Origin of the sequence: Brucella rhizosphaerae (assembly GCF_002252475.1) — a bacterium.
In the GTDB taxonomy this organism is placed as follows: Bacteria; Pseudomonadota; Alphaproteobacteria; order Rhizobiales; family Rhizobiaceae; genus Brucella; species Brucella rhizosphaerae.
On sequence record NZ_NNRK01000034.1, the window covers coordinates 230,686 to 461,371 of the forward strand.

Here is a 230,686-nt window from a genome sequence, read left to right on the forward strand (position 1 = left end):
CGCTGGCGCCATCTGGCGCATCGGCGCTGATTGAAGCCGATGAAGAGCCACCGCTTGATACGCTTTCACCTGTACTGGGTCTGAGTGGTGAAGCAGCGGCTTTCGCAATGCGGCGCGGTACGGCAATCCACATGCTTCTGCAATATCTGCCGGAAGTGCCAGAGATGGAGCGGGAGAAGCGTGCACAAGATTATCTGATGCGCATCGCCGCCGACTGGCCGGAGAACGAACGTCAAAAGGCATGGGCGAGCGTGGCGACCATTCTCGCCGATCAGACATTCGCGCCGGTCTTTGCCGAAGGTTCGCGTGGCGAAGTTGCCATTATGGGTACGATCAATCTCGGCGGAAAAGATCATGCCGTATCGGGCCAGATCGATCGCATCAGTGTTGACGAAAGCCGCGTGCTGATTGTGGATTACAAGACCAATCGTCCACCGCCAAAGACGGTCGAGGCCGTGCCTTTAGCCTATCGCGCGCAGCTTGCACTCTATAGGGAACTGCTTACGCCGCTCTATCCGGGCCGTATTGTTGAGGCAGCTTTGCTTTTCACAGAAGGGCCTTATCTTCTGTCTTTGCCGGAAAGCGTACTCAACGAAGCATTGCAGGCTCTGAGTGACTCTCAAGGAAAGGTGAGCAAGCAGAACTTGACGAATGATGGCGGACACGCCACATGATATGGTCAAAAGAGCAGTTTCTCGATGAGTCTTGTGCTCTCAAACAGATATGAGGATAGCCCTATGGCAACCGTAAAGGTCGATAACAGCAATTTTCAGACGGACGTTCTTCAGTCGAGCCAGCCTGTGGTCGTGGATTTTTGGGCTGAATGGTGCGGTCCTTGCAAGATGATCGCTCCTGCCCTTGACGAAATCGCCGCTGAAATGGCTGGTCAGGTCAAGATCGCTAAGGTCAATATTGACGAGAATCCAGAACTCGCAGCCCAGTTCGGCGTGCGTTCGATCCCAACGCTGTTGATGTTCAAGGACGGCGAACTTGCTGCCAACATGGTTGGCGCTGCTCCAAAGAGCCGCCTTGCCGACTGGATCAAGGCTTCTGCTGCTTAATCAATAAGCCTCTGACTTATGAAAAACCCGGCCTTTGTGCCGGGTTTTTTGTTGCAATAAGTTTTGATGAAACAGTGAGCATTCAAGAAAGCTTCAATGAACTGAGAAAATACTGTTACAAATGAGGCCTATTCCCCCTGCAGTCTCAAAGTTGGCCGTCATTCATCCGGCGGTCGCCATTGTTCGGGGTAAAGCATGCTTATTAATCGTCGTCACGCATTGGGTTTGATGGGAGCTGCTGCAGGCACTTTCGTCCTGCCGGGTATTGTTCGCGCCAATGAGCGCCGCTCGATCACGATTGCAGTGCAGAAGATCACCAACAACAACACGCTCGACATCTGGAACGAGCAGTCGAATGTTGGCGAACGCGTGTTCTTTCCCAATCTGTGGGAAGGCTTGATCCTGCGTGACTGGATGGGCAATCAGGGACCTGTTCCCGGCCTTGCTACCGAATGGAAGCGTCTTGATGACAAGACCATCGAGCTTAAGCTTCGCCAGGGTGTGAAGTTCCACAATGGCGATGAACTAACCGCAGAAGATGTGGTTTTCTCGTTCTCCGACGAGCGTCTTTTTGCAGGCACCGAGCCGTCGGGCGGCAAGACGCTTTACGAAGCAAACTTCAAGCCGCAGACTGCAAAAGAACTGCCTGCTGCAATTCCAGGGATTTCGCGCCGTTTGTGGCCAGCCCTTCGTGGTGTAGAAGCCGTCGACAAATATACCGTGCGCTTTCACAATGCGACGCCAGATGTCACACTCGAAGGCCGCCTTTATGCCTTCGGTTCACAGATCGCAAACAAGCGCGCGTGGGACGAAGCAAACTCCTATACTGACTGGGCACGCAAGCCTGTCACAACGGGTCCTTACAAAGTTACCGATTACAAGCCGGACGTCGAACTGGTTCTTGAAGCGCATGACGAATATTGGGGTGGACGTCCTCCATTGCAGCGTATCCGCTTTGTTGAAGTCCCGGAAGTTGCAAGCCGCGTAAACGGCCTGATTTCCGGTCAGTACGATTTCGCTTGCGATCTTCCGCCAGATCAGATCGGCAATGTTGCGAACAATCCGGGTCTTGAAGTTCAGAGCTCGACCATCTGGAACCACCGCACGACGATTTTCAACACGCAGAATGAAGTTCTGCGCGATCCGCTTGTTCGTCGCGCGATGACCCATTCGATTGATCGTCAGGCAATCGTGGATTCGCTTTGGGCCGGTCAGACTGTGGTGCCTGCAGGCCTGCAGTTTGAAAGCTTCCGCACTTCCGACATGTTTGTCGAAGGTTGGGCACCACCGCAGTTCGACCCGGAACTCGCCCGCGATCTGCTCAAGCAGTCCAATTATAAGGGCGATGCGATCCCTTACCGCCTGCTCAATAACTACTACACCAACCAGACCCCGACCGCTCAGGTTCTTGTTGAAATGTGGAAGCAGGTTGGCCTGAATGTTGAGATCGAGATGAAGGAAAACTGGGCGCAGATTCACGATCCGGCAGGCACCAAGGGTGTTCGCGACTGGTCGGCATCCAACAACATCAATGATCCGATCACGCCGATGGTGGTGCAGTTTGGCCCCAATGGCGAAGTCCAGCAGAAGAAAGACTGGTCGAACGACGAGATCAACAAGCTGTCGGTCATCATGGAAACATCGACGGATCGCGAAGAGCGCAAGAAGGCAATCAAGCGCATGCTTGAAATCTGCGAGCGCGAAGATCCGGTTTACAATGTCCTGCATCAGAATGCCGTGTTCACCGGCATGAAGAAGGAACTGAAGTGGAAAGCCGCTCCGGCCTTCGCCATGGATTTCCGTTCAAACAACTGGAACGTCTGATCCTGATGAATGGCTGGCGCGATTATGCGTCAGCCATTTTTTAAAGCGCTTCCCGAAAAATATGAAACGGTTTTCGGACAAGATGCGCGGAAAAAGCAAATGTTGAGACGCGCCGATCTGATTCAATCAGATCGAACCGCGCTCTACTGCATGATTTAAACTGTTAGAGCGACCTTTGTGCGGCCAATAGGGCGCAGGGCGCTCTAATGAAGTGCATCTGAAAATCGCCAGTAACCGCGATTGACCGAGCGAAAGGAGAAGACGGTGGCATTCGTCTCCATTCGGGATTTAAAGGTTTCTTTCAGCGGTGTGCAGGTTCTGCACGGCATCAATCTCGACATAGACCGGGGTGAAACTCTGGGTCTGGTCGGGGAATCTGGCTGCGGAAAATCTGTGACTTGGCTTGCAGCTCTTGGGCTTTTGCCGGGCAAAACATCGGTCTCCGGTTCGGTGGTTGTTGACGGTCAGGAGCTTATGGGTGCTCCGCGTTATGTCCAGGAGGGCGTTCGCGGTGGTCGCGTTGCGATGATTTTTCAGGACCCGAGTTCGTCGCTCAATCCGGTGAAGAAAGTCGGGCCGCAGATCGTGGAATCCTTGTCTCTCCATCGTGGATTGAAAGGCAATGCCGCACGCCTTGAAGCGATAAAGCTTATGGAACGTGTTGGTATTCCCGATGCGGCACACCGCTTTGATCTCTTTCCGCATGAATTTTCCGGCGGTCAGTGCCAGCGCATCATGATCGCAATTGCTCTGGCCGGAGAGCCGGATGTGCTGATCGCGGATGAGCCGACCACAGCACTCGATGTCACTATTCAGGCGCAGATTCTCGATCTCCTGAACCAGATCAGGCAGGAAACCGGTATGGCTATCGTGTTCATCAGCCATGATCTGGGCGCAGTCAGCCAGATATGTGAGCGGGTGTGCGTTATGTATGCCGGACGTATCGTTGAAAGCGCACGAACGCCTGAATTGTTTGAGATGCCTAAACATCCTTATACGCTCGGCTTGTTTGACGCTATTCCAAGGCTCGATGGCGGGCGCGAAAGATTGCGTGCCATTCCGGGCACTGTTCCCGACCCCAGACATTTGCCGCAAGGCTGCGCGTTTGCCCCCCGCTGTTCGCAAGCAACAGAGCAATGCGAAACCCATATTCCGGAACTTCAGCAGTTTACTGCGCAAAAGGTCGCCTGCTTCAACGCGGTTGATGTGACGAAGACCATATTCGTCGATGCTGTGCCTTCCCATCACGCTGTTGGCGCGCAAGGAGCGGCGGCATGAGTTTTCTTCTTGAAGCGCGCAATCTCGTTCGCACGTATCAGGGCGGCGGCATCTTCAGAAAGAGCGATCCGGTCAAGGCTGTTGATGGGGTAAGCTTGAGTATTCAGCCGGGCGAGACCGTTGGTATTGTGGGCGAATCCGGTTGCGGCAAGTCTACGCTCGGTCGCATGTTGCTGGGCATTGATGATGCCACCGAAGGCGAAGTGCTTTTCGACGGCAAGCCGTTGCCACCGCGCAATACGCTCGAATGGCGCAAACTTCGCGCTCAGATGCAGCTGGTTTTTCAGGACCCACTCGCAGCCCTCGACCGTCGGCTGACTATTGCGGTGCAGATCGGTGAGCCATTGCAGATACATGGTATCGCAAAAGGAGCGGAGCTTAAGGACCGTGTTGATGAGCTGATGATATCGGTGGGGCTCAGACGCGATCAGGGCGACCGTTATCCGCATGAATTGTCGGGCGGCCAGCGCCAGCGGGTCATCATAGCGCGCGCGCTTGCAACAAGTCCGCGATTGCTGGTTTGCGATGAGCCGGTTTCGGCACTCGATGTTTCCATTCAGGCACAGGTCGTCAATCTGCTGCGCGATCTGCAGGAACGGCATGGTGTTGCCATGGTTTTCATCAGTCATGATCTCAAGGTCGTGCGCAATATCTGCGACCGCGTGGCGGTCATGTATCTCGGCAAGATTGTCGAGGAGGCCAGTTCCGGTGTGATCTTCGATACACCGCAACACCCTTATACCAAGGCACTGGTTTCCTCGGTTCCGGTTCCGGGGAAGCTGCTTGAGCACCGCATGATTCTTAAGGGTGAGCCGCCAAATCCTGCCAATCGACCGGAAGGATGCGTTTTCCATCCGCGTTGTCCGATGGCAGGCTTCCAGTGTCAAACCACAATGCCAGAACTTGAAATTACCGGTTACGACCGGCGGACCGCTTGTCATTTTGTCGAGCAGGTCAAAGCTGCGGCGTGAGGTTTGAATGTTTTCTTATATAGCGTCCCGTTTTTTCCGCGCGCTGGTCACCGTGTTTCTGGTCATGACTTTCGCTTTCGTTGTTTTGCGCATGTCGGGCGATCCTGCACAGATTATGCTTGGTCCTGATGCGCCGCAGGAATCCATTGACGCGTTTCGCAAGGCCTGGGGGCTGGATGACCCGCTATGGCTTCAATATCTCTCTTATCTCAAGGGCATATTGAGCTTCGACTTCGGTGTCTCCATGCGAGACAAGGCACCGGCCATCGATCTGGTGTTGCAGCGTATTCCTGCAACGCTTCAAATCACTATACCGGCTCTGATTATCAAGCTGTGCCTTGGCATTCCGGCAGGCGTCTATGCGGCCCTGCATCGTCAGGGTTTTGCAGATCGTGGCGTTATCACGCTGTCCATTCTTGGCTTTACGGTGCCGTCTTTCGTGCTTGGTCTGGTGCTGGTTCTGATCTTTTCTATCCAGCTCGGCGTCCTGCCGTCCGGTGGCAGCGACACGTGGATACATGGCATTCTGCCAACACTGACGATTGCCATCGGCGGCACGGCAATTCTGGCGCGCTTTTCCCGCTCTGCAATGATCGAAGTTCTTGGCCGTCCCTATATCCGCACGGCTTCCGCCAAGGGTGTGAGCTGGCATGACGTTGTATGGAAACACGCGCTGCCCAACGCTTCTGTGCCGATTGTAACCATCGTCGGCTTCATGGTCGGATCGCTGATTGCGGGTGCGGTTGTGGTCGAGACGATCTTTTCCTGGCCCGGCGTTGGACGCCTGCTTGTCGTTTCGGTTGCCAATCGCGATCTTGCCGTTGTGCAGTGCCTTCTTCTGATGATTGCAAGCTGCATGGTCGTCTCCAACCTCATTGTCGATGTTCTCTACGGCGTTCTTGATCCACGCCTGAGATCAAAGGCTGCGCATTAGAGCATGTCGCGAAAAAGTGGATACCGGTGTTCCGATAACGACATGCGTGAATACATAAACTTAAAGCGCGTCGCATGGATGCGATCCGCTCCAAAGGGCAGATGATGGCCGATACAACTCTTCACAGCACCACAGCAATCCGTGCGCCCGGGCTTATAACCCGCCTGCGCAAGTCGGTGCCTGCAAGCGTCGCATTCGCGATTTTCTGGCTTGGTTTGATGCTTTTCGTGGTGTTCTTCGCCGATCTGTTGCGGCCATACCCAATCACCAAAATGGACCTGATGGCACGTCTGGTTCCTTTTGGCACGCCCGGACATTGGCTGGGTACGGATGAACTTGGACGCGATGTTTATTCGCGTCTTATCCAGTCGATCCGCGTTTCACTCATCATTGCTTTTGGCGCGACGATCCTCTCGGCGTTCTTCGGAACGCTGCTCGGCTTTCTCGCTGCCCGGTTTCGTGGCTGGGTGGAGCAGGTGGTGCTGATGCTGGCGGATTTTCAGGCCGCACTTCCGTTCATGGTGCTGGCTCTCGCTGTGCTGGCCTTCTTTGGCAACTCGCTGACGCTGCTGATCTGTCTCATGGGGTTCTATGGCTGGGAACGTTATGCACGTATCGCACGCGGGCTTGCCATTTCTGCCGGTGCGCAGGGCTATGCCAGTGCAGTCGTACAGCTGGGCGCTACGCCGTTCCGGGTCTATTTTCATCACATTCTGCCGAATGTTGCATCGACCTTGATCGTGTCGATGACGCTGACTTTCCCGGAAATTATCCTGATGGAATCCGGGCTTTCGTTTCTTGGCCTTGGCGTACAGCCCCCGGCCACTTCTCTGGGCAACATGGTTGGCTTCGCGCGTGAATATCTGACGCAGGCGCCGTGGATCATGCTGGCACCGGCTGTGGTGATCGTACTGACAACCCTTTCAATTTCACTTCTCGGGGACTGGTTGCGCGACAAGCTGGACCCAACCGTTCAATAGGAATATCGCAATGATAAAGATCATGGCGCATCGTGGTGCGCGCAATCTGTGGGCTGAAAACTCGCTGACCGGTTTCAGAAACGTGCTGAAGCTGGATGTGGATAGCGTCGAGTTCGACCTTCACTTGACAAATGCCGGGCAGATTTTGGTTATCCATGACAGCACGCTGGAGCGTACGACAGACGCTCAGGGCTATGTCCGGGATCTGGATGACGATGCACGTCGTTCCATTCGTCTCAAAGACGAGCCGGGCAATGTGACCGAGGATAGTATTCCGACTTTCGAGGAAGTGCTGGATGTCTTTTCCACGAGACCCGAACTCAAGCTTTATGTCGAACTGAAGTCGGGCCCCGACGGCAAGCCTTATGAGGGACTGGTCGAAAAGGCCGTCGAAATCCTCAAGGCACGCGGCATTGAAGAACGCATCGTCTTGCATTCCTTCGACCGCAGTGTCGTTGAGCATTGCGCCGAAGTTGCCCCGGAAATCGAGCGACTGATGTCACTCAATGCCGAATGGGTTGAGCGCAATGGCGGGCTTGAGCATTTCTTCGCAAGCGTCGAACCGCTGGTTCAGTATGTCGGCGTTCATCATGCGCTGTTTGAGGCTGAGTTCGAGCGCATTACGTCGCTGTTTCCTAATGAACGTCTCGGCGTATGGACGCTCAACGAGCGCGACCTGATCGATCGCTGGATGCAACGCGATGTTGCTTACATCACGTCGGATAGTCCTGATCTGGTGATCGCGTCGCGCCTTGCTCTCGCTAAACAGCCGGCCTGAAAACTTCAATTCTCGAAACTCTATCTGGTCAACTTCAGGAAAACATCATGTCTGATCTGCCGCTGCTCGGTGCCGCCGTGCCCTTGTCGTATCTCGAAAACCATCTCGACTTCATCCTGTCGGAACATCGCGATCTGGAAATTCAGGATTTCTTTGATGTCAGCCTGCTGAAGGGCGACTGGAAAACGCCGGCAAACCGTATAAGGACGTTGCTGGATGGCTATCAGGGGCGTCTCGGCATTCATGGCCCTTTCTGGGGGCTCAATATGTCGAACCCGGATGAAGATATTCGCAACATCGTGCGTGAGCGTTATCTCAAGGGCCTGGAAGTCTGCGAATATATCGGTGCAACGCAGATGGTCGTTCACAGCCCGTATAATTTCTGGTTCAACAACAATCGCGACAATGCGCTGGAAAGTGCACAGAACATGGTCGATTACGCCCATGACACGCTTGCGCTGGTCGTCAAACGTGCAGAAGAAATCGGCTGTACGCTGGTGATCGAAAACATTGAAGATATCGATCCGGATGCACGTCGCATTCTGGCCGATAGCTTCCAGTCAGGCTCTGTTGCGGTATCGGTCGACACTGGCCACGCCCAATTTGCCTATGGCTCCATGGGCGCGCATCCGGTGGATTATTTCATCAGCCGTGCGGGCAATCGTCTTGAGCATGTGCATCTTCAGGACGCAGATGGCCATGCCGACCGGCATTGGGCAATCGGCGAAGGCACGATCCGCTGGCATGCGGTCTTTGCCGCTTTGTCGAAGCTTGAAAGCAACCCGCGCCTGTTGCTCGAACTGCGCGACAAGAATAAAATCCAGCAGTCAGTGCAGTATCTGATGGCGGCGGGATTGGCTCGCTAATTGCGAAGATTCTGTCTTCTCTGGCTGTCACGATTGGCAATAGTTTGCCGTTCATGGCAGCCAATTTTTTATGATTGTTCTATCTGGCCCGGTATTCGGATTGAGCGCTGATCGTTCTGAAATGAACAAAGCATAGCAAATTCAATTCATTATCGCTTTCCGGTTTTATCACAGAAGCACAGAAAGCAATATCTGATGCCTGATACATCAGATGTTGACATATCAGTCTGGGTGCTCCAAGATTGTCTGGTAGTTTCGGATGACAGTCAGGTGCGCCCTTGCGTGATAGCGTTTCCACATTTTCACCGATCAAGGTGAAGAGCCTCAGAGATCATGTTCATGACGATCTTCGGGAGGCGATCATTTCGGGGCGTCTGAAATCCGGCGACAGATTAAACGAGCGCCAATTGGCGGCTGATCTGGGCATCAGCACCAGCCCTCTGAAAGAGGCACTGCGCCAGCTGGAAGGCGAGGGGCTGGTCCGCACGGAAGCGCGGCGCGGGACATTCGTTTCGTTCAATGCACGGCAGGCGGAAGAAATGACGCTGGCGCGTGCAGCACTTGAAAGCATTATTGCACGTCAGGCCGCCAAGCATGGCGGTGAGGAAGCTTTTGTTTTTCTCCGTGCAGTCATTGAGGAAATGCGGGCCGCAGTCGAATCTGGCGATGTGGATGCGCTGATTGAACTCAATGAGAAGTTTCATGATGCCATTCATGAAGCGTCGGGATGCGAATATCTACGGCGGCTGCAAAACGCACAGCGCATGTATGACCATGCTGCACGGGTGACGGTGTTGTCGCGTGAAGATGTGCGCAGACAATCGTTTGGCGAACATGAGGCAATCATGCAGGCGATTACTGCAAGAAACGGCGATTTGGCCGAGCGATTGATGCGGGAGCACATCGTGAAGGCGGGGGATACACATATCGAACTGGTCTTCTGACCAGTACCTGGGAGGGTATTATGAATTTAGCGGAATACCGCCGGGTGCTGCGAGGCATCTCGGGCGTGCATGCGACTGCCTATAATACAGATGGTGAAATCAATGCCGCGCTGACAGCGAAAATCGTCGAGCGGATCGCCAGGGCGGGCGTGCATAACATTGTCACCGGCGGCAATACGGGCGAGTTCTACAGCATGACTGTAGACGAGGTGATCCGCTTGCAGGCTATCGCTGTGAAGGCGGCGAATGGCAAGGCTGCAGTCACTGCTGCTGCCGGTCGTTCCGTGCGCGATGCAATCAGGGTTTCAAAAGCAGCACAGGCCGAAGGTGCCGATGGCGTGATGATCCATCATCCGCTTGATCCATTTGCAGCACCTCATGCCCAGGTTGATTACTTCATCGAAATTGCCGAAGCGATTGATCTGCCGATCGTGGCTTATATCCGCTCTGACCTGATCCCGCTTGACGAAATGGTACGTCTGGCAACGCATCCGAAGGTCGCAGGCGTCAAGTTTGCCTCTCAAAACACCATGCTGTTCTTTGAATGCTGCCGTGCAACCAAGGGGACGGACGCGACCTGGATTTGTGGTTTGGCTGAAAGCTGGGCGCTGCCTTTCTATGCACTTGGTGGCCGTGGCTTCACGTCCGGTCTTGTCAATGTCGCTCCAGAGCGCTCGCTGGCGGTCTGGAACGCGCTTGAAGCTGGCGATTATGCCCGCGCCCGCGCCGTTGTTGAAAGCATCGCCGATTTTGAAACCATGCGAACCAAATATCGCAATGGTGCAAATGTGACGGTGGTCAAGGAAGCACTGCAAATTCAGGGCCTTGCTGTCGGCGATGTCCGGCTTCCGGGCTTGCCGAAACTTGAACCGGCTGACCGTAAGGCACTCGAAAAGGTCGTTGCGGGTTGGGAGACTGAAGCGATTGTCTAAAAACTAGAAAACCGGCGCGTATCGACAGGAGGAAGCGGTGCGTGCCGGATAAGCAAAAAAGTGGAGGAGAGCATGACCAAAGGAATTTCACGTCGTACATTCATGGCGGGCGCAGGGATTGCGACCGGTGCAGGGCTTTTATTGCCCAAGGGTGCCGCATGGGCGCAATCGGCAAAGCTGCCATCGTCGCCTGTTGCTTTGAACGTCATCGATGCCGCAGGCAATCTTGCTCTGACGCAGCCGATTTTCGATAATTTTGCGTCGCAGCAGAAGGCGCTTGTTTCGCGTTTCACGTTCAACAAGGCACCGGCACCCGAACTGCCCGGCAAGATCAAGGCGCAGCAGCGTGCCAACCGGATCGATATCGATCTTGTAATCATTGGCCCGGATGCCCTTTCGGCAGGACTTGCCGACGATATCTGGACCGATATCATTGCGCTTCCGGATAACGGCCTGCCAAAGTTGCAGGACATCTATCTTGAACCAGCGTGGCGCATGCAGGAAATGTCGAAGGGAAAGGGCGTCGTTGTTTCTTATTACCCATCAGGCCCGTTGCTCGAATATCATCCTGACAAGGTGAAGACGCCGCCAAAAACTGCGGAAGAACTTCTCGCCTGGACCAAGGAAAACCCGAACAAGTTCATCTATGCCCGTCCGGCAAATTCCGGCCCTGGACGCACGTTCCTGATGGGGCTGCCTTATCTGCTCGGTGACAGCGATCCGAAAGATCCGGTCAAGGGTTGGGATAAGACCTGGGCCTATCTCAAGGAATTGCACAAGAATATCGAATATTACCCGGCTGGAACCGGCGCCTTGATGAAAGAGCTCGGCGAAGGCACACGCTATATGACTGCGACGACAACGGGCTGGGATATCAATCCGCGTGCGCTCGGTGTGGTGCCAAAGGAGATGGCGGTCAGCAAGCTTGAAGGCTTCCATTGGGTTTGCGACGCGCATTATTTCGCCATTCCGAAGGGCGTGTCCGAAGAAAAGATCGCCGTTCTGATGGAATTCATCAAATTCGCGCTCCAACCGGACCAGCAGGCCTACTCCTATGATGCGGGCTACTTCTATCCGGGACCAGCGGTGAAGGACGTCACCATTGAGATGGCGCCGAAGGAAAGTCAGGATGTGATTGCCGAATTCGGTCGTCCTGAATATGCCGACTGGATTGCGAATAATCCGATTGAGTTGCCACTTGAGCCTGAAGCTCTCGTTGCCGCCTTCCGCCGCTGGGACGAGGACGTCGCAGCCAGCTGAGGCTTCTCAAAAGCGTCAATGGCGGATTTTATCGGTTCGCCATTAGCCGCCTAAGATCACCACTCAATTTACGGTGCTTGCGTCCATGTCCTTTCAAGAACTTCGGCTCGACCGAATGAGCCGCTCATTTGGAACTTTTAACGCGCTGAGGGAGATTAACCTCACGATCGGGAAAGGCGAGTTTATTGCCCTTCTCGGTCCGTCAGGCTGCGGAAAGTCCACGGCTCTCAACTGTATCGCAGGTCTTCTGGGCACGACCGGCGGCGGCATCTATATAGATGACAAACGCGTGGATCAGCTGAAGCCCGAGGATCGCGGCTTTGGCATGGTGTTCCAGAACTACGCCCTCTTCCCCCATATGAATGTCCTGCAAAATGTTGGCTTTGGCCTGAAAATGCGCGGGCTTGCCAAAAGCGAGATCGAGAAACGGTCACGTGCAGCACTTGCACTGGTGCGTTTGCAGGGACAGGAAGAAAAGCTTCCCGGCCAATTGTCAGGCGGGCAGCAACAGCGTGTAGCCATTGCGCGCGCTATCGTCATCGAGCCGCCACTGGTGCTGATGGATGAACCGCTATCCAATCTGGACGCCAAGTTGCGACTGGAAATGCGCGCTGAAATCCGGCGCATTCATAACCAGTTGGGTTCAACCACTATCTATGTCACGCATGATCAGGACGAGGCTTTGTCGCTGGCAGACCGCATCGTGGTGCTGCGCGATGGTGAAATCCGACAGGTTGGCACGCCGCACGAGCTTTACGAGCAGCCGCGTTATCTCGATGTTGCGGCTTTCATGGGCTTCCGCAATGCGCTGCATGGCAAGGTGCTGCGCGTTGAAGACGGACGGGCCACAATCGCCGTTGCGGGCACTGAATTGACTGGCCGTGCGATGGATCAGCTTACACCCGGCGCGAATGCTGTTCTGATGGCACGCGGCGACGATGTGGTTTCAGGTGAAAAAGGCCGCAATACTATTGAGGCGACCGTCGAGACGATTGAATATCGCGGTCGCGAATATGTCGGGATTGCCCGCACTGAAACCGGCATGGAAATGGTCTTTCACGGCCCGCAGGAGGTTGTACCCGGGGCAAAAATCACGCTTGGCATCGATGCAAGCCACGCGCTGGTCTTTGCGGGCGGAGCTTAAACCATGGCCGAAGATCGCTTTTCCGATGCAACGCTCAAACCCGGTTTGCGTCAGCGGCTTGCCAATCGTGGTTTCGACGGTGTCACGCTGCTGATCCTGCCCGCACTGCTCTTTGTGATCGGTGTCTTCATCTATCCGTTTCTCTACGGTCTCGTGCTGTCGTTTAATCCGCTGGATGGCGATGGAGCGCTGGCCAATTACCGCAAGTTCTTCTCCGATCCATACCTTTACAAGACCATTGGTGCGACGCTGTGGCTGGCAATTCCGGTCACGCTGATCAGCATATTGCTTGCCGTGCCAATCGCCATGCGTGTGCGACTGATGCGCAAGCAGCGCCTTCTGACGACAATCCTCGTGCTGCCCGTGACATTGGGTACAGTGCTGATTGCAGAAGGACTTCTGAATTATCTCGGACCACAGGGCTGGTTCAGCCGCAGCCTGATCGCTATCGGTTTTATCGAAAATCCGCTCAAGCTGACCAACAATTACTGGGGCGTATTTGCTTCGCTGGTTATCACGGTTTTCCCGTTCACGTTTCTGCTGACACTGTCCTACATAACGGGCATTGATCCCGCACTTGAGCGGGCCGCCGCAACGCATGGTGCAAGTAGTTGGCAGCGCTTCCGCCACGTCATGCTGCCGCTGTTGGTGCCGGGCCTTGTGGTGGCGTCGTGTCTCACCTTTGTGCAGGCCTTCGCGGTGTTTCCATCCGCTGTGCTGTTGGGAGCGCCATCGGGACCGACGCGCGTGATTTCCATTGCCGCAGCGCAGGCCGCCTTTGAGCAATATGACGACTCCATGGCCTCCTCCATCGCCATGATCATGGCGGCGGTGCAACTGCTTGTTGTTGGTGCGCTGCTCGGGGTGCGTTCACTCTTTTATCGCGGTTCGACCGCTGGCGGGAAAGGATAGACCATGATCCGCGATACATCTGTCCTTTCAAAGCTCTGGATCACCGTCGTCTGGCTTGTGACGGGATTCTTCGTCCTCAATGTGCTGGCCGTCATCACTGCCGTCGTCGTTTCAAGCTTCGGTACGCGCTGGCTCGGCACCTGGTTTCCTGATGGTTTCACAACGCGATGGTATGCCGCCGCCTGGGCTGAATTTCAGCTCGATCAGGTGCTGCTTGTGACATTTCAGGTGGTCTTTGCGGTTGTTATTCTGTCAGGCTTTCTAGGTGTGACAGCAGCTTATGCGATGGCACGGCGTGATTTTCCCGGCAAGAAGCTTGTGCTGCTGATCTTTCTGCTACCACTGCTGGTGCCGCCGATCACCTTTGGTATCCCATTGGCAACCGTCCTCTACAAATTTGGCGTGGGTGGTAGTTTCTGGGGTGTGGTTCTTGCCAATCTGGTGCCGACAGTCCCGTTCGTCATTCTGGTGATGGTTCCGTTTATCGAGCAGATTGACCCCAAGGTGGAAGCCGCGGCGCGGGTCTTTGGGGCAGGCACGTTCAAACTGTTCCTGCATGTGCTTTTGCCGATGCTGACGCCGGGGATTCTGGCTGCAATGCTGCTTGTGCTGGTGCGCACGGTTGCCATGTTCGAGCTGACCTTCCTGACGGCAGGACCAACATCTCAGACACTGGTTGTGGCGCTTTACTATTCGGTCTTTGCCGCTGGTGTGCGTTCGGTTCAATCCATCGATGCAATGGCAGTGATCTACATGGTTACATCACTGGTCTGGCTGTTGCTGGCACTGCGCTTCGTCAATCCAACGCAGATCGTAGCACGCAACCGTCAACCTTCTGCCCATTGATGTGGCCAACATTTCTCGGAGTGCATGATGAAAATTACGGCCATCGAAACGGTGCAGCTTCCGCACCTCAACAACATCCTGTGGGTGCGCGTCCACACAGATGAAGGGATTGTTGGGCTGGGCGAGACTTTCCGTGGAGCCAATGCGGTCGCAGCCTATATTCATAGCGATATCGCACCACAGCTTGTGGGCCAGAACCCGCTGGAGATTGATCGTATCTCCAAGCTTTTGCTCGAACCCTATGTGGGTTTCCGTTCATCGGGCGTGGAAATTCGTGCAGCCTCCGCAATTGATATCGCGCTGTGGGATATTTTCGGAAAACTGACCAATCAGCCGATCCATCAGTTGCTGGGCGGCCTCTCGCGTCCGTCGATCCGCACCTATAATACCTGTGCGGGCTACACCTATAACAAGAGCGGTGCGCGTCGCTATATTGGCGATCAGGATGATGCGAAGGAGGGTCCATATGAGGACCAGCTGGCATTCCATCGTGATGCCGGGGCGCTGGCTGAAAGCCTTTTGTCGGAAGGCATCACGGCGATGAAAATCTGGCCCTTCGATCCTTACGCTGTGGCCAATGGCGGTAACTTCATTCACGCCACCGATCTCGACAAGGCGCTGGTTCCGTTCCGCCAAATCCGCGACGCGGTTGGCGATAAGATGGAAATCATGGTCGAATTTCATTCCATGTGGGATTTGACATCGGCGCTCGCTATTGCCCGCGAACTCAAGGCATTCAGGCCTTTCTGGTCGGAAGACCCGATCAAGATGATGAACCCGCAATCGCTTGCCGTCTATGCGCAGCAGTCTGGCATTCCAGTCTGTACGAGTGAAACCATGGCAACGCGCGCGCAGTTTCTCGAGGTGTTACGCACCGACGCTACTGATTATGTGATGCTCGATATTTCATGGTGTGGCGGGCTTTCGGAGGCGAAGAAAATTGCCACCATGGCGGAAGCCTTCCAGCGGCCTATCGCGCCGCATGACTGCACAGGACCTGTGGTTTTTGCGGCTTCCATTCATCTGTCGCTGAATGCGCCCAACGCGATTTTTCAGGAATCTGTGCGGGCCTATTATACCTCTTGGTATCGCGATCTGGTGACAGTGATGCCGCGGATTGAAAAGGGCGTAATCTATCCATTTGAAGGTGCGGGGCTGGGGCTTGAACTGTCGGATTTCGTTCTCGATCATCCCGATGTCATCCGCCGCAGCACGAAAGCCGCATGATGGGACCGTTTCGCTGTATAGCTGATTTACGCGGGCAACTGATGGAAAGTCCGGTCTGGGATGATCGTCGCGGGACGCTTTTTGCCTGCGATATCAACGGACGCAAGGTCCACGAGATTGATCTGGATAAGGGACCATTGCGCGAATGGGCTTTTGAAGCTGAGGTTCCGTGCTTAGGGCTTGGGGAAAGCGGAAAGCTGGTCATTTCGCTTGCGCGTCAGATCATTTTGTTTGACCCGGAAACAGAAGAGCGTCAGACGATCTGGGACGGGTATGATGAGCCTGAAACATCGCGTCTGAATGACGGGAAAATTGGGCCGGATGGCGCGTTCTGGGTAGGCAGCATGGATGCACGTCCGCAACGCGAACGCATTTCAAAACTCTATCGCGTGACAGCTGACGGCAAAGCCGAAATCAAGGCAGAAGGCTTCGAGATTTCCAACGGTCTGGCCTGGACAGCGGACGGTTCGACCATGTTTCACACCGATTCTCGCGGGCCCTGGATCGACCGGTATGATTTTGATGTCGCAACCGGACTGATGAGCAATCGAAAGCGCATTTGCGATCTTGATGAGGAAACAGGTCGGCCTGATGGCGGGGCCTGTGATGCAGAAGGGGCCTATTGGAGCGCGGGAGTCTCGGCGGGTGTATTGAACCGCTTTGATCGTGACGGCACATTGCTTGATCGTATTTCCGTTCCTGTTCCTGCACCGACAATGCCGTGTTTCTGCGGCCCTGACCTCACGCTGATTGCAATTACCTCACATCGTTTAGGAGCTTTGGATGCACCGCAATCTGGTGGAGTACATCTGGCAGAAGCGCCGGTCGATGGTGCGAAGGTCGCAAGAATGAAGGGAGTTTGATCCGATGAAGAAACTTCTCCTGACCGGTGCTTCCGGCAATCTGGGCCGTATGCTGGCACCAAGGCTGACCCAAGCAGGTTATCGTCTGCGGCTTTCAGACATCGCGCCGTTTTCAGATGAATTGCCTGAAGGAGCAGAGTTCATTCAGGCCGATCTTACTGACGCGACGGCGATCGCTGAGCTGGTGCGTGGAACGGACGCAATTCTGCACTTTGGCGGTATCAGCGTGGAGCAACCTTATGATCTGGTTGCAAAAGCCAATCTGATTGGTGTGACGCATATTTTCGAGGCGGCAAGGGCGGAAAAACAGCGGGTCATTTTTGCAAGTTCCAATCATACGATTGGTTTCTACACTCGTGACGAGATGCTGAGCACCGATGAACCGTTTCGTCCTGACGGCTATTACGGGCTTTCCAAAGCCTATGGCGAGTTGCTTGGGCGCATGATGTTCGACAAGCACGGTATTGAAAGTGTGCATCTGCGTATCGGCTCGTGTTTGCCAGAGCCAACCGAAGCCAGACATCTGGCAACGTGGTTGTCACATGATGATCTGGTACGGCTTTTGATTGCAGCGGTTGAAGCACCAAAAACCGATGTTTCGGTCGTCTGGGGTATTTCGGCCAATGCGTCGCGCTGGTGGGAAAAAGACGATGCAGCATTGATTGGATATGTGCCGCAGGACGATGCTGCCCGCTTTGGCGATCTGGCGGAAACCGGCGATCCAGTATCCCGGCGTTTTCAGGGTGGCACGTTCACGGCCCATGATTACTCGCGTGAGGATTGAGCCCGTGGTGCTTGAACTTGACGCCCATGATTATCGCTTACGGATCGACCCACACCATGGCGCGACGGTGTTGTCTGCGCAGTGGCGTCATCCTGACGGCGAATGGGTCGCCCTGCTTGAGCCGCTGACCACACCGGAAGTAGGTTTGAAGGCAGGGTGCTTTGTGATGGCGCCCTTTGCCAACCGCATTGATGGCGGGCGTTACACCTTTGACGGTGCGATTGTCCAACTGCCCATCAATGCGCCGGATGAAGGAATGGCCATTCACGGCTTTTCGCGGATGCACCGTGCAAAGGTCGTATCATCAAGTGAAAGCCGTGCGGTTCTGGTGGATGAAGTTGAAGGTGAGGATCACCCCTACACTTATCGGCTGGAACAGGAACTGAGCATTTTGCCCGACGGCTTTCGCATATCGCTAAGCATCCGCAACAATGGTCCGACACGATTACCATTCGGTATCGGCCTGCATCCCTGGTTTGCCAAAACGGCGCAAACCACGCTTGAGTTTTCCTCAAACGGTGCGCCGAGACTTGATGCGCGTGGCTTGCCGGACGGTATTGCTGTGCCCATGGAAGGTTTCACGCCGGGCAAGGCGACGCCTTTGTCTCAATTGCCTTTGGTGAATTGCTGTTTCACCGGCTGGGAAAGCCGGAACGCATTCATTCGGTGGCCTGAGACAAGCACGGGTCTGAAGCTCAAAGGTGAGGGTGCGTTGCGCCATCTTCATGTGTTCAATCCGCAAGACCGCGCCGTCTTTTGTGCGGAGCCGGTCAGCCACCTGCCGGATGCCGTCAACCGGCCAGCGCTTGGTGCGGATGCAGCGATGACAATTTTAAGCCCCGGAGAAACGCTCTCTGGCGGCGCATTTTTCTCAGCATGCGCTCTTGCACAAAGTGGTGCGGGGCAGTTTTCGGGAAGGCATTGAAATGACCAGGAAAGCATATGAAGATCTGCGTTCGGCACGCTGGATGCTGCCAGATGACCAGCGCTCATCGGGGCACCGCTCCAGAACCATGCAGATGGGCTACGACCCTGTAGACTGGGAAGGCAAGCCGATCATTGCAATTATCAATACATGGTCCGATGCCCAGCCCTGTCATGCGCATTTCAAGGATCGTGTCGAATGGGTGAAACGCGGCATCCTGCAAGCGGGTGGCTTTCCGCTTGAACTCCCCGCGCTCTCGCTGTCGGAAAGCTATGTCAAACCCACGACCATGCTTTACCGCAACATGCTCGCCATGGAGACGGAAGAGCTTTTGCGCTCCCATCCTGTGGATGGTGCTGTGCTGATGGGCGGTTGCGACAAGACAACGCCTGCACTCATCATGGGTGCCACAAGCGCGGGCTATCCGTTTATCTTTCTGCCAGCCGGTCCGATGCTGCGTGGCAATTACGCTGGCAAGACGCTTGGATCAGGCACAGACATGTTCAAGTTCTGGGACGAGCGTCGTGCGGGCACTATAGGTAAGGAAGAATGGCAAGGGATAGAGGGCGGCATTGCGCGCAGCTATGGCCATTGCATGACCATGGGCACGGCCTCCACCATGACGGTGATTGCTGAAGCAATGGGGCTGACATTGCCCGGGGCATCCTCAATTCCTGCTCCTGATGCCAATCATCAACGCATGTCGACCCAATGTGGCCGACGTATCGTTGAAATGGTCTGGGAAGACCTTACGCCCGATCAGATTATCACACCCGCAGCGGTGAAGAATTCCGTTGTTGTGGCGATGGCGACCGGCTGTTCGACCAATGCGATCATTCACCTGATAGCCATGGCGCGTCGCGCTGGTGTACCGCTCGAGCTTGATGATCTGGATCGGATTGGGCGTACAACGCCGGTTATTGCCAATATCCGGCCATCGGGATCAACCTATCTGATGGAGGATTTCTACTATGCGGGCGGTATCCTTGCACTCATGAAGCAGCTCGGTGACAAGCTTGATCCGTCAGCAATTACCATCACCGGAAAGCCGCTCACAGAAGGGCTGGAAAAGGCGCAGGTCTTCAACGAAGACGTTATCAGGCCTCTGTCCAATCCCGTTTATCACGAAGGCTCGCTTGCCGTTCTGAAAGGTAATCTCTGCCCGGATGGTGCTGTCATCAAACCCGCAGCCTGCGATCCGAAATTTCATCGCCATACAGGTCCGGCGCTGGTGGCGGACAGCTATCCAGAACTGAAAAAGATCATTGACGATCCCGATTATCCGTTAACGCCCGAAACCGTGCTTGTGTTGCGCAATGCAGGCCCGCAGGGTGGCCCCGGTATGCCTGAATGGGGCATGATCCCAATGCCGAAGGCACTGCTGAAACTCGGCCTGCGCGATATGGTGCGGATTTCAGATGCGCGTATGTCAGGCACGAGCTTCGGGGCCTGCGTTCTCCATGTGGCACCGGAATCCTTCGTGGGCGGGCCACTGGCTTTGCTCAAGACCGGCGACATGGTCGAACTCGATATTCCGGCGCGCAGCCTCAACATGCTCGTCGCCGAAGATGAATTGGCAGCTCGTCGCGCTGCATGGCAGACGCCTGAGCCAAAATATGAGCGCGGCTACGGCTTCGTCTTTTCCAAACATGTCGAGCAAGCCGACAAAGGCTGCGATTTCGATTTCCTGAAAACTGATTTTGGTCGTCCGGTTGACGAGCCGGTCATTTATTAAGAGGCGCTGAGATGTCAGACTATATTCTCCCCGAAGAAACGCGCGCGAAACTGAAAAAGGTTTCAACGGCGTCGGTGGCCACGGCACTTTATAAGCGCGGCTTGCGCAATCAGTTCATTCAGGGCTCGTTTCAGGTGGCGCGCAAGCCCGAAAACATGGTGGGTCAGGCTTTTACGCTGCGCTACATCCCGGCGCGCGAAGACCGCAATCCGATCACAGTGTTTCGCAATCCTGATCACAAACAGCGCGTCGCCATTGAAACCTGTCCGCCCGGCTGGGTGCTGGTTATGGATGCGCGCAAGGATGCGCGCGCTGCGACGGCCGGTTCGATACTGGTGACACGGCTTGCTTTGCGCGGCGCAGCAGGCATTGTTTCTGACGGCGGTTTCCGCGATGTCACGGGTATCGGTGAACTCGACATGCCCGCTTATTGTGCCAAAGCGTCAGCACCGACAAACCTCACTCTGCATGAGGCGATTGACATTAATGTGCCAATCTCCTGCGGTGATGCAGCCGTGTTTCCCGGCGATGTGCTTGTGGGTGATCCTGATGGCGTTATGGTGATCCCGGCTCATCTTTGCGAAGAAATTGCCGATGAATGCGTTGGAATGGAAGTCTTCGAGGATTTTGTCCTCGAAGAAGTCAAAGGCGGCGCGGCAATTATCGGGCTCTATCCCTGCACCAGGGATGAATGGGCAAAGAAGTTTGAGGGCTGGAAAAGCGAGAATAATCGCTAATTCTGGAGCGCATAAAAAACACCGCCTTATAGAGGCGGTGTTCCGTTGTCGCGCAAGACTTCACCCGCCAGATACAGCGAGCCACCAATAAGAATACGCGGCGGCGCTTCATCGTGCGGCCAGCTATCGCGCAGGATTTTCAGCGCATTGGCAACCGAATGAACGGGTTCTGCCGAAAGCCCTGCCTTCTGTGCGCTGATCGCCAGTTCATTATTGGGGATACCGGCATCGCTTGAAGGGATTGGCACCGTGAAAACATGGCGCGCCATGCCTGCAAAGGCCTCAAAATAGCCGACAGGGTCCTTGGTGTTGATCATGCCGGTAATCAGAAACAAAGGCCGCGTGGAGCGTTCCTCGAGATCGCCAAGGGCTTCCGCGATCACCGCGCCTGCACCCGGATTATGGCCACCGTCGAGCCAGATTTCCGATGCAGCCGGTGCGAGATCAGTCAATTCGCCGTGGGTGAGGCGTTGCATGCGTGCAGGCCAATCCACCACCATCAGCGCCTTTTCGGCGGCTTTGTCGGTAATGGTGAAACCGGCCATCTGCACAGCTTCAATTGCTGCGGCAGCATTCGCGATCTGGTGACGGCCCGGCAGGCGCGGCAATGGCAGATCGATCAATCCATCTTCATTCTGGAAGACCATGCGGCCATGTTCCTCGAATGCGAGGAAATCCTGCCCGTAGATCGATAAAGGGCAATCCAGCCGGTCTGCGGTGGAAATCAAAACTTCGCGTGCTGCATCAAAGAGCTGGAACCCGATAACAACGGGGCAGTCTTTCTTGATGATACCAGCTTTCTCGGCAGCAATCAGTTCAACCCGATCGCCGAGAAAAGCCTGATGGTCAATGGAAATCGGCATGATCAGTGATACGGCTGGCTCAGGTATGACATTGGTCGCATCAAAACGACCGCCAAGGCCTACTTCCATGATCACAACATCCGCCGGGTGCTCTGAAAACAGAACAAATGCAACGGCGGTCAGTATCTCGAATACCGTGATGTATTGACCACCGTTCACGGCTTCTACACGCTCGATGGCTTCAGCCAGAACATCATCAGAAACGAACTTGCCGCCAGTCTTGGAGGCCAGACGATAGCGCTCGTGCCAGTTGACCAGATGCGGCGAGGTATGGACGTGCACGCCAAAGCCGCTCGCTTCCAGAAGCGCACGGCAGAAAGCTGTTGCTGATCCCTTACCGTTGGTGCCGGCAATATGGATCACCGGCGGCAGGTTCAGATGCGGATTGCCGAGCTTTTCCAGAAGACCGCGAATGCGGTCCAGTGAAAGATCGAAGCCTTTGGGATGCAATTGCATCAGCCGTTCAATGACGGCATCCGCTTTTCCTGTCACGATTATGCCGCCTTGCTGTCAGCTTCTGGCTTCTTTGGTGCCGGGGCTAACACAGGTGCATCGGTTGCGGGCTGGCCAGTCATCATTTTCAGCAGGCGCGCAATGGTAGACTTGAGCTCAAGGCGCGAGCAAACCATGTCGACCATACCATGTTCCATCAGATATTCAGCGCTCTGGAAGCCTTCTGGAAGCTTTTCGCGAATGGTCTGTTCAATCACGCGTGGACCGGCAAAGCCGATCAATGCGCCCGGTTCTGCAATGTGGATATCGCCGAGCATTGCGTATGACGCGGTAACGCCACCCGTGGTTGGGTTGGTGAGAACAACGATATAAGGCAGGCCTGCTTCTTTGAGCATTTCCACGGCAACGGTCGTGCGTGGAAGCTGCATGAGCGAAAGAATACCTTCCTGCATGCGCGCGCCACCCGATGCTGCAAACAGAACCAGTGGACGCTTCAGCTCTATGGCTTTCTGGAAGCCCTGAATGATGGCTTCGCCAGCGCCCATGCCGAGCGAGCCGCCCATGAAGCCGAAATCCTGAACGGTGGCGACAATCGGCAAGCCTTCAATCGAGCCAAGGCCATTGATGACCGCGTCTTCCATGCCTGTGCGCGAACGATAGTCCTTGAGACGGTCGATATACTTCTTCTCATCGCGAAATTTCAGCGGGTCGACTGGAACTTTTGGGCTTTCCAGCGTCGTGTATTCGCCATTGTCGAAGAAGAAACGCAGACGGTCCTTGCCCTTGATGCGCATGTGATGGCCTGAGCCGGGGATCACAAACTGATTGCTCTCAAGGTCCTTGTGAAACACCATTTCGCCGGTCGATGGATCCTTGATCCAAAGATTTTCCGGCATCTCGCGACGTCCGAGCATCGAATTGATCTTCGGGCGAACGTAATTGGTGATCCAGTTCATGACGTTTGGTTCCGTTTCTTGTTCTTCAACATAGTCAACAGTGCCAGAGCGTGTCGCATTTAATCGTACCGACTGCGCTCGCTCCATCTCTCTATTTTAACGCATGTCTTTATCCCAAAACCGGTTCCCACTTTTGGCAGACATGCTCTGGCTGCTTAAATGGACGATTTATTGGGCAGCTTCAAGGCGTGTTGCACGAACACTTGCTGCCAATGCACTGACAAGTTTGGAAACAGCAGCTACCGGATCGCCATTGACCTTGCCATTTTCGTCCAGTTCGCCAGCCACGGCATTGACGATTGCAGTGCCGACAACAACGCCGTCAGCAGCTTCAGCAATGGCTGCAGCCTGTTCAGGCGTCTTCACGCCAAAGCCGACGCAGATCGGCAGATCGGTGCTCTTCTTGATGTGACGCACGGCATCCGCAACGCGGGTCGTGTCGGCAATCGCCGAGCCGGTAATGCCATTCATCGAGACGTAATAGACGAAGCCCGACGAATTATGCAGCACTTTTGGCAGACGCTTGTCGTCAGTGGTTGGAGTCGTCAGACGGATGAAGTTGAGGCCCGCTTCGGTAGCTGGAATGCAGAGTTCCTTGTCCATTTCAGACGGCAGGTCCACAATGATGAAGCCATCAATGCCGGATGTTTTTGCATCAGCAAGGAAGCGTTCAACCCCATAGATATAGATCGGATTGTAATAGCCCATCAGTACGATTGGCGTCGTGTTGTCTTCCTTGCGGAAGTCGGCAGCCAGTTGCAGCGTCTTCTTCAATGTCTGCCCGGCGTGGAGCGACCGCAGGCCAGCCGCCTGAATGGCCGGGCCATCGGCCATCGGATCAGAGAAGGGCATACCAAGCTCGATCACATCGGAGCCAGCCTTTGGCAGCGCCTTCATCACATTGAGCGATGTTGCGTAATCCGGATCGCCGCCCATGAAATAGGTAACCAGCGCCGGGCGTCCTTCGGACTTGAGCGATGCAAATTTGGTGTCGATGCGTGTGGTCATACCGTGCCCCGTGGCAAAATGCGCGTAAGATAATCGGCGGTGGATTGGCCGGACATAACCGTTTCCATCCATGCACGCCGTTCAAAGTCGATGATTCCCAATTCCCAGACACAGGCCATAAGCAGAGGCTGTGCCGGCTCGAACTCAACTTCTTCATTGAGTTCGGATTGCCAGAGAATCTGGGTTGCGATGCCGCCTTCCAGCCACCAGTGCAGGAGCAGCCACAGGCTCTCCTCGCCCTGATGCAGAATGGCAAAGCCCGCGCCAAGATGTGGCGTGTGCTCAAGCTTGTCTGCAACGGCTGCAATCTGCCTGCGTGCGATGCCAGCAGCGGCTTCTGCAAGTGGATTGGAAGGATCGGCTTCAATGATGTTGAGCTTGATCGTCGCTGTACCACACTCCGTCAGCCCGTCGAACCATGCGGCACGCGGTCTGTAAGAGGAGATGTCGGCGACGCTGTTGCTCATCCGGCCCTCACATGTCCATGCCGAGCAACTGCCCGACCGTGTGGACGTCCTTGTCACCGCGACCCGACAGGTTGACGATCATTACCTGATCCTTGCCCATGGTCGGTGCCATTTTCACAGCCTGTGCGATGGCGTGTGCGGATTCAAGCGCTGGAATAATGCCTTCAACGCGGGTGCAGAGCTGGAAAGCATCCAACGCTTCATCGTCGAGGATCGGCACATATTCAACTCGGCCTGTATCGCGAAGCCATGAATGTTCAGGGCCAACACCGGGATAGTCGAGACCGGCTGAAACGGAATGGCCTTCAAGAATCTGACCATCTTCGTTCTGAAGCAGATAGGTGCGGTTGCCATGCAGAACGCCGGGGCTGCCAGCGCTCATTGATGCGCAATGCTCAACGCCGTCGAGACCACGACCACCCGCTTCAACGCCGACGATCTTTACCGACGCATCGTCAAGGAATGGATGGAACAGGCCGATTGCGTTCGAGCCGCCGCCAACAGCTGCCAGGATCACATCCGGCAGGCGGCCTTCCTGTTCGAGAATCTGCTTGCGTGCTTCGATACCGATCACCGACTGGAAATCGCGTACCAGTTCAGGATAAGGCGCAGGACCAGCGGCAGTGCCGATCAGGTAATAGGTGTCGTCAACATTGGTGACCCAATCACGAAGTGCCTCATTCATGGCGTCTTTCAGCGTGCCATTGCCAGCCGTTACCGGCTTCACTTCAGCACCCAAAAGCTTCATGCGGAAAACATTTGGCTTCTGACGTTCGACGTCGGTCGCGCCCATATAGACGACGCAAGGCAGGCCGAAGCGCGCAGCAACGGTTGCGGATGCAACGCCATGCTGGCCAGCGCCGGTTTCAGCAATGATGCGGGTCTTGCCCATGCGCTTGGCAAGCAGAATCTGGCCGAGGCAATTGTTGATCTTGTGGCTGCCGGTATGGTTCAGGTCTTCGCGCTTGAAGTAAATTTTTGCGCCACCCCCGAGGCCCTTGGCCGAGGAAATGTCACGAATGTGCTTTGTGAGACCTTCGGCATAATAAAGCTTGGAAGGGCGACCGGCATAATAGGTCGACAGATTGGAAAGCTCGGCCTGAAACTCAGGATCGGTCTTTGCCGTTTCATAGGCTTCCTGCAATTCGAGGATCAGCGGCATTAGCGTTTCGGCGACGAAGCGTCCGCCAAAAATGCCGAACATGCCTTCTTCATCCGGGCCTGTCTTATAGGAATTGGGTTCAACCGGCTTATTCAACGCTTGCCACTCCGTCATGTTCAGGCGCGCTTTGCAGATGGTCTTTCATCCGCAGTCGCAACAGCCTGGAAAAATTCCTCGATGAGACGCACATCCTTTTCGCCGGGTGCGCGCTCTACTCCGGACGATACATCGATACCCGGCGCGCGTGTCTTTTGCAGCGCCTCGGCAATGTTGCCCGCGTTCAACCCACCGGAAAGCATGTAATCGACATCGGCGTCAAGCGCGTCGAGCAATGTCCAGTCAAAGGATACGCCATTGCCGCCCGGAAGGTCCGCACCTTTTGGCGGCTTGGCATCAAAAAGAAAGCGATCGGCAATGCCCTTGTAAGGTGTAATCGCATCAAGATCGGAGGCTTCCCGCACCGCAAATGCTTTGATAACCGGCAGACCGTAACGCTTTTTCACGTCGGCAACGCGTTGCGGCGTTTCATGACCGTGCAGCTGCAGCATGTCAGGCTTAAGCTCAAGCACGATTTCATCAAGCGTGGCATCGTCAGCATCGACCGTAACCGCAACCACTTTGGCGCGATTTTGGGCAGCTTCGCGCAGTCGGCCAGCATCGGCGGGTGTCAGATGGCGTGGGCTTTTCGGAAAGAAGATAAAGCCAATATGGGTCGCCCCGCCGTTGAGAGCAGCCTCGACTGCTTCAGGCGTTTTAAGACCGCATATTTTTATATCAAAAACCATAGCGTTTCCGTCGCACATATTGCGGCACGACTCAAGTTGTTCCGGGCAGTTACGGGTTTAATCGCCCTCATAACCTTGCGCGATCAGGTAATCATACGCTTCCATGACCTCAAGGGGAACTGCCTGCGCGATCTGAAAACCCAACGCTGGATATTCGAGGATACGCCGGATATCGCCAGCCATTTCACGCATGAGCATCTTTAAATCATGGCGCGGTGTCGGCTGATCTGCAAAGGCTGTCGGCGGTGCTGTAACGAATGCTTTGGCTTCCGGCCATTGCCTGTCAACCGTTGCGCGGACCCGACGCTGGGTTTGCGGCTTGGTCACGAAAATCGGGCTTATAACACCAGGCACCATTTTCTCACGCGAGAACAGGATATTTTCACCAATATTGGTGGCCTTTGGTTCAATGATGATAGCGCTTTCCGGCACGCCCGCAGCAATAGCGATTTCAGCAAAGGCTTCCGCTTCGGAGCTCTTGTAAAGACCTTTGGTCCAGTTGCCGCTGTGGCCCGTAAACATGAGCCAGGTGGCAAGGCCTTGCATATAAAGCTCGGCGGCATGTTCTGCGACGCGCGTATCGTAACTGCCCAGCCCGATGATGACATCGGCGGTCTGAAGTTCGTCATAGACGCAATGGTAATCCCATAGCATCCGTGCTGCGGCCAGTACTTCGACCGAGACTTCGGCCGGTACTGCAATTTGAATGTCTGATGTCATGTAAAGTCGATAGCCTGTAATGCGCTGCCATTGCGCTTTAGCCATGCTTTGCAGCGCTCGGTATCGGGGCAAAGATCGTGGCAGAGTTTCCAGAATTTCGGCCCATGGTTCATCTCAATCAGATGCGCCACTTCATGAGCGACGAGATAGTTGATGACGGGCGGCGGGGCCATGCCGATGCGCCATGAAAATGAAAGTACACCGTCGGAGGTACACGACCCCCAGCGGCTTTTGGTATCTTTGAACCGGACGGTCCTGGCCTTGCGGCCAACAGTTGCCGTATGGCGAGCGACCAGTTGTTCGATGTCGCGCTTAACTTCGCGCTTGAGGTAATCGGCGACGCGCCGCGCAAGATGCGTGGGGTCGCCATGAACGAGCAGAATATTGCCTTCCAGCAAATCCACCGTGCCACGTCCGGGCTGATGGGTGATGAGATGCGGAACGCCACGGATGGGGATTTTTACGCCTGCACGGATGCCTGCCTGATCGGGCAGCTTCGCAATGCGACTTTCAATCCAGCCCTCATGGCGGATCAGAAAGCTCTGAACTTCACGGTCCGGCAGACCGGGTGGAACAGTCACACGCAGACCTTTGCCACCAGTCTCAATGCGCAGGGTCAGACGTTTGGCACGCGGGTTTTCAAGCACACGTAAAGGCAATTCACGTCCCGCGACCGCATGAATGCGTTCGCTTCTGACTGTCGCCGACTTTTTGGCCGGAGAGGAACGAAATAAGGAAAAGCCCATCACTTAAGAATAAGTGATTCGCGAAAAAAGCCAGAAATTTTTCTATTTTCTGGCAAAACGACGCGGACAAAGCCCGCGTCGTTGCCGTGTTTACAGAACGATTTTAGAAAAGCTCAATGCATAGTTTCAACACTTTAGGGTGCCCGTTTTGCGTCCCAGAGGGCGCATAGCGCTCCAAAGGTCAAATGTCCGTGACTTCGTTGCTGTCGTTCTTTTTGCGTGTCGCTGGCGTCCGTTTGCCGGAGGCTTTGCGTTCAGCCATGAAGCGGTCGAACTCTTCCTTGTCGCGAGCACGGCGCAGTTCTGCTGCATAGGCTTCAAAATCGGCGCGTGATTCTTCCAGCCTGCGGCGTTCTTCTGCCAGGCGGTCGAGTTCTTCCCGGCGCCATTCGTCAAAAGCTGCGTTGCCGGTTGTGCCACCAAAGCCGAAGCTTTCGCTCTTGCCACAGTTGCGGAACGAGCCGAACATCGAGTCGGTCTTTTCGTTCACGCTGCGTTTGAAATCACCGAGACGGTCGCCCCAGATGATATAAGCGAGCATGGCGAGACCCAGCGGCCAGAAGAAAATGAAACCCAACACCATCAGCGCGATTGTCGCTGGCGTCCATGCTGGGCGGATCAATGCGGAATTGGTCATGGTATAACTCCGTGAAATCTTGGCCGATTGTTAATCTCCCGGCTTGATTTTGAGGTGGTGAACCAATTGCGGCATTTCAAGAATATGGCTCTCGGATTCCCGCAATGCGGGAGCTAACCAATGTGATTATCTCGCAATTTTTTTACGCAAATGTTCGAGGATGGCCACACCAAGCCCCGCCAGAAGCGCCCAGAAGGCTGAGCCTACGCCGAAAAAGGCGATGCCGGAGGCCGTCACTGCGAAGGTTATCACCGCTGCAAGCCGCTCTTCTTCGTGTTTAAGAGCCAGCGACATTGCATTGATGAACGGACCCGTCAGGGCAAGACCTGCCACCAATGCGATGAGTGTTGTGGGCAGCACTGCGAAGATCGCAACCAGAGATGCGCCGAACAAGGCGAAAATTACATAGATTGCTGCATAGACAGGACCGGTCAGCCAGCGCTTTGCATGATCGGGATGAGCATCCGGGCCAGTGCACAGTGCTGCAGAAATGGCAGCAAGATTGCTGGTTCCGGCACCGAACGGGGCTGAAAGCAGGGAGAAAAGACCTGTGACCTGCAAGGAGGCGCTGGTCGGAGGCTCGTAGCCTGAGGCGCGCAATACGGCAAAGCCCGGCAGGTTCTGTGATGCCATGGTGACGATATAGAGTGGTAGCGCCAAAGCGATGATCGCGCCCATGTGAAATTCAGGCCAGATCAGTGTCAGCGTCGAGATTTCCGGTGCAGGCAATTGTGGCGCGCGACCTGATAAGAGCGCGTAAGTCATGCCGATTACCAGCACCGCAATCACAGCGAGAGACGGGTTAAACAGGCGGATCACGAAAAACAGAGCCACCAGAGGCAGCACGAAAGCCGGGTCGAGCGACACAGTCTTTGCAGCCGCAATGACGAAACTCAGCAACACGCCTGCCAGCATGCCCGATGCGACAGATGTCGGAATGCACGATACCAGTGTCGAGAGCTGCCGGATCAGTCCGGTCAGGATGAGGGCAATGGCTGCCACAATGAAAGCGCCAACGGCTTCCGGCATGGTGAAACCAACGCTTGCACCAATAAGTGCCAGGCCCGGCGTCGACCACGCTCCGATAATCGGCATTTTATATCGAATACTCAGCCATGCGGATGAGGCGGCAATTGCCAGACAAACCGCTGTTACCCAGCTCGCGGTTTGCGCCTGCGTTGCACCAAGTGCATTTGCTGCTGCAATGATGAGAGCCAGCGTCGAGCCAAAACCGACGATTGCTGCGACTGCTGAAGATGCAAAGACCGAAAAGCGCATGGATTATTCCTTGCCAGACACTAGGCCAGCAACACGTTCGGCCAGACTGGAAACAGTTCGGATCAGCAAATCAAGGTCCTGCGGGCGGGACAGTCGATGATCGCCATCACGAACCAGCGTCAGCGTCACATCATCAACCGGCAAATGCTCGACCAGCTTCAACACATGCTGATAGGGTACGGCCTCATCCAGCATACCCTGAAGAATATGAACCGGGCAGCCTGTCTCGATGATTCCCTTCAGAACCAGATTCTGGCGACCATCTTCGATCAGAGTGCGCGTGTAGATATATGGATTGGGCGAATATTCCGAAGGTTCCTCGAAGTAACCCTTTTCGACGAGATCACGCTTTTGTGCTTCCGTCAGCGACGGTTCCACGAGTTCGGCGGTGAAATCAGGTGCTGGTGCGATCAGAACGATTCCTGCTGGTGAGTTACCAGCCTTTTTCAGCTCCTGCGCCATGCGCAGCGCAATCCATCCGCCCATGGATGAACCGACAAGAATTTGCGGGCCTTGCGCATATTTCGCATAGACAGCGAGGCTTTCATCGAGCCAGCGCGAAATCGTTCCCTGATTGAAGTCGCCACCCGACTCACCATGGCCCGAATAATCGAGGCGAAGCGCCGGATGCCCGGTCTTTTGAGCCCATTCGTCGAGAACAACTGCCTTTGTGCCCAGCATGTCGGAGCGATAACCACCAAGCCAGACGACCCCCGGAGCCTTGCGTCCCGGCCTGTGGCGGACAGCAATATTGGCCCCGTTCACGTCGATAAAGTCTGGCTGTGCTTCGCTCATTTTCCGTCTCCCGTTTGCTCGGCCCAATTGCTTAGAGGAGTAGTCACTCTGATTTGCCACTTATGTCACTATGGGAAAAGTCACCTGCCTTCCAGCCCCTTGAATTATTGGGAAATGTGACCGATATGTCGCTGGCCCCCTAAGGAAATGCGAGTTTATTCAGCCGGGGGTGATTTTACTCTTCAAAGATGCTATTGACTTTACCGCTCGCTTGACCACATTTCCGCGTTAAACTGCGGTTTGATGGGGGAAAGCCGTCGCGGGCTACGAAATTAAACCGCTGTTGACGTTAATAATCAGGAGATAACGACCATTCGCCGACCGTTCAGAGCGACGCCGGTCCAGAAAGACGGACCGCGCTCCAACCGTGATATCCGGGTTCCCCGGGTCCAGCTCATCGATGCCGAAGGCCACAACCATGGCAGCATCCCGACGCAGGAAGCAATTGCAATGGCTGAGGAAGCCGGTCTCGATCTCGTTGAGATCGTGCCGAACGCCGAGCCACCTGTCTGCAAGATCGTGGATCTTGGCAAGCTGAAGTATCAGAATCAGAAAAAAGCCTCCGAAGCGCGCAAGAAGCAGAAAACGGTCGAAATCAAGGAAATCAAGATGCGACCGAACATCGACACTCATGACTATGAAGTGAAGATGAAGGCTGCACAGCGTTTCTTCGAAGAAGGCGACAAGGTCAAGGTTACGCTTCGTTTCCGTGGCCGTGAAATGGCCCACCAGGAGCTCGGTATGAAGCTTCTGTTGCGTGTGAAGGAAGACACCGTTGAAATCGCAAAGGTGGAATCCGAGCCAAGGCTCGAAGGCCGCCAGATGATGATGGTGTTGGCTCCGCGCTAACAATAAATTGCTGCCTTTGAAAAGCCGCCTTCGGGCGGTTTTTCTTTTCATAGTGATCTGATTCCGACATTCGCATCACTGAACGACAAGCATCGGACAAATGTCGGAATCGCACGGACCGCTAGCAAGTTTAGGTATCTGGTGGTTGTTTGGAATTTGGCCTTTGAAATAGCATTTCGGGCAGCCGGGTTTCAAACGTTAAAAGCAATCCACTGGATCAACCCTCTTTCAGAGATCAAGATGAAAACACTGGGCGAACTGGGAAAATATCAGCAACGACGTCGTCTTGCGATTGCCATTGTCATCGGGCTTCTTGTGGTTGCGCTGTTGTTTGTGCGTTCACAATCGACAGGTCATATGCATGAATATATCGAGTCCTTCGGCATAAGCCTTATCGTTGCAGCGATTATTGGCCGTATGTGGTGCACGCTCTATATCGGCGGACGTAAGAGCGCGGAAATCGTGCAAAGCGGCCCCTATTCCATCACGCGCAATCCACTTTATGTGTTCAGCGCCATCGGTGCCATCGGCATCGGCGCGCAGACAGGAAGCCTTATCATTGCACTGGGTTTTGGTGCTCTGTGTTATCTGGCTTTTGCCACTGTCATTCGGACCGAAGAGAAATTTCTCAGGGCGAATTTCGGAAAGCCTTATGAGGCCTATTGCGCAAGTGTGCCCCGATTCTTTCCAAAGTTCTCATTGTTCCGTGACGATAAGGAGCTTCTGGTTAAGCCTGATCGCATTTATCGCACCTTTACGGACGGACTTGTGTTTTTCGTGGCCTACCCTTTCTTTGAATTCATAGAATATCTTCAGAACGTCGGCACATTGCCGGTTCTTTTGCGCCTTTATTGATGGTTCGGTTGCAATCCAGCCAGATTCAAGCAGATTCTGGCCAATTCGGGCATTGCGTTTTTCGGGCTTTCAGCCTATAAGGCCGCGTTCGAACCGCCCGGCAGGGCATGCCGTGGCGGTTTCGTATGCTTTTCGGACTTGGTCGGTCCGGAAGTAAAAACAAGGTTCTTTGTCAGTCACAAGCACAGGCGCCTTTCAAATAAGAGGCGTGGAATGCCGAAGGCATGACAGGGATCGTAAAACAGGAGTAGCAAAATGCCCAAGATGAAGACCAAATCGGCTGCTAAGAAGCGGTTCAAAATTACTGGCACTGGCAAAGTTGTAGCTGCGGCTGCCGGCAAGCGCCATGGCATGATCAAGCGCTCGAACAAGTTCATTCGCGATGCACGCGGCACCATGGTGCTCTCGGACGCAGATGCGAAGATCGTAAAACAGTTCCTGCCTAACGGCCTCTAAGCCGTCTATCCTTGTAAGGAGATCATAACATGGCACGTGTAAAACGCGGCGTAACTTCCCACGCCAAGCACAAAAAAGTTCTCGATCAGGCTTCCGGTTTTCGTGGCCGTCGTAAAAATACAATCCGCACCGCTAAGGCTGCTGTAGATCGTTCGAAGCAGTATGCTTACCGCGATCGCAAGAACCGCAAGCGTACGTTCCGCGCTCTCTGGATTCAGCGTATCAATGCTGCTGTTCGTGAGCACGGCCTGACTTACGGCCGCTTCATTGATGGTCTTGGCAAAGCAGGTATCGAGATCGACCGTAAGGTTCTTTCCGACATCGCAATCCATGAACCTGATGCGTTCGGTGTGCTGATTGCTTCTGCTAAGAAGGCACTAGAGTACCTCAAGGGTACAGAGACGCCAAACGCTTTTGAAGGCGCTGTTCGTTAAGCCAGCCCTTCCCGAAGTGACATTTTGATTTTGGGAACCCGCGCTGGCTCGGCTGGCGCGGGTTTTTCTTTCGTATCTGGCGTCCGCTGCAAATATCACGGATCAAGAGGCACGACAGGGAAGCAAAACAAGAGGCCTGAATAAGAGGCATGGAGTGCTGCAAGCACGACAGGGAAGCTAAACAAGAGGCGTGGAGTGCTGCAAGCACGACAGGGACGTAAATAGATGAGCGATCTTGAACAACTCGAACAGACTATTCTTGGCGATATCGCTGCTGCAACTGACGAGCAGGCGATTGAAGCGGTGCGTGTGGCGAGCCTTGGCAAAAAAGGCACCATCTCTGAGAAGCTGAAAACATTGGGCTCCATGTCCCCTGAAGAGCGTCAGGCGCAGGGACCAGCTATCAATGGTTTGAAGAACCGGGTCACAGAAGCCCTGACTGAGCGCAAGACAGAACTGCGCAAGCAAGCTATTGCAGCGCGTCTTGAGCGCGAAAAGGTCGATGTGACGTTGCCGGTACGCGAAAGCGCTGCATCGCGAGGCCGCATTCACCCGATTTCTCAGGTTATCGACGAAATCACCGCAATCTTTGCCGATATGGGTTTTTCGATTGCCGAGGGTCCGGATGTCGAGACCGACTATTATAATTTCACGGCGCTGAACTTCCCCGAAGGCCATCCTGCGCGCGAAATGCACGACACGTTTTTCTTTAATGCAGACGAGAAGGGCGAGCGCAAGCTTCTGCGCACGCATACCTCTCCGGTGCAGGTACACACGATGGAGAAGTTCGCTGCCATCCGTGACAAGGAAGGCCGCGACGAACCGATCCGTATCGTCATTCCGGGCAAGACCTACCGCATGGATTCCGACGCAACTCATTCGCCGATGTTTCATCAGGTCGAGGGTCTGGTCGTCGATAAGTCGGCTAATGTTGCCAATATGAAATGGGTTCTTGAAGAGTTCTGCAGGGCGTTCTTTGAAGTGCCATCGGTGACGATGCGCATGCGTCCAAGCTTCTTCCCCTTCACCGAACCTTCGGTGGAAGTGGACATTCAGTGCGACCGTTCTGGCCCGCATGTGAAATTTGGCGAAGGCAATGACTGGCTCGAAATTCTGGGCTGCGGCATGGTGCATCCAAATGTACTGCGCGCTTCTGGCTACGATCCGGACGTCTATCAGGGCTTCGCATGGGGCATGGGCATCGACCGCATCGCCATGTTGAAATATGGCATGCCCGATCTGCGCGCCTTCTTCGACGCCGATGTGCGCTGGATCAATCATTATGGTTTCCGTCCACTCGACATTCCGACGCTGTTCGGCGGTCTGAGCGCGTAAAGACAGGAAAGGAATAAAGAAATGAAATTCACACTTTCCTGGCTCAAGGATCACCTTGAAACTGACGCGACGCTTGCTGAGATCGTTGAGAAGCTGACCGATATCGGTCTGGAAGTGGACGGGGTTGATGACCGCGCCGCTTTCAAGGCATTCAAGGTTGCCAGGGTTCTGACTGCCGTTCAGCATCCTGATGCGGACAAGCTGCGCGTTCTCTCGGTTGATACGGGCGAAGGCCAGCCGGTTCAGGTCGTTTGCGGTGCACCAAATGCACGCGCCGGTCTTGTCGGCGTTCTGGGCCGTCCTGGCGATTACGTACCGGGCCTTGATGTGACGTTGTCGGTCGGCAAAATCCGTGGTGTTGAAAGCTTTGGCATGATGTGCTCCGAGCGTGAGCTTGAGCTTTCTGAAGAGCATGATGGCATTATCGATCTGCCTGATGATGTTCCGGTCGGAACGAGCTTTGCCGCCTATATGGGCCTCGATGATCCGATCATCGAAATCGGCCTCACACCGAACCGTGCCGACTGCACAGGCATTCGCGGTATCGCGCGCGATCTGGCAGCTGCTGGTCTTGGCACGCTCAAGAACCTTGATGCAGAACCTGTAAAGGGTGAAGGCGAGACACCGGTTAAGGTGGTTCTCGACCAGAATGCGGAAAACCCGTTCTGTACGGGTTTTGCACTGCGTCTGGTCAAGGGTGTCAAGAACGGTCCAAGCCCGAAATGGATGCAGCATCGTCTTAAGGCTATCGGTCTGCGCCCGATCAATGCACTGGTGGACATCACCAATTACGTGACGTTTGATCTCGGCCGTCCGCTGCACGTTTTCGATGCGGCCAAGGTCAAGGGTAATTTGACAGTCCGTGCGGCCAAGGATGGCGAAACCATTCTCGGTCTCGACCAGCGTGAATATAAGTTCAAGCCGGGCATGTATGTGATCGCCGATGAAAACGGTCCCGAATCGATTGCCGGTATTATGGGCGGCGAGCATTCGGGTTGCGATGAAAACACCGTTGATGTGCTGATTGAGTCCGCTCTGTGGGATCCGCGTATGATTGCACGCACGGGCCGCGAACTTGGTATCGTCACCGATGCGCGCTATCGTTTTGAGCGTGGCGTTGATCCGGAAATGATGGTTCCGGGTGCGGAAATTGCGACCAGGCTGGTTCTGGAACTCTGCGGTGGTCAGCCAACAGTTCTCGACGTGGTTGGTTACAAGCCTTATCAGGCCCGTGTCATCGATTTCCCGATTGCGGAAGTCAAACGCCTCACCGGCATCGAAGTGCCTTATGATGCATCGTTCGATATCCTGAAGCGCCTCGGTTTTGGTGTTGAAGGCGATGGAAAAGTCATCAAGGCAAGCGTGCCAAGCTGGCGTGGCGACGTGGAAGGTAAGGCTGACCTCGTTGAAGAAGTCATGCGTATTCACGGCATCAACCAGATCGCGCCACAGCCGCTGCCAAATCATGGTGCGGTCAATGGCCGTATTCTGACGACGCTTCAGATCCGCACGCGTCTTGCCCGTCGCACACTTGCTTCACGTGGCATGATGGAAGCCGTGACCTATTCCTTCATTTCTGACGCGCAAGCCAAAGCCTTTGGCGGTGGCAAGCCAGAACTGAAGCTCGCCAATCCGATCGCAGCCGATATGTCGGATATGCGCCCTTCGCTTCTGCCGGGACTTTTGGCTGCCGCTCAGCGTAATGCAGATCGTGGTTTTGGCGATACGGCTCTGTTCGAGGTTTCGGGCATCTATGAAGGCGACAAGCCTGAACAGCAGCGTCGCGTGGCTGGCGGTATTCGCCGCGGCACCGCTGGTGTTGAAGGTTCGGGTCGTTTCTGGGCTGGCAATGCGACCACGGTTGGCGTCTTTGATGCCAAGGCCGATGCGCTGGCAGCACTTGAAGCTGCCGGTGCACCGGTTGACCGCGTCCAGATCGAAGCCGGGGCGCCTTCATGGTTCCACCCTGGACGTTCGGGCACTTTGAAGCTCGGACCGAAGGTCGTTCTCGGCTATTTCGGCGAGTTCCATCCCGATACGCTTGAAGCACTCGACGTGTCAGGTGCGCTTTGCGGCTTTGAAGTCTATATCGATGCGATCCCTGAGCCGAAGGCCAAGGCAACCCGCACCAAGCCAGCTTTGAGCCTCTCGCAGTTCCAAAGCCTCAAGCGTGACTTTGCGTTTGTGGTGGATGCCAATGTCGAAGCTGGCAGTGTCGTGAAGGCGGTTTCATCTGCTGACAAGAAGCTGATCGCGGGCGTTCAGGTCTTCGATATCTTCACAGGCGCTTCGCTTGGAGAAGGAAAGAAGTCGATCGCGGTTGAAGTGTTGTTGCAACCGCAGGATCGTACGCTGACGGATGAGGATCTTGAAACCTTGTCGAAGCAGGTGATCGCAAGTGTCACCAAGCAAACCGGCGGCGTCCTTCGCGGATAAGTGTCATTGAAAAGCCCGGCTTTGAGCCGGGCTTTTTTTTAACCTCTCAGACCAATGCAGTTGCCCCACGGGTCTTTGATCTGGCACATACGCAAACCATCCTGAATAGTCAGCGGTCCACGATAAAGCTTTCCGCCAATCGCAATGAAATGCGTGACTGATGTGTCGAAATCATCAACATGCCAGTAAACAATACTTCCCGCTGCACCAGATGCTACCTTTTCATCTGCCAGAACAATCTCCAGATCGACATTACCAATCTGCAGATAGCTGAAATCAAACGCCTCAAGATGTTTGAGGACAGCTTGAGGAAAGGCCTTGCTGTACCAGCCGATTGCAGCCTCGACATCGCTTACATGCACTAGAACCGCGGATATGATGCCGGTCATGCAGGAACGGCCTGACGCACAGGCATCGCGAGCATTGCCATATCGATGATCTTTTGAACGGCGCCACGCGAATTTCCGTCGCGGGCTTCAAAAGAAATGCTCTGCTGAATCATGTGATAAAACTCGGTCATCTGCACTATGTCGGTTTCTGCAGGTAGATCGGCTGCAGCGAGCGCACGTGTCAGTCGCTGTGAAAGCCGCTCATGATTGGTGTGGCGGATGGCCTGAAGAAATTCTTTCACCGGCACGTTTTCCGGTTTGCACTGGATGGAGCTCACACTGATCATGCAGCCGCCAGCAGGGCACGCAAAGGCGCTGTCGGCAGACAGTTCCAGCCATTTGCGCATGCCATCCTGAATGGTTTCGGAATTTTCAAGAGCATCAAACGGTGCGGCGCCGATGGTTCGCTGATAATAGTCCACCGCTTCACGAAACGCCTGCTCCTTGTTGCCAAAGGCCGCATAGAAGCTTGGCGGCGTGATGCTGATCGCCGCCGTAAAATCGTTGATCTGAGCGCATTCATAACCCTTCGCCCAGAACACTTTCATGACTTTTTCCAGCGCAACATCGCGATCGAAGCTGCGTGGACGTCCGCGCGGAACCATTTTTCTCCCTTTCTGTAGTTATCCCTATATAATTTTCTTGACGCTCAGGATCAAGACGATATGAATTATGTAGTATCGACTATATAAATAGGATTCGTCCCATGAACGAAGTGTGTGATTCTGCCATTGCGGCGGAAGGGGTTTCTGCGTCGCCAAGCGAGGCGCGTGCGATCCCGTTGGTGGTCTATTGCCTGACGCTGGGCGTCTTTGCACTGACCACTTCGGAGCTGATGATTTCAGGCATGATGCCCGCACTTCAGCTGGCCTTCGGGCGTTCGATATCCGATATCGGCAACCTCATCTCGCTTTACGCGCTGGGGATGACAATCGGTGGACCAGTGGTCACAGTGCTGTTTCTGGCTCTGAAGATTGAGAACAAGCGTGGTCTGCTGTTCCTGTTGATATTCTATGCGCTCGCACAGAGCATCGCTGCTTCGACCAGCAATTTCCAGGTCATGTTGATCGCCCGTGTTCTGACCGGTATGGCGGCTGCGACAAGCTTTGGTCTCATGCTGGCAATTACCGCTCAGCTGGTTGCGCCTGAATTGCGTGGCCGTGCTTCCTCGCTGGTCTTTGCGGGGCTGATGCTTTGCACCGTTCTTGGCGTGCCGCTGGCAACTGCAATGACCAATAGTTTTGGCTGGCGGGCAAGCTTCTGGGCGATTGTCGTACTCATCCTCTTTTGCGCTTTTGTGATCGCACTCAAGATCGAAGCGACGCCGAACAAGGCCGAGGTAAACTTGCGCTCCGAACTTAATGAAATGCGTAAGCCAAGGCTTTGGGCAGCCTATGCGACCAGCGCATTGGTGATCGGCGCTTCTTTCTCTGTCTATAGCTATCTGTCGCCGATAACAGCAAAACTGGCTGGGTTTGAAGAAGCGCAATTGCCGTTCCTGTTGGCCATTTACGGCGCGGCAAATATCATCGGAAACTATATTGTCGGTCGGTTTGCTGACCGGCATACGATTGCGGCCATTTTCATCGGCATTCTTGTCATGCTTGCTGCGATGGTGATCTTTGCCCTGTTTGCGGAATTCAAGTTTGCGACCATTCTTGCAATCGTCATGATTGGTCTGACGGGCATCGCGCTTAACCCGGCCTTCATTGCACGGGTGATGCGGATTGCGCATCCGGGCGCATTGGTCAATGCGATGCATGCATCGGTCATCAATATCGGGCTGGGCCTTGGGCCTTGGGCGGGTGGTCTGGCACTACAGTCCGGCTATAGCCTGCACGCCCCACTTTGGGTGGGTGCAATCATGACGCTTGGTGGTTTGCTTACCCTTGCACCTCGCGCTTTGCGTAGAATGTAATTCATTCAAAGACCAACAAAAAAGCCGGGGCACCAACCCCGGCTTTTTTGATTTCTAGAGGCTCTTAGTCCTTTGAGAACATCGTCGCGCTCTGCGATGTAGAGACCATCGTGTTGTAGTCGCTCACGATCCACTGGAGATCGGAAGCAGCACCGCCCTTGCGTGCATCCCCCTTGGTCTTTTCCAGCTTTTCCTGAAAGTCGCGCAGTTTGCCGAGAAGGCTTGCAGGACGGGATTCAAAGACGTGGAATGAATTCGGATGTTCAGTTGCATAGTCGTCCATTTCACGGACGGCTGCTGCATAAGCATCCATGGCCTTGCCGAAAGCATCCATATCGACAACCGGCTTTTCATTTTCCGGCAGCAGTTCAACAACGACATTGGCACGCATCATGACATTGCGTACGTGCCAGCTGGCTTTCTTGCCTTCAGCCTTTTCTAGCGCTGCAAGTTCAGCCAGGTCGATCTTGCTCTTTTCTTCGCTTAGCAATGCATCGACGCGCTTGCGTTCCCTGGTGAATTCGGGCGCATATTCAGCGATCTGCTTGTGAAACGCCTTGGCATCAGCAAACTTGTCGGACTTGTAGTCTTTGCGATCATAATATTTGCTGGCCTTTTCGACCACTGGAGCCAGCTTCTGATAGATCGCTATGTAGCTGACCATGGCCTCATCAAGAGCAGGCAGCTTGGGTTCTGCTGTGGTGGCGGTCTCAGCCGCTTCGATCTCGCTGCGCACATCATAGAGTGAATAAAGACCGTAGACATTGCGTTCCTTGCCGGTCGGACCTTTTTTCATGTCGACCCAGCTGTCGTATCTGTCGAGAGATTCCGAGGCGCGAATTGTGCGGTTGAGAAGCGAAACATAGGCATTCATCTTCTCGATTGCGGCGTTGGGATCGGCTTCATCAGCAGATTGCGCAAAAGCAGCTATCGGCAAAATGACTGCCATAATCGTGAACAGAATCGCACGCGGCGAGAATCGTTTCATTTGGTTTTCCCTCTTTGAGCACATTCTAAAAGCAAAAACTTACTTCAGCATATTCACTTTAAAAGCCGGAAGTTATGTCCCCCTCCGGCTATTTGCTGGCGTTGTCTGGGAGCCAATCACTCCCGGAACGATTTCTTTGATTTGAAGATGACGCCGTAGATTCCATACATCAGGCCCAATCCCACAAGGGAAAAGCAAGCAATGACAGCGGCGGCGATGGCAAATATGCCAAGCACTTTCGTGATGGTTGTTGTTTGCATGGCGGGCAAAGAGCACGCATACACAAGAAAAACAAGCTTTATTAGAGCTATCTACTTTACGGAAATGTGTGTCTGAATATTCGCGTTATCTGGGGATGCAAGACTAGGCATAAAAGACTGGAGATGTAAGGCATTTCCGTCAGAAGCAGAGAAAAAGCAAAAAGCGGGGACAGCGCCCCCGCTCCTCTTTGGCGATCAGTATTTTGGCTCGTTCTATCAGAGACCGGTCATGGCGAGAGAGGCGTCGGTGTAACGTTTGCCTGCAATTTTCTCAGGATCGAAAAGCGTATTCAGCCGTTCGAGTTCTTCCGAGGTCAATGACACGTCGGCTGCTTTGGCGTTGTCTTCCAGATGGTTAACTTTACGGGCACCAGGAATAGGAACGATGAAATCGCCCTGGTTGAGTACCCAGGCAAGCGCCAGCTGTGCCGGAGTAACCTGTTTTGCATGGGCGATCTCGGCGATCAAATCGACCTGTCTGTTATTCGCTTCAAGATTTCCCGGCTGGAAGCGCGGAAGCGTCTTGCGGAAATCATCTTCTGCCAGATCGGATTGCGAGCGCACCTGTCCTGTCAACATGCCGCGACCGAGCGGGCTATAGGGCACGAAGCCGATACCAAACTCGGCACAAAGTGCCAGAACTTCCTGCTCCGGCTCACGCGTCCAGAGTGAGTATTCATTCTGCAGCGCGGCAATCGGGTGAACGGCATGAGCGCGGCGGATTGTCTTTATGCCGGCTTCAGAAAGTCCAATGGTTCGGATTTTACCCTCGTCGATCAGGTCTTTCATCGTGCCGATCACATCTTCGATCGGAACAGCCGGATCGACGCGATGCTGATAGAAGAGATCGATCGTTTCAATATCGAGACGCTTTAATGAGGCTTCGGCCACCGCGCGGATATTTTCGGGACGACTATCCACACCCACAGGCTTGCCGTCTTCGATTTTGAAGCCGAATTTCGTGGCAATGGTTATTTTATCGCGGAAAGGCTTGAGCGCCTTGCCCAAGAGCTTTTCATTCTCATAAGGGCCATAAACCTCGGCTGTATCGAAGAATGTGATGCCCAGATCAAAAGCACGGTGCAATGTGCGAATGGCATCCTGTTCGTCCTGTCCGCCATAGGCATAGCTCATGCCCATGCAGCCAAGGCCGATTGCGGAGACAGTCAATTCCTGGCCAAGCTTGCGCGTTTTCATAGGTATTCCTTTCGGGACGAGTTCTGAAATCTGAATGTCTGCACATTTATGCAGAACAAAGCGCGGAAGCCCTGAGAGGCAAGGGGACACAAGGAAGGGCGTCCGGCGAGATGGAAGTTACGCCCTGAACTCCTGTTCGATAATACCGATTTATTTTCACGGGTTATTCTATATTTTAGAACAATGAATCGAAATCAGCTTTCCCAACTGGCAGTTCTGGCCGCCGTTGCAGCCCATGGCAGCTTTCGTGGTGCGGCGAGAGAATTGTCGATTGCGCCATCGGCGGTCAGTCATGCCGTTGCAGCTCTTGAAGATAGTCTTGGTATTCGGCTTCTGTCACGCACCACACGCAGCGTGGCACCCACCGATGCCGGACGACAACTGCTGGAAAGGCTCGCGCCTGCGCTTGAAGAAATTCACCAGGCTTTGGGGGCGGCGATTGAAGCCCGCGAGCGCCCTGCAGGAACGCTGAGAATTACGATGCCCCATATCGCCGCACAGTTTGTCATTGCGCCGCGGCTTGGGGCGTTCGCCGAGGCCTATCCGGACATCACGCTTGATCTCACAGTCGAAAGCGCTTTCACAGATATTGTATCGGCCGGATTTGATGCGGGAATGCGGCTCGGTGAGAGCCTTGAGGCCGACATGATCTGCGCGCGTCTTACGAGTGATCTGCGTGCCGCGATTGTGGCATCGCCTTCCTATCTTGCAAAAGCATCAATCCCGAAACATCCCAATGATCTGATGCAGCATCGTTGTGTGCGTCATCGCTTTGCCAGCGGCCGTGTTTATCGCTGGGAGTTTGAAAAAGCAGGCGAAGAGCTGGAAGTTGCGATCAATGGCTCGCTCATTCTCAACGATGACAGACTGATCCTTGATGCCATTCTAAACGGTGCCGGTCTTGCTTATCTGTTTGAAGACCATGTTCGTGAGGCATTGAAAGACGGTCGTCTTGTCAGAGTGCTTGAAGACTGGTGCCAGCCTTTTGCGGGGCTTTATCTCTATTATCCGAGTCGCCGCCAGATGCGGCCTGCCTTGCGCGCATTCATTGATTTCTTTCGCGGATCATATGAGATGCAGCATCGCTTTCTGGGGGCGTGAGCTTGGATCATCTTCGTTATTCCGGCCTTTCTGAACGGGTACAGAAAGAACATTTCAGCAGGATTATAAAAGCCGATCCCGTTCTTTGGGATGCGCTGCATCATGTGCACAGTCTCAACCTCGCCGATTGGTGGCTTGTGTCGGGTGCGCTCTATAATTCTGTTTGGAACGCTTTGACCGGACGCCCATATGGGTATGGCATCAAAGATATCGACGTCGCTTATTTCGATGATCGGGACATTTCATGGGAAGCTGAGGATAAGGTTATTCAGGCGGGTGCATCAGTCTTTGCGGGTTTCCCTTTACCCGTCGAAATACGCAATCAGGCTCGCGTGCACCTATGGTTCGAAAAACGTTTCAATCAGCCCTATATGCCGCTTCGTTGCGCATCCGAATCGATAGAGCGTTATGCAGCTATTGCGCATTGTGTGGGTGTCCGTCTGGAAAGTGACGGTAGGCTGACTATTCACGCTCCTTTTGGGTTTGATGATATTTTTTCGTTTCGTATTCGACCCAATCGTGCCATCGATAACCGCGAAACATATGAGATCAAGGCTCGCCGCGCGTTGGAATACTGGCCTGAACTGATTGCTCAGTGCTGGGCCAAACAAGGCTGAAGCCGATATAGATAAAGGGAATAGCATGTTTCGTTGGGGTATTCTTTCCACGGCCAGGATTGGCGTTACACAGGTCATTCCGGCGCTGTGCGCTTCCGATAATGGCGTGGTCCATGCGATTGCCAGCCGCGATCATGCACGCGCTCGCGCTGTTGCTGACCGTTTTGGCGCGCCGCTTGCCTTCGGTTCCTATGAAGAGCTTCTGGCAAGCGACGAAGTGGATGGTGTTTATATCCCGCTGCCGACCTCGCAGCATATCGAATGGACATTGAAGGCGGCTCAGGCTGGCAAGCATGTGCTTTGTGAAAAGCCGATTGCGTTGAAAGCCGACGATATTGATCAGCTGATTGCGGCGCGCGACAAGCACAAGGTCGTGATTGCTGAAGCTTTCATGGTCTATTACCATCCACAATGGATCAAGCTTCGTCATCTTCTGGCGGAAGGTGCCATTGGAACTTTGCGCCATGTGCAGGGCGCTTTCAGCTATTTCAACGATGATCCGGGCAATATGCGCAACCAGCCCGAACTTGGCGGTGGCGCACTGCCCGATATCGGCGTGTATCCAACGGTTGTCACGCGCATGGTAACGGAAAAAGAGCCTGTGTCGGTTCAGGCGTCGGTTGAGTTTGATCCGAAGTTCGGCACTGATCGTTATGCCAGTGTGTCGGCGCGATTCGATGGTTTTGACCTGAGCTTCTATGTTGCTACCCAGCTTGCCGCGCGCCAAACCATGGTTTTCCACGGCGATAAGGGGTTTATTGAGGTCGAGGCGCCATTCAATACCGGCAAATATGGTCATGGCCGCATTACGCTCTATAATGCCGGACATACAGAGGCGACTGAATGGTCGTTCTCCGATACAAACCATTACCAGCTTCAGGCTGAAAACTTCGTGCGAGCCACAAAAGGCGGCAAAGAGGAAAGCAGCGTGATGCTGTTTTCTCTGGAAAACTCAAAGGCAAATCAGAAATTCATCGATGCGATTTATATGGCGGGTAAGAGCAGCGGTTTCGTAAACGTCTGAGAGAGCCGTAAATTCTGACAGGCAGGAATCTTTCATTGTGATGTGTCTTGTGACTTGCAGTGAAAAAGAGCCTTTCTTATATACGCCACGCATGAGGCTTTGATGTTAGGCCGGTGGATCATGTGATCTTCCGCACCGAAACCCTAAGACAAGCATTGTGAAACCGATAGGAGCCGCCTATGGAACGCTCGGTAGAGGTCCAGGCGGTTTGCTGAATGGAGAGAAATATGGCTAAAGTTATTGGTATCGATCTGGGAACGACCAACTCCTGCGTCGCCGTTATGGACGGAAAAAGCGCGAAGGTCATCGAAAATGCTGAAGGTGCTCGCACGACGCCTTCGATCATCGCTTTCAGCGATAGTGACGAACGTCTCGCTGGTCAGCCTGCGAAACGTCAGGCCGTCACCAATCCTGAAGGCACCCTGTTTGCCGTCAAGCGTCTGATCGGCCGCCGCTTTGATGACCCAATGGTCACCAAGGACAAGGACCTCGTCCCTTACAATATCGTCAAGGGCGACAATGGCGACGCTTGGGTAGAAACCCACGGCAAGAAGTATTCCCCATCGCAGGTTTCCGCGATGATTCTTCAGAAGATGAAGGAAACGGCTGAATCCTATCTCGGTGAAACCGTGACGCAGGCCGTTATCACGGTCCCTGCTTACTTCAACGATGCCCAGCGTCAGGCAACCAAGGATGCCGGCAAGATCGCTGGTCTTGAAGTTCTGCGCATCATCAACGAGCCGACCGCAGCAGCGCTTGCTTATGGTCTCGACAAAAGCGAAGGCAAGACCATCGCTGTATACGATCTTGGCGGCGGCACGTTCGACGTTTCGGTTCTCGAAATCGGCGACGGCGTGTTTGAAGTGAAGTCGACCAACGGTGACACGTTCCTCGGCGGTGAAGACTTCGACATGCGTCTGGTCGAATATCTGGTTGCCGAGTTCAAGAAGGAACAGGGCATCGATCTTAAGAAAGACAAGCTTGCTCTGCAGCGCCTCAAGGAAGCTGCTGAAAAGGCCAAGATCGAGCTTTCGTCCGCGCAGCAGACAGAAATCAACCTGCCATTCATCACGGCTGACCAGTCTGGTCCTAAGCACCTTGCAATCAAGCTTTCGCGTTCGAAGTTCGAAAGCCTCGTGGACGATCTCGTGCAGCGCACGGTTGAGCCATGCAAGGCAGCGCTCAAGGATGCAGGCCTTAAGGCTGGCGACATCGATGAAGTGGTTCTGGTTGGCGGTATGACCCGTATGCCGAAAATCCAGGAAGTCGTTAAGGCTTTCTTCGGCAAGGAACCACACAAGGGCGTGAACCCGGACGAAGTTGTTGCCATGGGCGCAGCAATTCAGGGCGGCGTTTTGCAGGGCGACGTCAAAGACGTTCTGCTGCTCGACGTAACCCCGCTTTCGCTCGGCATTGAAACGCTTGGCGGCGTGTTCACCCGTCTGATCGAACGCAACACGACGATCCCGACCAAGAAGTCGCAGACCTTCTCGACCGCTGAAGACAATCAGTCGGCTGTGACGATCCGCGTTTTCCAGGGCGAGCGTGAAATGGCTGCCGACAACAAGATCCTCGGTCAGTTCGATCTCGTTGGCATTCCGCCAGCACCACGTGGCGTACCGCAGGTTGAAGTGACCTTCGATATCGATGCCAACGGCCTTGTCAATGTGTCTGCGAAAGACAAGGGCACAGGTAAGGAACACCAGATTCGCATTCAGGCATCGGGTGGCCTTTCTGACGCCGACATCGAAAAGATGGTCAAGGACGCTGAAGCAAATGCTGAAGCCGACAAGCAGCGCCGCGATGCGGTTGAAGCCAAGAACCAGGGTGAAAGCCTGCTTCATTCGTCTGAAAAGTCGTTGAAGGAATATGGTGACAAGGTTTCGGCTGAAGACAAGCAGGCAATCGAAAGTGCAATCGCTGCACTGAAGACCTCGCTTGAAGGTGACGATGCCGAAGACATCAAGGCGAAGACGCAGGTTCTTGCCGAAGCTTCCATGAAGCTTGGTCAGGCTATGTATGAAGCAGCGCAGGCTGCCGAAGATGCAGGCGCTGAAGGTGGCGAACAGGCTTCTTCAAACGACGATGTTGTCGATGCCGATTATGAAGAAATCGACGACGACAAGAAAAAGTCGTAAGCCTTGTCCGTAAAGCATGAGCCCGGGTCACTCCCGGGCTTTTGCGGCCTTTCGGGACGGTTGCACCGGACGGACAAAAATAAAAAAAGTCCAGCAGACAGGTCAGACAGAGGCCGCTTTGCGCAAAATGGGACCGTGGAGACGCTATCCGGGAAAAGGATGCGATCCAGCCGTCGGGATAACGAACTATGAAGATCGATTACTACGAAGCTCTGGGTGTGGAGCGAACAGCAGACGATAAGGTGCTTAAAACCGCCTTTCGCAGGCTCGCAATGGAGTTTCATCCGGATCGCAATCCGAATAATCCGGATGCTGAACGCAAGTTCAAAGAAATCGGCGAAGCTTATGAAACGCTGAAAGATCCGCAAAAGCGCGCAGCTTACGACCGTTTCGGTCATGCAGCCTTTGAAAATGGCGGCATGGGTAACGGCTTTGGTGGTGGCGGCGGCGGTTTCGGCGGAGCTGGTGGTTTTGCTGATATTTTCGAAGATATTTTTGGCGAGATGATGGGTGGCGGTCGCCGCCGCTCCAATGGCGGACGCGAACGCGGCGCCGATCTGCGCTACAATATGGAAGTCACCCTTGAGGAAGCTTATTCCGGCAAGGCAGCACAGATCCGTGTTCCGACATCCATGACCTGTGATGAATGCTCGGGTTCGGGCGCAAAGCCCGGTTCGCAGCCGACCACCTGTACCATGTGTGCTGGTTCGGGCCGTGTGCGTGCCGCGCAGGGCTTCTTCTCGGTTGAGCGCACCTGTCCGACCTGTAATGGTCGTGGCCAGATTATCAAGGACCCTTGCGGCAAGTGCCATGGTCAGGGCCGTGTGACGCAGGAGCGTTCGCTTTCGGTCAATATCCCGGCTGGTATCGAAGATGGCACCCGTATTCGTCTTGCAGGCGAGGGTGAAGCTGGAACGCGTGGCGGTCCATCGGGCGATCTCTATATCTTCCTGTCGGTCAAGCCGCATGAGTTCTTCCAGCGCGACGGTGCCGATCTTTATTGCAAAGTGCCGATCTCAATGACGACTGCGGCACTGGGTGGAGATTTTGAAGTCTCCACGCTCGACAGCACTCAGACACGCGTGAAGGTGCCTGAAGGCACGCAGAACGCTAAACAGTTCCGCCTCAAGGGCAAAGGCATGCCGGTTCTGCGCCAGCAGGCAGTGGGCGATCTTTATATCCAGATCGATATCGAGACACCGCAGAACCTGTCCAAACGCCAGCGTGAGCTGCTTGAGGAATTTGAACAACTCTCGTCCAAGGAGAACAGTCCGAAATCGGCAGGTTTCTTCTCCCGGATGAAGGAGTTTTTCGAAGGTATAGGTGAGTGAAGAAAAGGGAGCCGTTTGGCTCCCTTTTTTTACGCTTTCCTTAATGTCGCCTTGCCTAAGTACTCCAATGCGGCATAAACTTGCCTGATAACGACAATGGGAGCAGTGAAGAATGGCAGGGCAGCTCGGCAGGAAACTGGCCGCTAAGTTCGATGAGGAAATTCGTTTTTTCAAAGGTTGGATAGACGGACCGAAAGCGGTCGGCGCAATATTGCCGACAAGTTCCATCACGGCGCGACGTATGGCGAGCGTCATCGATACGAAATCAGGCTTGCCTGTTCTCGAGCTCGGACCGGGCACAGGTGTAATCACCAAAGCCATTCTCGCCCATGGCGTGAAGCCTTCCGATCTCTACTCGGTTGAATATTCGCCGGATTTCGTGGAGCATCTCGACAAGGCTTATCCAGATGTAAATATCATTCAGGGTGACGTGTTCGATCTCGATCAGGCACTTGGTGATATGAAAGATCAGAAATTCGACAGCATCGTTTCCGCTGTCCCCATGCTGAATTTTCCGATGGAAAGCCGCATTCAGCTTATGGAAGACCTGCTGTCGCGCATGCCGCGAGGTCGTCCTCTGATTCAGATCACGTATGGCCCACGTCCGCCGGTTCCGGCAGGCAAAGGCAATTACATTGTGCAGCATTATGATTTTGTGGTGCGCAATGTTCCTCCTGCGCAGCTCTGGGTCTATCGCAGCCCGCTCGTCTGACCTTTTACGGAGTTAAGTCATTTGATGACGGCAAAGATCCTGATTTTTGCGGGCTCTATCCGCAAGGGCGCATTCTCGGGCCATATGGCGGATGCAGCCGCCAGGGAACTGGTAACTCAAGGCGCCAGCGTGACACACATCACGCTGGCCGATTTTCAGCTTCCGATCATGAATGAGGATCTGGAAGCTGAAGAAGGCATTCCTGAAAACGCCATGAAGCTTGGTCGTCTCTTTGCAGAGCATGACGGGCTGATGATCTGTTCGCCGGAATATAACGCATCGATCCCGCCGCTTCTCAAAAACACGGTCGATTGGGTCAGCCGTATTTCCCGGGATGGCGACAAGCCGTTCAGGCCTTATGCGGGTTTGACGGTTGGACTGTGCTCGACATCCAATGGCGTCTTTGCCGGTATGCGTGGGCTTTATCACTTACGCGCAGTTCTGATGAATGTTGGCACCCAGATCGTCAGCGAGCAATGCTCGGTTGGGGGTGCAGCTGATGCTTTCAATGATGATGGCACGCTTAAAAATGAACGTCACACAAAAATGCTGAGCGCTGTCTGTGCCAGTCTCATTCGGCACTCGGTCAATCCGGGGCGCTGATAGTCAGCGTTATCTGCACATTTCAGGGCGCGGTATCTTTCGTACCGCGCCCTGTTGTGCGATTAAAACAAAAATCATCACGGAGAGATTTATGACAACGATAGATTTACGCGATCGGCTGATCGTGGGCCTCGACGTGCCGACCGTTGCTGATGCGGAAAAAGTGGTCGAAGAACTGGGCGATGCAGTCACTTTCTACAAGATCGGCTATCAGCTGGTATTTGCGGGCGGCCTTGATTTCGCGAAGAGCCTGATTGCAGCAAATAAAAAAGTCTTCCTCGATATGAAGCTTCTCGACATCGACAACACCATCGCCAAGGGCGTGGAAAATGTCGCAAAGATGGGCGTTTCCATGCTCACTTTGCATGCCTATCCAAAGGCAATGCGCTCTGCTGTCGAGGCTGCAAAGGGTTCTGATCTCTGCCTGCTCGGCGTGACGGTTCTGACCTCTATGGATGATGCAGATCTGAAGGAAGCGGGCTATTCCGATACGCCGGAAGCGCTGGTTCTCAAGCGTGCACAGCAGGCGCGTGAGGCAGGCATGGGCGGGATTGTAGCATCCGCGGCTGAAGCCTTTGCGATCCGTCAGGCAATCGGTCCCGATATGGCGGTCGTCACCCCCGGCATTCGCCCCGCAGGCAGTGAGAAGGGCGATCAGAAGCGCGTGATGACGCCCGCAGATGCACTCAAAGCAGGTGCAAGCCATCTTGTCGTTGCGCGCCCAATTGTCGGCGCAGCCGATCGCAAGGCCTCGGCCCTTGCCATTCTGGAAGAAATGCGCTCGGTTGGGTAATCAGTTTCTGAGGAGGACAGCATGACCAAAGCCTATTGGATCGCCCGCGTAGATGCCCGTGATACGGAGCGCTACAAGGATTACGTCTCGACTGCTACGCCAGCTTTCGAGCGTTACGGTGCGAAGTTTCTTGCGCGCGGCGGTAAGTCTGAGGCTGTTGAGGGACCGGGCCGCGCCCGTAACGTCATCATCGAATTTGAATCCATGCAGCATGCGCTCGATTGCTACAATTCGCCGGAATATCAGGCTGCGAAAGCCATCCGCCAGACTGTAGCGGACGGCGAAATCGTCATCGTCGAGGGTGCCGCCTGATTATAATCTTACCGGCCGGTCGTGACGTCCGGCGACTGAAAGATCAAGCAATATGACCTTGCCCGCATGCGGATCCGCATCGCGGGCATTTTCATTCATGCCTTCATGTGCGCTGGTGACAATCAGGACCGACGCATCGGCGCCAATGAAAGCCGGGCAGGTTGGCTGGGTAACAGGCAGCTTGATCGAGCGTAAGAGGCGGCCTTGCGGTGAATAGGCGTTGAGCGCGCTTCCGCCCCAGCATGCATTCCATAACGTACCTTCGGCATCAACCACCGAGCCATCAACCCCACCGTCTTCGACGCGATGATGAAAGACGCTTTTCTCCGATGTGGGCAGGCCAGTTTCGGAATCCGTATCGACACGCCAGATGATGTTGCGTGCTGTATCTGCGAAATAGGCGATCTTTCCATCGGGGGAAAAACAGATGGAATTGGTGATGGTGATGCCGGAGAACAGCTTTTTCACATGGCCTTCGCGATACCACCAGATCGAACCGGCATCCGCTTCGGCTTTCTTGCCCATGGTGCCAATCCAGAATGAACCGGACGGGTGCACACGCGCATCGTTGGAGCGGGTGATATCATTATCGGCTTCGAGCGGATGATGCAGCGTCAGGCGTCCATTTGCGCGCTCGCGCACAAAAAGCCCGTGTTCACTGACGACCAATTGCCGCTCACGATCAATGACCGCGAGCGCGCTGGCTTTCATGCCGAGATCATGTGTGCGGACTTCACCGCTATCGTCTTTCTCGATCAACCTTTGGCCGAGAATGTCGAACCACCAGCATTGAGCCGTCAGCGGGTCATATCCCGGACCTTCGCCGAGCTCAGCTATATGGTCGGCAAATATGGTTGTCTTGACTAGTGTCACCTTTTCCTCCCGGCGCTAGTGATCTGATTCCGGCATTTGCATCCTTCGGTTACAGGCCCTGGACAAATGTCTGAATCAAAAGGACCACTGGCAAGTTTGTGAATCGAGTGGATTTTTCGAGTTTTACGTTTGAACCAGAATTTGTGTCGGTCGGAATTCAAACGTCAAATTCAATCCACCAGCTCAGCCATGTTAGAGAGCAGCATAATCAAGCCTGTTCCCGCGATCCAGTTACAATTCCGCGCAATTGCATATCGAGCATCTGCGATCAGAAACAGCCCTGCTTTTTGCTCGTTTTGTTTGGAGCGTCTGGCTATCTGATTAAGCCAGATCGGTGCTCCAAACTTTTATTTGAAGCATAATCTTATCGATCCTCGTTTCACTCCGGTCCGATTATGCTTTAAGTTCCGGCAACTGAGAATCGCGAGGAAATCATGTCGCTAAAAGTTGCGGTCCAGATGGACCATATCAGCACGGTCAATATTACAGGTGACACCACTTTCGCTCTGTCGCTTGAAGCGCAGAAGCGTGGTCATGAGCTGTATCATTATACACCGGACCGGCTTTCCATGCGCGATGGCGTTGTTTCGGCTCGCGTCGAAAAGCTGGAAGTGCGCGACATCAAGGGCGATCACTACACGCTGGGCGAACCTGTGCGTCGCGATCTTTCGGAAATGGATGTGGTTCTGCTGCGCCAGGACCCGCCGTTCGATATGAACTACATCACCACAACGCATCTTCTGGAGCGTATCCATCCAAAGACGCTGGTCGTGAACGACCCGGCATGGGTGCGTAACAGCCCGGAAAAGATTTTCGTTACCGAATTCCCGGACCTGATGCCTGAAACGCTGATCACCAAGGACCCGCAGGAGGTTCTGGAGTTCCGCCGCGAGTTTGGCGACATCATTCTGAAGCCGCTTTACGGCAATGGTGGTGCAGGCGTGTTCCATCTGGCCGATGGTGACCGCAACCTGACCTCGCTTCTGGAAATGTTCGGGCAACTGTTCAGGGAGCCATTCATTGCGCAGCGCTATCTCAAGGATGTGCGCGCAGGCGACAAGCGCATTATTCTGATCGATGGCGAGCCGGTCGGTGCAATCAACCGCGTGCCTTCGGAAACCGATGCACGCTCCAACATGCATGTTGGTGGCCGTGCTGAGCAGAGCAAGCTGACTGCACGTGAGCAGGAAATCTGCGCTCGCATCGGTCCTTCGCTCAAAGAGCGCGGCTTCATTCTGGTCGGCATCGATGTGATTGGTGACTACATGACCGAAATCAACGTGACCTCTCCAACTGGTATCCGCGAAATCGAACGTTTCGACGGAACCAACATTGCTGCCCTGTTCTGGGATGCTGTTGAAGCCAAGCGTTGATAAGTCTCCTTGATTGCCCCCACTGAAAATGCTTAAATCCCAAGGTTGTATATGAGCACAATCTCACGTTAGAGGTGTGTAAAATACCGAGTGGGGGCACATGGTCGCGCGAGTAGGAACGGTTGCGTTTCAAGGCATAGAAGCTGTTCCTGTCGATGTGCAGGTGATGGTTGCGCCGGGCAAGATGGGCATGTCGATTGTCGGCCTGCCAGACAAAGCAGTGGCCGAAAGCCGGGAACGGGTGCAGGCCGCACTCCATGCGTCCGGGCTTTCCATGCCGACCAAGCGGGTCACGGTCAATCTGGCTCCTGCTGATCTGCCGAAAGAAGGCTCGCATTACGATTTGCCGATTGCGGTGGGGCTTATGGCAGCAATCGGCGCAATTCCAATAGACGCCATACAATCCTATCTCGTCCTGGGTGAGCTTTCGCTTGATGGTTCCATAACAGCCGTCGCAGGCGTATTGCCTGCCGCTATTGGAGCCAATCGCGAAGACAAGGGCCTGATTTGTCCTTATGCTTGCGGGCCGGAAGCGGCATGGGCAGGGGCCAATGTCGATATTCTTGCGCCACGCAGCCTGATTGCTCTTGCAAACCACTTCCGCGGAACACAGGTGCTGACACCACCTGACCCCTCTATGCGGGTTTCAAGCGAAGTGCTGCCAGACCTTGTCGATATCAAGGGACAGGAGACAGCGAAGCGCGCACTGGAAATTGCGGCTGCCGGAAATCATAATCTGCTGCTGGTCGGGCCGCCGGGATCGGGCAAATCGATGCTTGCGCAGCGGCTTCCATCCATTCTGCCAAAGCTCAGCCCGCGTGAGCTGCTCGATGTTTCAATGATCACATCCATTGCAGGTGAGCTTTCGGGTGGAAAACTATCTGACCGCAGGCCGTTTCGCGCCCCGCACCATTCGGCGTCTATGGCAGCAATGGTTGGAGGCGGGTTACGGGCAAGGCCGGGCGAAGTTTCGCTCGCGCATAATGGCGTGTTGTTTCTCGATGAGTTTCCCGAGTTTTCGCCACAGGTGCTCGATTCTCTCAGGCAACCGCTGGAAACCGGCGAATGCATGATTGCTCGCGTCAATCATCGCACCAGCTATCCGGCGCGCTTTCAGCTGATTGCAGCAATGAACCCCTGTCGTTGCGGCATGGCAGGGGAGCCGGGCCACACATGCGCTCGCGGCCCGCGTTGCCAGAGCGATTATCAGGCACGCATTTCCGGGCCGTTACTCGACCGTATCGATCTGCGAGTAGATATGCCGGCGGTTTCTGCGCTGGACCTCATTCAGCCGTCACAGTCCGAACGAAGCGAAAGCGTCGCCAAACGTGTGGCCCGGGCGCGGGCAATACAAAGTGCGCGCTATGCGGCTCTCGGGCTGGACGCATCCATGACCAATGCTCACTGCTCGGCAAATCTGATTGAGGACGTCGCCCGGCCCGATGCTGCGGGTGTAAAGCTATTGCGTGATGCAAGCGAACAAATGCGGTTTTCTGCACGCGCCTATCATCGCATCTTGAAAGTAGCCCGCACGCTGGCTGATCTCGATGGTGTGGATCAGATCAGCCGGATACATCTCGCAGGCGCGATTTCCTATCGTATGGGTGCCGAGAGACTGTCCTCTGTGGCGTGAAGACCGCGCCACAGAAGCTCTTTCTTTCTCGTTCAGTGTGTCTGAAGAGCCACGGTGCCATTGTTGAGAAAACAGGCCTTGCTGAACAGTGATAAATCAAGCGGATTGGGGAGGCGCACATCGCTGAGATCAGGGCAGACCTTGCTGTCTGCATCGAAGGCACGATCGATCTGGGAGATGCAAAGAATAGTCATCCCCTTCTCCTCCGCAAAAGCTTTCAGCGCTTTTATCTGAACCATCAGTTCCGGTTTCTCACGCTGCTGATCCAGCAATTGCAGATAATCGACGACGATACACGTGCCGCGCGGCTCATTCTGTGACTGTTCGATGATGTAATCCGCGCTGATTGCATCGGATGTGTCGAACAGGAACTGTCTTTGAAAGTCATGTTCGTTGATGCCAAGCATCTCAAATCGCCTTCCGATGTCTTTCCTTGTGTAATCCAGAGAGAAAAACAGGCCGCGGTTCCCCTTTTTCATGGCCTCAATGAGTATGTCGAGGCTGAGCAGCGTCTTGCCGTGACCGGGGCGTGCGCCCACCAGAACCAGATCACCTGGTTGCAGGCGCGCATAAAGCTCTGCCGCTGAGATGGCTTCGTTATGCTTGCGTGTCAGCATATTCCAGTTCTTGAAGCCTTCGCGCGTGGCGATGCGATCCAATGCTGCATGAAGCGGCACATTCTCATCGCGCGACATAAGTTTTGCGCGGCGTTTCAGATGATAAATGGGAGCCGATAATTTCATCAAAACCTCCTATACGAGCTTTGATTGCAATCCCTCCTCATGCTTTCGCTCGAACAGATGGTTCGATGGTTGAAATTCCCGCATGAAAAATGCTTTCCCGATCGGAGGGGGGAGGCGTGGAAGAAGCCAGAATCAGATCATAGCGCAGAACAGGGGGCGGTATGAATAGGTTTTTGCATAACTGGCTTCGCATCAGTGGATTGAATTCGATGTTTCAATCCCGACCGATATCAATGCGGTTTCCGATCGCAAATCTGGAAAATACCAGAATGAACAACAGGCCGGAAAGCGTCTGTCGCTTCCCTGCCTGTTTTTGAAAACTCTTGAGTAAGGCTGGTGTTTACTTCACTGCACCAACGAGCAGGTTGTCCTGGGATTCGATTGTGACCCAGCGGCCGGTATTGTTGGCAGCCTGACGCTTCAAATATGTGTAGTCGGTTTCGTCCCAGCGCAGAACTTCGTCGGTAAGGTTGTCGAGAACGAAATCGCCGCGATCAGTGCGGACGGTCAGAACGGCATGACCTTCACCGTCTGGCTTGCGAACGACAGTGATCAGCAGGTCTGTCATCGGGATGCCAGCCTTGGCAAGCTCACGCTGCTTGAGAAGAACGTAGTCTTCACAATCGCCAACAGTGGTCGGGTAGGCCCAATATTCCTCAACGCCGTAGATTTCCATGTCGGTCATCGGCTTGATGCGTTCATTGACCGAAAGATTGACGGCCTGAATGTTCTGCCAGTTGCTGTTGTTGAGCAGAAGTGTGCGGGTATCACGGCTGACGATGTTGCATTCAGCGGTTTCGCGCTTGCAGAATTCGTAATGACCGATTGGCTGTGAGGTAAGCTTGCCAGTCTGCATATAGGCACCTGATCCGGCCTGTGCGCCGAAGCTTACCATAAGAGCGGCAATGCCGATGCTTGCAGCAGCTATAATCTTCATGCTCGAGCGAACTACGCAAAACATACTCAAAGCCCTTTTCACAGCCCGCACTGGGCATTTATTAACGAAAAGTTAAAGTATGAAACATGGCCGGAGTCAATTGAGACTGCCGTGTCTTCGCCCAACATCTTAATTAATGGTTAACACGGGTATTGTGTAAAATATACATCTATAAATTGTATTTAACGACGTAAAAAACCGCCGCTTTAAGGGCGACGGTTTATAAATTACATATATAAAATATAGGCTTATGAATATTTCTCTGTCAGAGCAACGGGCCTCTATAGCGATGCCTGAACCACGGAGCTCTGCTCACAGAGCTTTTTAAAGCGGCGTGAAACAGACGTTTGTGTGTCCGGCACTGATAAAACCAAGGCGCTGCGCGGCACCCTTTGAAAGATCAAGTACGCGTCCCTTAATGAACGGCCCACGATCATTGATACGGACGATAAGCGACTTGCCGTTTCTCTGATTGGTGACCTTAACCTTGCTGCCCAGCGGCAAAGTGCGATGGGCGGCGGTCATCCCGGCTGGGTTCATGCGTTCGCCCGATGCGGTGCGTGAGGTGAGTGCATACCAGGAAGCACCGCCACAGCGCGCAGCTTGAGCTTCCATTGCGGTGATCGAGAAAAGACCTGTCGTCGCAACGGCGAGCATAGCCATACGGATTTTGAAGTTCATATTGATTCCAAGAGTCGTTTCAGGAAGTCTGGTCAGAAAGTCTGACCGATCATTTCGAGTTATGATGAGAAAGACCTGCGCCAACTGGAATCTAAATGTGGCGATGGCGTGATATTATTGAGAGTATAATGAGATAAATGATTCAGTGAACTGTGCGGAAAATGATCCTATACTATGCGTTGTTTATTTAATAACTCAAGAAAAGATCAGGAATATTTTGGGATGTTTGTCACTGTTGCTGTAAAACTGTTTACGATTCATTAGGATTCTGCGCTTGTCCCTTGCTGACTCATGTTTTGAGGTGGAAAACTCAAGAAAAGCTGCTTTGCAGTCGGTCGCGACGGTGTCGTTGCAGTGCAATTTTTATTTGTATCCCTAGTTTTCGGCCCTATGGGCCAAGTTGACGGAATCCGGCCTTTTTTGGGCAAAACACAACCTTGGGCTGTTTTATGCGCGGTAACGTTTGTTACGCCCATCGTAATGTTTGTTGAAATGTAGCGTGATGACGCCGTTTTGACCGTGCATCGCATGGGTGCAAAAGCCAAAATCCTGCTATAAGCGCTCATCTTAAGAACGGGAAATCATGCAGGATAAAAAACAAAAGGACGATACCGACACGCCGCTTCCGGCCATTTCGGCTGGCAAGCGTGTTCTTTATCTATGCCTTGGCTTCCTCATGCTGGCGCTTGGTATCATTGGCGCCATTCTGCCGGTTATGCCAACGACGATATTTATCATTCTTGCAGCATGGTTTTTCGCGCGCTCATCGCCGAAGTTTGAGGCGCGGCTGCTTGCCGATCCGCGATTTGGCCCGCTTATTATCAAATGGCGCGAACGGGGCGCTATTCCGCCCAAGGCAAAACTATATGCCTGTCTCGGCATGGCATTTGGCTATGGCATGTTCTGGTGGGGCGCTCGTCCGGGTCCTTTGCTTGCTGTCTCGGTCACGATCTTTATGCTCGGTTCCGCAGCTTACGTGCTGTCGCGCCCCAGTGAATAAGACAACATTGCAAACGGGAGCTTTTAATGCCTTTGCCTTCCATCAACCCGCTTATCGGTAAGCTTTCAGCGCCACCCATTCCGGCGGTACAGGCGTGGGCGCGAAATTATGATGGTGCGCATGGTCCTCTGATTGATCTGTCACAGGCCGTTCCCGGTTATCCGCCACATCCTGATATGCTGCGCTTTCTCGGCGAGGCTGCGGGATCTCTCGCGTCAGCTGGCTATGGTCCAATTGAGGGTGAGACTGTTTTGCGTGAGGCCTATGCGAAGCACGTTGGCAAACTCTATGGCGCTGAGATCAAGGCTGGTAATGTCCATATAACATCCGGCTGCAATCAGGCATTCATTGCCGCGATCATGTGTGTTGCTCAAAGCGGCGATACGGTTCTTGCGACCAATCCGTTTTATTTCAATCACCAGTCATCACTGGAGATGCTGGGTATTCGCTCAGCGACTTTTGATTGTCGGGCGGGAAATGGATTTGTCCCGGATATAGAAGATGTGAAGGCTGCCTTGCATGAAGGCGTCCGTGCACTTGTTCTGGTGTCGCCCAACAATCCAACCGGGGCGATTTATCCGCCACAATTGCTTGGCGAAATCTATGCTGCGTGCCGTGACAATGGAACATGGCTGCTGCTGGATGAAACCTATCGTGATTTTCTGAGTGATGCCAATCAGGCTCCGCATGGATTGTTTGCGGAAGCTGACTGGCCGTCTCATCTGATCCAGCTCTATAGTTTCTCTAAATCCTTCTGCATTCCCGGCCATAGACTAGGGGCAATCGTGGCGGGTTCCGACATGGTGGCCAATGTCGCAAAGGTGATGGATAATCTGCAAATCTGCGCGACACGTGCGCCACAGATTGCGGTCAGTCGGGCAATTGAGCCGCTGCAGGCCTGGCGCGATGATAATCGCCAGGAGATTGCGCGCCGCGCGGAAGCTTTGCGTAGCTCCATGAGTGATCTGGCTGGCTGGCATGTTGAGGCGGTCGGTGCCTATTTCGCATTTGTGCGTCATCCTTATGAAGGCGTGTCGTCAGCCGAGGTTGCGGAGAGGCTCGCCAGGTCCATCGGTGTTGTCACGCTGCCAGGCAGTTTTTTCGGAGACGAGCAGGATGCATTTTTGCGTTTTGCTTTCGCCAATGCGGACGTTGCAGGGATCAGGACCATGGCCGCGCGACTGCCGCTTTTAAAACTTTGATAGATCGTGAGCCCGAAAAACCCAGCAAAATGGCGGGCAAAGTCGATTGATACAAAGCTGTAACACTACTGTCATATGACTGTTATATAGAGCGCGTAGACGGCTTGTGACGCTTTCACGTCATGTGTCTTTTACAATAGGGGCTGGTGCTCATGAACAAGATGATTTCCTCGACCGCAGCGCTCGCAATTGCTGCAGTATTGTCGGTTTCCGCTGCGAATGCGCGCGATCAGATTCAGGTTTCCGGTTCCTCGACCGTTCTGCCTTATGCAAAGATCGTTGCAGAAACCTTTGGCGAAACCTATCCGAACTTCAAGACGCCGGTTATTGAATCGGGCGGTTCTGGCGCAGGCATCAAAGAATTCTGCAAAGGCGTTGGTGAAAACACCATCGATATCGCCAATGCATCGCGCGCCATGAAGGATACCGAACTCAAGTCCTGCATTGAAGCAGGCGTGAAGGAAGTTCAGGAAGTCCGCTTCGGCTATGATGGCATCGTGTTTGCAACTGATGCAAATGGTCCGGATTGGAAGCTGGTTCCAGTTGATGTTTACAAGGCTCTTGCTGCCAAGCTCGTCGTAGACGGCAAGCTGGTCGACAATCCAAACACCAAGTGGAATCAGGTCAATGCAGACCTGCCAGATTGGGACATCACTGCCTATATCCCTGGCGAAAAGCACGGAACCCGTGAAGTTTTTGAAGAAAAGCTTCTTGCTGACGGCTGCAAGGAATCGGGCGCTCTTGATGAAATCAAGAAGACCGGTCTCGATGACAAGGCTTCAGCTGCTGCCTGTATCGCTGTTCGTAAAGACGGCAAGGCTGTCGATATCGATGGTGATTACAGCGAAACGCTGGCTCGCATCGACTCCAACAAGCAGGGCGTTGGCGTTTTCGGTCTCTACTTCTTCGAAAACAATGCTGACAAGCTGAAGGTTGCAAGTGTCAGCGGCATCAAGCCATCGGCTGAAACGGTTGCTTCGGGCGAATATCCGGTTTCGCGCCCACTGTTCTTCTACGTGAAGAAGGCTCACCTTGGCGTCATTCCAGGCCTCAAGGAATATGTTGAGTTCTTCCTGTCTGAACAGATGGTCGGCCCGGAAGGCCCGCTTGCTGAATATGGTCTGGTTCCGGCTCCGGATGCAGAACGTGAAGCACAGCGCACTGCCTTCACCGAAGGCAAGCTGATGGAAGCCAAGTAAGCTTTGATCTGTGGAATGTGGGGAGGACTTCTTCCCACATTCTTTCTCTTTTGCGCTGGTCGGATAAGACAGGCGTATTCGCGTGGGAATGGCTGGCTGCAGATACTGCATGAACAGGCTATTTTCACATTTTTTGGGGCAACCGGGGAAATTGAATGTCCTTCTTTCTGGTTCTCGTCAGTGTCGTCGCAATCGGACTGATCGGATTCTTCATAGGTCGACAGCGCGCCGTTGCGATTGACAAGGCTCAGCCTGCTGTCAGTTCAGGCATAGCCACAGAGAAAATGCATTCCCGCCCACTTTATCATGGTTGGTGGGTTTTCCTCGTTTCCGCATTGCCCGCAATTCTGTTTCTCGCGGTCTGGGCGGTTGGTACATCGGTTTATCTCGATCATACGGCAACTGCTCGTATGCCCGCAGCTGTCGAAGACGGCTCTTTTTCGGAGCGCAGCCTGCAGCTTGGTATGATCCGCAGCCTCGCAGGTGGTCTGGACAAGCTGACGCCTGCTGAAATCGACAGTTTTCCGCAAAACTACAAAGAAGCACGCGATCTGCTTGGGTCGAAGGGCGTAGCGCTCGCGACCGAAGGGCAGGACTATATGGTCCCTGTCGCCCTTTTCCTTGAAAAGGCGAACAAGATTTCTCATACGGTCGGTAGCGCAATCGCAATGATTATCGCGATTGCCGGCCTCCTTTTTGGCCTCTCCGGTATCAAACGCCGCACGCGGGCTCGCAACAATGTTGAACGCATTGTGTTGTGGGGGCTGATTGCCGCTTCCGGTATTGCTATTCTGACGACGATCGGGATCGTGTTCTCTGTTCTGTTCCAGACGGTGAGCTTCTTCCAGTCGATCGCTCCGATGGACTTCTTCTTCGGGACTGTCTGGGACCCACGTTTCGCAGCTGCCGGTTCAGGTGGTGAAGTCGGCCAGTTTGGTCTGATCCCGCTTCTCGCCGGTACGCTCTACATTGCTTTGGTTGCAATGCTCTTCGCGGTTCCGGTTGGTCTGTTCTCAGCAATCTACATGGCCGAATATGCGTCACCGCGCGTGCGCACCGTGGTCAAGCCATTGCTTGAGCTTCTGGCTGGCATTCCAACTATTGTCTACGGCTTCTTCGCACTGATAACGGTTGGCCCGTTCCTGCGTGATCTCTCGGCTGCCATTGCTGGCGGTCAGGGCTTCATCATGGCACAGAGCGTGCTCACCGCAGGCCTCGTTATGGGCGTGATGCTGATCCCGTTCGTGTCGTCCCTGTCTGACGATATTATCACATCGGTGCCGCGCTCGCTGCGTGATGGCTCTCTGGGGCTTGGTGCAACGCGCTCGGAAACGATCAAGCGGGTTGTTCTGCCAGCAGCACTTCCCGGCATTGTCGGTGCGCTTCTGATGACAGCGTCACGTGCGATTGGTGAAACCATGATCGTGGTGCTTGCAGCCGGTGTTGCTGCCCGCCTGACGGTCAATCCGTTTGAGGCCATGACCACCATCACGGTCAAGATCGTCAATCAGCTGACGGGTGACCTTGAATTCGACTCGCCGCAGACGCTCGTTGCCTTTGCGCTGGGCATTACCCTCTTCGTCCTGACGCTGATCATGAACATCTTTGCGCTCTACATCGTTCGCAAGTACCGGGAGCAGTACGAATAATGACCGATTCAACTCTGAATGCTGCTGGAAATGCTGTAGCAACGCCCCAGCGCCGCGATATCGGGATCAAGCGTCGCTATGCCGCCGAACGCCGCTTCCGTATCTATGGCATCGTTGCCATTGCGATTGGTGTGTTCTTCCTCTGCGCATTGCTGTTCTCGGTATTCTCCAAGGGCTATACAGCTTTCGGACAGACAACGATCTATCTGCCGGTCAAGCTTGACGAGCAGGTCATCGATCCGGGCAACAAGCGCGCAACCGATCCGAATGTGCTGATCACGGCCAACTATCCGCTTCTGGTTCGCAATGCACTGGCTGAAAAGCTCGGCGTTTCGACGACAGATCGTGCTGAGTTGCGTGAGATTGGCCGTTTTTTCTCGGATGGCGTTCGCGTTCAGCTTCGCAAGATGGTGATGGACAATCCTTCGCTGATCGGCACCACACAGACGGTTCCGGTTCTTGCCGCAGCCGATATCGACTCAGCCTATAAGGGACAGATCGATCTTTCAGTGGCCGAAGCAAACCGCAAGGTTTCTGATCGTCAGGTTGCCTGGATGAAGACGCTGACCGATGAAGGCATGCTGAGTCAGGCCTTCAACTGGGGTCTGTTCACCAATGGCGCTTCCAGCCGCCCGGAAACTTCCGGTCTTGGAGTGGCGCTGGTTGGTTCCTTCTACATGATGCTGATCGTGCTGGTGCTTGCACTGCCTATCGGTGTGGCTGCTTCGATCTATCTTGAAGAATTTGCCAAGAAAAACCGTCTTACCGATCTGATCGAGGTCAACATCAACAATCTGGCTGCGGTGCCGTCGATTGTGTTCGGTCTTCTCGGGCTTGCCGTCTTCATCAACTTCTTCAATCTTCCGCGGTCTGCATCGATTGTCGGTGGTCTGGTGTTGACCCTGATGACGCTTCCGACAATCATCATCGCGACACGTTCTGCCCTTCGCGCTGTACCGCCATCAATCCGTGCGGCAGCTCTCGGGCTCGGCGCTTCGAAAACTCAGATGGTGTTCCACCATGTGCTGCCTCTCGCGGCTCCCGGCATTCTGACCGGTACGATTATCGGGCTTGCTCAGGCGCTTGGTGAAACTGCACCATTGCTTCTGATCGGTATGGTAGCCTTCGTGGCCAATATGCCTGCAACGCCAATGGATCCGGCCACTGCTCTGCCTGTGCAGATTTTCATGTGGGCGAATGAAGCTGAACGTGCCTTTGTAGAACGGACATCAGGCGCTATTATCGTCCTGCTCCTGTTCCTGGCCGTTATGAATATTGCAGCAATTATTCTGCGCCGCCGCTTTGAGCGCCGCTGGTAAACGGGAGAGAAATGATGAATCTCATGACCGAACGATCTCTCGAAAAAGCCGTAGGAGATAAGATGAACACCAACGCCCCCTCCATAAAGATGCGCGGCGACAAGGTCTGCGTCTTCTATGGTGAGAAGCAGGCTCTGTTTGAAGTCGATCTGGAAGTTCCGGAAAAGATGGTGACAGCGCTTATCGGTCCTTCGGGCTGCGGCAAGTCGACATTCCTGCGTTCGCTTAATCGCATGAACGATACGATCGAAGGCTGCCGTATCGTCGGCAACATCACGCTCGACAATGAAGATATTTACGATCCGAAGATCGACGTTGTTGAATTGCGTGCCCGTGTTGGCATGGTGTTCCAGAAGCCAAATCCGTTTCCGAAGTCGATTTTCGAAAACGTCGCCTATGGCCCGCGTATTCACGGTCTGGCACGCAACAAGACCGATCTGGAAGAAGTCGTCGTGACGAGCCTCAAGAAGGCCAGCCTTTTTGAAGAGGTCAAGGATCGTCTTCATGATGCCGGAACCGGTCTTTCCGGCGGTCAGCAGCAGCGTCTGTGCATTGCACGTGCGATTGCAGTCAGCCCGGAAGTCATCCTGATGGATGAGCCGTGCTCGGCGCTTGATCCGATTGCGACTGCAAAGGTTGAAGAGCTGATCGACGAGTTGCGCCAGAACTACACGATCGTAATTGTCACGCACTCCATGCAGCAGGCAGCTCGCGTTTCGCAGCGCACCGCCATGTTCCACCTGGGTAATCTTGTGGAAGTCGGCGATACGGATGTGATGTTCACGGCACCGACCGAAAAGCGCACACAGGACTATATCACCGGTCGCTTTGGCTAAAATAATTGGAGCAGGAGCGGCGGCTAGTTTGAGAAAACAGCTGTCCGGCTTCCCCGCAATTTAATTTGAGGTCTATTATGGCGTCTCAGCATACCGTTACCGCTTACGACGAAGAACTGCAGTTCCTCACGCATAAGATCGCCGAAATGGGTGGTCATGCGGAACGTATGGTCGAGCAGTCCGTTGCAGCGATTGTCAACGCCGACAACGCGCTTGCTCAGCGCGTTATCTCCGACGATCTCATCCTTGATGCAAGCGAGCGTGAGATTGACGACAAGGCCGTTATGATCATTGCGAAGCGTCAGCCAATGGCTGTCGATCTGCGTGAGATCATCGGCTCGATCCGCATCTCCGCTGATCTGGAACGCGTTGGCGATCTTGGCAAAAACATTGCCAAGCGCGTTGCAGCCGTCTCGGAATCGCGTCAGCCGGTCAAGCTCTATCGTGGGCTTGAAACACTGGCCGAACTCGCGCTGACGCAGCTTAAAGACGTGCTCGATGCCTATGCGACCCGCTCGGTACAGCAGATCAATATCGTTCGTGATCGCGATGATGAAATTGACTCGATGTACACCTCGCTGTTCCGCGAGTTGCTTACCTATATGATGGAAGATCCGCGCAACATTTCGGCCTGCACGCATCTTCTGTTCTGTGCCAAGAACATTGAGCGCATTGGCGATCACGCGACCAACATTGCCGAAACAGTCTATTATATCGTGACCGGTCTGCAAATGCCTGCGGAGCGTCCGAAAGAAGACCTGAGCCACGGCATTGTCGTGGACGAGGCGCGTAAATCCTAAGAACATCCGGTGCCGCTATTTGCGGCCCGGAATGTCTGCTTAGTGAATGTCTGCATGAGTAAGAACAGCGCGGCGGCACGCGGTCGATCGGGGGCTTGTATCTTCCGCTGGCCCAAGCGCATCCCGAAAAATGCGAAGCGATTTTTGGATAAGATGCGCGATGAGGAAAAAAGCGTATCCTGAAAAATGCGAAGCGGCTTTCGGTCAGGATACGCGATAAAACAATGAGTTAGAGCGAAATCTGTTTCAATCAGATCGAAACGCGCTCTAAATTTTGGATAGGAAATACTGGATGTCACAGGCACCCAAGATTGCTGTGGTTGAAGACGAAGAAGCCCTGAGCGTGCTCTTGCGCTACAATCTCGAAGCAGAAGGCTATCAGGTCGATGCGATGCTGCGCGGCGATGAAGCCGAAATCACGCTGCGCGAAAACGTACCAGACCTCCTTATTCTGGACTGGATGCTTCCCGGTGTATCGGGAATCGAGCTTTGTCGTCGTCTGCGCCAATGGCCGGAAACCGAACGTCTGCCGATCATCATGCTGACTGCGCGTGGTGAAGAAAGCGAACGTGTCCGGGGCTTGAGCGTCGGTGCTGATGATTATGTCGTAAAGCCTTTTTCGACGCCGGAACTGCTGGCCCGTGTCAAAGCGATGCTGCGTCGCGCCAACCCAAGTGTTCTCTCCCACGTCCTAAAGGTTGGCGATCTGGTGCTCGATCGTCAGCAGCACCGCGTCTATCGCAAGGAAAAGGAAGTCCGTCTCGGACCGACAGAGTTCCGTCTGCTCGAATATTTCATGATGTCACCAGGCCGGGTTTTCTCACGCAGCCAGTTGCTGGATGGTGTCTGGGGACCAGATATTTACGTCGATGACCGCACGGTCGACGTGCATGTCGGACGTTTGCGAAAGGCGATTAATGTCGGTCGTGCGCTCGATCCTATCCGCACGGTGCGCGGTGCAGGTTACTCGTTCGGATAATTAGATCCAGACCTGCAAAATTTTTACTTAGCGGCCCGTTGCTGAAAATGTGACGGGCCGTTCTGCATGAGACGAGCCTGCAATGCGACTCACTTCGAGGCGGTCTGATTCGGAAGTGTGCTTCCATAATGTGCCAAAATGACCAATATCACGCGATGTTACAATAATCGTGACAAAGTTGAAGGACCCGCAAAATCGGGGTCAAAAACAGCATCTGAAAAGCTTAAAAAGACAGCTGCGTAAAATCTTGAAACATCGGTGAAATAAGGCAGTGATATGGCCTGTATTCTGGTGAATTGAATCGCGTTAAATCAATAACTTATAAGATTTGCTAATTTGCATTAAGGATTTGTTAATAAATTTAAGGGGTTTGTGGGGAAAATTCATCTTTGGATTCGGGTTCGATTGACCACTGTTTTGGTGGCTTCGTCATTTTAGGAATTTGACCGTTTGCCTTTTTTTGGCCTAAAAATTCCAAAACCTTGAATGCAATGAGTGACAGCAGAACGTTTGTTTTTTGATTTTCGTTCTATTTGGCTGGAGCGCCAGGCATCTCGATTGGATGCACAAAGGCTGCTCTGTTAGTTCAAATCTGCTGCATAAGTTTTATGCAGTGGCACCACAGCCAGGTTTCAGACGCCTTTTGCGGGGCGGAGGCCGGGTTGGATCAATTAAGGGTCCTAACGATGAGACTGAGCCATTGACGCGCGCTTCTAAGTGGAAACTGCCCGTTATTATCGGGCTTCTGGTTGCTCCATTCGTGGTGACAGGTTGCACGACGACCGGAGGCACACCCAAGACCAAATCCGAAAAGACGGCGGCGGTTAGCCACGTCAAATCAGTCAATGGCGTCAAGACTTTTACCTATACCGCCAGAGACCGTGAATGCCTTGAACGTGCGATGTTTTTTGAATCGAACCGTTCAAGCCCTGATGGCCTGATGGCCGTTGGCACTGTCGTCATGAACCGTCTCGCTTCGGGCAGCTATCCTGATACGATCTGTGGCGTTGTCGGTCAGAAAAACCAGTTTGCACCGGGTGTTTTGAGCCGCAAGATGAATTCCAGGGCGATGCCTGACGTTCAGTCCGCCGCAGATTCTCTGCTCAAGGGCAAGCGCCATCCATCGCTGAAGAACTCTATGTTCTTCCATACAGCTGGCCTCAAATTCCCTTATCGCAACATGCATTACGTGCTGGTTGCGGGCGGTAATTCTTTCTACGAAAAGCGTGGTCGCGACGGTGAACTGCAAAACCCGGTTCCGCAGACGCCATACAATCTGGCTTATGCTTCGACACCACAGTCACCTTCCATGCCGGATGGTCCGTTCTATAACGTAACCGATCAAAAGGATGTGACGGTTCCGCAGGCTCAGCCGAGTGTGCAGGTTGCATTGGCCGAAGCCTCGAAGACGACTGAAGTCCAGCAGAATGAAGGTGCCGGACCACAGGCACGCGGCGCACGTCTGGTTGCCTTGCCTGTCAAGGCAACAGAAAAGCAGGCCTTGACGCAAGTGGCAGCCTATCAGCCGGCTTTCGATGAAACGGCTCCCGCTGTGCAGAACGTATCTCTGGGATATACCGCCGATAAGAAACATGTGGACGCTATCGGCGCGATGCTTCTTTCACAGGAACGCCCGGAATCGCCACTTTAGTGCTCGACTGAAGCGCCAACCGAATGGCTTAAAAAAAGCGCCCTTAAAGGGCGCTTTTTTATGGCTTGGTTTGCTCGTTACTTGGCTTGTTCGTTATTTGGCTTGAACTGGTACCGGGCGATAGACCGGCTGATAGATTACCATCGGTGTGTCGTAGAAATCGGCGCGGTTCTGCCAGGCGCGGCGATCTGCGCGACGGTCGAGATCGAGCTGCAACAGGCAGTTGGAAAACGCATCGGATTTTTGCTTGAAACCATAGCTGCGGCAGGTCTGTTCATCTGCGGCGCGGCGCTGTTCCGGTGTCATGGTTTGACAACCGGCCAGAAAGCCCGCCAGACCAAGGATAATAAGCACGCTTTTCTTCATAGCTGTTGCTCTCGTTACATAAAAATTTTCAATCGACCGCGTAAACAATATACCGCAGTGGCGTGAAAAAGCGTGGTGAAATTAAGTCATCTGATAAACTGCCGCTGATTCTTTCAAACACGAGGCTTGCAGCCATATGGCACATGACAATAACGCTCCCGTCATCGATCCGGTAAAACTCGAAAGTCTGGCCGAAGTGGCCGTACGCGTCGGGCTGCAATTGCGTGAAGGGCAAGACCTTGTCATCACGGCCCCTGTCGTTGCTCTGCCGCTTGTGCGCCTGATTGCAAAGCATGCCTATAAGGCAGGTGCCGGACTTGTAACGCCGTTCTTCTCCGATGATGCAATTGCGCTGGCGCGTTATGAAAATGCGAGCGACGAAAGCTTTGATCGTGCGGCCAGCTGGCTCTATGAGGGCATGGCAAAGGCTTATGCGAATGGTGCGGCGCGACTGGCGATTGCAGCGGACAATCCGATGTTGTTGTCTTCTCAGGATCCGGCAAAGGTTTCGCGTGCTAATCGCGCCAATTCCAAGGCTTATCAGCCCGCTCTCGAAAAGATTGCGGGTTTCGACATCAACTGGAATATCATTTCCTATCCCAACCCGGAATGGGCCAGGCTGATGTTCCCGAACGATGCGGAAGATACCGCGACCCGCAAGCTTGCCGATGCAATCTTCGCTGCGTCGCGCGTCGATGTGGCCGATCCGGTCGGTGCATGGGCAGCCCATAATGCAGCATTGCGCACCCGCACCCGTTTCCTGAACGGCAAGGCCTATAGCGCCTTGCATTTCAAGGGACCGGGCACTGATCTGACAGTTGGTCTGGCAGACGGTCATGAATGGCATGGTGGTGCCTCAACAGCCAAGAATGGCATTACCTGCAATCCGAATATTCCAACCGAGGAAGTATTCACCACACCGCATGCGCTGCGCGTGGATGGCCATGTGTCGAGCACCAAGCCACTATCGCATCAGGGAACCCTGATCGATGATATCTCAGTCCGGTTTGAAGGCGGACGTATTGTCGAAGCCAAGGCGAGCCGTGGTGAGGAAGTTCTGAACAAAGTGCTGGATACGGACGAAGGCGCACGTCGTCTGGGTGAAGTGGCGCTGGTGCCGCATTCCTCTCCGATCTCACAGAGCGGACTGTTGTTCTATAACACGCTGTTTGATGAAAATGCTGCGAGCCACATCGCGCTCGGACAGTGCTATTCAAAGTGTTTCATCGACGGTGCGAAACTTACGCCTGAACAGATCGCAGCGCAGGGTGGCAATTCAAGCCTCATCCATATCGACTGGATGATCGGCTCTGACAAAATCGATGTTGATGGCATCAATGCCGATGGTAGCCGCGAGCCTGTGATGCGCCGCGGCGAATGGACAAGTTAAGCATCGCAAATAGCAAAAAGGCCGGGAAATTTCCCGGCCTTTTTCATTGATAATTGTTCAGAGCACCAAAGTCAGTTTTTTTCCTGAACATGGGCTTCGAGGAACCACAAAGCCTTGTCGAGACTGCGCGATGCGGCGGTGAAAATATCCGCGGTGGCGTCGTCGCCAGCGTCATCGGCATCCTTGATCGACTTGCGCACAAGATTGGCGACATCGCCGTAGCGTTCGATCAGCGCTGCAAGGTGATCGTGAACGGCATAGATATCCGTTGGATAGGCCTTGAGCTTCGATTCCTTGGCAACAACCTGCGTCGTGCCGTAGGCGGTCCCGCCTAACTGCACTGCACGTTCTGCGATCGTATCGACATGATCGTCGAGGTCGGTACGGAATGTATCCAGCATTTCATGCACGGCGATAAACTGTGGCCCCTTGAGGTTCCAGTGCGCCTGCTTGGTGATGAGGGCAAGGTCGATGGTCGCTGCCAGATTTTCATTCAGCAATGCGATCATCGTGGTCTTGGTATTGGAGGGAAGATCGTTGCGGGTTGCATGCATCGACTTCTTGGACATTTTATCCTCATATCCTTTGCACGATCCGGCTGTGTATCAGCGATTGGGACATCGCTGAGGGAAAACAGATTTGTTTTTCTGAAACCCGCCCCGCCAGATCTCAATAAAAGGCCGGTTTCGGGATACGGTAATTGATAACCGCCCCGCATCCAGCACAGAAACGCTTTGCATGGGTTTTGGTTCCCTGAGCAGCTTGTAAATTTCACTCGTTTTATGTGTTTTGCTTGTCGCGGGACGATTTCTGATTTACCCGATGGCTTATGAAGATACTTGCCCTCGATACCGCCTCTTCCTGGTGTGCTGCCGCAGTTTATGATTCTGGCTGCGATTTGGGCCACGATTCTGGTTGCGACTTGGGCCACGATTCGGGCACAGCTGCCGTTCTTGCTGAAGTCAGCGAGAATATCGGCAAGGGTCATGCTGAAGTCCTGATGGACTATATCGAACGGGTCATGACACAATCCGGAATTGCCATGTCCGATCTGGACCGCGTGGCGGTGAATGTCGGCCCCGGTTCCTTTACCGGCGTGCGGATTGGCGTGTCGGCTGCGCGTGGCTTTGCACTGGCGCTTGACCGGCCGGCGATCGGTATCAGTGCTTTTGATGCGCTTGCATCCGAGGTGGCGATCAGTCATCCGGGGCAGCCTGTGCTGGTTCTTCTTGAAGCGCATCGCGGCGAAATTTATGCGCAAGCCTTTGGCGCTGATGGTATCGCACAGAGCAATCCCATGGTGGTGTCTCGCGATGAAGCGCTGGCACTGGCGCAACAGCAGGCCGATGGCACAGTACTTGCCGGTTCGGCTGCCGCTTCATTGAATGAGATGCTGGCCGGAACATTCAGCGTTGCACGGGTCGAGCCGACAGGGTTCATCAGTACTTATGCAAAGCTCGCATCCATGAGAGAACCGGGTGAAGCGCCGAAGCCGCTTTATATGCGTGGACCGGATGTGAAGCCACAGACCGGCTTTGCACTGCCGCGTAAGGCAAACGGAGAATAGCGTCATGATGAGCTTTGTGCTTGGACGCTTTGGCCGCAGACCTGTTTCGATTGAGCTTCTTGGCGCGCAGGACAGCGGAGAAATTCAGCGCATTCATGCGCATGCCTTCCACCATGGCTGGAGTTCGGATGATTTTCGCTCGCTGATCGCGCAGGATACGGTTTTCGGTTTTGTGGCTCGTCCTGAAGGCAAGCCCGGAACGGCATGCGGTTTCGTGCTGGCACGTCTGGTTGCTGGCGAGGCTGAAATTCTCACTATTGCGGTTTCCAACGAGGTGCGTAAGCAAGGCGTGGGCCGGTCTTTGATGGATGCCGTTTTACGCCATCTCTATCAGGAACGCGCCGAAACGCTGTTCCTGGAGGTCGATGAGGCAAATGTGGCGGCTCTCGCCCTTTATCGTCGCATGGGTTTCAACAAGGTTGGTGACAGACCTGCCTATTATGAAACGGCGAATGGTCGTTCAGCTGCATTCATTCTGCGTCGCGATCTGGTGAGGCCACAATGATTGGTGCGATCCGCATCGTTCTGGTCGTGGCAGCGATGGTGACGCTGAGCCTGTCACTCATTCCGGTGCAATATGTGTTTCTGAAACTGAAAAACACATGGAAGCGGCGGCTGCCCAATTTCTTCCATCGCATCGTCGCGCGACTGTTTGGTTTCCGCATCACAATCGTCGGAGATATGCCAGAAGGCCGACCGCTGTTGTTAGTCTCCAATCACACTTCCTGGAGCGATATTATTGTTTTGTCGGCCACAGGTCAGGTGTCTTTCATTGCAAAGTCGGAAGTCAGAAGCTGGCCGGTCTTTGGCTTCTTTGCCATTTTGCAGCGTACAGTTTTCGTGGAACGTGAAAGACGCGGCAAGACCGGCGAGCAGACCTCCGACATTGCAAAGCGCCTTGCAGATGGCGATGCCATGGTTCTGTTTCCCGAAGGAACGACATCCGATGGCAATCGAGTGCTGCCGTTCAAGACAGCGCTTTTTGGCGCAGCACATGCGGCGATCCGTGAAGCAGGTGTGCCTGAAGTGATCGTGCAGCCGGTGGCGGTTGCCTATACCGGCGTGCACGGAATGGCGATGGGACGCTATCACCGTCCGATTGCCTCATGGCCGGGCGATGTACAATTGATGCCGCATCTCAAAGGCATTTTACGGGAAGGCGCTATCGATGTCGAAGTGCGCTTTGGCGAGCCGATTGTCGTGACTGCTGAAACCGATCGCAAGGCGCTTGCCCGCACCATGGAAAACCGGGTGAGGGCGCTGTTGCAAAGTGCGCTTCTTGGGCGCGAAATCGCGGAAGATTGAGACACGGTAAGTTTGTCGCCTTCCAAAGTGGTGATAAAAACTGTAGATAGCCGCGCATGAGCGAAAATGTGACCGATATTGAGACAGCACCGGAAGGCAGCAACACACGTAAGGTCTTTGTGAAGACTTATGGCTGCCAGATGAACGTCTATGACAGTCAGCGCATGGCGGACAGCCTTGCGCAAGAAGGCTATGTCACGACTGACAGCCCCGATGATGCCGATCTGGTTCTGCTCAACACCTGTCATATTCGCGAAAAGGCATCGGAAAAGCTTTATTCAGCGCTGGGTCGCCTGCGCAAGATGCAGGATAAACGCGGGCCAAACGGCAAGGAATTGACCATTGGTGTCGCCGGTTGTGTGGCACAGGCCGAGGGTCAGGAAATTCTGCGTCGAGCGCCGAATGTCAATCTGGTTATCGGGCCGCAGACCTATCACCGTCTGCCTGACGCACTGGCACGTGTGCGGGGTGGCGAAAAGGTCGTAGAAACCGAATACGCCATTGAAGACAAATTCGCGCATCTGCCTGCACCAAAGCGCGAGGAAACGCGCAAGCGGGGTGTTTCGGCATTCCTCACCGTTCAGGAAGGTTGTGACAAGTTCTGCACTTTCTGTGTGGTGCCTTACACACGTGGCTCTGAAGTCTCGCGCAGCGTTGCGCAGATCGTGGCTGAGGCCGAGCGTCTTGCTGATAGTGGCGTGCGCGAGCTGACCCTTCTGGGCCAGAACGTCAATGCATGGCACGGCGCGGGCGATGACGGTCGCGAATGGGGTCTTGGCGAATTGCTGTTCCGCCTTGCACGCATTCCCGGTGTGGCACGTCTGCGTTACACGACCAGCCATCCGCGCGACATGGATGATACGCTGATTGCTGCGCACCGCGATCTGCGACAGCTGATGCCTTATCTGCATCTGCCTGTTCAGGCTGGGTCGGATCGTATTCTCAAGGCCATGAACCGCCGTCACAAGGCTGATGAATATATCCGTCTGGTCGAGCGTATCCGCGAAGTGCGTCCTGATATGGCGCTTTCAGGCGATTTTATCGTCGGTTTTCCGGGCGAAACCGATCAGGATTTTGAAGATACAATGCGGCTCGTACGCGAGGTGCATTACGCGCAGGCCTATTCGTTCAAATATTCTCCGCGTCCCGGGACACCCGGTGCTGATCTTCCCGATCATGTGGAAGAGTCGGTCAAGGATGAGCGTTTGCAACGCCTTCAGGCGCTGCTTTCCGAGCAGCAATATGCGTTTCAGGATTCGCTCGTCGGTCGTGAAATGGATGTGCTTCTGGAAAAGAAAGGCCGCTTTGATCGTCAGATGGTTGGTCGCTCGCCATGGCTGCTGCCTGCCATTGTCGATGACAATGAGGATGCGGTCGGCGAGATCATTCGTGTGAAAATTACGGGGACTGGCACAAATAGTCTTATTGCGCAAAAGCTTGCGTGAGAGCATGATACAGGCAGGCAGTAGTCGCGGTGAGTGAGTCTTTTACCGAACGTTCTGCCGGAACTGCGATTGCAATGCGTGAACCTTAGGGAGATGCGGTTGAGCGCTACGGAAAAGTTAAAGCCTGCCAAGCCAACCATTCAAACGCAAACAAACACAATTTCAAGTCCGGCTACGAGTTCGGTTACGAAGGCGATGTCCGGGGCTTCCGACATGGCCCATATCGTCCTCACCTTCGACAATAATCGCCTTGCCAGCGCACTTTACGGTCAGTTCGATGAGAATCTGGCGCGTATCGAGCAGAAGCTTGGTGTCGATGTTCGTTCGAAGGGTAACGAGCTTTCCATCCGGGGCGATGCGACGGCTACCGAACAGGCCCGACGTACACTCGATCAGCTTTATGAATATTTGCAGAAAGGCCATGAGCTGACCACGTCGGATGTGGACGGTGCCATGCGCATTGCCATTGCTGCGGATGATCAGCTGACATTGCCGACGCTTGAAAACAAGGGAAAGATGTCGGCTGCGCAAATATCGACGCGCAAGAAGACAATCTTTGCACGCACGCCGACGCAGGACGCTTATATGCGCGCCCTCGACCGGTCGGAGCTGGTTCTGGGTGTTGGGCCAGCGGGTACGGGTAAGACCTATCTGGCCGTTGCCCATGCTGCAATGCTTCTGGAGCGCGGTCTTGTAGAACGCATTATCCTTTCACGCCCGGCGGTTGAAGCCGGCGAGCGTCTGGGCTTTCTGCCCGGCGATATGAAGGAAAAGGTCGACCCTTATCTTCGTCCGCTTTATGATGCGCTTTACGACATGATGCCTGCTGAAAAGGTCGAACGGGCCATTACAGCCGGTGTGATCGAAATTGCACCGCTGGCTTTCATGCGTGGCCGCACACTCGCACATTCTGCGGTCATTCTCGATGAAGCACAGAACACGACGTCGATGCAGATGAAGATGTTCCTGACGCGCCTTGGCGAAGGTTCGCGCATGATGGTCAATGGCGATCCAAGCCAGATCGATCTTCCGCCCGGCCAGAAGTCTGGTCTCGTTGAGGCACTGCGTGTACTGGATGGCGTGGATTCAGTCGTCAAGGTACGCTTTACCGAGAAAGACGTGGTGCGCCATCCGCTGGTCGCGGCAATCGTCAGCGCCTATGATAGCGATGCTAAAAAGAATACGCGATCGGAGTGAATATCACAGCGCATCCCAAAAAGTAGGCATCGCTTTTTGGATAAGATGCGCTGGTGATAAGACGCATCTCAAAAAAGTAGGAACTGCTTTTGGACAAGATGCGCTTGAGATAAAGTGCATTCTCGCATTCCGAAAACGGATCTGAGATAAAATGCGTAAATAATCTTGCATTCATGCCAGGGAATGACGATTTAAAAATATTACGTCCGCTTTCAGGCGGACGTCTCTTTTAACAACTGGAAGGATAGAGCGGTTGCCTCATCGCAAGCCGCGGCAGAAGTGTCAGACAACGCGATTCAAATCGATATTATGATCGAAGCCGGCAACTGGCCGGATGAAACGGCTCTTGAAGGGCTTGTAAAACGTTCCGTTGAGGCGGCCTGGAATAATCTCCGGCTCAAGCCTGCAGAGAGCGAATTGAGTCTGGTTTTTACCGACGATGCCTCCATTCAAGCGATCAATGCTGAGTGGCGAGGCAAGGACAAGCCAACCAATGTTCTGTCTTTTCCTGCTTATCCTGTAGAGGCTGGCATGCAGCCGGGCCCGATGCTTGGTGACATCATCATTGCACGGGAAACGGTCGAGCGTGAAGCTCTCGAAGAAGGCAAACCGTTCGAAAATCATCTCTCCCATCTGGTGGTACATGGCTTTTTGCACCTTTTGGGTTACGATCATGAGACGGAAGATGAGGCCGAGGAGATGGAGCGCCGTGAGCGTGAAATCCTTCATGCTCTTGCCATCCCCGACCCTTATGCTGTATCCGATTTAAACGTTGAAACAGATTGATCATGGCTGACCAAAGCAATTCCTCGTCCGCAGGCGATAGCCGAAGCGACACACAAGACTCCGAAGGGCAAAGTACGCAGCGGTCGCAGGCGACCGAAAAGCGTTCCCTTTTGTCGAACATTTTTCCGTTTATGCGTTCGCGCCAATCATCTTCCTTGCGTGAAGATCTGGCCGATGCAATTTCCAGCACCGCAAGCGAGCAGGATTCAGTTTTTTCGCCCGAAGAAAAGGCGATGCTGCATAATATCCTGCGCTTGCGTGAAATCCGCGTCGAAGATGTGATGATCCCGCGCGCCGATGTGGTGGCGGTCGAAATTTCCACACCGCTCTGGGAAGCGCTCGAGCTGTTTGAAAGTTCTGGCCATTCGCGTATGCCGGTCTATGCCGAAACGCTGGATGATCCGCGTGGCATGATCCATATCCGCGATGTGCTCAATTATATCACCAAGCAGGCACGTCAGAAGACAACCCGTCGTACAACGACGCGCAAGACCGCTGAGGCAAGCGCTGCCAAGTTCGATATGGGCCGCATCGATCTCACCAAGACGATTGGTGAACTTAATCTGATGCGCAAGGTGTTGTTCGTACCACCATCGATGATGGCGAGTGGACTGATGGCACGCATGCAGGCTTCCCATATCCAGATGGCGCTGGTCATTGATGAATATGGCGGCACCGATGGACTGGCTTCGCTTGAAGATATTGTTGAAATGGTCGTTGGTGATATTGAAGACGAACATGACGACGAAGAAATCATGATCGCTGAAGAGGCTGACGGCGTATTCGTCGTTGATGCCCGCGCAGATCTTGATGAATTGACGCAGAAGATCGGTCCTTCATTTGAAGTGGGCGAGCATGGCGAAGACGTCGATACGGTCGGTGGCCTTATCTTCTCCGTTCTGGGGCGGATTCCGTTGCGCGGCGAAGTCGTTCAGGCAGTTCAGGGCTATGAATTCCATGTGCTGGAAGTTGATCCGCGACGCGTAAAACGTGTTCGGATCGTACCTCTTTCGGAAGCCGACCGTCGCAGGCAGCAACGCTCTGTGAGTTCGGTAAAGTCGGATGATGATACATCCGAAGTCCTGACAGAAACGTCCAAAGAGGTTTGATGATCGAGAGGCTTGCGGGGAAGATCTCGTCTTTGAGCGGTTGGCGTCGTGCGCTGACCGCTTTTATCAGTGGCGCTATCGCGACACTGACCCAGCCGCCATTCGATATTTTCATCGCAGGTTTTATCGCGTTTCCATTGTTGGTCTGGCTCATCGACGGAGCTGTTCCAGATAAAGAAAAAGGCCCGATAAAACGGTTTTTCCCGGCTGGTATTATCGGCTGGTGGTTTGGCTTCGGCTATTTTGTGTCTGGCCTCTGGTGGATCGGCACGGCTCTGCTGGTCGATGCGCAGCAGTTTGCATGGGCAATACCTCTGGCCGTTTTGGGCTTGCCAGCGTTTCTTGCGATTTTCTACGGACTGGCTGCGGTGATCGCGCGGCTGCTCTGGTCGGACGGTATCGGGCGTATTTTCGCGATTGCTCTGGGCTTTGGCTTTACCGAATGGTTGCGCACATTCGCCTTTACAGGCTTTCCGTGGAATGCACTCGGCTATGCTGCAATGCCCACGCCCATGATGATGCAGTCGGTGGCAGTCATTGGCCTTGTCGGCATGAGTGCGCTCGCAGCACTGGTTTTTTCAGCACCTGCACTGTTGAGTGGCGGGCGTCTGGCGAAGAGCGGTATTGCGTTGGCCGTTTTCCTCATCACAGCACATATCGGTTTTGGCGCCTGGACCTTGTCGAATGCACCAGCTCTTGATGCTGATCGGACGACCCTTGCGATCCGTATCGTGCAACCGTCCATTTCGCAGAGCCTGAAATGGGACAACAATGAACGACGTGCGATTTTCGACAAGTTCATTGCTATGACGCAGCAGGCGCCGGCGGAGGGCAAGGCAAAGCCTGATGTCGTTATCTGGCCTGAAACAGCTGTTCCTTATATTTTATCATCGACACCTGAGGCACTCGCGCAAATTGGCGAGGTCATTGGCGATGATCAGGTATTGCTCGCAGGGGCGGTGCGTGAAGAACTCGTACCACGGCGCGATCCGCGTTATTATAATTCGATATTGACGATCAACGGTCAGGGCCGGATCACTGATTATACTGACAAGGTGCATCTTGTGCCCTTTGGCGAATACCTGCCCTTTGAAGGTATCTTGCGCAGTCTCGGTCTTCAGGAAGTGGTGGAGATGCCGGGTGGCTTTACGGCTGCAAAGGCGCGCCATGCGATCAATGTGATGGAAGGACAAACCTTCCTGCCGCTGATCTGTTACGAAGCGATTTTCCCGGACGAACTGTCCTATACGGGTCGCAAAGTGACGGCGATTGTCAACGTCACCAATGATGCGTGGTATGGGGATACACCAGGCCCCTATCAGCATTTCCGACAGGCACAGATACGATCCGTCGAACAGGGACTGCCATTGGTGCGTGCAGCTAATAATGGAATTTCTGCCGTCGTTGACGCCTATGGTCGAATCATCGAAGAATTGCCACTCGATGCTGTCAGCGTCATTGACGCGTATTTGCCTGAAGAGCGTGTCCCATTTTGGGGCACTGTACCCGGTGGCAAACAGACTCTTTCGCTCCTATTAACCCTACTCGTCATATGCGTGTGGTTCAGGTTCTCTTTCCGACGGCGTTTTCATTGACACGGCAATTTTGTTAAGTTGTTATACTCGCGCTGTGACGGTTTTTTCGCAAACCAGTCTGACTACCTCCCACAATGTATTTTATCCCTGTTCGGATGAACAGGCTATGAATGAAAGCTCGCGGTTGCGAGGAGTGAAAGCCGTATGATTGAGAATAAAAAGAAGCCCAACCCCATTGATATACATGTGGGCAGCCGCATTCGCCTTCGCCGCAACATGCTGGGTCTCAGTCAGGAAAAATTAGGCGAAAGCCTCGGCATCACATTCCAGCAAATCCAGAAATACGAAAAAGGCACCAATCGCGTTGGTGCCAGCCGTCTTCAGGCGATTTCTTCCATTCTTACGGTTCCTGTATCATTCTTTTTTGAAGATGCGCCCGGTTCAAACCCCACTTCGCAGGCAGGCTTTGCCGAGGATAATGAAGCGACTTATGTTGTCGACTTTCTGAACTCCAATGAAGGTGTGCAGCTTACCCGTGCGTTCACCAAAATTGCGGACCCGAAGGTCCGCCGCAAGATCATCGATCTGGTGAAGTCGCTCGCCGCCGACGGCGAATAAGGTCCAATGCATGTCTCCCAAAAGTGGGGGCAGGTTTGGCGTAAGACACACTTTAAGAAAATAATGAAAAGCGCATCGTTTGAAAGAAATTCAGCCGATGCGCTTTAATTTATTCACAAAAGCGTAAGCCAGAACGATTTTTTCAAGCAACGCCGCGTCGCAACAAGAATATGCATTGACGGTCCAATCCCAACTTCGCTAACACAATGATGTGCCCGGAACCCACTTAAACTGTTCCGGGCGCTACTGTGTTTCCATAACGGACATACGTTCCGTTGGATTTTCAAGAGGGGTTACCCGTGTCGCGCAGTTCTTATCTCTTTACCAGCGAATCGGTGTCCGAAGGTCATCCGGACAAGGTTTGCGACCGCATTTCCGATGAAATCGTTGACATGATCTACAAGGAGGCGCGCCGTTCGGGCGTTGACCCCTGGTCCGTCCGTGTTGCGTGTGAAACGCTCGCCACCACCAATCGTGTCGTTATCGCCGGCGAAGTGCGTGTGCCGGAAACATTCCTGAAGAAGAATAAGGACGGTTCTGTCGCTCACGACAAAGCGGGGCATCCGCTGATCAATCCTTCCCGCTTCCGTTCGGCTGCCCGCAAGGCCATCCGCGAAATCGGTTACGAGCAGGAAGGCTTCAACTGGCGCACGGCCAAAATCGATGTGCTTCTGCACCCACAGTCCGCCGACATCGCGCAGGGCGTGGACAATGCAGCCGACCGTCAGGGTGAAGAGGGTGCTGGCGATCAGGGCATCATGTTTGGCTATGCCTGCCGCGAGACCCCGGACCTCATGCCGGCTCCTATCTATTATTCGCACAAGATTCTCGAAAAGCTCGCAGAAGCCCGTCACAAGGGTGAAGGCGATCCGGGTAAGCTTGGCCCCGATGCCAAGAGCCAGGTTACCGTGCGTTACGAGAACGGCAAGGCCGCAGAAGTAACCCAGATCGTGCTTTCGACGCAGCATCTCGATGCAAGCTGGGATTCCAAGAAGGTTCGTTCTGTTGTTGAGCCTTATATTCGTGAAGCGCTCGGCGACTTGCCAATTGCGGCGAACTGCAACTGGTATATCAATCCGACCGGCAAGTTCGTGATCGGCGGACCCGATGGGGACGCAGGTCTTACCGGCCGCAAGATCATCGTTGACACTTATGGCGGTGCTGCACCGCACGGTGGTGGTGCATTCTCCGGCAAGGACACGACGAAGGTTGACCGCTCTGCCGCTTACGCAGCGCGTTATCTTGCAAAGAATGTCGTTGCTGCCAATCTTGCAGATCGCTGCACGATCCAGCTTGCCTATGCCATCGGCGTCGCACAGCCGCTTTCGGTTTATGTCGACCTGCATGGGACAGGCAAGGTGGATGAATCTGCAGTTGAGGTAGCTTTGCGCAAGGTCATGGACCTTTCGCCGAGCGGCATCCGCAAGCATCTCGATCTTAACAAGCCTATCTATGCCAAGACATCGTCTTACGGTCACTTTGGCCGCAAGCCGGGTCGTGACGGTTCCTTCTCATGGGAGAAGACCGATCTTACTAAGGCATTGAAGGCTGCTCTTTCTGCCTGATTGACTGGAGGAAATCAGTCCTCAGGACTGATTTCTTATCCTGTCTCGATGTGCCGGATCATGCGTCACAACAAAAACGTCAGAGCGGGTTCAAGAACTCCGTTCTCACTGGAACTGCGATAAATGACTGATGAAAACCATCCCGTACGTGCGGCCGGAAACTTTTTCGGCCGCCGTCATGGCAAGCCACTCCGTCCGCATCAGAGCAATCTGTTCGAGGATTTGCTGCCACGTCTGAAGCTCGACATCAACACGACTGCGCCACAGGATTTGCGTTCGCTGTTTGAAGCGCAGATGGAAAATGTGCGCATGGAAATCGGCTTTGGTGGCGGTGAACATCTCCACAATGAGACGGGCCGTTACCCGGAGACTGGCTTCATCGGTGTCGAGCCTTTCGTCAACGGTATGGCAAAAATGCTGGCAGCCCTTGATGAAGCGCCCCGCAGCAATCTTCGTCTTTACGACGAGGATGCCACAGCCGTTCTTGATTGGCTGCCAGATGCCTCGCTTGTCGGTATCGATCTTTTCTATCCTGATCCCTGGCATAAGCGCCGCCACTGGAAGCGCCGCTTTGTAAGCGACGAAAATCTTGACCGTTTTGCCCGCGTGCTGAAGCCCGGCGGACGATTCCGTTTTGCTTCCGATATCGAGCATTACGTCAACTGGACGCTGCAGCATTGCCGCAGACATGATGCGTTTGAGTGGCAGGCAGAGGGGCCATCCGACTGGAACGACGCCTATGAAGGCTGGCCCGGCACCCGCTATGAGGCAAAGGCATTTCGCGAAGGCCGCCGTGCAGCCTATCTGACATTCATCCGGCTTTGAAACGGAAGCAAATTGCGGCCTTGAAAAAAGTCGCGTCCGCTGGTATATAAGTTTCAAATTCTTGGTCGTTTGAACAAGAGTGGGTCCCCCCGGTCCCGCTCTTTTTTGTTACTTACGGCTCTGTAAAAAAGGTTTATCGGGTGACGGAACAGGAACAGGCAGTTGAAACCGTGAACGCAGATGATCGCATCATTCGCGAAACGGGCATCGATGCAAAAGTGGCAAACATCGTGGAACCGGTGATCAATACGCTGGGTTTTCGCCTTGTGCGTGTGCGCCTCTCCGGCCTTAACGGTCAGACATTGCAGATCATGGCCGAGCGCTCTGATGGCACGATGACGGTTGAAGATTGTGAACTGTTGAGCCGTACAGTGGCTCCTGTTCTTGATGTCGAAGACCCGCTGAGCGGCAAATATCATCTGGAAATTTCGTCGCCAGGCATTGATCGGCCGATGGTTCGCAAGTCTGATTTTTCGGATTGGGCCGGACATATAGCCAAGGTCGAAACCTCTATCGTCCATGAAGGACGTAAGAAGTTTCGTGGCCGTATCGTGATCGGCGATGCAGATTCAGTCGTGATTGAAAGCGATCAGATTTCATATGGAAATGAGCCTGTGGTTCGCATTCCGTTTGATCTGATTGTGGATGCCCGTCTGGTTCTGACCGATGATCTGATCCGCGATGCGCTGCGCAAGGACAAAGCTCTGCGCGAAGGTCGTATTCCCGGAGACGATCTGGGAGAGAATCGCGGTTCTGATCTCGATGGCGAAGCTGAAGACGTTGCGCCCACGGAATCCGAAACGGAAAAGAAATAAGTTTCAAAGTGAGTTTCAGGCGTCCGGTTCTCGAAGAAGACCGGATGCGTCACCAAGGAGAGACCTATGGCAGTCAGTGCAAACAGGCTGGAACTTCTGCAAATCGCTGACGCGGTCGCACGCGAGAAGTCTATTGACCGCGAGATCGTTCTTGCGGCCATGGCCGATGCTATCCAGAAGGCGGCGCGTTCGCGCTACGGACAGGAAAGCAACATCCGTGCCGACATCAATGCGAAGTCCGGCGAGATCAAGCTTCAGCGCCTGCTCGAAGTGGTCGAGACCGTCGAAGACTATTCTACGCAGATTTCACTGTTCACTGCGCGCGACCGTAATCCGGATGCGCAGGTTGGTGATTTTATCGCCGATCAGCTGCCACCAATGGATTTCGGACGTATTGCTGCCCAGTCGGCCAAGCAGGTCATCGTGCAGAAAGTGCGCGAAGCCGAGCGTGACCGCCAGTATGACGAATTCAAGGATCGCGTTGGCGAAATTGCTAACGGCACCGTCAAGCGCGTCGAATATGGCAATGTGATCGTCGATCTCGGTCGTGGTGAAGCAATCGTCCGTCGCGACGAACTGATCCCGCGTGAAGCATTCCGCTATGGCGATCGTATCCGCGCTTATGTTTACGACGTTCGTCGCGAACAGCGTGGCCCGCAGATTTTCCTGTCGCGTACCCATCCTTCTTTCATGGCGAAGCTTTTCAACATGGAAGTACCGGAAATCTACGACGGCATCATCGAAATCAAGTCGGTTGCCCGTGATCCGGGTTCGCGCGCCAAGATCGCTGTCGTTTCGCGCGATGCGTCGATCGATCCGGTTGGTGCCTGCGTTGGTATGCGTGGTTCCCGCGTTCAGGCGGTTGTTGCCGAGCTGCAGGGCGAAAAGATTGACATCATTCCGTGGTCGCCAGATGCGGCTTCTTTCATCGTCAACGCGCTTCAGCCTGCTGAAGTTGCCAAGGTTGTTCTCGATGAAGATGCGGAACGTATTGAAGTTGTCGTTCCCAATGACCAACTATCACTAGCAATTGGTCGTCGCGGTCAGAACGTGCGCCTTGCTTCGCAGCTTACCGGCTGGGATATCGATATCCTGACGGAAGACGAAGAATCCGAACGCCGCCAGAAGGAATTCGCTGAGCGTTCGAACCTCTTCATGGAAGCCCTCAACGTTGATGAGATGGTCGGCCAGGTTCTGGCTTCGGAAGGCTTTGCCTCTGTTGAAGAGCTTGCTTATGTCGAGCCCGGCGAAATCGCCTCCATCGATGGTTTCGATGAAGACACCGCTGGTGAAATTCAGGAACGTGCACGTGAATTCCTGGAGCGCATCGAAGGTGAACAGGACGATCGCCGTAAGGCACTTGGCGTTGAAGATGAGCTTCGTGAGCTTCCAAACCTGACCACAGCTATGCTTGTGGCTGTTGGTGAAGACGGCGTGAAGAATATCGAAGACTTTGCTGGTTATGCCGTTGACGATCTCGTTGGCTGGCGTGAACGCAAGGACGGCGAAACCGTTACCCATACCGGTATCCTGACGCCATTTGATGTTTCTCGCGTTGATGCGGAACAGATGATCCTGACTGCGCGTTTGAAGGCAGGTTGGATCACGGAAGACGAGCTGGTTTCGGTTGAAACCGATGAAGGTGCGGAAGCTGGCGAAGAAGAAGTCGCTTCGTAAAGCATCCCGAAATGATGCTTTTGCGCCCGGATCACTCCGGGCGCAAAAGTTGCTGTTTCAGAGTTTCATGTTGAGAAGTGGCGTAAGCTCTGCTAGGCCGCTGCCAGATTTGTAGTTGAGTTGATGGTGATTGATGGCAAAGCCCGACCTGGCTTTGAGTTGCGCCTAGCTTGGAGTTGCGTGTGGAGCAGGATATGAATGACAGAACCTGTATCGTCACGCGCGAAAGCGGTTCTGCCGATGACCTGATCCGTTTTGTAGCCGGGCCCGATGGTTCGGTTGTGCCGGACCTCAAGCGAAACCTGCCGGGCAGGGGGTGCTGGGTCAAGGCGGAGCGGCGTCTGGTCGATGAAGCTGTCAAGCGCAAGCTTTTTGCGCGGGCGTTGAAAGAAGGTGTAACGCCACAGGCGGATCTTGGCGCGCTGGTTGACCAGCTGCTGACGAAATCCGCACTTGGTAGTCTTGCTCTGGCGCGCAAGGCGGGCGCTGTGGTGTCCGGATCGACCAAGGTGGATCAGGCAATCCGTTCGGGCGCTGCGGCACTTGTGCTGCATGCTCAGGAAGCAGCCTCTGATGGGGTTCGCAAGCTTGATCAGGCCCGCCGCGTGGTTGTGCATATGGATGGCCCCGAAATCCCAGCCTTCTCTCTTTTCAAAGGAGAAGAAATGGATTTGGCATTTGGGGGGGGAAATGTGATACATGCAGCCGTGCTCGACGGAAAGGCATCCGTCGGCGTGGTACAACGGCTGCTTTTATTGCATCGCTATCGTGGTGAAAGCCACTAGCGCAGTTTAATGAAAAGTGGGAACCGGTTTCCCGTTTGAAGCTGCGTCAACAAAAATGTCGCGGAAAGGCGGTTGCCAGTTTTCCGATCACGACATGCGAAGAAATAGGGTTTAAAGCGCGTGATCCTCTGGGGTTACATGAGCGCGCTTTATGAAATTGAAACGGCAGTCCGACACTGCTGTGGTATTTAATTAGTAGAGCGGTTCTCTTAATCCCGGGAAGACGGGATCCGCTCTGGAGCATGAACCGGATATTCGGCTTGGTTGTCGAAACGGAACATGCGCTGAAGTGGATGACTGGAGCATTATTCAAAATGATCTGATCTGATTGGATACTGCTCGAGTAAAGCGGCAGAAGCTGCGAAGGAAACGGAAACGTAATGAGCGATAAAACAAACGACGACAAGACGCTGAGCGTCAACTCCAAGAAGACGCTGACCATCAAGCGGCCAGGCGTTGAGCAGAGCACCGTGCGCCAGAATTTCAGCCACGGCCGCACGAAGGCTGTCGTCGTTGAAACTAAGAAGCGCAAGTTCTCACGGCCTGATGAAAAGCCTGAAGTGGAAGCGGCGGCACCAAAGCCTGCCGCTGAGCCCGCTCCGGCAGCTCCTGCAGCCGAAGCTCCACAGGCACCGGCTGCCGTGGCAGCTCCTGCGCCTGTCGCAACGCCTGCGCCAGCAGCTCCCGTAGCTGCAGCGCCACAGGCACCTGCGCCAGCAGCGCCTGCACCTGCACCACAGCAGCCAAAGGCTCCTGCGGCAGCGGCACCGGCAGCTCCTGTAACAACGCCTAAGCCTCATGTTGCACAGCAGCAGCCGCGTAACCAGCAGCGCCCCGGCCAGCAATCCCAGCGTCCACGCCAGTCTGATCGCTCGGGTATGGTGTTGAATACGCTGTCGCGTTCGGAAATGGATGCACGCCGCCGCGCGCTGGAAGGTGCGCTGGTTCGTGATGCGGAAGATCGTGTTCGCGCTGCTGAAGAAGCCAAGCGTCGCGCTGAAGAAGATGCACGCCGTGCCAAGGAACGTGAAGAATCCGCTCGCCGTCAGGCAGAGGAAGAAGCACGTCTGAAGACAGAAGCAGAAGCCAAGGCTCGCGCCGCAGCGGAAGCAAACAAGCGCATGCCGCAGTCGGAAGCCCGTTCGGAACAGCGTGGCGATGCCCGTCCTGCACCGCAGGGTGGACGTCCACAGCATTCGGGTCGTCCTCCACAGGCTGGTGGTCGTCCGGGTCAGGGACCACGTCCGGCAGCGCCAGCAATCGCCGACGTCATTCCAACAGCCAACAAGCCGCTTCCACAGAGCCAGCAACGCAAGCCAGGTGGAGCCGGTGGTGATGATGATGATCGTCGTGGCGGTGGTCTGACTGCTGCTCGTCGCGGTGCACCGGCAAAGCCAGAAGTACGCACACCAAAGGTCACTAAGACCGAGGAAGATCGTCGTCGTGGCAAGCTGACAATCTCCAGCAATCTGGAAGATGAAGGTCGCTCGCGTTCGCTGTCGGCAATGCGTCGCCGTCAGGAAAAGTTCAAGCGTTCGCAGATGCAGGAAACCCGCGAGAAAATTTCCCGCGAAGTGACCGTGCCTGAAACCATCACGCTTCAGGAACTCGCACAGCGTATGGCTGAGCGTTCCGTCGACATCATCAAGTACCTGATGAAGCAGGGCCAGATGATGAAGCCGGGCGATGTGATCGATGCCGATATGGCGCAGCTGATTGCTGAAGAATTTGGCCACACCGTCAAGCGTGTTGCTGAATCCGACGTTGAAGAAGGTATCTTCAACGTAGCTGATGATCAGACAGCACTCGTTTCGCGTCCTCCTGTCGTCACCATCATGGGTCACGTCGACCACGGCAAGACATCGCTTCTCGATGCGATCCGTCAGGCCAATGTGGTATCGGGTGAAGCTGGTGGCATCACACAGCATATCGGTGCGTATCAGGTCGAACAGAACGGCCAGAAGATCACTTTCATCGATACGCCGGGCCACGCTGCCTTTACCGCAATGCGTGCTCGTGGTGCTCAGGCAACTGACATCGCCATTCTGGTGGTTGCAGCTGACGACAGCGTCATGCCGCAGACGATTGAATCGATCAACCATGCCAAGGCGGCGGGTGTTCCGATCATCGTAGCGATCAACAAGATCGACAAGCCGACCGCTGATGCACAGAAGGTTCGTACTTCGCTGCTTCAGCACGATGTGTTTGTCGAATCTCTCGGCGGTGAAGTGCTCGACGTCGAAGTTTCGGCCAAGAACAAGATCAACCTCGACAAGCTGCTTGAAGCAGTTCTGTTGCAGGCTGAAATCCTTGATCTCAAGGCTGATCCGACACGTACGGCTGAAGGTGTGGTTATCGAAGCCCAGCTCGACCGTGGTCGTGGTTCGGTTGCAACCGTTCTGGTTCAGAAGGGTACACTGCGTCCGGGTGACATTATCGCTGCCGGTAATGAATGGGGCCGCGTGCGCGCTCTGGTCAACGATCACGGCGATCATGTGAAGGAAGCAGGGCCTGCAATGCCGGTCGAAGTCCTCGGACTTCAGGGCACGCCGCAGGCTGGCGACCGCTTCGCAGTTGTTGCCAACGAATCCAAGGCACGTGAAATCGCTGAATACCGTCAGCGTCTGGCCCGTGATAAGGCCGTTGCACGTCAGACCGGTCTGCGCGGCTCGCTCGAGCAGATGATGAACCAGCTCCAGGTAACTGGCACGAAGGAATTCCCGCTTGTCATCAAGGGTGACGTGCAGGGTTCGGTCGAAGCGATCATTACGGCTCTCGATAAGCTCGGTACCGACGAAGTGCGTGCGCGCATCGTTCATTCGGGTGCAGGCGGCATCACGGAAAGCGACGTGTCGCTGGCCGAAGCTTCCAATGCTGCGATCATCGGCTTCAACGTCCGCGCCAACAAGCAGGCACGCGACGCGGCTGATCAGCAGGGCACTGAAATTCGCTACTACAACATCATCTACGATTTGATCGAAGATGTTAAGGCAGCGATGTCGGGTCTTCTGTCACCAGAGCGCCGTGAAACATTCATTGGTAATGCGGAGATTCTCGAAGTCTTCAACATCACCAAGGTCGGTAAGGTTGCTGGTTGTCGCGTCGTTGACGGTAAGGTCGAACGTGGTGCAGGCGTACGCCTCATCCGTGACAACGTGGTTATCCACGAAGGCAAGCTCAAGACACTCAAGCGCTTCAAGGATGAAGTATCTGAAGTGCCGATGGGTCAGGAATGCGGTATGGCGTTCGAAAACTACGACGATATGCGTGCAGGCGATACGATCGAAGCGTTCCGCGTCGAGCATATTACGCGTACGCTGTAATAAACGTCAGCCAACCGAAACTTTTACCCGTCCGCAGACAATGCGGGCGGGTATTTCGCACCCGGTTCTGAGGGTCTGACTCCCATCGGAACTGTGGTAGATTGCGCTTTCAATTCATGACCACATTGTCGGGCAGCCTTTGATGGCAGCGTGTCGATATCTGGTCGTCTATCGAGGATAAACTTATGGCACGTTCTCCAGATCCGAAAGGCTCGGGCGGTCTTTCTCAACGACAGCTGCGCGTCGGCGAGCAGGTGCGTCATGCATTGGCTCAGGTGCTTCAACGTGGTGAAATTCGCGATGATCTGATTGCAAAGACTGTCATTTCCGTATCGGAAGTGCGCATGTCTCCTGATCTCAAGATCGCGACCTGTTTCGTTACACCGCTTGGCAGTTCCGACGTTCAGGCTGTGATCAAGGCGCTGGCCGCAAATGCGAAGTTCATTCGCGGTCGCGTCGCTCCAAGCCTTGCCCAGATGAAATATATGCCGGAGTTCCGTTTTCGGCCCGATACAAGCTTTGACAATTTTTCAAAGATCGATGCTCTGCTCCGTTCTCCGGAAGTGGCACGCGATCTTGTTCGTGACGACGACGAAAACGACGAAGCGGATGATGCCTGAAACATTTCCAGCAAAACTGTGAAGCGGTTTTGCACCTGGGAATGCGACAAAACAAATAGAGAGGGCGCTGATCCGATGCAATCAGATCAGGATGCGCTCTATCGCAATGGAGACGAATAAAGCATGGCAAGACGGGGCAAGAAAAAAGGCCGTCCGGTTTCTGGCTGGGTCATTTTTGACAAGCCAAAGGGCATGGGATCGACCGAAGCGGTCTCGAAGATCAAGTGGCTTTTCAATGCTGAAAAGGCCGGTCATGCCGGCACACTCGATCCGCTTGCTTCCGGCATGTTGCCAATTGCGCTTGGTGAAGCCACCAAGACAGTGCCTTATGTCATGGACGGCACCAAGGTTTACCGTTTCACGGTCACCTGGGGCGAAGAACGCTCAACCGATGATCTTGAAGGCGTTGCAACCAGGAATTCCGAAAATCGCCCAACGAGCGACGAAATTCAGGCCTTGCTGCCAAACTATACCGGCGTGATTTCGCAGGTTCCGCCGCAGTTCTCCGCCATCAAAATCGCTGGCGAGCGGGCTTATGATCTGGCGCGCGAAGGCGAGACGGTGGAAATACCGGCCCGCGAAGTCGAGATTGACCGTTTGGAAGTGGTCGGTTCCCCAGATGCCGATCGCACCGAGTTTGAGGTCGAATGCTCCAAGGGCACCTATGTGCGCTCGCTTGCCCGCGATATGGGCCGCGATCTTGGCTGCTTTGGTCATATTTCTGATTTGCGTCGCATCGAAGTGGCTCCCTTCACAGAAGAGGATCTGGTAACGCTGGCAGAGCTTGAAGAAGTCTGGCCACCGCTGCCGCCCAAGAAGGAAGAGAGCGAGGGCGATGCTGAGGCCGAGGTTGTTGAGCAGCCGGCACCACGCCGCGATTTCTCGGCACTCGACGCGCTTGTCATCGATACAGGTGCAGCCCTTGATTGCCTGCCACAGGTTCCGCTGACCGATGATCAGGCGCAACGTGTGCGTCTGGGTAATCCAGTTATTCTGCGCGGACGCGATGCACCATTGGAAGCCGATGAAGCCTGTGTAACCGCGCATGGCAAGTTGCTTGCAATCGGCTATATTGAGCATGGTCAGTTCAAGCCAAAGCGGGTTTTCACAGCAGGTTAAATTAACCGCGAAGATGCCCGGGCATATTTGACGCTGGTATTATTGCCGTTTTTGCACTATATGCCCCTTCAGCGATCGTACGAAATGTACGTCAGATCGTGTAAATGGCCCGCGCTGGACGACATCCCGGCCTGGGCGTCTCTTTTTCCTCTCATCAAGAAAGGGTGTACGATGTCGATTACTGCTGAGCGCAAGCAAGCACTTATCAAGGAATACGCCACCAAGGAAGGCGATACCGGCTCCCCTGAAGTACAGGTTGCCGTTCTTTCCGAGCGTATTTCTAACCTTACAGATCATTTCAAGGGCCACAAGAATGACAATCATTCGCGTCGCGGTCTTTTGAAGCTGGTTTCGCAGCGTCGTCGTCTTCTTGACTATGTCAAGGGCGTCGACCAGGCACGTTACCAGGCGCTGATCGGCCGTCTCGGCCTGCGCCGCTAACGGTAAAATCGGGCGACGTCTTAAAACGTCGCCCGTTTGGTTTACAAGTGCATCCAGAACGATGTGCGCAGATATTACGGTGTTCTAAGGATGAGCGGATAGCCGCTTTCCTGAAAGAGAATGCGTTTATAGGGCAAATGCCCATCTGGCATGAGACGGCGCACTGGGTGCATTCCGTCATGCCAATCAAAGCATTTCCAGCAAAAGTGCGAAGCGGTTTTGCGTAGGATAATGCTTAGAAATAAACAGTGAGACGCGGTTCCAACGCTTCAATCTTAACTGGAACCGCTCTTAAGAGCCATGAGGCTCATGACCTGGACCAGTCATGGGGCAGGATTGCAGGTAGTTCGGCCTTTAAGCGAGCTTCCCGTTGTCTTGCCCGTGGCGTGTCCGCCAACCCGGATGATGTCCCAGCGCTTTTGCGCGGCGTCTCCACATAAGGACTAGATATGTTCAACACACATAAAGTTGAAATCGAATGGGGCGGCCGTCCGCTCATTCTGGAAACCGGCAAGATTGCACGTCAGGCTGACGGTGCAGTTCTCGCAACCTATGGCGAAACCGTCGTTCTGGCGACTGTTGTTTCTGCCAAGGAACCAAAGCCGGGTCAGGATTTCTTCCCACTGACCGTTAACTATCAGGAAAAGACCTACGCAGCTGGCAAGATCCCAGGTGGCTTCTTCAAGCGTGAAGGTCGTCCAAGCGAAAACGAAACTCTGGTTTCGCGCCTGATCGACCGTCCGATCCGCCCACTTTTCGTTGATGGCTACAAGAACGACACACAGGTTGTTCTGACCGTCATTCAGCATGACCTCGAAAACAATCCAGACGTCGTTTCGATGGTTGCAGCTTCTGCTGCACTGACCATTTCCGGCGTTCCTTTCATGGGCCCAATCGGCGGCGCACGCGTTGGTTACATCAACGGCGAATATGTGCTGAACCCGAATATCGACGAAATGCCAGAATCGAAGCTCGATCTGGTTGTTGCCGGTACGACTGATGCAGTTCTGATGGTTGAATCGGAAGCTCAGGAACTTTCCGAAGAAGTCATGCTCGGCGCTGTTGTTTTCGGTCAGAAGGGCTTCCAGCCTGTGATCGACGCGATCATCAAGCTTGCTGAAGTTGCTGCCAAGGAACCACGTGACTTCCAGCCGGAAGATCTGTCGGACCTCGAAGCCAAGATGCTCGCAGTTGTCGAAAACGACCTGCGCGATGCATACAAGATCACTGAAAAGCAGGCTCGCTACGTCGCTGTTGACGCTGCAAAGGCCAAGGCGAAGGCTCACTTCTTCCCAGAAGGCGTTGAAGAGCCAGAATTCTCGGCTGAAAAGTTTGCGACCGTTTTCAAGCACCTGCAGGCTAAGATTGTTCGCTGGAACATTCTCGACACCGGCAACCGTATCGATGGCCGCGATTTGTCGACCGTTCGTGCAATCGTTTCCGAAGTTGGTCTTCTGCCACGCACCCACGGTTCGGCTCTGTTTACCCGCGGTGAAACGCAGGCAATCGTTGTTGCCACGCTCGGCACCGGCGAAGACGAACAGATGATCGATTCTCTGACCGGTACGTACAAAGAATCCTTCATGCTCCATTACAACTTCCCGCCATATTCAGTCGGTGAAACCGGTCGCATGGGTTCGCCAGGTCGTCGCGAAGTTGGTCATGGCAAGCTCGCATGGCGTGCAATCCACCCAATGCTGCCAGCAGCTGAACAGTTCCCTTACACGATCCGTACTGTTTCCGAGATCACCGAATCCAACGGTTCGTCGTCGATGGCAACTGTTTGCGGCACCTCGCTGGCTCTGATGGATGCAGGCGTTCCAATCACCCGTCCGGTGGCCGGTATTGCTATGGGTCTGATCAAGGAAGGCGAGCGTTTCGCAGTTCTGTCTGACATTCTTGGTGATGAAGATCATCTCGGCGACATGGACTTCAAGGTAGCCGGTACTGAAAACGGCATCACCGCACTTCAGATGGACATCAAGATCGACGGTATCACCGAAGAGATCATGAAGGTCGCTCTGGAACAGGCTAAGGGCGGTCGCGTTCACATCCTCGGCGAAATGAGCAAGGCTCTTTCAACGTCGCGTGACGAACTCGGCGAATTTGCTCCACGCATCGAAGTCATGAACATTCCTACCGACAAGATCCGTGATGTTATCGGTTCGGGTGGTAAGGTTATTCGTGAAATCGTCGAAAAGACCGGCGCGAAGATCAACATCGAAGACGATGGTACGGTCAAGATCGCTTCGTCGAACGGCAAGGAAATCGAAGCCGCCAAGAAGTGGATTCACTCGATTGTTGCTGAACCTGAAGTTGGCGAAATCTACGAAGGTACGGTTGTTAAGACCGCTGACTTCGGTGCTTTCGTAAACTTCTTCGGTCCACGTGACGGTCTTGTTCACATCTCGCAGCTCGCTTCCGACCGCGTTGCCAAGACCACCGATGTGGTCAAGGAAGGCCAGAAGGTCTGGGTCAAGCTCATGGGCTTTGACGAGCGTGGCAAGGTTCGCCTGTCGATGAAGGTCGTCGACCAGGAAACCGGCAAGGAAGTTGCCGCAGACAAGAAGGCAGAAGCTGACGCTGAATAACGCTCGGTCCCAAAAAGTTTCAGACTTTTTGGATAAGATCATGCGGTAAGCAAACGCTGTCTCCATCAAACTATAAAAGCGCGCTCAGAAGGCGCGCTTTTTTGTTGCACGTGAATCAATTCAAGACCATGGATGAGCCATGATGACACCGGCACAAAAAACACTCTTCCTTCCCTTCGAACAAGGCATCCTGGATCTTCCAGAGAATGGGCAAACCTACCTTGGCTGCGGGATTTCCGCAGACCGTCAGCTTGAAGATGAATGGAAACGGGCATTGACCTGCCTGCAACCATGGCGTCCTGATTGGCTGGAGTTGAAAAAGGAAGGCTTTCAGGTTGAGCCAAGGCTCTCCACTGACGCGCGTTACTCTGGCGGACTGCTACTGCTCGGAAAACACCGAGGGCGCAACGAGGCGTGGTTCTCGGAGCTTCTGGCGCGTGTTGAGCCGGGTGGGTGGATCGTCATTTCGGGAGACAAGAAGCTCGGCGTGGATAGTTTCCGCAAATGGGTCGGCAATATAGCCGACATCAGCGACAGGCTTTCCAAGAACCACGCGGTTTCGTTCTGGCTGCAGCGCCCTGCTGACCTCAGCGATGATTTCATCAATTCGCTCAAGCCACTGGCGTCAGACATTGACGACGTGTTCCGCACCGAGCCTGGCATGTTCTCACATGGCGCAATCGACAAGGGATCGGCACTGCTGGTCCCGCATATGGAAAAGATCGTGTTTGGCAATGTTGCCGATCTTGGCGCAGGCTGGGGTTATCTCGCAGCACAAAGCCTCAAATATGCTGACCGTATCAAGGCAATCGATCTTTTCGAGGCAGATTACGAGGCGCTGGAGGCTGCGCGCGGTAATCTGGAGCGTCTTGGCGCTTCCGTTCCGATCTCGTTCAACTGGTTCGACGTGACCAGTGAAAAAATGGCCGGTATTTATGATACCGTCATCATGAATCCGCCATTTCATGAAGGACGCGCGGCCGACATGTCGCTCGGACAGACATTTATAGCTGCGGCTGCGTCTCGCCTGAAAATCGGTGGGCGACTGTTGATGGTCGCAAACCGTCAGTTGCCCTATGAAGCCACATTAAAGAGCTTGTTCAAGAACGTGACCGTTCTGGAAGATGCGAAGGGCTTCAAAATATTTGATGCAAAAAAGTGATCAAAATAAAAAAGCCGCCCCAAAGGGCGGCTTTTTTTAACGAGTATCTCAGCTTATTCGCCGCGTTCGACGTCTGAGCTTTTCAACTCTTCCAGTGTCGGCATCGATACGATGTTGTAACCCGAATCCACATAATGGATTTCGCCGGTGACACCGCTCGACAGATCAGACAACAGATAAAGTGCCGACTTGCCGACATCATCGATATCGACGGTGCGACGCAGTGGCGAATTGCGGCGCTGATAGCTGAAAATGGCGCGTGCATCGCCAATACCGGCACCGGCCAGCGTGCGAACCGGACCAGCCGAGATCGCGTTGACGCGGATGCCCTGCGGACCGTAATCGGCAGCCAGATAACGAACCATCGCTTCAAGGGCAGCTTTGGCAACACCCATGACATTGTAGTTCGGAATCGTGCGTGTGGAACCGCCATAGGTCAGCGTCAGGATCGAGCCGCCGTCCTTCATGAGCTTTTCTGCGCGCTGTGCCATTTCCGTGAAGGAGTAGGCGGAAATCACCATTGTGCGGCTGAAATTTTCGCGCGTGGTGACGTCTGCGTAACGACCCTTCAGTTCGGTCTTGTCGGAGAATCCGATGGCGTGAACGATGAAATCGAGCTTTCCCCACTTCTTCTCGATTTCAGCGAAAACGGCATCGACAGATTCGATATTTTCAACATCGCAAGGCAGTACGAAATCCGAACCGACCTGTTCGGCAAGCGGCTTTACCCGTTTGCCGAGTGCATCGCCCTGATAGGTAAATGCCAGCTCAGCGCCCTGTGCTGCGAGTTGCTTTGAAATTCCCCATGCCAGCGAGTGATTATTCGCGACCCCCATAATGAGGCCGCGTTTTCCTTGCATCAGACCTTCCATATTGTCCCTCTCCGTCAGCTCTGATAGCGCTGGAAGACCAGCGTTGCATTGGTGCCGCCAAACCCAAACGAGTTGGAGAGCACGGTATTGAGCTGAGCATTATCGATGCGCTTGCGAACGATAGGCATGTCCGCGAATGCAGGATCCAGTTCTTCGATATGAGCGCTTTCGCAGATGAAATTGTTCTGCATCATCAAAAGCGAGTAGATTGCTTCCTGCACGCCTGTGGCACCCAGCGAGTGACCGGTCAGCGATTTGGTGGCTGCGATTGGCGGACAGGCATCGCCTGATCCGAAAATCTGGCGAATCGCATCGATTTCCGGTGCGTCGCCTGCGGGTGTCGAGGTCGCATGCGGGTTGATGTAGTCGATCTTGCCCTTAACGGTGGAGAGCGCCATCTTCATGCAGCGAACGGCACCTTCGCCCGATGGGGCAACCATGTCGTAGCCGTCAGATGTTGCACCATAGCCAACGATCTCACCGTAAATCTTTGCACCACGCGCAAGCGCAGTTTCGAGATCTTCCAGCACGAGAACGCCAGCGCCACCGGCGATAACAAAGCCATCGCGATTCTTGTCGTAAGCGCGTGAGGCCTTGTCAGGCGTGTCGTTATACTTTGACGACATGGCACCCATGGCGTCGAACAGCACGGAGAGCGTCCAGTCGAGGTCTTCACAGCCGCCCGCAAACATGCGGTCCTGCTTGCCATACTGGATCATCTCGAATGCATTGCCGATACAATGGTTCGACGTCGCACAAGCGGACGAAATCGAATAATTCACGCCCTTGATCTTGAAGAACGTTGCAAGCGTCGCCGATGCTGTCGAGCTCATGGCTTTCGGCACGGCAAACGGTCCAACGCGCTTCGGACCCTTTTCACGAGTGATGTCAGCACTATCGACAATCGTGCGTGTCGAAGGGCCGCCGGAACCCATGATAATACCGGTGCGATCGTTAGAGATCTGTTCTTCCGAAAGACCCGCATCGGCAATTGCCTGATCCATAGCGACGTGATTCCATGCCGTACCACGGCCATGGAAGCGCATTGCGCGACGGTCTACGAGTGCTTCGACGTCGATTTTCGGCGCACCGTGCACCTGGCAACGGAAACCGAGTTCGGCATATTCTTCAGCACGGGAAATGCCGGATTTGGCTTCACGCAAGGAGGTCGTGACCTCTTCGGTGTTGTTTCCTATTGAGGATACAATCCCCATACCCGTTACGACCACACGCCGCATCGCGCTCTCCTTTACACCTGTTCCGTGTGATCAACCCGTGAAGGCTGACCTTGCTCCCGGTTACATAGGTGCGATCTTCGCATGTTTTGAGCGCGGCTGCATGAAAACTCGATTTTTTTTGCAGTCGCGCCCGTGAATGATGATGAATTAGGCTGCGTCGCCGTCTTTCGATAGGCCGACGCGCAGGTCGCTTGCCTTGTAGATTGTTTCGCCATCGGCTTTCAGCCAGCCGTCGGCCGTACCAAGCACAAGACGACCACGCATGACGCGTTTGAAGTCTATACCATATTCCAGAAGCTTGGTGTGCGGACGGATCATGCCTTTGAACTTCACTTCGCCAGTGGAGAGAGCCATGCCGCGTCCCGGCTCACCGAGCCAGCCGAGGAAGAAGCCCGTCAGCTGCCACATGCCGTCGAGGCCAAGGCAGCCGGGCATGATCGGATTGCCCTGAAAATGGCATGGGAAATACCAGTCATCGGGACGTACGTCATATTCGGCACGGATAAAGCCCTTGTCGAACTCTCCGCCGGTTTCGGAAATTTCGGTGATGCGATGCACCATCAGCATTGGTGGCAGGGGGAGCTGTGCATTACCGGGACCGAACAACTCACCGCGTGCGCAGCTGAGGAGCTCTTCATACCCGTAGCTCGATTTCTGTTCTGCCATTACGCCTCCCTTGAGGATCATTCTGATGTGACCATTTCTGTCTCCAGAAGCGGTCGGGTTGTCGTCTTTTCGGGAACACCTCTAACATATAGTGTTTCCGTCAGTAAAATAGTGCAGAGAGTTTTCCCAAAAAAGGCGGGTTTTACCATGCCTATTGATACTTAATTCGCAACGGCATATATCAATGTCAGTAGGCAATGGGCAACAGCCCGTTCAATCTTTGACGAAATTGCTACAAGCTTGTGACGGATCCAAGGGTGAATATGCAGAATTATCATGCCCACCACTCGATGGTTTCAATGGAAGAACGGCTTCGCGGCGCAGGTTTGCGCCCGACACGTCAGCGGGTTTCACTCGCCAACCTGATCTATGCTCAGGGCGATCGCCACCTTTCCGCTGAAGACCTTCATGAAGAAGCGGTGCTTGCAGAAGTGCCGGTTTCGCTTGCGACTGTCTACAACACGCTGCACCAGTTTACCGAAGCTGGCATGCTGCGCATCATCGCGGTTGAGGGGTCGAAAACCTATTTCGACACCAATATTTCCGATCACCAGCATTTCTTCCTCGAAGGGGAAAATGTGGTTTTCGATATTCCGCATGGTGAGCGCGGTCAGCCAACAGTTTCCAATATGCCTGAAGCGCCTGAAGGCATGGAAATTGTCAATGTGGATATTATTGTCCGCCTGCGACGCAAGTCGCGTTAGGTGGGTTTGCGACGCAAGTCGCGTTAGGTGGATTTGCGACGCAAGTCGCGTTAAGCGCTTCAATATAAGTTTTCAGAAAGCGGCTTAGGGCCGCTTTTTTGTTGCGCATCCCCGGTTAAAGTGATTCACCCGATCAATCACACCTAATATAGGCATTCCGTAATCGTCTCCCAACCGATCAGGAATATGCCAAGAACAATCTGACTGGAGATGCCAAGAGATGCCAATGCGCAAGTTGATAATTGCCGCCACCGCATTCACCCTGTTTGCAACCGGAAGTGTTTTTGCTGATAAGATTCGCATTGGCGTGACGCCGGGCCCGCATGCCCAGATCATGGAGAAGGTCAAGGAAGTCGCCGCCGCCAAGGGTATTGAAATCGATATTCAGGAATTTTCTGATTATGTGATTCCCAACATGGCCCTCGCGGATGGTTCGCTGGAGGCAAACTCTTTCCAGCATCAGCCTTATCTCGATAATCAGGTCGCCGATCGCGGCTTTCCGATTGAAACCGTAGCGCCGACTGTCAACTTTCCGATGGGGATGTATTCCAAGAAGCTGAAGAATATTTCCGAGCTTGCTGATGGTTCCACCATCGCTATTCCGAACGATCCAACCAATGGCGGTCGTGCGCTTCTGGTGCTCGCTGACAATGGAATCATCAAGCTTGATGCTGCCAAGGGATTGAAAGTAACGTCTATCGATGTGACGGAAAATCCAAAGAACCTGAAGTTTGTGGAACTGGATGCCGCACAATTGCCTCGTTCGCTCGAAGATGTGGATGCTGCTGTCATCAACACCAACTACGCTTTGGAAGCCGGAATGAACCCCGCTGCCGACGCGCTTATCCGCGAAGGCGAAAAGGCTCCCTATGTCAATGTGCTGGTCGTGCGCACCGCTGACAAGGATGCCGAATGGGTGAAGACGCTGATCAGTACCTACCATAGCCCGGAAGTGAAGCAGTTTATCGCTGAAACCTTCAAAGGCTCGGTCATCCCGGCTTGGTAATAGCCGGGTTAACCTGAAATGCAGGAGCGGGGCGAGCAATCGCCCCGCTTTTTTTCAACCCTTCAACAACATCTCGATATTGGCAAACGGAAGTCCGTTATCGTCTTCCGAGCGACGGCTGACTTCTTGAAAACCAAGTTGCTCGTAGAAGCGACATGCTCTTTCATTATCGGCGTAAACTTCAAGCGAAAGTTCGCCTTTAAGTTCCAGAGCATAGGCAATCAGCATGCGCCCTATGCCATGGCCCTGAGCGGCAGGATCGACGAACAGTCCGCCAATGAAACTGTCCAGAAGGCCGATAAAGCCGACAGGCTCGTTGTCTATGATAGCAACAAAGGTTTCGGCCTTTTCCAGATAGACGTCTTCGATCAGCTTCTGCTGGTCGCAAAGCAGGTCTGTTCCAAGAAAGGCGTGGACTTCAAGTGAAGCGCGATACCAGATGGAAGATAAGGTTTGTTTGTCCGCAGCCTCATAGGCGCGGATCGTGACCGACATGTTTTTCATGATTATTCCGGAGTTTTAATATGCACAAATATCCCACCGCAAGGGGTAGGGTTCAAATCCGTTAAAACGGCAGCGATGAACTTCTGCGCATAAAACTCCTTCGTCGTTTGTTTGAGAGGAGTACCGTCACTGGCACTCGCTCGTCAAGCATCGAAATTTACGTTCAATTTGGGTTCCTGGATCAATCAAAGACTTCGTCGGGATAGACGCCCCAAAGATCTGATTGCTTGATCCAGCCGCGGGTGCCCTGCATGTCCATCCGGCACCACTGGCCATTGCACTGGCGAACGGTGCCGATCACGTTGGGTTCGATTTCTGCCGCAAGTCCCGATGTTTCGGTCGGGTCGCGATGCATGGTGATCATGGACCCTTCGTTGTTCTTGAGCCAAGGTGCGGTAATCGCCGTGCGCTTGCCCGACAGAAGTGACTGATAAACCCAGCCTTCAGTTCCATCGGCATCGCGGATGCGGCGCCAGTTGTCGTATTCCTGAATGATTTCTACAGGCAGGCCCGACTTCATGAACAGCCACGACACCGCATAATCGCGGCCGGGTCCGATACGCAAATTAACGCGTGCTGGCTTGAGACTGACAAAGCGCGGCACGGGCAGGCCGCTTGCCCCCAGCGACGTGCCTGCTGGCGCCTGAGCCATTGCTGCGTGTTGGTGCGATGCGCCAAGTGGCGCAATAACCAGCAGCAATGCGATGCTGCCAAGCGCTGCCATAAAAAAGCGTTGCGAAAGTACTCGGTACAATTCTGACCTCTCGCCGTCCTGTCATGTCGGGCAGTTTCAGGGCAAGGGGGAGGGACCGACTGAAACTGCGAAAACGAATAACTACGCGGTTTTCCCGCTTGTGATCGAAAAACAGTTACAAGAGTTTTGGCTTTTGCAGGCCTGTGAAAACTGCTGAGACTGCTCTGTTACCGTTTTTACGATTCTGTTTTTCTTTGTCTTTGCCGCGCCGCCTTGCTAGAGATGTGCAGCCGAAGCAATATCTCATATTGCACCTTCTTGGTTAAGGAGGTCTCAACAGGGGATATCGGCTACAGCATCGGCTCAAAAAATCGGTATCGATTTTTGGAAAGCACGATGCATGGATTAAATATGGCAGAGCGTCCGTGGGTAGCACCCAAGTGGGCGCGCGGCGCTCTGAAGGATTTTCAGGGATTGTGAACCGTGTTCTGCGCCTGAAAATGCCTGAAAGCGACTTTTAGAGCTTTGCTCAAAAAATGGGGTGGAGATGTCGAACAAGAAGAAACCACTGGTGGTTCTTACCCGAAAACTGCCTGACCCGGTTGAAACCCGAATGCGGGAATTGTTCGACGCACGTTTAAATATAGACGACCATCGCATGTCGCAGCCTGAAATCATCGCTGCGATGAAAGAGGCAGATGTTCTCGTACCCTGCATTACTGACGTGATCGATGCGGCTGCGATTGAACAGGCCGGGCCAAATCTCAAACTCATCGCGAATTTTGGCAATGGCGTCGATAATATCGACGTGGCTGCAGCTGCAAAGCGCGGTATCACCGTCACCAACACACCCAATGTGCTGACCGAAGACACTGCCGACATGACGCTGGCGCTGTTGCTGATGGTGCCTCGCCGGCTGGTTGAGGGCGCGAATGTACTGAACGAGCGCGATGGAGAATGGCCGGGCTGGTCACCGACATGGATGCTCGGACGCCGTATCTGGGGCAAGCGCCTCGGTATCGTCGGCATGGGCCGCATTGGTACTGCCGTTGCACGCCGCGCCAAGGCTTTTGGCCTCTCAATCCATTATCACAATCGCAAGCGTGTCAGCGCGCAGGTCGAGGAAGAGCTGGAAGCAACCTATTGGGACAGTCTTGATCAGATGCTGGCTCGTATGGACATTATTTCGGTTAATTGCCCGTCGACGCCGGCAACATTTCATCTGCTTTCAGCCCGCAGAATAGCGCTCATGCAGCCAACAGCCTATCTGGTCAACACGGCGCGTGGTCAGATTATCGATGAGAATGCGCTGGTTGAGCTGATCGAACAGGGCAAGATTGCGGGCGCGGGTCTCGATGTGTTCGAGCATGAACCGGCGGTCAATCCGCAGCTTCTTTCACTGGCTGAAAAAGGCAAAGTCGTGTTGCTACCGCATATGGGGTCGGCCACGATTGAAGGCCGGGTCGATATGGGCGACAAGGTGATTATCAATATCCGGGCTTTTGTCGACGGCCATCGCCCGCCGGACCGTGTCCTGCCTAATCGCGTTTGAAGCTAAAGCGTGTCGCGTTTATAAAATCCATGCGACAGGCTTTAAATCTTTGTTTTTTGCGCATGTCTTTATCCCAACATCGGTTCTCACTTTTGGGAGAGCTGCGCTATTTGCTGGCCGTAACCGAACCATCGGGACTGTCGCCGGCAATAAATTTCAGCACCGTGTGCGCATATAGGCGAGGATTTTCCGCCGGAACGCCATGACCTGAATCGGGCAGAATAACCAGCCGGGCGCCGGGAATATGATCTGCAATAAACTCGGTATGCTCACGCGTGATTGCAGTATCGCGATCACCGATAACGATAGCAGTTCGCACGGTAATCTTTGACAAGTCCTGCGCCGTATAGTTCGGCTCGTTCGCCCAGAGGGCATGGATTTCCTTGTCGATACTTTCATAGTGGCGCAATTCGGGAAGCGGCTTGCCTTCGGCGCGCGCCAGCACATAGCCTGTCGATCCTTCGGGCGTGACATTGGCGGCTTGCGCAAACAGACTTTTCAGCCTTTCGGGATAGCGCATGGCAATATCGATGCCGATAATGCCGCCATCACTCCAGCCGACCAGATCGACCTTGCCGATATCGAGATAATCCAGCAGTGCTACATAATCATCGGCCATCAACTCATAGGTGAGGGGTTCGGTCGTGCGTGTCGAGCGTCCCTGACCACGACTGTCTGCGACAATCACCGTATGATCGCGAGCGAGAATCGGCAGTTGCGCGTCCCAGACATGCTGATCGGATAAACCGCCATGGATGAGAAGAATTGGCGGCCCTTTGCCCGCGACACGATAATACATCTCAATGCCATTGACGCTGGCAAAGCTGGCTGGCGATGCGGTTATGGTCATGCGGGCAACTCTTTCAAATGAGACAGCGGAAGGGAAAAAGGCTCCGAGGCCGAGAATCAGCCCTGCGATCCATATTGTTCCTTTTCGCTTCATGGTCTCACGCTTAGGGTCTTCTGATCAGGGTTGGCAGATCGTAGAGATAGGCGATACGCTTGATTGCATCGTGAAGCGGCTCCATTGTCACGGTCATGGTATGGCCACTGGCATGGATCAGCATATCGGCAGCCGCGCAGATCGCGACATGGCCTTTCCAGAACACCAGATCACCGCGCTTGAGATTGGAATAGTCAGCGTCCGGCTCGATGATTTCGCCGAGCGTGTTTTGCTGCATGTCCGAATCGCGCAAGACCTTGCGGCCTGAAACCCACATCGAAAGCTGCACGATGCCGGAGCAATCGATACCAAAACCCGACGTTCCGCCCCACAGATAGGGCGTATGCAGTAATGTTTCGGCAACCGCGACATAGTCAGCGGCATGCTGATCAAGGGGCGCGAGATGGGTTGCAATCAGCGCTTCACCATTCTCAAGCAACGCATATTGCGTGCCGCGTGTTTCAGCCGAGCCAGCGATGCGCACGCGTGAGCCAAGCGAAAGTGCTTTGGTGTGCGGGAAGCGAAGATCCGAGCCGGGATAGATGAACGTGCGCGGCACGATAACCATATGTGTTGCATCTGCACCTGGCATTTCCAGCGATGCCGCAGATACGTAGCCGGTATAGCCATCGCGTTCGGCCTGAACCCAGGACCAGCCGTCCTGCTCTTCGAACACGCGTACCATGTCGCCGAAAATGATCTGGGTTTGCGGCCCGCTGTCCGGCCGTGGTTCGGCCCGAAGATCGAGCACAGAAGCCGAAACCTGCATCTGGGTGCCAGCGGTAAAGCGGCTCGCTTCCACCTTGCCGCTCAATCGTTCGTCGGCGAGATCCGGACGATAGGCATTCAAACGACGGTCGAGCATGCTCACAGTGGTAACTCCCTGGCCTTAGCGATCACCAGATCGCCCAATCTTTCGACATATAGTGCGCCAGTAACGGTTCTCTTTACTAGCACATTTCGACGATCTTTTTCATCACGATGCCGGGATACAAGATCGAGCGCTCCCATCGTATCGAGGGCGCGGGTAATCACCGGCTTGGTGACATTCAGCTTGGCTGCAAGCCCCCGAACGGTGTGCGGCGGCGGCTCCAGATAAATGGTGAGAAGAATAGCGACCTGACGCGTTGTCAGGTCGGGCATCTCGTCCCGCACCTGTTCCAGCGACAAGGTTCGCAGCAATGTCAGCGCCTGCAAAGGTTTCAGTTCAACGGGCATATATCACAAGCCGCTTAATGATCGTTTCGGACCCGTATCATTCAACGCCGTTTTCTCTTTGCTGGCAAGCATTTTCAGTTTGCCAATTATTGGGCCGGTCACAGAGCAGGATATTTCTCTTTGAGAAGCTGATAAAGCGCGCGGATTGCCTGTGCTTCACCGCCCACAGGTGAGGCAGGCTTTTCCGCTGGCACCCAGCCGTAAATATCAAAATGCGCCCAGCTTTTTGCCTTCTCGACAAAACGGCTCAAGAACAATGCAGCCGTTACCGAGCCTGCAAAGCCATCGGTGGTGACATTGTTGATGTCTGCCACGCGCGACGATAGTTTTTGCGCATAAGGCTGCCAGAGTGGCATGCGCCAGAGCGGGTCTGCTGTTTGATCAGCCTTCTCTGCGATGGCTGCGGCAAGCGCATCATCATGCGTATAGAAAGGTGGTAGGTCCGGGCCGAGCGCCACGCGCGCGGCACCTGTGAGCGTTGCCATATCGATAACGAGGTCCGGCTCTTCTTCATCGGCAAGGGCCAGTGCGTCAGCCAGAACCAGACGGCCTTCAGCATCGGTGTTGCCGATTTCGACTGTTAGTCCTTTGCGGCTTTGCAGAACATCACTCGGGCGGAAAGCATTGCCGGCGATTGCGTTCTCGACAGCCGGTATCAGGACACGCAGCCGAACAGGGAGCTTCGCGTCCATGATGATGGAGGCAAGGCCCAGAACATTGGCAGCGCCACCCATATCTTTTTTCATGAGCAACATGCCAGAGGCAGGCTTGATGTCGAGGCCGCCCGTATCAAAGCAGACGCCCTTGCCGACGAGCGTGATTTTTGGGTCGCTGTCATTACCCCATGTGAGATCGATCAGCCGTGGTGCGATACTACCCGCGCGGCCAACCGCATGGATAAGGGGCAAGTTCTGTTTCAGGAGGGCATCACCTTCGACCGTGCTGATCTTTGCACCATTCCTGGACGCGAGATCACGTGCCGCCTGCTCCAGTGCGTCTGGTCCCATGTCATTGGTTGGTGTGTTGATGAGATCGCGGGTAAGCGTCACAGCATTGGCGATGCGCTGAGTTTCAGCGGCATCCACGCTTTCAGAGACGGCAAGACGGATAATCTTACTATTGCCCTTGCGATAGCGCGTGAAACTATAGCCGCCCATAAGAAAAGCGAGTGCTGTCAATTCGGCATGTTCAGGCTTGCCTTCAATATGCCAGTCACCCTCGGGCAGACTGCGGGCAAGCTTACCAGCCAAAAGCTGCGATTGGCCGCCTTGTTCATCATCGCCTGTTCCAAACAGAGCGCCAGCGATTGAGCCATCTTTACCAGGAAGCACAAGAACGCGTCCGGCTTCGCCGTTAAAATCGTTCGCTTTGGCCCAGGACTGAGCGTTGGCAATAAAGGCAATCTGGTCGATTTTGTTTTTCCCGATGAACCAGATGGGGCGGCTGTCTGCCGATTTTGCGGTAACGATCTCAACGGTCATGACATTCCTCGGCGGTAAAAAACTGTAGCTGGTGGATTGAATTTGACGTTTGAATCCCGACCGACACAAATGCCTTTTCAAACGTCAAATTCAATCCATCAGATTCATAAACTTGCTGGTGGTCCTTTTGATTCCGACCTTTGTGCGCCCGATTGAGCGCACGCCGTCTGATCAATAAACAAATAGCCACCCGGCGTGAACCGGGTGGCTATTCAATTCTGCATGAAGGCGAACCACTCAGTTTCGTTCGACGAACTGAACCTGCACTGCCTTATAATCGAAAGCGGAAGCGGGCTTTCCGGCGAAAAGCGCCATGCCACTAATGACGGCGATAATGGCAAGCGCACCGATGAGTGTGCATTCGATCATCGCTGCACCCGATCTGTTTTTGAAAAAGCGCGTCATCAAAGCCGGCATGTTACTTACCCTGAGCTGAAGTCTCGTTGGGGTTCCTTGTAGTGCCTGCCAATTGTGATGAGTTTAAGAAACAAGGAAAACAAAACGTTAATATCGCCCGAATGGTGCTTGTGGGTGACTTCGATCCGGTTTGGGTTAACGGATGGCAAATGTGGGTTCTGCGGCTTATATGAAGCTGACTGAACTATTTGCTGGAAAGATGATCAATGCCCGAATTGCCAGAGGTCGAGACGGTTCGCCGTGGATTGCAGCCCTTCATGGAAGGCGCAAATGTGGAGCGGGTTGAGCAGAACAGAGCAGATCTGCGCTTCCCTTTTCCCGACCAGTTCGTGGAGCGTATTTCAGGCCACCGTATTGAGGCATTGGGACGTCGTGCGAAATATCTGACCATGCATCTTGATGATGGATTGTCGATTATCAGCCATCTTGGAATGTCGGGTTCGTTTCGCATCGAAGCAGATGAAGCAGAAGGAATGCCCGGCGGCTTCCATCATGAACGATCCAAAATCGCCAAGCACGATCATGTTGTCTTTCATATGTTACGCACTGACGGCTCGAAGGCGCGCATCATCTATAATGATCCGCGCCGCTTCGGTTTCATGCTCTTTGCCGAGAGTGGTACACTCGATGATCATCCGTTGCTCAAAGGGCTCGGCATTGAGCCAACCGGCAATCGACTTTCCGGTGAATTGCTGGGCACTCTCTTTGAAGGCCGCAAGACACCATTAAAAGCGGCGCTGCTTGATCAGCGACTGATTGCAGGGCTTGGCAATATTTATGTTTGTGAGGCGTTGTGGCGCTCACGGCTCTCGCCCATGCGGGCCGCAGGTTCCATCGTGAAGGATAAGGAGACGCTTGATCGTCTCGCAGGGGATATTCGCACTGTGATTGCGGAAGCCATTGCTGCGGGTGGATCGAGCCTGAAAGACTATATTCAGGCTGACGGCGCGCTTGGCTATTTTCAGCACTCATTCTCAGTCTATGGCCGCGAGGCGCAGCCTTGCCGCTCTCCGGGCTGTACTGGCATGGTCGAGCGCGCTGTGCAGGCTGGTCGGTCGACCTTTTTCTGCGCAACCTGCCAAAGCTGATATTGAATTGATCTTGCGGTGATCTTGCCAAATTAAAACCGGCGGTACACCTTGGCTGCCGAAATGGGCCAGCGAAAACTGGTCTGATGAAGGAGGAGAAATATTCCATGGCCTATGAAACGATCGTTGTGGAGACACGCGCTGGCGTTGGTCTTGTTCGTCTTAATCGGCCGCAGGCGCTCAATGCGCTGAACAGCACCGTGTTGAAAGAGCTGACCGAAGCCCTGGCTGCGTTTGATGCAGATGGCAAAATCGGGGCGATCGTACTCACGGGTTCGGAAAAAGCTTTCGCAGCGGGTGCCGATATCAAGGAAATGCAGCCGATCAACTTCGTTGACGCCTATTTGCAGGACATGTTTGCTGACTGGCGCAAGGTGGATCGCGTTCGCAAGCCGATCATTGCGGCTGTGTCAGGCTATGCGCTGGGTGGTGGTTGCGAACTGGCCATGATGTGCGATTTCATTATCGCGGCCACCAACGCCAAATTCGGTCAGCCGGAAATCACGCTCGGTGTTATGCCGGGAATGGGCGGCTCCCAGCGCCTGACGCGCTATGTCGGTAAATCCAAAGCCATGGATATGTGTCTGACCGGACGCATGATGGATGCGCAAGAAGCTGAGCGTTGCGGCCTTGTCTCGCGTCTTGTTGCTCCGGAAGAGCTTATCGAGGAGGCGTTGAAGGCCGCCGAGCGCATTGCCTCCTTCTCACAGCCTTCAGTGCAGATGGTGAAGGAATCGGTCAATCGTTCCTATGAAATGACATTGGACGAAGGTCTGCGTTTTGAACGCCGTCTGTTTCACTCGCTTTTTGCGACTGAGGATCAGAAAGAAGGCATGTCCGCTTTCATCGACAAGCGCACGCCATCTTTCAAGAATCGCTGATCATCTGATCATAAAGGTCGGGCAGACTGTAGTAGTTTGACCGGATTGGTTTTATTTGTAGCCGTAATTTAAGTCGGAAGGCCGCATATCTGGCCTTTTGACGAAGCTGCCAATCAGAATCCTCGTTGACGCGGGGGCAAAGCTGATCTATAAGCCCGCCACGGATCGGCGGCCCTAGGCATTATGGCTGCCCTAGAGGTTTTGTGCCCGACGGTTATATCCAGTGGGCTGCTGACAGAAAAAGAGAGGCATTTATGGCCAATACTCCTTCGGCCAAGAAGGCAGTGCGCAAGATCGCTGCCCGCACCGAAATCAATAAGTCGCGTCGTTCGCGCGTTCGTACCTTCCTCCGCAAGGTTGAAGATGCGCTCCTGAACGGCGACAAGGAAGCAGCATCGGTTGCTTTCAAGGCTGCTGAGCCTGAACTGATGCGCGCTGCTTCAAAGGGCGTCGTTCACAAGAATACCGCTGCTCGTAAGGTTTCGCGCCTTGCTGCACGCGTTAAGGCTCTGAACGCCTGATATAACCTAAAATTTAAACTAGGTTTTGGAAACCCGGCTCATTGTTAGCCGGGTTTTCTTTTTTTGAGCTTTTTTAAAGAAACTGCCCCCATCAAATTAGGGGCATGTTTTTTAGAGATATTCATATTATATCAATAATTTCAAGGCTCTCAAAAAAATGACTGGCTGTATTTCGCCTTTGTTTTCAAAAGCTTACAAACCTTTATCCACAGTTATCCACAGCCCCTGCAGAGGACTCGGAAGACCATCTGAGTCAAGCCATTTTTTTAAAATTTATTTTGTCGGAGAACATATCGTGGCCACCTAAAAAATCCGTTCGGGAAACGCATTGAATCCAAAGGTGTTATTTGTTTGACGCGCGATTCTCTGGTGCGTTGCATTGACCATGCAAGTCTTAATTGAAGAAAAAACTGCAGATCTTAGGCTTGCTCTTTGCCGCGAGGCTTCGCTAAAGTCAGGACATCAGAGGGGTGGGCCCACGGCCCGGAGTTAGCATCACATTGAGTCTTCAATTGACGTGGGCAGTCTTGTCCGCGGATGCTGAGTTCTGGTCTTAAGGCCCTGTTCCTATTAAGTTTGTCTCTCATGGCCATTGCTTACCATTCATTAACCGGAATGCTGTTTTAGGCGCATCTTCGTTAATTGAATGGTTGTCGCAAGACCCGTTCCGGGCAATCAGCCTTGAGCAAGAATTGTGTGAGTCGTAACGCGTAGCCGGAAAGGAGCATCCGGGCACCGGTCCACGGCAGCTGTTTGAAGCGTGGACTGTTTGAGTTTGTGTTTGGCCCTCCCGATTAGGTGCCAGTGTGAAGTGAGTACCCGCGAGGCGACTGGATCATAAGATTCGGCGGACCTTATGCAGGAAATAACGACAAGCGCCGCAAAAATGGCGCGTAAGAATGTGAAGGCAGGCGAGACGATGGCAATGATGACTGGTAAGTCGACGGCAACGATGGGTGATGATGCGCATGCGAACCGTAACCATGGATCTTCTGCTACTGGAAAAGAAAACAGCCTCATGGTGAGCGCTGGTAATGTCGTCGGCGATGACGTCTTTGAACGTCTGACAGCAAAGCTGAAAGCTCGTGTTGGCAGCGAGATCTATTCAAGCTGGTTTGGCCGTCTGAAGCTCGACGATCTGTCCAAAAGCGTAGTTCGCCTGTCGGTTCCGACAGCGTTCCTGCGCTCATGGATCAACAATCATTATTCTGAACTGCTGACCGAACTCTGGCAGGAAGAAAACGCGCAGATCCTCAAAGTGGAAGTGGTCGTGCGCGGAGTGAGCCGTGTCGTTCGCACCGCAGCACCTGCTGAAACCAACGAGACCATTGACGCCAAGTCATCGTCCGTTATGCGCGAAAAGGTCGTTTTCCCTGTTGGTCAGCCAAGTGCTGAAAGGCGCGGTTCGACAGTTGTGGCAGAATCGGCATCCGGTTCGGTTCTCGGCTCCCCACTTGATCCGCGTTACACGTTTGATTCTTTCATCGATGGTGCATCCAACCGCGTGGCTCTTGCCGCCGCCCGCACTATTGCAGAAGCAGGCTCAAGTGCTGTGCGCTTCAACCCGCTTTTCATCCACGCTTCTGTCGGTCTTGGTAAGACTCACCTTTTGCAGGCGATTGCGGCAGCCGCCTTGCAGCGTCAGGAAAAGGCCCGCGTCGTTTATCTGACTGCTGAATATTTCATGTGGCGTTTTGCGACCGCGATTCGCGACAACAATGCGCTTTCTTTCAAAGAGCAGCTGCGCGACATCGACCTGCTCGTCATCGACGACATGCAGTTCCTGCAGGGCAAGTCGATCCAGCATGAGTTCTGCCATCTTCTCAACACGCTGCTCGATAGCGCCAAGCAGGTTGTTGTTGCTGCTGACCGTCCGCCTTCGGAACTGGAATCACTTGATGTCCGCGTTCGCTCGCGTCTTCAGGGTGGTGTTGCTCTCGAAGTTGCAGCGCCTGATTATGAAATGCGCGTCGAAATGCTGCGCCGTCGTCTCGCGACAGCCCAGGTTGAAGATTCAAGCCTCCACATTGACGATGATATCCTCGCCCATGTTGCCCGCACTGTCACCGGATCGGGTCGCGAGCTGGAAGGCGCTTTCAATCAGCTTCTGTTCCGTCAGTCGTTCGAGCCGAATCTTTCCATCGACCGTGTCGATGAGCTGCTTGGCCATCTGACCCGCGTTGGCGAACCAAAGCGTATTCGTATCGAAGAAATTCAGCGCATCGTTGCCCGTCATTACAACGTGTCGAAGCAGGACCTGCTTTCCAACCGTCGCACGCGCACCATCGTAAAGCCGCGTCAGGTTGCAATGTATCTTGCCAAGATGCTGACCCCGCGTTCGCTTCCTGAAATCGGTCGTCGTTTTGGCGGACGCGATCATACCACGGTGCTTCATGCTGTGCGTAAGATCGAAGATCTGGTCGGCGCTGATGGCAAGCTGGCACAGGAACTCGAGCTGCTGAAGCGCCTCATCAACGATCAAGCTGCCTGATCGGTAGAAATTCGTTAAAAAGCCTGCGCCGTGTCGTTTTGCGATGCGGCGTGGGCTTGCTTTTCAGCTGCAATATCTGCCACTTTAGCAAACCTTCTGGCGCTTGTGCGCCTTATTGATGGGGGCATCTGCCCGTTACGCGGTTGCCCTGTCCTAGAGAGCGAGTGCGTTTCAATATGCGTGTTACCCTAGAGCGATCAAACCTTCTCAAGTCACTCAACCACGTCCACCGTGTCGTGGAGCGTCGCAACACCATTCCGATTCTGTCCAATGTGCTTCTGCAAGCCGAAGGCGCAAGCCTCGCGCTCAAGGCAACCGACCTTGATCTTGAAGTGAACGAAGCAACTGCTGCCAGGGTCGAACAGGCCGGAGCAACCACGGTTCCAGCGCATCTTCTCTACGATATCGTGCGCAAGCTGCCTGATGGCGCAGAAGTCATGCTGTCGACCAACCCTGATGGCGGCTCAATGTCGGTCATCTCTGGCAAGTCGTCGTTCCGCCTGCAATGCCTGCCACAGTCGGATTTTCCCGAACTGACAGCCGGTTCTTTCACACATTCCTTCCGCATTGATGCGCAGGCTTTGAAGCGTCTCATCGATCGCACACAGTTTGCAATCTCGACGGAAGAAACCCGCTATTATCTCAATGGCATCTATTTCCACGCCATTGAAAGCGATGGTGCGCTGAAGCTGCGTGCAGTTGCGACCGATGGCCACCGCCTTGCTCGCGCTGAACTGGAAGCACCATCGGGCACCGAAGGCATGCCGGGCATTATCATTCCGCGCAAGACGGTTGCTGAGCTGCAAAAACTCGTTGATGTGCCTGACACGATGGTGTCGGTTGAGTTGTCGGATGCAAAGATCCGTTTCACGGTTGGTTCGGTCGTTCTCACTTCCAAGCTGATCGATGGCACATTCCCGGATTACCAGCGTGTGATTCCTTCGGGTAATGACAAGAAGCTGACGATCAGCCGTCAGGATTTTGCAGCTTCCGTTGATCGCGTTTCTACAATTTCCAGCGAACGCGGCCGTGCGGTTAAGCTCTCCATTGCTGATGGTCAGCTCACACTGACGGTCAACAATCCCGATTCGGGCAGTGCGACTGACGAACTGGCTGCCGATTACGATGCCGATCCGATCGATATCGGCTTCAATTCGAAATATCTGCTCGATATTACCAGTCAGCTTTCAGGCTCAGAAGCCGTATTCATGCTGGCGGACGCCGGTTCACCGACGCTGGTCCGCGATACGGGCGATGCAGATGTGCTGTATGTTCTGATGCCGATGCGCGTTTAGGGCGTCGATATTCAGGCTCTGGCGGCCTGAAAATGGCGCTTTCCTTCGCTTCCGGTGCTCAATACGTTCAGTACGCTGCGCTCCGGTTCTCGAAAATCACCATTTTCGGCTGGCCATAACCAGAATAGCAACAGCTCCCAAAGAAGCGGATTGTGGAAACAAGAAACAACATAGAGAGCCGTCCGGATCGAGTCTCGGTCCGGCGGCTTAAACTTTCTGATTTTCGCAATTATGCGGAACTCACGCTGCCGCTTGGTCCGGGCCATGTGGTGCTGACCGGCGAAAACGGTTCAGGGAAAACCAATCTCATCGAAGCTTTGTCCTTCCTGTCGCCAGGCAGGGGGCTGCGGCGCGCGTCTTATGACGATGTTGCACGCGTGAATGGTCCTGAAATTCGACATGATGGCTTTGCCATTCACGCGTCGCTCGATTGCATGATCTATGGCGATGCCGAGATCGGAACAGGTACGGCAGGCGGCGGCGAAGGTGGCCGCAAGGTCCGCATCAATGGCGTTGCTGCATCGGGCGATGAACTGCTCGATTATGCACGTGTTCTCTGGGTTGTTCCATCGATGGATGGCTTGTTCACCGGTGGAGCATCGGATCGGCGGCGCTTTCTTGATCGTATGGTGCTTGCCATTGATACCGGGCACGGCAAGCGCGTACTGGATTATGAAAAAGCGATGCGCTCGCGCAATCGGCTGCTGAGTGACGGAAGCAGCGATAATCAGTGGCTTGAGGCTATTGAAAGCCAGATGGCAGAACTCGGCATTGCGATCGCTGCGGCTCGCGCCGAAGCGATGCGCATGATTGCGGCGATGATTGAGCGACTGCCAAATGAGGGGCCATTTCCCAAAGCCGACTGCTTTCTCGAAGGGTCGCTCGAACAGCGGATTGGTGTGGAAGCAGCGCTTGATCTTGAAGAGGATTTTCGGCGCACCTTGCGCGAAGGGCGTGTGCGTGATCGCGCTGCCGGGCGCACTTTGGATGGGCCGCATCGTACTGATCTAATCGTTCAGCATCGGCCCAAATCCATGCCTGCAGCCCTTTGTTCCACCGGCGAGCAAAAGGCATTGCTGATCGGCCTCATTCTGGCTCATGCACGGCTGACCGGCGAGCTATCAGGTATGGCACCGATCCTCTTGCTTGATGAAATTGCGGCTCATCTCGATACCGGGCGCCGTGCGGCACTGTTCGGTATTCTCGATGATCTGGGCGGGCAGGCTTTCATGACCGGAACCGACCGTTCGTTGTTTGAAGCGCTTGAAGGTGATGCCCAGTTTTTCAATGTCGCAACAGGTGAACTCACCAGACTTTGAGACAAAATATCCGCTGACAGACGGCTTTAACGAGCCTATGTTCAAGCATCATGAATGCACGATCAAAGTCTTTTTCATCCGAAGAACTGGAGCGCTATGCGCGCCATATCGTGTTGCCGGAAATCGGCGGCCCGGGCCAGCAGATGCTGAAAGCAGCCCGCGTCCTTGTTGTGGGCGCAGGCGGGCTTGGCGCGCCAGTGCTGCAATATCTGGCTGCGGCGGGTATTGGCACGCTTGGCCTTGTCGATGATGACACGGTTTCGTTGTCAAACCTGCAAAGACAGGTGATCCATGACACAGAAAGCGTTGGTCAGGCGAAGGTCGACAGCGCCAAGGCTTCGATTGCCCGCATCAATCCGCATGTGAAGGTTGAAAGCCATCCGTTGCGGTTAAATGGCGAGAACGCACAAGCTCTCATCGGCGACTATGATGTTGTTGTCGATGGTTCGGACAATTTTGCCACTCGTTACGCGCTGGCGGATGCTGCGGCTGTAGCACAACGTCCACTCGTTACGGGCGCGATGGGCCGCTTTGACGGCACAGTTACAGTGCTTATGCCTTATGCCAATGGTGCCGACGGTAATCCCAATCCTTCCTATCGCGATCTGTTTCCAGACATGCCGCCACCGGGTTCTGTTCCGACTTGCGCGGAAGCAGGTGTTCTGGGTGTCTTACCGGGGGTGATCGGCAGCTTGCAGGCTATGGAAGTGATCAAGCTGGTGACGGGGATCGGCGAGCCTCTTGTTGGTCGGCTTCTGCTCTACAATGCATTGAACGTGCGGTTCGAAATCATCCGCTATAAGGCACGTAAACCCAAATGACGGCTCTCCGCATTTGCCTCATCGGTTCGGATTCTCATCGCTGGGAAGATCTTCTCGGGGTCATTCAGGAGAGTTTTGCCTATATGGATGGTGTTATTGATCCACCCTCTTCCGCGCACAATCTGACGGCAGATAATCTGCGGGAGAAGGCGAAAGACGAAACGGGCTTCGCAGCCTTCATTGGTGAAAAACTGGTAGGTTGTGTGTTCATCAAGGAAAAAGATGATCACTTTTATCTTGGCAAGCTTGCAGTCGCACCCGGCTTTGAAGGTCAGGGCATTGGGCGTAAGCTCATAGAAAAGGCTGAGCAGTACACGGTCGCGCGTGGCAAGCCGGTGATGGAGCTGCAGACGCGCATTGAGCTTACGCGCAATCATGCCGTCTTTGGGAAACTAGGCTATCGTAAAGTAGCGGAAACCGCTCATCCAGGCTTTACGCGCATAACATCGATCACCATGCGCAAGGAGATCACGCGTGGCACTGACATTAACGCATGAAGAGCATTCGATAGCAGCAGGAGAGCAGGGGGAAGGCGCGGCGATGGCGATGCGTATTGTCGCCGATACAGCCCGCCTGATGGGAGCGCCACGCCTTATCCCGATAGCGTCCGCGCATATTGACGGTGCGCTCTATCACGGGGACAGCGGTACGCTGTTTGCCGAACGACTGGTTGATGGTGGTGCAAAAGCGAAAGTGCGCGCAACGCTCAATGTCGGTTCCATCGATCTCACCGGCTGCTCGCACAATTTGCTGCCGCAGCATGAGGCGGAAATGGCCAGGCGCATGATGCGCGCCTATATCAAGCTTGGTTGCGAGCCGACATGGACCTGTGCGCCCTATCAGGCGGGCCATCGCCCGAAAAAGGGAACCGATGTTGCGTGGGGCGAATCGAACGCCGTTGTATTCTGTAATTCCGTGCTCGGCGCTCGGACCAACCGTTACGGCGATTTCCTCGATATAGCCTGCGCCATTGCCGGATGTGCACCGGATTACGGTCTTCATCGCACTGAGAATCGCCGCGCAACAGTTGTTCTCGATATTTCGGCTATTGATCCTGTGTTTCTTGGCTCTGAAGTTGCCTGGCCCATCCTGGGCAATCTGTTCGGACGCAGTGTGGGCACAAATGTTGGCGTGGTGGCGGGAGCCGGGTTGCACCCGGACGAAGATGCGCTGAAAGCCTTTGGCGCTGCCGCTGCATCGGTGGGTTCAGTCGGGCTTTTCCATGTTGCTGGTGTGACGCCGGAAGCCCCTGATCTTGAAACTGCTCTTCAGCATCAAAGCCCTGAAGGCATCATTCATGTAACGCAGGAGATGATTGAGGCCACGCGCAAACGTTTGTCGACAGTTGATCATGTGGATGTGATCGATGCGGTCGCCATCGGCAGTCCGCATCTGTCGATTGCTGAGTTTGACCGTCTTGAACGTGCCATTGCTGGCCGTAAGCTTGCGGTGCCGCTTTATGCATGCACCGGACGTCATGCGCTTGTGGAGCTGGAAAAACATGGACGCAGGCAAGAGCTTGAAAAAGCCGGCGTGGTGATCGTGGCAGATACATGCGTGGTGGTAACACCTATTTTGCCGACTAAGGATGATGCCGTCCTCATGACCAATTCTGGCAAGTTCGCCCATTATGCACCGGGGAATACTGGCTATGGTGTGCTCTATGGGTCGCTTGAAGAATGCGTTGAAAGTGCAGTCGCAGGCCGTCCCATATTTGCGAGGCAGGCAGCATGAATGAAGCCGCTTTCACATCATCCGTTCTCGTTGCTGGAAAGCCTGCACGAGCTGATGCGCTGGTCCTCTCAGCACCAATCAGTTTCTGGGGCGGTGTTGATCCCAAAACCGGTCGTATCGCTGATGTTCGTCATCCGGAACATGGGCAGAGCATTTCGGGCTACATCTTATGTCTGCCCGGCACCATAGGTTCATCTTCTGCCGCAGCCGTGTTGCTCGAACTGGTTCATGCTGGCCTAGCACCAGCAGCAATCGTTCTGCATGAACCAGATGCCATTCTTCTTCTTGGTCTCATCGTAGCACGCGAAATGGGGCATGACGTGCCGATGGCCGTGGAATTTGACCGGGAGGCTCAAAAGAAACTCGCCGGCCATCAAGTGACGGTCGGCGAGGATGGAAAAATTTCTATTGCGACTTAGAGCATAATCAGACCGGAGTGAAACGAGGATCGATAAGATTATGCTTAAAATAAAAGGATTTAGAGCGCCGATCTGATTCAATCAGATCGAAACGCGCTCTAATATTGCGTGGTGCGATCCACCACGTTTTCCAAGGTTCCGTCGCGCTCGAAAGCTTCAATCTGACGGATGATCTGTGGAACGAGTGCCATAGCTGACGAGCTTGCAGCCGAATGCGGGGTGATCGTCACCTTCGGATGTGTCCAAAGCGGGCTGTCTGCTGGCAGCGGTTCCTGATTGAATACATCGAGTGTCACCGCCGAAAGCAGTCCGCGATCAAGGGCCGCCAGAATATCCGCTTCGTTCTGCAATCCACCACGGCCAGCATTGATCAGCACAGGTGCGCCAAGCGGCCCATCGCTTTTCAATTGCGCAAACATGGTCATGGACAGAATGCCTTTGGTGTCAGGGGTCAAAGGCAGAAGACAGACGAAAATATCAGCCGTTTTGAGAAAGCGTGCGAAGCCTTCCTTGCCATCAAAGCTCTGAACGCCCTCAATTTCCTGCGGACGACGGCTCCAGCCCGTGACATTGAAGCCGAGCGTCTTGAGCTTCGCTGCTGCATCGCGACCGAGAACTCCCAGTCCCATGATGCCGACAGTCACTTCATGGGCTGCCGGTTGGCGCGGGTCTTCATGCCAGACACGGTTCTTCTGCTGCTTGCGGTAATTTGGGCCAAGACGATGATGATCGAGTACCTGCCAGACCACATATTCGGTCATTCGCATGGTGAGATCATCGGATATGACACGCACAAGTGGCACATCTGGAACATGCGGGTCATGGAAGACATGGTCCACACCAGCGCCAAGCGAGAAGATCACCTTGAGATTTGGAAGATTGGTCAGCGAGCCGGGCTTTTGCTTCCAAACAAGCGCGTATTCGATGCTCGGATCGGTCTCGCCACGTTCTGTCACCACATTGCGCTCAGGCGAATGTGCTTTGAAACTATCCAGCCAGACCGTGGGGTCCCATTTGGTTATAGCTAGAAGGATGTTTCCCTTATTATTATCTGTCATTGCCGGATTCCTCTTCCCTCAGTGGCCTCCATATGGAAGGCCGCCGCCATCAGCGCTTTGGTATAGTCGGTTTTTGGATTGGCAAAGACTTCCTTTGACGTTCCGTATTCGACTGCCTTGCCATTGCGCATCACCAGCACATCATTGGCCAGCGCTCGCACCACTTTCAAGTCGTGACTTATGAAAAGATAAGCGAGATCGTGCTTTTTCTGCAATGCGCGCAGGAGATCGACGACCTGCGCCTGCACGCTCATGTCGAGCGCTGAGGTGGGTTCATCCAGCATGACGAATTTCGGATTAAGCACCATGGCACGCGCAATCGCGATACGTTGACGCTGACCGCCCGAAAACTCGTGCGGATAGCGGAAGCGGCTTTCCGGATCGAGGTTCACTTCATTCAATGCCGCTACCACGCGCTCATCACGCGCATCCGCAGAAAGCTTTGGCTCATGCACCAGAAGCCCTTCTGCGATGATGTCGGCAATGGTCATGCGTGGGCTCAATGAACCGAACGGATCCTGAAACACGATCTGCATCTCGCGACGCAAGGGGCGCATATCCTTGAAGCTGAATTTCGCAATATCACGCCCATCAAAGCGAATTTCGCCCTGGGATGAGATCATACGCGAAAGCGCCAGACCCAGCGTTGTCTTGCCAGACCCGGATTCTCCCACAACGCCAAGCGTCTGACCGGCACGCAGTTCGACATTGATGCCGTCCACGGCCTTTACATGATCGACCGTCTTGCGCAGGAAACCCTTCTTGATCGGGAACCAGACGCGGACATCTTTGCCTTCCATCACCTTCTTTGCGCTGAGATCGGCCAGCGGTGGCTCGCCCTTTGGCTCTGCGGCAAGAAGATGCTTGGTGTATTCATGTTGCGGATTGTCAAAGATTTCCTTCGTTGGACCGGTTTCGACAATCTTGCCCTTGCTCATCACACAAACCCGATCGGCGATCTTGCGCACAATACCAAGATCATGGGTGATGAAGAGCATCGACATGCCCTGTGCGCTCTTAAGCTCTGCCAGAAGTTGCAATATCTGCGCCTGTACTGTCACGTCGAGCGCAGTTGTCGGCTCGTCTGCGATCAGCAGCTTTGGCTTGTTGGCAAGCGCCATGGCAATCATAACGCGCTGGCGCTGACCACCTGAAAGCTGATGCGGGAAGGCGGCAAGGCGCTTTTCCGGCTCGCGAATACCAACCTCGTGCAACAGTTCGAGCGTGCGGGCACGTGCTGCCTGATCACCCATGCCCTGATGCATTTTCAGGATTTCGCTGATCTGCCGTTCCACTGAGTGCAGCGGATTGAGCGAGGTCATAGGCTCCTGAAAAATCATGGTGACATCATTGCCGCGCACGCGCCGCAATTCCGGCTCTGATGCCGTCATCAGATCCTTGCCGTTGAAAAGAATTTCACCGGATGGATGGCTGGCTGCCGGATAGGGCAGGAGCTTCAGAACAGACAGCGCCGAAACCGACTTTCCTGAACCGGATTCACCGACAAGCGCTACCGTTTCTCCTTCAGCGATATCGAAGGAAACACGGTCGACGGAAATCCGCTCCTCGCCGTTCTGACGGAAGGCGACCGAAAGATCACGGACGGAAAGAAGGGGCTTTTTATTCATTGATCCGCTTGATGGCTCGCTCATTGGAATGCCTTTCGCGGATCGAATGCATCACGTGTTGCTTCACCGATAAAGATCAGCAGCGACAGCATCAACGAGATGACCACGAAGCCGGTAATACCGAGCCACGGCGCCTGAAGGTTGTTCTTGCCCTGCGCGAGCAGTTCTCCAAGTGAGGCGGAACCCGGAGGCAGGCCAAACCCTAGAAAGTCGAGCGAAGTAAGCGTCGTGATGGAGCCATTGAGGATGAATGGCAGAAAGGTCAGCGTTGCAACCATGGCATTGGGCAGAAGATGCCGCCACATGATCGTGCCGTTCTTCACACCAAGCGCACGCGCGGCATTTACGTATTCAAAGTTTCTGGCGCGCAGGAATTCCGCACGGACAACGCCAACAAAAGCCACCCATGAAAACAGCAGCATAATGCCCAGCAAAACCCAGAATCCGGGGGGCAAAATCGCCGCTATAATCAGCAGCAAATAAAGCACAGGGATCGAAGACCAGATTTCAATGACGCGCTGGAAGATGAGATCGACCCACCCACCGAAATAGCCCTGAACGGCACCGGCAGTCACGCCAATAATGGCAGAGAAGAACGTCAGGATCAGGCCGAACATCACCGAGATGCGGAAGCCGTAAAGTGCGCGCGCAAAGACATCGCGAGCCTGATCATCAGTGCCAAGCCAGTTGAAATTGCCGACAATGCAATTGGGGTCATTCACGCCCAGCGGATAACGCTGGCAGCGCTGCTCTTCGGTATAAAGCCAGAATGGCTTTGAGGGAGCTGCTTCCGGAATGTCATTATTGACGGTGTTGTAGGAATAGCGGACCGGCGGCCAGAGTGCCCAGCCATTCTGGTTGATTTCATCCTGAATGACCGGATCGCGATAATCGGTCACGGCATAGAAGCCGCCAAATTTCTCTTCAGGATAATCGACAAAAACCGGTGTCAGCAACTCGCCCTTATAGGAAACGAGAATGGGACGATCATTGGCGATAAACTCGGAACAGAGAGCTGCAACAAGCAGAAACAGGAAAATCCACAGTGACCAGTAACCACGCTTGTTGGCTTTGAAATTCTGCCAGCGGCGACGGTTGAGCGGTGAAAGAAACGGGCGCTTTACGGGTTTTACAGCCGGGGCAACCGGGGTGAGAGTGGTATCTGTCATCACACATCCCTCCGGTCGAAGTCGATGCGCGGATCGATCCACGTATACATGAGATCAGACAGAAGGCCGACTAGCAGGCCGATCAGCGAGAAAATAAACAAAGTGGCGAACACGACCGGATAATCACGGTTGATGATCGATTGATAGCCAAGCAGGCCCAGCCCATCCAGCGAGAAGATGGTTTCGATCAGCAGCGAGCCGGTAAAGAAAGCCGAAATGAATGCGCCCGGAAAACCGGCTATCACGATCAGCATCGCATTGCGGAAAACATGGCCGTAAAGCACCTGATTCTCAGTCAGGCCCTTGGCACGGGCCGTTGTGACATATTGCTTGCGGATTTCTTCCAGAAACGAGTTCTTGGTCAGAAGCGTGGTGGTGGCGAAGGCCGAAAGCACCAAAGCCGTCACAGGCAGCACCATGTGCCAGAGATAATCGCCGATCTTTCCCCAGAACGACATTTGCGCGAAATCAGGTGAGGTCAAGCCGCGTAGCGGGAACCAGTCAAAGAACGACCCGCCCGCAAAAAGCACAATCAGCAGGATCGCAAAAAGGAAGCTCGGAATAGCATAACCAACGATGATGATCGCGCTGGTCCATGTATCGAAACGCGTCCCTTCCCTGATCGCCTTGCGAATGCCAAGTGGGATCGAAATCAGATAAGACAGGAATGTGAGCCATAGACCGAGCGAAATCGATACGGGCATCTTTTCCTTGATAAGGTCGATTACGCTGATGTCGCGGAAATAGCTGTGCCCGAAATCAAAGCGCGCATAGTTCCAAAGCATCAGGCCAAAGCGTTCAAGCGGAGGCTTGTCGAAGCCAAATTGTTTTTCAAGATCAGCGATAAATTGTGGGTCCAGACCCTGTGCACCGCGATATTTGGAATTGACCGAGCCACTATCCATACCGCTTTGGCCGAAATCGCCGCCACCGCCGGAAAGACGATCGAGAGCATCGCCGCCCTGACCTGAAAGCTGTGCAATAACCCGTTCAACAGGCCCGCCCGGCGCAAACTGAACAACGGCAAAAGATATGGCCATAATGCCCAGGATGGTCGGGATCATCAGAAGCAGACGGCGTAAAATATATGCGCCCATCAGTTCTCAATGCTCCGAATATTCAGTTTGCTCTTATGGCCTGCCAACAGCTTTTGCCTTCTTGTTCTTCATGCGCATGATCTTGTCCGAAAACCGGTTCCCACGTCTCGGGATCATGCTTTAATCCACCAAAGCGTCTCAACCGGAAAGCCATAATCGGGCTTTGGCTCCTTGAAACCAAAACGATCCCAATAGGCTATCAGGTGATTCGCTACTGTCCAATTTGGAATCCACTCAAGCCTGATACGCAAGTACCGATCAAGCACTCTGATTGTTGCGACAAGTTCGTCGCGCGTGGAAGCCTTGCCCACATCCTCAATCAATGCGTCGATAATGGGATCCGATGTGCCGGGGAAATTATAGCTTCCAGGCGTTTTGGCCGATTCTGACCCGAACATGCTCGCAAGCGACTCCTTCGTCGGCGTTGCACTGAACTGGATCGCCATTCCGACCATGTCAAAATCGAAATTCTGCAACCTTGACTGATATTGGCTCGCATCGACCAGTCTCTGGCTTGCATCAATGCCGATCGCACGCAATTTCTGAATGAATGGCGTATAAACGCGCGTAAACGTCTCAGAGTTGCTGAGAATTTCCAGCGAAAACTTGGCTCCATTCCTGTCATGGAACTGGCCTTTCCTGCGCTCAAAGCCTGCGGCTTCTATCAGCTCAATGGCACGCGAGAATAGTTTCCTGTCTCTTCCCGTTCCATCGGAAATGGGCATGACGGGCACATCTGCGAACATTTCCGCAGGAAGTTTGTCACGATAGCGCTCAAGAATTTTCAGCTCATCAGCACCTGGTGCTGCTGTTGCCTGAAAGTCCGATCCGTTGAAGCTCGATTGTGAGCGCCGATAGGTGTCATAGAATAGATTCTTGTTCGTCCACTCGAAATCGAAGCACAGATTGATCGCTTCGCGCACGCGCGGATCGCGGAAATGTTCGCGGCGTTGGTTGAGTGCCCAGGCCTGCATGAGCGGCAGTTTTTCGCGTGGGAAGGTGCGCTTGATAACCTTGTTCTGCTGGACGGCAGGAAAATCATAAGCCGTCGCCCAGTTCTTTGCTACGTTTTCAGATCGAAAGTCGATATTGCCCTTCTTGAAGGCTTCGAATTCCGGTTGGCGATCCTGATAGAATTCAATGCGAATGCGGTCGAAATTGTCCGATCCGCGTGTGACCGGCAGATCCTTTGCCCAATAGTTATTCACGCGCTCATACTCGATGAACTGCCCGGCTGAAACCTTTCCCACGCGATAAGCGCCTGATCCCAGAATTGGCTCCATACTTGCAGAATCGAAATTGCGATCCCTGAACCAGTTTGCTGAGAGAACAGGCAAGCCAATGGCATCGAGAACCGCTTGCGGGCCGCGACCTTCGGCAAAGTGCAGTCGTACCTGATGTGTGCCGACTGCTTCTGCCTTTTCCAGCGCTGCAAGTGATTGCCGAAGGTTCGGGTGTCCCTTTTCCTTGATTGTCATATAGCTGAAGACAACGTCTTTCGCTTCAACGGGCGAACCATCGTGAAAGCGCGCTTCTTTGCGAAGACTGAAAAGGTAGGATCGGCGGTCCTCAGACAGCGTCACGCTATCTGCCAGCAGACAATAGACAGAATCAGGCTCGTCCAAAGCGGACGTCATGAGACTGTCAAAAGTCAGCTCCATGCGCGGTGGTGCATCGCCTTTAAACGTGAAGGTATTAAGCGTGTTGAATGTCTGGGTATTCTGATTCCATACCCAGTTCGATGGAGCCAGCGTGAACGTGCCCCCTTTGGGCGCGTCTGGGTTCACATAATCGAAATGGGTGAAATCGGGCGGATACTTCAGTTCGCCGAATGCAGACAGACCATGCAGGGGCTTGCCTGAGGGAAGCGTTGCAAACGCCTTCCCCGGAAGATATGCCGCGAGAGCGGCACTGCCTGTAAGCCCAAGAAAATGGCGCCGATTGAGATGAAAGCCCGACATTGGAAGATGTCCTTAGTTGGAACTATTTTTCAGCCTGGCTTCCTTTGCAGGGTCGACCCACCACGAGAATGGATCAATCCCAAGATAATCGGGCTGCTTTTCCGGCATTCCAAACTTGTTCCAGTAGGCGACATTGATGTGGTCTGAATACCATTGCGGAATGATATAGTAGTTCCACAGCAATGCGCGGTCGAGTGCATGGCTGGCAGCCACCAGTTCATCGCGATCCTTGGCATAGATGATGCGGTCGATCAGTTTGTCGATGGCCGGATTTTTGATGCCGGCATAGTTGCGGCTACCTTTGAAGTCGGCTGCTTTCGAGCCCCACATATCCCGCTGTTCGTTGCCAGGAGAGGCTGTCTGTGCCGTGACCGATGTGATCACGTCGTAGTCGAAATCATTGATGCGGGCTTGATATTGGGCCGTATCGACAATGCGCACAGTTGTATTGATGCCGATTTTGCGAAGGCTCGCCGCAAACGGGTTATAGATGCGCTCATCGGTCGGATCCTTGCCCAGAAATTCGATCGTGAACTGATTGCCATTGGCATCTACCAGCTTGTTGCCTTGAAGTTTCCAGCCTGCTTCGCCAAAAAGCTGCAAAGCCTTACGCAGATTATCGCGCGTTGCTTGCGGTGTGTCATAAACCGGCAGTTTGAATTCTTCCGTCAGCGCTTCTGCTGGCAGTGCATCCTTGACTGTCTCCAGAATTGCTTTTTCTTCAGGCGTCGGTGGGCCGCTCAGTTGAAGCTCATTTCCCGCGAAGTAGCTGTTGATGCGGGAATATTGATTGAAGAACAACAGGCGGTTCATGGATTCAAAGTCGAAAGCATAAGTCAGCGCTTCACGTACTTTGACGTCGTTGAACTTGGCTTTCCGGGTGTTGAGGAAATAGCCCTGCATGCGTCCAATGGCATTGAAGGGAAAGGATTTTTTTACGACATCGCCGCGTTGCACGGCTGGAAAATTATATTGCTCCGCCCAGCGCTGAGCGCGATTTTCATTGCGATAATCATATTGGCCGCCCTTCTTGAAGGCTTCCCAGGTTGCATCTTCATTGAAATAATATTCGTAGCGTACTTCGTCGAAGTTGTTGCGCCCCAAATTGACGCCGAGATCCTTGCCCCAGTAATCAGCCACGCGTTCCCAGATGATGGAGCGGCCGGGCACCATGCTCTTGATCTTGTAGGCAGCTGATCCAAGCGGGATTTCCAGCGTTGGGCGGCTGATGTCCCGCTGTCTGCCCTGTGCGTCCTTGCCCTCCCACCAATGCCGGGGCAATATTGCGAGCTGTCCTACGATCTGCGGAAGCTCGCGATTGCCCTTCTGTGAGAAAGTGAATGTCACTTCATGGTCGCCGGTCTTTTCGGCCTTTTCCACATCGCCATAATATTTGTTGTAGAGCGGCGACTGTTTCTTGAGGATATCAAACGACCAGATCACATCATCGACAGTAATCGGTTCGCCATCATGCCATTTGGCAGTGGGATTGAGCTTGAATTTCACCCAGGAAAAGTCGTCGGGATACTGCAAAGCCTCAGCAATCAGTGGATATTGCGTTGATCCCTGATCGAGCGCATCGGTCATCAGCGTATCGTAGAGCAGTCCGCCACCAAAGTCTGCGAGGCCTGCTGCCGCAACGCCCTGAACCACGAATGGATTAAGGCTGTCGAAGGTGCCGATAGCAACCTGATTGAGTGCGCCGCCTTTGGGCGCATCGGGATTTACATAGTCGTAATGTTTGAAATCAGCCGGATATTTGGGCTCGCCAATAAGGCTGGAAGCATATCTCCATTGTGGCTCGGCATCATTTGCGTAACTAAACGATACCGTGCTCGCCAGCATGGTGACTGCGAACGCGCCCGCCCAAAAAGCTCTCATCCAGCATCTCCGTTTCTGCTTCGGATATTGTGGGTTTGATTTTTATGGGTTTTTGCGGAGGAAGAAAGGCACAAGTTGAAAAAACATGCCGGCAATAAAAAAGCCGGGTCGAAACCCGGCCTTTTCTCGATCGTTTAATCGGCTTAGTTCGCTGGTGCAGGCTGTGCTGGAGCAGGCTGGGCCGGAGCAGGTGCCTGTTCAGCAGGCTTCTGTTCGCCAGCCGGTGCTTGCTCTGCTGGCTTTTCAGCTTCGCCCGCAGGTGCTGCACCTTCCGGCTTGGCTTCTCCGCTTTCAGCGGGTGCCGCGTCAGCCGTTGGAAGTGGCGCAGGATTATCAGACAATGTACGCAGATAAGCGATCAGATCGGCGCGCTCATTGTCTTTTTTGTCGCCAGCAAAGCCCATGGCCGTGCCTTTGATGAAGCCCTTTGGCGAAGTGAGGAACTTGTTGAGATGTTCATAATCCCACTTGTTTCCTCCTGCTCCGAATTCCTTCATCGCAGCTGAATAGCCAAAGCCATCAACAGAAGCGGCCGGGCGGTCAAGCACATCCCAAAGATGCGGTCCAACCTTGTTGGCGCCACCCTTTTCGCCCGTGTGGCATGCTGCGCAACGCTTGAAAACGGTTTCGCCGCGTGCCGGATCAGCGGATTGCATCAATGTAGCAATCGACACTTCTTCCTTGGCCGGTGCAGCTTCCCCACCAGTCGAAGCCTCTGCCGCTTCGATTATGAAACCTGGCTTCTCAGGGGCTGGCGCATGAAACAGCGTATCGGACAGAATGCCCGTCGTCATGACAACAAAAACCGTTGCCAGAAAAGCCATGATAAACTTATTAGTCCGGGTTGAATTCATCGCCGGTCAGCGCTCCCTCTACTCAACGCCCTCCAAAGCCGGCATGCAAAACCTGTGTTAAAAGGCTGGCAAGTCTCTCCCCGGCGTCGGGCGGAAACTAGGTCTTTTACAGGGGTGATGCAACACCTATAAGGGGTCCTGGACCCGTGACTTTTTGACACTTTTGCTGCATTTGCTGTGCAGATAAAGATCGCCAGAAGGCGCCATCAGGCTTTTTATGGCCAAATTAAACACCAAGAGGCGATCATGCTTCAGACTTTGAAAACACTGACACTTATACCGGCGCGAATGGCTTCCACGCGTCTGCCGAACAAGCCTCTGGCCGACATTTGCGGCAAGCCGATGATTGTGCACGTTGCAGACCGGGCGGCAGCGGCTAAGCTTGGACGTACCGTGGTCGCAACCGACAGTGAAGAGATTTTTGCGGCTGTAAAGGCGCATGGCCATGAAGTCATTATGACGCGTGGCGACCATGAATCGGGTTCTGACCGCATTTTTGAAGCGCTTCAGAAAGTCGATCCGCAAGGCGAGGTCGAGGCGATCATCAACGTGCAGGGCGATCTGCCGACCATTGATCCGGAAACCATCCGTCGCGCGCTCCGCCCATTGGAAGATGGACCAGCCGATATTGCGACGCTTGGCGTTGAAATCACACTGGATGAAGAAAAGATCAATCCGAACGTGGTGAAGATCGTCGGTTCTCCGCAGCCGGGTGGCGAACGGCTGCGCGCACTGTATTTTACCCGCGCTACAGCCCCTTATGGCGATGGCCCGCTCTATCATCATATTGGTCTTTATGCTTATCGCCGTGCGGCACTTGAGCGTTTTGTGAAGATCGGACCGTCGCCGCTTGAAAAGCGTGAAAAGCTTGAGCAGCTGCGTGCGCTTGAAGATGGCATGCGCATCGATGCGGAAATCGTCAGGACCGTTCCACTGGGTGTTGATACGCAGGCTGATCTTGACCGGGCACGTGAAATTATCGCAAAGGGTTTATAACCAAAAAAAGGCCCTCAGTTCTTGGAGGGCATTTGAGAAAGTACGGACACGATGAAGACCAACCGGATTTCCTTTCAGGGTGAAGCGGGCGCCAATTCCGATACGGCTTGCCGCAACATGTTTCCCGATATGGAGCCTTTGCCGTGCCCGACTTTTGAAGATGCGTTTAATGCGGTTGAAAGTGGTGCCGCTGATCTAGCGATGATTCCGATTGAGAACACGCTTGCGGGTCGCGTCGCAGATATTCACTATCTGCTGCCACTTGCCGATATGCACATTGTCGGCGAATATTTTCTGCCGATCCATTTCCAGCTTATGGTTCTTCCAGGCGTGAAACGCGAAGAGATTAAGACTGTTCACAGCCATATCCATGCGCTTGGACAGTGTCGCAATATCATTCGCCAGAATGGCTGGAAACCGGTGATTGCAGGCGATACGGCGGGCGCTGCACGTCTTGTGGCCGATTTGCAGGACCGCTCGATGGCAGCACTTGCGCCAAGCCTTGCATCTGAGCTTTATGGCCTGGATATCATTGAAGAAAATGTTGAAGATGCGGAAGACAATGTGACCCGCTTCGTTGTTTTGTCCAAGACGAAACAATGGGCAGCTCGCCCTGAAAAAGACGAGCGTATCATCACCACTTTCGTCTTCCGGGTACGCAACGTGCCAGCCGCGCTTTACAAGGCAATGGGCGGCTTTGCGACCAATGGCGTCAACATGACCAAACTGGAAAGCTATCAGCTGGGCGGACGGTTTATCGCCACCCAGTTCTATGCGGATATCGAAGGTCATCCGGAAGATCGCAATGTGCAGCTCGCTCTGGAGGAGCTTGAATTCTTCTCCAGGGAAGTGCGCGTGCTCGGCGTTTACAAAGGCAGCGACATTCGCGGTACGCAGTTACTGGCAGCGGAGTAATTAATTCTCGGCCCAGGCTCTGATCAAATGGGTTGCGATGGCACCGGTTGCCGGTACACGCAGCCCATTTTCATGTGTACCTGCAAGCATCGCACGCACTTCGGCCTTCTCGAACCAGCGGCCGTCTTCGAGTTCTGAACGATCAATGGTGAAATCATCGGCAAGAACTTCGGCGTGACAACCGATCATCAGCGAGTAGGGAAATGGCCATGGCTGGCTCGCATGATAGCCAACGCGGCCAATGGCCAGGCCCATTTCTTCAAAACTTTCACGGCGCACTGCGGCTTCGATTGTCTCACCGTGCTCGATAAAGCCTGCAAGGCATGAATAGGACCCGGCGGCGAAGTGGGCGCTTCGTGCCAGAATGCATTTTTCGCCACGAATGGGCAGCATGATTGCGACCGGATCGGTGCGCGGAAAATGCTCGGCCCCACAATTCGGGCAGATACGTTTGGCCCCACCGGCACGCATTTCGCTTTTTGTGCCGCAACGTCCACAAAAACGATGATTGCTGTGCCATGCGGTTAAAGCGGCAGCCTGTGCCAAGGCTCCCACGATATCGGCAGGCACAAGGCCTTCCATATAGATGCTACGATAATCCTGAGCCCGGAACGGTTGCTCAAGTGCGTCAGGATCAAGCGGCGCCATAAGGGCCACCATTGGCGCACCGTCCTGTAATCCCAGTAAAACAGGTTCATGCAGATCGGGCGAAAATGCCTGAGCTTCGTCCAGGGTAAACAGCGCACGAGGGGCGCTGTCATTCGTATAATCAAGCAAGATCCTGTTGCCGCCCAGAATCATCACTCGCGTCTCCGGCAGTTCGAGCGCCGTGAATGCCGAATCATCCTGCCGCTTTTCGGAAAGACGGTCGATGCGGTTGCCAGCGAAGCCGACAAGACGGCTCGGTTCTATTTCCGGCAGGTCATAAAGGCGAAAAGCCATGATTTTCTCGGGAATGGTTTTCTTTGGGGATCAAGCTTGAGGGATATCAGAGGGCCGCACGGATCTTTTCGATCAGATCGTGCGCATCTGCGTCGTCATAGGTTTCACGGGTACCATGGCCCCAGACAGGTCCCGGCCATCCGGCATCGCCTTCATTGCGTGCAATGACATGTATGTGGAGCTGGCGGACAATGTTGCCCAAAGCGCCGGTATTGATTTTGAGGCAATTGGTTGCCTTCTTGAGCGCTTGCGAAACAATCGCGGCTTCAAAAGTCAGCATGGTCTGATCGAGCGGTGTCATATCGTGAATTTCGGCCAGTTTCGCACGGCGCGGCACGAGGATCAGCCATGGCCAGCGCTTGTCATTCATCAGCCTCAGTTCGCACAAGCCGAGCTTGGCGACTGAAAAAGTATCGGCATCGAGCCGTTTATCGAGTTCAAACTGTTCCATAATATAATTCTTATCAGTTTTTTCGTCTCTGCGCTTGCTTTTTGCGTGCCAATTGACGATATGCAGCGTGGGAGGTTGGTGGTGGACGAGCCACTCGCCAACCGGGTCAGATCCGGAAGGAAGCAGCCCTAACGAGCCAGGCACGGGTCGCCGTGCCAGCCTCCCACCTTTCTTTCACGACGATGATGGCTGTTGATGGTTGATGAGCCAATGTCGAAGTCACTTTCGTCTCCGGTCCAAACTGTTTAGAGTTTCAGACTGGACAAAAGCGAACAGGGAGCGGAAGGGTCGCAATGGACACAAAATCCGATAGTAGCGCCTATCGCGTTCTCGCCCGCAAGTATCGCCCCCAGAATTTCAATGATCTGATCGGCCAGGAGCCGATGGTTCGCACGCTGAAAAACGCGTTCGAAACCGGCCGTATTGCGCAGGCCTGGATGCTGACCGGTGTGCGCGGCGTGGGTAAGACCACAACAGCGCGTATTCTGGCGCGGGCACTCAATTACAAGACTGATTCCATCGATCAGCCGACGATCGATTTGTCCGTACCGGGCGAACATTGTCAGGCGATCATGGAAGGCCGCCATGTCGATGTGATCGAAATGGATGCGGCTTCCCATACTGGTATTGATGATATTCGCGAGATTATTGAACAGGTGCGCTATCGCCCTGTTTCAGCGCGCTACAAAGTTTATATCATCGACGAAGTGCACATGCTTTCCAATCAGGCATTCAACGGCCTGTTGAAGACGCTTGAAGAGCCGCCGCCGCATGTGAAATTCATCTTTGCGACAACCGAAATCCGTAAAGTTCCGATCACTGTTTTGTCGCGTTGTCAGCGTTTTGATCTGCGTCGCATCGAATCGGGCACCTTGGCTGCGCATCTGCGCCGCATCGCGGAAGCCGAACAGATCGAAGTCGATGACACATCGCTCGCGATGATTGCACGCGCTGGCGAAGGCTCTGCACGCGATTCGCTCTCTATTTTTGATCAGGCCATTGCTCATGGCGCAGGCCACGTATCGGCGGAAGCTGTGCGTTCAATGCTTGGCCTTGCCGATCGCGCCCGCATCATTGATCTGTTCGAGATGCTGATGCGTGGCGATGTGGCCGGTGCTTTGACCGAGTTTCGTGCGCAGTATGATGTCGGTGCTGATCCGTCGGTCGTGCTCACCGATCTTGCAGACTTCAACCATCTGGTGACGCGCCTGCGCTTCACGCCTGATGTCGCGGACGATGTTTCGCTTTCAGAAGATGAGCGCGTGCGTGGCCGCGATTTTTCGCAAAAGCTGTCCATCCGCGTGCTTTCCCGCACATGGCAGATGCTGCTCAAAGGCATTGCGGAAGTTGATACAGCATCGCGGCCTGTTCAGGCGGCTGAAATGCTGTTGATCCGTCTGGCGCATGCTGCCGATTTGCCAACGCTTGATGAAGCGTTGAAAGGGTTGGAAAACGGCTCGGTTTCGGCTCCACGTCCGCAGCCATCGGGTGGTGCTAGGCCAAATGGTGGCTCTCAGCCTGAGGCGCGAGCAAGTGCGGATGCGATTGCATCGTCCATGATGCCTGCATCGGGTGGTGCTGCCACTGCGATGCGCCTGGTGGCCCCCCTGGCGGATCCCCTTGTGGAAACACAGCCGCAGCCAGTACAGCCCCCTGCGCTTCAGCAATTTGTCGATAATACGCCACAGCCTTCGGTTCCGATCAACAGTCTTGCCGACATTGTCGCATTGGCTGATAAATATCGTGATATGCAGTTCAAGATTCTGGTCAAGAACTGCGTACGACTGTCATCTATCGCTCCCGGACGGCTTGAAATCGGCCTGACGGATGATGCACCGAAGTCGCTGCCAAGCGACATTTCACAACGCCTCCTGAACTGGACCAGCATTCGCTGGGTGGTGACAGTAGCGCGTGATGTTTCGGGGCAGACGGTTGCGGAAGCAGAAACAGAGCGTCGCGATAATCTTGTCACAGATGCCCGCGCAGACCCGGATGTTGCCGCTATTCTGGCCGCTTTTCCCGGCGCAAAGATCACTGACGTCCGTATTGCCGTTGCAGAACAGAGTGACGATGACGATATTGATCTGGATACGATTGAAGACGTGCCGGGCGCGCCTTCTGATGACGACTGAATTTTAAAAGACTATGGAGTGAACCCATGCGTGACATGATGGGCATGATGAAGCAGGCGAAGGAATTGCAGGCCAAGATGAAGGCCATGCAGGATGAGATCGCCAATCTTGAAGCGACCGCATCTTCGGGTGGCGGTCTGGTCACGATCACGCTTTCAGGCAAGGGCACATTATCGGCTCTTAAGATCGATCCGTCGCTTGCCAAGGAAGAAGAGGTGGAAATCCTCGAAGATCTGATCATCGCAGCCCACAACGATGCCAAGGCGAAGCTTGAAGCGGAAATGGCTGAAAAGACGCAGTCGCTGACCGCTGGTTTGCCAATCCCTCCGGGCTTCAAGCTGCCATTTTAAGAAAAATGGGGAATAGGCGGCAGAGCGCTGTTTGCTTTTCTGCGGCCTTTCATTCCCCATAACCGTCTGTTCTATATCCCTCCTTTCTTCCCCGAAGCAGCATGTCAAAACGTATAGCCGGTCCTGAAATCGAACGCCTTATCCAGCTTCTGGCCCGTGTGCCGGGGCTTGGGCCGCGTTCGGCGCGCCGTGCGGCGCTGCATCTGATAAAAAAGAAAGAGGCGCTGCTGATCCCGCTTGGCGGCGCGATGCAGGATGCCGCTGATAAGGTGCGTATCTGCTCGTGCTGCGGCAATGTCGATACCTCTGATCCTTGCACGATCTGCACGGATGTCCGTCGTGACCCCTCCATGCTGATCGTCGTGGAAGACGTTTCCGACCTTTGGGCACTGGAACGTGCTGGAACAATGAATGTCCGCTATCATGTGCTTGGCGGGAGATTGTCGCCACTCGACGGCATTGGTCCGGATGACCTCAACATCAAGGGGCTGGTTGAGCGCGTCGCAACAGGCGAAATCAAGGAAGTGATTCTTGCCGTCAACGCGACGGTGGAAGGGCAGACGACTGCCCACTACATCACCGATCAGCTGACCGATTTCGATATACGTGTCACGAGGCTTGCCCACGGGGTGCCGGTGGGCGGTGAGCTTGATTATCTTGACGAAGGGACGCTTGCAGCTGCTTTGCGAGCAAGAACCGCACTATAAGCATCAAAAAAATTGGAGAACAGGCATGATGGCAGGCAAGTGGAAATCAAGCTTGAAACTCGCTCTCGGCTTGTTCGCAGTGCTTACCATTAATCCAGCGATAGCAGCTCCTTCCAAAGCGCAAGTTGAAAGCCAGTATCGCAACTGGATCGAAAAAGACCTCTGGCCGGAAGCCAAAGCTGCAGGCGTTTCCCGTGCTGTTTTCGAGCAGGCTTTTGCGGGTGTTACCATCAACTGGAAACTGCCTGATCTGGTTATTCCTGGCGAAAAGCCGACGACACCCAAAGAACAAAAACAGGCTGAATTCGGTGCTCCAGGCAAATATTTCAATGCCAAAACGCTTGGTTCTGTGACCAGTGGCGGCAAGGCCAGACTTGGCCAGAATGCAAGTCTGCTGAAAAGAATCGAGCAGCAATATGGTGTGCCGGGCCGTATTGTCGTTGCGATTTGGGGCCGCGAATCCGGCTTTGGCACGGTCAAGATTCCTTATAATGCGTTTGAAGTGCTTGGCACCAAAGCTTTTATGGCAACGCGCAAGGACATGTTCCGCAAGGAGCTGATCGCAGCACTTGAGATCACCTCACGCGGTTATATTGCGAATGGTTCCATGAAAAGCTCGTGGGCCGGTGCGCTCGGCCAGCCGCAATTCATGCCGACATCCTATCTCAAACATGCAGTCGATTTCGATGGCGATGGCAAGCGTGATATCTGGAACTCGGTGCCGGATACACTGGCATCTATCGCCAATTATCTCAAAATTCATGGCTGGCAGAGCGGGCGCGACTGGGGTTATGAGGTCAATGTACCTCAGAATATTTCCTGCTCGCTGGAAGGTCCTGATCAGGGCAAGACATTTGCCGACTGGGCAAAACTGGGCATCAGCCGCGCCAACGGCAAGGCATTTCCGGCCAATGAACTTAAGGGTGAGGGCTTTCTGCTCATGCCCGCTGGTCGTTATGGCCCGGCCTTTATCGTGACGCCGAATTTCTACGTCATCAAAGATTATAATATGAGCGATCTCTATGCGCTCTTCATCGGCCATGTCGGCGATCGCATCGCATACGGCGCTGGTGATTTCCAGACCCAATGGGGCAATGTCGGCACCATGTATCGCTCCGACATTCAGGCCATGCAGAAGCGCATGCAGGCACAGGGCTATGATGTTGGCAAGGCCGATGGCCTGCCCGGCTTTAAAACCCGCCGCTCAATCGGTCTGTGGCAATCCAGGAATGGAATGGCCCCGACCTGCTTCACCCAGCCTGAACTGGTAAAATCAATTCGCTAACGTTGATTGCCGGGAGCCAAAACTCCCGGCATCAGTATTTTAAGCGGCCTTTGTCAGCATCCCGTGCGGGTCGAGAACGAATTTCTTCGCCACACCCTGATCAAAGCTTTCATAGCCCTGCGGCGCGTCATCCAGCGAAATCACCTGCGCATTGACGATTTCGGCAATGTTCAGGCGCCCATGCAGAATGGCTTGCATCAGCTGGCGGTTATATTTGACCACCGGCGTCTGGCCCGTATGGAAAGATTGTGCTTTTGCCCAGCCAAGACCAAATCGTAGCGAAAGGTTTCCCTGCTTGGCGGCACTATCAACCGCGCCCGGATCATCTGTCACGTAAAGACCGGGAATACCGATGGAGCCTGCCGGGCGGGTAATCTCCATCATCTGGTTGAGCACGATTGCCGGTTGTTCGCCACCGCTGTGACCACGCGCTTCAAAGCCCACGGCATCAATGGCGCTGTCGACTTCATTGCTGCCAGTTACTTCGGCAATCATATCGCCGAGGCGGTCACTCGCAGAAAGATCAATCGGTTCGAATCCTACTTTGCGTGCGTGCTCCAGCCGCTCCTTGTTGAAGTCGCCGACCATGACGACTGCGGCACCCAAGATGCGAGCGGAAGCAGCCGCAGCCAATCCAACGGGACCGGCGCCAGCGACATAGACAATCGAACCAACCCCAACACCGGCCTTTACGGCCCCATGGAAACCGGTGGGCAGAATGTCGGAAAGCATGGTCAGGTCACGGATTTTTTCGATAGCCTGTTCACGATCCGGGAATTTCAGCAGGTTGAAATCGGCATAAGGCACCATGACATAGCGCGCCTGTCCGCCAATCCAGCCTCCCATATCAACGTAGCCATAAGCGCCGCCAGCGCGCGATGGGTTGACGGTGAGGCAGACGCCGGTGTCCTGCGATTTACAGCAACGGCAGCGTCCGCAAGCAACGTTGAAGGGTACGGAAACGATATCGCCCACTTCGAGCATTTCAACATCGCTGCCTTTTTCGATTACTTCGCCGGTAATCTCATGGCCAAGAACAAGGCCCGGCATGGCAGTTGTACGGCCGCGAACCATGTGCTGGTCGGAACCGCAAATATTGGTTGTGATGACTTTCAGGATGACGGCGTGGTCCAGCTTGCGCCCATCCGGACCGCTCAGCACAGGATCATCAATGTCACGAACTTCGACTTTACCCGGGCGCATATAAACAACGCCTCTGTTCCTGCTCATGTCTACCTCCTCCAGATCGACCGTGCGGATCAGTCCCGATCCGCATAATGGGTCGAGAGATGTGCGGGGACATCCCCGTGCTGGAAGCCTACAGCGCTTATCGGTCGGGGAGTTGTTCTGTGCGCGACATGTCTGGTTCTCTCATCAGCATGTCGGCGAAAGATTTGAGTGCCTTGGTCTGATAGCGATCATTGTGCGAAAGCATGAGAAACTGTCTCTGTGGCAGCACGAAGTTGGCTTTTACCAGTGTGCCCGCGGCAAGATGTGGCGCTGCCACCAGTTCAGAAATTGCGGTGACATAGTTGCCAGACAATACGGCAGAGCAGATAGCCTCGTTGGATGGCAGTTCCAGTGCGATGTTAAGACGTGCAGGATTGTAGCCTGCGACACGCATTGCATCCTCGAATACGCTGCGGGTGCCTGAGCCATGTTCGCGCAATATCCACTTTCCATGAAACAGTGTGTCCCATGTGAGCTTACCGGCATCGCACCAGTCGTGATCCGGTCGTGTAACGACGATCAGCTGATCGGTGGCAACTTTGCGCAGCGAAAGAGCAGGGGCCTGCACTGCGCCTTCTACGAGCCCGATATCAGCAAGCCCCGCCTCAGTCGCCTCGGTCACACTTTCCGTGTTGCCAAGCGTCAGACGCACATCGATCATGGGATATGTGGCATGAAACTGTGCCAGATAGGGTGGCAGCCAGTAGCTGGCGATGGTTTGGCTCGCATGTATGGCAAGAGTGCCGCGTTTGCCGCCACCGAGTTCCGAAAGCATACGCTCCGCCGATTGTGCTCGGGCCAATGTTGCGCGGGCTTCATCCAGAAACATGCGCCCATCGCCCGTCAGCTCAATTCGCCTTCCAATGCGATTGAAAAGCATCGCGCCATAGCGTTCTTCCAGCGTGCGGATCGCTGAACTCACCGCTGATGGCGTGAGATGAAGCGCTTCGGACGCACGCGTGAGGTGTTCACGCTCAGCCACTTCGATGAAAATACGTAATTGTTCCAGTGTCATAGCTTCAATCGTTCGATTTTATCGAATGAATTGTGACATATTATGCGATGGAATGAACAGAAGAAATGCGGCATCTGATTGGAAAATATTTCTCAAGAATTGAATGCTAATCCAGATGACAGCCGTAACCTCGAATAAATTCAAGAACATTCTCCCCGGTCTTGCGCTCAGCCTCGCCGTCTCGGCACTGGCTGTCGGGCTTGAAAAGGTTGAAGAGCACTATACAGGCAAAGCGTGGCTCGAAGCGCTGGTTCTTGCGATCCTGATCGGAACGGCTGTCAGAACGATTTTTCGCCCCGGCAAACAATTTGCCAAAGGCATAAGCTTTTCAGCCAAAATGCTGCTGGAGATTGCTGTTGTGCTTCTGGGGGCTTCCATCAGCGCAAGTGCTGTGATTGATGCCGGACCGGGTTTGATACTTGGTATTGCAAGCGTGGTGGTGATGGCAATTACATTCAGCTATGGCATCGGGCGCTTGCTTAAATTGCCTCATCGCATGGCTGTTCTGGTGGCTTGTGGCAATTCCATCTGCGGTAATTCGGCCATTGCGGCCACAGCACCAGTCATTGGAGCGGACAGTGAAGACGTGGCCGCCTCAATTGCCTTTACGGCTATTCTTGGCGTTGTCGTGGTATTGCTCCTGCCCCTGTTGGTGCCGTTGCTGGGCCTGTCGCATACACAATATGGTATTCTTGCAGGCTTGACGGTTTATGCTGTACCGCAGGTTCTCGCGGCCACCGCCCCGATTGCCAGCATTAGCGTGCAGCTTGGAACATTGGTCAAGCTGGTGCGTGTTCTGATGCTCGGCCCAGTCATTCTGACGCTGTCAGTTCTGGCCGGTAACAAGGATGCAGAAGTGAAGCCCGGCTTCCTGCAACTTGTGCCTTGGTTCATCATCGGCTTTCTCGGCATGATGGCGCTGCGCTCACTGCACCTGATCCCGAACACGATTTTGCCAGGCATTCAATTCACGTCTACGACCCTGACGATCATTTCCATGGCCGCCCTTGGACTGGGTGTCGATGTGCGCTCTGTAGCCTCAGCGGGGGGGCGTGTAACACTTACCGCCATTCTGTCGCTGCTGGTATTGGGCGCAATCAGCCTTGGGCTGATCCATCTGCTTGGTGTGGTGTAAGCGTTACAATCTCCACAACGGTCCCGAAACAGTGCGGAACGCGCTCTGAGATAAGTTCAGGCACCGAAGCTCTTATAGGTTTTCTGTTCTGACCAAAGAAAAAGCCCGCCAGATGGCGGGCTTTCTCATGTTTGGTCGAAGGGACGAAAAACTTAGTTGTTTTCCGACTTCTTCATGGCTGCAGCAAGAATGTCACCGAGCGAAGCGCCTGAGTCGGACGAACCGTACTGAGCAACTGCTTCTTTTTCTTCAGCGATTTCAAGAGCCTTGATCGAGACCTGCAGCTTGCGGGTCTTCTTGTCGAAGGCGATGACGCGAGCGTCAACCTTCTGACCAACCGAGAAGCGTTCTGTACGCTGTTCGTCACGGTCACGGGACAGATCCGAGCGCTTGATGAAGCTGTCGAGGTCGTGATCGACCAGACGAACTTCAAGGCCACCATCGGTAACTGCTGTGACTTCACAGGTTACAACGGCGTTTTTGCGCAGTTCACCCGAAGCTGCTGCTTCGCCGACCTTGTCGCCGGAAAGCTGCTTGATGCCGAGCGAGATGCGTTCCTTTTCGATGTCAACATCGAGAACAACGGCCTTAACAACTTCGCCCTTGTTGTACTCTTCGATGACCTGTTCGCCTGGACGGTTCCAGTCGAGATCGGAAAGGTGAACCATGCCGTCAACGTCGCCGTCGAGACCAATGAACAGGCCGAATTCGGTCTTGTTCTTGACTTCGCCTTCAACGATTGTGCCCTGTGGGTACTTCTGAGCGAACGTGGTCCATGGGTTGTCGAGGGTCTGCTTGAGACCGAGGGAGATGCGGCGCTTGACCGGATCAACTTCGAGCACAACGACTTCGACTTCCTGAGTGGTCGAAAGAATCTTGCCCGGATGGACATTCTTCTTGGTCCACGACATTTCCGAAACGTGGATCAGGCCTTCGATGCCTGGCTCGATTTCGACAAATGCACCGTAGTCGGTGATGTTCGTAACGGTACCGGTGATCTTTTTGCCGATCGGGTACTTCGCGCCGATGCCATCCCAAGGATCGCTCTCGAGCTGCTTCATGCCGAGCGAGATACGATGAGTTTCCTGGTTGATACGGATGATCTGCACCTTAACGGTCTGGCCGATGGTGAGGATTTCCGAAGGATGGTTGACGCGGCGCCATGCCATGTCGGTAACGTGCAGGAGGCCGTCGATGCCGCCGAGATCAACGAACGCACCGTAATCGGTGATGTTCTTGACAACGCCTTCAACAACCTGACCTTCTTCAAGGTTCTGAACGATTTCCGAACGCTGTTCCGCACGGCTTTCTTCAAGAACGGTACGACGCGAGACAACGATGTTGCCGCGACGCTTGTCCATCTTGAGGATTTCGAAAGGCTGTGGGACGTGCATAAGCGGGGTAACGTCGCGGATCGGACGAATGTCGACCTGCGAACGTGGAAGGAATGCAACTGCGCCGTCCAGATCGACGGTGAAACCACCCTTGACCTGATTGAAGATGACGCCGTCGACGCGTTCGCCATTGGCGAACTTCTGCTCGAGCTTGCCCCAGCTTTCTTCACGACGTGCTTTTTCGCGCGACAGAACAGCTTCGCCGAGTGCATTTTCGATGCGCTCAACGTAAACTTCAACTTCGTCGCCCGGCTTCATCGAGCCGTCTTTGCCCTTCGCGCCGAATTCCTTCAGCGGTACGCGACCTTCGACCTTGAGGCCAGCATCAATGATTGCCATGTCTTTTTCGATGGCAACGATGCGACCCTTTACAACATAACCTTCTGCAAGGTCATTGTTCGCAAAGGATTCGGCCAGCAACGACTCGAAGTCTGCGAGAGAGGGATTGAATTCAGACATAAATACTCCTGATGCATCCGGTATGAAACAACATCGGATGCGGCGCCGGGGGTTAGAGTTGCGTTAGGCCTGTCCTTCGGCTCCGTCCCTTTGGGACAACCGGCGCGTGGAACGCGAAGTCAGGTTATAAAGATGGGTGAGACCTATATAGGAACAAACCCCGAATAATCCAGCATTTCTAAGACATAATCATACCAGAAAGTCTCGCGACTATCCCGACATTATGCCTTGTGTTGCGCGAAAGCGTGATCGATCAGCTTTTTTGCCGCCAGAAATGCCGCTTCTATACTCATTTCGCTCGTATCTAGCAAGTGCGCGTCTTCTGCAGGTCGCAGTGGCGAGTCCGTGCGATTCATGTCGCGCTCATCACGTTTCCTGAGATCAGCCAGAATTTCATCGAAATCGGCTGTGCCGCCCTTTGCTACAATCTCGTCAAAGCGGCGTTGCGCACGTACTTCCGGTGAAGCTGTCACAAAGAGCTTGATCTCAGCGTCCGGGCAGACGACCGTCCCGATATCACGCCCGTCGAGCACGCTTGACGGCAATGCGGCTGCGAAATTGCGCTGTGCTTCAACAAGTGCGCGCCGTACAGCAGGCATCACCGCTACTTTTGAGGCTGCCTCGCCGATGTGGTGAGCAGAAAGCACATTTTTGTCCATCCCGTGTAGATCAAGATGAAGCGCTACTTCTGCAGCAACCGCTTCATTATCGAGCGGCAACCCCTGATCCAGCAGCGCTTTCGCAACTGCACGATAGGTCAACCCGGTATCGAGATGAGGAATGCCGTAATGAATGGCAATACGCCGGGCAAGGGTTCCCTTGCCCGAAGCTGCTGGTCCGTCGATGGCTACGACGAAGCTTTTCATTGTGCGTCGCTTACTTCGATCTTCGCACCAAGGCCCGGCATCATGGTCATGAATTCGGGGAACGAGGTTGCAATCATCGCGCTGTCATCGACTGTGACCGGCTTTTCAGAAGCCAGTCCCATGACGAGGAAGCTCATCGCGATGCGGTGATCGAGATGTGTGGCAACGGTGCCGCCGCCTAGGCCCTTGCCGTCTGGACGACCGCGAACTGTCAGGGACATTTCGCCTTCAGTGCAATTGACGCCATTGGCTTCAAGGCCGCGGGCGACTGCTGCAAGACGATCTGATTCTTTCACGCGCAACTCATCGAGACCGTCCATGACGGTTTCGCCTTCAGCAAAAGAAGCGGCAATCGCCAGAACCGGATATTCATCGATCATCGAAGGCGCACGTTCCGGAGGAACGGTGACGCCCTTGAGCTTCGACGATTTCACGCGCAGATCGGCAACATCTTCACCGCCCGCAAGACGCGGATCGATGATTTCAATGTCAGCACCCATTTCCTGCAAGGTGAGAATAAGGCCGGTACGGGTCGGGTTCATCAGCACGTTGCGGATGGTGACATCTGACCCTTCGACAAGCAGAGCCGCAACGAGCGGGAAGGCTGTTGAGGACGGATCGCCCGGCACGTCGATGGTCTGGCCGGTAAGCTTGCCGTGTCCGGTTATGCGGATATGGCGCACGCCGTCCTTGTCGGTTTCAACCGTGAGGTCGGCACCGAAGCCCTGCAACATCTTTTCAGTGTGATCGCGCGTCATCACGGGTTCAATGACGGTTGTAACGCCGGGCGTGTTGAGACCGGCAAGCAGAACAGCCGACTTAACCTGTGCCGAAGCCATAGGAACGCGATAGCTGATCGGATTGGCTGTCTTTGGGCCGGTCAATGTCAGTGGCAGGCGATCGCCTTCCGCTGCCTTCACCTGAACGCCCATTTCACGCAGAGGATTAAGCACACGCCCCATAGGGCGTGAGGTCAGTGAAGCGTCACCGATAAAGGTTGTCGTCATATCATAAGTGCCGACGAGACCCATGGTGAGACGGGCACCGGTTCCGGCATTGCCGAAATCGAGCGGTGCTTCCGGCTGAAGCAGACAGCCATTGCCGACGCCATTGATGATCCAGACATTGCCGTCTTTACGGATATTGGCGCCCATCGCTTGCATGGCACGGCCTGTATTGATGACGTCTTCGCCTTCCAGCAGACCTGTGATGCGGGTTTCGCCAGATGCGAGGCCACCGAACATGAAGGAGCGGTGGGAAATGGATTTGTCACCCGGAATGCGGATTTCGCCCTTGAGTGCCTCTGAATGGCGGGCGATTGCTGGTTTCGGGGATGCAGAATGGGACATAGATTTTTCACTGTCTCATTTGGGCGTTATTCACGCGGGATTGATCAAAGCGGCAGCTTCCTAGCACAGGAACAGGGCGGGGTCATCCGCCAATGCACGATTTGAGGCATTGTAAGGGAGCAGAATGAGTCTTTAGCTTTGACAAAAGCTGTAAATTGAGTTTATGCACCGAACAACACCCGTAAGGCGCGCTTCACGCCTTCTCCTCACCAAGTGATGGTTTGGAGTATGATGGCGAGCTTAAAGCATGTAAGCGTAGCAGACGCGGTTTGAATGAATTTGTGACCCGGATCAACAAGCGGCGTAAAACGTCGCAGGAGCGACGGGGACAACAAGAGGCGTGGAGTGCCACAGGCACGACAGGGATAAAAACTCACGAGGCTAAACGTGGCAAAAGCTGAACTTGGTACCAAGCGCATCGATCCTGAAACGGGCAAGAAGTTTTACGATCTCAATCGTGATCCGATTGTTTCGCCTTATAGCGGCATTTCCTACCCACGGTCGTATTTTGAAGCGACCGTTGCGGAAAGCCGTGCGGCTGAACAGGAAGAAGAAGCTGAAGAGCTGGATACAGCACTCGAAAAGCCGGAATTCGTTTCTCTCGAAGATGCGGATGACGAAGCTAAGGGTGGCGAAGATCTGCCGGAAATCGACGATGACGTCGATCTGGGTGACGACGATGACGACACATTCCTCGAAGAAGAGGAAGATGAAGACGACGACGTTTCCGGTATTCTGGGCGGCGGCGTCGGCGGTGACGAAGAAGAAGTCTGATCAAGGCTCACTAATCGAATTGCACAAGGCGGCTCATTGAGCCGCCTTGTCGCGTTTTCGTGCGGGATACGGGCTTTGCCAGAGCTGGTCGATCGATGCTGACCGATTGAAGCTGACCTATTGAATCCGATTCTTCAATCCGGCTGACATCAATGCTGTTTCAAGCCTGCAAATGTGGGAATGGCAGCACTTGTGTGGATAATCGGCAGATTATTTTTGGCAGATACGAAGAGAGTTACGATTTAGCTCTTGATCTTCTGTAACGAGCCATTTAATAAGCCGCCACACCGGACAGAAATTCCTGTCTGGCCCACCTCGAAAGAGGTCTGATGGGGCCATAGCTCAGCTGGGAGAGCGCTTGCATGGCATGCAAGAGGTCAGCGGTTCGATCCCGCTTGGCTCCACCAAATTTTCCATGATACGCGCTTTATGAAAACATTCAGACAAAACTGATTTAGCTTCACATTGGCTAATATTAAGTTTTGCTCGACTTTTCACTCAATATTGCTACTGAAGTTTTATTGAAACAATTGTCAGTGATACGTTGAATGAAGAGGATTGCTGAATTCGACGGTTTGCGGTTTTTTCTATGTTTAGGAATCGCAATCTTTCATTTTTCCTTCCGGGTTCCGGTGAAGAACGATCACCTGCAAGAGCTTATATTAACATTCTCTTATTTTACCGATGTCTTTTTTATCGTTTCTGGATTGTTTCTTGCGCGCCGGAATAATTATATATGGAGCAGGCGCCATTATATTGGTTTTGTTGGAAAGCGGCTGGCGCGGATTTATCCGCTGCACGCAATAACCTTCACCTGTTTCGCGCTTCTGTCTGTCCTGACGGCCGCCGGTGTTCTCCATCCTACTGCTGAACCCAATATGAGTCTGTCTGACGGGGTCACGCAATTGCTGCTCATTCACGACTGGGGACTTGGCAGAACACTCTCCTATAATTACGTCAGCTGGTCGCTGAGCGCCCTCTTTCTGATGTATCTGTGCTTTCCGCTTTTTGACATTCTCTGTCATCGACTGGGAGGAGCGATCCTCGTTGTCATCATCATTGCAGCGCTGGGTGGAGAATATCTGGCGCAGAAGCTCAATGTATCATCGATAACCCGCATTCAGTTTGCCGATATTGGCATTCTGCGCGCTCTGCCGTCGTTTCTCTTCGGAATGTGGCTTGCACGGCAGACCCATCACAAAGTTCCAGCTATCTTTATCAAGGTCGCACTTGCGGCCTGTCTGGTGATCTTTCTGTTTTATCATCCTGCAACCGGGGCAGGCGAGCCAGCAACGCTGGAAGGGCCATTGCGTTTGGCTTTTCTCTACTTTTGCCTCTACGTGCTTTATCTGGCCGCCATACAAAATATCTATACGCCCCTGCGATTCCGTCCTCTGGTAACGCTGTCTCGTTACAGTTTCGGCATTTTCATACTGCATCCCCTCATCGGGCTGGTGTTTTTTAATGCCCTTCCGCAACATTGGGGCGAGACCACAATGGGAGCGCTATTGGTGATCGGTGGCGGAGTTCTGGTAAGTCTTTTTGCGGCAATCGTCGCTTGGCATTTCTTTGAAAATCCGATCAATCGCTGGCTCGTGACCCGTATTAATGCGTGGGTGAACCGGGAAGATGAAGCGGCGAAGCTGCCCCTTCCAGAGGGTTCAGCCTGAGCGCCCTAAGCGGGCGACGTAGCATCAGGAAAATATGTTTCTCGGTAAAGGCATGGACGAGGCGGCAAGTCTCTTTTAGAAATTCGTGGTGGAGCTAGCCGACAGAAGGATTTCAGCTTCGCATGATTCTGGGAGGAATGATGATTAAAGAGGCCAATTCCATCGATATCCATCCGCTGTGGCAACCCGATGCTAAACGCATCGCGGCAAGCACGCTCGATCAATTTCGAGTGCAGGCAGAGGAGAGGGCAGGGCGGAAATTTGCCGATTACAACAGTTTGCATCGCTGGTCTGTGGAAGACCGCGCCGGCTTCTGGACTCTCATATGGGACTTCTGCGAGGTCGTCGGTGAGCGCGGTGATATCGCCCTCATTGATGAGGGCCATATGCGGGAGGCCCGGTTTTTCCCGCAAGCCAGGCTGAATTTCGCGGAAAACCTTCTGCGCAAGAAGGGCAACAGCGAGGCGATCGTCTTTCGTGGCGAGAACAAGGTCGAGCGCCGTCTGACATGGGATGATCTCCACGCACTTGTCTCCAAACTTCAGCAATTCATGCTGGCAGAAGGGGTGAGAGCCGGCGATCGCATCGCTGGCATGATGCCCAATATGCCGGAAGCCGTGGCCCTTATGCTGGCCGCTTCGTCGATTGGTGCCGTCTGGTCATCCTGTTCGCCGGACTTTGGCGCTCAGGGTGTTCTGGATCGCTTTGGTCAGATAGAGCCGAAGCTGTTCTTCGCCTGTGATGGCTATTGGTACAATGGCAAGCGCATCGAAGTGGCCGACAAGATTGCCGAGGTGACAGCAAAGCTTTCGGGATTAAAACGCTCTGTCATCGTGACCTATCTGGGCGAAGCTGAAGCCGTTGCCAGCCAGGCAGCAAATGGCATTACGCTTGATGCAGCACTTGCGCCCTTCACGGCAAAGGCGGTCGAATTCACCCGACTGCCATTCGATCATCCGCTTTATATCCTGTTTTCCTCTGGTACGACCGGCATTCCAAAATGCATCGTGCACCGCTCAGGCGGTGTGTTGCTACAGCACTTGAAGGAGCTTCGGCTTCATGCCGATATCCGTGATGGCGACCGCTTCTTCTATTTCACCACCTGCGGCTGGATGATGTGGAACTGGCTGGCGTCAGGCATCGCCACCGGTGCAACGCTGCTGCTCTACGACGGCTCGCCCTTCTATCCAGATGGCAATGTATTGTTTGACTATGCTCAGGCTGAGGGCATGACCTATTTCGGTACTTCGGCCAAATTCATCGATGCCGTAGCCAAAGCTGGATTGAAGCCGGGTGAAGCGCATGATCTTTCTGCTCTGCGCACGATCTCGTCGACTGGCTCGCCTTTATCGCCGGAGGGCTTCGCTTTCGTCTATGAAGGAATAAAAAAAGACGTGCATCTGGCGTCCATTTCCGGCGGGACGGATATCGTCTCCTGCTTTGTGTTGGGCGTGCCGACGGAACCTGTCTGGCAAGGCGAAATCCAAGGTGCGGGTCTGGGCATGGCGGTCGATGTCTGGGACGATGACGGCAAGCCGGTGCGTGAACAAAAGGGTGAACTGGTCTGTACCAAGGCTTTCCCCTCCATGCCGCTGCAATTCTGGAATGACCCGGGCGACCAGAAATATCTGGCCGCGTATTTTGAGCGCTTCGACAATATCTGGTGCCATGGCGATTTTGCCGAATGGACCGGGCATGATGGCATCATCATCCATGGTCGTTCGGATGCGACCCTTAATCCGGGCGGCGTGCGCATTGGCACGGCGGAGATTTACAATCAGGTCGAGCAGATGCCGGAAATCACCGAAGCGCTTTGTATCGGGCAGGATTGGGACCATGACGTGCGTGTGGTGCTGTTCGTGCGGCTTGCCGAAGGCATTGCGCTTGATGATGATCTGAAAGCACGCATCAAGACGAAAATCCGCATCGGCGCGACGCCGCGTCACGTTCCGGCAAAGATTGTGGCGGTAACGGATATTCCCCGCACCAAATCCGGCAAGATCACGGAATTAGCGGTTCGTGACCTGGTTCATGGACGCGGGGTGAAAAACCGCGAAGCGCTGGCAAACCCGGAAGCACTGGAGCTTTATCGGGATATTGCCGATCTTCAACAGGATTGACGTTTAAAATCATGCGAAAGATAATTTCGTTATGGGGTAATAAATAGCCACAGAACGCTGCGTAAACCCATTGCCTATTTGATCGTCACGGGACACTCTGGCCATAACATAGCTGTTTTCACAAACAGCAGCCGGGCAGAACTTGTGGAGGACGAGTATGTTTGCATCGGGCATGAACTTCGGTCTTGGCGAGGAGATCGAAGCCCTTCGGGATACGGTTCGCCGTTTTGCGGAAAGCCGCATTGCGCCGCTTGCTGCTGAGACTGACCGCAACAATGCATTTCCCATGCATCTCTGGCGGGAACTGGGCGATCTCGGTGTACTTGGGATTACTGCGCCTGACGATTACGGCGGCGCGGGCATGGGCTATCTTGCGCATTGCATCGCGATGGAAGAAATCAGCCGTGCTTCCGCATCCATCGGCTTGAGTTACGGCGCGCATTCCAATCTCTGTGTCAACCAGATCAATCGCAACGGCTCTCCCGAACAGCGCGCAAAATATCTGCCGAAGCTCATTTCAGGCGAGCATGTGGGTGCGCTTGCGATGTCGGAACCCGGAGCCGGTTCTGATGTGGTCTCCATGAAGCTACGCGCCGAAAAGCAGGGCGAGCATTATATTCTCAACGGCAATAAAATGTGGATCACCAATGGGCCGGATGCCGATGTGCTGGTGGTCTATGCCAAGACCGATCCGGCGGCAGGGTCACGCGGGATCAGTGCTTTTCTCGTCGAAAAAGACTTTACGGGTTTTTCAACCGCACAAAAGCTCGACAAGCTTGGTATGCGCGGCTCCAATACCTGCGAGCTGGTGTTTGAGAATTGCGAAGTGCCAGCCGAAAACCTGCTTGGCTCAGAGGGCAAAGGCGTCAATGTACTGATGTCTGGCCTTGATTATGAGCGCGTGGTGCTGGCGGGTGGGCCGCTTGGCATCATGGCGGCCTGCCTCGATGTTGTCGTGCCTTATGTGCATGAGCGTAAACAGTTCGATCAGCCGATTGGCGAGTTCCAGCTCATGCAGGGAAAGCTCGCCGATATGTATGTGCTGTTCAATGCTTCCCGCGCCTATGTTTATGCGGTGGCTGCAAGCTGTGACCGGGGCGAGACATCGCGCAAGGATGCAGCAGGCTGCATCCTTTATGCGGCGGAAAACGCCACGCAAATGGCATTGCAGGCGATACAGGCCCTGGGCGGCAACGGCTATATCAATGATTATCCAACCGGACGTCTTTTGCGGGATGCCAAGCTCTATGAAATCGGTGCGGGAACATCGGAAATCCGACGCATGCTGATTGGACGGGAACTGTTTCAGGAGACCCGCTGATGCCGGTTCTGAAATCCGAAATCTCAACCCGCAATGCCGTTTTTGACGCCAATCGCAAGGCAATGCTTGCGGCAATTGATGTGGCCGCGAAGGCTTCTCAAACCGCACTTGACGGTGGAGGCGAAAAGGCGCGCGAACGCCATGTCGCGCGTGGAAAGCTTCTGCCGCGAGATCGTGTGGCGCAATTGCTTGATCCCGGATCGCCGTTTCTGGAGGTAGGTCTGACGGCAGGTCATGGCATGTATGACGGTGCAGCGCCTTCAGGCGGGATTATCACCGGCATCGGGCGCGTATCGGGTCGCGAATGCATGATCGTCTGCAATGATGCCACTGTGAAGGGCGGCACCTATTATCCGGTCACGGTGAAGAAGCATCTGCGCGCACAGGAAATTGCAGGCGAAAATCGCCTGCCCTGCATTTACCTGGTTGATTCAGGTGGTGCGAACCTACCCAATCAGGACGAGGTGTTTCCGGATCGCGATCATTTCGGACGCATTTTTTATAATCAGGCGCAAATGTCGGCGGCGGGTATTCCGCAAGTTGCAGTGGTTATGGGATCCTGCACGGCGGGCGGTGCTTATGTGCCGGCCATGAGCGACGAGACCGTGATCGTGCGTAATCAGGGCACTATTTTTCTGGCGGGTCCGCCGCTGGTCAAAGCTGCAACCGGCGAAGTGGTGAGTGCGGAAGACCTTGGCGGCGGTGACGTCCATACAAGGCTTTCTGGCGTTGCTGATCATCTCGCCAATGATGACGCACATGCGCTTTCGATTGCACGTGCCATTGCGGCCAATCTCAACAGCGAAAAATGCGGCTTCATCCCAAGGAGTGACGGGTCTGCCCCTCTCTATGACCCGGAAGAGCTGCTCGGTATCGTGCCAGCCGATACGCGCATTCCTTATGATGTGCGCGAGGTGATTGCGCGGCTGGTCGATGGCTCGGAGTTCGATGAGTTCAAGACGCGTTTTGGCACGACTCTGGTCTGTGGCTTTGCAAGTCTTTACGGCATGCCCGTCGGCATTATCGCCAATAATGGCGTGCTGTTTTCTGAGGCCGCATTGAAGGGCACGCATTTCATCGAGCTTTGCTGTCAGCGCAATATTCCGCTGGTTTTTCTGCAAAATATCACGGGCTTCATGGTCGGGCGCAAATACGAAGCCGAGGGCATCGCCAAGAATGGTGCCAAGCTCGTAACGGCAGTCGCGACCGCTAATGTACCCAAAATCACCATGCTGATCGGCGCGTCCTATGGCGCAGGCAATTACGGCATGGCGGGACGGGCCTATTCGCCACGCTTTTTGTGGACATGGCCAAACAGCCGCATTGCGGTGATGGGCGGCGAGCAGGCGGCCGGCGTGCTGGCAACCGTCAAGCGCGACGGGATCGAGCGCACAGGCGGCACATGGTCGGCAGAAGAGGAAACTGAATTCAAGCGACCGACACTCGAAATGTTCGAGCGTCAGAGCCACCCGCTTTATGCATCTGCAAGGCTCTGGGATGACGGCATTGTCGATCCGCGCAAGAGCCGTGAAGTGCTGGGGCTATCACTCTCTGCAACGCTGAATGCGCCGGTTGAGCCGACGCGTTTCGGCCTGTTCAGAATGTAAGGGCGCGCGGGATGAGGAAAAGTGTGAAGCGGTCTTCCGCCCGACTCTCGCGAGGAAAAAATGATGTTTAAGAAAATACTGATTGCCAATCGCGGAGAAATTGCCTGCCGGGTCATCCGCACGGCACGTAAGCTTGGCATTGCAACGGTTGCAATTTATTCAGACGCGGATAAGGACGCGCTGCATGTCGAAATGGCTGATGAGGCCGTGTATGTGGGCCCGGCACCGTCTGCGCAAAGCTATCTGAATATCGACACCATCATTAAAGCTGCACTGGCTACGGGTGCAGAGGCCATTCATCCTGGCTATGGTTTCCTGTCCGAAAATGCTGGCTTCGTCGATGCTGTTGAGGCAGCAGGCCTCATCTTCATCGGTCCATCAGCTAAAGCCATCCGCGCCATGGGGCTGAAGGATGCCGCCAAGACGCTGATGGAAAAAGCGGGCGTGCCTGTCGTGCCCGGCTATCATGGTGATAATCAGGACAGCGCTTTTCTTAAAAGTCAGGCCGACGCAATCGGCTATCCTGTGCTGATCAAGGCGCGGGCTGGCGGCGGCGGCAAAGGCATGCGCCGTGTCGATGATCCCGGTGATTTTTCTGCAGCTTTGGATAGCGCACGGCGTGAGGCTGCGGCCTCGTTTGGTGATGATGCGGTATTGATCGAAAAATACATGACCAAGCCGCGCCATATCGAAGTGCAGGTTTTCGGCGATAATTTTGGGAGTGCTGTGCATCTGTTTGAGCGTGATTGCTCGCTGCAACGCCGCCATCAGAAGGTAATCGAGGAAGCGCCTGCACCGGGCATGACACCGGAAATGAGGGCTGCCATGGGTGATGCTGCGGTCAAGGCCGCGTTAGCGATTGGCTATTCTGGTGCTGGCACGGTGGAATTCATCGCCGATGTGTCGGAAGGACTTCGCGCCGACCGCTTCTTCTTCATGGAAATGAACACGCGTCTGCAAGTCGAGCATCCGGTGACAGAAGCAATCACCGGGCTTGATCTGGTCGAGTGGCAATTGCGGGTGGCATCGGGTGAAGGCTTACCCAAACGGCAGGAAGAGCTCTCCATAGAAGGCTGGGCCTTCGAGGCCAGGCTTTATGCGGAAGATCCGGCGCGAGATTTCCTGCCAGCAACAGGCAAGCTGGCGCTGTTTGCGCCGCCGGAAGATGCCCGCGTCGATGCTGGTGTGCGTACCGGCGACACCATCACGCCGTTTTACGATCCGATGATTGCAAAAATCATCACCCATGGAAAAACGCGTGACGAAGCGCTGAACCGAATTGACGCGGCGCTGGGCAAGACCCGCATTGCCGGACTTGTCACCAACCGCCAGTTTCTGTCCGATCTTTGCAAACTTGAGGCGTTCCGTAAGGGCGACGTCGATACTGGCTTGATTGCACGTGAGACGGCCGTGCTGTTCACAGATGAGGAGCCCTCGGAGGTTGCTGTCGCGCTTGCTGCCCTTGGCGCGCTTGATTTGCTGGATGTTCCGCAAAAAAGCGATCCCCATTCTGACCCGTGGGCAGGCCTGCGGGGGTTCCGTTTATGGGGTGATGCGTCGCGCTCGGTCTTGCTCGATCATAAGGGCGAGCGTCAGACGGCCCGCTTTACCATCAAAAACAGCAAGCATTTCGGCTTTGCTTTTGGCGATCTTGAAATACGCTCTCACCAAAATGGTCTGGTTCGGTTTGCCATTGATGGCCGCATTGCAGAGGCGTCCGTTCTGCGCATCACTCACGATGTGACCGTGCAGTTTAATGGCCGCGACACCATATTTCATCAGGTGCAGTCGGTCGGTGCAGAGGATGAAGCGCCGGGTGAAAGTCGCATTCTTTCACCGATGCCGGGACTTGTACGGTTGGTTTCCGTTGTGGAAGGCGCAAGCGTCGCCAAAGGCGATCCGCTGGTCACGATGGAAGCAATGAAGATGGAGCTTTCGCTGACTGCGCCGCGTGATGGCAAGGTCGCGTCTGTGAGCGTTGCCGCAGGCGATCAGGTCAATGAAGGTGCGCTACTGGTTGAACTGGAGGATGAACATGGCTGAACACGTGGAAATCGTCGAAATGGCTGCGCGTGACGGCCTGCAAAACGAGAAACGCTTTGTGCCGACGCGTGACAAGATCATGCTGATCGACCAATTGTCCGCTTGCGGCTTTTCCCGCATCGAAGCGACGAGTTTTGTCAGTCCCAAATGGGTACCGCAACTGGCCGATGCTTCAGAAGTGATGGCCGGTATCCGCCGCGCTGACAGCGTTCGTTATTCGGCGCTGGTCCCGAATATGAAGGGTTATGAAGCGGCATTGGCTGCTGGTGTCGATGAAATTGCTGTCTTTGTTTCGGCCTCTGAAGGCTTCTCCAAGGCCAATATCAATTGCACGATTGCGGAAAGCATCGAGCGGCTTGCGCCGGTTATCGGTGCCGCCATTAATGACGGGTTGGCCATTCGCGGCTATGTGAGCTGCGTGGTGGAATGTCCCTATGACGGCCCGACGGCACCGCAGGCAGTGGCCGAAGTCACGGAGCAGCTCTTCTCACTTGGTTGTCATGAAGTGAGCCTTGGCGACACGATCGGACGCGGCACACCGGAAATGGTAGGCCCCATGCTGGACGCGGTTCTGGATGTGGCGCCAGCACATAGTCTTGCCGGTCACTATCATGACACGGGCGGGCGGGCGCTCGACAATATCCGCGTCAGTCTGGAAAAAGGGCTTCGCGTTTTCGATGCATCGGTCGGCGGTCTCGGCGGTTGTCCTTTCGCACCGGGTGCCAAGGGCAATGTCGATACGCTATTGGTCGCTGAAATGCTGCATCATCTTGGTTTTGAAACCGGCCTTGATGTCGACAAGCTACGGTCAGCAGCTTTGTTCGCGCAGGCGCTTCGGCAGGATAGGGCTGCATGATGGACTTTGAGACCATCCAGATTGCTGTCGATGAGCGCGGTGTCGCGACACTCACGCTGAACCGTCCTGAGCAGCACAATGCACTTTCCGGTCTGATGATTGATGAGCTTCTAAGTGCCACGCTTCGACTGGCAAATGATGATGCTGTGCGCATTGTGGTGCTTACTGGTCAGGGTGCGAGTTTTTGCGCAGGTGGTGATCTGAGCTGGATGCAGGCACAGGTGGAGGCGACGCGTGCGGACCGCATAGAGGCGGCGCGCAAACTGGCACTGATGCTGAAAGCTTTGCGCGATTTGCCAAAGCCACTGATCGGGCGTGTTAACGGGCAGGCTTATGGCGGCGGTGTCGGGCTTATCAGCGTCTGCGATGCGGCGATTGGTGTGACCGGTGCACGCTTCGGGCTGACGGAAACCAAGCTTGGGCTTATCCCCGCAACAATCAGCCCCTATGTGGTGGCACGCATCGGACAGGCGCACGCGCTGCGCAACTTTACCTCGGCGCGGCTGTTTGATGCAGAAACAGCAAGGCATATGGGCCTTTTGCATGAAGTGGTTGAACCCGAGCGTCTCGATGCGGCGATTGAGGTCGAGATCAAACCATATTTTTCGACCGCTCCGGCGGCGGTCGCAGCCGCAAAGCGACTGGTCCATGCGCTGGACGCGCCGATTGACGAAGCGGTCATTGAAATGACGCTCACCCGCCTTGCCAATACATGGGAAACGCCAGAGGCCGCAGAGGGGATCGCGGCCTTTTTTGCAAAGCAATCACCATCATGGAAAAGAGGAGGATAAGCATTTATTGGGAGGCCGATTTTCGTTGTAGTTGCGGGCACTTGGCCCCTTGCAATCGGAAGCCGGAAATGCATTCTTATTACATCATGAAAGCTCGCTCCCATTCTGGAGCATGATTCCGAAAGAGCGGACGCAATTTCGGATAATATTATGGCTCTGGCACCTTAAAAGGTGAAGGTGCGGCGTGCTTTTGGATTGACCCTTTGAGATCGTACGATGAAAAAAAGGGAGGGCCCGGCAATTCGGCAGCGCAAGCGCGCTGAGATTTGGCCGGCATGGGTTGTCTGAGGTCATCGGAAAAAAACGAGACCTCACCAAAGGAGAAAAAGAATGAATCTGAAACTGCTTTCCAGCGTGGCTTTCGCCGCTACACTCGGCTTCGCCGGTGCCGCTTATGCAGATATCACGATTGGCGTTGTTGCGCCGCTTACCGGTCCGGTTGCTGCCTATGGCGATCAGGTCAAGAAGGGCGCGGAAACCGCCGTTGAAGTCATCAATGCAAAGGGCGGCATCAAGGGCGAGAAAATCGTTCTGAAGTTTGCTGACGATGCCGGTGAACCAAAGCAGGGCGTTTCGGCTGCCAACCAGATTGTTGGCGATGGCATCAAGTTCGTTGTTGGCCCGGTCACAACCGGCGTTGCAATTCCTGTTTCCGACGTCTTTTCGGAAAATGGCGTTCTGATGGTTACACCAACTGCAACTGGTCCTGATCTGACAGCACGTGGTCTGGAAAATGTGTTCCGCACTTGCGGTCGTGATGACCAGCAGGCTGACGTGATGGCCGAATACTTCCTGAAGAACTTCAAGGACAAGAAAGTCGCAATCGTCCACGATAAGGGCGCTTACGGCAAGGGTCTTGCTGATTCCTTCAAGTCTGCGATCAACAAGGGTGGTATCACCGAAGTCCATTATGACTCGGTCACTCCAGGCGACAAGGACTTCAGCGCACTCGTCACCAAGCTGAAAGCTGCCGGCACAGAAATCGTGTATTTCGGCGGCTATCATGGTGAAGGCGGTCTTCTGTCCCGTCAGCTGCACGATGCGGGCCTGAAGGCGCTCATCCTTGGTGGTGAAGGCTTGTCCAACACTGAATATTGGGCAATCGGCGGCACGAATGCCGAAGGCACACTTTTCACCAATGCTGTTGATGCGACAAAGAACCCGGCTTCCAAGGAAGCTGTTGATGCGCTGACAGCCAAGAACATTCCGGTCGAAGCATTCACTATGAATGCTTATGCTGCGGTTCAGGTTCTTGCGAGCGGTCTCGAACGCGCCGGTACAACGGACGATTCTGCAGCAGTTGCGAAGACCCTTCGTGACGGCCAGCCAATCGAAACCGTTATCGGCAAGCTGACCTACGGTGAAACAGGCGATTTGTCTTCGCCAAGCTTCGATGTTTTCAAGTGGTCGGACGGCAAGATCGTCGGTCTCGACTAGAGCGCCGTGCGCCCTCTTGGGCGCACAAAGGTCGCTCTAACAGATTAAATTTGCTGCATAATTTTACCTTAAACTGATTCAAGTTTAAGGAATTATGCAGTAATCTCTGTTTGAAACAACAGAAAACGCCGGGGTTTATCCCCGGCGTTTTTGTTTATGAATGGACTCCGCGCCAACTACAGGTGCAATTATTCAGGAGCCCGGAAAGCCAAGTTCGGCTTCGATAGCCTCAAAGGTTTGTTCCATTGCAAATGTCGGGCTTAATGGGATGCCGAAATGGCCATAGGCGATCGACATTTGGCCTTCTGCCTTGCGCTCGCTGCCTTTGGCTACGCCAGCAATATAGAGCGCTGCGGCAAGACCCGTTCGGTCCGATCCAGCTTTGCAATGAATAAGGATCGGCTTTTCAGCTTTCTGCATCAACGCGATGAGTTCGCGGGTTCGTTCTGCCGTCAGCTGCCGGCTGGACGACATCGTGTAGTCTGTGTGCTGAATGCCGAGGGTATTGGAGGCTGCGACCTCTTCATCATACCATTTCGATCCGGGTTCGGCGCCACGCAGATTGATGATTGTCTTGATACCATAAAGCTCTTGCAGTTGAGCGATGCGCGAAGGATCGGGCTGGTTTGAACGATAAGCTTGCCCCGCAATGATGGTATGGACGTTACCTTTGTATTGAATGGTAACAAGATATCCGCCCAGAAAGCTCGCGCCGATAATCATCACGAGGCCGGGTATTTGCACCCGGTTCAAAGACCATTTCGCATGTTTTTTAAAGAAGCTCATGATTTAATCTACAAGCAGATGGTTAAATGAACGGTGTAGTTGTTTTTTGCTTGGAATACGTCATTTATATAGTAAGATTGCGGCGTAATATTGATATTCAAAGAATACATTATTTATCCTTGGAATAGGGGATTTTTATATTTGATATCATTAAATCGATGGGGCAATGAACCAGCAGGCCGGGGGGCGGATTTTGTTCAATATGGTCATCAAAGGTAAGCTTCGGTTAACCATACTGGGTTAGTCTGTCCGTATCAAAATGGGGCAGTTAGCGGAGCAGGTTTTATGCAGCGCTATAGATTTGACGACAAAAGAGTTCTGATCGAGGCTATTGTTGAGCTTCTTAACAGAGGCGTGGAGCCAGACGAGCTTGATCTTGTATTGAGCCGGATTGGTCCGGTTGATCTGGATTTGATGCGGCAGTGTCTGATCGAGGTTTGGGAATACAACCAACAGGAACCGACGCACGAGCCAATGGCAGCTTAATCGGAAGCCATTTTATCGAAGTGCATCGAAAAGACTCTGAAGCGCCTGAATGGCGGACTTAGTCGACTGGATTAATTTCTGATCTCGCTGTGATGCGAAATATGCATGTGATGCAGCAATTGAAGTGCTGGTCTCATGCAATCGGATCGAGCGCGCTTTAAGGCTGAACAGCTTGGTGATGGCACACTTTCAACATGTGTGCACTCAGACCGCAACTGCTGTTGGGCAATCGGGCGAATTGTTTGGGAATGTCACAATCTTGAAACGGAGGGGTGCTAAATCTCTTCACGTATCGGGAATTCATTCGGTAATGTGACCACGGATGTACTGGCGCACACCAGAATGGAAGCGGAAGGTCGGGTTAAGCCCGGCCTTTTTCGTTTTTTGGAAGCGGCCAAATCTGCTTTGACAGAATTAGAGCTGCTTCGCGATTTTTTTATGTTTTCCCATACGAAATAACAGAACACAAAGAGTGAGGCGCTATTCCTTCTATTACTTCAGGAGAGAAACCCACCCGCGCGTCTGTCGATTTTGATTTGGTGCATATCTTTCTGAAATCGTTTCACAGTTTCCGCGATGCGTCCTAATGTGGGCGATATTTCATAAGGAAGTAACGAATGATACGCCACATCGTTCTTATTCGGTTCAGGTCCGATATCGAGTCCTCGGAGATTGAGGCTGCGCTCGATCAGGTTGTAGCGCTGCGAGAGAAGATTGAGGGCATTGTTGCAATTACGGTAGGGGGCAATGTCAGTCCTGAAGCCCTGGATAAGGGGTTCCAGCACGGGTTTGTCGTGGATTTTGCCGATAAAGCCGCTCGGGATGCCTATCTTCCTCATCCCGATCACGTGGTTGTCGGTACCAGGCTTGTCGAACTCGCTGACAATGGTATCGAGGGCATTCTGGTATTCGACTATAGCGTTTAGAGCGATCACAGTTAAAACTGGGGCGCTCTAACTCTTTGTTTTTTAAAATTACTCTAAGAAAGCTAGTTCCCGCTTTTTCTGGAAGTACTCTGGGGTCGTTGAGAACCCGTTCAGGCTTTTCGGGAGAGTTTCTAAAGCAGAAGTCCTCCAACGCCAATTCTTCCAAGATCATTTGCAGTGAGGGCGATATCTGCCATCAGACGATCCAGGACCCAGTCAAGGCTGTTCTCACGGGCGCTGCGTGCTGATCCTGGGGCTACTACGATGTATTTATTGTGGCACTTTGCCAGAACAAGGAGGTTGCCGGGATCAACCGGCATGCCGAGGCGTAGAATCTCTCCGCCAGACGCCACGATAGAGCTGGGAACAATATCGGCTTCATCCGCGATTGATGAAGCGCTGAAGATCAGGATCACATCGCAGACTTGCACAAGTTCATGGATTGCCTGCACCAATGCGTCCTGTTCATGAGCAACACGGCGCTCTGCCATAACTGAGCCGTGGTTACGCTCAACGCGCCGGGTAATCAGCTCAGTCGTTTTGTCGAGGACTGTATCACGTATGGTGGGCAGCTGAGATTGAATGATCCCAATCCTGGTGGGCTTGAATGGCTTGATGTCGAGAGCGTTCCGAGCGCCTTGCAAACTGTGCAGGCTCTCAATCAGCATGGCAGGAATGGCAAAAGGAATGATTTTAACCGTAGCCACCATCTGCCCGCCTTTGACACGGCAATCATTACGCAATGTTGCAACCGATATGCGTGAATCGAGCAAATTGATTTTGTCGATGGCTGTGGCATCTGCGTTGAAAAGGCCGTCATGACGGGCGAAGAGGTTGATACGGCCCGTAACAGGTTTGCCTGGCTCTATATTCTCTGAAATCAGCAGCTTTCCGACTGCGAGCGCGGCTTCATCTTCGCCGATGTCATATGTCTCAAGGCGTGCCGCAAAAACGTGTGTGATGCCTTGTTGCCCCAATATCGCAATATGATCGCGCGTGAGCAGGGTGCCTTTCCGAAAGCTGTGAGCGCCTGCCATAATTGCATAAGCAAGCATTGCTCCCTCAGTTTCTTCAATCGGCCAGTTACCAAAAATCATAAGCGTTCCGTTAGATCGTATTCCTGTAAGTCTAACCTATAGCATCAAAACGCGATCTGGAATCGTTCAGAGTCAATTTGAAGCGAAATGCATGGAGTTATTTGTAGTCCTGTGTTATAGGCAATGTTGAAGCTGTTACATGTTGTTCTTATTAATCTTCAAAATTTTGAATAACTTCTATTAGTATTATTTAATCTTTATGAATTCTATAGACGTGATTTTCGAGTAAGTTTTGATCACTTTCAGTTTAACATTGAATATCGTCTTGAAAATCGATGGATGAACTTGTAGGGAGCCGCCGATGGAATTGGTTTTATCCAATTTGATTCCGGGTGAGGCGGTTATGACTCACAATGCTTATGCAGCCGCGACATTTCGATCCAATACATTTTTGGTCTGGTGCGTGACAAACGGGATTATTCGTTATAACGGTACGTTTGAAATTTTCAGAACTTACCGAAATCTAGGAAATGACGAATGCACCAGAGCAAGAGCTCTGCGCGCAGGATGGAAAGACAAATGAAACACGGCACCCCCCGGACGATCGTTTCGTTCGCCGTCTTGGCCCTCACGGCGTTTCTCGCCGGCTGCGAGAACCAGGTCCTGCTCTCTCCGAAGGGAGAGATCGGTATGGCAGAACGCGATCTCATGCTTTTTGCGACTGGATTGATGCTTCTCGTCGTGCTGCCGGTCATCTTTATGACCCTTTACTTCGCCTGGAAGTATCGCGCCACCAACGACAAGGCAGAATACAAGCCAGATTGGCATCACTCGACGAAGATTGAAGCTGCAGTCTGGCTTATTCCATGCGCTATCATTGTGGTTCTTGGTACAGTGACATGGATCGCCACGCACAAGCTTGATCCTTATCGTCCGCTGGAATCCAATGTGAAGCCGATCAATGTCGAAGTTGTTGCGCTCGACTGGAAGTGGCTGTTCATCTACCCGGATCAGGGTGTTGCATCGGTCAATGAAATGGCAATGCCAGTCGGTGTGCCGGTCAATTTCAAGCTGACCTCCAGCAATATCATGAACTCCTTCTTCATTCCGCAGCTCGGTAGTCAGGTCTATTCCATGCCAAGCATGCAGACCAAGCTGCACCTGATTGCCGATCATGAAGGTGTGTTTGACGGCATTTCCGCCAATTATAGCGGTCAGGGCTTTGCTCAGATGCGTTTCAAGGCTCATTCTGTTGATCAGGCAGGCTTTGACAAATGGATCGCCGATGCCAGGGCCTCGGGTCAGGAACTGTCGCGTGAGCGTTATGCTTCGCTGGTTCAGCCGAGCGAGAAGTCTCCGGTTCAGCACTTTGCCTATAATGACAAGGCGCTGTTTCATAACATCGTGAACCGTTGCTGGGACGGCAAGTCTGTCTGCCTCGATGATCAGATGCATCAGGCCCAGATGGCTCAGGCAGCTCGCGCAAATCTGCGCAAGTCATCGCCTGTCGATTTCAGCCTGTGGGCAAATGACATCATTTGCGCCATCCAGCCGCAGCGTCTTTCGCAGCTTGAAAACTGATTTGCCGATGCAGCTTAGCCCCGATGTTTTATCCGGGGCTAAACTGCTGATCGCACTCCAATCGAAGTAAGAATAGAAATGTTCGGAAAACTTACGCTCGAAGCGATCCCCTATCACGAGCCTATCATCATGGTCACGCTGACCGCGATAGCTGGTGGGGCGCTCGCTATTCTCGCAGCCATTACCTACTATAAAAAGTGGGGCGTTCTGTGGAACGACTGGCTGACCTCTGTCGATCATAAGCGCATCGGCATCATGTACATCATTCTGGCCTTCGTGATGCTGTTCCGCGGCTTCTCGGACGCTGTCATGATGCGCGCCCAGCAGGCCATGGCCTCGGGTGCCAATGAAGGCTTCCTTCCGCCGCACCATTATGATCAGATATTCACCGCTCACGGCGTGATCATGATCTTCTTCGTGGCAATGCCTTTCATCGTTGGTCTGATGAACTTTGCCGTACCGCTTCAGATCGGTGCGCGCGACGTGGCATTCCCGTACCTCAACTCGCTGAGCTTCTGGCTTACGGTTGCTGGCGCGATCCTGATCAATCTTTCGCTCGGTATCGGTGAATTCGCCAAAACCGGCTGGCTGGCTTACCCGCCGCTTTCCGGCAAGGAGTTCAGTCCGGATGTCGGGGTGGATTACTATATCTGGGCCTTGCAGATTTCCGGTATGGGTACGTTGCTTTCAGGCGTGAACCTCATCACCACCATCATCAAGATGCGTGCGCCCGGCATGGGCATGATGCAGGTCCCGGTTTTCACCTGGACCGCACTCTGCTCGAACGTTTTGATCGTGGCTGCGTTCCCGATCCTGACTGTGACGCTCGCTCTGCTGTCGCTTGACCGCTATCTGGATTTCCACTTCTTCACCAATGATGGTGGCGGCAATCCGATGATGTACATCAACCTCATCTGGATCTGGGGTCATCCGGAAGTCTATATTCTGGTTCTGCCTTGCTTCGGCGTCTTCTCCGAAATCATTGCAACCTTCTCCGGCAAGCGTCTGTTTGGCTATGCGTCGATGGTTTATGCGACCGTTGCCATTACCATTCTGTCGTTCCTCGTCTGGGTGCACCACTTCTTCACCATGGGTGGCGGTGCGAGCGTAAACGCCTTCTTCGGTGTTGCGACCATGATCATTTCGATCCCCACGGGTGCAAAAGTCTTCAACTGGCTGTTCACCATGTATAAGGGGCGTGTCCGCATGGAAACGCCGGTCATGTGGACCATCGGTTTCATGTGCACCTTCGTTGTTGGTGGTATGACAGGCGTTCTGCTTGCTGTTCCACCTGCAGATTTCGTGCTGCACAACTCCGTGTTCCTGATCGCCCACTTCCATAACGTGATCATCTCGGGCGTGCTGTTCGGCTGCTTTGCCGGTCTCATCTACTGGTGGCCAAAGGCTTTTGGCTTCAAGCTGCATGAAGGTCTCGGCAAGAAGGCGTTCTGGTGCTGGCTCGTTGGTTTCATCATGGCGTTCATGCCGCTCTACGTGCTCGGCCTGATGGGCATGACCCGTCGTCTGAACCACACCGAAAACCCGGCATGGCACATCTACCTTATCATTGCCGCTATCGGCGTTGCGATCATCCTGCTTGGTATCGTCTTCCAGGTTCTCCAGATCATGATCTCTATTCGTGATCGCGAAAAACTGCGCGTCGTCGATGGCGATTCTTGGGGGTCAGGCCGTACGCTGGAATGGTCGATTTCATCGCCTCCGCCATTCTACAACTTCGCTGAAGTTCCGCATGTGCGTGACCACGACAGCTGGTGGGATATGAAGCAGAACGGTTATGTTCGCCGTACCGAAAAGTTCGCTCGCATCCACATGCCAAAGAACACCGGAACGGGCTTCATCATCGGTATCCTGTGCATTCCATTCGGCTTTGCGATGGTGTGGCATATCTGGTGGCTGGCAATTGCAACATTTATTGCGGTCTTCGCAGTTGCTATCGCCCACTCCTTCAACAATGACAGAGACTTCTATGTCTCGGCCGATGAAGTACAGCGCGTCGAAGACGCACATACTCGGCAACTGAATGCTCAGGAGGCCTGATCCATGAGCGCGACTATTACGACGACCGGCCCTTTCAAGGGCGGAAACGAGCATCCCGCTCACGAAGATCATCATGATGCAGGGTCGACCACACTGGTCGGCTTCTGGATCTACCTGATGAGTGACTGCGTTCTCTTCTCGGGATTGTTTGCAACCTATGCCGTTCTGGCACATCAGTTCGCGGGCGGTCCAACCGGCCGTGAACTCTTCGACCTGCAGTTTGTGTTGACCGAAACTATGCTGCTGCTGGCGTCGTCCCTGACCTATGGTCTGGCGACGCTGTCGATGTACAGGAATAACCGTGCAGGCGTTCTGTTCTGGTTGGGCGTTACCTTCCTGCTCGGCGCAGCGTTCCTGATCATGGAAATCTATGAATTCCATCATCTGATCGTTGAAGGTGCAGGTCCGGGCCGTTCAGCATTCCTTTCAGCGTTCTTTGCGCTGGTTGGAACGCATGGTCTCCACATTACTTCGGGTCTGGTATGGATTCTGGTGCTGTCAGCCCAGCTTCTGCGTGATGGCCTGACTGAAAAGAACCGGACGCGCGTGATGTGCTTGAGCCTCTTCTGGCACTTCCTGGACATCATCTGGATTGGCGTCTTTACCCTTGTCTATCTGCTGGGTGTATTGTGATGAGCTCTGGACACGAAACACACGATCAAGCCGCACATGGCAGCCTGAAGTCATACCTGATTGGTCTGGCGCTGGCGATCATTCTCACCATCGTTCCGTTTATGCTGGCGATGAACGGTTACTTTACGCCAGCAACGACTGCCGCAATCGTCATCGGTATGGCTGCTGTTCAGATCGTGGTGCATCTGGTTTACTTTTTGCACCTTGATCCGAAGTCGGAAAATGGCTGGAACATTCTTGCGCTGATCTTCACGGTCATCATTCTGGCCATCGTGCTTGCTGGCTCCATCTGGGTCATGCATCACCTCGATACCAACATGATGCCGATGTATATGACGCCGGAAGATGCACGTAATCTGCCTTAAGTGAATTTCAAAAGGCCGGCTTCTGCTGGCCTTTTGATAGCAAATACCAGGCCTGACGGCCCGGTTCCGCGGCTTTTTTCCTCCCTCTCCCCCTTAAAAGCCGCGTGGCGCCCCGGTTCCCTCCGGGGCGCTTTCATTTTGTGACCTATCGCTCTTCCTGCTTCATCGCTCCAATTGCGCCAGATCCTCCAGCAATCCGGGACCAAGCGGGTTCCAGCCGACCCGCTCGCGCGTCAGTGTGTTTGATGCCGACATATCTTTGCTGACAAATGCTGTAAGCCAGCCAAAGTGTTCTGCCGCTTCCTGTCCATCAAGTGACGCCACCGGTAAGCTGAGCGCTGCGCCGACTGCCTCGGCAATTGCACGGAACGCAATCCCTTGCTCGGCTGTCGCATGATAACGTGCGCCCGGTTCCGCCCGTTCCACCGCCAGCCGGTAAAGGTGCGCAGTGTCATCTATATGGGCCGCCGACCACTGATTAGCGCCATCACCAATATAGGCCGAAACACCGGACTTGACCGCAAGTGGGATGAGTTCGCTCACAAGGCCTTGCTTGCGTGTGTCATGGATTTGCGAAAGCCGCATGACCGAGACATTGATGCCGCGCTGCAACTGCTCATAGCCCGCCAGTTCAGATGCAACACGCGGGTTGGGGTGATCGGGATTGAAGTGATCTTCGACAGCGGGCTCACCGGGAATTGCCGCTCCCATTGCCGTGCCTGAGGTTATGACAAGTGGGCGTTCAGTCCCTTTAAGTGCAGAGCCAAGGGCCTCAATCACGCGGCGATCCTTAGCGCAGTTGGCCTGAAAACCAGCGAAGTTATGGTCGAATGCAGTGTGTATGACAGCATCGCATTGCGCAGCACCGCGACGCAGACTTTCGAGGTCTTCGATATCACCCCGATGTGCTTCTGCTCCAGCCGCAATGAGCTTTTCAGCGCCAGCATCGGAGCGGGTGAGGCCGAGCACTTTGTGGCCCTCCCAGATGAGTTCAGGCACGATATGCGATCCGATGAAGCCAGTCGCGCCGGTCAGAAAAATTCGCATGAAGAGTGTCTCCTTGTTGTTCTGGCGACAATCTGCGATGCTTATTCATCCTATTAAAGTAGTGATATTATCCTATTATAATGACTAACAGGCTAATCATGTCAGTAAAGACGAGTTCCCTGCTTGGCGCATATCTGAAAGACCGCCGCGCACGGCTTGATCCCATCGCTTTGGGTTTTGCCGGTGGTCGCCGCCGCACGCCCGGATTGCGGCGTGAGGAAGTGGCGCAGCGCTCAAACATCAGCCCAACATGGTATACGTGGCTGGAGCAGGGGCGGGGTGGCGCACCCTCGGCGGATGTCCTTAACCGGATAGCAGCCGGGCTGATGATGACTGAACCGGAACGCGAACATTTGTTCATGCTTGCCTTCGGTCATCCTCCCGAAGTGCGTTACAAACGGCCGACAGAAATTACCCCTCGGCTACAACGCCTGATCGATGCAATGGAGACCAGTCCAGCGATCATCAAGACAGCCACATGGGATGTTGTGGCGTGGAACCGAGCCGCCGCAATTGTGCTGACGGATTACAGCATTCTCCCGCCCGAAGATCGTAACATTCTCAAACGGATATTCAGCAATTCGGGCGTCAGGGCGGCGCAGGATGGCTGGGGCGAGATGGCGCGCTTCGTGGTGGGTGCATTTCGTGCCGATGCTACGCGTGCCGGAGCTGCATCGCAGGTTTACGAACTGGTCGAGGAACTGTGCCAGCAAAGTGCGGAATTTGCGGCTCTGTGGCGCGATAATGATATCGGCGTTTACAGCGAAGGAACCAAACGACTTTTGCATCCGAAGCTCGGTCGCATTGAGCTTGAATATTCGGGATTTGCGGTCGACGGGCGACCCGACCTTGGCATGATTGTCTATAATCCTGTGTTGCCTGAGGATGCCGAAAGAATACGGCGAATGGTCTTAGAAAGCACTCAAAGCGCAGTCTCAAAAACCTGAAGCGCCATGCAGTCGATGGTTGGATTTATTAAAGTAAATAAATGTACAATTTTAATCAATTTTCTGTAATTTAGATGTGAACTTTGTAATTACTTAAGTATAGATTATGCTAATATAAGTCATACATTTACCATTATTGAAGTCGTTATTTGAATTGCACCCTATGTTGTTATATCGTGCATTGTGTTTGATAATTGATGCGTCTCTATTTGCTCTGTATTTTGGAGAATTTGTGATGTCTTTATTTAAGAATGTGCTTAATAAAAACCGTATCGCTGGCATGGCAATTGTGGCCGCTGCGCTATTCACTCCGGCAATTGCTTCCGCGGCTACGGCCTATATATCTGCTTCAGTCAATGTACGCTCAGGACCGGGTGCAAATTACGGACGGCTTGCAACACTTCCTGCAGGCGTGGCCGTCAATGCCGGGTCCTGCCGCAGCGGCTGGTGCCAGATCTATAACGGCAACAGCGTTGGTTTCGTCTCGGCACGTTATGTCCGGTTTGGCTCGTATAATGGCGCTTACGCTGCCCCATCCAACACAACCGTTATTGTCAGCAATGATGGTTACGATAATGGTTGGGCACCCGGCTTCGGACTTGGCCTCGGTTTAGGCTGGGCCACAAGTGGCGGCTGGGGACCTGGCTGGGGTGGTCCGGGTTGGCGCGGTGGTCCGAACTACGTCAACGGCTGTATCGGTCGTAACTGCCAGTCCAATCGCGGCGGTGGGCGTAATGGCTGGAACCCGCGTTGGGGTCATGGCCCGCAATGGGGACATGGTCCGCAGTGGGGCGGCAGAGGATGGCCGAACGGGCGCGGTCGTGGAAACTGGGGCCCCGGTCCTGTGATAGGGCCACGCTTTACTTCTGGGCCGGGACACTTCGGCGAAGGTAATCGCCCATTATTCGGCAATCGTGGTTTTGGCGGTGGCTTTGGTGGCGGCGGCTTCGGTGGCGGAGGCATGCATTTTGGAAACATGCGGCCGATGCATGCCGGACGTTAGGAATATTACTTAGATCACTCGATATCAGGTCGTTATCCTCCCCTCCTGATGACCTGATTCGCGGCTCGCTGGACTCCCCTCCCTCCAGCGGGCCGCACTCATTTTGCGATGTTAGCGTTCTCATTATTAAGTCTTCCAATATTAACTCTCCCGATATTAACTCTCCATTGACTCAATCTATTCAGAATAGGGAATAGTTGACCTTTGGGCTTTTGGAAGCGTTCTGAGATTCTAATCTGACCGTCGCGTATGTTCGGTTTTCCTTAGATAAAGTCTCGTCCGGGCCTGAAATGTCATAACGCTTTTGGGTTGAAGCTTGGCCTTCCCACTACTCTATGTTAATCCCTGAATCGTCCTGGGATTGGGGGAGGACGAGGTGCTACCCAAGCGGTCGTGAAATAGAAACCGGACAGTAACGTGTATGACTTGGAGTAACAGGACGATACAGGGAAGAAGCCTCGTTGTGCTCGCGTTGGCGGTGCAATTTGCTTCGATGACGGTGTCGCCTGCATTGGCGTTCGAGATCTTTGGTGTCCGCCTTTGGGGCAAGGACAAGACAGAAGACGCAGATGCGGTCATCTCCGATCCCAAGCACTATTCAGTGGAAGTAGAAGCGACAGGCAGTCGGAAGAACGCCGACGGCAGCGATGCAGATGTGAAATCTGTTATTGAAGGCGCGTCCGGTCTGGTTTCAGACGAGGATAAGCCTGCATCGGGATCTGCTGGACTTCTTGCCAAGGCGCGCGGTGATTACCGCCGTATTCTATCAGCGCTTTATGGTGAAGGCCGCTATGGTGGTACGATTTCCATCAAGGTTGATGGGCGTGAAGCCAATGACATCCCTGTGGACGCAGATATTCCTGACAATGCCAAGATTGATATTTCAGTCGATCCTGGTCCTCAGTTTTTGTTCTCGCGTACAGCAATTTCCAATATCGCACCACCGCCTGTCGACAGGAAAGACAAGGTGCCGTCTCCTGAAGAAGCAGGTTTTGCTCCGGGAAAGGTTGCCCGTTCAGGGACTATCCTGAAAGCCGAGCGTCTTGCCGTTGAAGCATGGCGCCAGCAAGGCTATGCAAAGGCCAGGGTCACCGGCGAAGATGTTGTTGCCGATCATGACGGAAACACGCTTGCAGCCGATGTATCGCTCGATCCGGGCCGCAAGGCGCATTACGGTCCGGTCAGTGTGGTGGGTACCGCACGTATGGACCCGCAATTCATCGCCTGGATGACGGGATTGAACCCCGGGCAAGAATATGACCCGGATGACATCGAGAAGGCGAAAAAGCGTCTCGGACGCATGGAAGTCTTCCGTGCAATGAATTTTGAAGAAGCCGAGCAGATCGAACCAGACGGCAGTCTGCCAATGACGCTCAATGTTCAGGAGCGCAAACCACGCCGTTTCGGCTTCGGTGCTGAATATTCGACGCTCGATGGTTTTGGCGTGACCGGGTACTGGATGCATCGCAACCTGTTCGGCCGGGGCGAGCGTCTGCGCTTTGATGCCAAGATCAGCGGTGTCGGCGGATCGCAGGACAATTCGTTTAACCCTGCTAACTTCACATATATGGTCGGCACAAGCTTCACGAAGCCGGGCGTCTATACGCCGGATACGGATTTTGTTGCAGCGCTCGATGCGAAGCGTGAAGTGCTCGACGCATATACGGAAACATCGATCAACGCGAAGACCGGCTTTACGCAGATTTTCAGCGATGAGCTTTCTGGCGCGCTTTACGCCAAGGCAAGCCATGCCCGCTTTGAAGACGATTTTTTTGGAACACGTGAGTTCACGACGGGTGGGCTCGAAGGCAATCTTCTTTATGATGGCCGCAATAACAAGCCTGATCCAAGCTCAGGCGTTTATCTCGAAGGTAATATTCAGCCTTTCTACGAGTTCCAGCGTGGTAATTTTGCGACCCGGTTCACCGCTGAAGGCCGTGCTTATTACGGCTTCGGCGCGACAAACCGTGTCGTTCTTGCGGGCCGTCTGAAAGTCGGTTCCATTGTCGGTGCCGAGATTGAAGATCTTCCGCCCAACCAGCTTTTCCTTGCTGGTGGCGGTGGTTCCATCCGTGGCTATTCCTATCGTGGCGTCGGAGTGGAAACATCGACAGGCGATATCATCGGTGGCCGCTCACTGGTCGAGGCATCGGGCGAAGTACGCACACGCGTAACTGATTCTATCGGTGTGGTCGGCTTCGTTGATGCGGGCTATGTGGGCGAGCAGTCCTATCCGGATTTTTCGGAAGAAATGCGTATCGGCGCGGGCCTGGGCCTGCGCTATCTGACGGGGCTTGGACCTATCCGTCTTGATGTGGCACTTCCACTTAACCGCCGCTCGGGCGATCCGAGCTATGCATTCTACGTAGGCATAGGACAGGCGTTTTGACCAGATTTCTTGCACTCTTAGCCTTCATTCTCTTTGCCATTCCTGTGGTCGCGCAGGAGCAGGCGGAAGAAGAAAAGTCGTATTTCATTTCTTTTGTGGAGAGCAAACTTTCCGCGCCAAACCGTCGTATCCAGTTTTCGGGCTTAAGCGGTCTTCTGTCGTCTGAAGCAAGTGTCGGCGCGATCACCATTGCCGACCGCGAAGGCGTATGGCTGCGTATCGAGAATGCCAAGCTTAACTGGAGCCGCACGGCGCTGTTCACTGGCCGCCTGAGCATTCAGTCGCTGGTGGCCGAACGCATCGATATCATCCGCAAGCCATTGCCGGACAACAGCCTGCCGTCGCCGGAATCCTCAAGTTTCAGCCTCCCGGAGCTGCCACTATCCGTCAACATCGATAGTCTTGATGTGGCGAGTTTGCATTTTGGCCAGGATATTTTTGGGCTTCAGTCGGAAGTATCGCTCAATGGCAATGTATCACTTGCCGACGGGTCGCTGAATTCGTCGTTTGACATCAAGCGACTTGATGGGCCGGGTGGCAATTTTGCGCTCAGAGCAGCCTATGCAAATGCTGACCAGAAGCTTGATCTTGATCTCAAAGTCGCAGAGCCTGCCAATGGTATCGTCGCCAACCTGCTCAATATTGATGGGCATCCGCCTGTTGATCTCACGCTGACCGGCAAGGGAACGCTTGATGATCTCAAGATTGATTTGGCACTTGATACCAATGGCAACCGCACGCTGACAGGCGGCTTTACACTGGCACGTCAGGCCGATGGTCGCGTCTTTGCAACCCGTGTTGATGGTCCGATTGCCGTTCTGGTACCACCGGCATTTCGCGACTTCTTTGGCGCTGAAACTGCTTTGTCTGCGAATGGTCTACTGAAAGATGGTGGCGGCTTTCGCCTTGATGACCTCGCGCTGACCACCGCTGCATTGAAGGTGAAAGCATCAGCAGAATCGGGCAGTGACGGCTTTTTGAACAAGCTGCGTGTTGACGCAAACATTCAGGATGACAGCAAGGGCCAGGTGCTTTTGCCGGTCAAGGGTGGTGAAACAACCATCAATAATGCGTCTCTCCAGATTTCTTATGGGGATCGCCCAACCAATGACTGGACTGGAAAGCTTGCGATCTCCGGTTTCAAGAACGCGACTGTTTCCGCTTCCAGCATCGCGCTCGACATGGGCGGTGTTGCTGAAAACCTCAACGATGCAGCCAATCGCCGCGTGACTTTTGATGTTAATGGCGGCGTGAGCGGTATCAATGCGACCGACGCGAAAGTAGCCGAGGCACTGGGCGACAAAATCGATCTGGCGATAGCAGGCGGCTGGCGTGCTGGTACCGCTGTCGATCTTGCCAAAGCAAGCATTGAAGGCAACGGGCTGAGCCTGGTGCTTCAGGGCAAGATCAACGATTTCGTTTTCAATGGCGATATTCTCGCCAAGGTCGCAAGCCTTGCGCCTTATGGTGCGCTGGCAGATCGCAATTTGGCGGGTAGCATCGATGTGAAGGCAACTGGTACAGTCAGCCCGGTCAGCGGTGCGTTCCAGCTCGATCTTGATGGAACCGCGCAGAATATGCGCACGGGTACAGAAGCTGTCGATAATATTCTCGATGGCAATGTCGATCTGAGCGGTGCTCTGGGCCGTAGCGCACAAGGTTTCTCTGCGCGCAATTTCCGGATCGGCAATGAGCTGAGCGAAATCACCGCCAACGGCTCTTTCGCATCCGACAAGGCCGATTTCGATTTTGGCGTCATGCTGTCTGACCTCAAGCTTCTGTCTGACAAAGCTTCCGGTCGCATGACGATCAAAGGCAGCGCACGTGGCGAGGACAAACTGATTGCACTGGCACTGCGCGCCGATGCTCCACAGGGTACGCTTGCCGACCGCAAACTCGCCGAAGGCTCTCTTGATTTCAACGCGCTTCTGGATGGTAATGCCACGACTGGCGCTTCTCTTTCCGGCAAGCTCGCAGGCGGTGCATTTCTCAATGGAGAACGCGTCGATCTCGGCACGCTGATCGATATCGTTAATGACGAGAAGCGGCTCACCAACCTTATTTTCAATGCCGGTGGTGCGCATCTGTCGGGCAATATCACCCAGAATGCAAAGGGCCTTCTGGCTGGTCAGCTCAATGTCGATGCGCCGGATATTTCGACGGCGGCAGCCCTTTTCCTTGCAGATGCGACCGGTGCGGCCAATGCCGACATCACGCTTGATGCGAATGGCGAGCGCCAGAATGCGACCGTCAATGCCAAGGCCAGCGGTCTGAAGATCAATGGCAACCATATTGCTTCAGCCGATATCGCGCTGACAGCGCAGGATCTGTTCGGTGTGCCGGTTGTCGATGGTACAGCGGGTGCGCGCGATATTCTTGTTGGCACGTTCGGCATCGACAATTTCGACGCAAAAGCCAATGCAATCGGCACGAAGACTGATTTCACTGCCAGCACCAAACTCAAGATCGGTACAGTTGCAAATGCTGCCGGTTCACTTGAACCCAAGGACGGTGGCTTTGAACTGGGGCTGGTATCCGCCGATGTGAAGCAGGGTACACTTGCAGCGACGCTCGCTGCACCAGCAACCATTGCCATGAAGGGCAGCGACATCTCGTTTGGCGATATCATCGTCAACACGGGTGAGGGACAGGTCAAGGTCAATGGCGCAATCGGAGAGCGTCTTGATCTTTCGGTCGCACTTTCCAATCTGCCGCTCGCGCTCGCCAATACGTTCAAGCCAGAGCTTGGCCTTGGCGGCACGCTCAATGGTACAGCGCGCGTCACAGGCACGCGCGAAAAGCCCGATGCGACTTTTGATATTTCAGCGCGCGGTGTGACGGCGACTGAATTGAAAAGCCAGGGCATTGAGCCACTCAATGCGGATGCAAAGGGCAGCTCTGACAATAATCGCCTTAACGTGGACGCACATGTTACTGGCGGTGGCGGCATTGATGTGACTGCCAAGGGCGGCGTGCCGCTCGGACAGGGTGATATGGCGGTTGATATCAATCTCGCCAATCTGCCACTGACGGCTCTTAATGGAGCGGTGAAGGGACAGGACCTTGCCGGCAATGTGACAGGCACGGCGCGTGTTACAGGTCCGCTCACCAATCCAGCCGCAAGCTTTGATCTGCGTGGCACAGGATTGGCGGCAAAGCCTCTGCGCGACAATGGTCTGGCACCTTTAAGCCTGCAGGCTGCGGGAAATTATGCAGCTAAGGCTGTCGATATTTCCTCACTGACTGTCGACGGCCCGCAGGGCCTCAATGTGACCGCCAATGGCAAGGTGCCATTCTCCGGACAGGGGCTTGGCGTGAATGTCTCCGGCAGTCTGCCTTTGGCGCTTGCCAACCGGTTCCTTGCGGATCGTGGTGCGCAGGCTAGTGGTACGCTGTCGCTTACAGCAAGCGTTTCAGGTGGCTTCGACAAGCCGCAGCTTCGTGGCATGTTCTCAACGTCGGGCGCGCAGTTTATCGATCCTGAAACCAATGTGCGCCTCAACAATATCAATATCATGGGTGCCATGGAGGGGGAAACTATCACCCTGCGTCAGGTCAATGCCGCTTTTGGCAGCGGTGGTGCAATTTCGGCGACCGGTACCATTTCGACCAATGCGGCCGCCAATTTTCCTGCCAATATAGACATCAAGCTTGATCGCGCCCGCTATGCAGATGGCAAACTGGTTGTTGCTACCGTCAATGGCGGTATCTCGATAACTGGTCCGCTGATGCGCGATCCGTTGATTTCGGGCCGTATTGATGTGGATCGCGCTGAGATTACTGTGCCCGAAAATCTTGGCGGTGGCGCAGCTTACGTTCCTGTTCGCCATATCAATACACCAAAGAATGTTCAGGCAACGCTTGATCGTGCCAAAGTTGAAACGCGTCGCAGCAAGGTGCCAACACCCACAGCACGACCAACAATGCCGCGTCTTGATGTTATTGTGAGCGCGCCAAACCAGATTTTTGTGCGCGGTCGTGGCCTCGATACAGAATTGGGTGGACGCGTTCGTCTGACTGGACCTGTGACGGATATCAAGCCAGTGGGTTCGTTCGACCTGATCCGCGGTCGCATCGGCATCCTTGGCCAGCGCATCACCTTCGATGAAGGCCAAGTAACGCTGGTGGGTGATCTTAATCCGCAGATCAACTTCGTTGCGCGCAGTGAAGGTGACGATATCACCGCAATTGTCACCGTTACCGGCACTGTCGATAATCTCAATATCGTCTTCTCATCCTCGCCGGAATTGCCGCAGGATGAAGTCCTCGCACATCTGATCTTCAAGCGCTCGATTGGTGAATTGTCGGCCTTCCAGATCGCGCAGCTCGCGGCCGCCGCAGCCGAACTTGCCGGTGGCTCCAACAATTCGCTGATGGGGAAATTGCGTCAGGGAACGGGCTTGGATGATATCGATGTTGTGACGGACAGTCAGGGTCAGACTGCTGTGCGCGCCGGTCGCTACATTCGTGATAACATTTATCTGGGTGTTGAAGCAGGTTCTGGCGGTTCAACCAAAGGCACCGTCAATCTCGATATTTCCCGCAACCTCAAGGTTAAGGGTGCTCTGGGATCGGAAGGCGATTCCAGTGGCGGTATTTTCTACGAAAAAGACTATTGATCGATCAGCAGAGCTTGATCAGAAGGCCGGGCATATGTCCGGCCTTTCTTTATGGATTTAGCGGTAACCATTTTTCTTAACGTTTACGCGAAGTGTTTAACGCTTCCTCAACCATAAGGACGCAAATTGTCGGAACGATAAGAAGGCACTTTGCCAATTGTTTCGAGTTGGGCGATTTGTATGTCTAAATTGAATGAGAAATTAAGCCGCCGTCATTTTCTGCTCGGCACAGGTGCTGCCTTGCTGGGTGGTGTTGCGGGCTGCTCGCAAACGATGGACATGTCTGCATTCCAGATGAACATCGATCCGATGTCTACTGGCGGTATTACGCCCATGCGCCCGCAAATCAGCGTGGACAAGGCGATCACTACACCTGACGTGATGTATGCGGCGGTGCAGGAAGGCCAATATGCGCTTCCAGCGATCCCTTACAGCAAAGTGCCGAAAGAGTTCCGACGCCAGATCGTGCCGGATCCGACAGGCGAAGCGCCGGGAACAATTGTGGTCAGCACCAAGGATCATTTCCTTTACTATGTGCTGCCGGGTGGCGAGGCGCTGCGCTATGGCGTGGGCATCGGCAAGGCCGGTTTCGAATGGCAGGGCCGTGCCAATGTGCAATACAAGAAGCAGTGGCCGCGCTGGACACCACCGCCGGAAATGATCCAGCGCAGACCAGATCTTGAAAAATACCGCAATGGTCAGGAGCCGGGTCCGCAAAATCCCCTCGGCGCGCGCGCACTTTATATCTTCCAGAATGGTAGTGACACTGGCTACCGTATCCATGGATCGCCTGAATGGTGGTCGATTGGTCAGTCGATGTCGTCGGGCTGTATTCGCCTTATGAATCAGGACATCATCGATCTCTATAATCGCGTTCAGGGAAAGGCACCTATCATCGTTGGATGATCGGTGTTTCATCACGCTAAAGAATTAGAGCGCGTGCATTCGGGAAATGCACGCGCTCCAAAGTTTTCCGGGCTGACTGGAGGTCATTTCTCCGGCTATCAGATCGATGTCCGACTATTCAAAGTGAACAGGTTTGGCCGCAGTGTCGGCAAAAGCGACGAGGCGTGAAAGCTCAGACTTCATGCTGTCGACCGATGCATGAAGCGTCTGTGGTTTCGATGCAGTCATATCCTGCGCCATCTGGGTGGATATTGCCGGCATGGCAAAGGCTGCTGTCGTCAGAGCAATGGCAGCAACAAAGCCGAGGCGTCGTTCGGTTCTGGCTTGCATTTTCGTTCTCCTCGCGCCGCAATGAGCGGCTTAAATCAAAGTGGTTTCCTACGCAGCGTTCCTGAAATCAGTGAAAGGTCGCGCGATGGGTTATGTTCAGAGCAATGTCGATGGCATGGATCGGTATTGGCAACAAAGTCTGTCCGAAATCGGCCAATGTGTCGGCAAAATTGCGGGCTGCATCTGCCACATCGTCGCAACGCCGTTTGCAGGCGATAGCCTCGAGGCAGGTTTCGAGCAGCAAACCATCCTGATTCTGGAGGCCTGAGATCAGGCCCAGCGTGAGGCATTCCTCACGACACACATGGTGCGAATCGAATGGAAACGCCCTCAACTGACAGCTTGCACAATGGCGCAATACGCGAATGAACTGAGAAAGCTCGGCGATTGCACGCTTTGCTTCAGAGGGTCCAAGCACTTCCGAATAGAGGCCCCAGGTCATTTCCCAGGGAATGATCGACCCGGTTTCAAAACCGGCGGTCCAGCGGCGATAGCCTTCCAGCACCAGCTTTTCCGGCAGGCGATCATAATAGCCCACGCTGTTGGTGCCATTCAGCTCCGAGATGCGCATATTCATGTTCGCCTCCATTCAGAGGTGCGAACAAATGCGCAGCCTTGCTGCTTATGTTTCGCGAGGCGTTCTGTTTCCCCTCGCGCATTGCAGTATCCGGTCGGCAAAAGATGAAGTTGCCATGGCAATCCATCCACATTTGCGGACCGGCATTCACTGAGACCGATCATCGGGTCCTCCAATCGAAAGGGTTCAAGGCCCAGACATCAAAGGTTGCACAAAATAACTCGCATGCATAAAAGCGGTAATTTGATCTGGAGTCAATTACTCAGCTTTTAAAAAGATGAATTATTTCAATAGTGTAGAATTATTCTAGACTATTACATTCATGTTTATAGCAATAAACGAAGAACGCAACCGCTACAACGGGGCAGCGGTTGCGGCAAACGGGCGCATAAAGCACGGAGAGAAGCGCGTTACCGCCCTTTGCGCCTGCGACGGAGTGCATCCCAAAAAATCTGAAACGAATTTCGGGATGCATATCGATCAAAATGTCAGATCGAAACCTGCTTTAATGATTTGAATGGTCGTCGGATTTGCCGCTTTGCGGTGTCACTGGAAATTCGAGATCAACCTTACCGGCCTTTTCGAATTCAAGTGTTGCTGAAACCTTGTCGCCTTCCTTGTATGGCGTTTCCGGCTGAATGAACATCAGGTGATATCCGCCTGATTTCAGCTCCACCGTTTCACCTGCTGGAATATCCAGCCCGCCATCAATCTTGCGCATCTTCATGACCTGATTTTCCATGCTCATTTCATGGATTTCGACACGCTTGACGCCAGTCGTAGTGACGCTGACCAGCTTGTCTGCGGCCTTGCCATCATTTGCAATGGTCAGGAAACCGCCAGCGACTTTCGCACCGGGAACCATGGCGCGAATTGAAGGAGCGGTAATGGTCAGCTCGCCAACTTTGATCGGTGCCATTGCGTGATCGCCGTGTGAGGCATTTGAGCCATGTTCACTGTGACCGGCATGTTCATCGGAACCGGCAGCTGCCAGCACCCGGAGCTGTGGTGCAGGATGTTCCAGGTCGTGCGGATTCTGACCGTCTTTGGCAATCTCGGTCCAGGTGACGGAATCATCCGTTCCGCAGAACTGGGTCACGGGGAAGGACAGCATTGTATCCTTGTCAAATTTGGCAAGCTGGCCAACCACGACGAACTCGTCGTAAAAATCACTCGGAAGGTCGCCTTCGCTCCACGTCACCTGTTTGACGCCGGAAGTCACATCCTTGCCGTGGATTTTGTAGCTCTGCGCATAATCGCCCCTGGCTGTTTCGATTTTCCAGCCAGCCTTTGGCTGCGGCTGCGCAGAAACAAAGCCTTCCGGCAGTTCGATCTTTACTGCCGTTGTAGCTTTGCCATCGCAACCATGTGGAATGCGGAGAACAGCCTTGTAGAACCCGCCCGCCTTGGCTTCGCTCTGTTCTAGCGATGAATGCGCATTGGCCAGTCCTGCGGATGCAAAAAGAGCGAAAAGCGAAATGGCGGATGCAAAAGAACGAGAATTTTTCCGTGAGTTTTTCATTGTCATAAACCTGAATAGTTGTGTGTTCGGACGCGGCTTAGCTTTGAGCGCGCATTGAAAGACTGATTTCAGGCGAAGGGCGGCGCTTGTGGCGGCGCCGATGGCGGATAGATGTCACGCCAAAGAACTGGTTGAGAAGGCACCACAGCATTTGCCAATGCCACATTCGGTGCAGCCCCACTGGAGGCTGTGGGCGTTGGACAAAGAAACGCCGATGAAATGCGGCAGGCATCGCAGACATTGCTATTATGCAGATGCTGGTCCCGGTCATGCCCGTTGCTGTCAACCGCATGATCGGTGAGGCAGAGCACCGGATAAGTGCCGTCGGGCAGAACATATTCCGCAAGCAGCAATTCTTCAGCAGAGGCGATATCGATCGGCTTATGTGCAAAAGCGACGAGCATCAGCGCCAGTACGCTTAGCAAACGTACTGCCAGCATCACCCGCAATTGCATCGCGCCAGCCTTCAATTCTCTGCTTCTCCTTTGTGCCGCGCTTTACCTAATTCATCCCGGCCTCATTTGCCAAGTGTCAAATAGAAGCTGGCTGCTTTGGAAGGGGCATAGGCAAGTTGTTCGACTGATATGCTCTACTCGCCCAACCGCTTGTTCCTTACTGATAACGCCCACCGCGCTGAATGACTTCAATCTTGTAGCCATCCGGGTCTTCGACGAAAAAGAACCGAGCGACCTGCACGTCTCCGTTCTTGAAATCCACACGTTTGCCAACTTTGAACCCGAGTTCGGTGAAGCGTGCATATTCAGCGTCAAGATCATCGACCACAACAGCGAGATGCCCGTAACCATCACCAAGATTATAGGGATCGGCGCGTCCTTTGTTGACTGTCAGCTCCACCTCGAAGTCCGCTTTCTCATTGCGCAGATAGATCAGCGTAAAAGTTTCAAAATCGATACGCTCGGCAATCTTCAACCCGAAGGCCTTATCGTAGAAGGAAACCGATCGGACTTCGTTGAGAACGCGTATCATCGAATGGATGGCTTTAGCCATTATGTCACCTGCTGCTGGAAACTCTTTCATCGGATCTATTGGCCTTTTGGCTAAAACTGGATTATCTCAAGACATGCGAAGCGGGCAAGCTCAATGCATGTTGCAGACGAGGGCTTGCTGCAGACGAGGTTGGAATAATGTCAGGCGTAACGCGTGAACAGGTTCTGGAGCGGCTGAAGGCTGTGACAGGTCCAGATTTCGAAAGCGATGTCGTGTCGCTCGGTCTGGTTTCAGATATTTTCATTGCTGACGGCAAGGTCTTCTTTTCCATTACGGTCCCGGCGGATCGCGCAGATGCGCTGGAGCCGATGCGGCTTGCCGCCGAAAAATCAGTGAAGGAAATACCGGGCGTGTCCGGTGCGCTGGTGACGCTGACTGCGGAAAAAAAAGGTGGCCGCACCAGCGATGATGCCCCACCACCTCCCAAACCTCAGGCGCGACCAGCACCTGCGGCCGCACATAGTCACGCACCCCAATCACGTCCAGAGCCACGTCCGGCTGGCAAGCCCGGCGTTCCCGGTGTTGGCGCAATCATAGCGGTTGCGTCAGGCAAGGGCGGCGTTGGCAAATCCACGACAGCCGTTAATCTCGCGCTCGGAATGGTGGCCAATGGGCTTAAGGTCGGCGTGCTTGATGCAGATATTTACGGCCCTTCCATGCCGCGCCTGCTCGGTCTTTCCGGGCGACCGGAAACGATTGAAGGTCGCACACTGAAGCCGATGGAAAATTATGGCCTCAAGGTCATGTCCATGGGTTTCATGGTTGAAGAAGATACGCCGATGATCTGGCGTGGTCCGATGGTCATTTCGGCTCTGACGCAGATGCTGCGTGAAGTGGCATGGGGCGAACTTGATGTACTCGTTGTCGATATGCCTCCCGGCACAGGTGACGCACAGCTCACCATGGCGCAGCAGGTTCCGCTTGCTGGCGCAGTCGTTGTATCCACACCACAGGATCTGGCGTTGATCGATGCGCGCAAGGGCCTCAACATGTTCCGCAAGGTGGATGTGCCGCTTTTGGGCATTGTCGAGAACATGAGCTATTTCATCGCGCCTGATACCGGCGCGCGCTACGATATTTTTGGCCATGGTGGAGCGCGCAAAGAGGCCGAACGCCTCAATGTGCCTTTCCTGGGCGAAGTGCCGCTTCATATGGACGTGCGCGCTCATTCCGATAATGGTACGCCGATTACCGCGGTGGAGCCGGACAGCGAACATGCAGTGATTTATCGTGAGATCGCGCGCAAGGTCTGGGAAAACATGAAGAGTGGGAAGGGGGCTGGTAAGCCCGCTCCGGCGATTGTTTTTGAGTAAAGCGTATCCCGAAAAGTGGGAACCGGTTTTGCGCTGGATAATGCTTAAAAAAGGGCCCGAACGGGCCCTTTTTATTAAAGCTTGTCTCCCAAGAGTGGAAATCTGTTTTTAGGTGATCACGCTCGGTTCGGTTCGTCCGCTGCGTTTTTTCACCTCAGTGATTTGTTCGGCAGCATCAATCAAGGCACCCAAAGTTTCCTGCGTATCGAGATTGTGCCTGGCCTGATCTGCTTCATAACGCTCGATATAAATGCGGATGGTGGCCCCCGATGTACCGGTGCCTGACAAACGCAGAACGACACGTGCGCCGCCTTCAAAATAGATGCGGATGCCCTGATGCTCACTCACCGAATGATCGATCGGATCATGATAGGCGAAGTCATCTGTCTTCTCGATTCTGAGACCGTTAACACTCGTCCCGGGCAGGCTTGCAAGCTTGTCGCGCAGATCGCCAACCAGCTTTTTCGCAATGTCAGAATCAACGGCTTCGTAATCGTGGCGGGTATAGTAGTTGCGCCCAAAACGCGCCCAATGCTCTTCCACAATGGCTTTTACGCTTTCCTTACGCACAGCCAGAATGTTGAGCCAGAGCAGAACAGCCCACAACCCGTCTTTTTCACGCACATGATCCGAGCCTGTGCCGGAGCTTTCTTCGCCGCAGATCGTGACCTTGCCGTGATCAAGCAGATTGCCGAAGAACTTCCAGCCAGTCGGTGTTTCATACATGCCAATGCCGAGCTTTTCCGCTACGCGGTCTGCTGCCGCACTGGTTGGCATAGAGCGGGCAATGCCCTTGATGCCATCTTTGTAGCCTGGCGCCAGATGCGCGTTGGCCGCAAGCATGGCGAGCGAATCGGATGGAGTTACGAAGATGCCACGACCGATAATGAGATTGCGGTCACCGTCGCCGTCTGATGCCGCACCAAAATCGGGCGCATTGTCAGACATCAGCAGATCGTAAAGCTCTTTGGCATAGACGAGATTGGGGTCAGGGTGATGGCCACCAAAATCAGGCAGCGGCACGAAATTCATTACGCTGCCTTCCGGCGCACCAAGGCGGCGCTCGAAAATTTCTTTGGCGTAAGGGCCGGTGACAGCATGCATGGCATCGAACTTGAGCCCAAAGCCGCTCTTGATCATGGCGCGGATCGCATCAAAGTCGAACAGGTTTTCCATCAATTCGGCATAGTCAGTGACCGGATCGAAGACGATGATTTCCGTCTCGCCAATCTTGGCAGTCCCAACCTTGTCAATATCGACATCAGCTGCATCGGTGATCTTGTACTGATCGATGATTTTTGAGCGTGCAAAGATCGCCTCTGTGATCTTCTCAGGCGCTGGACCACCATTGCCGATATTATATTTGATGCCGAAATCTTCGTTGGGGCCGCCGGGATTATGGCTCGCGGAAAGAATGAGGCCGCCAAAGGCTTTGTATTTGCGGATCATGTTTGACGCAGCAGGCGTCGACAGAATGCCTCCCTGACCAACCATGATACGACCAAAGCCATTCGCGGCAGCTATTTTCATGACTTTCTGGATCACTTCACGATTGTAAAAGCGTCCATCGCCACCCAGCACAAGGGTTTTGCCTTTAAAGCCTTCCAGCACATCGAAAACCGACTGGATGAAATTCTCAGCATAATTGGGCTGCTGGAAAACCGGGACTTTCTTGCGCAGACCGGAGGTGCCGGGCTGCTGATCCTGAAAGGGCGTGGTGGCAACTGTTCTGACAGTCATAATTTTCCCGTTCGATTCAATAATTTGGTTTAAAGCAAGTGATCAGTCTTTGCGGTCATTGCAAGACAAGATAGATCAAACTTATTGTTTGAAAATAACAAACTGTGTGCTGTTTTACAGAAGCACTTCTAATTTTCAATTTAGGTACCCCACATGACACGTTGTTCAGCTGAAAGTCTGCCTGCGGAAATTCTTGCGCGGCTTTCCAATAGCGAGGGTCGTCTGGTTGTTGCAATCGCCGGGCCTCCCGGCGCGGGCAAGTCAACTATGTCTGATTTTCTGCGGGATGCGGTCAATGAAGGCGGTGCTGGACCTGCCGTTGTCGTGCCCATGGATGGGTTTCATCTCGACAATGTAATTCTTGATGAACGTGGGTTACGCAGCCGCAAAGGCTCTCCGCCGACCTTTGATTGTGCGGGTTTTGCAGCCCTTCTGGAGCGTTTGAAAAACGCATCGGAAGACGTGGTCATTCCGGCATTTGACCGCACGCTGGATTTAGCACGCGCTGGTGCTTCAATCGTGAGTGCCAGGCATCAGGTTCTGCTGGTGGAAGGCAATTATCTGCTGCTTGATCAGGCGCCGTGGACGCGCCTTAAACCGTTTTTCGACATGACCATCTTTCTGGACGTGCCTTTTGCAGAGCTTGAACGCCGTCTTATCCAGCGTTGGCTCGATTATGGGCACACTGAAGATGCGGCACGTGAGAGGGCGCTTTCCAACGATATTCCCAATGCCCAACTTGTGGTTTCTAGTTCACGCGATGCGGACTACGTTGTCGCTTCGACATAAGACGTAACGCAATTTTGCTCTTTCGAGACTTGCGGCAGCTGATTCCTGCCTGCATGATGCAATCAAACGGTTCTGGCTAAAACGGAATCATCTGAAGCGCATTAACTGTTTTTACGCATTATCCGACGCAAGAAGCTCACGCACCTTTGCTGGACATGCTTTAAAATTCTCACGGGATCAGCCATTCATGACCAATTATGTTTTCGCGCCCTCACCACAGCCTTTTGTGCCTGTGAAGGGCACTGAAGAACGTTTTCCCGTGCATCGTATTTATTGCGTCGGCCAGAATTACGCCGATCATGCTATCGAGATGGGCGGTGATCCAACGCGCAATCCGCCTTTTTTCTTCCAGAAAAACCCGGATAATCTTGTGATTGATGGTGGCGATTTTCCCTATCCGCCAAAGACCGAAGACGTGCATCATGAGATTGAGCTGGTTGTGGCGCTCAAGACAGGTGGCAGCGACATCCCGGTCGAGACGGCGCTCGATCATGTCTATGGCTATGCCGTTGGTATCGATATGACACGGCGCGATTTGCAGGCTGTTGCCAAAAAGGCCGGACGTCCGTGGGAAGTTGCGAAAGCTTTCGAGCATTCCGCTCCCTGTTCTGCCATCGCACCCGTATCAGACGTCGGTCATCCGCAATCAGCGGCCATTACACTTAAAATCAATGGTGAGCAGCGTCAGGCAGGCGATCTCAACCAGATGATCTGGAAAGTGCCGGAAACGATCGCGTATCTTTCATCGCTCTTTGTCTTGCAGCCGGGCGATCTCATCTATACCGGCACGCCGGCAGGCGTGGGAGCAGTGAAGCGGGGAGACTTACTGCAGGGCAATGTGGATGGTGTTGGCACAATTTCGGTGAAAGTTGTCTGACGAAATCCTGTCCTGAGACAGTCAGAAATGGATTGCGTATCGAGAACCTTTCGAAGGAGGAATGATGAGTACTTATCTTCCCGTTGACATACATGATGCTCTTGAGCGCTTTATCAACGAAAGGCATCCCGGTCTGAACCAGACCGAAGCCATCATCCATATTTTACGCAAATCACTCGTGCAGCAAGGATACCTTGCAGCACCGTCAGAACATGGTACACCGCCCGAAGATTTGAACGCCACAAACGACGATTGAACATGAACAAGACACCACAGGACGGGGCGGGCCACAAAGCTGCGCTCGGTCGCCGCCTTCTGCTTTTGACGATATTGGCGATTCTGCTGACATGCGCGCTCATCTGGATGAGCATTTATCTGTTCGATCCAGACGGGTCTCTCGGCCTGGACGATCTCGGAATTTTTGCGCATGAATTCAATGCAATAGATACGATGCTGCCGCGCATTCTGTGAGGGTTCGGAGCACTCTGTTACGGATTGAAATATTCATTTTGACGCGTCTGTGACGTTCAGGGCTTCCGCTTTGCGTATTTTGCGTGGTACATGACGCTTATCGATTGAAAGAATATTGACTGAACCGGGCCGCCAAACGGACCCGCTCAAGCCAAGAGGGTCTTATGGCATTCGAGGACATCAAGGCGGAAATTGCTCTGCTGTTTGAGCAGATGGTTAACCAGCCGCAGGACGTTCATGAGATTCGCGAAACAGTTCGCGAGAAGCTCAATGCGCTCAAAGCCACAGGTATGCCTCTGCCAGAAGATCTGGTTGAACTCGAAAAACGTATCGAACAAGATTTCGATTCCTAAGGATCAATCGGACATGCGTTTTCAGGTTTTTTCCAAATCAACTTCTCTTCCGGTCTTTAAAGGTGTTCTTCTCCTTGGCTGCGCCGTCGCTTTGAGCGCGTGCAACACGACCAATGACGGCAAGCCTGTAAAAACAGCGCTGATCACACCAAATGCAGCGTCAGCGTCAGCGACAACTACAGCGGTTGCAACAGCAGCAACGGGCGACGTGATCAATCCGGCCGCTGGCGGAACTGCAGTTGCTTCAGCCGCAACTGGCACGGAAGCTGTGGCATCGCTTGAAAACCCGGTACTTCCATCGGTCGTACCCATTCCCGGTGTCCGTGGACAATCTGAGCCGATGCTTGCCTTTGCTGGCGCACAGGCAGCAGCTTCGCCCGCGTCCCTTGCCACCAGCATGGCTTTTGAAACGCCGGATAATGCACCCAATGGTCTTGATGATCTCATCACCAAATATTCTGTTGCCTACGAAGTGCCGGAGCGACTGGTGCGTCGTGTCGTACACCGTGAAAGCCGCTTCAATCCGGGCGCCCGAAACGGTCCTTATTGGGGCCTGATGCAGATCAGTCATCCGACTGCACGTGGCATGGGCTACAAGGGCAATGCCAAGGGGCTTCTCGATGCCGAGACGAACCTGAAATATGCTGTCCGCTATCTGTCCGGCGCATACAAGGTTGCAGGTGGCGATGAAAGCCAGGCGGTCCGCTATTATGCGCGAGGCTATTATTATGATGCCAAGCGTAAGGGGCTTCTGGAAGAAACAGGTCTCGATGGCAGCTGGAAGCGCAGTGGTCCAACGCGCGATGCAGCCATAACCTCAGCAGAACCGGCAACCTTGCCAGAAGGTACTGCTGCACCGCTTCCCGGTGTTGCGCCAATTCAGGCATCTTTCACACGGTCCGCGCAGTAAGAGCCGTATCGACAATCTGTCATCTTGACGCTGCAATGCGATGCCATTCTCATAGCTTGGTATAAATTGGGCGCATCCCGAAAAATGTGTAACGATATTCGGACAAGGTGTGCGTTAAAGCAAAGCGTAAGAGCGTGATGGATGTAAGACTGCCTTATCCAATCAAATGGAAATATGACAAAGCCGAGCTGTGGGCTGATGGTGTGGTTCATGTGCTGGGCGTGGCGCTTGCGTTCGCTGGCGCCATTGCGATGCTTTTCTATTTTCTGCCGAACATGCCTGCCACGACGTCAATCTCGTCCGGCGTCTATCTCGCGAGCCTGCTCGCAGCGCTTGGAATTTCCGCGGTCTATAATATCTGGCCGGTTTCACCGACCAAATGGTTCTTGCGACGCTTCGACCATTCGGCGATCTATCTGCTGATCGCTGGGACTTATACGCCCTTCGCAGTACATATGGGTGATCGTGCCTTGCCGCTGTTGCTCTTTGTTTGGGGGGTGGCTTTCGTTGGCATCATGCTCAAGCTTTTCATGCCGGGGCGCTTTGATCGGCTATCGATCCTGCTTTATCTGGCATTGGGCTGGAGCGGCGTTATGGTCTATGACACCATGGTGCAATCGTTGCCTCCGGCCGTCTTTTGGCTGATCGCTGCTGGCGGTATGGTCTATTCGCTGGGCGTGATCTTTCATGTATGGGAACGCCTGCGTTTTCAGAATGCCATCTGGCACGGTTTCGTCGTAGTTGGTGCAGCACTGCATTATTGCGCGGTGTTCTTTGTCGGTACATGGAATTAGAGCGACCTTTGTGCGTTCAATACAGTGCACGACGCTCTAATGGAAATCGCGGGATTTCGGCATAATCCTCACATTCCTCGGATGATGCGCCGTTTGTGAGGGCGCAACGAGCCGTTGTGGCTCACGACCACTCAAGTCTATCAACGCGCCTGAGCGGTCTTCGAGCTTTGTCGCCACCAGATGCACGACCCCTTCAGGGCTGCGCTGGACACGACCTTCGATGTGAATGAGACGCGCTCCCATGACTTCACGGCGAAACGCCTTCATGATTTTTGGCCAGACGACGATATTGGCAATGCCTGTTTCGTCCTCAATGGTGAGGAACACCACGCCCTTGGCACTGCCCGGACGCTGGCGCACGGTGACAATGCCGGCCACTTTCATGCGGTGATCATTGCCTCCTTCCTGCACTGCGCGACAGGTTGAAACTCCTGTCGCAGCCAAACCTTCACGCAGATATTGCAGCGGATGGCCTTTGAGCGAAAGCCGTGTCGTTTCGTAATCGGCGATCACATGTTCGGATGCTGCCATTGCAGGCAGGTTGGTTCTTGGCTCTTCTGCCAGCTCGCTGCTGGCAGCGGCCTGAAACAGCGGCAGGGTTTCATCATTGGGCAGACGGCGCACGGCCCAGAGGGCTGCGCGCCGGTCGATATTGAGCGAACCGAAAGCATCTGCATCGGCAAGCAGCGTGAAGGCGCGCCGGTCAAGGCGCAGGCGCCGATGCATATCCTCAATAGTGCGATAGGGTTCATGCTGACCGGCAGTCAGCAGTTTTGCAGATTCTTTGGAAAAGCCATCGATCTGGCAAAAGCCGAGTCTGAGTGCCAGGCCCTTATAGGGAGCTTCCTCCAGAATATTGTCCCACTGGCTTAAGTTCACATCCACAGGCAGCACCGTCACACCATGCTCGCGCGCATCGCGCACAATCTGGGCCGGCGCATAAAAACCCATTGGCTGGGAGTTCAGAAGAGCTGCTGCGAACACCTCTGGATGATGGCATTTGAGCCAGGCGGAAATATAGACGAGATGGGCAAAGCTTGCCGCATGGCTTTCGGGAAAGCCATATTCACCAAAGCCTTTGATCTGGTTGAAGCAGTTCTCGGAAAAAGTCCGGTCATAGCCACGGTTCACCATGCCGTCGATCATCTTCTCCTGCATGGTGTGGATGGTGCCCATCTTGCGGAAGGTTGCCATGGCGCGGCGTAACTGATTGGCTTCATCGGGCGTGAATTTCGCCGCCTCGATGGCAATCCGCATGGCCTGTTCCTGAAAGAGTGGTACGCCTTTGGTTTTTTCCAGAATATTGCGTAGTTCGTTGGGCTCCCCATGCTCGGGTGACGGAGAGGGGTATATCACCGGCTCCAAACCGTTCCGCCGTCTCAGATATGGATGCACCATATCGCCCTGAATAGGGCCGGGGCGCACGATGGCAACTTCAATGACAAGATCGTAGAATGTTCGGGGGCGAAGGCGTGGCAGCATGTTCATCTGCGCGCGACTTTCCACCTGAAACACGCCGAGCGAATCGCCGTTGCAAAGCATGTCGTAGACGGCTTTATCATCGCGCGGCAGCGTGGCGAGTTCCAGCTTCCTACCGCCATATTGCTCAGGCTTGTGCGTATGAATGAGATCGAACGCTTTGCGGATACAGGTGAGCATGCCGAGAGAGAGCACATCCACTTTCATAAGCCCCACTTCGTCGATGTCGTCCTTGTCCCATTCGATGAAGGAACGTTTGTCCATGGCCGCAGGGCCGATGGGCACAGTCTCATCCAGCCGGTCACGGGTCAGCACAAAACCACCGACATGTTGAGAAAGATGACGTGGAAAGCCGATCAGCTCCAGCGCCAGTTCTACCGCCCGCCGAATGATCGGGTTGTCGGGATCAAGCCCCGCCTGCCGGATATGTTGCTTATCGATACCGCCGCCCGATATGCCCCAGACCGTATTGGCGAGCGCGCCTGTGACGTCTTCGGTCAGCCCCAGTGCTTTGCCCACATCGCGAATAGCGCTGCGCGAACGATAGCTGATAACTGTTGCGACAATGGCTGCACGATCGGTGGAATAGCGCCTGTAAACATATTGCATGACCTCTTCGCGCCGCTCATGCTCGAAATCGACATCGATATCCGGCGGTTCTTTGCGCTCGGCGGAAATGAAACGTTCAAACAGAAGGTCGACCTCAGTTGGGTCCACGCCGGTAACCCCAAGGCAGAAGCAGACCACGGAATTGGCCGCAGAGCCGCGGCCCTGACACAAGATTTTTTTGGAGCGCGCATATTGCACGATGTCATTGACGGTTAGAAAATAGGCCGCATAGTCAAGCTGCTCGATCAGCGCCAATTCCTTGTTGATCAGTCCTTTGACCTTTTCGGGTATCGTGTCGGCACCATAATGACGTGCCGCCCCTTGCCATGTGAGATCATGCAGATGCTGTTGCGGGGTCTTGCCCGGCGGCACTGGCTCATCGGGATAGTCGTAGCTCAATTCATCGAGGGTGAAGGTAATTGGCGCGATGAAATCGGCAGTGGTGTCGATTGCTTGCGGATAGTTTCGGAATAGTCGTGCCATCTCATGGGCTGGTTTCAGATGGCGTTCGGCATTTTTCTCCAGCAAGCGACCGGCGGCAAAAACCGTGCTGTGATGACGTGTTGCCGTCAATACATCCTGTAAAGCGCGTCGGTCGGGATGATGGTAGAGCACGTCATTGGTCGCCAGCAGAGGCACACCGGCTTCTGCTGCGATACGGGAAATCTGTTCTGCCCGTCGTCCGTCCTGTCCCTGATGTGGCATGGCAAGCGCCAGCCAGAGACAGCCGGGTGCAGCTATAGCAATGCTTGCCAATTGGGTGGAAAACTCCGGCCCTGGATTTTCAGGAGGAAACACAGCGATCTGGAATTGTCGCGCCCGAAACTGAAGATCTGCCCAGACAAGATGGCATTCGCCCTTGATTGCAGCACGGGTCTTGCCCTCTGTTAGCAACCGGCAGAGCTGGCCATAGGCCGCACGATCGCGCGGATAAACGACCATTTCAGGTGTTCCGTCAATGAAGGTCAGCCGACAGCCGATGAAAAGCCGGAAACTGCACGTGTCGCGAAAACTCTTCCAGGTTGCGTGCGCCCGCACTATCCCGGCTAGCGTGTTACGGTCGGCTATCCCCATGCCGGATAGCCCAAGCGTATAAGCGCGCTCCACCAGTTCCTGCGGATGCGATGCGCCACTGAGGAATGAAAAATTGCTGGCAGCAGCCATTTCATAATAGCGGGTCATTAGGCAAACAGCCCATGCAGGAACCAGCGTGGCAGGTTATCGCCCATATAAAGACCCTCGCGGAATATCCAGAAGCGTTGGCCGTTTTCATCTTCAACCCGATAATAATCGCGCAAATCCTGTGCTGTCTGACCGATTGCTAGCCACCATTCCGGTTCGATCCGTTCAGGTCCTTCGGCAAGGCGCACGCGATGACGTACCCGACGCCATATGAAGAACGAAGGTGGACTGTCGGGCACTTCGGCTGTTGTCTCAATCAGCTGTGGTGGACGAAACAGCTTTATGGGTCGTGCAGGCGGATCGCCGGGCAAGGTAGTCGCACTTTGATAACTGGCCTCACTTTTGCCTGTGGATTGAAGCGCAGGTCGCAGGCCGAAGGCGCGCTCGGGCATATGGGTGTCACGTGGAAAAGTGACCAGCACGCGCTGCGGACCCAGTCGCGCCGATAATCGGTCGACGAGCTGGCTGAAACCTGCATCGTCTTCTTCGTGTTGATCAAGTCCGGTCTGGTGCTGGGCGAGTGTGATGCTGCGAAGGGCAGCAAGCCGGATCATGTCAAAGCCGAACCCTGCATCGAGCGGGTCTGTCAGCGCATTAAGACGCTCGCGCGCAAGACGCCAGAAAACCCGGATATCGCGCAGGGGCTGACCCGTTTCAATCCGGATATGGCGAACCTGGCCATCCACCCGAAAAAAGGAGGCTTCGATAAGGATCGCACCCTTACCGTCTGTTTCGAGCCGTGCGAACAGCTCCTGTGCCAGTTCCTGTAATATCTGCTCGACAAGCTCCATTACAGTGATTGGTTCTGAAAGCCTGTGCTCGGCGGTGGCGAGCGGCATCATACGCAGCGGCGAAATCGGTGCACGTGTCTGCCGTGCCAGTCGGTCAAGCTTGGCCGCGAGATCAGGGCCGAAGCGGGCTGTAAGAGCAGAGCGCGGAAGTTGCATGACATCGCCAATGCGCTTGAGGCCTGCACGTTTGAGGCCGGTCTCACTGGCATCTGCCAGTTCAAGGGAAGAAAGCGGCAGACGTGGCAAAAGCGCATCGGCTTGTGCCTGATCAAACACACCGCCTTTGGTTCCGCGTGCCAGAAGCCGTGCAGCAAAAGCATTATCGGCAATAGCCGCCTGTGCGCACAAGCCTGCCCGTTCCATACGCCCCATCACATCAGCGCGCATGGTTGCAAGCCCGCCGAAGAGATGGGCGCAGCCCGTGATGTCTAGCATCAGTCCATGTGGCGGATCGAAGGCTACAAGCGGTGTGTAGCGCTCGCACCAATGAGCAAGGTGATTGACGAGGGCTGCATCGCGCTCTGGCATGGCAGGTGCCACGTCAAGCATCTCCACCCGTGCGCGTGCATCAGTCAGCGCCATGCCGGGAAATATGCCAAGCGTGGCTGCGGCCGCATCCACCGCCGTTACTCGCAGCGCATTGGCGGTGCGTTCCGTGACGACAAGCGGCAGATTGCGGGCGCTTTCAGGCGATGCGACGCGGCGTAACCGATCCGTCGGCAGAAAGGGGAACCAGAGTGCGAGGAACGAACGCTCTGTCTGTTCTTTCTTTTGCGCCAAATTCAAGAGTTTCATTGTTCCATTCCATGATCCACTGGCCACATGTGCCGTGGCGGTTTCGCTCCAGAACAGCTGCAAAGGCAGGTTTTCCTGGCGCGTTCGCTCCACTGGTCTGGGATGGAGCGGGCGCAACGCGCCAACGACTGACAGCGGCACTTTGCACAGCACTTCGATGGCTGCGCAGTAAAATCGCCGGAAGCTGTGCCGTCTCGGTCGCCAGAAGCAAGCGCCGTGAGGCGGTGAGATCGAGACATTTTGGTTTGCCTGTCACGGAAGCGACGATGCCGGAGACGAGATGCGAAGCCTTACTGCCATTGCCTGCTTCCAATGCATCGCCTGCTGCTTTCAGCACATCTTGTGCGGTGGGGCATCGCACAATCAAAAGGCGGGATGGATTAATCCCGAAAGCATGAAGACCCGGTGGATAGAGCCCGCCATATTCGCTCGACGCGCTTTCTTCCTCAATCCAGATGATCGGCCTCTGTGCTTGTGAAGCCCGCAAGGCAAGCGCCAGAGCAAAGCCAGTTGCCGCCATATGTGCGCCGGGGCTTTCGGCAAAAACCTCATGAAGTGCATCGCCTGCAAGACCATGCGGAAAAGCATCATCTGTACCCGAAAATCCGAGCGTGAAGCTGCGCGAACGTCTGAAACCCGTCTGTGCCTCATTTGCAAAATTGTCTTGTGGGTCGTTGCCTTCAATGGCCGTAACCATGCGCCGCAACGCCGCGATGTCGATGCCGCTCACGTCTGGATTCCTGTGGTTTTTAAGGATGCAATTCCAGATGCAAAACCGCTTTACAGTTTTACTGGAATCGTCATTTGTTCTCTATATGTTCTAGTATTGAATCGAGTCAGGCAAGAGTCAAGCGAGATCGGAGAGGAAGATCTTCAAACATAAAAATGCTCCCATAAATGGGAGCATTGACCGACGCAATTGATTGGCTTTCGCCTCATGCAGCTTCTTTGAATGGCACATTTGCCAGTTGCGCAAGGTGGCCGGGAAGGTCAGTGCCTGCACCTGCCGCGTTAATGGTGTCAAAATAATCATGCCAGCCGGTAGCAGTGATTCCGGCAAGCAGCATATCGAGTGCTGCTTCGTCTGGAAAACGCCAGATGGCAAAGAAGCTCTGCTCAGGTGCATAAGGCTTGGTTACATCAACCGGTCCTAGTGCCAAGGCTTCGATACCAAGGGCTGCAAGACCACCCATGCCTGCACCGACTTTTTCAAAAAAAGCCTGTCGACCTTCAGCGCTCAGTGCGTGCCAGCTCGATTTCGGAGAATAAAGCTCGGCGAGATAATAGGTCATGTCATTTCCCTTAAGGTGTCATTGATCTTGAAAGAGCGACCCGCATCGGTGTGGCTCCAGATGCGGCGTAGCAATGTGCTCAGAAGCTGTTGTTCGCCGGGCGAAAGATCGCTCATCAGGCTTGCAATCCACGTCGTATGCTCATCGAAAAGCCGTTGCGCCAGTTGGGTGCCTTCAGGCGTCAGCTGGACGGTTAGCTTACGGCGATCCTGCAGGTCGGCATGGCGTTTGACGAAGCCATCCCGTTCCAGTCCGTCAAGCAGGCCGGTGATGGTCGCGCGGGTTACGCCCGCACGCTCTGAAAGCGTGTGTGGAGAAAGGCCATCCGGTGCATTCTGCAACAAAAACAACAGAACAAACTTACCTTCAGAAAGTTTGTGAGGCGCGAGCCGGTTGGCGCAATCCCGGTCTATTGCCGCAGCAAGCGATAAGATCTCAAAACAGGTTTTGAGTTCGCCAATAGAGGGAGCGTTCCGACGTTTCAGTTCACCCAGAAGGGCATGATGCTTTTGCTCTATAATATCCATACGGTGACATATAGTATGGCGCCATACTAAAATCAATTCATTTTGTGAGGCAGGCGTAATTGAGAAAACTTGATAAAAATGAATATACGAACCATATATGTTTCGGATATGATTTGCTTAACTGGATAGAGCTATGGGCATTGTGAAAATCGATGACGACCTGCATGAGGAAGTGCGCAAGGCGAGCGATGTCATGTGCCGCTCAATCAATGCGCAGGCCGAATATTGGATGAAAATCGGCATGCTGGCGCAGGCCAACCCCGACATGTCATTCAATGAAATTGTTCAGATGCAGCTGCGTGCCGCACAGGTAGAGCTTTCCGTCATGGTGGTCAGGCCATCATGACCAAGACACCTGCCGAAGTGGAAAAGATGGCGGCATCGGGAGCATTGCTGGCTTCCGTTTTTGCGCTTCTTGATCGCACGCCGCTTGCTGGTATGACCACAATGCAGGTCAATGATCTGGTCGAGGATTACATCACGCGTGATCTGAATGCACGACCCGCCAGCAAAGGGCAGTATGATTATCCCTATGTGCTGAATGCTTCGAAGAACGAGGTTGTCTGCCACGGCATGCCTTCGAATGATGAAATCATCGAAAATGGTGAGATCATCAATTTCGACATCACATTGGAAAAGGACGACTATATTGCCGATTCCAGCAAAACCTACATGATTGGCGAAGTTGCTCCCTTTGCCTCGCGTTTGGTCCGTGTGACTTATGAGGCGCTGTGGAAGGGCATTGCTGCCGTGCGTCCCGGTGCGACGCTGGGCGATGTTGGCTATGCGATTGAACGATACGCCAAGCGCCATGATTACAGCGTGGTGCGTGAATATTGTGGCCACGGTATTGGCCGAGAGATGCATGAGGAGCCGCAGGTCCTGCATTTCGGCAAGCCCGGCACGGGCGTTCGTCTGCGTGAAGGCATGGTATTTACCATCGAACCGATGCTCAATCAGGGCACAGCCAAGGTGAAGACGGAACAGGACGGCTGGACGGTGGTGACACGCGACGGAAAATTATCCGCGCAGTTCGAGCATACGGTAGCAGTCACAGCCACGGGAGTCCGCGTGCTGACCTTGCGCCCCGGAGAAGAGAAGATGCTGGCAGGTATCAAGCACGCGGCTTGAATGTCATCCAATTCTGCCAGCCATCCAAAGCAGTGAAACAATTGTTCCACCTATGCTCATGCCTGCTGCAAGAATGGTTCCCAAAATGACAGGCGCGAGTTTCAGAAAGGAAATGTGGGGTGATATTTCCAGCTGGAAATTCGTATTGATTTTTTCCGGGGTAAGACAGGTAATCTCGTAATCACCCGGCGCGTTGCAATCGAAATTGCCCAAGGCGTGAGAAGCATAGCCGCGCATATCTGTGCGTCTGACGCTGAGCAGAGAACGGCTTGTGGAGTGATAGGGAACCAGGGTGCCAGACGCGCGTGCTTTGATAGCGAATTGCGCTGAGAAATAAGCCGTTCCGGTGAGAACGGTGAGAGGTGGAAACACGATGCTGATCGTGTATCGCCCTGCTTTTAGCAAATAAAAGATGTGCGGTTGGCTATCAGCTGGAAAACGGTGGCGAATTGCGGGCATAATCATTCCCCACAGGATGGGAATGCAGCGGATCAGCAGGTAAATTCCGAACAGAATGCACGCGGGCAGGGCCAGATAGAGAAACAAAATCTCATGCCTCATGTCTATGTGTCTCGCGGGCGCCCCTGAATTGAACTTGAATTGAAAAAGCCCGCCTGTTGGCGGGCTTTTGTCTGAACTGGAACGGCTTACTTGCGGTCGCGCGCAGCCAGAGTCCGCAGACGAAGTGCATTGAGCTTGATGAAGCCTGCCGCATCTTTCTGGTCGTAAGCACCCTGATCGTCTTCAAATGTGACGAGCTTGTCGGAATAAAGCGACTTGTCGCTCTCACGTCCGGTTACAATCACATTGCCCTTGTAGAGCTTGAGCGTGACTTCACCTTCGACATGGCGCTGGCTGAGATCGATAGCGGCCTGCAGCATTTCACGTTCTGGCGAGAACCAGAAGCCGTAATAGATCAGCTCCGCATAACGCGGCATCAGCTCATCCTTGAGATGCGCTGCACCACGGTCAAGCGTGATCGATTCGATGGCGCGGTGTGCTGACAGCAGGATCGTGCCGCCTGGCGTTTCATAAACGCCACGCGACTTCATGCCGACGAAACGGTTCTCAACAAGGTCGAGACGACCAATGCCGTTATCGCGACCATAATCATTGAGCTTGGCAAGCAGGGTTGCAGGCGAAAGACGTTCGCCATTGATGGAAACAGCATCACCCTTTTCAAAGCCGATCTTGATGATCGTCGCTTTGTCGGGAGCCGTTTCAGGCGAAATCGTGCGCATGTGCACATATTCCGGAGCTTCAACAGCAGGATCTTCCAGAACCTTGCCTTCGGATGATGAGTGCAGCAGGTTTGCATCGACGGAGAATGGCGCTTCGCCCTTCTTGTCCTTGGCAACTGGAATCTGATGCTGTTCAGCAAATTCGAGCAGATGCGTACGGCTCTTGAACTCCCAGTCGCGCCATGGAGCGATGATCTTGATATCCGGGTTCAGCGCATAGGCGGAAAGCTCAAAGCGAACCTGATCGTTGCCCTTGCCAGTTGCACCATGTGCAATGGCATCAGCGCCGGTCTTCCTGGCAATCTCGATCAGATGCTTGGAAATGAGCGGGCGAGCAATCGAGGTGCCAAGCAGATAGACGCCTTCATAGACGGCATTTGCACGGAACATCGGGAAGACGAAATCACGCACGAATTCTTCGCGCACATCCTCAACGAAGATTTCCTTGATACCCAGCATTTCAGCTTTTTTGCGTGCTGGTTCAAGTTCTTCGCCCTGGCCGAGATCGGCAGTGAAGGTCACGACTTCCGCATTAAGCTCGGTCTGCAGCCACTTCAGGATGATTGAGGTATCGAGACCGCCCGAATAGGCGAGAACGACTTTCTTGACGTCTTTCCACTTGCTCATAGTTCACTTCCGTCTGATGCGATGAGGCCCGATAGGCCGTAGAACAGGATGTTGCAGTTCTTTTATCAGTTGCTAAGCCGCGTGCAAGTCAGATGGCGCTTTGACGGCAAAAGAAAGCATTTTCCATTGGAGCTGGCTGTCTTGACGGGTGTCTGTATTTGTAACTATAAAAGTTACATGAGAGAGACGAGCAATCCATTTTCCGATCCGCAGGTCGTGGCACGCTATGCTGAAGGGCCGCCGAGAGCTGTACCGGGTTTTCACGATATGCAGCGTATGACGCGTTTGTTGCTTGCCGAATGTGCACCCGCTGATGCGCGCATTCTGGTGTTAGGGGCAGGCGGTGGGCTTGAGCTCAAGCTTTTTGCTGAAAACCATCCGCTTTGGACGTTTGAAGGCGTCGATCCGTCTGCTGAAATGCTGGCACTGGCTCGCTTAAATCTTGGGCCGAATGCGTCGCGTGTGAATTTCCACGAAGGCTATATAGACAGCGCATCACAGGGGCCGTTCGATGGAGGGGGCTGTCTGCTGACCATGCATTTTTTCGACACGGATATGCGCAGGCAAGCGCTGGCGGAAGTGCATCGCCGTTTGAAGCCGGGCGCGCCGTTCATCATGACGCATTTTAGTTTTGAGCAAGGCGATGCCGAAGAGAGAGCATTATGGCTATCGCGCTATGCTGCGTTTCTCAGTGATTCTGGTGTCGATCCAGCAAGTGCAATGAAGGCGAGCACGACAATCAATGAGCGCCTTCACATCCTCACGCCTCAACAGGATGAAGCGCTGATACGTGACGCAGGCTTCAAAAATGTGAGCCTTTTCTATGCGTCTTTCACTTATCGCGGATGGGTCGCATACGCTTAAAAAATCCTATGGCGGCGCAAATGAATTCGCGTTAGCTTGCCGCGAATTCTCGGAGTCTCTTTAGATGTCTTTTCTGACAAACCTGACCTTCATTCCCGAATGGACCATATTCGTCCAGTTCGTGATTGCTACCGCAATTTTATCTATCACGCCTGGCCCTGACATGACGCTTTTTGTCGGTCGTGCCTTGTCTGAGGGAAAGGCCGCTGGCTTTGCCTGTATGGCAGGTGCCAGCACTGGCATTGTTGTGCACACGAGCATGGTGGCGCTGGGGCTTTCCGCGCTCATTCTCGCTTCGCCCGCAGCTTTCACGGCATTGAAAGTGGTCGGTGCGGTCTATCTCGTCTGGCTTGCGGTGCAGGCCATTCGCAAAGGCTCGGCATTCTCGCCCGAAAAGAATGGTGGCAAGAAGCACACGCTGGTTCAGAACTGGGCGACCGGACTTGGCATCAATCTGCTCAATCCGAAGATCATTCTGTTCAATATGACGTTCCTGCCGCAGTTTGTTTCAGCCCATGATCCACATGCGATGGGAAAGCTGTTCTTCCTTGGCCTGTCATTCATTCCGTTGGCGCTGCCTTTCACCATTCCCATGGTGGTTGCAGCAGACAGATTTGCTGGCCTTCTCAAGAAGAACCCAAAGGTCACACGGATTGTGGATTGGCTTTTTGCTGGCGTGTTCTCAGCTTTCGCGCTGAAGATCATCACTGCACAGGCGAAGTAAGATTTACTCAGCCGGGCGGGCTAACAATCGCCCGGCTTTGCGGCCGGCAATCAGCCAGTAAACGAAGCCGCCAACAATGCCAGAGCATGCGACGGTGGTATAAAGCATGACAGAGAATGAATCGATCGGTTCCATTTGCCATGTGAAAAGGCCGATTGAGATCATGGCAAACAAGCTGATCAGCAGTCCACCTACGCAATAGAAAAGCGAAGATGTTACAGGCTTGCTCTCACTATAGATGACCATTCCAAGTGCTGGGAAAAAGCTGAACGCGCCTGCAATGCCTGCAAAGAAGAATCCACCCAAGTGCAGTGCAGCCTGAAAACCTTCAGAACCCCAATTTCCAACAAAGGGATTGAAAGCGGCGGTACCATCAACATCGTGCCGGAGCAACGCGTTGAGGTCGAACTGGCCGTAAAGAACCGCCGCAAGAAAATATCCTGCAGCGAGAACCGCACAGCAATAGCCGAAACAGATAACGAAGAAGCGAGTTATATAATCGAACGTGTCGGTCAACCGCGCTTAATCTCCGTGTCCGGCAATCATCATGGCTTCGAGCGCCAGACGTTCTGTTTTGCGCATGCGCTCTGATTCCGACTTCAACTGACCGCATGCAGCAAGGATATCACGGCCGCGCGGCGTGCGGATCGGTGAGGCGTAGCCTGCCGCATTCACATAATCAGCGAAGCGTTCAATATGCTCCCAATCCGAGCACTGGTAGTTGGTGCCGGGCCATGGGTTGAACGGGATCAGATTGATCTTGGCCGGAATACCGCGAAGCAGTTTTACCAAAAGCTTAGCGTCTTCCATGCTGTCATTAACGTCCTTAAGCATCACATATTCAAAGGTGATGCGCTTGGCGTTCGACAAGCCTGGATATTCGCGACAGGCTTTGAGGAGCTGTTCCAGCGGATATTTTTTATTGATCGGAACCAGAAGGTCGCGCAACTCGTCGCGCACGGCATGCAGCGAAATTGCCAGCATAACCCCGATTTCTTCGCCGGTGCGATAGATTTCCGGCACAACACCGGAGGTCGATAGCGTGATACGGCGTTTGGAAAGTGCCAACCCATCGCCATCGGAAGCAATCAGCAGGGCCTTCTTCACTTCCTCAAAATTATAAAGCGGTTCGCCCATACCCATCATGACGATGTTTGTGATCTTACGGCCTTCTGCTGGCACGATAGCACCATCAGGCGTATTGGTGTCCGGGAAATCGCCAAGCCGGTCACGAGCGGTCATCAACTGAGCCAGAATTTCTTCTGATGTCAGATTTCGAACCAGTTTCTGCGTGCCTGTATGGCAGAAGGTGCAGGTGAGGGTGCAACCAACCTGCGAAGAAATGCACAGCGTGCCGCGACCTTCTTCAGGAATATAAACGCATTCGATTTCGACCGGACGACCAGCCCCGCGCGGCGGAAAACGGAACAGCCACTTGCGCGTGCCATCCTGCGAGATTTGTTCTTCAACGACTTCCGGACGCGAAATGGTGAAATGCTGCGCCAGCAGAGCGCGCAAATCCTTGGAAATGTTACGCATGTCCGCAAAGTCGGATACGCCACGCACGTAGAGCCAGTGCCAGAGCTGCGCAATACGCATCTTGACCTGCTTTGGCGTCACGCCGACCTTGATCAGCTCATCAGCCATTTCTTCACGCGACATGCCGATGAGCGACGGCTTTTGCTCCATATTTGCGCGCATGTGGCGGGCAAGCTGGTCGCGCGTATCATCAATGGTTAAGTCGAACGAAATGGACATCTGTTTTCAACTGTTAGGGGCGACCACATAAGCGCGCTGATAAGCTTCGCCAGTTCGTCTTCGCCACGTCATCTGGGCCAATTGCATGGATATATGGGCTCGATCATTCAAATATGCGAGCCCTGTTGCGCGGGGACATAGCACACAATATTCGATCCGTCATCCTGCAGTATGTTTTAGCTGTTATGCAGGATGATAAGTCCGGGAATGAAAAAGAAAAGCCGGGGCTGGGCCCCGGCTTGTCAATTAGAGCATGTCGCGGAAAAGTGGGAACCGGTTTTCCGATAACGGCATGCTTGAAAAAAGATAGCTAAAGCGGGTCACGCTTCAGCTCAAACCGATTGTCTTATTTGCACTTCTGGATGGCTGCGAGTGCTGCCGAAATGCCCTTGAGCGAATAGGTGTAATTGGTCTTGGTGCCGCGCTTGGACTGTGCCTGCACCTTCATGTCCGAACCGCCACGCATTGCTGCGATCAGCTGTGGCTCTTCGGCGGCATTTTCCATCCAGCCGGATTTGCCGTTGACGAACATTGTAAAATTGCGGTTTCCAATGCTGACAATAACTTTGGCATTCGCATTGGCGTTCAGCTCATAGCCCGCCATAAACTGTGGTTCAAAGCTGATGTTCTGTCCTGGCTTCTGGCTCACGAGGAAGAAGTTGTCGCCGTGATCAACATTGGCTGGCGCTTTTTGCGTCGGAACGGACAGGACATAGCAAACCTTGCCATTGCCTGACTGATAGCTATAGGCGCCCCAGGCGTCGAACTGCTTAATCTGGGTCGGTGTCTGGGCGAGAGCCGAGCCCGCCATTGCAATCGTGAACACCGAAGCCGCGACGATCGATTTTCCAAGCATGTTTTTTTACCGGTTCTCTTTCGTTTGCTTCAAAGTCGAATATCGGGATGTCGCCGTTCAACACGCCGTCCCGTTTGGTGACCCTTAATGTGCCTTAATCTGGGTTACCAAACGGTGAAGTTTTGAAAGAAAACTTGAACGGGCAGACCTAAGCCCCCACGATCCCGATGCCAACTTCATCCAAAAGAAAGCGGCAAGAGTTTGTCATATCGCGTCATTGCATCATCATCGTGATGCTGACCCATAACAAAAATGTGAAGGGTAGAGGCGCTTTAAGCTGCCTCCTCCTCGTCGCGCAGGGCTTCACGGGCCGCAATTTTATGGGCGGGAGTGATATGTGTCCGCACGGCAGTCAATGCTGCCATCAGCACGGCAATGTCATCTGTAAAACCAATGCCAACCAGCATGTCCGGGATCACGTCAAAGGGCATAACGAAATAGGCAAGTGCGGCCATCAGCGTCATGCGCACGCGCGTCGGCGTGTTCTGGTCGAGCGCACAATAATAGGCAGCCACGACCTCATCCATGAACGGAATCATGCGACCGGCACGGCGTGCGGTCTTCCAGAAACCCTTTTTCACCCGCTCGCTGCGATTGTTGAAACCGCCTTCATCACCGGGTTCGAGGATTTCATCAATCTTGACGCTATCCATCTTCGCTCAAACTCCTGTCAGTCGGTTATCTGAGACATAGTTATCTACGACATGACGATAACGCAGATGGGAATATTACGAGCATTTTTCAAGATTGGGTGCCGTCCTCCCCCTGCAAGAACCGTCAGCTTCACCAAGCCTGCCAAATCACAAGAATATGGATTCCAGCCAGATCGGGGGGCTGGTTCGCGATCTGCCCGATCGGATTAAATGGAGATTTTCTATGCATCTAACCGGCTATGGCGAAAATTTTGTACGCACCGACCGGTCAAGCCAGTTCTATCGCGGCCATCAGCTGGCCGCAGCGCAGGATATTAGCGATCAGGTCAATATCGATGTAAAGGACGGTATCTGTTACGATATTACCGCTTATATGCGGTTTTTGCTGGGAGCGGGTATCTCCGAATACACCTTGCGCGGGACGTCTGGCCACAACTGGATTCCATTGCTGAACTTCAAAGCCGGAGAGCGGTGGAATGGTTATTCGGCACTCCCTTATGGGCGGGCAATCGGCTTTTACGACGTCAGAGCCGGGAACATATTCCATTCCGCCATTGCCATTGGCGACGTCTGTATCCGAAGCGTGAATGGTGGTGTTCTGGGGCAAAACTGGAACGAGCAGATCGATCTGACGAAGGTATTGCCGTATTCGTGCAGGAATCGCGATGGCAGCTTCAACTTTCAGAAGAAGACGGTAATTGTTTATATTTCAAAGGTTTGAGAAGAATCAGGAGCATGAATTCATTTTGCGAGCGAGCCTGATATCAAGCTCTGTGATGCCATCTTCACTATGGGTCGAAAGCGTGACATCAACGCGGTTATAGACGTTGATCCATTCGGGGTGATGGTCGAGCTTTTCAGCATAAAGTGCTGCGCGGGTCATGAAGCCGAACGCCGCGTTGAAATCCCTGAACTTGAAACTCTTGTAGATTGCTTCGCGCCCATCGACTTTCTGCCAGCCTTCAAGCTCGATCAGCGCTTCTTTCAGTTGTTCACTCGTTAGCCTGTTGCGTGCCATCGTCTTTTGCCTATGTTGGGTTTCTTATATCATCTTAACATAGCCGCGAGAGTTCCGTGCCCCATTCTACCCCGATCAGTATTATCCCAACAAGCATTCTGTTCGTCTGTGCAGGCAATATCTGCCGTTCGCCGCTTGCAGAAGGTGTAATGGGCGACGTGCTGAAACAGCGCAGAATTGACCATGTGCTGATCGATTCGGCAGGCACAAATGGCTATCACACCGGAGAAGAACCCGATGATCGTTCGATCCGCGTTGCCGCAGTTCATGGCCTCGTTATCTCAGCCCAACGCTGCCGTCAGCTGACAGCGGATGATTTCACACGCTTTGATCTCATTCTGGGTATGGATCACTACAATATGCGAATGATCGGCCAACGAAAGCCTGCAAACGCAACTGCCCGTGTCGGATTATTCACCGAGATTGCCGAAGGCAAGCCGGTTGAAATCCCCGATCCCTATTATGGTCAGATCGGGGATTTCGAAGAGGTTTACCGGATGGTTCTGGCATCGTCCAATGCGTTGGCCGACCAGTTCTGGCGTGATGCCGCCATCAAAGGCCACGCTTCTTCAACGACATAAGGCCCGCCACCAACAGAATCACGTGAGGACATCAACACGAAGCGACCCACTTTGAAGGGCAGCGTCGAGAAGTTGCCGCGTGAAGAGAGATAATGCACCACATCGTCGATGCGAGCATTTCTCAACCGTGCCAAAGTCACATGCGGTGTGAATTTGCGTGGATCGGCAGGAATGTGAAGCCGCTGGCAGATGCGTTCGATTTCGCCTTGCAATGCGTTGAGTTCAGGCGAGGGGGATATACCCGCATAGATACTGTGTGGCTTTTTGGAGCCAAAAGCATCGACACCTGATAAGTTGAGCATGAATTCGGGACGCCTTACGCGATCAAGCGCATTGGCAATCTCGTCGGCCACGTGGCCTTCCACATCTCCGATAAAACGCAAGGTTATGTGGTAGTTTTCGACATCAATCCAGCGTGCGCCGGGTAGACCGCCTCGCAATAACGAGAGCGAAAGCGCGGCGTCGCGCGGGATTTCGAGGGCAGTAAAGAGACGCGGCATAAGGCATCCTCCTCGAATCGTTCAACATCAGAGCGCCATGCGTCCCGGAGAACACGTAAAGGACGCTCTGAGTTAGAGTGTCTTCGCATCGCGCTTAGCAAAAATCGAATCTGATTTTTGTGCCGATGCGAAGCTTAGCGAATCATTCTTCGCTCGCGGGAGCAAGCTGTTTATCTCGCCCCGCTATCTCAACCGCCGGATGTCCCCGACTTTTGTGGGTTTTTCAGGTTTTTCTCGATCATTGGCAAAAACTTCGCAACCATGGTTTCAACCCCCTTTTCATTGGGATGCATGCCATCCTCCAGCTGTAGTTCCTTTTGTGCGGCAACGCCTTCAAGGAAGAATGGATAGAGCGGTACGCCATATTTCTGGGCGAGCCTGGGGTAGATCGGATTGAATTTGTCGGCGTAATCCTTGCCCATATTGGGCGGGGCCATCATGCCTGCGAGGATTACCGAGATGCCACGTGTTTTGAGACGCGACAGCATTTCATCGAGATTTTTCTCGGTAATGTCAGGTGAAATGCCCCTCAGCGCATCATTGGCGCCAAGCTCCAAAATCACCAGATCCGTACCATCGGGGATTGACCAGTCGATGCGCGCAAGGCCGCCGGTAGTGGTATCGCCGGATACGCCAGCATTTTCGATACTGACTTCATAGCCCTTGTCGTCGAGGGCTTTTTCAAGCTGCTGGGGGAAGGCTGCATTGGAAGGCAGAAGATACCCCGCCATCAAACTATCGCCGAAGCCGACAATCTTCACCTGCGCAAGTTGCTCGGTTGGCAATGCGTCTTCGAGTCCTGTCGGCTCTTCCTGAGCGCGTGCAGCAGGCAGGCTTGTGGCAAGAAAAGATGCAACTATCGCAAAAATCGACAGCCATGCCGGGATTGAGAGTTTGAAACGCATTGTCAGCAACCCATATCTAGCAACAAGGTAGGAATATCGCCCGAAGAACTTCTCCTCGAACTTCTCTTCAATTTCTGGCGCAAAACAAGTTCAATTTTGTGGCGCGCTCAGCTTCTTGAATATTCATATAGGAAGAAAAACGCGTGACGGAACAGGTGGCTCCCCCGATTATTGAACTTGAGAACGTTCATCTGACCCTTGGACATGCGGCATCATCGGTGCATGTGCTCAAGGGCGTTTCACTTTCCATCGCGCAAGGACGGTCAGTTGGCATCGTCGGTCCATCGGGTTCGGGCAAGTCTACACTTTTGATGGTTCTGGCGGGTCTCGAACATGTCGATAACGGAAGTGTGAAGATTGCGGGCGAAACAATCAGCAAGATGACTGAGGATCAGGCCGCAGCCTTTCGCGGTGCCAATATCGGGATCGTGTTCCAGTCCTTCCACCTCATTCCCAACATGACTGCGCTGGAAAATGTTGCCGTGCCTCTGGAACTTGCCGGGCGCAAGGATGCATTTGAAGTGGCCGAACGAGAGCTGATCGCTGTCGGCCTTGGTGAACGTCTCACGCATTACCCTTCAGAACTTTCGGGCGGTGAGCAGCAACGCGTGGCGATAGCTCGTGCGCTTGCGCCGTCGCCGAAAATTCTGATTGCAGATGAACCGACGGGTAATCTTGATACGGCCACAGGGCGTCAGATTACCGATCTCCTTTTTTCCAAGCAGCGTGAAAACGGACTGACCATGGTTCTGGTCACACATGACCCCTCTCTGGCCGCACGCTGTGATCATGAAATTCCGGTGCGCTCAGGACGTATTGAGGTGTCTGCTGCTGATGCCGTGATCCTCGAAAAGGCGGCGGCTGGCGCATGAGTTTTACGAAGTCCTTTTCTCTCGCGCTGCGTTTTGCCTTACGTGAAATGCGCGGTGGCTTGTCCGGGTTCTATATTTTCCTCGCCTGTATCGCGTTGGGTGTGGCAGCCATTGGTGGTGTGAACTCCGTTGCGCGTTCAGTGAGCACCGGCATCGCATCGGAAGGCCAGAGCATTCTCGGCGGCGATCTCAGTTTTTCTCTCAATCAACGTGAGGCCAGCACTGAAGAGCGTGCCTTTATCGAGCAGCAGGGCCGTTTTGCTGAAAGCGCCACCATGCGCTCTATGGCGCGCATACCCGACGGCACCGATCAGTCGCTGGTTGAGGTAAAGGCGGTGGATGCCGCCTATCCGCTTTACGGTGAGCTGAAAGTGCAGCCTCAGCAGTCACTTGCAGATATGACCAAACAGCTGGATGGCGTTTATGGCGCTGCTGTCAGTCAGGATTTTCTCAATCGCATGGGCCTGTCGCTGGGTGCGAAAGTACTGCTTGGCTCCGAAACATTTGAACTGCGCGCGTTGATTGAAAGCGAACCCGATCTCCTGTCGTCGGGTTTTAATTTCGCGCCGCGTTTTCTGGTGTCATTAGATGGCTTACGCGCTTCGGGGCTTATCCAGCCCGGAAGCCTTGTCGATCATATCTACAAGGTTGCATTGCCAGATGGTGCGACGGATGCCGCAATCACGCAATTGCGTGAGAGGGCGGGTACCGATTTCCCGGATGCAGGCTGGAATATACGTTCGCGTGCCAATGCTGCGCCGTCATTGAGCGCCAATATCGAACGCTTCTCGCAGTTCCTGACACTGGTGGGGCTGACCGCCCTGATAGTGGGTGGCGTCGGCGTGGCCAATGCCGTTCGCGCTTATCTCGACGGCAAACGTGGTGTGATTGCGACCTTCAAATCATTGGGTGCGCCTGCGCGTTTTGCCGTGCTGGTCTATCTGGTGCAGATCATGGTGATCGGCGTCATAGGCATTGCTATCGGATTGATTCTGGCAGCGATCATGCCTTTTGCGGCTGCAGCAGCGCTCGCCAATTATCTCCCCGTTGCAGGGGGCGGTGGTTTCTTCCCGGATGCGCTTGCACTCGCCGCAGTCTTCGGTCTGATCACAACGCTGGCCTTTGCAATTATACCTTTGGGCCGCGCCCGTAATATTCCGGCTACGGCACTTTTTCGCGAACAGGGCTTTGAGCAACGCGGCTTGCCGCCATTCCTTTATCTGAGCCTTGCTGTCGTGCTGATTGCGGCCCTTGCAGGGCTGGCACTTTACGTCGCCTATGACCGACGGATTGCGGCTATCTTCATCGTGTCATCAATTGCGGCCTTTGGCGTGTTGCGGTTGGTCGCAGATGGCATTCGCTGGCTCGCCCGCCGTGCGCCGCGTGTAAGTTCAACTGCCGTTCGTCTCGCTGTCGGCAATATTCACCGTCCCGGCGCGTTGACGCCGTCGGTGGTTTTGTCGCTCGGCCTCGGTCTTACGCTGATGGTGGCGATTGCTCTGATTGACGGTAATCTGCGTCGTCAGGTTACTGAGAATATTCCTGCACAGGCACCGGATTTCTTCTTTGTCGATATTCAGAATAAGGATATCGGTGACTTCACTAAGCTGGTCAGTGGAATTGTGCCGGACGGCAAACTGACCTCGGGTCCCATGTTGCGCGGACGTATCGTGGCCTTTAACGGCACCAATGTGCGCGACATGACCATTCCGCCGGAAGCTGCATGGGTGTTGCGGGGCGACCGCGGCATTACCTTTGCTGACAAGGTGCCCGAAAATTCGACCCTTACGGAAGGCGAATGGTGGCCAACAGACTATAGCGGCGAACCGTTGGTGTCCTTTGCTGAACGCGAGGGGAAGGAGCTTGGCTTGAAGCTTGGTGACACCGTCACGGTTAATGTGCTTGGGCGTAACATCAATGCCAGGATCGCAAGTTTCCGACAGTTACAGTGGGAAACTCTGGCGATGAATTTCGTCATGGTGTTTTCACCCAATACCTTCGCCGGAGCGCCTGCCACATGGCTTGCCACATTGACCATTCCTGATGGTCAGAAGAATCTTGCGCCTGATGTGCTGCGACAGGTCACGAAAACCTGGCCGGCAGTCACCACCGTCAGCGTGACGGATGCGCTTGATGTCGCCAATGATCTGATCAGTCAGCTCGCAACTGCAATCCGCGCAGCTGCATCCATAGCACTTGCGGCTTCTATTCTCGTGCTTGGCGGGGCTTTGGCGGCAGGCAATCGCGCACGCGTTCATGATGCAGTTGTGCTTAAAACGCTGGGTGCCACGCGCGGTACGCTGATTGCAGCCTATATCGTTGAATATATGCTGCTTGGGCTCGCGACTGCAATTTTTGCGCTGGTCGCTGGAAGCGCTGCCGGTTGGTATGTGGTGGTGGAAGTGATGAAGCTCAAAGCGCAATTCCTGCCGGATGTGGCTCTGATGACAGTCGCGGTTGCGCTGGTCCTCACCGTTGGTTTCGGCCTTGCTGGAACATGGCGGGTGTTGGGTCAGAAGCCCGCAACCGTGTTGCGCACCATATGAACCATTTGTAATGTTGAGGCCATAAATGGGCTAAATCCCGGCTAAATGATTGGATAGCATGGAGAATGCGTTTCAGTTCTCAAGCTGCCTTATCACGATTTTTTACAGGTAGTACTTGTACGTAAGCTCTGAAATGCCCATAATAAACGCAGGCATGCTGGGGTCCCGCCAGCGGCGCCTGGGAGCGGCTCGAAATGAGCCAAGCCCCGACACCGGACGGGACAAGGCAAGAGGATTTAAGTCATGGCTGACTTTCGCAATATTCAGGCGCAGCAGAGGCCGGTAGGCGGCGCTCGCGCTGATGCAAGCATTGATCAGGGGCTGCGCAGCTACATGCTGGGCGTCTACAACATGATGGCTATCGGCTTGGCTGTTACCGGCCTTGCTGCATTCGCCGTCGCGTCTCTGGCAGTTACCACTGACCCGTCTGCTGCTGTTGCGCAGATGGCAAACGGTAAGATGCTTACTGCACTTGGTGCAGCACTTTACACATCTCCGCTGCGCTGGGTGGTCATGCTTGCACCACTCGCAGCAGTATTTTTCCTGAGCTTCCGTATCGAGCGTCTGTCGGTTTCGACCGCTAACGCCGTATTCTGGGGCTATGCAGCTCTCGTTGGTCTGTCGCTGTCGTCGATTTTTCTGGTCTATACCGGACAGAGCGTCGTGCGCACATTCTTCGTAACGGCTGCTTCCTTCGGCGCGCTGTCGCTGTACGGTTACACGACCAAGCGTGACCTGTCGGCAATGGGCTCGTTCCTGATGATGGGTCTGTTCGGCCTGATCATCGCCTCCGTCGTCAACATCTTCCTTGGCTCCACCGCGCTGCAGTTTGCAATCTCGGTGATCGGCGTTCTGATCTTCGCAGGTCTTACCGCCTACGACACGCAGTCGATCAAGGAAATGTACTACGAAGGTGATGCTTCGGACACGCAGGGCCGCAAGATCGTAATGGGCGCGCTGCGTCTCTACCTCGACTTCATCAACATGTTCATGTTCCTGCTGCAGTTCATGGGTAACCGCGACTAATCAGTCTGGAATTGAATTAAGCGAAAGGGCAGCGGAAACGCTGCCCTTTTTGCTTTTCAATCAAGTGTCTTCGAGGCATGTTGGTTAGAGCGCCGTGCGACCAAACCGTCGAAACTATGCGGTAGCTAATCTGAAACCAACTCTTGTCCCCCAAGTGCCCCTTAAAGCCATGCCCCATATTCGCGATTTTCAGCCCACTGATATTGATGCCATTACCGCAATCTATACCGAGGCGGTCCTGAATGGTTCTGGTTCTTATGAAATTGAGCCACCCGCCATTGAAGAGATGAAAGGTCGCTTCGACGCGTTTGTCGAACAGGGCTTTCCAATTCTTGTCGCGGAAGAGAATGGGGTGGTGCTGGGCTATGCCTATATCAGTTACTTCCGCACCCGGCCTGCTTATCGCTGGCTTGCGGAAGACTCGATCTACATCGCACCGGATGCGAAGGGGAAAGGCCTCGGCAAGCTGTTACTTGGCGAACTCATCAGGCGGGCAATCGCACTGGGCTTCAGACAGCTTCTGGCAGTGATTGGTGATGGCGAGCACAATATAGGATCGGTGAAGCTGCATGAGAGCCTCGGCTTCATCCATAGCGGGCGTATTCAGGGCTCAGGCTTCAAACATGGACGCTGGCTCGATACGGTCCTTATGCAACTGCCGCTCAATGGCGGCTGCACAGTCGATCCGGGTGACGTGCCGCTTAGAGCGCTGTGCGTCATTTCGGACGCACAAAACACGCTCTAACTCATTGAATCTACGCATCGCGCTTTCCAAAAATTGATTCCGATTTTTGGGCCGATGCTCTAGCTGATCAATTATCGACCAGCTTGAGGCTTTTATCGAAGACACGAAGCACGCGCTCTAGTTCATGGCCGCGCTTCATGACGAGGCCGCTTGCAGCGATGACTGAATAAGCGCCTTGCTTTTGTGCGAGCTTGGGGTTCTTTTCCACGCGGAACAGCGGAACCTCACTGGCTCGGCGGAAAATCGAAAACACCGCTCTGTCGGCCAGATGGTCAATGGCATAGTCGCGCCAGGCACCTGTCGCGACCATACGGCCATAAATGTTCAGGATCTTGCCAAGTTCGTGTCTGTCAAAACTGATGGTAGGGGATGGCGGACGCGATTGCCCCAAGGAGACAACTTTTGGCGCCGTCGATGGATGAGAGGGCGAATGCAAAGACTTATCTTCATTCGCCGCGCTTGGTATATCCATGTTCTTCCTTTCGCCGTCAGGAGTGCCATGAGTTCATGAGTGCAAAGAGTTGATCGTAAAGGGAACAGGGGAGCACCGATCAAATCAGCTCATGACAGTAAGGTGATGCTTTTGTAAAATGATTGCAAGATCATGTGCCTCTTGCTGTCGCCTTTCGACAGGATGAGCAAAGAAACGACCCCCAATTAGTTGTATATTAGCTGTTCACGAAAAGAGAAAAGCTGTTCTCAATGGTGATCGGCAGCCACATTTTGGCCTTGTCAACTTCGCATTCCGGCCTGATTATGACGTCAGCATCACGATGTTGCCTGAGACGGTTCGGTTCGGGTATGTCCGACCCCAAGCCCCCCGCCCAAAGGACTGCCCGAGCCGAACCAACTTTCATTGGCCTAGCCACTCAGCCAGATGCGAAATTCCCACAAACTGCAAAATGAAAGCTCTCACGAAGCGCAATTGCTGCTGCTTTCGGGTGTTGAGAACGCATTCCGATGCAGGCTAAAACAGAACGTTGGGACGTGCCGCGCTTTAACGCTGCATTCTCATGCATGTCTTTCGCCCGAAACAGGTTTCCATCTTAGGGAGACCTGCCCTCAAAGCCCCAGCTGATTTTTCTGCTTGAATATAGCGGCACCAAGAATTGGTCCGAGCGCATTGTCGCTGTTGTTTTCCTGCAAAACCACCGCACAGCCTGTTACATCCTTGCGGGTCAGTTCGGAAGCAGGCAACTCGATTTTCAAAGCCTGGCCGTCCCACATGCCAATCGTGGTGGTGTCCATCACCGTATTGCGATAGGTGACCGACTGCCCGGCATTCTCACCCTTATTGATCGGAATAGTAACCGAATCGCGCAGGTAGAACGCCACGACATGGACTGGCTTCTTTGGCTTTTCACCTGCAGCGATCTCAATAGATAATCGCCCATCGTCCAGCTTCCTGATCGAAACGGGTACGCTGAGCTTACTCGCATCAATATGCTGTTTCACAACCTCGGCGTCGCCACCATTCATTTCAGATGCGCCATTGACGACCGCCTGAGGCGTATAGACCATTTTGGCGTTGAAGGAATTGCGATAGGCGTTCTGCCGGTCGGTATTGTCCTGAGACGCGAGTGTGTCGCGCCAGCCCATATAATCCCAGTAATTAACGTGGAATGACAAAGCCAGGACATTGGCATCGTCAGCATATTTTGCCAGATTCTTGTCAGCCTGCGGGCACGAAGCGCAGCCCTGACTAGTATAGAGCTCAAGAACAGATGTTCGCGTGCTGTTATCCTGAGCCTTCGCCACGCCATGCATTGACAGGCAACCGGTGAACGCCAGCCCCAAAGCAGCACAAACACCACGTAAACCGGGCACATAGTCGCCGGAAAGCCATGTATTTGTCCCATTGAAGGGGGAATGGAAGGTCACTTTGGATTCATCCTGCAATAATTGACGCTGACATCTATTATGTAGGAATTACGACGATCAATAGGAATTCACGTTGCAGTGAGATTTGCAGACAGGGTGTTTCTTTTATCTCACTACAATATGCATACCCAAATGCGATACCCCGTCTTCTGGTGGTAAATGTAGCGCGCTGGTCGCTTTGAGAAAAGGCAGATTGAGAATGAGACTGAGCTTGAGGGAAAAGGCCATCGCCATCTGCGGTGAAAAGATTGCTAAGAAGGGCGATACAGTCGGTATCTCGTTCTATGCCTTCTTTGCCAACAAAAATACGGACCCAGAGCTCCTTATGGAAGCTGCCGAATGGTGGATAAAAACCCATGAGCTCGACCATTTTGAGAAAGCCGTCAAAATCAGGGATATGATTCGTTCAGGGTTATAAGCGAAAAAAGCCGCCGGATTTCTCCGGCGGCCTTCCGATTTTTGTGACTTCGCTGATTAAGCAGCGAGGTCGCGCAGAACGGTTTGCAGGATGCCACCGTTCTTCATGTAGTCGAGCTCGTCCAGCGTATCGATGCGGCAGATGAGCGGAACCTTCTTCACTTCGCCGTCGGCATAAGTGATCGAAGCTTCGATCTTCTGGCGCGGACGCACATCCGCAAGGCCTTCGATGGTGACGATTTCGTCGCCCTTCAGACCCAGTGTCTGCCAGCTTGTGCCTTCCTCAAAGACAAAAGGCACAATGCCCATGCCAACGAGGTTGGAGCGGTGGATACGCTCGAACGACTGAGCGATCACAGCTTTTACGCCGAGCAGGTTGGTGCCCTTTGCAGCCCAGTCACGCGACGAGCCGTTGCCATATTCGACGCCCGCGAAGACGACGAGTGGAACGCCTTCTGCCTTGTACTCCATAGCCGCGTCGTAGATCGAGGTTTCTTCCTTCGACGGGTAATGGATGGTGTAGCCGCCTTCACGACCGTTTTCGCCCAGCATGTGGTTGCGAATGCGGATGTTGGCGAAGGTGCCGCGCATCATCACTTCATGGTTGCCACGACGCGTACCGTACTGATTGAAGTCGGCAATGCCGACGCCATGGTCGATGAGGTACTTGCCGGCAGGCGACTGTGCCTTGATGGAACCAGCAGGCGAGATATGGTCGGTGGTGATCTTGTCGCCGAAGAGGCCGAGGATGCGCGCACCCTTGACGTCGCCGATTTGACCAGCCGACTTGCCCATACCCACGAAGTAAGGCGGGTTCTGCACATAGGTCGAGTTGTCGTCCCATGCATAGGTCTGGCCAGCAGGAACCTGAACGGCCTGCCAGTTTTCGTCACCCTTGAACACGTCCGCATACTTCTCAGAGAAGATCTTGCGGGTAACGTTCTTGGCGATGAATTCCTGGATTTCAGCTGATGAAGGCCAGATATCGCGCAGGAATACCGGATTGCCGTCCTGATCTTCACCAAGCGGCTCCTTGGTCAGGTCTTTGGTGACCGTACCAGCAAGCGCATGAGCAACGACGAGCGGCGGCGAAGCCAGATAGTTTGCCTGAACGTCCGGCGAAACGCGACCTTCGAAGTTACGATTGCCGGAAAGAACGGCAGCCGCAATCAGGCCCTTTTCGTTGATCGTCTTGGAGATCGGAGCAGGCAATGGACCTGAGTTACCGATACAGGTCGTGCAGCCGAAACCAACGAGGTTGAAGCCGAGTGCATCGAGATCCTTCTGGAGGCCAGCGGATTCAAGATAAGCTGCGACAACCTGCGAGCCAGGAGCAAGCGAGGTCTTGACCCACGGCTTGGTCTTGAGACCCTTGGCAACTGCATTGCGCGCCAGAAGACCGGCTGCAATCAGGACGCTTGGGTTGGAGGTGTTGGTGCAGGAGGTGATTGCGGCAATTGCCACATCGCCATGACCGAGATCGAAATCTTCACCTTCAACGGCATAACGCGCAGTCTGGCCGGTGGTCTTCTTGTATTCGGTTTCAAGCGAGGTTGCGAAGCCCGATCCGATGTTTTCCAGTGCAATGCGGCCTTCAGGACGCTTTGGACCAGCCATCGACGGAACGACTTCACTCATATCCAGTTCGAGAATATCCGTGAATACCGGATCAGCGCTGTCCGCTTCCCGCCACATGCCCTGTGCACGCGAATAAGCTTCAACAAGCGCGATGCGGTCTTCTTCGCGACCGGTCGTATTCATGTAGTTCAGCGTTTCTTTGTCGATCGGGAAGAAACCACATGTCGCGCCATATTCAGGGCCCATGTTCGCAATGGTTGCGCGATCGGCAAGGGTCATATTGTCGAGACCCGGACCAAAGAACTCAACGAACTTACCAACCACGCCTTTTTTGCGCAGCATCTGGGTGACAGTGAGCACGAGATCGGTGGCGGTGACGCCTTCCTTAACCTTGCCGGTCAGGCGGAAGCCGATAACTTCCGGCAGCAGCATGGAAACAGGCTGACCCAGCATCGAAGCTTCCGCTTCAATACCACCAACACCCCAGCCAAGAACGCCAAGGCCGTTGACCATGGTTGTGTGGCTGTCTGTGCCGACGCATGTGTCAGGATAAGCGACGGTCACGCCGTCTTCTTCCTTGGTCCATACAGCCTGCGCCAGATATTCGAGGTTCACCTGATGGCAGATGCCTGTGCCCGGAGGAACAACGCGGAAGTTCTTGAACGCCTGCTGGCCCCATTTCAGGAAGCGGTAGCGTTCGCCATTGCGCTGGTATTCGAGATCCACATTGGCCTTGAACGCCTGCGGATTACCAAATTCATCGACAATGACTGAGTGGTCGATGACGAGGTCAACCGGAACCAGCGGGTTGATTTTTTCCGGATCGCCGCCGAGGTTCTTAAGGCCGTCGCGCATTGCCGCCAGATCAACAACGGCTGGAACGCCGGTGAAGTCCTGCATGAGTACGCGTGCCGGGCGGTAAGCGATTTCAGCGCCTGCCGAACCGCGATCATTCAGCCACTTGGCAACGGCTTCGATGTCCGACTTCTTGACAGAGCGGTCATCTTCGAAGCGGAGCAGGTTCTCGAGCAGAACCTTCATGGAGAACGGGAGCTTGGAGATGCCTTCGAGGCCGTTCTTTTCGGCTTCGGTCAGGCTGTAATAAACATACTCCTTACCGGCGACGGTAAGGGTTTTGCGGCATTTAAAGCTGTCAATGTGTGACACTTCGTTCGTCCTTCATGCTACTGGCCGGAAAACCAGGACGAACGCCTCCGCTGCGTTTCAAGGACGCGCTAAAGGTGCGGGTGCAGTCATTTCCGCTGTCCGTCCCGAAACCTGTGCTCCTACAAGCGCCAAGTCTTTGAGATCGGCCAAAATTCGTTTCCACACCGACCGCTGGCATGGTAGCCCTCATATAGAGAGTTTCCTAAAACGATTCCAGACAGAATATCGTGAATTTGCTCCCTTGCGGCGAAATGTTGCGATACCCGTGTTCAGCCCCTGCCGGACGCGCCTATTGCATAATTTCTTAAACTTGAATCAGTTTAAGATAAAACTATGCAGCAAGTTTAACTGTTAGAGCGACCTTTTGTGCGCCTTGCAGAGCGCCCGGCGCTCTAAGGAGAGAAAATGCGGCTTGAGGCCGAAAATCTGGCGGGCGAGCGCGGTGGCGAGACGATCTTCTCTGCCCTTTCCTTCGAATTGTCTTCGGGCGAAGCACTTGTGGTCACAGGTCCCAATGGCTCCGGTAAATCAACCTTGCTGCGAATCATATGCGGTCTTCTTGCGCTGGAAGAAGGTGAAATCTCGCTTTCTGATGAAGGCACCTCGCTTCCCGTTCGTGCGGCGTGTCACTATCTCGGCCATCAGAATGCAATGAAACCTGCCTTGAGCGTGCGCGAGAATCTGTTGTTCTGGCAAAAGTTCAATGGCGAGCCACGCCTCGATATTGATGAAGCCCTGGAAGCGGTTGATTTGCCCGGCGTCGAGCATCTGCCTTTCGGCTATCTTTCCACAGGACAGAAGCGCCGCGTTTCAATTGCCAAGCTGCTGGTCAGTCATCGCCCGTTGTGGATTGTCGACGAGCCGACTGCTGGTTTGGATAAAGCATCCGAGGCCCGTTTTGCCGGGCTTATGCGCAACCATATGCAAGAAGGTGGGCTGGTTATTGCCGCTACGCATATTCCACTGGGGTTAGAAGCAGTTTCAGAAGCTGGTTTCCCGTCCGAAACAGCGTTGGCAAGAAATATTGGCGTCAAGTCGCTCGATATGGCCAGCTATTCGCTTGAGGCTGTGTGATGCTGGCGCTTTTTATCCGAGATATGCGCCTGAGTTTTCGCGCCGGTGGTGGCGCGCTGATTGGGATTTTGTTCTTTCTCGCTGTGATCTCGGTAATGCCGTTTGGCGTCGGCCCTGATCTCAATCTTCTGTCGCGTATCGGCCCGGCCATGCTGTGGATCGGTGCATTGCTGGCAACGCTTCTCGGGTTGGACCGGCTGTTTCAGGCCGACCGCGAGGATGGCTCGCTTGATCTGCTGTTGATCGGCGCTGATCGGCATATGCTGGCTTTTACCGTCTTTGTGAAATGTCTGGCCCATTGGGTGGCAAGTGTGTTGCCGCTGGTGATTGCTTCGCCAATGCTTGGGCTGTTCATGAATATGGATGCAACGGCGACAGCTGCGACTGCACTGACACTTCTGGTCGGCACTCCTGCAATTGCCTTTATCGGGGCAGTGGGTGCAGCATTGGCTGTAGCCTTGCCGCGTGGCGGCCTGCTTGTTTCGGTGATTGTGCTGCCACTGACTATTCCGGTGCTGATTTTCGGCGTGTCTGCGTCTTATGGGGCGACAGATGCCGTGGCTCCTTTTTTTGCACCGTTCCTTATTCTGTGTGCGCTCACTTTGTTTTTCGCGGTTCTGGGGCCATTGGCAGCTGCGGCTTCATTAAAAAGTTCGGCGGACTAAAGCCTTTCCAGCAAAAGTGTGAAGCGGTTTTGCGTAGGATAATGCTCAAAAATATTGTGATCCCGAAAAGCGGGAGCCGGTTTTCCAAACTTATAATGTTTGGCGGATTGACGCAGTTGATTACGGTCAATTGAACGGCATACGGGGGGAGGTTAAGTATAGCGCATGACGAAAGACATCGCGAAAACCACAAGCTGGCTTGATCTGGCAAATCCCACACGCTTCCTGGCCTTTACGGGCAAGGTCTTGCCATGGCTTGGGCTTCTGTCTGCCCTGTTTCTAGCCGTCGGGCTATATATGGTTTTCCTGTCGCCAGAGGATTACCAGCAGGGCATTACAGTCCGTATCATGTATATCCATGTGCCTTTCGCATGGCTTTCCATGATGTGTTACACGATCATGGCTATCTCCGCGCTAGGCACCCTCGTCTGGCGTCATCCACTGGCGGATGTTTCCATCCGCGCTGCGGCCCCGTTAGGCGCGATGTTTACGGCTTTGGCGCTGGCCACCGGTTCGCTCTGGGGTAAACCCATGTGGGGAACGTGGTGGGTGTGGGATGCGCGGCTGACTTCCGTTTTCGTGCTGTTTCTTATGTATCTCGGCATTATCGCCTTGTCGCGCGCCATGGACGATCCAACCAAGAGCGCCAGGTCTGTCGCGGTTCTGACGCTGGTCGGTTTCATCAATATTCCAATCATCAAATTCTCGGTCGACTGGTGGAATACGCTGCATCAGCCAGCTTCTGTCTTCCGTATGGACGGCCCGACCATTGACGGCTCCATGCTGCGCCCGCTTTTCGTGATGGCCATTGGCTTCACGCTGCTGTTCCTCACATTGCACATGATGGCGATGCGCAATGAAATCTGGCGCCGTCGCGTGGCCATGATGAAAAAGCTCGCAGCCCGCAATGCCGACCGCAGCCGTATGAAAAAAGAACGTACTGAAACCCAAGGGGAGGCAGTGCAATGAGCCACATGGCTTTTGTTGTAACGTCCTATGGCATCGCAACGGTGACTCTTGCCGTCACCATTGGCTGGATATTGATCGATCAGCGTATCCTGAAGAATGAGCTGAAACGGCTTGAGGCGCAGGGCGTGCGCCGTCGTTCCGCAAAAGGTTCAGCGCAATGACCGAGACGGTGCAGAAAACCGATGCGGCCAAAAAATCCCGTACATGGGTGGCGCTGCTGCCGCTGCTGATCTTTGTCGGACTGGCTGCGATTTTTGCCTTTCAGCTTCTGTCCGGCAAGGACAGCTCGACCATCCCGTCGGCGTTGATCGGCAAGCAGGCGCCGCAAACAAATCTGCCTGCCGTTGAAGGTTTGACACGCGATGGCGCGCTGGTGCCGGGCCTCAACAGCGAAGATTTTATCGGCAAGCTCACACTGGTCAATGTCTGGGGATCATGGTGCGTGCCTTGCCGTCAGGAACATCCGTTGCTGATGGAAATCGCCAAGGATGAACGCATCCGCGTTGTAGGCCTTAATTATAAGGACCAGCCGGAAAACGCGCGCCGCTTTCTGGGCGATCTCGGCAATCCGTTTGCAGCTGTCGGAGCCGACCGTGCCGGACGCTCAGCCATTGAATGGGGCGTCTACGGCGTGCCGGAAACTTTTCTCGTCGGCCCTGACGGCAAAATTGTCTACAAGCATGTTGGGCCGTTTACGCCGGAGTCAGTGAAGAACGATCTGATGCCTGCGGTGGCGAAGGTGCTTCAATAACAATAGTCTTTCTAAAATGAAAAAGCCCCGCATGTGCGGGGCTTTTGCTTGTCTTCTGTGCCTATCAATCCGGCAGCTTACGTACCGCACCTTTGGCAGCACTGGTTGCCATGGAAGCATAGGCTTTCAGCGCGGTCGAAACCTTGCGCTTGCGTTCTTCCAGCGGCTTCCAGCCACTTGCTTCCTGCTCGGCGCGGCGTTCTGCCAGCGTTGAATCATCAACTGCCAGATGGATCTTGCGGTTCGGGATATCGATATCGATGATATCGCCTTCACGTACCAGACCGATCGTGCCGCCTTCGGCTGCTTCCGGCGAAACGTGACCAATCGAAAGGCCCGAAGAGCCCCCCGAGAAACGTCCGTCAGTGATCAGCGCGCAAGCCTTACCCAGGCCCTTCGACTTCAGATAGCTGGTCGGGTAGAGCATTTCCTGCATGCCGGGACCGCCGCGCGGGCCTTCATAGCGGATCAGCACAATGTCGCCAGCCTTGATCTTGCCGTTCAGAATTGCAAGGACGGACGTGTCCTGGCTTTCAAAGATGCGCGCAGGACCGGAGAATTTCAGGATGGAATCGTCCACACCTGCCGTTTTCACGATGCAGCCGTCTTCGGCCAGATTTCCGTAAAGCACGGCCAGACCACCATCCTGACTGAAAGCGTGTTCCTTGGAACGGATAACGCCTGTTTCGCGGTCGGCATCGACGCTGTCAAAGCGGCGATCCTGTGAGAAGGCGACCTGTGTCGGCACACCACCCGGAGCTGCCGAATAGAACTTGTGCACCATTTCGCTCTTTGTGCGCGTGACGTCCCAATGGTCGAGTGCCTTGGCCATGGTCTCGCTGTGCACGGTCGGCAGTGCTGTATTGATGAGGCCCGCTTTATCGAGCTGACCCAGAATACCCATGATGCCGCCAGCGCGATGCACGTCTTCCATGTGAACCGTGTTGTTGGCAGGAGCGACCTTGCAGAGTACGGGTACGCGGCGCGACAGACGGTCGATATCGGCCATGGTAAAGTCGATTTCGGCTTCCTGTGCCGCCGCCAGCAGATGCAGAACCGTATTGGTTGAGCCGCCCATGGCGATGTCGAGCGTCATGGCGTTTTCAAAGGCCGGGAAGCTTGCAATCGAACGTGGCAGCACGTTTTCATCGTCCTGCTCGTAATAACGGCGAGCGAGATCGACGATCAGATGACCGGCTTCCACAAACAGGCGCTTGCGGTCGGCGTGGGTTGCGAGCGTCGAACCATTGCCCGGCAGCGACAGACCAAGCGCTTCGGTGAGGCAGTTCATCGAATTGGCGGTGAACATGCCTGAGCACGAGCCACAGGTCGGGCAGGCAGAGCGCTCGATCTGTTTGACCTGATCGTCTGTGTAGCTGTCATCAGCAGCAGCAACCATCGCATCCACGAGGTCGAGCTTCTTGACCTTGTCGTCCCAGACGACTTTGCCGGCTTCCATAGGACCACCGGAAACGAACACGACTGGAATATTGAGGCGGAGTGCCGCCATCAACATGCCGGGAGTGATCTTGTCACAGTTGGAAATGCAAACCATCGCATCAGCGCAATGGGCATTGACCATATATTCGACGGAGTCGGAGATCAGTTCGCGCGATGGCAGTGAATAGAGCATGCCGTCATGTCCCATCGCGATGCCATCATCGACCGCAATGGTGTTAAATTCCTTGGCAACGCCGCCAGCCGCTTCGATTTCACGCGCGACGAGCTGGCCAAGATCTTTCAGATGCACATGGCCCGGCACGAACTGGGTGAACGAGTTCACCACAGCAATAATTGGCTTGCCAAAATCCTCATCCTTCATGCCGGTGGCGCGCCATAGGCCGCGCGCGCCAGCCATATTGCGGCCGTGGGTGGTAGTACGCGAACGATAAGGAGGCATTTTCAAACCTTTTAGGATTATTTCAGAACGAATTACGCCCTTTAAATAGGGTCGAAATGCGCTCTATTCCATTTTATTAACGTACATCTTTTCGGGATGCACTAATCTGTGATGTCGGTATGACAGAACCATTACCGCAGAGCAAAGCGCAAATTGCCCCAGCGTTTGCACTGGTCGCGATCTTTAAAGAACGTTGCGTTCAGCGGAAAAGTTCAGGCGTGCAATAGCAATTACAGGCACCGACACGGCTAATCTAGCATAATATTGATATAATGCAAAAGATTTTACTCCTCAAACGCAATGAAATTTCTTTGAACGGCGTTTTATTGCGAAAACAACAGGCTCTAGATTGCAGCCATTACCATCGCGCTATCGAGAAGGGCATTGGCTGTTTTCATACGCTGTTCGGCAGCCAGACGAAACTCTTGTGGCAACCGGTCGGGGTGATTTTGCGCGGCGAACCGTCGGCGCAGGCGTTGAAGTTCCGCCCGTTTCATGTCGGGCCGCAGATTGAGTTCACTGCGAATGGATGCTGGCGACTGGCTTTCCATGCGCTTTGCCAGTTCGCGCATTTCGCGATCAAGCTTGTCCTCAGCGTTGTCAACATCTTGAAGATCGAACTGAGGAACAGTTCTTTCTGTCGGGTAAGACCCGTTTGAAACAGGATTGAACCCGGCAGAAAACACTGCAGACGCCAGATTAACAGCAGGGCGCCGCGCATTCTCATCGCTGTCGCGCTCCGCTTCAGCCTCTTTCAGCACAGTTGCAAAATCGGGGAAGCTGTGACGCATCAGGCGCGTTGAACCATGTTGGGCGAAAGTGCCGAAGCCAGTGCTCGTGTCAGCACATAGGGTGGGACAGGCTTCTGAAACACCGGCATTTCCGGATAGCGGGCTGCAAGATGTGCAGGCAACCCTCCGCCCGTGTGAATGACGACGAAGACATTCCGGCTCTTCAGCCTGTCAAGAATGGGTTCCAGGTTACCATCAGCCAGATTGACATCGAGAATGGCTGCATCGATATCCTGTTTGTTTATAATATCTATGGCCTGCCTTACGGTGCCAACGGGGCCGACAACAGTTCCGTTGGCATCTTCTACAGTGGCAGCCACGTCGAGGGCGACGAAAATTTCGTCCTCCACGACCAGTACTCGCCTATGTTCAAGATTATCCATCTTCTTTCCAGTGTCGCTATCGATTTAGTCTTTCGTGGGGCCCATTCGTTCGGGCTATCACGGAGTCAATGCGCAAGGACACAGGGAGTTCCCTGAGAGATCAGGATAATAGTTTAATGGTGAATCAAATCTTTACTGCGCCGCTATTCGTAATGTCGAGGCGAGGGGGATTGAATAAGCAAGCTTCATAAACTTGCTGTCGGCATTCAGATTCCGACATTTGCTCAGCGCCTGTAGCAGGCGGATACAAATGTCGGAGCCAGACACCAGCGCATTTCAGATTAAGTTGAATCGGTAGAAATACTCTATCTTTTTGTTTTTACGCACAATTTTTCCGAGAGCTGGTTGTCAGCTTTCGGGATGTGCTCTAGAACGCGGTAAATGTTAGGGTTGTGAGCGAACGCACGATGTTCGGAATATTCAGCACATTCTCGTTGATGAATTTGCCAATATCTTCACCTTCGGCAACATAGATTTTGGCAAGAAGGTCATATTCGCCGCTGGTCGAATAGAGCTCAGACACGATTTCACGCTGAAAGAGCGTGTCGGCAACCTCATAAGTCTTGCCAGGTGTGCATTGCAGTTGCAGGAAAACGGGCTTCATAACTCTTCCTTTCGCGGCAAACTGCTGATTGGCCGTCTAACTGGCCATAAGGTTAGCTTGCCGATTGCATTTGCAGGTTTCAAGCACGGGCGGATATGGGAAATCAAGAGTGTTTTATACGAACAGTCTGCGTTTCTAGGGCCAATCTAATTTACCGAATTGTGTTTTTAATTAAGGAAGGCGATAAGACTCACTGACAGTTGAAATAAGATAATAATTATATGCTCTATGTACTACCTGCCGTTCTGCTCCTGTTTTCACTGGCCTTTGTCATTGTCTGGGCAGTAGATAAACTGCGCCTCTATCTCCTGTGGTGCGCCTTGTGCTTTCTCTGCATTGGCTTGGCCATGCTTTCTCAGCTTGTCGATATACCAGCTGATGACGGACAGAACACAATGCTGACGACCGTAATCTATGTGGCTGGCACGTTGGCAGGCGGGCAGGGGATTCTGCGGCGATCGGGACTGAGTTTACCGCTATGGTTCTGCGTGGCAAGTCTTGCGCTCGTCCTCGGCGGCGTCATCTATTTCATCTATCCGCATCCAAGCCTGCTTGGCCGGGTCTATGTTCTCAATCTCGGGCTTGCATGCATGATTCTGGCCATTGTCTGGTATCTGCGCAGCCTGGTTTATGGCTCCCCTGCCGATAAGCTCATTCTGGGTATGTTGGTTCTGGTAGCTGTGCAATTTTTCCCGCGCACATTGCTGACTGCACATTCCATAGTCAGTGAGGGAACGCCGGTTGATTTTGCCTTCACACCTTTCTGGCAGTGGACGGTTTTCTCAACAGCCGTGGCAGCCGTTATCGCCGGGCTTGTGCTTTTTGCTGCCGCAGGCGCCGATCGCTTCAATGAACTCGTCCACGAGCGCGATAGCGACCCCCTCACCGGACTTCTTAACCGCCGTGGGTTGGAAACCCGCATGCTGGCTAAGGGACGCGGCAATATTTCCGGTTGGATCGTGGCCTGTGACATCGATTATTTCAAAACGATCAATGATGTTTATGGGCACGCGACGGGTGACGCGGTTTTGAAAGAGTTTACAGATGTTCTTCAGGCGCATTTAAGGAGCCGTGATTTAACGGCACGGACCGGCGGCGAGGAGTTTATCCTCTATCTCGATGATCTGCCGTCTGACGCAGCTTTCGCGTTGGTCGAAACGATCCGGCAAAACGTTAAAGCCCACGAATTTTCGCGCCTTTCAAATGGTGCAAAGGTTACATGCAGCTTTGGTGTTGTCCGGCTCCGCCATAAGGATGACCTCTGGCAAGCGGTGGAGCGTGCCGACAAGGTTCTTTATGCCGCGAAAGAGGCGGGCCGTGACCGGACTTTGTTTGAAGAGAATGTTTCCTGATCGTGTCTGGCGTTCTTGTGGGGATGAAGGGCTGTAAAATTCACGTGATGGTCGACAAGCTGACGCAAAGAGTGTGTTACTAAGCCTCTTTCATAAATCTCTTGCGAAGTGAGTTATCCGAAATCCCATGAAATTTTTCTCTGCTCTGATCCCGAATTCTGCCATCGCTCGCCTTTTGTCTTTCGTCACCGTGTCTTTCGGGGCCATGTCTGTCGTCGTCTCTTTGAGCGCACCGTCCATGGCTATGACGGCGCTCGAAAAGGCGCAGCTTGAAAAGCTTGATCCTGCAACGCGTCTTGAACAGCGCTGCGATGTCGAGGCGATGGAACGGATCAGCCGGGATGAGAGAAAGTTTTCGGTCGATAAGGTGCTAGCCTATGCTTTTTCCGATCCTGTAGCTGGAAATAACAGCATTCAGGCTGACGGTGCTGCTTTCCGCAGTCGTGAGCATTGGTATAAACTCGCTTTTGTCTGCAAGACAGACAATGAGCACATCAATGTCGTATCATTCGACTACGATATTGGCGATGAAGTTCCGCAGGATCAGTGGGACAAGCACTATCTCGTCCCCTGATTGGCAGGATCGTTACTGATCACTGTCGTCGGCGCGACAGGAAGACAGAATTGTCACTTCTTTGGCTGAGTCGTCAGCTTCAAGGTGGCTCAGGACGGCTTGTCCGTCTTTCTCAGACCAGCGATAGCTGTCCTGTTCATCCATGCCGACATATTTCTTGAGAGCGTCGTGCCATTGTAACGCAACCATCTTGCCTTCAGCATCCAGCACGGCGAAAGCTGGTTCTTCGCCTGCATGAATGTAGGTAACCGGCACGACAACTCCGCGTTCGCAGATGTAATCAGTGCGAATGATGGAGTCCCGGCTGATTGTTTGAGCCAGAACAGGGCTTGTCGTCAGAACTGTCATGACGAGCACGATACCCGCATTGAATAGATATTTTTGCATACTGATCTCTCTTTCACCCGACTGTTTGTCTGGCCTGTGGGTGCTGTTTTCACCGTTCAATATGGCGATAATTCATTTCGAAATATGAAACTGTGGCGGCCGTTTCGCGCTCTGGTAGAAAAACTCTTGGAATTTCAATTTTATACTGGAACCGAATCCATCTTCGACCGTTGTGAATCTGCTGGTCGTTAGATCGGCCGGGACCCGGACTAAATTTGCCCCCGCAATCCCAATCCGGGTCCCACCTTTTCAGGGCAGCTGCTGATTTTAGAACTGCTGCCTCTCTCATCTCAACATTGATAATTCGTACCCTTGTTCCAGTTATTGGAAAGGACGGGTAGAAATTTATTCCCCGCAATCTCTTAGGATTGCTCATAATTTCCGAACTGCTTTCAAATAAGAGAAACCTTGTGGCATCCTGTGAGCAAAGACCTCTGATACTGTTTGATGAATGAAACGCGGAGAGGTGGTCATGAACATATCGAGATTCTCATTCACGCTTGCAGCTTTTGTGGCAACAGCGTCACTGGCTGGAACTATTCAGGCAAGTCATGCGGATCAGACGCTTTTGAATGTGTCCTATGATCCGACGCGTGAGCTTTACAAGGATTACAACGCAGCCTTTGCAAAGCACTGGAAGGATCAGACCGGGGAAAATCTGACGATCCGCGTTTCCCATGGCGGGTCGGGCAAGCAGGCGCGCTCCGTCATTGACGGCGTGAAGGCCGATGTCGTTACGCTCGCGCTGGAAAGCGATATCGACGCGATTGTCGAACATTCCGGCAAGATCGACAAAGATTGGCGCAAGCGCCTCCCGGACAATTCCTCCCCCTATACCTCCACGATCGTTTTTCTCGTGCGCAAGGGTAATCCCAAGGCCATAAAAGATTGGGGCGATCTGGTTAAGGACGGTGTTGAAGTCATTACGCCAAACCCGAAAACCTCGGGTGGTGCGCGCTGGAACTATCTGGCTGCCTGGGCCTGGGCCTACAAGGAATATGGCGGCGATGAAGCCAAGATAAAGGGCTATATCGGCGAGTTGTTCCGCCATGTGCCCGTGCTTGATACCGGTGCACGCGGTTCGACAACGACCTTCGTGCAGCGCCAGCTTGGTGATGTGCTGCTGGCTTGGGAAAATGAGGCTTATCTTTCGATTGCTGAGTTCGGCGAAGATGCTTTTGACATCGTGGTGCCGCCGCAGTCCATCCTCGCTGAACCACCCGTTGCGCTGGTCGACAAGAATGCCGACGAAAACGGAACGCGTAAGGTGGCCGAGGCCTATCTCGAATATCTTTATTCACCGGAAGGTCAGGCACTTGCATCCAGGCATTTCTATCGGCCATCCAAGCCAGATGTTGTGCCTGCCGACCAGAAACGCGAGTTTCCGCAATTGCAGCTCGTGACGATTGATGATCCAATCTTCGGTGGATGGGCCAAGGCGCAGCCTTATCACTTCGGTGACGGAGGGACATTCGACCAGATCTACAAGCCTGCAAAATAATAATTCCACTGGGACGCAGTCACACGAAAGATCAATAAAAGGGAACAAATATTGATGTCTTCGCGCCCTGCATCGGTCAGATCAGGGTGGCATTTCAGAAAACCGAGTGTCATTCCGGGCTTCGGACTGACACTCGGTTTTAGTGTCACCTACTTGACCCTTCTTATTCTTATTCCGCTTGCGGCTCTTGTGCTGCGCTCAACCGATGTCGGCTTGTCGGGTTTCTGGCGCATCATCACCGATGAACGCACCATAAAAGCGCTTGAAACCAGCTTTGGCACGGCCTTCGTTGCAGCGCTTGTCAATGTTGTGTTCGGCGTGATCCTGGCATGGGTTCTGGTGCGTTATCGCTTTCCGGGGCGGCGGTTCATTGATGCTATCGTCGATATTCCTTTTGCGCTTCCTACAGCTGTTGCTGGTATCGCGCTGGCCTCGATCTATGCGCCCAATGGCTGGATTGGTAGCCTGCTGGCGCCGTTTAATATTCGGATTGCTTTTTCGCGCGCTGGTATCGTGGTGGCACTGATTTTCATCGGCCTGCCCTTCGTGGTGCGTACAGTGCAGCCCATTATGGAAGAAATCAGCCGCGAGGTTGAGGAAGCTGCCGCAACCCTTGGCGCGTCACGTTTCCAGACAATCTGGCGGGTGCTTCTGCCAAGTTTGCAGCCTGCGATTCTCACAGGCTTTGCGCTCGCTTTCGCACGCGGGGTTGGCGAATATGGCTCGGTTATCTTCATTGCGGGCAATACGCCCTATGTGTCGGAAATCGCGCCCTTGCTGATCGTCATCAGGCTTGAGGAATATGATTATGCCGGGGCGACTGCGCTTGCGGCTGTGATGTTGGCGCTTTCATTTGCCATGTTGCTGTTCATCAATCTGATCCAGTCCTGGACGAGAAGGAAGTATGGCCATGGCGAATGACATGACAACTTCGATGCGCAGTGCGGTGACGGAAAGTCTGCCGACAAGAATACTCCTGATTGGCATAGCACTGGTGTTTCTGGCGCTTTTCCTCATTCTGCCGGTGGTTGCGGTCTTTGTGGAGGCTTTCCGCAAGGGGACGGAAGAGTATTTTACAGCACTCGTCGAGCCGGACGCCTGGGCGGCCATCAGGTTGACCTTGCTTGTTGCGGCAATATCCGTGCCGGTCAATCTGGTGTTTGGTGTGGCTGCGGCCTGGGCGATCGCCAAATTCGAGTTCAAAGGAAAGGCAGTTCTGACGACACTGATCGATCTGCCATTTTCGATATCGCCGGTTATTTCCGGTCTTGTTTTTGTGCTGCTGTTTGCAAGTCATGGACTACTGGGGCCATGGCTGTCGAGCCACAATATCCAGATACTCTTTGCCGTGCCCGGTATTGTGCTGGCAACGCTCTTTGTGACCTTTCCTTTTGTGGCACGCGAACTTATTCCGCTGATGCAGGAACAGGGCAGCGGCGATGAGGAAGCAGCAATTTCTTTGGGTGCAAATGGATGGCAGACCTTCCGTTATGTCACCCTGCCCAATATCAAATGGGGGCTTCTTTACGGCGTTCTGCTGTGTAACGCGCGGGCGATGGGCGAATTCGGGGCGGTTTCTGTGGTGTCTGGCCATATTCGCGGTCTTACGAACACGATGCCGTTGCACGTTGAAATCCTCTATAACGAGTATAATTTCGTCGCGGCATTCGCAGTCGCCTCACTACTGGCGTTGCTTGCACTGGTGACCCTGGCGCTAAAAGCAATCCTTGAGCTGCGTTACGGCAATGAACTGGCTGGCGGTAACGGGCATTAATAATTAGATTACATACAAGAGAATAAGCCGCCCGAGCTTTGGCTTCGCAGTTGGCGGTTGGGGAAAGGATTGGGAATGGAAGTTCGTGTCGCCGGTGTGCGTAAAGAGTTTGCTCGCTTTCCGGCATTGCATAATGTGTCGCTCGACATCCGTTCAAGCGAGTTGATTGCTCTGCTCGGACCGTCTGGCTCGGGCAAGACTACCTTGTTGCGCCTGATTGCCGGTCTGGAAAAGCCGACCGAGGGGGCTATTTATTTTGGTGAAGAGGATGCTTCGCACAAAAGTGTGCAGGAGCGTAATGTCGGTTTCGTGTTCCAGCACTATGCGCTGTTTCGCCATATGACGGTTGCCGAGAATATCGGTTTCGGTTTGAAAGTTCGCCCGGGCAACACCCGTCCAGCCAGCGCCGAGATTAAGCGCCGCGCGCTTGAATTGCTTGATCTTGTGCAGTTGAAGGGTCTCGAAGACCGCTATCCATCACAACTTTCCGGTGGTCAGCGCCAGCGCGTGGCTCTTGCCCGCGCCATGGCGATCGAGCCGAAAGTTCTGCTTCTCGATGAACCGTTCGGAGCGCTCGACGCACAGGTTCGCAAGGAGCTGCGTCGCTGGCTGCGCGAAATCCATGACAAGACGGGTCATACGACTGTGTTTGTTACTCATGATCAGGATGAAGCGCTGGAACTTGCTGATCGGGTGGTGGTGATGAGCCAGGGGCGCATCGAGCAGATTGGCACACCCGACGAAGTTTATGATACGCCCAATTCGCCGTTCGTTTATGGCTTCATTGGTGAATCCAGTACTCTGCCTGTGCGCATTGAAAAGGGTGAACTCTGGCTGGCCGACCGTAATATTGGTCTGACGGTCGATGGTGCCACGGATGGCGAAGCACGGTTGTTTTTCCGCCCGCATGATGTTGAGTTGCTCGACGGTTGCGGCGGCTGCATTGCGGGTACAGTCGTTGCAAGCCGCAGATCTGGCGGCAAACGGCGCGTGGAACTTGAAATAGGCGGTGCGCGCGAGCGTGTCGAGATCGAAATACCGGCCGAACATCCGGCTTCGGAAAAAAGCCGCATCGCTTTCCGTCCGCGCTATTGGCAGGTTTTCGGAAATGATGATGTGACCGATGCAGTTAAAAGCCCTGCGGTTCTCGCCAGGGAACATTCATAGTTTAGACCAGCCCGACGGGCAGCTATCAGTGCGACATCCGCGTTTTATGTTTGATGCGGATGTCTTTTTGTCTTTTGAGGCTGATGGTGGTCTGATTCTGACATTCGCATCGTCTGTTACATACGCGGGACAAGTGCCGAAATCCGAATGATCCCCGGCAAGTTTATGAATTTAGTGGATTTTTCGAAACTGACGTTTGGAGTAACCTCTCCGCCGACTGGAGCTTAAACGTCCAGCCGAGCCACATGGCATTTTCGCAATCTGTTACGTAGAGTAGTATTATTCTTATTTTCAGTATGTTAGGGTTGCAAAAGGCGCATATTTTATAACGCAACATTAATGTTCGGAAAGAATTGTGCGTTGCGATTCAAACGGTTTGAATATCAGCACAACCCGTTGTCGCATTTTGGCCAAATGATATCGACATTCAGGGAACCGAATACGGATACTGTCGTTCCCCTGAGATGAAAATTCTAAGTGCATTCAGTATCCGCCCGCCGCATTTAACTTATTCCCTTCGGAAAGGCTGTTAAGGCACATGCCGGAATTGTCTTCTTCGCCGTCTAATTCGTCCATTGCCGATCGCAAGACTTCGGATCAGATTCCGCCCGAACAACCTTCTCCGATACGTGCTCTTTATAAAAGCGAGGATGAGCTGCGAGAACTCGCGGCCACCGTTGCACGTGGGGAAGAGCTGGAATTGCCCGGCTATCAGGCTTTTGAGTTCGATCAGCGCCTGTCTGAAAATGGCAAGCTGATCCTGCATGCTTACCGTTCGTCCGATGCGGCTTCTCGCGCAGGCGAGACGATAACGCCGGCAGCGCAGTGGCTTCTCGATAATCATTATCAGATCGACAAGACGGTCCAGCAGACACGTCGCGATTTGCCGCGCAAGTTCATTCGCCAGCTGCCGCCTTATGCGGCTCGTGTTGAAAAATATCAGGACATGCCGCGTATATTCGCGCTGGCATGGCTTTATGTTGCCCATACTGACAGCAATTTCTCGCTGAAATCGCTGACAGCACTCGTTCAGGGCTTTCAGACGGTCGAGCCGTTAAAGATTGGTGAGCTGTGGGCGCTGCCATCAGCTGTGCGCTATTTCCTTATCGAGAATGCGCGTCGTCTGGCGCTGCGCGTTGATCGCGCGCGCAATATGCGCAATCTCGCAAATACCGCCGCAGATCGCATCGTTGTTGCGGCTGATGGGGATGAGCTCGACACGGTTCTCGCGCAATATGCGCAAGCCGCACGCGACAGCACATTTGCCACGCATCTGCTCTATCGCCTGCGCAGCGCCTCGACCGACACATCGGCCGCGGCAAGCTGGCTTGAGCACATTCTTGAGCAGGAAGGCAGCAATCCCGAAGACGCTATCGTTGAAGAACATGCCCGGCAGTCGACGGGCGGCGTCACGATGGGCAATGCCATTCGCAGCCTCAAAACCATCGATGATATCGATTGGGAAACCTGGTTTGAAACCGTCAATGAAGTCGATGCGATCCTGCGCGATCACAGCGATTTCGAGCTTCTGGATTTCCGTTCGCGCAACGCCTATCGCGTGACGATTGAAAAGCTCGCTCGTTTTTCGAATATGAGCGAAATCGACATCACCTGGGCTGCACTCAAGCTTGCGGAAGACAGCAGGTCCGCCGGACCAGCAGATGCCAACGGCACCGAAGGCAAAGGCTCTATCGCCTATTATCTTTCAGGCGAGGGGCGTTCCGAGCTTGAAAAGGTTTGCGGCTACAAGGCGCCATTCGGCGTCAAAGTCCTTCGTTTCTATCGTAATCTGGGCCTATTGGGCTTTTTCATCCCAACGGCCATTTTCACGATTCTGATCCTTCTGACGGTCAATTACTGCATGAGCAGAGCAGGCCTTTCGGCTGATCTGCGTACCCTGTTCACGCTGCTCGCACTTTTCCCGGCAATGGACGCGTCTTATTCGCTGTTCAATGCGCTGGTGCCGTGGTTCGTGCAGCCGACGCGCCTGATCGGCTTTGAATATAAAGAAGGTTTGCCCATTGAGGCGCGCACGCTTGTTGCCGTGCCGACGCTTATCAATTCGCGTGATTCCATCGATGAACAAATCCGCAATCTCGAAGTCCATTATCTGACCAATCCACGTGGCGAGATTTATTTCGCACTCGTCAGCGACTGGGTGGATGGCAAGCAGGAAATCACGCCTGCGGATATGGAAATATACGAATATGCGCGTGATGAAGTTGCCAAGCTGAATGAACACTATACCGGCGGCGAACAACCGCGTTTCTTCCTGCTTCACCGCCGTCGTCTGTTTAATGAAAAACAGAGCTGCTGGATGGGCTGGGAGCGCAAGCGCGGCAAACTTCATGAGCTGAACCTGCTGCTGCGTGGCGATCAGGATACGAGCTTCTTCCCACCGGACGAGCGCCTGCCGAAAGACGTCAAATTCGTCATGACGCTGGACGCGGATACGCGACTGACGCCAGAATCGGTCACCAACCTTGTTGGCAAGCTCAGCCATCCATTGAACCGTCCGGTTTTCGATGAGAAAACCGGTAAGGTCGTTCGTGGTTATGGCATTTTGCAGCCGCGCGTGACGCCATCGCTGACAACAGGCGACGAAGCTTCGTTCCTGCAGCGTGTTTTCTCGGTTAATCGCGGCATCGATCCATACGTTTTCGCCGTTTCAGATTCGTATCAGGACCTGCTCGGTGAAGGCAGTTTCACGGGTAAGGGCCTCTACGACATTGATGCTTTTGAGATCGCGTTGAAAGGCCGGGTGCCGGAAAACACGCTTCTCAGCCACGATCTGCTCGAAGGCGGTTATGCCCGTGCAGCACTCGTCAGCGATGTCGAAGTCGTAGAAGATTATCCAACCGGCTATAATGTGGACGTGTCGCGCCATCACCGTTGGGCGCGTGGCGACTGGCAGCTTCTGCCATGGCTGTTTTCGACAGGCCGTGGTGTCAGCGCGATCACACGCTGGAAAATGGTTGATAATCTGCGTCGTTCGCTCAATCCTATTCTGTGGCTGGTTGCGGCCATTATCGGCTGGAGCGTGCTGCCAATCGGACCAGCTGCTGTCTGGCAGGGCTTCCTGATCATCAGCATGTTTGTGGCGCCGACCTTTGGCATCGTCACCAATCTTATTCCGTCAAATATGGACTATTCGCTCAAAGGCCATGCGCAGTCGGTTCTGACCGATATTGCACTGGGCACGGCGGACGTGGCCCTGCGCACGACCTTCATTGCGCATTCTGCATTCCTGATGGCTGATGCGATTGCACGTACGATTTATCGCCTGTTTGTCTCGCGTCGCAATTTGCTCGAATGGCGTACAGCGGCACAGGCGAAGTCCGCCCCCGACACACTTCTGTTCTATTTCCAGATGATGTGGCCAGCTATTGTCATTGCGGGCATTGCGATTTTCATGCCGCTGGCTGCTCAAAGCCATGCTGCAATGATTGCAGCACCTTTCGCTGTGATCTGGTTTGCCTCGCCCTTGATTGCCTGGCTCGTCAGCCGTTCTGCCAAGCCGCAGGACACGCTGGAAGTATTGTCCTCCGACAAGTCGGCTCTTCGCCGTTATGCACGCCGCACCTGGCGTTATTTCGCCGAATTCACGAATGAGGAAAACAATCATCTTCCGCCGGACAACTTCCAGGAAGATCCAGCTCCGATTGTTGCGCAGCGTACGTCGCCAACCAATATCGGCGTTTATTTTCTCTCGGTGATTGCGGCGCGTGACTTTGGCTGGATTGGCTTTACCGAGACGCTTGATCGCGTTGCGGCCACCGTCAACACGGTTGAGAAGATGGAGAAATATCAGGGCCATCTCTATAACTGGTATGAGACCAATACGCTGACGCCGATGCGTCCGCTCTACGTGTCTGCCGTGGATAGTGGCAATCTCGCTGGACATCTTGTGACGCTCTCGTCGGCGCTGGAAGAATGGGCAGAAGCACCATCGGTTTATCTCCAGGCCGATCTCGACGGTATTCTCGACGTCAACGATGTGCTTGAGGAAACGATTGCGGGCATCCCGGATGATCGCCGTATCCTGCGGCCATTGCGCCGTCGTCTGGAAGAGCGGATCGCCAATTTCCGTCGTGCTGTGCGCACCATCAAGGAAGAGCCGGAAACGGCATCCTTCCGCACCATCAATCTGTCGCTTTTCGCGACCGATATTGTGCGCCTGATGGAAGAACTCGACAGCGAGATCGAAACCCCTGCAAGTGCGGAAGCGCGCGAGTGGGCCTATATTCTCGTTGAAACCTGCAAGGCCCATACCGACGACTCGATGGGCGAGCACAACACGGACGAGTTGCGAGAACGCCTGCGTGATCTTGCATCACGGTCGCGTCAGCTGGCCTTTGACATGCAGTTCGGCTTCCTTGAGCGCAAAGAGCGTCGGCTTCTGTCGATCGGCTTCCGCGTGCAGGAAAACGAGCTGGATGAAAGCTGCTACGATCTTCTGGCATCAGAAGCCCGTCTTGCGAGTTTGTTTGCCATTGCCAAGGGCGACGTGCCGGTTGAACATTGGTTCAAGCTTGGCCGTCTTCTGGTGCCGGTCGGCTGGAAGGGCGCTCTGCTCTCCTGGTCCGGATCGATGTTCGAATATCTGATGCCGCCGCTGGTTATGTCCGAGCCACTTGGTTCGTTGCTTGATCAGACCAACAAGCTCGTTGTGCAGCGCCAGATCGATTACGCGACTTCGCGTGGACTGCCATGGGGTATTTCGGAAGCGGCATTCAATGCGCGTGACGCGCATATGAATTACCAGTATTCGAACTTTGGTGTACCGAACCTCGGCCTTCAGCGTGGCCTGTCGCGTAACGCGGTTATCGCGCCCTATGCAAGCTTGCTGGCATCCCAGTACCAGCCTGCCGCAGCCGTCGCCAATCTGAAGCGTCTGGAAAAGCTCGGTGCTCTTGGTCGCTATGGTTTCCACGATTCCGTGGACTTCACGCCATCGCGTGTTCGCGAAGGTGAAACCTGTGCGGTGGTGAAAAACTATTATGCCCACCACCATGGCATGTCGATTATCGCGGTCAATAACGTGATCTTCGAAGGCCGCATGCGTGAACGCTTCCATTCCGATCCGGTGATCGAAGCAGCTGAACTGCTGTTGCAGGAAAAGGCACCGCGCGAAATTCCGATGATCTATGCGAAGACGGAAAATCCGATGCGCGTGGATTCGGGCGGTTTCGACGATGCGCCGATGCGTATTATCGATGTGCCGTTCAAGGCTCCACGCACAACGCATATGATGTCGAATGGCCAGTATGCGCTGATGGTAACGGCGAATGGCTCCGGCTACAGCCGCTGGCACAATTGGGACATCACCCGTTTCCATGCCGATGCGTCGGAAGACTTGCAGGGCACGTTCCTGTTCCTGCGCGACATGGAAAGCGGATACTGGTGGTCTGCGACGGGCGAGCCGGTACGCAATCCTGAAGAAGAAACCAAGACTGTCTTCACTGAAGACAAGGCGGAGTTCTACAAGACTGCCGGTGACATCAAAACGGTCATGGAAGTGATCGTTTCGTCAGAATCTGATGGTGAAGGCCGCAGGCTCGATATCATCAACACCAGTGCGCGTGATCGCGTGATTGAAGTCACGTCCTATTCCGAACTGGTGTTGACTGATAGCGACAGCGATGCAGCGCATCCGGCTTTTGCCAAGATGTTTGTTGAAACCGAAATTGCGGACAATGGTTCAACCATTTATGCGAAACGTCGCAAACGCGCACCGTCCGATCCCGATATTCACGTCGCGCATTTTGTGACGGATTTGTCTGGCTCTGTTCGAGAAACGGAAGTCGAAACCGACCGTCGTGCTTTCATCGGTCGTGGTCGCTCACTCCGCGATGCCGCAGCCTTTGATGATGGTGCAACCTTCACCGGAAGCCAGGGCTGTGTGCTTGATCCGATAGCATCGGTACGCACACGCGTTCGCGTTCCTGCGCATAAGAAGGTCAGCCTTGTTTTCTGGACCTTTGCAGGTGGAAGTCGCGATGCGGTTGAACATGCGGTCTCGATGCATCGTCATCCGGAAACCTTTGCGCGCGAATACTCGCTGTCATGGACGAGTTCGCAGGTGCAGCTCTATCATATCGGCATCAAGCCAGCCGAAGCTGCTGACTATCAGAAGGTTGCAGCCTATCTGCTTTATCCTGAACGCACCTTGCGTCAGCCACCCGAAACGATAGCAAGCGGCCTTGGCAAGCAGTCTGATCTCTGGCCGATGTCGATCTCGGGCGATTATCCGGTCTTTGCCCTTCGCATCGATAACGAAGCCGATCTTGATGTGCTGCGTGGCGTGCTGCGCGCGCAGGAATACTGGCGCAGCAAGGGCCTGACCGTTGACGTTGTTGCGGTCAATGAACGCGCATTCTCCTATGCGCAGGATACGCAACGCGCCATTGACTGGATCGTTGAAGGCTTCCGCGCTCGTGGCGGCGGACAGCCGCATATCTTTGCGGTTC

At 54.0% G+C, this 230,686-nt stretch carries 216 protein-coding genes, 1 tRNA gene, 1 other RNA gene and 1 pseudogene (2 of these 219 running past the window's edge); 143 read left to right on the plus strand and 76 right to left on the minus strand.

Annotated features, from left to right (window positions below; genetic code table 11):
* From addA to CEV32_RS18280, 22 genes are all read left to right on the plus strand, one after another.
* Positions 1 to 674, plus strand: partial view of a double-strand break repair helicase AddA gene (addA, locus tag CEV32_RS18180; RefSeq protein WP_094578527.1) — the 3' end only. Its footprint begins 2,869 nt before the window's first position; only the last 674 of its 3,543 coding nucleotides appear in the window; the start codon falls outside the window, past its left edge; it ends in the stop codon at positions 672 to 674.
* A 63-nt stretch (positions 675 to 737) separates the two neighbouring features.
* A complete protein-coding gene (trxA, locus tag CEV32_RS18185) occupies positions 738 to 1,061 on the plus strand; it encodes a thioredoxin (RefSeq protein ID WP_094578528.1) in 324 nt (107 codons plus the stop codon).
* Between the two features lie 195 nt (positions 1,062 to 1,256).
* Positions 1,257 to 2,885 carry an ABC transporter substrate-binding protein gene (locus tag CEV32_RS18190; protein ID WP_094578529.1) on the plus strand — a complete coding sequence of 543 codons (1,629 nt, stop codon included), beginning with the start codon at positions 1,257 to 1,259 and terminating at the stop codon, positions 2,883 to 2,885.
* A gap of 9 nt (positions 2,886 to 2,894) precedes the next feature.
* A complete protein-coding gene (locus CEV32_RS23760; RefSeq protein ID WP_167382825.1) occupies positions 2,895 to 3,044 on the plus strand; it encodes a hypothetical protein in 150 nt (49 codons plus the stop codon).
* Between the two features lie 105 nt (positions 3,045 to 3,149).
* The gene (locus tag CEV32_RS18195) at positions 3,150 to 4,163 is read left to right on the plus strand and encodes an ABC transporter ATP-binding protein (protein WP_094578530.1); all 1,014 of its coding nucleotides are present in this window, start codon (positions 3,150 to 3,152) and stop codon (positions 4,161 to 4,163) included.
* Positions 4,160 to 5,134 (plus strand): ABC transporter ATP-binding protein, encoded by a 975-nt coding sequence (locus CEV32_RS18200; protein ID WP_094578531.1) that lies wholly within the window; start codon positions 4,160 to 4,162, stop codon positions 5,132 to 5,134. Before CEV32_RS18195 ends, CEV32_RS18200 begins: the two co-directional genes overlap by 4 nt.
* 7 nt (positions 5,135 to 5,141) lie before the next feature.
* Positions 5,142 to 6,068: an ABC transporter permease gene (locus CEV32_RS18205; protein WP_094578532.1), complete on the plus strand. Its 927-nt coding sequence runs from the start codon at positions 5,142 to 5,144 to the stop codon at positions 6,066 to 6,068.
* A gap of 104 nt (positions 6,069 to 6,172) precedes the next feature.
* Positions 6,173 to 7,048: an ABC transporter permease gene (locus CEV32_RS18210; RefSeq protein WP_167382835.1), complete on the plus strand. Its 876-nt coding sequence runs from the start codon at positions 6,173 to 6,175 to the stop codon at positions 7,046 to 7,048.
* A gap of 10 nt (positions 7,049 to 7,058) precedes the next feature.
* Positions 7,059 to 7,826: a glycerophosphodiester phosphodiesterase family protein gene (locus tag CEV32_RS18215; RefSeq protein ID WP_094578533.1), complete on the plus strand. Its 768-nt coding sequence runs from the start codon at positions 7,059 to 7,061 to the stop codon at positions 7,824 to 7,826.
* A 47-nt stretch (positions 7,827 to 7,873) separates the two neighbouring features.
* A complete protein-coding gene (locus tag CEV32_RS18220; protein WP_094578534.1) occupies positions 7,874 to 8,692 on the plus strand; it encodes a sugar phosphate isomerase/epimerase family protein in 819 nt (272 codons plus the stop codon).
* 278 nt (positions 8,693 to 8,970) lie between these two features.
* Complete coding sequence (locus CEV32_RS18225) at positions 8,971 to 9,636, plus strand: GntR family transcriptional regulator (RefSeq protein ID WP_094578535.1); 666 nt, start codon at positions 8,971 to 8,973, stop codon at positions 9,634 to 9,636.
* A gap of 20 nt (positions 9,637 to 9,656) precedes the next feature.
* Positions 9,657 to 10,568 carry a dihydrodipicolinate synthase family protein gene (locus tag CEV32_RS18230; protein ID WP_094578536.1) on the plus strand — a complete coding sequence of 304 codons (912 nt, stop codon included), beginning with the start codon at positions 9,657 to 9,659 and terminating at the stop codon, positions 10,566 to 10,568.
* Between the two features lie 102 nt (positions 10,569 to 10,670).
* On the plus strand, positions 10,671 to 11,828 hold the full coding sequence (locus tag CEV32_RS18235; RefSeq protein WP_374882881.1) for an extracellular solute-binding protein: 1,158 nt from the start codon (positions 10,671 to 10,673) through the stop codon (positions 11,826 to 11,828).
* Between the two features lie 85 nt (positions 11,829 to 11,913).
* Complete coding sequence (locus CEV32_RS18240; protein ID WP_094578538.1) at positions 11,914 to 12,972, plus strand: ABC transporter ATP-binding protein; 1,059 nt, start codon at positions 11,914 to 11,916, stop codon at positions 12,970 to 12,972.
* Positions 12,973 to 12,975: 3 nt separating this feature from the next.
* Complete coding sequence (locus CEV32_RS18245; RefSeq protein WP_094578539.1) at positions 12,976 to 13,884, plus strand: ABC transporter permease; 909 nt, start codon at positions 12,976 to 12,978, stop codon at positions 13,882 to 13,884.
* A gap of 3 nt (positions 13,885 to 13,887) precedes the next feature.
* On the plus strand, positions 13,888 to 14,730 hold the full coding sequence (locus CEV32_RS18250; RefSeq protein WP_094578540.1) for an ABC transporter permease: 843 nt from the start codon (positions 13,888 to 13,890) through the stop codon (positions 14,728 to 14,730).
* Between the two features lie 27 nt (positions 14,731 to 14,757).
* Positions 14,758 to 15,957: a mandelate racemase/muconate lactonizing enzyme family protein gene (locus CEV32_RS18255; RefSeq protein ID WP_094578541.1), complete on the plus strand. Its 1,200-nt coding sequence runs from the start codon at positions 14,758 to 14,760 to the stop codon at positions 15,955 to 15,957.
* Positions 15,954 to 16,820 carry an SMP-30/gluconolactonase/LRE family protein gene (locus CEV32_RS18260; RefSeq protein ID WP_094578542.1) on the plus strand — a complete coding sequence of 289 codons (867 nt, stop codon included), beginning with the start codon at positions 15,954 to 15,956 and terminating at the stop codon, positions 16,818 to 16,820. The genes CEV32_RS18255 and CEV32_RS18260 overlap by 4 nt, the downstream gene beginning before the upstream one ends.
* Before the next feature lie 4 nt (positions 16,821 to 16,824).
* Positions 16,825 to 17,604 carry an NAD-dependent epimerase/dehydratase family protein gene (locus CEV32_RS18265; RefSeq protein WP_094578543.1) on the plus strand — a complete coding sequence of 260 codons (780 nt, stop codon included), beginning with the start codon at positions 16,825 to 16,827 and terminating at the stop codon, positions 17,602 to 17,604.
* Positions 17,605 to 17,608: 4 nt separating this feature from the next.
* Positions 17,609 to 18,529 (plus strand): aldose epimerase family protein, encoded by a 921-nt coding sequence (locus tag CEV32_RS18270; RefSeq protein WP_167382826.1) that lies wholly within the window; start codon positions 17,609 to 17,611, stop codon positions 18,527 to 18,529.
* A 1-nt stretch (position 18,530) separates the two neighbouring features.
* Complete coding sequence (araD, locus tag CEV32_RS18275; RefSeq protein ID WP_094578544.1) at positions 18,531 to 20,264, plus strand: L-arabinonate dehydratase; 1,734 nt, start codon at positions 18,531 to 18,533, stop codon at positions 20,262 to 20,264.
* Positions 20,265 to 20,275: 11 nt separating this feature from the next.
* Positions 20,276 to 21,001, plus strand: coding sequence for a ribonuclease activity regulator RraA (locus CEV32_RS18280; protein ID WP_094578545.1), 726 nt, complete (start codon positions 20,276 to 20,278; stop codon positions 20,999 to 21,001).
* Positions 21,002 to 21,027: 26 nt separating this feature from the next.
* Here CEV32_RS18280 and CEV32_RS18285 read toward each other — a convergent pair whose 3' ends face one another.
* The 11 genes from CEV32_RS18285 to CEV32_RS18335 form a co-directional block, all read right to left on the minus strand.
* Positions 21,028 to 22,320 (minus strand): bifunctional folylpolyglutamate synthase/dihydrofolate synthase, encoded by a 1,293-nt coding sequence (locus CEV32_RS18285; protein ID WP_208620882.1) that lies wholly within the window; start codon positions 22,318 to 22,320, stop codon positions 21,028 to 21,030.
* 38 nt (positions 22,321 to 22,358) lie between these two features.
* The gene (gene accD, locus CEV32_RS18290) at positions 22,359 to 23,273 is read right to left on the minus strand and encodes an acetyl-CoA carboxylase, carboxyltransferase subunit beta (RefSeq protein ID WP_094579158.1); all 915 of its coding nucleotides are present in this window, start codon (positions 23,271 to 23,273) and stop codon (positions 22,359 to 22,361) included.
* Between the two features lie 168 nt (positions 23,274 to 23,441).
* Positions 23,442 to 24,281, minus strand: coding sequence for a tryptophan synthase subunit alpha (trpA, locus tag CEV32_RS18295; RefSeq protein WP_094578547.1), 840 nt, complete (start codon positions 24,279 to 24,281; stop codon positions 23,442 to 23,444).
* On the minus strand, positions 24,278 to 24,748 hold the full coding sequence (locus CEV32_RS18300; RefSeq protein ID WP_094578548.1) for a hypothetical protein: 471 nt from the start codon (positions 24,746 to 24,748) through the stop codon (positions 24,278 to 24,280). The genes trpA and CEV32_RS18300 overlap by 4 nt, the downstream gene beginning before the upstream one ends.
* A gap of 7 nt (positions 24,749 to 24,755) precedes the next feature.
* The gene (trpB, locus tag CEV32_RS18305; protein WP_094579159.1) at positions 24,756 to 26,006 is read right to left on the minus strand and encodes a tryptophan synthase subunit beta; all 1,251 of its coding nucleotides are present in this window, start codon (positions 26,004 to 26,006) and stop codon (positions 24,756 to 24,758) included.
* Between the two features lie 20 nt (positions 26,007 to 26,026).
* Entirely contained in the window at positions 26,027 to 26,695 is a 669-nt protein-coding gene (locus CEV32_RS18310; RefSeq protein ID WP_094578549.1) for a phosphoribosylanthranilate isomerase, read from the minus strand.
* A 57-nt stretch (positions 26,696 to 26,752) separates the two neighbouring features.
* Positions 26,753 to 27,415: a YdcF family protein gene (locus CEV32_RS18315; RefSeq protein ID WP_235818847.1), complete on the minus strand. Its 663-nt coding sequence runs from the start codon at positions 27,413 to 27,415 to the stop codon at positions 26,753 to 26,755.
* Entirely contained in the window at positions 27,412 to 28,161 is a 750-nt protein-coding gene (locus tag CEV32_RS18320) for a M48 family metallopeptidase (RefSeq protein WP_094578551.1), read from the minus strand. The genes CEV32_RS18315 and CEV32_RS18320 overlap by 4 nt, the downstream gene beginning before the upstream one ends.
* Before the next feature lie 181 nt (positions 28,162 to 28,342).
* Positions 28,343 to 28,798 (minus strand): DUF2852 domain-containing protein, encoded by a 456-nt coding sequence (locus CEV32_RS18325; RefSeq protein WP_094578552.1) that lies wholly within the window; start codon positions 28,796 to 28,798, stop codon positions 28,343 to 28,345.
* A 126-nt stretch (positions 28,799 to 28,924) separates the two neighbouring features.
* On the minus strand, positions 28,925 to 30,076 hold the full coding sequence (locus CEV32_RS18330) for a benzoate/H(+) symporter BenE family transporter (RefSeq protein ID WP_094578553.1): 1,152 nt from the start codon (positions 30,074 to 30,076) through the stop codon (positions 28,925 to 28,927).
* 3 nt (positions 30,077 to 30,079) lie between these two features.
* Positions 30,080 to 30,871 (minus strand): alpha/beta hydrolase, encoded by a 792-nt coding sequence (locus CEV32_RS18335; RefSeq protein ID WP_094578554.1) that lies wholly within the window; start codon positions 30,869 to 30,871, stop codon positions 30,080 to 30,082.
* A gap of 312 nt (positions 30,872 to 31,183) precedes the next feature.
* Here CEV32_RS18335 and infC point away from each other — a divergent pair, with 312 nt between their 5' ends.
* The 6 genes from infC (at position 31,184) to pheT (ending at position 37,236) form a co-directional block, all read left to right on the plus strand.
* On the plus strand, positions 31,184 to 31,720 hold the full coding sequence (infC, locus tag CEV32_RS18340) for a translation initiation factor IF-3 (protein ID WP_094578555.1): 537 nt from the start codon (positions 31,184 to 31,186) through the stop codon (positions 31,718 to 31,720).
* A 240-nt stretch (positions 31,721 to 31,960) separates the two neighbouring features.
* Complete coding sequence (locus CEV32_RS18345) at positions 31,961 to 32,575, plus strand: methyltransferase family protein (RefSeq protein ID WP_094578556.1); 615 nt, start codon at positions 31,961 to 31,963, stop codon at positions 32,573 to 32,575.
* 255 nt (positions 32,576 to 32,830) lie between these two features.
* Positions 32,831 to 33,031, plus strand: coding sequence for a 50S ribosomal protein L35 (gene rpmI, locus CEV32_RS18350; RefSeq protein WP_007872654.1), 201 nt, complete (start codon positions 32,831 to 32,833; stop codon positions 33,029 to 33,031).
* Positions 33,032 to 33,060: 29 nt separating this feature from the next.
* Positions 33,061 to 33,465, plus strand: coding sequence for a 50S ribosomal protein L20 (rplT, locus tag CEV32_RS18355; RefSeq protein ID WP_094578557.1), 405 nt, complete (start codon positions 33,061 to 33,063; stop codon positions 33,463 to 33,465).
* Between the two features lie 225 nt (positions 33,466 to 33,690).
* Positions 33,691 to 34,800, plus strand: coding sequence for a phenylalanine--tRNA ligase subunit alpha (pheS, locus tag CEV32_RS18360; RefSeq protein WP_094578558.1), 1,110 nt, complete (start codon positions 33,691 to 33,693; stop codon positions 34,798 to 34,800).
* A gap of 21 nt (positions 34,801 to 34,821) precedes the next feature.
* Positions 34,822 to 37,236 (plus strand): phenylalanine--tRNA ligase subunit beta, encoded by a 2,415-nt coding sequence (pheT, locus tag CEV32_RS18365; RefSeq protein ID WP_094578559.1) that lies wholly within the window; start codon positions 34,822 to 34,824, stop codon positions 37,234 to 37,236.
* A 38-nt stretch (positions 37,237 to 37,274) separates the two neighbouring features.
* Here the strand turns inward: pheT and CEV32_RS18370 are convergent, their stop codons facing one another.
* Both CEV32_RS18370 and CEV32_RS18375 read right to left on the minus strand, forming a co-directional pair.
* Positions 37,275 to 37,625, minus strand: a complete 351-nt coding sequence (locus CEV32_RS18370) for a VOC family protein (protein WP_094578560.1) — start codon at positions 37,623 to 37,625, stop codon at positions 37,275 to 37,277.
* A complete protein-coding gene (locus CEV32_RS18375; protein ID WP_094578561.1) occupies positions 37,622 to 38,230 on the minus strand; it encodes a TetR/AcrR family transcriptional regulator in 609 nt (202 codons plus the stop codon). Before CEV32_RS18375 ends, CEV32_RS18370 begins: the two co-directional genes overlap by 4 nt.
* Positions 38,231 to 38,331: 101 nt before the next feature.
* Here CEV32_RS18375 and CEV32_RS18380 point away from each other — a divergent pair, with 101 nt between their 5' ends.
* On the plus strand, positions 38,332 to 39,543 hold the full coding sequence (locus CEV32_RS18380; RefSeq protein ID WP_094578562.1) for an MFS transporter: 1,212 nt from the start codon (positions 38,332 to 38,334) through the stop codon (positions 39,541 to 39,543).
* A 64-nt stretch (positions 39,544 to 39,607) separates the two neighbouring features.
* Here CEV32_RS18380 and CEV32_RS18385 read toward each other — a convergent pair whose 3' ends face one another.
* Both CEV32_RS18385 and CEV32_RS18390 read right to left on the minus strand, forming a co-directional pair.
* Positions 39,608 to 40,531 (minus strand): YiiG family protein, encoded by a 924-nt coding sequence (locus CEV32_RS18385; protein ID WP_094578563.1) that lies wholly within the window; start codon positions 40,529 to 40,531, stop codon positions 39,608 to 39,610.
* 476 nt (positions 40,532 to 41,007) lie between these two features.
* Complete coding sequence (locus tag CEV32_RS18390) at positions 41,008 to 41,988, minus strand: aldo/keto reductase (RefSeq protein ID WP_094578564.1); 981 nt, start codon at positions 41,986 to 41,988, stop codon at positions 41,008 to 41,010.
* 183 nt (positions 41,989 to 42,171) lie between these two features.
* On the opposite strand from CEV32_RS18390, the gene CEV32_RS18395 reads away from it, so the two are divergent.
* The 9 genes from CEV32_RS18395 (at position 42,172) to CEV32_RS18435 (ending at position 50,619) form a co-directional block, all read left to right on the plus strand.
* Complete coding sequence (locus CEV32_RS18395) at positions 42,172 to 43,089, plus strand: LysR family transcriptional regulator (protein WP_094578565.1); 918 nt, start codon at positions 42,172 to 42,174, stop codon at positions 43,087 to 43,089.
* Positions 43,090 to 43,091: 2 nt separating this feature from the next.
* Positions 43,092 to 43,706, plus strand: coding sequence for a nucleotidyltransferase family protein (locus CEV32_RS18400; protein ID WP_167382827.1), 615 nt, complete (start codon positions 43,092 to 43,094; stop codon positions 43,704 to 43,706).
* Between the two features lie 25 nt (positions 43,707 to 43,731).
* On the plus strand, positions 43,732 to 44,730 hold the full coding sequence (locus tag CEV32_RS18405) for a Gfo/Idh/MocA family protein (RefSeq protein ID WP_094578567.1): 999 nt from the start codon (positions 43,732 to 43,734) through the stop codon (positions 44,728 to 44,730).
* Positions 44,731 to 44,957: 227 nt separating this feature from the next.
* Positions 44,958 to 46,868 (plus strand): molecular chaperone DnaK, encoded by a 1,911-nt coding sequence (gene dnaK / locus CEV32_RS18410; protein ID WP_094578568.1) that lies wholly within the window; start codon positions 44,958 to 44,960, stop codon positions 46,866 to 46,868.
* 188 nt (positions 46,869 to 47,056) lie between these two features.
* A complete protein-coding gene (gene dnaJ / locus CEV32_RS18415; protein ID WP_094578569.1) occupies positions 47,057 to 48,199 on the plus strand; it encodes a molecular chaperone DnaJ in 1,143 nt (380 codons plus the stop codon).
* 112 nt (positions 48,200 to 48,311) lie between these two features.
* A complete protein-coding gene (pmtA, locus tag CEV32_RS18420) occupies positions 48,312 to 48,911 on the plus strand; it encodes a phospholipid N-methyltransferase PmtA (RefSeq protein ID WP_094578570.1) in 600 nt (199 codons plus the stop codon).
* A 24-nt stretch (positions 48,912 to 48,935) separates the two neighbouring features.
* On the plus strand, positions 48,936 to 49,514 hold the full coding sequence (locus CEV32_RS18425) for an NADPH-dependent FMN reductase (protein ID WP_094578571.1): 579 nt from the start codon (positions 48,936 to 48,938) through the stop codon (positions 49,512 to 49,514).
* A gap of 91 nt (positions 49,515 to 49,605) precedes the next feature.
* A complete protein-coding gene (gene pyrF, locus CEV32_RS18430) occupies positions 49,606 to 50,307 on the plus strand; it encodes an orotidine-5'-phosphate decarboxylase (RefSeq protein ID WP_094578572.1) in 702 nt (233 codons plus the stop codon).
* Positions 50,308 to 50,328: 21 nt separating this feature from the next.
* The gene (locus CEV32_RS18435) at positions 50,329 to 50,619 is read left to right on the plus strand and encodes a DUF1330 domain-containing protein (protein ID WP_094578573.1); all 291 of its coding nucleotides are present in this window, start codon (positions 50,329 to 50,331) and stop codon (positions 50,617 to 50,619) included.
* On the opposite strand, the gene CEV32_RS18440 is transcribed toward CEV32_RS18435, so the two are convergent.
* A complete protein-coding gene (locus CEV32_RS18440; RefSeq protein WP_094578574.1) occupies positions 50,620 to 51,492 on the minus strand; it encodes an SMP-30/gluconolactonase/LRE family protein in 873 nt (290 codons plus the stop codon).
* 434 nt (positions 51,493 to 51,926) lie between these two features.
* Here CEV32_RS18440 and gshB point away from each other — a divergent pair, with 434 nt between their 5' ends.
* Both gshB and CEV32_RS18450 read left to right on the plus strand, forming a co-directional pair.
* Positions 51,927 to 52,865 carry a glutathione synthase gene (gene gshB / locus CEV32_RS18445; protein ID WP_094578575.1) on the plus strand — a complete coding sequence of 313 codons (939 nt, stop codon included), beginning with the start codon at positions 51,927 to 51,929 and terminating at the stop codon, positions 52,863 to 52,865.
* A 100-nt stretch (positions 52,866 to 52,965) separates the two neighbouring features.
* Positions 52,966 to 54,498, plus strand: coding sequence for a YifB family Mg chelatase-like AAA ATPase (locus CEV32_RS18450; RefSeq protein ID WP_094578576.1), 1,533 nt, complete (start codon positions 52,966 to 52,968; stop codon positions 54,496 to 54,498).
* Positions 54,499 to 54,530: 32 nt separating this feature from the next.
* On the opposite strand, the gene CEV32_RS18455 is transcribed toward CEV32_RS18450, so the two are convergent.
* The 3 genes from CEV32_RS18455 to CEV32_RS18465 form a co-directional block, all read right to left on the minus strand.
* Positions 54,531 to 55,241, minus strand: coding sequence for a DNA helicase (locus CEV32_RS18455; RefSeq protein ID WP_094578577.1), 711 nt, complete (start codon positions 55,239 to 55,241; stop codon positions 54,531 to 54,533).
* A gap of 340 nt (positions 55,242 to 55,581) precedes the next feature.
* Positions 55,582 to 56,202, minus strand: a complete 621-nt coding sequence (locus tag CEV32_RS18460; RefSeq protein WP_094578578.1) for a transglutaminase-like cysteine peptidase — start codon at positions 56,200 to 56,202, stop codon at positions 55,582 to 55,584.
* A 300-nt stretch (positions 56,203 to 56,502) separates the two neighbouring features.
* A complete protein-coding gene (locus CEV32_RS18465) occupies positions 56,503 to 56,859 on the minus strand; it encodes a septal ring lytic transglycosylase RlpA family protein (protein ID WP_094578579.1) in 357 nt (118 codons plus the stop codon).
* A 583-nt stretch (positions 56,860 to 57,442) separates the two neighbouring features.
* Between CEV32_RS18465 and CEV32_RS18470 the strand changes: the two genes are divergently transcribed.
* The 9 genes from CEV32_RS18470 to CEV32_RS18510 all read left to right on the plus strand — a co-directional run bounded on the left by CEV32_RS18470 (position 57,443) and on the right by CEV32_RS18510 (position 67,494).
* The gene (locus CEV32_RS18470) at positions 57,443 to 57,859 is read left to right on the plus strand and encodes a YbaN family protein (RefSeq protein WP_094578580.1); all 417 of its coding nucleotides are present in this window, start codon (positions 57,443 to 57,445) and stop codon (positions 57,857 to 57,859) included.
* 32 nt (positions 57,860 to 57,891) lie between these two features.
* Positions 57,892 to 59,061: an aminotransferase gene (locus CEV32_RS18475; protein ID WP_167382836.1), complete on the plus strand. Its 1,170-nt coding sequence runs from the start codon at positions 57,892 to 57,894 to the stop codon at positions 59,059 to 59,061.
* 152 nt (positions 59,062 to 59,213) lie between these two features.
* Positions 59,214 to 60,260 carry a PstS family phosphate ABC transporter substrate-binding protein gene (locus tag CEV32_RS18480; protein ID WP_094578582.1) on the plus strand — a complete coding sequence of 349 codons (1,047 nt, stop codon included), beginning with the start codon at positions 59,214 to 59,216 and terminating at the stop codon, positions 60,258 to 60,260.
* Between the two features lie 155 nt (positions 60,261 to 60,415).
* A complete protein-coding gene (gene pstC / locus CEV32_RS18485) occupies positions 60,416 to 61,909 on the plus strand; it encodes a phosphate ABC transporter permease subunit PstC (protein ID WP_094578583.1) in 1,494 nt (497 codons plus the stop codon).
* The gene (gene pstA / locus CEV32_RS18490) at positions 61,909 to 63,228 is read left to right on the plus strand and encodes a phosphate ABC transporter permease PstA (RefSeq protein ID WP_094578584.1); all 1,320 of its coding nucleotides are present in this window, start codon (positions 61,909 to 61,911) and stop codon (positions 63,226 to 63,228) included. Before pstC ends, pstA begins: the two co-directional genes overlap by 1 nt.
* Positions 63,229 to 63,290: 62 nt before the next feature.
* Positions 63,291 to 64,064, plus strand: coding sequence for a phosphate ABC transporter ATP-binding protein PstB (pstB, locus tag CEV32_RS18495; protein WP_235818859.1), 774 nt, complete (start codon positions 63,291 to 63,293; stop codon positions 64,062 to 64,064).
* Positions 64,065 to 64,141: 77 nt separating this feature from the next.
* On the plus strand, positions 64,142 to 64,864 hold the full coding sequence (gene phoU, locus CEV32_RS18500) for a phosphate signaling complex protein PhoU (protein WP_094578586.1): 723 nt from the start codon (positions 64,142 to 64,144) through the stop codon (positions 64,862 to 64,864).
* A 292-nt stretch (positions 64,865 to 65,156) separates the two neighbouring features.
* Positions 65,157 to 65,843: a phosphate regulon transcriptional regulator PhoB gene (gene phoB / locus CEV32_RS18505; RefSeq protein WP_024898358.1), complete on the plus strand. Its 687-nt coding sequence runs from the start codon at positions 65,157 to 65,159 to the stop codon at positions 65,841 to 65,843.
* A 700-nt stretch (positions 65,844 to 66,543) separates the two neighbouring features.
* Positions 66,544 to 67,494 carry a cell wall hydrolase gene (locus tag CEV32_RS18510; protein WP_094579160.1) on the plus strand — a complete coding sequence of 317 codons (951 nt, stop codon included), beginning with the start codon at positions 66,544 to 66,546 and terminating at the stop codon, positions 67,492 to 67,494.
* A gap of 93 nt (positions 67,495 to 67,587) precedes the next feature.
* Here CEV32_RS18510 and CEV32_RS18515 read toward each other — a convergent pair whose 3' ends face one another.
* On the minus strand, positions 67,588 to 67,860 hold the full coding sequence (locus tag CEV32_RS18515) for a hypothetical protein (RefSeq protein ID WP_094578587.1): 273 nt from the start codon (positions 67,858 to 67,860) through the stop codon (positions 67,588 to 67,590).
* Between the two features lie 136 nt (positions 67,861 to 67,996).
* Between CEV32_RS18515 and CEV32_RS18520 the strand changes: the two genes are divergently transcribed.
* The gene (locus tag CEV32_RS18520; RefSeq protein ID WP_094578588.1) at positions 67,997 to 69,250 is read left to right on the plus strand and encodes an aminopeptidase; all 1,254 of its coding nucleotides are present in this window, start codon (positions 67,997 to 67,999) and stop codon (positions 69,248 to 69,250) included.
* 71 nt (positions 69,251 to 69,321) lie between these two features.
* Here CEV32_RS18520 and dps read toward each other — a convergent pair whose 3' ends face one another.
* Positions 69,322 to 69,819 carry a DNA starvation/stationary phase protection protein Dps gene (dps, locus tag CEV32_RS18525; RefSeq protein WP_094578589.1) on the minus strand — a complete coding sequence of 166 codons (498 nt, stop codon included), beginning with the start codon at positions 69,817 to 69,819 and terminating at the stop codon, positions 69,322 to 69,324.
* Between the two features lie 260 nt (positions 69,820 to 70,079).
* On the opposite strand from dps, the gene tsaB reads away from it, so the two are divergent.
* The 20 genes from tsaB to CEV32_RS18625 all read left to right on the plus strand — a co-directional run bounded on the left by tsaB (position 70,080) and on the right by CEV32_RS18625 (position 93,735).
* Positions 70,080 to 70,817 (plus strand): tRNA (adenosine(37)-N6)-threonylcarbamoyltransferase complex dimerization subunit type 1 TsaB, encoded by a 738-nt coding sequence (gene tsaB, locus CEV32_RS18530; protein WP_094578590.1) that lies wholly within the window; start codon positions 70,080 to 70,082, stop codon positions 70,815 to 70,817.
* 4 nt (positions 70,818 to 70,821) lie between these two features.
* Positions 70,822 to 71,322, plus strand: a complete 501-nt coding sequence (gene rimI, locus CEV32_RS18535) for a ribosomal protein S18-alanine N-acetyltransferase (RefSeq protein WP_094578591.1) — start codon at positions 70,822 to 70,824, stop codon at positions 71,320 to 71,322.
* The gene (locus CEV32_RS18540) at positions 71,319 to 72,122 is read left to right on the plus strand and encodes a lysophospholipid acyltransferase family protein (protein WP_094578592.1); all 804 of its coding nucleotides are present in this window, start codon (positions 71,319 to 71,321) and stop codon (positions 72,120 to 72,122) included. The genes rimI and CEV32_RS18540 overlap by 4 nt, the downstream gene beginning before the upstream one ends.
* A 56-nt stretch (positions 72,123 to 72,178) precedes the next feature.
* Complete coding sequence (gene miaB / locus CEV32_RS18545) at positions 72,179 to 73,567, plus strand: tRNA (N6-isopentenyl adenosine(37)-C2)-methylthiotransferase MiaB (RefSeq protein ID WP_094578593.1); 1,389 nt, start codon at positions 72,179 to 72,181, stop codon at positions 73,565 to 73,567.
* Positions 73,568 to 73,666: 99 nt separating this feature from the next.
* Entirely contained in the window at positions 73,667 to 74,764 is a 1,098-nt protein-coding gene (locus CEV32_RS18550) for a PhoH family protein (protein ID WP_208620870.1), read from the plus strand.
* A gap of 279 nt (positions 74,765 to 75,043) precedes the next feature.
* Positions 75,044 to 75,550, plus strand: a complete 507-nt coding sequence (gene ybeY / locus CEV32_RS18555; protein WP_094578594.1) for an rRNA maturation RNase YbeY — start codon at positions 75,044 to 75,046, stop codon at positions 75,548 to 75,550.
* Between the two features lie 2 nt (positions 75,551 to 75,552).
* On the plus strand, positions 75,553 to 76,659 hold the full coding sequence (locus tag CEV32_RS18560; protein WP_094578595.1) for a hemolysin family protein: 1,107 nt from the start codon (positions 75,553 to 75,555) through the stop codon (positions 76,657 to 76,659).
* Positions 76,659 to 78,254 carry an apolipoprotein N-acyltransferase gene (gene lnt, locus CEV32_RS18565; protein ID WP_094578596.1) on the plus strand — a complete coding sequence of 532 codons (1,596 nt, stop codon included), beginning with the start codon at positions 76,659 to 76,661 and terminating at the stop codon, positions 78,252 to 78,254. The genes CEV32_RS18560 and lnt overlap by 1 nt, the downstream gene beginning before the upstream one ends.
* Before the next feature lie 144 nt (positions 78,255 to 78,398).
* Entirely contained in the window at positions 78,399 to 78,812 is a 414-nt protein-coding gene (locus tag CEV32_RS18570; RefSeq protein WP_094578597.1) for a helix-turn-helix domain-containing protein, read from the plus strand.
* 299 nt (positions 78,813 to 79,111) lie between these two features.
* Complete coding sequence (metK, locus tag CEV32_RS18575) at positions 79,112 to 80,377, plus strand: methionine adenosyltransferase (RefSeq protein WP_094578598.1); 1,266 nt, start codon at positions 79,112 to 79,114, stop codon at positions 80,375 to 80,377.
* A gap of 123 nt (positions 80,378 to 80,500) precedes the next feature.
* Positions 80,501 to 81,202 carry a tRNA (guanine(46)-N(7))-methyltransferase TrmB gene (gene trmB / locus CEV32_RS18580; RefSeq protein ID WP_094578599.1) on the plus strand — a complete coding sequence of 234 codons (702 nt, stop codon included), beginning with the start codon at positions 80,501 to 80,503 and terminating at the stop codon, positions 81,200 to 81,202.
* 140 nt (positions 81,203 to 81,342) lie between these two features.
* A complete protein-coding gene (rimP, locus tag CEV32_RS18585) occupies positions 81,343 to 82,017 on the plus strand; it encodes a ribosome maturation factor RimP (RefSeq protein ID WP_094578600.1) in 675 nt (224 codons plus the stop codon).
* A gap of 66 nt (positions 82,018 to 82,083) precedes the next feature.
* Complete coding sequence (gene nusA, locus CEV32_RS18590) at positions 82,084 to 83,694, plus strand: transcription termination factor NusA (protein WP_094578601.1); 1,611 nt, start codon at positions 82,084 to 82,086, stop codon at positions 83,692 to 83,694.
* 194 nt (positions 83,695 to 83,888) lie between these two features.
* On the plus strand, positions 83,889 to 84,479 hold the full coding sequence (locus tag CEV32_RS18595; protein ID WP_094578602.1) for an RNA-binding protein: 591 nt from the start codon (positions 83,889 to 83,891) through the stop codon (positions 84,477 to 84,479).
* Between the two features lie 380 nt (positions 84,480 to 84,859).
* Positions 84,860 to 87,802, plus strand: coding sequence for a translation initiation factor IF-2 (gene infB / locus CEV32_RS18600; RefSeq protein ID WP_094578603.1), 2,943 nt, complete (start codon positions 84,860 to 84,862; stop codon positions 87,800 to 87,802).
* Positions 87,803 to 87,987: 185 nt separating this feature from the next.
* Positions 87,988 to 88,422 (plus strand): 30S ribosome-binding factor RbfA, encoded by a 435-nt coding sequence (rbfA, locus tag CEV32_RS18605; RefSeq protein WP_094578604.1) that lies wholly within the window; start codon positions 87,988 to 87,990, stop codon positions 88,420 to 88,422.
* A 123-nt stretch (positions 88,423 to 88,545) separates the two neighbouring features.
* The gene (gene truB, locus CEV32_RS18610; RefSeq protein ID WP_094578605.1) at positions 88,546 to 89,541 is read left to right on the plus strand and encodes a tRNA pseudouridine(55) synthase TruB; all 996 of its coding nucleotides are present in this window, start codon (positions 88,546 to 88,548) and stop codon (positions 89,539 to 89,541) included.
* Between the two features lie 171 nt (positions 89,542 to 89,712).
* A complete protein-coding gene (gene rpsO / locus CEV32_RS18615) occupies positions 89,713 to 89,982 on the plus strand; it encodes a 30S ribosomal protein S15 (protein ID WP_094578606.1) in 270 nt (89 codons plus the stop codon).
* 449 nt (positions 89,983 to 90,431) lie between these two features.
* Positions 90,432 to 92,573 (plus strand): polyribonucleotide nucleotidyltransferase, encoded by a 2,142-nt coding sequence (gene pnp, locus CEV32_RS18620; protein ID WP_094578607.1) that lies wholly within the window; start codon positions 90,432 to 90,434, stop codon positions 92,571 to 92,573.
* Positions 92,574 to 92,712: 139 nt separating this feature from the next.
* Positions 92,713 to 93,735 (plus strand): class I SAM-dependent methyltransferase, encoded by a 1,023-nt coding sequence (locus CEV32_RS18625; protein WP_094578608.1) that lies wholly within the window; start codon positions 92,713 to 92,715, stop codon positions 93,733 to 93,735.
* Between the two features lie 53 nt (positions 93,736 to 93,788).
* Here the strand turns inward: CEV32_RS18625 and fabI are convergent, their stop codons facing one another.
* The 3 genes from fabI to fabA form a co-directional block, all read right to left on the minus strand.
* A complete protein-coding gene (fabI, locus tag CEV32_RS18630) occupies positions 93,789 to 94,607 on the minus strand; it encodes an enoyl-ACP reductase FabI (RefSeq protein WP_094578609.1) in 819 nt (272 codons plus the stop codon).
* 14 nt (positions 94,608 to 94,621) lie between these two features.
* Positions 94,622 to 95,845 (minus strand): beta-ketoacyl-ACP synthase I, encoded by a 1,224-nt coding sequence (fabB, locus tag CEV32_RS18635; RefSeq protein WP_094578610.1) that lies wholly within the window; start codon positions 95,843 to 95,845, stop codon positions 94,622 to 94,624.
* Positions 95,846 to 95,992: 147 nt separating this feature from the next.
* On the minus strand, positions 95,993 to 96,511 hold the full coding sequence (gene fabA, locus CEV32_RS18640; RefSeq protein WP_094578611.1) for a 3-hydroxyacyl-[acyl-carrier-protein] dehydratase FabA: 519 nt from the start codon (positions 96,509 to 96,511) through the stop codon (positions 95,993 to 95,995).
* A gap of 263 nt (positions 96,512 to 96,774) precedes the next feature.
* On the opposite strand from fabA, the gene irrA reads away from it, so the two are divergent.
* Both irrA and CEV32_RS18650 read left to right on the plus strand, forming a co-directional pair.
* A complete protein-coding gene (gene irrA, locus CEV32_RS18645; RefSeq protein ID WP_094578612.1) occupies positions 96,775 to 97,215 on the plus strand; it encodes an iron response transcriptional regulator IrrA in 441 nt (146 codons plus the stop codon).
* A 226-nt stretch (positions 97,216 to 97,441) separates the two neighbouring features.
* Positions 97,442 to 98,221: a MetQ/NlpA family ABC transporter substrate-binding protein gene (locus tag CEV32_RS18650; protein ID WP_094579162.1), complete on the plus strand. Its 780-nt coding sequence runs from the start codon at positions 97,442 to 97,444 to the stop codon at positions 98,219 to 98,221.
* A 54-nt stretch (positions 98,222 to 98,275) separates the two neighbouring features.
* Here CEV32_RS18650 and CEV32_RS18655 read toward each other — a convergent pair whose 3' ends face one another.
* On the minus strand, positions 98,276 to 98,725 hold the full coding sequence (locus CEV32_RS18655; protein WP_094578613.1) for a GNAT family N-acetyltransferase: 450 nt from the start codon (positions 98,723 to 98,725) through the stop codon (positions 98,276 to 98,278).
* Positions 98,726 to 98,906: 181 nt separating this feature from the next.
* Complete coding sequence (locus CEV32_RS18660) at positions 98,907 to 99,479, minus strand: SH3 domain-containing protein (protein WP_094578614.1); 573 nt, start codon at positions 99,477 to 99,479, stop codon at positions 98,907 to 98,909.
* Between the two features lie 487 nt (positions 99,480 to 99,966).
* Between CEV32_RS18660 and CEV32_RS18665 the strand changes: the two genes are divergently transcribed.
* Positions 99,967 to 100,971, plus strand: coding sequence for a 2-hydroxyacid dehydrogenase (locus tag CEV32_RS18665; protein WP_024898326.1), 1,005 nt, complete (start codon positions 99,967 to 99,969; stop codon positions 100,969 to 100,971).
* Between the two features lie 106 nt (positions 100,972 to 101,077).
* Here the strand turns inward: CEV32_RS18665 and CEV32_RS18670 are convergent, their stop codons facing one another.
* The 5 genes from CEV32_RS18670 to CEV32_RS18690 form a co-directional block, all read right to left on the minus strand.
* The gene (locus CEV32_RS18670) at positions 101,078 to 101,914 is read right to left on the minus strand and encodes an alpha/beta fold hydrolase (protein WP_094578615.1); all 837 of its coding nucleotides are present in this window, start codon (positions 101,912 to 101,914) and stop codon (positions 101,078 to 101,080) included.
* Between the two features lie 10 nt (positions 101,915 to 101,924).
* On the minus strand, positions 101,925 to 102,779 hold the full coding sequence (locus CEV32_RS18675) for a C40 family peptidase (RefSeq protein WP_094578616.1): 855 nt from the start codon (positions 102,777 to 102,779) through the stop codon (positions 101,925 to 101,927).
* Between the two features lie 2 nt (positions 102,780 to 102,781).
* Positions 102,782 to 103,132, minus strand: a complete 351-nt coding sequence (locus CEV32_RS18680; RefSeq protein WP_094578617.1) for a MarR family transcriptional regulator — start codon at positions 103,130 to 103,132, stop codon at positions 102,782 to 102,784.
* Between the two features lie 98 nt (positions 103,133 to 103,230).
* Positions 103,231 to 104,613, minus strand: coding sequence for a leucyl aminopeptidase family protein (locus CEV32_RS18685; protein WP_094578618.1), 1,383 nt, complete (start codon positions 104,611 to 104,613; stop codon positions 103,231 to 103,233).
* A gap of 237 nt (positions 104,614 to 104,850) precedes the next feature.
* Positions 104,851 to 105,030: a Flp family type IVb pilin gene (locus tag CEV32_RS18690; RefSeq protein ID WP_094578619.1), complete on the minus strand. Its 180-nt coding sequence runs from the start codon at positions 105,028 to 105,030 to the stop codon at positions 104,851 to 104,853.
* A 206-nt stretch (positions 105,031 to 105,236) separates the two neighbouring features.
* Here CEV32_RS18690 and mutM point away from each other — a divergent pair, with 206 nt between their 5' ends.
* The 10 genes from mutM (at position 105,237) to CEV32_RS18740 (ending at position 115,599) form a co-directional block, all read left to right on the plus strand.
* A complete protein-coding gene (mutM, locus tag CEV32_RS18695) occupies positions 105,237 to 106,118 on the plus strand; it encodes a bifunctional DNA-formamidopyrimidine glycosylase/DNA-(apurinic or apyrimidinic site) lyase (protein WP_094578620.1) in 882 nt (293 codons plus the stop codon).
* A gap of 107 nt (positions 106,119 to 106,225) precedes the next feature.
* Complete coding sequence (locus CEV32_RS18700) at positions 106,226 to 106,999, plus strand: enoyl-CoA hydratase (protein WP_094578621.1); 774 nt, start codon at positions 106,226 to 106,228, stop codon at positions 106,997 to 106,999.
* Positions 107,000 to 107,253: 254 nt separating this feature from the next.
* Positions 107,254 to 107,520, plus strand: coding sequence for a 30S ribosomal protein S20 (rpsT, locus tag CEV32_RS18705; RefSeq protein ID WP_094578622.1), 267 nt, complete (start codon positions 107,254 to 107,256; stop codon positions 107,518 to 107,520).
* Between the two features lie 925 nt (positions 107,521 to 108,445).
* Complete coding sequence (gene dnaA, locus CEV32_RS18710; RefSeq protein WP_094579163.1) at positions 108,446 to 110,011, plus strand: chromosomal replication initiator protein DnaA; 1,566 nt, start codon at positions 108,446 to 108,448, stop codon at positions 110,009 to 110,011.
* 176 nt (positions 110,012 to 110,187) lie between these two features.
* Positions 110,188 to 111,306, plus strand: a complete 1,119-nt coding sequence (gene dnaN, locus CEV32_RS18715; RefSeq protein ID WP_094579164.1) for a DNA polymerase III subunit beta — start codon at positions 110,188 to 110,190, stop codon at positions 111,304 to 111,306.
* Between the two features lie 152 nt (positions 111,307 to 111,458).
* The gene (gene recF / locus CEV32_RS18720) at positions 111,459 to 112,625 is read left to right on the plus strand and encodes a DNA replication/repair protein RecF (RefSeq protein WP_094578623.1); all 1,167 of its coding nucleotides are present in this window, start codon (positions 111,459 to 111,461) and stop codon (positions 112,623 to 112,625) included.
* 50 nt (positions 112,626 to 112,675) lie between these two features.
* Positions 112,676 to 113,446, plus strand: coding sequence for a molybdopterin-synthase adenylyltransferase MoeB (locus CEV32_RS18725; protein ID WP_094578624.1), 771 nt, complete (start codon positions 112,676 to 112,678; stop codon positions 113,444 to 113,446).
* Positions 113,443 to 113,943, plus strand: a complete 501-nt coding sequence (locus CEV32_RS18730) for a GNAT family N-acetyltransferase (RefSeq protein ID WP_094578625.1) — start codon at positions 113,443 to 113,445, stop codon at positions 113,941 to 113,943. Before CEV32_RS18725 ends, CEV32_RS18730 begins: the two co-directional genes overlap by 4 nt.
* Positions 113,921 to 115,180 (plus strand): aconitase X, encoded by a 1,260-nt coding sequence (locus tag CEV32_RS18735; protein WP_208620871.1) that lies wholly within the window; start codon positions 113,921 to 113,923, stop codon positions 115,178 to 115,180. The genes CEV32_RS18730 and CEV32_RS18735 overlap by 23 nt, the downstream gene beginning before the upstream one ends.
* Positions 115,177 to 115,599: an aconitase X swivel domain-containing protein gene (locus CEV32_RS18740; RefSeq protein ID WP_094578626.1), complete on the plus strand. Its 423-nt coding sequence runs from the start codon at positions 115,177 to 115,179 to the stop codon at positions 115,597 to 115,599. Before CEV32_RS18735 ends, CEV32_RS18740 begins: the two co-directional genes overlap by 4 nt.
* Before the next feature lie 98 nt (positions 115,600 to 115,697).
* On the opposite strand, the gene CEV32_RS18745 is transcribed toward CEV32_RS18740, so the two are convergent.
* The 7 genes from CEV32_RS18745 to CEV32_RS18775 form a co-directional block, all read right to left on the minus strand.
* The gene (locus CEV32_RS18745; protein ID WP_094578627.1) at positions 115,698 to 116,657 is read right to left on the minus strand and encodes a 2-hydroxyacid dehydrogenase; all 960 of its coding nucleotides are present in this window, start codon (positions 116,655 to 116,657) and stop codon (positions 115,698 to 115,700) included.
* On the minus strand, positions 116,654 to 118,309 hold the full coding sequence (locus CEV32_RS18750) for an ABC transporter ATP-binding protein (protein ID WP_094578628.1): 1,656 nt from the start codon (positions 118,307 to 118,309) through the stop codon (positions 116,654 to 116,656). Before CEV32_RS18750 ends, CEV32_RS18745 begins: the two co-directional genes overlap by 4 nt.
* Positions 118,306 to 119,454, minus strand: a complete 1,149-nt coding sequence (locus CEV32_RS18755) for an ABC transporter permease (RefSeq protein ID WP_094578629.1) — start codon at positions 119,452 to 119,454, stop codon at positions 118,306 to 118,308. Before CEV32_RS18755 ends, CEV32_RS18750 begins: the two co-directional genes overlap by 4 nt.
* Entirely contained in the window at positions 119,454 to 120,551 is a 1,098-nt protein-coding gene (locus CEV32_RS18760) for a microcin C ABC transporter permease YejB (RefSeq protein WP_094578630.1), read from the minus strand. Before CEV32_RS18760 ends, CEV32_RS18755 begins: the two co-directional genes overlap by 1 nt.
* 113 nt (positions 120,552 to 120,664) lie before the next feature.
* Positions 120,665 to 122,512 (minus strand): extracellular solute-binding protein, encoded by a 1,848-nt coding sequence (locus tag CEV32_RS18765; RefSeq protein ID WP_094578631.1) that lies wholly within the window; start codon positions 122,510 to 122,512, stop codon positions 120,665 to 120,667.
* Positions 122,513 to 122,524: 12 nt separating this feature from the next.
* Positions 122,525 to 124,393: an extracellular solute-binding protein gene (locus tag CEV32_RS18770; protein ID WP_094578632.1), complete on the minus strand. Its 1,869-nt coding sequence runs from the start codon at positions 124,391 to 124,393 to the stop codon at positions 122,525 to 122,527.
* 143 nt (positions 124,394 to 124,536) lie between these two features.
* On the minus strand, positions 124,537 to 125,247 hold the full coding sequence (locus CEV32_RS18775; protein ID WP_094578633.1) for a c-type cytochrome: 711 nt from the start codon (positions 125,245 to 125,247) through the stop codon (positions 124,537 to 124,539).
* Between the two features lie 246 nt (positions 125,248 to 125,493).
* Between CEV32_RS18775 and CEV32_RS18780 the strand changes: the two genes are divergently transcribed.
* Together CEV32_RS18780 and CEV32_RS18785 are read left to right on the plus strand one after the other, a co-directional pair.
* The gene (locus CEV32_RS18780; protein WP_094578634.1) at positions 125,494 to 126,243 is read left to right on the plus strand and encodes a 3-deoxy-manno-octulosonate cytidylyltransferase; all 750 of its coding nucleotides are present in this window, start codon (positions 125,494 to 125,496) and stop codon (positions 126,241 to 126,243) included.
* A 51-nt stretch (positions 126,244 to 126,294) separates the two neighbouring features.
* Positions 126,295 to 127,158, plus strand: a complete 864-nt coding sequence (locus CEV32_RS18785) for a prephenate dehydratase (protein WP_094578635.1) — start codon at positions 126,295 to 126,297, stop codon at positions 127,156 to 127,158.
* On the opposite strand, the gene nudC is transcribed toward CEV32_RS18785, so the two are convergent.
* A complete protein-coding gene (nudC, locus tag CEV32_RS18790) occupies positions 127,159 to 128,100 on the minus strand; it encodes an NAD(+) diphosphatase (RefSeq protein WP_094578636.1) in 942 nt (313 codons plus the stop codon).
* A gap of 46 nt (positions 128,101 to 128,146) precedes the next feature.
* The gene (locus CEV32_RS18795) at positions 128,147 to 128,551 is read right to left on the minus strand and encodes an HIT domain-containing protein (protein WP_094578637.1); all 405 of its coding nucleotides are present in this window, start codon (positions 128,549 to 128,551) and stop codon (positions 128,147 to 128,149) included.
* Positions 128,552 to 128,621: 70 nt separating this feature from the next.
* Here CEV32_RS18795 and ffs point away from each other — a divergent pair.
* The 5 genes and pseudogenes from ffs to CEV32_RS18820 all read left to right on the plus strand — a co-directional run bounded on the left by ffs (position 128,622) and on the right by CEV32_RS18820 (position 133,025).
* Positions 128,622 to 128,718, plus strand: an RNA gene (ffs, locus tag CEV32_RS18800) — signal recognition particle sRNA small type.
* Between the two features lie 66 nt (positions 128,719 to 128,784).
* A pseudogene (locus CEV32_RS18805) lies at positions 128,785 to 130,683 on the plus strand (DNA polymerase III subunit gamma/tau); the annotation flags it as partial.
* Between the two features lie 26 nt (positions 130,684 to 130,709).
* Positions 130,710 to 131,033 (plus strand): YbaB/EbfC family nucleoid-associated protein, encoded by a 324-nt coding sequence (locus CEV32_RS18810; RefSeq protein ID WP_094578639.1) that lies wholly within the window; start codon positions 130,710 to 130,712, stop codon positions 131,031 to 131,033.
* A 101-nt stretch (positions 131,034 to 131,134) separates the two neighbouring features.
* A complete protein-coding gene (gene recR, locus CEV32_RS18815) occupies positions 131,135 to 131,740 on the plus strand; it encodes a recombination mediator RecR (protein WP_094578640.1) in 606 nt (201 codons plus the stop codon).
* A 25-nt stretch (positions 131,741 to 131,765) separates the two neighbouring features.
* Positions 131,766 to 133,025, plus strand: a complete 1,260-nt coding sequence (locus CEV32_RS18820) for a lytic murein transglycosylase (protein ID WP_094578641.1) — start codon at positions 131,766 to 131,768, stop codon at positions 133,023 to 133,025.
* A 39-nt stretch (positions 133,026 to 133,064) separates the two neighbouring features.
* On the opposite strand, the gene fdhA is transcribed toward CEV32_RS18820, so the two are convergent.
* Both fdhA and CEV32_RS18830 read right to left on the minus strand, forming a co-directional pair.
* A complete protein-coding gene (gene fdhA, locus CEV32_RS18825) occupies positions 133,065 to 134,255 on the minus strand; it encodes a formaldehyde dehydrogenase, glutathione-independent (RefSeq protein ID WP_094578642.1) in 1,191 nt (396 codons plus the stop codon).
* A gap of 97 nt (positions 134,256 to 134,352) precedes the next feature.
* Positions 134,353 to 135,270: a LysR family transcriptional regulator gene (locus tag CEV32_RS18830; RefSeq protein WP_094578643.1), complete on the minus strand. Its 918-nt coding sequence runs from the start codon at positions 135,268 to 135,270 to the stop codon at positions 134,353 to 134,355.
* A gap of 115 nt (positions 135,271 to 135,385) precedes the next feature.
* On the opposite strand from CEV32_RS18830, the gene CEV32_RS18835 reads away from it, so the two are divergent.
* The gene (locus CEV32_RS18835; protein ID WP_094578644.1) at positions 135,386 to 136,405 is read left to right on the plus strand and encodes a YeiH family protein; all 1,020 of its coding nucleotides are present in this window, start codon (positions 135,386 to 135,388) and stop codon (positions 136,403 to 136,405) included.
* A 152-nt stretch (positions 136,406 to 136,557) separates the two neighbouring features.
* Here CEV32_RS18835 and rpsA read toward each other — a convergent pair whose 3' ends face one another.
* The 3 genes from rpsA to aroA all read right to left on the minus strand — a co-directional run bounded on the left by rpsA (position 136,558) and on the right by aroA (position 140,473).
* Positions 136,558 to 138,258, minus strand: coding sequence for a 30S ribosomal protein S1 (gene rpsA / locus CEV32_RS18840; RefSeq protein WP_094578645.1), 1,701 nt, complete (start codon positions 138,256 to 138,258; stop codon positions 136,558 to 136,560).
* Positions 138,259 to 138,479: 221 nt separating this feature from the next.
* Entirely contained in the window at positions 138,480 to 139,124 is a 645-nt protein-coding gene (gene cmk / locus CEV32_RS18845; protein ID WP_094578646.1) for a (d)CMP kinase, read from the minus strand.
* Positions 139,121 to 140,473 (minus strand): 3-phosphoshikimate 1-carboxyvinyltransferase, encoded by a 1,353-nt coding sequence (aroA, locus tag CEV32_RS18850; protein WP_094578647.1) that lies wholly within the window; start codon positions 140,471 to 140,473, stop codon positions 139,121 to 139,123. Before aroA ends, cmk begins: the two co-directional genes overlap by 4 nt.
* 387 nt (positions 140,474 to 140,860) lie before the next feature.
* Between aroA and CEV32_RS18855 the strand changes: the two genes are divergently transcribed.
* The 10 genes from CEV32_RS18855 (at position 140,861) to CEV32_RS18905 (ending at position 153,092) form a co-directional block, all read left to right on the plus strand.
* Positions 140,861 to 141,247 (plus strand): TIGR02300 family protein, encoded by a 387-nt coding sequence (locus CEV32_RS18855; RefSeq protein WP_094578648.1) that lies wholly within the window; start codon positions 140,861 to 140,863, stop codon positions 141,245 to 141,247.
* A gap of 331 nt (positions 141,248 to 141,578) precedes the next feature.
* Positions 141,579 to 141,654: transfer RNA gene (locus CEV32_RS18860), tRNA-Ala, on the plus strand.
* Positions 141,655 to 141,795: 141 nt separating this feature from the next.
* Positions 141,796 to 142,917, plus strand: coding sequence for an acyltransferase family protein (locus CEV32_RS18865; protein ID WP_094578649.1), 1,122 nt, complete (start codon positions 141,796 to 141,798; stop codon positions 142,915 to 142,917).
* Positions 142,918 to 143,054: 137 nt separating this feature from the next.
* Positions 143,055 to 145,037: an acetoacetate--CoA ligase gene (locus CEV32_RS18870; RefSeq protein WP_374882787.1), complete on the plus strand. Its 1,983-nt coding sequence runs from the start codon at positions 143,055 to 143,057 to the stop codon at positions 145,035 to 145,037.
* 172 nt (positions 145,038 to 145,209) lie between these two features.
* The gene (locus CEV32_RS18875) at positions 145,210 to 146,358 is read left to right on the plus strand and encodes an isovaleryl-CoA dehydrogenase (protein ID WP_208620883.1); all 1,149 of its coding nucleotides are present in this window, start codon (positions 145,210 to 145,212) and stop codon (positions 146,356 to 146,358) included.
* Complete coding sequence (locus CEV32_RS18880; protein ID WP_094578652.1) at positions 146,358 to 147,965, plus strand: carboxyl transferase domain-containing protein; 1,608 nt, start codon at positions 146,358 to 146,360, stop codon at positions 147,963 to 147,965. Before CEV32_RS18875 ends, CEV32_RS18880 begins: the two co-directional genes overlap by 1 nt.
* A gap of 63 nt (positions 147,966 to 148,028) precedes the next feature.
* A complete protein-coding gene (locus CEV32_RS18885; RefSeq protein WP_094578653.1) occupies positions 148,029 to 150,008 on the plus strand; it encodes an acetyl/propionyl/methylcrotonyl-CoA carboxylase subunit alpha in 1,980 nt (659 codons plus the stop codon).
* A complete protein-coding gene (locus tag CEV32_RS18890; protein ID WP_094578654.1) occupies positions 150,001 to 150,864 on the plus strand; it encodes a hydroxymethylglutaryl-CoA lyase in 864 nt (287 codons plus the stop codon). Before CEV32_RS18885 ends, CEV32_RS18890 begins: the two co-directional genes overlap by 8 nt.
* Entirely contained in the window at positions 150,861 to 151,655 is a 795-nt protein-coding gene (locus CEV32_RS18895) for a crotonase/enoyl-CoA hydratase family protein (RefSeq protein ID WP_094578655.1), read from the plus strand. The genes CEV32_RS18890 and CEV32_RS18895 overlap by 4 nt, the downstream gene beginning before the upstream one ends.
* 330 nt (positions 151,656 to 151,985) lie before the next feature.
* Positions 151,986 to 153,092, plus strand: coding sequence for an ABC transporter substrate-binding protein (locus CEV32_RS18905; protein ID WP_094578656.1), 1,107 nt, complete (start codon positions 151,986 to 151,988; stop codon positions 153,090 to 153,092).
* A 192-nt stretch (positions 153,093 to 153,284) separates the two neighbouring features.
* Here CEV32_RS18905 and CEV32_RS18910 read toward each other — a convergent pair whose 3' ends face one another.
* Positions 153,285 to 153,878, minus strand: coding sequence for a tyrosine-protein phosphatase (locus CEV32_RS18910; protein ID WP_094578657.1), 594 nt, complete (start codon positions 153,876 to 153,878; stop codon positions 153,285 to 153,287).
* A 285-nt stretch (positions 153,879 to 154,163) separates the two neighbouring features.
* Between CEV32_RS18910 and CEV32_RS18915 the strand changes: the two genes are divergently transcribed.
* Positions 154,164 to 154,364: a hypothetical protein gene (locus tag CEV32_RS18915; protein ID WP_094578658.1), complete on the plus strand. Its 201-nt coding sequence runs from the start codon at positions 154,164 to 154,166 to the stop codon at positions 154,362 to 154,364.
* Positions 154,365 to 154,981: 617 nt separating this feature from the next.
* Positions 154,982 to 155,290, plus strand: a complete 309-nt coding sequence (locus CEV32_RS18920) for a Dabb family protein (protein WP_094578659.1) — start codon at positions 154,982 to 154,984, stop codon at positions 155,288 to 155,290.
* A 131-nt stretch (positions 155,291 to 155,421) separates the two neighbouring features.
* Here the strand turns inward: CEV32_RS18920 and CEV32_RS18925 are convergent, their stop codons facing one another.
* Positions 155,422 to 156,387 carry a molybdopterin-binding protein gene (locus CEV32_RS18925; RefSeq protein ID WP_094578660.1) on the minus strand — a complete coding sequence of 322 codons (966 nt, stop codon included), beginning with the start codon at positions 156,385 to 156,387 and terminating at the stop codon, positions 155,422 to 155,424.
* Positions 156,388 to 156,906: 519 nt separating this feature from the next.
* On the opposite strand from CEV32_RS18925, the gene cyoA reads away from it, so the two are divergent.
* The 4 genes from cyoA to cyoD all read left to right on the plus strand — a co-directional run bounded on the left by cyoA (position 156,907) and on the right by cyoD (position 160,964).
* Complete coding sequence (gene cyoA, locus CEV32_RS18930; protein WP_094578661.1) at positions 156,907 to 157,908, plus strand: ubiquinol oxidase subunit II; 1,002 nt, start codon at positions 156,907 to 156,909, stop codon at positions 157,906 to 157,908.
* A gap of 78 nt (positions 157,909 to 157,986) precedes the next feature.
* A complete protein-coding gene (gene cyoB / locus CEV32_RS18935; protein ID WP_094578662.1) occupies positions 157,987 to 159,966 on the plus strand; it encodes a cytochrome o ubiquinol oxidase subunit I in 1,980 nt (659 codons plus the stop codon).
* A gap of 3 nt (positions 159,967 to 159,969) precedes the next feature.
* A complete protein-coding gene (gene cyoC / locus CEV32_RS18940; protein WP_094578663.1) occupies positions 159,970 to 160,599 on the plus strand; it encodes a cytochrome o ubiquinol oxidase subunit III in 630 nt (209 codons plus the stop codon).
* Positions 160,599 to 160,964 carry a cytochrome o ubiquinol oxidase subunit IV gene (gene cyoD / locus CEV32_RS18945; protein WP_094578664.1) on the plus strand — a complete coding sequence of 122 codons (366 nt, stop codon included), beginning with the start codon at positions 160,599 to 160,601 and terminating at the stop codon, positions 160,962 to 160,964. The genes cyoC and cyoD overlap by 1 nt, the downstream gene beginning before the upstream one ends.
* A 162-nt stretch (positions 160,965 to 161,126) precedes the next feature.
* Here cyoD and CEV32_RS18950 read toward each other — a convergent pair whose 3' ends face one another.
* Positions 161,127 to 162,011 (minus strand): SDR family oxidoreductase, encoded by an 885-nt coding sequence (locus CEV32_RS18950; RefSeq protein WP_094578665.1) that lies wholly within the window; start codon positions 162,009 to 162,011, stop codon positions 161,127 to 161,129.
* A gap of 98 nt (positions 162,012 to 162,109) precedes the next feature.
* On the opposite strand from CEV32_RS18950, the gene CEV32_RS18955 reads away from it, so the two are divergent.
* From CEV32_RS18955 to CEV32_RS18975, 5 genes are all read left to right on the plus strand, one after another.
* A complete protein-coding gene (locus CEV32_RS18955; RefSeq protein ID WP_094578666.1) occupies positions 162,110 to 162,958 on the plus strand; it encodes a helix-turn-helix transcriptional regulator in 849 nt (282 codons plus the stop codon).
* A 235-nt stretch (positions 162,959 to 163,193) separates the two neighbouring features.
* Complete coding sequence (locus tag CEV32_RS18960) at positions 163,194 to 163,961, plus strand: SH3 domain-containing protein (protein WP_094578667.1); 768 nt, start codon at positions 163,194 to 163,196, stop codon at positions 163,959 to 163,961.
* Between the two features lie 421 nt (positions 163,962 to 164,382).
* Positions 164,383 to 166,350 carry an autotransporter assembly complex protein TamA gene (locus CEV32_RS18965; protein WP_445433060.1) on the plus strand — a complete coding sequence of 656 codons (1,968 nt, stop codon included), beginning with the start codon at positions 164,383 to 164,385 and terminating at the stop codon, positions 166,348 to 166,350.
* Positions 166,347 to 170,969, plus strand: coding sequence for a translocation/assembly module TamB domain-containing protein (locus CEV32_RS18970; protein WP_094578669.1), 4,623 nt, complete (start codon positions 166,347 to 166,349; stop codon positions 170,967 to 170,969). Before CEV32_RS18965 ends, CEV32_RS18970 begins: the two co-directional genes overlap by 4 nt.
* Before the next feature lie 180 nt (positions 170,970 to 171,149).
* On the plus strand, positions 171,150 to 171,875 hold the full coding sequence (locus CEV32_RS18975) for a L,D-transpeptidase (protein ID WP_094578670.1): 726 nt from the start codon (positions 171,150 to 171,152) through the stop codon (positions 171,873 to 171,875).
* 114 nt (positions 171,876 to 171,989) lie between these two features.
* Here CEV32_RS18975 and CEV32_RS18980 read toward each other — a convergent pair whose 3' ends face one another.
* From CEV32_RS18980 to CEV32_RS19000, 5 genes are all read right to left on the minus strand, one after another.
* Complete coding sequence (locus CEV32_RS18980) at positions 171,990 to 172,205, minus strand: hypothetical protein (RefSeq protein WP_094578671.1); 216 nt, start codon at positions 172,203 to 172,205, stop codon at positions 171,990 to 171,992.
* A gap of 67 nt (positions 172,206 to 172,272) precedes the next feature.
* Positions 172,273 to 172,782 carry a hypothetical protein gene (locus tag CEV32_RS18985; RefSeq protein ID WP_208620873.1) on the minus strand — a complete coding sequence of 170 codons (510 nt, stop codon included), beginning with the start codon at positions 172,780 to 172,782 and terminating at the stop codon, positions 172,273 to 172,275.
* Positions 172,783 to 173,287: 505 nt separating this feature from the next.
* Positions 173,288 to 174,304, minus strand: coding sequence for a DUF1775 domain-containing protein (locus CEV32_RS18990; protein WP_094578672.1), 1,017 nt, complete (start codon positions 174,302 to 174,304; stop codon positions 173,288 to 173,290).
* 68 nt (positions 174,305 to 174,372) lie between these two features.
* The gene (locus CEV32_RS18995) at positions 174,373 to 174,774 is read right to left on the minus strand and encodes a hypothetical protein (RefSeq protein WP_167382829.1); all 402 of its coding nucleotides are present in this window, start codon (positions 174,772 to 174,774) and stop codon (positions 174,373 to 174,375) included.
* A gap of 142 nt (positions 174,775 to 174,916) precedes the next feature.
* Entirely contained in the window at positions 174,917 to 175,312 is a 396-nt protein-coding gene (locus tag CEV32_RS19000) for a VOC family protein (RefSeq protein WP_094579168.1), read from the minus strand.
* Between the two features lie 137 nt (positions 175,313 to 175,449).
* Here CEV32_RS19000 and CEV32_RS19005 point away from each other — a divergent pair, with 137 nt between their 5' ends.
* Positions 175,450 to 176,625 (plus strand): Mrp/NBP35 family ATP-binding protein, encoded by a 1,176-nt coding sequence (locus CEV32_RS19005; protein WP_094578673.1) that lies wholly within the window; start codon positions 175,450 to 175,452, stop codon positions 176,623 to 176,625.
* Positions 176,626 to 176,733: 108 nt separating this feature from the next.
* On the opposite strand, the gene CEV32_RS19010 is transcribed toward CEV32_RS19005, so the two are convergent.
* A complete protein-coding gene (locus tag CEV32_RS19010) occupies positions 176,734 to 178,365 on the minus strand; it encodes an alpha-D-glucose phosphate-specific phosphoglucomutase (protein ID WP_094578674.1) in 1,632 nt (543 codons plus the stop codon).
* A 153-nt stretch (positions 178,366 to 178,518) separates the two neighbouring features.
* Here CEV32_RS19010 and CEV32_RS19015 point away from each other — a divergent pair, with 153 nt between their 5' ends.
* From CEV32_RS19015 to trhA, 7 genes are all read left to right on the plus strand, one after another.
* Positions 178,519 to 179,154 carry a nucleoside/nucleotide kinase family protein gene (locus CEV32_RS19015; RefSeq protein ID WP_094578675.1) on the plus strand — a complete coding sequence of 212 codons (636 nt, stop codon included), beginning with the start codon at positions 178,519 to 178,521 and terminating at the stop codon, positions 179,152 to 179,154.
* A gap of 187 nt (positions 179,155 to 179,341) precedes the next feature.
* On the plus strand, positions 179,342 to 180,031 hold the full coding sequence (locus tag CEV32_RS19020; RefSeq protein ID WP_094578676.1) for a fumarylacetoacetate hydrolase family protein: 690 nt from the start codon (positions 179,342 to 179,344) through the stop codon (positions 180,029 to 180,031).
* A gap of 64 nt (positions 180,032 to 180,095) precedes the next feature.
* Entirely contained in the window at positions 180,096 to 180,287 is a 192-nt protein-coding gene (locus CEV32_RS19025; protein WP_094578677.1) for a hypothetical protein, read from the plus strand.
* Between the two features lie 2 nt (positions 180,288 to 180,289).
* Positions 180,290 to 180,502, plus strand: coding sequence for a hypothetical protein (locus CEV32_RS19030; RefSeq protein WP_094578678.1), 213 nt, complete (start codon positions 180,290 to 180,292; stop codon positions 180,500 to 180,502).
* Between the two features lie 164 nt (positions 180,503 to 180,666).
* Positions 180,667 to 180,855 (plus strand): hypothetical protein, encoded by a 189-nt coding sequence (locus CEV32_RS19035; protein WP_094578679.1) that lies wholly within the window; start codon positions 180,667 to 180,669, stop codon positions 180,853 to 180,855.
* A gap of 13 nt (positions 180,856 to 180,868) precedes the next feature.
* Entirely contained in the window at positions 180,869 to 181,765 is an 897-nt protein-coding gene (locus CEV32_RS19040; protein WP_094578680.1) for a lytic transglycosylase domain-containing protein, read from the plus strand.
* Between the two features lie 137 nt (positions 181,766 to 181,902).
* Positions 181,903 to 182,559 carry a PAQR family membrane homeostasis protein TrhA gene (gene trhA, locus CEV32_RS19045; protein WP_094578681.1) on the plus strand — a complete coding sequence of 219 codons (657 nt, stop codon included), beginning with the start codon at positions 181,903 to 181,905 and terminating at the stop codon, positions 182,557 to 182,559.
* A gap of 36 nt (positions 182,560 to 182,595) precedes the next feature.
* Here trhA and CEV32_RS19050 read toward each other — a convergent pair whose 3' ends face one another.
* From CEV32_RS19050 to CEV32_RS19070, 5 genes are all read right to left on the minus strand, one after another.
* Complete coding sequence (locus CEV32_RS19050) at positions 182,596 to 185,829, minus strand: error-prone DNA polymerase (protein WP_094578682.1); 3,234 nt, start codon at positions 185,827 to 185,829, stop codon at positions 182,596 to 182,598.
* Entirely contained in the window at positions 185,829 to 187,415 is a 1,587-nt protein-coding gene (locus CEV32_RS19055) for a Y-family DNA polymerase (protein WP_094578683.1), read from the minus strand. The genes CEV32_RS19050 and CEV32_RS19055 overlap by 1 nt, the downstream gene beginning before the upstream one ends.
* Entirely contained in the window at positions 187,306 to 188,145 is an 840-nt protein-coding gene (locus CEV32_RS19060; RefSeq protein WP_094578684.1) for an ImuA family protein, read from the minus strand. Before CEV32_RS19060 ends, CEV32_RS19055 begins: the two co-directional genes overlap by 110 nt.
* 205 nt (positions 188,146 to 188,350) lie before the next feature.
* A complete protein-coding gene (locus tag CEV32_RS19065) occupies positions 188,351 to 188,707 on the minus strand; it encodes a DUF6616 family protein (protein ID WP_094578685.1) in 357 nt (118 codons plus the stop codon).
* Positions 188,704 to 189,234, minus strand: coding sequence for a MarR family winged helix-turn-helix transcriptional regulator (locus tag CEV32_RS19070; RefSeq protein WP_094578686.1), 531 nt, complete (start codon positions 189,232 to 189,234; stop codon positions 188,704 to 188,706). Before CEV32_RS19070 ends, CEV32_RS19065 begins: the two co-directional genes overlap by 4 nt.
* A 133-nt stretch (positions 189,235 to 189,367) precedes the next feature.
* On the opposite strand from CEV32_RS19070, the gene CEV32_RS19075 reads away from it, so the two are divergent.
* Both CEV32_RS19075 and map read left to right on the plus strand, forming a co-directional pair.
* Positions 189,368 to 189,580 carry a ParD-like family protein gene (locus CEV32_RS19075; protein WP_094578687.1) on the plus strand — a complete coding sequence of 71 codons (213 nt, stop codon included), beginning with the start codon at positions 189,368 to 189,370 and terminating at the stop codon, positions 189,578 to 189,580.
* Positions 189,577 to 190,365, plus strand: a complete 789-nt coding sequence (gene map, locus CEV32_RS19080; RefSeq protein WP_094578688.1) for a type I methionyl aminopeptidase — start codon at positions 189,577 to 189,579, stop codon at positions 190,363 to 190,365. Before CEV32_RS19075 ends, map begins: the two co-directional genes overlap by 4 nt.
* A 3-nt stretch (positions 190,366 to 190,368) precedes the next feature.
* Here map and CEV32_RS23845 read toward each other — a convergent pair whose 3' ends face one another.
* Positions 190,369 to 190,926: a hypothetical protein gene (locus CEV32_RS23845; RefSeq protein ID WP_208620874.1), complete on the minus strand. Its 558-nt coding sequence runs from the start codon at positions 190,924 to 190,926 to the stop codon at positions 190,369 to 190,371.
* Between the two features lie 86 nt (positions 190,927 to 191,012).
* Positions 191,013 to 192,233 carry an argininosuccinate synthase gene (locus CEV32_RS19090; RefSeq protein WP_094578689.1) on the minus strand — a complete coding sequence of 407 codons (1,221 nt, stop codon included), beginning with the start codon at positions 192,231 to 192,233 and terminating at the stop codon, positions 191,013 to 191,015.
* A gap of 177 nt (positions 192,234 to 192,410) precedes the next feature.
* On the opposite strand from CEV32_RS19090, the gene CEV32_RS19095 reads away from it, so the two are divergent.
* Together CEV32_RS19095 and CEV32_RS19100 are read left to right on the plus strand one after the other, a co-directional pair.
* The gene (locus CEV32_RS19095) at positions 192,411 to 193,097 is read left to right on the plus strand and encodes a class I SAM-dependent methyltransferase (protein ID WP_094579169.1); all 687 of its coding nucleotides are present in this window, start codon (positions 192,411 to 192,413) and stop codon (positions 193,095 to 193,097) included.
* A 64-nt stretch (positions 193,098 to 193,161) separates the two neighbouring features.
* The gene (locus CEV32_RS19100; protein ID WP_094578690.1) at positions 193,162 to 193,821 is read left to right on the plus strand and encodes a LysE family translocator; all 660 of its coding nucleotides are present in this window, start codon (positions 193,162 to 193,164) and stop codon (positions 193,819 to 193,821) included.
* Between the two features lie 3 nt (positions 193,822 to 193,824).
* Here the strand turns inward: CEV32_RS19100 and CEV32_RS19105 are convergent, their stop codons facing one another.
* From CEV32_RS19105 to CEV32_RS19120, 4 genes are all read right to left on the minus strand, one after another.
* Positions 193,825 to 194,337 carry a hypothetical protein gene (locus tag CEV32_RS19105; RefSeq protein ID WP_094578691.1) on the minus strand — a complete coding sequence of 171 codons (513 nt, stop codon included), beginning with the start codon at positions 194,335 to 194,337 and terminating at the stop codon, positions 193,825 to 193,827.
* 6 nt (positions 194,338 to 194,343) lie between these two features.
* A complete protein-coding gene (rlmN, locus tag CEV32_RS19110; RefSeq protein WP_094578692.1) occupies positions 194,344 to 195,579 on the minus strand; it encodes a 23S rRNA (adenine(2503)-C(2))-methyltransferase RlmN in 1,236 nt (411 codons plus the stop codon).
* A 346-nt stretch (positions 195,580 to 195,925) separates the two neighbouring features.
* Complete coding sequence (locus CEV32_RS19115) at positions 195,926 to 196,435, minus strand: invasion associated locus B family protein (protein ID WP_094578693.1); 510 nt, start codon at positions 196,433 to 196,435, stop codon at positions 195,926 to 195,928.
* A gap of 272 nt (positions 196,436 to 196,707) precedes the next feature.
* Entirely contained in the window at positions 196,708 to 197,088 is a 381-nt protein-coding gene (locus CEV32_RS19120; protein WP_094578694.1) for a YkvA family protein, read from the minus strand.
* 223 nt (positions 197,089 to 197,311) lie between these two features.
* On the opposite strand from CEV32_RS19120, the gene CEV32_RS19125 reads away from it, so the two are divergent.
* The gene (locus CEV32_RS19125; protein ID WP_094578695.1) at positions 197,312 to 197,809 is read left to right on the plus strand and encodes a hypothetical protein; all 498 of its coding nucleotides are present in this window, start codon (positions 197,312 to 197,314) and stop codon (positions 197,807 to 197,809) included.
* Positions 197,810 to 197,815: 6 nt separating this feature from the next.
* Here CEV32_RS19125 and CEV32_RS19130 read toward each other — a convergent pair whose 3' ends face one another.
* Positions 197,816 to 198,106: a 4a-hydroxytetrahydrobiopterin dehydratase gene (locus CEV32_RS19130; protein ID WP_094578696.1), complete on the minus strand. Its 291-nt coding sequence runs from the start codon at positions 198,104 to 198,106 to the stop codon at positions 197,816 to 197,818.
* Between the two features lie 56 nt (positions 198,107 to 198,162).
* Here CEV32_RS19130 and CEV32_RS19135 point away from each other — a divergent pair, with 56 nt between their 5' ends.
* Entirely contained in the window at positions 198,163 to 198,687 is a 525-nt protein-coding gene (locus CEV32_RS19135; RefSeq protein ID WP_094578697.1) for a low molecular weight protein-tyrosine-phosphatase, read from the plus strand.
* Here CEV32_RS19135 and thpR read toward each other — a convergent pair.
* Both thpR and CEV32_RS19145 read right to left on the minus strand, forming a co-directional pair.
* Positions 198,597 to 199,187 carry an RNA 2',3'-cyclic phosphodiesterase gene (gene thpR / locus CEV32_RS19140; RefSeq protein ID WP_094578698.1) on the minus strand — a complete coding sequence of 197 codons (591 nt, stop codon included), beginning with the start codon at positions 199,185 to 199,187 and terminating at the stop codon, positions 198,597 to 198,599. The genes CEV32_RS19135 and thpR overlap by 91 nt on opposite strands.
* Positions 199,188 to 199,375: 188 nt before the next feature.
* Positions 199,376 to 200,092: an arylesterase gene (locus CEV32_RS19145; protein ID WP_094579170.1), complete on the minus strand. Its 717-nt coding sequence runs from the start codon at positions 200,090 to 200,092 to the stop codon at positions 199,376 to 199,378.
* Positions 200,093 to 200,235: 143 nt separating this feature from the next.
* On the opposite strand from CEV32_RS19145, the gene CEV32_RS19150 reads away from it, so the two are divergent.
* The 4 genes from CEV32_RS19150 (at position 200,236) to CEV32_RS19165 (ending at position 205,281) form a co-directional block, all read left to right on the plus strand.
* Positions 200,236 to 200,964, plus strand: coding sequence for an ABC transporter ATP-binding protein (locus CEV32_RS19150; RefSeq protein WP_094578699.1), 729 nt, complete (start codon positions 200,236 to 200,238; stop codon positions 200,962 to 200,964).
* On the plus strand, positions 200,961 to 203,510 hold the full coding sequence (locus CEV32_RS19155) for an ABC transporter permease (RefSeq protein ID WP_094578700.1): 2,550 nt from the start codon (positions 200,961 to 200,963) through the stop codon (positions 203,508 to 203,510). The genes CEV32_RS19150 and CEV32_RS19155 overlap by 4 nt, the downstream gene beginning before the upstream one ends.
* 243 nt (positions 203,511 to 203,753) lie before the next feature.
* Complete coding sequence (locus CEV32_RS19160) at positions 203,754 to 204,536, plus strand: Bax inhibitor-1/YccA family protein (protein WP_094578701.1); 783 nt, start codon at positions 203,754 to 203,756, stop codon at positions 204,534 to 204,536.
* Positions 204,537 to 204,705: 169 nt separating this feature from the next.
* A complete protein-coding gene (locus CEV32_RS19165) occupies positions 204,706 to 205,281 on the plus strand; it encodes a GNAT family N-acetyltransferase (protein WP_094578702.1) in 576 nt (191 codons plus the stop codon).
* Between the two features lie 67 nt (positions 205,282 to 205,348).
* On the opposite strand, the gene CEV32_RS19170 is transcribed toward CEV32_RS19165, so the two are convergent.
* Positions 205,349 to 205,753 (minus strand): DUF2794 domain-containing protein, encoded by a 405-nt coding sequence (locus CEV32_RS19170; RefSeq protein WP_094578703.1) that lies wholly within the window; start codon positions 205,751 to 205,753, stop codon positions 205,349 to 205,351.
* Between the two features lie 590 nt (positions 205,754 to 206,343).
* The gene (locus CEV32_RS19180) at positions 206,344 to 207,078 is read right to left on the minus strand and encodes a DUF1223 domain-containing protein (protein WP_094579171.1); all 735 of its coding nucleotides are present in this window, start codon (positions 207,076 to 207,078) and stop codon (positions 206,344 to 206,346) included.
* Between the two features lie 283 nt (positions 207,079 to 207,361).
* Between CEV32_RS19180 and CEV32_RS19185 the strand changes: the two genes are divergently transcribed.
* The gene (locus tag CEV32_RS19185; protein WP_094578705.1) at positions 207,362 to 207,580 is read left to right on the plus strand and encodes a DUF6500 family protein; all 219 of its coding nucleotides are present in this window, start codon (positions 207,362 to 207,364) and stop codon (positions 207,578 to 207,580) included.
* A 56-nt stretch (positions 207,581 to 207,636) separates the two neighbouring features.
* Here CEV32_RS19185 and acnA read toward each other — a convergent pair whose 3' ends face one another.
* Positions 207,637 to 210,324, minus strand: a complete 2,688-nt coding sequence (gene acnA, locus CEV32_RS19190) for an aconitate hydratase AcnA (RefSeq protein WP_094578706.1) — start codon at positions 210,322 to 210,324, stop codon at positions 207,637 to 207,639.
* Positions 210,325 to 210,729: 405 nt separating this feature from the next.
* Between acnA and ccmA the strand changes: the two genes are divergently transcribed.
* The 5 genes from ccmA to CEV32_RS19220 all read left to right on the plus strand — a co-directional run bounded on the left by ccmA (position 210,730) and on the right by CEV32_RS19220 (position 213,783).
* Positions 210,730 to 211,398 (plus strand): heme ABC exporter ATP-binding protein CcmA, encoded by a 669-nt coding sequence (gene ccmA, locus CEV32_RS19200; protein WP_094578707.1) that lies wholly within the window; start codon positions 210,730 to 210,732, stop codon positions 211,396 to 211,398.
* A complete protein-coding gene (gene ccmB, locus CEV32_RS19205) occupies positions 211,398 to 212,063 on the plus strand; it encodes a heme exporter protein CcmB (protein WP_094578708.1) in 666 nt (221 codons plus the stop codon). The genes ccmA and ccmB overlap by 1 nt, the downstream gene beginning before the upstream one ends.
* A 165-nt stretch (positions 212,064 to 212,228) precedes the next feature.
* On the plus strand, positions 212,229 to 213,032 hold the full coding sequence (locus tag CEV32_RS19210) for a heme ABC transporter permease (protein WP_094578709.1): 804 nt from the start codon (positions 212,229 to 212,231) through the stop codon (positions 213,030 to 213,032).
* Positions 213,029 to 213,193 (plus strand): heme exporter protein CcmD, encoded by a 165-nt coding sequence (ccmD, locus tag CEV32_RS19215; RefSeq protein WP_094578710.1) that lies wholly within the window; start codon positions 213,029 to 213,031, stop codon positions 213,191 to 213,193. The genes CEV32_RS19210 and ccmD overlap by 4 nt, the downstream gene beginning before the upstream one ends.
* On the plus strand, positions 213,190 to 213,783 hold the full coding sequence (locus CEV32_RS19220) for a DsbE family thiol:disulfide interchange protein (protein ID WP_094578711.1): 594 nt from the start codon (positions 213,190 to 213,192) through the stop codon (positions 213,781 to 213,783). Before ccmD ends, CEV32_RS19220 begins: the two co-directional genes overlap by 4 nt.
* 64 nt (positions 213,784 to 213,847) lie before the next feature.
* Here CEV32_RS19220 and ilvD read toward each other — a convergent pair whose 3' ends face one another.
* The 4 genes from ilvD to CEV32_RS19240 form a co-directional block, all read right to left on the minus strand.
* Entirely contained in the window at positions 213,848 to 215,683 is a 1,836-nt protein-coding gene (gene ilvD, locus CEV32_RS19225; protein WP_094578712.1) for a dihydroxy-acid dehydratase, read from the minus strand.
* A gap of 344 nt (positions 215,684 to 216,027) precedes the next feature.
* Positions 216,028 to 216,474: a hypothetical protein gene (locus CEV32_RS19230; RefSeq protein WP_094578713.1), complete on the minus strand. Its 447-nt coding sequence runs from the start codon at positions 216,472 to 216,474 to the stop codon at positions 216,028 to 216,030.
* Positions 216,474 to 216,857, minus strand: a complete 384-nt coding sequence (locus CEV32_RS19235; protein ID WP_094578714.1) for a response regulator — start codon at positions 216,855 to 216,857, stop codon at positions 216,474 to 216,476. Before CEV32_RS19235 ends, CEV32_RS19230 begins: the two co-directional genes overlap by 1 nt.
* Before the next feature lie 367 nt (positions 216,858 to 217,224).
* On the minus strand, positions 217,225 to 217,461 hold the full coding sequence (locus tag CEV32_RS19240) for an Lrp/AsnC ligand binding domain-containing protein (protein WP_094578715.1): 237 nt from the start codon (positions 217,459 to 217,461) through the stop codon (positions 217,225 to 217,227).
* 221 nt (positions 217,462 to 217,682) lie between these two features.
* On the opposite strand from CEV32_RS19240, the gene CEV32_RS19245 reads away from it, so the two are divergent.
* Positions 217,683 to 218,813, plus strand: coding sequence for a GGDEF domain-containing protein (locus CEV32_RS19245; protein ID WP_094578716.1), 1,131 nt, complete (start codon positions 217,683 to 217,685; stop codon positions 218,811 to 218,813).
* 205 nt (positions 218,814 to 219,018) lie between these two features.
* Complete coding sequence (locus tag CEV32_RS19250; protein ID WP_094579172.1) at positions 219,019 to 219,387, plus strand: DUF930 domain-containing protein; 369 nt, start codon at positions 219,019 to 219,021, stop codon at positions 219,385 to 219,387.
* A 12-nt stretch (positions 219,388 to 219,399) separates the two neighbouring features.
* On the opposite strand, the gene CEV32_RS19255 is transcribed toward CEV32_RS19250, so the two are convergent.
* Positions 219,400 to 219,774 (minus strand): lysozyme inhibitor, encoded by a 375-nt coding sequence (locus tag CEV32_RS19255; RefSeq protein ID WP_328587928.1) that lies wholly within the window; start codon positions 219,772 to 219,774, stop codon positions 219,400 to 219,402.
* Positions 219,775 to 220,246: 472 nt separating this feature from the next.
* Here CEV32_RS19255 and CEV32_RS19265 point away from each other — a divergent pair, with 472 nt between their 5' ends.
* The 5 genes from CEV32_RS19265 to CEV32_RS19285 all read left to right on the plus strand — a co-directional run.
* On the plus strand, positions 220,247 to 221,275 hold the full coding sequence (locus tag CEV32_RS19265; RefSeq protein ID WP_094578718.1) for a sulfate ABC transporter substrate-binding protein: 1,029 nt from the start codon (positions 220,247 to 220,249) through the stop codon (positions 221,273 to 221,275).
* Positions 221,276 to 221,329: 54 nt separating this feature from the next.
* On the plus strand, positions 221,330 to 222,196 hold the full coding sequence (gene cysT / locus CEV32_RS19270) for a sulfate ABC transporter permease subunit CysT (protein WP_094578719.1): 867 nt from the start codon (positions 221,330 to 221,332) through the stop codon (positions 222,194 to 222,196).
* Positions 222,186 to 223,049 (plus strand): sulfate ABC transporter permease subunit CysW, encoded by an 864-nt coding sequence (cysW, locus tag CEV32_RS19275; RefSeq protein WP_094578720.1) that lies wholly within the window; start codon positions 222,186 to 222,188, stop codon positions 223,047 to 223,049. Before cysT ends, cysW begins: the two co-directional genes overlap by 11 nt.
* A gap of 75 nt (positions 223,050 to 223,124) precedes the next feature.
* Positions 223,125 to 224,216, plus strand: coding sequence for a sulfate/molybdate ABC transporter ATP-binding protein (locus CEV32_RS19280; RefSeq protein WP_094578721.1), 1,092 nt, complete (start codon positions 223,125 to 223,127; stop codon positions 224,214 to 224,216).
* A gap of 538 nt (positions 224,217 to 224,754) precedes the next feature.
* Positions 224,755 to 230,686, plus strand: partial view of a GH36-type glycosyl hydrolase domain-containing protein gene (locus tag CEV32_RS19285; protein ID WP_094578722.1) — the 5' portion only. 2,672 nt of this gene lie beyond the right edge of the window; 5,932 of the gene's 8,604 nt are visible here — the first part of the coding sequence; it begins with the start codon at positions 224,755 to 224,757; its stop codon lies off the right edge, out of view.

Coding starts and splice junctions, on each gene's coding strand:
- CEV32_RS18830 (WP_094578643.1), bottom strand. CDS start 135,270: ATGACACTGGAACAATTACGTATTTTCATCGAAGTGGCTGAGCGTGAA.
- rpsT (WP_094578622.1), top strand. CDS start 107,254: ATGGCCAATACTCCTTCGGCCAAGAAGGCAGTGCGCAAGATCGCTGCC.
- CEV32_RS19220 (WP_094578711.1), top strand. CDS start 213,190: ATGACCGAGACGGTGCAGAAAACCGATGCGGCCAAAAAATCCCGTACA.
- truB (WP_094578605.1), top strand. CDS start 88,546: ATGGCAAGACGGGGCAAGAAAAAAGGCCGTCCGGTTTCTGGCTGGGTC.
- CEV32_RS19170 (WP_094578703.1), bottom strand. CDS start 205,753: ATGGATATACCAAGCGCGGCGAATGAAGATAAGTCTTTGCATTCGCCC.
- fabI (WP_094578609.1), bottom strand. CDS start 94,607: ATGGAAGGTCTGATGCAAGGAAAACGCGGCCTCATTATGGGGGTCGCG.
- CEV32_RS18215 (WP_094578533.1), top strand. CDS start 7,059: ATGATAAAGATCATGGCGCATCGTGGTGCGCGCAATCTGTGGGCTGAA.
- CEV32_RS18280 (WP_094578545.1), top strand. CDS start 20,276: ATGTCAGACTATATTCTCCCCGAAGAAACGCGCGCGAAACTGAAAAAG.
- tsaB (WP_094578590.1), top strand. CDS start 70,080: ATGAAGATACTTGCCCTCGATACCGCCTCTTCCTGGTGTGCTGCCGCA.
- CEV32_RS18985 (WP_208620873.1), bottom strand. CDS start 172,782: ATGAATATGCGCATCTCGGAGCTGAATGGCACCAACAGCGTGGGCTAT.
- CEV32_RS18650 (WP_094579162.1), top strand. CDS start 97,442: ATGCGCAAGTTGATAATTGCCGCCACCGCATTCACCCTGTTTGCAACC.
- dnaN (WP_094579164.1), top strand. CDS start 110,188: ATGCGTGTTACCCTAGAGCGATCAAACCTTCTCAAGTCACTCAACCAC.
- rpmI (WP_007872654.1), top strand. CDS start 32,831: ATGCCCAAGATGAAGACCAAATCGGCTGCTAAGAAGCGGTTCAAAATT.
- CEV32_RS23845 (WP_208620874.1), bottom strand. CDS start 190,926: ATGAGGCATGAGATTTTGTTTCTCTATCTGGCCCTGCCCGCGTGCATT.
- fdhA (WP_094578642.1), bottom strand. CDS start 134,255: ATGAGCAGGAACAGAGGCGTTGTTTATATGCGCCCGGGTAAAGTCGAA.
- CEV32_RS18730 (WP_094578625.1), top strand. CDS start 113,443: ATGACGGCTCTCCGCATTTGCCTCATCGGTTCGGATTCTCATCGCTGG.
- CEV32_RS19250 (WP_094579172.1), top strand. CDS start 219,019: ATGTCTGTCGTCGTCTCTTTGAGCGCACCGTCCATGGCTATGACGGCG.
- ilvD (WP_094578712.1), bottom strand. CDS start 215,683: ATGCCTCCTTATCGTTCGCGTACTACCACCCACGGCCGCAATATGGCT.
- CEV32_RS18320 (WP_094578551.1), bottom strand. CDS start 28,161: ATGGGCTTTTCCTTATTTCGTTCCTCTCCGGCCAAAAAGTCGGCGACA.
- CEV32_RS18760 (WP_094578630.1), bottom strand. CDS start 120,551: ATGGGCGCATATATTTTACGCCGTCTGCTTCTGATGATCCCGACCATC.
- CEV32_RS18190 (WP_094578529.1), top strand. CDS start 1,257: ATGCTTATTAATCGTCGTCACGCATTGGGTTTGATGGGAGCTGCTGCA.
- CEV32_RS19145 (WP_094579170.1), bottom strand. CDS start 200,092: ATGCGTTTCAAACTCTCAATCCCGGCATGGCTGTCGATTTTTGCGATA.
- CEV32_RS18920 (WP_094578659.1), top strand. CDS start 154,982: ATGATACGCCACATCGTTCTTATTCGGTTCAGGTCCGATATCGAGTCC.
- CEV32_RS18520 (WP_094578588.1), top strand. CDS start 67,997: ATGGCACATGACAATAACGCTCCCGTCATCGATCCGGTAAAACTCGAA.
- CEV32_RS18725 (WP_094578624.1), top strand. CDS start 112,676: ATGAATGCACGATCAAAGTCTTTTTCATCCGAAGAACTGGAGCGCTAT.
- CEV32_RS18260 (WP_094578542.1), top strand. CDS start 15,954: ATGATGGGACCGTTTCGCTGTATAGCTGATTTACGCGGGCAACTGATG.
- ccmB (WP_094578708.1), top strand. CDS start 211,398: ATGCTGGCGCTTTTTATCCGAGATATGCGCCTGAGTTTTCGCGCCGGT.
- CEV32_RS18750 (WP_094578628.1), bottom strand. CDS start 118,309: ATGAGCGAGCCATCAAGCGGATCAATGAATAAAAAGCCCCTTCTTTCC.
- CEV32_RS18390 (WP_094578564.1), bottom strand. CDS start 41,988: ATGAAAACGCGCAAGCTTGGCCAGGAATTGACTGTCTCCGCAATCGGC.
- CEV32_RS19065 (WP_094578685.1), bottom strand. CDS start 188,707: ATGACCTATTATCTCGCCGAGCTTTATTCTCCGAAATCGAGCTGGCAC.
- thpR (WP_094578698.1), bottom strand. CDS start 199,187: ATGCCGCGTCTCTTTACTGCCCTCGAAATCCCGCGCGACGCCGCGCTT.
- CEV32_RS18885 (WP_094578653.1), top strand. CDS start 148,029: ATGTTTAAGAAAATACTGATTGCCAATCGCGGAGAAATTGCCTGCCGG.
- CEV32_RS18300 (WP_094578548.1), bottom strand. CDS start 24,748: ATGAGCAACAGCGTCGCCGACATCTCCTCTTACAGACCGCGTGCCGCA.
- CEV32_RS19165 (WP_094578702.1), top strand. CDS start 204,706: ATGCCCCATATTCGCGATTTTCAGCCCACTGATATTGATGCCATTACC.
- CEV32_RS18980 (WP_094578671.1), bottom strand. CDS start 172,205: ATGCAAGCCAGAACCGAACGACGCCTCGGCTTTGTTGCTGCCATTGCT.
- CEV32_RS19185 (WP_094578705.1), top strand. CDS start 207,362: ATGAGACTGAGCTTGAGGGAAAAGGCCATCGCCATCTGCGGTGAAAAG.
- cyoB (WP_094578662.1), top strand. CDS start 157,987: ATGTTCGGAAAACTTACGCTCGAAGCGATCCCCTATCACGAGCCTATC.
- CEV32_RS19210 (WP_094578709.1), top strand. CDS start 212,229: ATGACGAAAGACATCGCGAAAACCACAAGCTGGCTTGATCTGGCAAAT.
- trmB (WP_094578599.1), top strand. CDS start 80,501: ATGACTGATGAAAACCATCCCGTACGTGCGGCCGGAAACTTTTTCGGC.
- nudC (WP_094578636.1), bottom strand. CDS start 128,100: ATGGCTTTTCGCCTTTATGACCTGCCGGAAATAGAACCGAGCCGTCTT.
- phoB (WP_024898358.1), top strand. CDS start 65,157: ATGTCACAGGCACCCAAGATTGCTGTGGTTGAAGACGAAGAAGCCCTG.
- CEV32_RS18770 (WP_094578632.1), bottom strand. CDS start 124,393: ATGAGAGCTTTTTGGGCGGGCGCGTTCGCAGTCACCATGCTGGCGAGC.
- lnt (WP_094578596.1), top strand. CDS start 76,659: ATGATCGAGAGGCTTGCGGGGAAGATCTCGTCTTTGAGCGGTTGGCGT.
- pstA (WP_094578584.1), top strand. CDS start 61,909: ATGACCGATTCAACTCTGAATGCTGCTGGAAATGCTGTAGCAACGCCC.
- CEV32_RS19075 (WP_094578687.1), top strand. CDS start 189,368: ATGGGCATTGTGAAAATCGATGACGACCTGCATGAGGAAGTGCGCAAG.
- CEV32_RS18915 (WP_094578658.1), top strand. CDS start 154,164: ATGCAGCGCTATAGATTTGACGACAAAAGAGTTCTGATCGAGGCTATT.
- CEV32_RS18700 (WP_094578621.1), top strand. CDS start 106,226: ATGGCCTATGAAACGATCGTTGTGGAGACACGCGCTGGCGTTGGTCTT.
- CEV32_RS18740 (WP_094578626.1), top strand. CDS start 115,177: ATGAATGAAGCCGCTTTCACATCATCCGTTCTCGTTGCTGGAAAGCCT.
- CEV32_RS18345 (WP_094578556.1), top strand. CDS start 31,961: ATGAAAACACTGGGCGAACTGGGAAAATATCAGCAACGACGTCGTCTT.
- CEV32_RS19015 (WP_094578675.1), top strand. CDS start 178,519: ATGACACGTTGTTCAGCTGAAAGTCTGCCTGCGGAAATTCTTGCGCGG.
- CEV32_RS18465 (WP_094578579.1), bottom strand. CDS start 56,859: ATGAACTTCAAAATCCGTATGGCTATGCTCGCCGTTGCGACGACAGGT.
- rpsA (WP_094578645.1), bottom strand. CDS start 138,258: ATGTCTGAATTCAATCCCTCTCTCGCAGACTTCGAGTCGTTGCTGGCC.
- CEV32_RS18895 (WP_094578655.1), top strand. CDS start 150,861: ATGATGGACTTTGAGACCATCCAGATTGCTGTCGATGAGCGCGGTGTC.
- araD (WP_094578544.1), top strand. CDS start 18,531: ATGACCAGGAAAGCATATGAAGATCTGCGTTCGGCACGCTGGATGCTG.
- CEV32_RS18755 (WP_094578629.1), bottom strand. CDS start 119,454: ATGACAGATACCACTCTCACCCCGGTTGCCCCGGCTGTAAAACCCGTA.
- CEV32_RS19030 (WP_094578678.1), top strand. CDS start 180,290: ATGAACAAGACACCACAGGACGGGGCGGGCCACAAAGCTGCGCTCGGT.
- CEV32_RS18200 (WP_094578531.1), top strand. CDS start 4,160: ATGAGTTTTCTTCTTGAAGCGCGCAATCTCGTTCGCACGTATCAGGGC.
- miaB (WP_094578593.1), top strand. CDS start 72,179: ATGAGCGAAAATGTGACCGATATTGAGACAGCACCGGAAGGCAGCAAC.
- CEV32_RS19155 (WP_094578700.1), top strand. CDS start 200,961: ATGAGTTTTACGAAGTCCTTTTCTCTCGCGCTGCGTTTTGCCTTACGT.
- CEV32_RS18405 (WP_094578567.1), top strand. CDS start 43,732: ATGTTTCGTTGGGGTATTCTTTCCACGGCCAGGATTGGCGTTACACAG.
- pheS (WP_094578558.1), top strand. CDS start 33,691: ATGAGCGATCTTGAACAACTCGAACAGACTATTCTTGGCGATATCGCT.
- gshB (WP_094578575.1), top strand. CDS start 51,927: ATGTCGCTAAAAGTTGCGGTCCAGATGGACCATATCAGCACGGTCAAT.
- recR (WP_094578640.1), top strand. CDS start 131,135: ATGTCAAAACGTATAGCCGGTCCTGAAATCGAACGCCTTATCCAGCTT.
- CEV32_RS18425 (WP_094578571.1), top strand. CDS start 48,936: ATGACGGCAAAGATCCTGATTTTTGCGGGCTCTATCCGCAAGGGCGCA.
- CEV32_RS18905 (WP_094578656.1), top strand. CDS start 151,986: ATGAATCTGAAACTGCTTTCCAGCGTGGCTTTCGCCGCTACACTCGGC.
- CEV32_RS18380 (WP_094578562.1), top strand. CDS start 38,332: ATGAACGAAGTGTGTGATTCTGCCATTGCGGCGGAAGGGGTTTCTGCG.
- CEV32_RS19235 (WP_094578714.1), bottom strand. CDS start 216,857: ATGGATAATCTTGAACATAGGCGAGTACTGGTCGTGGAGGACGAAATT.
- irrA (WP_094578612.1), top strand. CDS start 96,775: ATGCAGAATTATCATGCCCACCACTCGATGGTTTCAATGGAAGAACGG.
- CEV32_RS18680 (WP_094578617.1), bottom strand. CDS start 103,132: ATGCCCGTTGAACTGAAACCTTTGCAGGCGCTGACATTGCTGCGAACC.
- CEV32_RS18540 (WP_094578592.1), top strand. CDS start 71,319: ATGATTGGTGCGATCCGCATCGTTCTGGTCGTGGCAGCGATGGTGACG.
- rimI (WP_094578591.1), top strand. CDS start 70,822: ATGATGAGCTTTGTGCTTGGACGCTTTGGCCGCAGACCTGTTTCGATT.
- CEV32_RS18310 (WP_094578549.1), bottom strand. CDS start 26,695: ATGGTTTTTGATATAAAAATATGCGGTCTTAAAACGCCTGAAGCAGTC.
- CEV32_RS18560 (WP_094578595.1), top strand. CDS start 75,553: ATGGCTGACCAAAGCAATTCCTCGTCCGCAGGCGATAGCCGAAGCGAC.
- CEV32_RS18245 (WP_094578539.1), top strand. CDS start 12,976: ATGGCCGAAGATCGCTTTTCCGATGCAACGCTCAAACCCGGTTTGCGT.
- CEV32_RS18220 (WP_094578534.1), top strand. CDS start 7,874: ATGTCTGATCTGCCGCTGCTCGGTGCCGCCGTGCCCTTGTCGTATCTC.
- CEV32_RS19010 (WP_094578674.1), bottom strand. CDS start 178,365: ATGACTGTCAGAACAGTTGCCACCACGCCCTTTCAGGATCAGCAGCCC.
- cmk (WP_094578646.1), bottom strand. CDS start 139,124: ATGAAAAGCTTCGTCGTAGCCATCGACGGACCAGCAGCTTCGGGCAAG.
- dnaA (WP_094579163.1), top strand. CDS start 108,446: ATGATGACTGGTAAGTCGACGGCAACGATGGGTGATGATGCGCATGCG.
- CEV32_RS19020 (WP_094578676.1), top strand. CDS start 179,342: ATGACCAATTATGTTTTCGCGCCCTCACCACAGCCTTTTGTGCCTGTG.
- CEV32_RS18325 (WP_094578552.1), bottom strand. CDS start 28,798: ATGACCAATTCCGCATTGATCCGCCCAGCATGGACGCCAGCGACAATC.
- pnp (WP_094578607.1), top strand. CDS start 90,432: ATGTTCAACACACATAAAGTTGAAATCGAATGGGGCGGCCGTCCGCTC.
- trpA (WP_094578547.1), bottom strand. CDS start 24,281: ATGACCACACGCATCGACACCAAATTTGCATCGCTCAAGTCCGAAGGA.
- ccmA (WP_094578707.1), top strand. CDS start 210,730: ATGCGGCTTGAGGCCGAAAATCTGGCGGGCGAGCGCGGTGGCGAGACG.
- CEV32_RS19040 (WP_094578680.1), top strand. CDS start 180,869: ATGCGTTTTCAGGTTTTTTCCAAATCAACTTCTCTTCCGGTCTTTAAA.
- CEV32_RS18670 (WP_094578615.1), bottom strand. CDS start 101,914: ATGAAGCGAAAAGGAACAATATGGATCGCAGGGCTGATTCTCGGCCTC.
- CEV32_RS18810 (WP_094578639.1), top strand. CDS start 130,710: ATGCGTGACATGATGGGCATGATGAAGCAGGCGAAGGAATTGCAGGCC.
- CEV32_RS18880 (WP_094578652.1), top strand. CDS start 146,358: ATGCCGGTTCTGAAATCCGAAATCTCAACCCGCAATGCCGTTTTTGAC.
- dnaK (WP_094578568.1), top strand. CDS start 44,958: ATGGCTAAAGTTATTGGTATCGATCTGGGAACGACCAACTCCTGCGTC.
- CEV32_RS18255 (WP_094578541.1), top strand. CDS start 14,758: ATGAAAATTACGGCCATCGAAACGGTGCAGCTTCCGCACCTCAACAAC.
- ccmD (WP_094578710.1), top strand. CDS start 213,029: ATGAGCCACATGGCTTTTGTTGTAACGTCCTATGGCATCGCAACGGTG.
- CEV32_RS18435 (WP_094578573.1), top strand. CDS start 50,329: ATGACCAAAGCCTATTGGATCGCCCGCGTAGATGCCCGTGATACGGAG.
- CEV32_RS18795 (WP_094578637.1), bottom strand. CDS start 128,551: ATGGAACAGTTTGAACTCGATAAACGGCTCGATGCCGATACTTTTTCA.
- dnaJ (WP_094578569.1), top strand. CDS start 47,057: ATGAAGATCGATTACTACGAAGCTCTGGGTGTGGAGCGAACAGCAGAC.
- CEV32_RS19055 (WP_094578683.1), bottom strand. CDS start 187,415: ATGAAACTCTTGAATTTGGCGCAAAAGAAAGAACAGACAGAGCGTTCG.
- CEV32_RS18775 (WP_094578633.1), bottom strand. CDS start 125,247: ATGAATTCAACCCGGACTAATAAGTTTATCATGGCTTTTCTGGCAACG.
- CEV32_RS18285 (WP_208620882.1), bottom strand. CDS start 22,320: ATGCAATTGCATCCCAAAGGCTTCGATCTTTCACTGGACCGCATTCGC.
- CEV32_RS19280 (WP_094578721.1), top strand. CDS start 223,125: ATGGAAGTTCGTGTCGCCGGTGTGCGTAAAGAGTTTGCTCGCTTTCCG.
- phoU (WP_094578586.1), top strand. CDS start 64,142: ATGGCGTCTCAGCATACCGTTACCGCTTACGACGAAGAACTGCAGTTC.
- CEV32_RS18230 (WP_094578536.1), top strand. CDS start 9,657: ATGAATTTAGCGGAATACCGCCGGGTGCTGCGAGGCATCTCGGGCGTG.
- CEV32_RS18470 (WP_094578580.1), top strand. CDS start 57,443: ATGCAGGATAAAAAACAAAAGGACGATACCGACACGCCGCTTCCGGCC.
- rbfA (WP_094578604.1), top strand. CDS start 87,988: ATGGCACGTTCTCCAGATCCGAAAGGCTCGGGCGGTCTTTCTCAACGA.
- pyrF (WP_094578572.1), top strand. CDS start 49,606: ATGACAACGATAGATTTACGCGATCGGCTGATCGTGGGCCTCGACGTG.
- rplT (WP_094578557.1), top strand. CDS start 33,061: ATGGCACGTGTAAAACGCGGCGTAACTTCCCACGCCAAGCACAAAAAA.
- CEV32_RS18910 (WP_094578657.1), bottom strand. CDS start 153,878: ATGAGCTTCTTTAAAAAACATGCGAAATGGTCTTTGAACCGGGTGCAA.
- CEV32_RS18570 (WP_094578597.1), top strand. CDS start 78,399: ATGATTGAGAATAAAAAGAAGCCCAACCCCATTGATATACATGTGGGC.
- CEV32_RS18865 (WP_094578649.1), top strand. CDS start 141,796: ATGAAGAGGATTGCTGAATTCGACGGTTTGCGGTTTTTTCTATGTTTA.
- CEV32_RS18515 (WP_094578587.1), bottom strand. CDS start 67,860: ATGAAGAAAAGCGTGCTTATTATCCTTGGTCTGGCGGGCTTTCTGGCC.
- CEV32_RS19095 (WP_094579169.1), top strand. CDS start 192,411: ATGAGAGAGACGAGCAATCCATTTTCCGATCCGCAGGTCGTGGCACGC.
- CEV32_RS19050 (WP_094578682.1), bottom strand. CDS start 185,829: ATGACCCGCTATTATGAAATGGCTGCTGCCAGCAATTTTTCATTCCTC.
- CEV32_RS18785 (WP_094578635.1), top strand. CDS start 126,295: ATGAAGACCAACCGGATTTCCTTTCAGGGTGAAGCGGGCGCCAATTCC.
- CEV32_RS18330 (WP_094578553.1), bottom strand. CDS start 30,076: ATGCGCTTTTCGGTCTTTGCATCTTCAGCAGTCGCAGCAATCGTCGGT.
- CEV32_RS19000 (WP_094579168.1), bottom strand. CDS start 175,312: ATGGCTAAAGCCATCCATTCGATGATACGCGTTCTCAACGAAGTCCGA.
- pheT (WP_094578559.1), top strand. CDS start 34,822: ATGAAATTCACACTTTCCTGGCTCAAGGATCACCTTGAAACTGACGCG.
- CEV32_RS18450 (WP_094578576.1), top strand. CDS start 52,966: ATGGTCGCGCGAGTAGGAACGGTTGCGTTTCAAGGCATAGAAGCTGTT.
- fabB (WP_094578610.1), bottom strand. CDS start 95,845: ATGCGGCGTGTGGTCGTAACGGGTATGGGGATTGTATCCTCAATAGGA.
- CEV32_RS23760 (WP_167382825.1), top strand. CDS start 2,895: ATGGCTGGCGCGATTATGCGTCAGCCATTTTTTAAAGCGCTTCCCGAA.
- CEV32_RS18315 (WP_235818847.1), bottom strand. CDS start 27,415: ATGACATCAGACATTCAAATTGCAGTACCGGCCGAAGTCTCGGTCGAA.
- CEV32_RS19005 (WP_094578673.1), top strand. CDS start 175,450: ATGTCAGGCGTAACGCGTGAACAGGTTCTGGAGCGGCTGAAGGCTGTG.
- CEV32_RS18665 (WP_024898326.1), top strand. CDS start 99,967: ATGTCGAACAAGAAGAAACCACTGGTGGTTCTTACCCGAAAACTGCCT.
- CEV32_RS18990 (WP_094578672.1), bottom strand. CDS start 174,304: ATGAAAAACTCACGGAAAAATTCTCGTTCTTTTGCATCCGCCATTTCG.
- cysT (WP_094578719.1), top strand. CDS start 221,330: ATGTCTTCGCGCCCTGCATCGGTCAGATCAGGGTGGCATTTCAGAAAA.
- CEV32_RS19160 (WP_094578701.1), top strand. CDS start 203,754: ATGGCTGACTTTCGCAATATTCAGGCGCAGCAGAGGCCGGTAGGCGGC.
- CEV32_RS18925 (WP_094578660.1), bottom strand. CDS start 156,387: ATGATTTTTGGTAACTGGCCGATTGAAGAAACTGAGGGAGCAATGCTT.
- CEV32_RS18675 (WP_094578616.1), bottom strand. CDS start 102,779: ATGCTCGACCGTCGTTTGAATGCCTATCGTCCGGATCTCGCCGACGAA.
- cyoC (WP_094578663.1), top strand. CDS start 159,970: ATGAGCGCGACTATTACGACGACCGGCCCTTTCAAGGGCGGAAACGAG.
- CEV32_RS19120 (WP_094578694.1), bottom strand. CDS start 197,088: ATGGATAGCGTCAAGATTGATGAAATCCTCGAACCCGGTGATGAAGGC.
- nusA (WP_094578601.1), top strand. CDS start 82,084: ATGGCAGTCAGTGCAAACAGGCTGGAACTTCTGCAAATCGCTGACGCG.
- CEV32_RS18955 (WP_094578666.1), top strand. CDS start 162,110: ATGTCAGTAAAGACGAGTTCCCTGCTTGGCGCATATCTGAAAGACCGC.
- CEV32_RS18965 (WP_445433060.1), top strand. CDS start 164,383: ATGACTTGGAGTAACAGGACGATACAGGGAAGAAGCCTCGTTGTGCTC.
- CEV32_RS19255 (WP_328587928.1), bottom strand. CDS start 219,774: ATGCAAAAATATCTATTCAATGCGGGTATCGTGCTCGTCATGACAGTT.
- CEV32_RS18835 (WP_094578644.1), top strand. CDS start 135,386: ATGACAGCCGTAACCTCGAATAAATTCAAGAACATTCTCCCCGGTCTT.
- CEV32_RS19025 (WP_094578677.1), top strand. CDS start 180,096: ATGAGTACTTATCTTCCCGTTGACATACATGATGCTCTTGAGCGCTTT.
- CEV32_RS18250 (WP_094578540.1), top strand. CDS start 13,888: ATGATCCGCGATACATCTGTCCTTTCAAAGCTCTGGATCACCGTCGTC.
- CEV32_RS18890 (WP_094578654.1), top strand. CDS start 150,001: ATGGCTGAACACGTGGAAATCGTCGAAATGGCTGCGCGTGACGGCCTG.
- CEV32_RS19115 (WP_094578693.1), bottom strand. CDS start 196,435: ATGCTTGGAAAATCGATCGTCGCGGCTTCGGTGTTCACGATTGCAATG.
- CEV32_RS18235 (WP_374882881.1), top strand. CDS start 10,671: ATGGCGGGCGCAGGGATTGCGACCGGTGCAGGGCTTTTATTGCCCAAG.
- CEV32_RS18875 (WP_208620883.1), top strand. CDS start 145,210: ATGAACTTCGGTCTTGGCGAGGAGATCGAAGCCCTTCGGGATACGGTT.
- CEV32_RS18745 (WP_094578627.1), bottom strand. CDS start 116,657: ATGACAGATAATAATAAGGGAAACATCCTTCTAGCTATAACCAAATGG.
- pmtA (WP_094578570.1), top strand. CDS start 48,312: ATGGCAGGGCAGCTCGGCAGGAAACTGGCCGCTAAGTTCGATGAGGAA.
- map (WP_094578688.1), top strand. CDS start 189,577: ATGACCAAGACACCTGCCGAAGTGGAAAAGATGGCGGCATCGGGAGCA.
- cyoD (WP_094578664.1), top strand. CDS start 160,599: ATGAGCTCTGGACACGAAACACACGATCAAGCCGCACATGGCAGCCTG.
- fabA (WP_094578611.1), bottom strand. CDS start 96,511: ATGGCAGAACAGAAATCGAGCTACGGGTATGAAGAGCTCCTCAGCTGC.
- CEV32_RS19100 (WP_094578690.1), top strand. CDS start 193,162: ATGTCTTTTCTGACAAACCTGACCTTCATTCCCGAATGGACCATATTC.
- CEV32_RS19070 (WP_094578686.1), bottom strand. CDS start 189,234: ATGGATATTATAGAGCAAAAGCATCATGCCCTTCTGGGTGAACTGAAA.
- CEV32_RS18210 (WP_167382835.1), top strand. CDS start 6,173: ATGGCCGATACAACTCTTCACAGCACCACAGCAATCCGTGCGCCCGGG.
- trhA (WP_094578681.1), top strand. CDS start 181,903: ATGGATGTAAGACTGCCTTATCCAATCAAATGGAAATATGACAAAGCC.
- CEV32_RS18685 (WP_094578618.1), bottom strand. CDS start 104,613: ATGACCGTTGAGATCGTTACCGCAAAATCGGCAGACAGCCGCCCCATC.
- CEV32_RS18205 (WP_094578532.1), top strand. CDS start 5,142: ATGTTTTCTTATATAGCGTCCCGTTTTTTCCGCGCGCTGGTCACCGTG.
- pstC (WP_094578583.1), top strand. CDS start 60,416: ATGTCCTTCTTTCTGGTTCTCGTCAGTGTCGTCGCAATCGGACTGATC.
- rpsO (WP_094578606.1), top strand. CDS start 89,713: ATGTCGATTACTGCTGAGCGCAAGCAAGCACTTATCAAGGAATACGCC.
- CEV32_RS18870 (WP_374882787.1), top strand. CDS start 143,055: ATGATGATTAAAGAGGCCAATTCCATCGATATCCATCCGCTGTGGCAA.
- mutM (WP_094578620.1), top strand. CDS start 105,237: ATGCCCGAATTGCCAGAGGTCGAGACGGTTCGCCGTGGATTGCAGCCC.
- CEV32_RS18460 (WP_094578578.1), bottom strand. CDS start 56,202: ATGTTTTGCGTAGTTCGCTCGAGCATGAAGATTATAGCTGCTGCAAGC.
- CEV32_RS19245 (WP_094578716.1), top strand. CDS start 217,683: ATGCTCTATGTACTACCTGCCGTTCTGCTCCTGTTTTCACTGGCCTTT.
- aroA (WP_094578647.1), bottom strand. CDS start 140,473: ATGTCCCATTCTGCATCCCCGAAACCAGCAATCGCCCGCCATTCAGAG.
- CEV32_RS18975 (WP_094578670.1), top strand. CDS start 171,150: ATGTCTAAATTGAATGAGAAATTAAGCCGCCGTCATTTTCTGCTCGGC.
- CEV32_RS18395 (WP_094578565.1), top strand. CDS start 42,172: ATGAATCGAAATCAGCTTTCCCAACTGGCAGTTCTGGCCGCCGTTGCA.
- CEV32_RS18595 (WP_094578602.1), top strand. CDS start 83,889: ATGAATGACAGAACCTGTATCGTCACGCGCGAAAGCGGTTCTGCCGAT.
- CEV32_RS19035 (WP_094578679.1), top strand. CDS start 180,667: ATGGCATTCGAGGACATCAAGGCGGAAATTGCTCTGCTGTTTGAGCAG.
- CEV32_RS19230 (WP_094578713.1), bottom strand. CDS start 216,474: ATGCGTCACAGCTTCCCCGATTTTGCAACTGTGCTGAAAGAGGCTGAA.
- CEV32_RS19240 (WP_094578715.1), bottom strand. CDS start 217,461: ATGAAGCCCGTTTTCCTGCAACTGCAATGCACACCTGGCAAGACTTAT.
- CEV32_RS18335 (WP_094578554.1), bottom strand. CDS start 30,871: ATGAGCGAAGCACAGCCAGACTTTATCGACGTGAACGGGGCCAATATT.
- CEV32_RS18960 (WP_094578667.1), top strand. CDS start 163,194: ATGTCTTTATTTAAGAATGTGCTTAATAAAAACCGTATCGCTGGCATG.
- CEV32_RS18765 (WP_094578631.1), bottom strand. CDS start 122,512: ATGTCGGGCTTTCATCTCAATCGGCGCCATTTTCTTGGGCTTACAGGC.
- CEV32_RS18370 (WP_094578560.1), bottom strand. CDS start 37,625: ATGACCGGCATCATATCCGCGGTTCTAGTGCATGTAAGCGATGTCGAG.
- CEV32_RS19130 (WP_094578696.1), bottom strand. CDS start 198,106: ATGGCACGCAACAGGCTAACGAGTGAACAACTGAAAGAAGCGCTGATC.
- pstB (WP_235818859.1), top strand. CDS start 63,291: ATGAACACCAACGCCCCCTCCATAAAGATGCGCGGCGACAAGGTCTGC.
- CEV32_RS18950 (WP_094578665.1), bottom strand. CDS start 162,011: ATGCGAATTTTTCTGACCGGCGCGACTGGCTTCATCGGATCGCATATC.
- CEV32_RS18265 (WP_094578543.1), top strand. CDS start 16,825: ATGAAGAAACTTCTCCTGACCGGTGCTTCCGGCAATCTGGGCCGTATG.
- CEV32_RS18480 (WP_094578582.1), top strand. CDS start 59,214: ATGAACAAGATGATTTCCTCGACCGCAGCGCTCGCAATTGCTGCAGTA.
- accD (WP_094579158.1), bottom strand. CDS start 23,273: ATGAACTGGATCACCAATTACGTTCGCCCGAAGATCAATTCGATGCTC.
- CEV32_RS18690 (WP_094578619.1), bottom strand. CDS start 105,030: ATGCCGGCTTTGATGACGCGCTTTTTCAAAAACAGATCGGGTGCAGCG.
- cysW (WP_094578720.1), top strand. CDS start 222,186: ATGGCGAATGACATGACAACTTCGATGCGCAGTGCGGTGACGGAAAGT.
- CEV32_RS19090 (WP_094578689.1), bottom strand. CDS start 192,233: ATGAGCAAGTGGAAAGACGTCAAGAAAGTCGTTCTCGCCTATTCGGGC.
- rlmN (WP_094578692.1), bottom strand. CDS start 195,579: ATGTCCATTTCGTTCGACTTAACCATTGATGATACGCGCGACCAGCTT.
- infB (WP_094578603.1), top strand. CDS start 84,860: ATGAGCGATAAAACAAACGACGACAAGACGCTGAGCGTCAACTCCAAG.
- CEV32_RS18455 (WP_094578577.1), bottom strand. CDS start 55,241: ATGAAATTATCGGCTCCCATTTATCATCTGAAACGCCGCGCAAAACTT.
- CEV32_RS18625 (WP_094578608.1), top strand. CDS start 92,713: ATGATGACACCGGCACAAAAAACACTCTTCCTTCCCTTCGAACAAGGC.
- CEV32_RS19265 (WP_094578718.1), top strand. CDS start 220,247: ATGAACATATCGAGATTCTCATTCACGCTTGCAGCTTTTGTGGCAACA.
- CEV32_RS18240 (WP_094578538.1), top strand. CDS start 11,914: ATGTCCTTTCAAGAACTTCGGCTCGACCGAATGAGCCGCTCATTTGGA.
- CEV32_RS18655 (WP_094578613.1), bottom strand. CDS start 98,725: ATGAAAAACATGTCGGTCACGATCCGCGCCTATGAGGCTGCGGACAAA.
- CEV32_RS18820 (WP_094578641.1), top strand. CDS start 131,766: ATGATGGCAGGCAAGTGGAAATCAAGCTTGAAACTCGCTCTCGGCTTG.
- CEV32_RS18780 (WP_094578634.1), top strand. CDS start 125,494: ATGCTTCAGACTTTGAAAACACTGACACTTATACCGGCGCGAATGGCT.
- CEV32_RS18375 (WP_094578561.1), bottom strand. CDS start 38,230: ATGGTTCCGCGCGGACGTCCACGCAGCTTCGATCGCGATGTTGCGCTG.
- CEV32_RS19125 (WP_094578695.1), top strand. CDS start 197,312: ATGCATCTAACCGGCTATGGCGAAAATTTTGTACGCACCGACCGGTCA.
- cyoA (WP_094578661.1), top strand. CDS start 156,907: ATGAAACACGGCACCCCCCGGACGATCGTTTCGTTCGCCGTCTTGGCC.
- dps (WP_094578589.1), bottom strand. CDS start 69,819: ATGTCCAAGAAGTCGATGCATGCAACCCGCAACGATCTTCCCTCCAAT.
- CEV32_RS18385 (WP_094578563.1), bottom strand. CDS start 40,531: ATGAAACGATTCTCGCCGCGTGCGATTCTGTTCACGATTATGGCAGTC.
- trxA (WP_094578528.1), top strand. CDS start 738: ATGGCAACCGTAAAGGTCGATAACAGCAATTTTCAGACGGACGTTCTT.